The following is a 226605-nucleotide window of genomic DNA, read 5'->3' on the forward strand; positions in this document are numbered from 1 at the left end:
AGGCGTCCAGTCCTACGAACGGCGCCCTGCCAGGAAAAGGAGTTCATTAATGTTGCAGTCAGCTTATCGTTTCTTTATTGCCTTTATTTTATTGGCCGTTTCCCTGAATGCGTCGGCGGAGGTTGAGATCCACTCCTGGATGACCGACCGCGGAAGTAAGGTTATGTATGTTCATTCCGCTGAATTGCCGATGCTGGATATTGAAGTGACCTTTGATGCCGGCGCGATTCGCGACGGTGATGCCTGGGGATTGGCCTCGTTTACCGCGGATTTGATCGGAACTGCGACCAAAAATCAGAATGAAGATCAGATTGCCGACCGTTTCAACCGCATCGGTGCACAATTCGGCGGTGGTGCGAGTCGCGATAATGCCAGTTTTAATTTACGTACTCTGACACGCGATGCCGTTATGCAACAAGCGTTTAAGCAGTATGTCGATGTATTGAGTCAGGCGCAGTTCGAGCCGGAGATTATTGAGCGCGAACGCAAACGGCTGTTGCTAGGGATCAAGCAAAAGTCGATGAAGCCGCAGTCGGTGTTAAGCGATCAGCTTTGGGAGACGCTTTATCCGCAACACCCATACGGGCATCCTGTCAGCGGAACGGAAAAGACGGTTGCTCAACTGACTCAGGCGGAAATAGAGTCTTTCTACCGCCATTATTACAACGCCAATAATGCCGTTATCGCCATTGTCGGCAACGTCGATCGCCAGCAGGCTGAGGCAATGGCGAACGAGATTTCACGATCTTTGCCCAAGGGCAGTAAGCCGGCACCTTTGGCAAAACCCATTAAAGTGAAACAAGCTCAAGAGATCAAAACGGAATTTCCGTCTTCGCAGACCTATTATGCTTTAGCTCAGGTTGGCATCGAACGCGGTAATAAGGACTATATTCCGCTGTTTGTCGGCAATCACCTTTTCGGAGGCAGCGGTTTCGGTTCTTACCTGATGGAAGAGGTGCGTGAAAAGCGCGGACTGGTTTACAGTGTGTACAGCTATTTTGCGCCAATGAAGCAAAACGGCCCTTTTGTGATCGGACTGTCAACCAAGAATGCCTCCGCGAAAGAAGCCGACGAAGTGGTGCGCCAGACACTGGCGGATTTTATGCAGGACTTTTCCGACGAACGCCTGCAGGCGATTAAGGATAATCTGGTTGGTGGTTTCCCGTTGCGCATCGACAGCAACGGCAAGATCCTCGGCTATATTTCCATGATCGGTTTTTACGGATTGCCTCTGGATTATCTGGAGTGGTTCCCGCAGCAGGTCGAAAAAGTGACCAAAGAGGATATCCTCTCTGCGTGGAAACGCCATGTCCATCCGGACAGAATGCTTAAGCTGATGGTCGGTCAGCCACAATAAGATCAAGGATGTGTTCTTAGCCCGCTTGCAGCGGGCTTTTTATTGCTGTGGTTAAGGGGCGCTTCAAGCGACCGCGCTTTGTGGAACGGGTTGATTTGTAGGTTCTTCCACTGCGGCATCCGGCATATAGCGATTGCGCTTTTTGGCTTTGATTTTATCGATTTCAACAAATATGAAGGCGTCGATACAGTCGCTGAAAAGCGGATCGATATTGAAATCGATAAAGCGGCAGCCTTTGTCCTCGCAGAGTTCGGCGTATTGTTTGAATAGAGTCGGTAGCTTAACGCCTTCCAATGCCAGCAGGGCATTGAGCTTTTTCAGGCTGTTACTGTAGTCGCCGCTGAATTCCTCTGCGGCAATCGCCTGACTGGCCGGACTGATGTTAAATGGCTGTCTGGCGGTCGCCAAAGACTGGAAGTCGCCAAACTGTTGCAGGTAGAATCCGGCAATTAATTCTTTGGCGGTTTGCGGATAAGCGTTGGAGAGACTTACCGGACCGAACATGTATTTAATTTCCGGATGTCTCTGCAGATAGGCGCCAATACCGAACCAGAGGTAATCCAGGCTGCGTTTCCCCCAATATTTCGGTTGCACGAAACTACGTCCCAGTTCCAGCGCCTGCGGTAATTGCTGCTGTAATCGGTCATTGAATTCGAACAGACTGGTGCAGTAGATTTCGGCGCCGGTTTTATTGCGCTTCTGGGATTCCAGATAATTTCTACCCAGACGATAGGCTCCGACAATTTCCCACTCTTCTTCATCCCATAGGACAAGGTGCTGGTACAGGGCATCGTAATGATCCAGATCGATGGTTTTTCCCGTTCCCTCTTCGACGGTGCGGAAGGTCAGTTCACGTAAACGGCCGATTTCATGCATAACCGGCGAGTTGGCGTCGTAATCAAACAGATAGATTTTTTTGCGATCCTGAGTTTCCCCGAGCAGTTGGCCGTTAATGATCGACTGGCGTAGCGCCTTACGGTCAATGGGGTGTGCAATGGTTTCCATGGTTGGCAGGAACGGCTTCTTTTTGAGTTTTTTCGGCTTACCCAGGCGGTACAGATGTTTGCGGAAAGCGTTTGCCAGACGTTTTCCCTGAATGTCGGATGCAGCCAGTGTTTTTGAGCTGATTGCTTTACCGATATGAAACTCGATCTGCTGGGCCTTTTTATTGAACATTTCCTGAACCAGCATCAGGGTGCCAAGCGGCTTATAAAGCGTCGACAGACTGTAGAACAGAGCGGAGTTTCGGGCATCGATACAGATCGGCAGGACGGGCGCCTGACTTTTGCGGGCAAGTTTCAGAAAGCCGCTTTTCCATGGGCCGTCCTTGACGCCGTTCGGTCTGATCCGCGAGACTTCGCCGGCCGGAAAAATAATCACCGCCTGTTCGTTTTCCAGAGCGTGCAACATCGCTTTAAAAGCGGCTTTGTGACTGTTGCCGTTGAGGTTGTCGAGCGGCAGAAAAAGGTCTTGCAGCGGCTGGATATTGGCCAGCAAGTCATTGGCGACAATACGCACATCGGGACGCACCGAGCGCACCAGTTTCAATAATGCCAGCCCGTCCAGGGAACCGATCGGGTGATTGGCGACAATAATGACTTTGCCGTCGGCCGGAATACGGTTGAGCTGTGAATGGTTGACCTGATAGCTGAATTCAAAGTGTTCCAGAACCTGATCGAGAAAAGCGAAGCCGCGCAAATGTCGATTGGTTTCGATAAACTGGTTGATCTCGTCCTCATGCAACAGTTTTTTGAGCATTTTGACGATGAGCGGATAAGCCGGTTTGGAGGAAAGGTTTGGCCATTTTTCCGCAATGGCTTGTTCGATATGTAGCATGATCTTCTCGCACAGTAACAGTCATTCTAGTCAGAGAGATTGTGTCTCTGGAAGGTGAAGACGGTATGAAAGCGGTATGAAGCTTAAATGACACAAGGTCTAATTTCATTGGTCAAGAAGTTGCGTGCTCTTATAAAACCGGGTTTTGGACTTATCGACAAAGCCGCTTTCGGGGCTGGTACGAAACCGATAAAATTGTAAAAATAGGTTGCGGAACCGTTTGGAAGAGGCCAAACTGCTGCCGCAGACATTCCGGCTAATGGCTGTGAAAAAGAGCCTTTCCCCGAGTTGCATGCGATTTCGGGAGCGAAACGGTACCCGCTGGAATAAACAGGAGCGATTATGAAAATAGATCTGGATGCACTTAAGCTTGAGCAGCTGTCTATCCTGCTGGCGGTTGTCGAGCAGGGCAGTTTTGCGGCGGTTGCGCAGAAACGAAATATCAGTGCCTCATCTATTTCTCGCACCATTCAGGGGTTGGAAAAGCAGCTTGGTTTCCCTCTGTTCGAGCGCAGCACTCGTCATCTGCAGTTAACCGAGGCGGGGGCTATCTATTGCGAGTCGATTCTACCGGGGATTGAGATGATCCGTACCGCGCAGGCCAAGGCGCTGGACAGTCAGAACACGGTACAGGGGACGTTAAAAGTCACCCTGCCTCCCGGGTTTGGTGAGGTTAAAGTCGTACCGCTTTTGAAAAAATTCCGTGAGTTACACCCTCAGCTTAAACTCGAATTACTGATTACCGGGGAATGTCTGGATTTCAATAAAGACCGAATTGATGTCGCGGTTCGTGTCGGCGGACAGATCAGCTCGGAATTTACCGTGGTTCCGCTGACGACCGTTAAATTATTCTTGTGTGCTTCGCCGGAATTTTTGGCGCAATATCCGGTGGAAACACTGGAAGATGTGCAGAATGTTCCTGCGTTGCACTTTCTGGATTACGATACCTGGTTTTTCCGCAACCTGTACGAAGAGGGGGCGGAAAGAATCGAACTGCCGGTTCAGCGCACGATATATGCCTCGAATGTCAGCGCGGTGGGCAAAATGTGTATTGAAGGGATGGGCATCGCTCTGGTTCCGAACTGGTTGGTCAACGAAGAGTTGCGCAGTGGAAAATTGGTGCGTCTTTTACCTGACTATGAAATCGGTGTGAACGAATTTTCCTATAAAGTCAGCCTGATCTATCAGGGCAGGGGGTATCTGCCGATGAAAACCCGGGTATTTGCCGAATTCATGGAACGTGAACTGAGTGAATTGAATTACTTCCAGGCACTTGATTAAGCGAAAAGATTGTAACGGTTAGTAAACCAGATTATTGATAAAGGACATTATGCGTCGTACCAGCAAATCTAATTCTCGACGTCAGACCGGACGTGGACAACAGGCCGCCGTCGGTGAAGTTCGTCTGATCGGCGGTGATTGGCGTGGGCGTAAATTGCCGGTTTTAAGCGCCGAAGGGCTTAGACCGACCTCGGATCGAGTACGCGAGACGTTGTTTAACTGGCTGCAGTTTGAAATTCCCGGAGCAAGCTGCCTGGATATGTTTGCCGGTTCCGGTGCTTTGGGCTTTGAGGCTCTGTCACGCGGTGCGAAACACTGTTTGTTTCTGGAACTGTCGACCGATAACGCCGGGCAGTTGCGCAGTAATCTGCAGGTTCTCAAGAGTGATAAAGGGCAGGTGCTTCAGAGTGACAGTCTGCAATGGCTGGATCAGGAGGCGACGCAGACATTTGATGTGGTTTTTGTCGATCCGCCGTTTAACCAGGGACTGATGCAACCGGCGGTGGATTTACTTTTCACCAACCGCTGGGTCGATCCCGAGCATGCCTGGCTGTATCTTGAGCAGGAAAAGTCGCTCGATTGGCCGCAGTTACCGGAAGGGTGGCACTGCTACCGAGAGAAAACCACCTCGCAAGTGCGTTTCGGACTGTTTTGCAAACAGGAGTAGAAGTTTTTAAGTGCGCAGCAGTGCATCAAGATGATCAACCACTTCGGCCCAGTCGGCATCTTCCTGTATCGCTTGGCTTAAAAAGGCCGCTTGCCCCTCATTCCAGAATGAGGCTTGTGCCAAGGGTGTCGCTGTATCCAGTCCTTTGTGGCGTTCGATAAAGTTATCAATATCGCTGTCGGAGTCCGGCAGGCCAAGCTGGGCGAAGAGTGCATTAAGCGTATGATCCGGCAATTCCATAAAGCGCTCCTTAAATCACTACGGGAAAAGAAGAAGTTTCTCTTTATGATACAAACTTTTATGTCGCTCGCAAAGTCGACAGATTCCGGTATCATAGGCGCATCATTTCAATGTTTCGATTGGGAAATTTATGAGTATCACTGCTGTCTACCCGGGAACCTTTGATCCAATTACCTGTGGTCATTTCGATCTTATAGAGCGAGCGGCCCGCTTTTACGACAGGCTGGTTATCGCCGTTGCCGATAACCGGAACAAAAACACGCTCTTTTCCCTCGAAGAGCGGGTGGCTCTGGCCAAGGAAGTCACGGCATGCATGCAGAATGTCGAAGTGATCGGGTTCAGCGGCCTGCTGGTCGATTTTGTCCGCAGCATCGACGGCAATGTCCTGCTGCGTGGTCTGCGGGCGGTGTCGGATTTCGAATATGAGTTCCAACTGGCGTCGATGAACCGCAAGCTGGCACCGGATGTGGAAACCATGTTTATGACTCCGGCCGAACAGTTTTCTTTTATCTCTTCTTCTCTTGTTCGCGAAATCTCTGTTCTCGGGGGCGATGTCAGCGAATTTGTCCATCCCAAGGTGCAGGAAGCCCTGTTTGCAAAATTCCGTCAGACAGATAGCGTTTGAGAAAACGCTAATGTCGTGATGGTGTCACTTTTTGTTCATTTTGATGGCTTAAATAATCAAGTATGCTTATTAATACTTAAAGCCAGGGCAATTAACTCTGTTTTTACACGGAGTTTTTTTATAACTAAATTTTATTAGTTTTCTTTTGGCTATAGGTTTTAACTATTAAAAGTTTAAGAATAAACAATTGGCACTTTGAAACCTGAAAGTATATTCTTATGCATACATTAACAAGGTTTATATAAAAGCAAATTACTCAAAACTTCTTGAAGGAGAACATGATGGAAGAGACAACTGTTATTGGATTGCCACGTTTGAATGAAGCCGCACCGGCATTTGATGCGGAAACGACTCACGGCCGTAAAACGCTTGAAGATTACAAGGGCAAATGGCTGATCCTTTTCTCTCACCCGGCAGACTTTACTCCGGTTTGTACGACGGAATTCATGGCTTTCCAGGAGCGTAAAGACAAATTTGACGCGATGAACTGCGAACTGCTGGGGCTTTCTATCGACTCGCATCACTCGCACAACGCCTGGGTACTGAACATCAAGGAGAAATTCGGTGTTGATATCCAGTTCCCGATTATTGCGGATCTGGACATGAAGGTCGCTAAGGCTTACGGCATGATTCACGAAGCGGCAGCGGATACTTCTGCGGTTCGTGCGACCTTTATTATCGATCCGGAAGGGATTCTTCGTGCGATGGTTTACTACCCAATGAGTAACGGCCGTCAGATAGACGAGTTTGTCCGTCTTCTTGAAGCGATGCAGACGTCTGACGCTAACGCTTGTGCGACGCCTGAAAACTGGCGTAAAGGCGAGAAAGTGATCGTTCCTCCGGCGGCAACTGTTGAAGAAGCGAAGCAGCGTATGACTTCAGGTGAATACGAGTGTGTGGATTTCTACTTCTGCAAAAAATCTCTGTAATTGACAGAGACACTCGGTTTAAAACGGTTCTAGAACCGGTTTTCTGATAAAGCCACAGTCGAGTTCGCTTGGCTGTGGTTTTTTTATAACAAGAACGCCTTGTTGCGGTTTAGCCGAGACAGGTACTACAGGGATATACAGATGACATCAGTACGAAAATTCGGATATTTCATGGCTGCGATGGCATTGAGCTTGAGCAGCTTCAGTGTCGCCGCGCAAAGTGTGCCGGCAACGGAATTTCAGGACCAATTCGAGGAGTCGATTGCATTGAATGCGCAAACGACATGGGTACTGCTATCGAGTGATAAAGCTTCCGGAAAACTGGTCAAAGACAGTTTGGATGCGCTAGGGCTGGAAGATCTTGAAGCGAAAAAAGGACTGTACATTGCCGATGTTTCGGCCATGCCGAGCCTGATTACCAAGATGTTTGCTCTGCCGAAAATGAAAAAATACGCTTTTCAAATGGCCGTCGTCAACGACGAAAGCCAATTGCAGGCATGGCCTAGAGAGGCCGAAAAAGTCAGTGCGATTCGGCTGAATGCGCTGGAGATTACATCGGTCGAGTATTTTGACTCTGCCGAAGCTCTGCAAGCCTGGATTAAACAGCAGTTTTAAGCGGCCGTTCTATATTCATTGCGGTTAAACGTCGCTCTCTTGCGGCGTTTTTTTTTGCCAGCCCGAAGTTGCGGGCTCGACTTCGTAAGCGGCCCAGCGGGCAAATTCCGAGCGACGCATACAGTCGGTACGAACTTTTTCCTGTCCTGCTTTGCGGACAAAGATCACAAACTCTTTTTCACCGACGTTAAAGTCGTCTTCAACCAGTTCGACAATCTGTCGTACACTCCAGTTCTTACCAACTGCGCCATTGCTGTAATAGGCTCCGACTTCAAGCTTTTCCGGGGCGATCGGCGGTGCCGGTTCCCATAGATGAGTCAGTTCGAGAATGCGTTTGACTTCCTGTTCATTGATGTCGACAAAATTATCAATCTTAGCCAGGGCGCTGAGAAAGTCCTCGTATGACAGCTCTGGGCGGACTATAGGCAAAGAGTCGGCGTTCTTTTTGAAATGATTGGAGGCCAGGTAGATCGGATAGCGTTTATGGCTGAAACTGTGAAACAGCACGCCGGTCGCAAGTAAGATCAGCAGGTTCACCGAAAGCGGGTAGAGTAAAAAGTCGTAATTGATTTCCCCCATCTGGTGGGTTTGCGCGGCGAAAACCACGGTCAGCGCCGTCGCGCCTCCGGGCGGGTGCAAACAGCCCAGAGCGTACATGGCAAAAATACTCAGGCTGACGGCCGCAGCGATCAGCACCAGAGGGTCGAGCAGACTGCTCAAATACAGTGTCAGAGTGATTCCGACCAGCGCAGAAACCAGATGGCTGCCGAAAACCGGCCACGGCTGCGACATGGAACCATGCGGTGCGGCGAACAGTAAAACCGCCGAGGCGCCGATGGATGCGGTCATCAACCAGGCACTCTCCGGCGGCGCCCAGTGGTGGCTGATGACCGCCACGGCCAGAACGCCGAAGAACCCGCCTAATGATGAGTACAGTCTTTCATGAAGGGAATCTCTTCGCGAAGTCGGCGCCATAAAGGCGTGCAGGTGCATTAACCAGCGCCGGTTTATAAGCGGTTTAATGATCCCCTTTAATCGCACCTGTTTGCTCTCCTGTGCATTACCCGAAAACGGCCACTTTGCCGTTGATCGGATTAATTCTATCAAGCTTTGTCCGGCCTCACTACAAGACCGGTAAAAACTTTACAGCGTTTAATGGCTTGCTAGTGCTTTGAATATAAAGCATTTTGCTTGCATGAGTTTATTGGCGTCTCTATAATGGCGACACGTTGTGTATTTTGGGGAATATCGAGTGGATAAGCATCAACCAGAACATCTGGTGCAATCCTTTTTGCTGGGCTCTCGTCAGACCCGTTCCGGACAGCGCCGTCTTGAACTTTTGAATAAGCTGTCTTCTCTGGGTTCTTTGTCTAAAGCCGCCAAAGCGTGCGGAATGAGTTACAAGGGTGCATGGCAGGCGATCGAAGCGATGACCGAAGCGGCCGGCGAAAAAATCGTCATAGCACAGAAAGGCGGTTCCGGTGGTGGCGGTATGGAGTTAACCGAGGCGGGCAAGCAGCTGCTGAACGCTTATTTGCTGTTTCAGGAACAGATGCAGCATTGGATGCGTCACCTTGAAGAGCTCTCTCCGGGGGTGTTGTCGCAACTTGATATTATGAGGAAAATCTCGATGAAAACCAGTGCGCGAAATCTGTTTCATGGGACGGTCAAATCAGTTAAAAAGGGCGAGGTCAACTGTGAGGTTGTGCTTTCGGTCGGAAAGGAAACCGAGGTTGTCGCCCAAGTGACGCCAAGCAGTCTTGAGCGTCTGGGGCTGGATATCGGCAGCGAGGCTTACGCGTTGATTAAAGCGAGCTGGGTGCTGCTTGCCGAAGATATCGACGGTAAATTCAAAACCTCGGCTCGAAATCAGTTCTGCGGCAAGGTAGTGGAGATGGAGCAGGGGGCGGTTAACAGCGATGTTACCCTTGAACTTGAAGGCGGCAACAAGATTTCCGCCATAGTGACCAATGAGTCGGTCGTGACGCTGGGACTTGAGAAGGGCGGCAAGGCCTGCGCTTTGGTCAAGGCATCGCATGTTCTTCTGGCGGTGGCTGACTGATTTTTAAGCGATCCGTTTGCCAGGCGTATCAAATTCCCGATTGGTTTCGGGAATTTTTTTGAAATTCGATATATAAGTAACTACATATAACTTTAAGTTGTGAAAGGTGAGAAGAGATGAAAAAGACATATTTAGCAGCGGTTTTGGCCGGAACTCTAGGGATTTTTTATAGCGCGATGGCTCTGGCCGAGACCGCAACCATTGCGGTCGCGGCGAACTTTACCAAAACCATTGAAAAGGTCGGTGAGCAGTTTACGAAAGAGACCGGGCATAGCGTGAAATTCTCCTTTGGGCCAACCGGTAAGCTCTATGCGCAGATTAAAAACGGCGCGCCTTTTGATGCCTTTTTCGGTGCCGACGAGCGTCGTCCTTTGAAAACCGTTGAAGATGGCTTGGGTGTTAAGCAGAGTTATTTTGTGTATGCGCAGGGACAGATTGCTCTGTACAGCGCCCAGTACCCGGTTAAAGAGCAGCCGCTGGAAGTACTGAAAGAAGCGAAATTCAACCATTTGGCGATCGCAAATCCACGTACTGCGCCATACGGCGAACGTGCCCAAGCGTTTCTGAAAAGTAAAGGATTGTACGACGGCGTTAAAAAGAAGCTGGTTAACGGGGAAAGTATCGCGCATGCTTTCCAGTATGTTGCTACCGACAATGCTCCGATCGGTTTTGTTGCGTTGTCGCAGTTGGTTGACCCGCAGAGTCCCGTCTATCAGAAAGGGCAGTATTGGATTGTTCCACAGCAGGAGTATGCGCCGATCAAGCAAGGGGCCTTGATTCTGAAACGTGGTGAAAATAATGCTGCAGCCAAGGCTTTTATGGCGTTCATTAAAACGCCGCAGGCATTAGAAATTATCCACTCTTACGGCTATAGTACGCCTTAAGTTAAATTCTGCATTGCAGATTGTCTGAAACCACGAAAGACGCATCGAACGCAAGGATGATTATAATCTTTGTGTTCGCTGCAAAATTCGTGGTTCGTTTTTTCTATGGGTTGAATGAAGATGGTTGAAATTTTTGGTGTCGAAGTCAGTCTGGAGCCGATCTGGCTGACCCTGGAGGTCGCCGCCTGGACAACGGCTATTTTGTTGCTGATCGGTACTCCGCTGGCCTGGTGGATGGCGCGGATGCAGAATTCGTCGAAAATCGTACTGGAAGCGCTGGTGGCTCTGCCTTTGGTCTTGCCGCCGACGGTTCTTGGGTTCTACCTGCTGATTATTCTCAACCCGAACGGCTATGTTACCGAATTTCTGCGTTTTTTCGGTTACGAAGGGCAGTTGACCTTTACCAAGCAGGGACTGATAGTCGGTTCGGTTTTTTATTCTCTGCCGTTTGCGGTACAGCCGCTGATGCATGCGTTCGAAGCGGTGCCGCAAAAGCTGCTGGATGCGGCAGCGACTTTGCGCGCCGGGGTGTTGGATCGCTTCTTCAGTATTGTGCTGCCGCTTTCCCAGCGCGGCTTTCTGGTCGCTGCGACGCTGACGTTTGCACATACCGTCGGCGAATTCGGAGTAGTCTTGATGCTCGGCGGCAATGTACCGGGTGAGACGCGAATGGTGTCAATCGATATTTTCGACCATGTGGAAAGCTTGGAATACGATCAGGCACACATACTATCGGCAATGATGCTGATCTTCTCGCTGCTGGTTCTTATGCTGGTGTACGGTATAAACCGTCGATTCGGTGTAAAGGTTGGCTAGATTGCGCTAAAAACTCAGCCTTCTTGATTGCTCATTCGCAGATTTATGGATTGATGTATTTCGCGCTGAGTGCCTTGATGGCTAAATTTTTATCCGCACTCTCGATTGAGACGTTTAAATGGAAAAAATATGACTGCTTTGCGCGGAAATTTAAGATTAAAACTCGGCCATTTCGAGCTTGATTCAGGTGATTTTGAACTGCCGTTACAGGGTGTCACGGTACTATTCGGGCGTTCCGGATCGGGCAAGTCGACGCTGCTTAGAGCGATCAGCGGGCTGGATAAGAACACGTGCGGTAGCCTGTATTTTGCCGAGCAGTGCTGGCAGGAAGGCAAGAAGGTATTGGCGCCGCAGCGGCGTCATATCGGTTTTGTGTTTCAGGATGCGGCCTTGTTCCCGCATATGACTGTGCGTCAGAATCTGATGTATGCCTTGAAACGTCTGCCGAAGGGCGTTGCACAACCGGATTTTGACGACATAGTGACGCGTGTCGGTATTGCCGACAAGCTTGATCGCGGAGTGAATTTCCTGTCCGGTGGGGAGAAACAACGCGTGGCGATCGCGCGCGCGCTGCTGACCAGTCCGCAACTGTTGTGCATGGATGAGCCTTTGTCGGCTCTGGATTGGCGCGCTAAAGCGGAGATGCTGACTCTAATCGAAGAGGTGTTGCAGGCCTATAAAATCCCGTTGCTCTATATCACCCATGCGCCGGCCGAAGTCGAGCGACTGGCCGATCGGATCGTGTTTATGCAACAGGGTAAAATTGAACGTGTCGAAACCCTGCAGCAGGCGTTGTCACGTCCCGATTCGCCGCTGTTTGACGACGAAGGGGTTGTTTCGGTTCTGGAAGGCGAACCGCAAGAGATTGAACACGGTTTGCGTCCGCTGAAAATGGGCACTCGAACGCTTTGGCTTTCCGATAGCAGTGAACTGCACAAGTCCAAAGTGCGGGTACGGGTTCTGGCCAGAGACGTTTCTCTGGCGCTTTCCGATCCGCAGCATCTAAGCATTATCAATCATCTGTCGGCGAGAGTGCTGGAGCTGATCCCCGGAAGGACAGCACCGTATGCTGGTGCGTTTGCAATTGGAAGACGGCCAGAAACTGTTTGCCGAGATTACCGAACATTCGGCCAAACGTCTGGAGATAACTCCCGGCCTTGAGTTGTTTGCCCTGATTAAATCGGTCGCTTTGGCGGAATAAGACACTCCGCCATGGGTGTTTATTGTGCCCGGTTTGAGGTTTCCAGCAGAAAAGGAATCTGGATCTGTTTGCCGTCGTTCTGGGTCAGCATCAGCGTCAGTTGCCAGTACATCTTTTCGGCAGTACAGAAAGCAAGCATCGAGGTTCCGACCCCAGTGATTCGGGCGGGTTGATGTTAAATGTACGCGGTTGTAGCCCATATACATATTGATGCCGGAAATATCCAGTTTCACTTCGGTCGGGTCAAGATTCTCCAGATCCAGTTGAACACCCAGCGGGCGTGCGATTGGAATCGGCTGCGGGTCGATACGCAAAGTGACCTTGGCGCCTTGATGCTCGGTTGTGCAAGGGCCTTTATGCAGGTTACAGTTTTCGACGGTCGGCCACTGATCGATGTCCCCTTGCGATTTCTTGTCGCATCCGGCAAGGAGTGAGGTCAAGGCCGTGAACAAGGCGACGAATAAAATCCATCGGGTGCGGATACTCTTAAACATTCTGATACTGTCTCCGGGAATTATCGCTTAATATTAGCGGCGCTCTTAGCTGCGCTCAAGCCCTGTTTTCGATTCGTCATCCGATCTTAAAGATATATTAAGCTTCACGACGCTTCTGCGGACGACGCGGCTTTTTCAGCGGCTGGCAATGCGGGCAGAAAAAGCTGGCTCGCTGGTTGATGATCACTTTCTGAATGGTGTGCCCACAGTGCGGGCAGGCTTCACCTTCTTTGCCGTAAACATGGAGTTCCTGAGCAAAGTAGCCCGGTTTGCCTTCCGGACTCATAAAGTCTTTCAAGGTCGTTCCGCCCTGATGGACGGCTCTGCTCAGAACCGCTTTAATGTTGCCGACCAGAATTTCGCACTGCTTTTGGTTCAGTTGATTGCCGGGCGTTTGCGGATGGATGCCGCTCAAGAACAGCGATTCGTTGGCGTAGATGTTGCCGGCTCCGACGACGATTTCGCTGTTCATGACCAAGCTTTTTACCGCAACCCGGCGATTATGCACCTTTTGATAGAAATAGCTGCCGTTAAAGGCGTCGTCAAACGGTTCCGGAGCCAGTTTGCCAAGCAGTTTATGCTCGTTGATTTCACCGGCTTCGACAGGGTGCCAGAGCACGGCTCCGAAGCGTCGCGGATCATTCAGGCGCAAAAGTTGTCCACTTGTTAACAAGATATCCACATGGTCGTGTTTCTGCACTGCTGCGTTTCTCGGCAGAACGCGCAAGGTGCCGGACATGCCAAGATGGATTATCAGTGTTCCGACGGCGGTCTGCAGCAACAGGTATTTTCCACGGCGGCCGACGGACAGGATTTTCTGCCCGGTCAGTATTTCCGGCAGGCGCGGCTCGATCTCCCAACGTAGCTTAGGGGTTCGCAATATCACCGCTTCGATGGTTTCCTGATCGCAGGCCGGTGCGATACCGCGGCGGGTGGTTTCAACTTCGGGTAATTCTGGCATGACAATCGCTTAATGATTTTTAAAGCGCTCATTATATTGGAATTTTGGCACCCGGTCGGCATTTGCCGGAAATGGAGTGATTTGAATTCGACTGGCAGATTTGAGATTCCGGTCGATATAGGAAATAACAGCACAAAAAATACTCCGCATAGGAGGTAGAGATCATGAGACAGTTTAATATTGAATTTAACGGCTATGATTATGTAGTCGTAGAACAGGGGCGGGTAATCGTTGCCTTTTCGACTCTGGAAGATGCGTTCGAGGCTAAAAGAGAGTTTGAAGAAAAGCCTGCTTGCAGCATTGATTTGAAAGTTCCGCCGGCGATGCGCCTGGCTAAAATGCAGCTATATGGCGTTGCTTCGTAGGGCATAAACCGATTACGGGAAGCAATCTTCGGACATAACGGGATACCTGAACTATTGTTGAGATAACCTTAACTAATCCTGATTTAGTCGGTAAGTTTCACATCACTGCTTTTCCCATGTTATTTTCAATAACTGTGTGATATTTAAACGAAAATGATCTATAAGTTTTTTGGGTATTCTCAGGCATACAAAAGAACAACGGTTAGGACAGACAAGTGAGCTGGTTAAAGAAAGGCGGGTTGATTCTATATGGGATAGTGTTGATTCTTGGCGGCCTGCAAGTGATTTTTGAAGGCCATCTGTCGCAAGCTGGAGTATCGGATAGCATTCATCAATTTAACGGAATAGAGCGAATTATGGGATTGTTGCCGATTCTGTTTGGCGGGCTGGTTATCTATCTGGTGTTTAACAAAAAAGATGGTGAGCAAAATGAAGACAACCCAAGAGATTAGACATGAGGGTAAACGTGCAAGATAGGCACGATAATAGTAGCTATATATCAGATAAAAAAAAACCCGATCTTGTGGATCGGGTCTCTCAAGGTAATCTGGGTAAGATTACTTGATTTTCGCTTCTTTGAACAAGACGTGTTTACGAACGATTGGATCGTATTTCTTGATCTCGAATTTACCAGCCATGTTCTTCTTATTCTTATCAGTCGTATAGTAATAAGCAGACTCAGTTGACTTTAGTTTGATCTTATCGCGCATGATTAGTCTCCTTAGACCTTCTCACCACGTGAACGCATATCAGCGATCACAGCGTCAATACCGTTCTTGTCGATGATGCGCATACCAGCAGTTGATACGCGTAGTTTTACAAAACGGCTCTCAGCTTCCGACCAGAAACGGTGCGACTGCAGGTTAGGCAGGAAGCGACGACGAGTTTTACGGTGAGAGTGGGAAACATTGTTACCGACTACAGGACGCTTACCTGTTACTTGGCATACTCTAGACATTTCTCAATCCCTTCTAGTATATGAATGCTCAGTTAATTGATTGAATTAATTGAGAATTCGTTAAATAAAAATATTCGAATATTTCTATATTTATTTGCCCTCACAAAGGGAGGCGATAAATAAGAACGCGGAATTTTACAAGAACATTTAATGAATTGCAATCATTTCCAATGATTTAACTCGCGTCTCTGTAAAACCCACGGGGTACGGCAAAAAAATAACTGGATTTCAATAGTTTAATTATCCGCTGGGGCTATTGTAAGGCTTGGATATGCCGGCTATTCAGTCGTCGATTTTATTGCAAATAAGGTACATAATCAGGAAGGTAGGTACCGCCTTCTGCAAAAGGTTTATTTTCCTCAATCAAGGTGATTCCATCACCGGCTTTGTAGTCAAAACGTGTCGGTTCGTCCAGCTGAATTGAGCGCTCGCTGATGATTTCACCAAACTGATAAGGTGATCCGTCATTTTTTACTTCTGCGATGGCGTCATCACGGTAATGATAGTAGCTGATCGGTGTTTCGGCAAAAACATCCTTACCATAGATATAACGCTGTGTTGCCACTACCTGGCGATAACGACGGGCATTTTCGATGGCATCGTTCTCTTGCGGATAAAGCAAGAAGCCTTTGATGGTTCCATCGGCATTCAAATAATCTTTACGAGTGACAAATTCACGCAGTAACGTCTGTCGCTGGGTAACGCTTTGTTCGAAGTTGGCCGCCGAATCGGTTTTGATTTCAGTCCAATTCGCGCTATAACCGTTGTTGGTATCAATGATCTGACTGAGTTGCGTCTCTACGGATTGCGCCATAACGCCGTATAGGTTGGCGCTGACGGTATGGTTCAGCAATAAGGCAAATTCGCCGATACCGGCATGACGATTGATTGGCTCCGGCGTTGTCGATACAGCGGAACCGTCGACGATTCTGACACCCAGGTAATCCATTTCTTTCCAGCCTAAATCCGAATCAAATGAGCGTGGGAAGGACCAGGTGCTGTCGACAGTATTGCCGGTTCCGCTGGTAAAGTTTGGATCTTTTGTTCCGGGATGGAAACCGGAATGGCAGCCAATACATTGTGTCAATTCGGCACGTGTTTGTGGACGTAAAGCGCCATCTTTGTCTTCAATGTAGCCTGCGAGTAACCAGCCCGAACCGTTGTCTACCCAGCCCTGTTCGTCGTTGCCGTAAATCTGGTCGCCGGTTCCTTCGTCCGGTCTTGCTTCCATCGGATTAAAGTCTTCATCCTTGTACATGTAGCGGACTTCTTTAACACGGGTAGCCCGCATGCCCGGTAACTTGCCGTCAGTACCGTCTGCGAGGGTATCGACATAATGAAGCGGGTGTGCCAGTTCGGTGCCTTGAGGGTAGCTTCCTGCGACGACCTCAATGTCGGCTGCAGAGCCATAATAGAACCTCGGCGATGTATCCGTCAGTCGGTTTTGAATCGCGTCGCGCAACAATTCAAGGTTTTGTGTGTAGGTGGCTAAATTGAATTCGCCGGAATGGTCTTGCATGAACTTGGCGGGCAGTCGGATATAGATACCGGAAACCGAACCGGTCATCGGGCTGAAAATGCCATATGGCATAAAGTTAATGGCGCGCCAGCCGGTATTGCCGCCAAACGCATCCGAAAAATAGATATCTTTTTCGTTGTCCGAGCGGATAAATCCATCGCTGTCCGCCGGAAGTGCTGCCGGATTCAGACCCGGTAAAAGACGGAAAGGCTGGTTGTAACCGCTGTCCCAGTCGGTGCTTTTACCCTGTCTCTGGTTATAGGCCGATTGCCAGTTGTCTTCTTGAATATAATCCGGCATTACCCAGGTATTAGGGTCGATATCCATTGCGCTGACTGCGGCGAGTAGTGTTTCCGGAGCGAGGGTGTTGAGCCAGTAGTTTTTAGCAGCGGTGGGCGCTTGCGCACTGTAGGGTTCGTATCCGTAATCCAGTTGAAAGTTAACCAAAGGAACTTCGCCTGCTTGAGGGTTGTTGTTGCCGAGCCCTAATTTATAGAGCCCATTTGTATGGCAAAACAGACAGGCATTTTGGCGTCCCAGGCTGGTTTCGGTATAGCATTGCGCCGGAATCTGCGGATATGGATTACCCTCAAAAACGACGGGATTGATATAGCTGCCGGTAAGAGCGGATTGGGTGATCGCTGTTGGCGTGGTTGCATCTGACGTGCTGCTACTGCCACAGCCATGTAATACAAATACAGAACCGGCCAGTAGAAAGAGTAATTTAAAGTGCATCGTACAATTTCCATTTACATTGTTTACTACGCAAAAAGCCAGCATAAAGCTGGCTTTAAGAATCCAAGGTTATGGATTATTTGATAGCAGGCATACCGCCGATGTAACCGAAGTTACCATCGAAATTGTCGATTAGACCAGTTGCTTCTACAGCGGCTTCCATAGTTGGATCCATCGTGCTGATATAGTCACCGTGGTGCTGAGAGTTAGACATGATGTAAGCGAAGCCATCCATATTTTCGACCGCTTGCAGACCTGTTGCTTCAGCACCGGCTACGTTGGAAAGAATGCGAGAAAGTTTCTTGGTATCGACGTTATAAGCCCATACGAAGTTGTTTACGTGAGTACCTGAGTCTTCGCCGATAAACAGAGTACGCATCTTCTCAGAGAAAGAGATGTTATCCGTGTTGGCAATGTGATCAGGATCTGCCGTATTACCTAGCGCATCGGTTGCGATGTCACGTCCGATCAGCTTGTCTTCGGCATGCATAGAGGTTACGACGTAGTCAGACTCGATTCGGGCACCCTTGTCATCGACTTGGCCTGGCGTCATTGGCAGAGTGAAAGTGACACCTGCATTGATTTTAGCCATTTTGATGTGTTCCATCTCAGCCGGTAGGCCGTTGTCTCTCATCCCTTTGTCCAGATAGGAAATCGCCATGTACAATTTCTTATCGGCATCGTTAACCGCGATACCTTCCATTTTGTTGAATTCGACTGTCGCGCCGCTCAGTGCAGCATAACGGCGAGTTTCAAGGAAAGCGGCCGCTTTTTCCATGCCCGGCTTAACGGCCAAACACTCATCAAAGGTAGATCCGGCGCGGACACGAGTGGTCTGAACACCGTCAACGGCCGGACAGGTCTCTGTTGCAGAGTCGAAAGTACCGTTGTAGAAGATGTCGTCAAAAGTGGTGGTGTCGGCAAGCGTTTTCACTTCGGCGTCGGTTGCAGAACCGAGTTTAATCCAGCTGAAGTTACCGCTGTACGAAGTACCGTTTTGCGTGAACTTACCGGCGTACAGGCTTCCTGATGACAGGTCTTCCTCTTTATCAGCTACATACATGAACAGTGCAACGTTAGTACCGTCGTCTCCGTAGTAAACCGTGCGCGAATCCGGCATGACTTTACCTGCTTCCCAAGTACCGCGACCCATTGAGTAGTGTTTAACGACATCTGTTGAACCATCTTCATGAACAGTGACTTCCGGGAAGAAACCATAGTGGTACGGGTTAGCTACTTTCGTGCTGTTGAAGTACATATTGGACATTGCAGTAATTGCTGCATCCGTTCTGCTGTAGCTGCTGTTCAGAGGGTTGTACTGCATGTCGTAGTCTTCTTCAGAACCAAGGTGGGTGTTCCAAGGCGTTTGAGAACCAAAACATGGAATCCATAGACCATCAACATTTGAAAAACTGATTGGAGCCTGGTCAACGGCGGTTAGCTCCCCCGTTTTTGCATCTTGTTGCATTTCGGTAAGAATCATTCCCATAGGTGCACGGCTAGGCGCGCGAGTTCCATCAGAAATAATCCAGTCGTATTCCAGGTGAGAAACCATATAAATTTTGTTGCCGACTTTCAAAAGACTGTTTGAATCCGGTGTTTCGGCAACAAGAGGCATGCCCAGTGAATCTTGCAGTGGGTTCATGTCCATATCGTAAAGCTGTCCAGCCGGATGCGCGTTAGAGCCAACCGTGCTGGTGGTACCGAAAAGTTTCTTATAAGTCAGAGGGAATGTCTCGGTGGTACCATCTGTATAGGTGATGATTGCAGAAGACTCTGTATAAGTCGTCGCCATTTTTTCAGCAGTTGTCGGTGCCGCAGTGCTGGTGAATTCAATCGATTCGAATGAACGTGCATCCATGATTGCGCTGGTCAGATCACCGTCAGAAACGTCTTGATTGCATCCACTAAGCGTGATCAAAGAACCGGCTAGAAGCGCGGTTACGGCATAGTGTAGTTTGTTAAGTTTCATTTTCTTATCCCTAAAGTTTGGTTGGTTGTTTTGCAGGAACAGAATCTTAGGGGGAGAATGTGACAAACAAGTAAATGCAAATTGACAGCTATTGGAAGGTTTTATGACAGGGTTGGATTGAATTTATGGCCTTTTTTTAAACCCCCTGTCAGCAGGGGATTGGATTAGGTGTAGCCCGAAGGACTATGCCTTTTTCTTTATGCCTGGTTCATTCGGGGGGAAGCCCCGAATTCTTTGAAACCGAGGCGTTTTGTCTGCTTGGTACGGTGTCAGTAAGTTACAGTAATGTTACTTTGGGCCTCCGGTTTCACCGTTTTATGGCATTTTGCCGAGCTGAACCAGAGAGTGCCAGCGGCCGGAATCACCGAGGATAATATGATCCAGCGTGCGGATATCGACTAGCTGTAAAGCCTGAGACAGCGTTTCGGTGATTCGAATATCCGCTTCACTCGGAGTGGGATCGCCCGACGGATGGTTATGAGCCAGTATGACCGCGGCGGCATTGTTCTCCAGCGCGCTTTTTACGATTTCTCTGGGATGGATGCTGGCCTGATTCAGCGTTCCGGAAAACAGGGTTTGGTAGTGAATTAACCGGTGTTGCTGATCGAGCAGAAGGATCCCGAAGTATTCACGATCCTGATGGCCTATTTCATACTCCAGAAAACGTGCAACCGCTTCCGGAGATTGCATGGCGTCGCCTCTTTTCAAGCCGCTTTCAAAATGGCGTCGTGCTATTTCCAGAACGGCTTTGAGTTGCACATATTTCGCATCGCCGAGGCCTTTTGCCTGACAGAATTCCTGGCGTTCAGCCTTTAAGAGGGCATCCAGCGAGCCGAAGTGGTTTAATAACGATTGAGCCAGATCGACTGCGCTCATGCCTTTGACCCCCACTCTGAGAAATATTGCCAGCAACTCGGCATCGCTTAAACTGCGGGCGCCGAACTCAAGGAGTTTCTCTCTGGGTCTTTCCAGACGATGCCAGTCTAAAATCGTCATATCGGTTCCCTGATTTACGGTTGGGGAAATGTCGTTTGAATACTTATATTAATTGAAAAAGGGATTTATTGATAATGTTTAGTATCGAAATGCAAGTTAGGGATCATGAGTGCGATCTGCAGGGAGTGGTCAATAATGCGGTCTATATGAATTATCTCGAGCATGCCCGTCATCAGTACCTCCATTCTTTAGGGATTAACTTTGCCGATTATACGGCGCAGCAGATTCATCTAATGCTGGTGCGTGCCGAGTTGGATTTTAAAGCCTCGTTAAAGCCGAACGATGTCTTTAAGGTGACGGTAAAAATGGAACGTGAGTCGCGGATCAAGTATGCGTTTATTCAGGAGGTGATTCGGCTTGCGGATGATAAAGTCATGCTTAAAGCAAAAAATATCGGTGTTGCGTTAAATCCTAACGGCAAACCGACCACTTTCAAGCCATTTGATGATGCCATTCAAGACTAGTTGCGAGTCGATCAGGTTTTTCCAGATAACTTCTGTTGTTTCTGTTTTATTCAAGACCGGTAATTGAAGCCGCTTTATAGCCCGCTGTTTGCGTCGTTTCGGAACGAGGGACATAAGTCCCATAAGACATTTGTCCTCTTGCCGCTGAGACGCTTCAGGCGGATACTCATGATTTATCGTTCTCGGTGTCGTTGGTTTTTTGTGCCGAGAATAGTCGCTATGCACAATGATAAATCAGGAATCCGCTATGACTAATCTTAATGCCCGAAAATGGCCTGCGATTTTGACGGTAAGTTCGTTGGGCTTGCTGCTCGCCGCTTGCGGTGGAGGCGGCAGTTCAGACATAACCTCCCTGTCGGCCGATACAGCGACCGTTTCCGGAACCGTTCCGGGAACTTTGATCGAAGCCTTCTGCGCTGATGGTCGCTATTTCAGTACTCATTCCGTACAGAACGGTACCGCTGAGCATCCTTTTGAGTTGGATCTGCCCATCGGGCTCGCCTGCCGTCTGGTAATGACGACGAATGAGCGCGCCCAGAACCGAATTATTACCGCAATCCAGCTACAGGCAAACGGCGAGACGGGCGGTAATTTTGCCTTGAACTCGGCGCTGAACCTCGGCTATGTGCCGCTTGCAAAAGACGATGATGGCGATGGTATAGACGATATCAGCGGTCAAAATGTTATCGACGGTAACGGCGACGGCGTTGTCGATGCCCCTCTTCAGCATGATCTCGGCAGCAACACTGCCTTGATGGTTCGTCAGCTCTCGAACGACCCTCTCGACACCGATGGGGACGATATCCCTGATTACTATGAAGACGACGATCACGACGGCGTGAATAATTACGAAGACGACGATGACGATAACGACGGCACGCCGGATAGCAGTGACGAAGACAATCACGATCACGATGGCGACGGTATCGACGACGACTATGATCGTGACAGCGACAATGACGGATCGGACGATAACAGTTCGAACAGTACTGTCTATACCCCGGTAGAGACTTACACGGTGACTCGAGGACGTCTTCTGGCATCTCAGTGCGCGCAATGTCACGGTACCAACGGCCATTCAACCACTTCTTGGGACTCGATTGCCGGAGAAAGTGCCGGCGAGATCATCGAAGAAATGAATGAATATCCGACGTCGCACATTATGGGCGCTCAGGGCATCGGTTACACCCAGAGCGAGATCGAAGACCTCGCGGCTTACCTGTCGACTCTTTCATCAAGTGAAAGTGACGGCGAAGAGTCTTACGAAGAAGAAAGCGACGACTAGGAGGATTTATGAGTCAGCAGAATAAGCAGAATATCCAAGGAAAAACGCTCTCGCGTCGCCAGCTTTTTAAATATTTGGGGATCGGTGTAACGGCGGCGGTCGCTCCGTCTCTGGCGATGCAGACTCGCGCCGCAGCACTGCCGCATGTGATCGTTGTCGGGGGCGGGTTCGCTGGCGCGACGGCGGCGAAATATTTGAAAATGTGGGGCGGTTTAGGCGTTGAAGTGACTCTGATCGAGCCAAACAGCGGCTATGTCTCGCCGATTCTCAGTAATCTGGTGCTGAACGGCCAAAAGAACATCGCGAATCTGACTTTCGGTTATCAGAATCATCAACAGACTTACGGTGTCAATATGATGCATGCCATGGTCGAATCGATTGATAAGGCGGCACAAAGTGTAACGCTTTCCAGTGGTCAGACTCTGAATTACGACCGTCTTGTACTGGCACCGGGTATCGAGTTTATCGCCGCAACCGGTCACGACTTCGATAAGGTTCCGCATGCGTGGAAGGCCGGAGTGCAAACCGAACTGCTGAAAAGTCAGTTGGATGCGATGGGCGACGGCGAGCACTTTGTGATGACAATCCCTAAAGCGCCGTATCGCTGTCCTCCGGGACCTTATGAAAGAGCCTGTGTGGTGGCGGATTTTCTGAAAAATGCCAAAGGTTTCGGTAGCACGCAAATCACGGTGCTGGATGAGAATGCCGACATTACCGTCGAGGCGGCGACTTTCCATGCCAAGTTCGACGAATACGGCGTTCGTTATATCGCCAATGCAGCGGTCACCGCGGTCGATTCGGATAATCGTATTGTTTCCTATCAAGTCAGTGGTGGCGCTACGCAAACGATTGCTGCCGATGTTTTGAATGTGATTCCAAACCAGAAGGCCGGACAGATTATTTTCGATGCAGGTCTCAATAGCGGCAACTGGGCGCCGGTTAATCCTTTGACCTACGAATCGACTTTGCAGGAGGGGATTCATGTCATCGGTGATTCTCAGGGAACCGGACAGCCGAAGGCAGGTCATATCGGGAACTCCGAAGCCAAAGTCTGCGCCGATGCGGTATTGCGCTCATTGAAGGGGTTGGCGCCAGATCCAGCTCCGAAAACCAACTCGGCCTGTTATAGCCCGGTATCCCGTACCGAAGCCACCTGGTTGACCGCCGTCTACGAGTACAACAGCGGAACCGGTCAGATGCAACCGGTCAGCTCGGCCAGTTATCCTTATGCCAGCGGGCCGAGCAGCAGCAACTACAGTGCGATGTTCAGTTGGGCTGGCAACCTGTTCAGCGACACCTTTGCCTAGCGCTTAAGGGTTCTTCGTTTTTCTGGCAGCCCGTGGTTTTAATCACGGGCTTTTTTTATGCCTGCTTGTTTGTGACTGAAGGAGTAAGGAATACGGGAGAAGAGGAGAGAAAAACGGATTGAGCTGGCTAGAGGTCGGTATTCTATGGAATGGGCGAAGACTCTTTAGTCAGCTTGAAACAGCAGATCTTCAAAGAAAAAAGCAGTCAGTTCATGGCGCCCAGAGACAGAAGCTTTTTTGTACAGATTCGATGCCTGCTGGCGTACCGTTTTTTCTTTGGTGTTGCGGATTTGGGCGATCTCTTCCAGGCTGAGCCCTTTGAGCAGCAGTAAGGCGACTTCTTTTTCACTGGGCGTTAATTGCCATTCCTCCAGCTGACTCTGAATGAGTTTGGAGAATTCGCCTCTTAATTTCAGCGCCTGAGTGGTTGCGTCATCAAGGGCTTGTTGGGCTTCATTCAGATTTTGATTGACTTGATCCAGTTGTCTACTTTGATGGAAGATGGAATTCATTGCCACAGCCAGCGCGATAAAAGCGATAATCCCCATCACCATTTCCACCATGACATGAGGATTCAGCGTCCCCATATCTTCAAAATCGTGGACGATATCGATTGCGGAAATGACAAACAGCAAAGTAAACGTAATCAAGCTGAAGTGCAAAATATTCAAGCGTGAGAAATCGAAATGTTTCATGAGTGGGTTAATTCCTATACAGAGAATCTCTGCCGATCGGGTCGGTCAGCGGTTATCATATGAACAGTCTAATCAATGAAGCTGAACTGAAAATGAAAATTCTGTTAGCGGTTACCGGCGGTATTGCTGCCTATAAATCTCTTGAACTGTGTCGTCAGTTTATTAAAGCGGGTCATCAGGTACAGGTTGTGATGACCGAGAGTGCCAAAGCGTTTATTCAGCCGCTTAGCTTTCAGGCATTAAGCGGTAGCCCGGTGCGAGACAGCCTGTTTGACGAAACCCAGGAAGCCGGTATGGGGCATATCGATCTGGCCCGTTGGGCGGACTGGATTGTGGTGGCGCCTGCCAGCGCCAATACGCTGGCCAAAGTGCGAGCAGGGATGGCGGATAATTTGCTGACCACCTTGTTACTGGCGACCGATCGCCCGATTTTGATGGCTCCGGCTATGAATCGCCTGATGTGGCAGAATCCGGCGACGCAGGAAAATATTGCGGTTCTGAAACAGCGCGGAATCCTGTTGATGCCACCGGCGGAAGGAGAACAGGCCTGCGGCGAAGTCGGTGCCGGACGCATGCCGGAAGCGGTCGATATTTTTGCCTATTGGCAATCGTTGCTGGCCGAGGAAAACAATGCCACGCCGCTGGCTAATGTTTTCTGGAAAGATAAAAAGCTACTGATTACCGCCGGGCCGACTTTTGAAGATCTGGATCCGGTGCGTTTTCTCGGAAACCGCAGTTCCGGAAAAATGGGTTTTGCGATTGCCGAGCAGGCGCAGAAACTGGGTGCTCAAGTGACGCTGATTGCCGGCCCGGTAAACCTGCCGACCCCGCAAGGGGTTGAGCGTATCGATGTGCGTTCCGCCAGACAGATGTTTGCCGCAGTACAGCAGTGCTATGCGCAAAATGCGATTTTTATCAGTGCCGCTGCGGTAGCCGATTTTGCTTTGGCGCAAAGCAGCGAGCAGAAAATCAAAAAGCAAGCCGGGCAGGAAGGGCTGACGCTGGAGCTGGTTAAAAACCCGGATATCGTCGCCTGGGTTGCGGAGCAGAAGCCGAAACCGTTTGTGGTCGGATTTGCTGCGGAAACGCAGAATGTCATCGGTTACGCGCAGGATAAATTGCAGCGAAAGAAACTGGATATGATCTGTGCCAATCAGGTTGGCGAAAATCTGGGTTTCGAGAGCGATGAAAACCGTCTGACGCTGATAACCGCAGGTGTTGAGAAAGCGTTGACAACCTCGTCGAAATCGCAGCAGGCTGTCGAGTTACTAGACTATATTGCCGAGGTCATCGAGGCCTCCTGATCGTCTGTCTAACATTCGACCCAAGTGACCGCCAGACCACCGAGAGAAGTCTCCTTATATTTATGCGACATCTCTTCACCGGTGGTTTTCATGGCGGCAATGCAGCTGTCCAGCGACATTAGATTTTCCCCTTTCTCGCGCAAAGCAATCGACGCTGCCGTATAAGCTTTGATTGCGCCGAAACCATTACGCTCAATGCACGGAATCTGTACCAGTCCTTTGACCGGGTCGCAGGTCATGCCCAAATGATGTTCCAGCGCCATCTCCGCCGCCTGTTCAATCTGCTGCGGAGATCCGCCTTTGGCCGCGCAAAGCCCGGCCGCAGCCATCGCTGAAGCCGAACCTACTTCGCCCTGACAGCCGACTTCCGCACCCGAGATGGAGCTGCGGTGTTTGATCAGGCCGCCGATTGCCGCAGCGGTCAAAAGAAAGTCCTGAATCTGTCGGTCATCGGCATTTTCATGTTGCACCAGATAATACAGAACTGCCGGGATAACGCCTGCCGCGCCATTGGTTGGCGCGGTCACCACCATGTGACCGGCGGCATTCTCTTCGTTGACGGCCATTGCATAAGCACACAGCCAATCATTTACATTGGCATTGCTGTCATGCTTGACGAGCTGCTGATAGAGGTTTTTGGCGCGTCGCTTCACTTTCAACCCGCCCGGCAAGATTCCCTCCGCTTGCAATCCCGATTCCACACAGCGCCGCATGGCAAGCCAGATGTGCTGAATTTTCTCATCGATAAACGCTCGAGACAGATGCTGCTGTTCGTTGCGCCGTTTTAATTCGGCAATCGTCAGCCTGTTGTCTGATGTCATCGTCAGCATCGATTCGGAAGAATTAAACGGGTAAGGCGAGTGTGCGGCCGGTTCGCCCTTTATCGGTGCCTGTATCGAGTCGATTTCAGCCAGTGTACTGATGAAACCGCCGCCGATGGAAAAGTAGGTTTCGCTGAACAGGGAGCTGCCTTGTGCATCCAGCGCTTCGATAACCATGGCGTTCGGATGCTGTGGCAAGGGATTGTCATAATCGAAAACAATGTCCTCCTGCGGATTGAATGCGACGTTCATCGGCTCCAGTGACGCAATCGGTGTCGGGCGTTCAAGGGTCTGTAGCAATCCGGGGATATCGGTTTCAATCAGATCGGCAGGGTGATAACCGTGGATGCCGAGCAAAACGGCTTTATCGGTTGCATGGCCCTGTCCGGTAAAGGCCAGCGAACCCTTAAGCAGACAGCGAACACGTGCGACGGTTGCTTGTTCGGAAAGCGTATCTTGTGCCTTCTCATGGCGGGTGAGTTCGTCGATAAAACGACGCGCAGCAACCATCGGACCCATCGTATGCGAGCTGGAAGGACCGATGCCGATTTTAAAAATGTCGAAAATACTGATAAACATAATGACCTACCGAAAGAGCCTGCGAATTAACTCATCATACACAGGATAGGAAAAGCACGGATTACGGAAGTTAATGTTGATCATTAAACTCTGTCATTGAGATGTCGTCAGTTTGTCAAATGAGTGTCACCCGCACGGTCGGAGATTTTTCTAGACTGAAACCGGTTGTTTAAGCAGGGAGTTGTCATGCGGGTCTGTCTCTTTACCGATACATTGGGCGATTTGAACGGCGTATCCCGTTTTATCAGTGATATGGGAACTTTGGCGCTCGAGCATGACTGGCAGCTGCATCTGATCACTTCAACAGCCAAGCCTTTGCCGGAATTGGACAATCTCCGTAATCTTCCCGCGAAGATGCGTCTGCCGATGCCGTTTTATCAGGAGTTGGACTTGGTCTGGGCGGACAGTCGCCGCATCCGTGCTCTTCTACTCGAACTTAAGCCGGATCTGGTGCATATCTCAACTCCGGGGCCTTTTGGCTGGCAAGCCAAGCGGCAGGCGGAGAAACTCGGCATTCCGTTGATCGGAACCTATCACACGGATTTCCCGGCTTATATCTATGATCTGACCGGGCTTCACTTTATGAAGCGGCGAACCGATCGGGTTATGGCCAACTTTTACCGGCCTTTTGAAAAGGTCTTATCGCGTTCAGTCGCCTATACCGAAGTCATGGCGAATGATCTGTATATGGCGCACGAAAAAATGGCGGTGATTCGTCCGGGCACGAATCTGCAGAAATTCAATCCGCAGCATGAAGACCGCAGCGTCTGGCAGGATTTCGGCCTGCAGGAAAAGCGTTTAAAAGTCCTGTATGTCGGGAGGATCAATGTTGAAAAGAACATTCCCTTTCTTTGTGAACTTTGGCAAGCGTTTCAGCAGACATTGATTGCGCGTAGTCTGCCGCTCAAGGTGGATCTGGTGCTGGTCGGCGAGGGGCGTTATCGTAAATGGACTGATAAGATGCGGCCGTTTCACGGCTATTTTCTAGGTCCAGTGGTCGGCGAGTCGCTTTCCAAAGTCTACGCTTCTTCGGATCTGTTTATTTTTCCTTCGGTGACCGATACCCTCGGTCAGGTGGTCATGGAAGCGCAAGCCAGCGGTTTAGGCTGTCTGGTCAGCGATATCGGCGGTCCGCAAAGTCTGGTGCTGGAAAATCAGACCGGACGGGTTGTTCCGGCCGGCGAGACCGATTTATGGGTAAAGGCGCTGCTAGAGGTGCTTTCCGACAAGCCGCTGCGCCAACAGTGGCGCCATCGAGCGCCGCAACACATGCAGGCGTATGACATAGAGGATTCGTTCGAGGATTTTCGACAGATTCACGAGCAAGTTTATTCTCAGTTAGCGGAGCCTTTACCGTTAAAATAGCGCTCAGAATTGATTGCTTGGGAAGGCGTTTTGTTGAATTTTTGCTGTCCAAAATTTTTCCGCCATTACAAAGGGGAAACCTACAGTCTGGCGCTTACGCTGCTGGAATCCTGGTTTCCGGTGGTTGCCGCGATGAGTGTAGCCGCGCTCGGCTCTCTGCACAGTTACTTCTACAGCCTGGCCTTAGCTTCGCTGGTTCTGTTTTTGTGGTGGTGGCGCAGCGGTAAATTGAATGACCTTCGTCAGAAGGCCGCGTATTGGCCGTTGTTTATGACCAGCTTTCTCATTACCAGCCTGTATATACTGCTTTTCATTGCATTGCAGCTGACCAGTGCCACCAATGTGGCGCTGATTCTGTTTCTGCAGGTTCTGTTCGGTTATCTTTTTCTTGGCAGGCGTCATGAGGAGAAGCTGGGAGTTATCCATCTGATCGGTGCGCTGATGATGATGTTTGGCGCCATGATAGTGCTTTTTCCGGGGGAGCTGGAATTCAGGTTGGGGGATTTTCTGGTGCTGTTGGCGGCGATGATTGCGCCGGTTGCGAATTTATATCAGAAGCAGGCGCGGCTGCATGTCTCCAGCCAATCGATTCTGATGATCCGCTCGGTTATCGCCTTGCCGTTTGTGTATCTTTTGGCATCAATATTTGAGCCATCTCCTGCTTGGGAGCTTCTGCTCTCGCAATTCTGGCAACTGGCGTTTGTCGGCGTCATGATACTGGTCATGGCCAAGGTTCTGTGGATCGAGGCGATTCACCTGTTGCCGATCACCAAGGTCAGTGCCATGTTTGCTTTTACCCCTTTGTTGACTTTGTTGTGGAGTGACTGGTTTTTGCAGCAGAGTCCGCACTGGTCGCAACTGGTCGGAGCAATTCCGATACTGCTTGGCAGTGTGTTGCTGACCGTGCGCAAGTCTTCTTAGATGCGGTTATTAGGGTTTTGGCGGGAAGTTGACCAGAATCTTATCGACCAGTGCCTGAATCTGCTGTTCGGATTCCTGCGGTGTATCGGACAGATCCGGATCGAACTCGGCTTTTCCTCGCCAGACCACTTCATACAACGGGTTGTAAATATCGATCACCAGCCTGTATTCCTGCTCTTCAATCAAAGGTTCGCTGCCGCCAAACATTAAACCGCCGTGACGACCAAAGGTTCCAACGCCGACATGAAAGGTAACCGGATCCTGTACCAGATATTTTTCCGTTTCCAGATGATAGCTGATGTAACCGTTAGCGGGGTCTTTCTCAATGCCGATGCCTTTTGCCTGCAGGCTCTTTTGAATGGCTGTTTTGACTCTTTGTGCGAGCAGCGGATGCTGGTTTGTAAAACTGATAATGGCCGGATTGGGCGCTTTGTCTTGCGGCAGGTAGTTCAATTGCTGGTAACGGCTGAAATCCACCTGCGGGTTATAATCTTTCTGTGCCGGGGTGCTGCAGGCGCCGAGTCCCAGAGCAAGAACACCGACGGCAAGAATGGATGGAATGCGGTGCAAAGAAAGCGTTTTGAACATAGCGGTTCTCCTGTCGAAACTTTCTCCATTTTCGACGACTTTCCCGCTTTTTGGCAATAGATAACCCTTAAATGAGTTTGACGGTTTGCTGTTAATTGTCGTTTAGCGTTTTTTGGCGTGACTTATCGGTCAGCCGGAATGAGAGCCAGAATGCCGGCAACATAATTGCAAAACTGAAAATAAGGCTTAAAACGGCGGTCAGCAGGCTTTCTCCCTGATAAATGGCGAGCGCACAGATAATAATGGCGAGCAGGGCGCTGTTGCGTAATGCTTTTTTAATCGCGGGACTCATAGGTGTCGGATCTCTTTAACGGTTTGCCAGCATTCTAGTGCAAAAACAGTGCCTTGCCTATCTGAGACGAAGATGAAAAGAGAGCGTGAAAAGAGAGCAGGCCACTTTGAGGTTTAAGCAGTCTGCCTAGTCAGAGGATAGAGACTATAAAAATAAATAAAACGCAGTTTTATTTTGCAATAACCTTTGATCGATTCATTTGTGTTGCGCCCGGACCGTCAGATCTAAGCAGGCAGAATCCACCTTGTTCAGAGTTCTATTGTTTTGCGGCAAACGCCGGATAAACAGTATTCCTGAAGTGTTTTGCTGATCTAAGAGTAAAGAGGGCCATAAAAAGCGTCAAGAGTAGAGTATTTTTACTCTGTAGGAAGGGGCCTGTAAGCTGAATCTCGTTGTGGCTATTGAATAGGTCAACGGCGACGAAATGGTCGGTTTTTTTAGACGCAGTTGTTTTGTGGCTATGGAAAATGGCCGTTAATAGAGGGCATTTATGCGTCGAGAGTAAGGCATTTTTCTTGCATCTGGTAAGGGAAAAAGCCAATATAGATGATTGTTTCCCCATTCGTCGGGACGAGAATTCAAAATCAATTTTCAAAATAACGCAGAGACCAGTCTATGTCACTATCGCCATTAGCGGGTAAAAAAGCCCCTGTTTCGATCCTGGAAAATATCCCCAAGTTAATGACCGACTACTACTGTTTGTTGCCGGATGTTTCCAATCCGGCGCAAGCGGTCAGTTTCGGGACTTCCGGTCATCGTGGCTGCTCGTCAAAGAAGACCTTCAATGACACCCATATCGCGGCCGTTTGTCAGGCGATAGTCGATTATCGACGTTTGGAAAATATTAATGGTCCGATGTTTATCGGTATGGATACCCATGCCTTGTCCGAAGCGGCGCATGCAACCGCAATCGAAGTTTTTGCCGCCAATCAGGTTAAGGTGATTATTCAGAGCAATGGGCGTTATACGCCGACACCGGTCGTTTCGAATGCCATTCTGATGTACAACGAAGGGCGTCAGGGTGGTTTCGCGGACGGCGTGATTATTACGCCGTCGCACAACCCTCCGCAGGATGGTGGCTTTAAATATAATCCGCCGAACGGCGGGCCGGCTGACACTGACGTGACCGACTGGGTTCAGGAACGGGCCAATACGATTATTGCCAATGGTTCGGCGGATGTTAAGCGCATGGACCTTGCCAGCGCTATGGACTCGGAATTTGTCGAACCGACCGATCTGATGACTCCTTATATTGATGGTTTGGAGAAAGTGATCAATATGCAGGCGATCAAGGACGCTGGATTGAAGCTGGCGGTGGATCCGATGGGCGGCGCGGCGGTCGAGTTCTGGGAGCCGATCGGTGAGCGTTACGGGCTGGACATTACTGTCGTCAATCGTCAGGTGGATTCGGCTTTCTCGTTTATGCATGTCGATAAAGACGGCAAAATCCGTATGGATTGTTCTTCGCCGTATGCCATGGCAGGATTGATCGATCTGAAAGACAATTACGATCTTGCTTTCGGTAACGACCCGGATGTGGATCGTCACGGGATTGTGACGAAATCTTCAGGTTTGATGAACCCGAACCATTATCTGGCGGTGGCGATCGATTATCTGTTTAGTCATCGTCCGGATTGGCCCGAGAATGCGGCAGTCGGTAAGACTTTGGTTTCCAGTTCAATGATTGACCGTGTCGCCAAAGCATCTGGCCTGAATCTGTGCGAAGTGCCGGTCGGCTTCAAGTGGTTTGTTGAAGGATTACAGACCGGTAGTTTCGGTTTTGGCGGCGAAGAGTCGGCAGGCGCCTCTTTCCTTCGTCTGGACGGCGGCCCGTGGAGTACCGATAAGGACGGCATTATTTTGAACCTGCTGGCGGCGGAAATTACCGCGGTTACCGGTAAGGATCCGGGTCAGCTATATCAGGAACTGACCGAAAAATTCGGAGAACCGGTTTATACGCGAATCGACGCGCCGGCGGATCGCGAACAGAAAGCGATTTTGAAAAATCTGTCGCCGGAAATGGTGCAGGCTAAGACGCTGGCCGGTGAGGAGATTCTCGAAAAACTGACACATGCACCGGGTAACGGAGCAGCGATCGGAGGTCTGAAAATCACCACCGAAAATGGCTGGTTTGCTGCCCGTCCATCGGGAACCGAAGATATCTATAAGATCTACGCGGAAAGCTTTAAAGGTCAGGCGCATCTCGAAGAGATCCTGCTGGAGGCGAAATCGATTGTCAGTGCCGCTTTAGAAGCTTGATTACCGATCCAATCGGCCTACTGAAACAAGCCCCTCAGATGTAATGTCTGCGGGGCTTTTTCTTTATGGTGACATTTTCTTGAAAAATGTAACAAGATTTTAGGGAAGCCATTATAATGCGCTGCTTTGGCAATCTTAAGGGAATAGGATGCTGGCAGCTTCGCATGTGGTCTTTGGCTCTGGGCTCTATCTGTTGAGCAGTCCGTGTCTGGGCTTCGGGTATCCGGAGGTTTACGGCTTTCTACCGTTGGTTATTCTCGGGGCGCTGGTACCGGATCTTGATGCACGTCAGTCGGTATTGAAGCGTTTCTGGCTGATTCGCGGGCTGTTTTTACCCCTGTCGCTTCTGGGGCACAGAACCTGGACCCACTCTTTGGTCGCGCTTGTTTTGCTGACGATGCCTTTATTTTCCTTGAGCGATGGCGCTTATCAGGCGCTATTGGCCTTTAATATCGGCTATGGCAGTCATATTTTTGCCGATTGGTTGACGCATCGAGGGGTACCGCTTTTTTATCCGTCTAAAACCGCATTCAAATCCCCGTTCCCGTTTCGAACCGGGTCTATGCTGGAATTACCTGTCGCCCTGCTGCCGTTTTTAATCATGGCTGGGGTTTATCTGTCAGAGAGCGCTCGGTGTTTGCTAAAATCATGGCACTGAACGACAGCGGAGAGTGCATTATTCCGCTGCATATAACCGCTTAGAGGAAATAACCGATGACTATTCAAGTGCAATATAAAATCCTGGATCCGCGTTTGGGCAAAGAGATCGATATGCCGCATTACGGCACCAAAGGATCCGCAGGGCTTGATTTGCGTGCCTGTATTGATGAAGCGATGACGATCGAGCCGGGACAGACCGTATTGATTCCGACCGGTATGGCGATTCATCTGGACGACCCGGGTCTGGCTGCAATGCTGCTGCCGCGTTCCGGGTTGGGGCACAAGCACGGTATTGTTCTTGGAAATCTGGTTGGCTTGATCGATTCCGATTACCAGGGGCCACTGATGGTTTCCTGCTGGAATCGTGGCGATACCGCCTATACTGTCGAAATTGGTGAGCGCATCGCGCAGATGGTGATCGTGCCGGTTCTGCAACCGGTCTTTACCGAGGTTGAGGAATTCGGCGATGCGACCGAACGCGGTCAGGGCGGGTTCGGACATACCGGCACAAAATAAAACGCATTTTATTGTCACGGGAACGGGCGTTGGCGTTAGCCCGTTTCTACCAGTTTTCTCGATGACGCATGCCGTGAACCTCTAGTTCTGCTTCCGGCCATCCAATCCGATACGACTCAATCAGTCTTTCTATTCTGCACTGCCCGGTGCATGATTTTGCATTGTTTATAACTGTTTATTAAGTAAGTTAATTGCTATCAAGTTTTAGCATTTTCTTATGTGTTTTTCCTTGCTGTCACCTATGCAAGTATTGCCGCGGATGCTAGCTTAAAGCTTTGATTTTGCTTTAAAAGGGGGCGATATGCGGGTGGTGTCAATGATTAACGGTTCTCTGTTGTCGGAAGCTGCAAGTTTTTACGCTTTTTCCTATGCACAGGCGGTTCAACTCCCTTTTACCGCCCTGTTTGTCGATAACGGAAGAGAGTCCGAAGAACGGGTACAACAGTCGGTGAACGCTCTGCAGGAGCTGGCGAATGCGAACGAGGTGGAATTCGAGTTTGTCCGCCTCGAGGGGGAAGTGGTTCCGCAATTGCAGCATTATTGCCAACTCTATGCTGTAGATACTTTGTTCTGCGCCACTCGGAGAGAATCCCATCTACGTTCTTTCAGCGAAAATATTGTTGCCTCCGGAATAGAAACCGATATCGCCGTCGTCAAGGTCAAAAATGTCTCTCATGTGCGCAGCGCCAAGCGGATGATGCTGGTTTCCAGTGAGTATATCAATCCGCATGTGTATGCGATGTGGCTAGGGCTTCTGAAAGTCAACGAAGGGTCCGGACGAATCTATCTTTCCGCCGAAAAAGCTTTTGCCAAAGCTTCGACCAAATCCGGTCTGAAATACCAGGCAGCCCCTTTTATGCAGATTGCGACCTTAAGCGGAATTGCCGCCGAGAAGCTGGAAGTGATTAATGCGCTTAAGCCGATGGATCCCGAAGCGCTGCTACGCTATCTGGTAGAAAACAATATTGATCTGGTGGTATTCCGCTCGGGCGTTTATCCGGCAGCAACGCTGAACAGGATCGGCGACCACAGCAGTGTCAATTCCATTACTTTCTACCCTTGGAAAGGATAATGCATGTTATTTCGCGAACCAGTTGAAAGAGTCTTTGCCCATCTGAAAAGTTCTCCAGAAGGGCTGAATAATGGTGAAATCATGCGCCGTCTGCGCGATTTCGGACAAAACCAGATTGCACAGAGTAAAAAGAAAGACTACCGCATTGAATATCTTAAAGAGTACATCAGCTTTTTTCCGATTCTGCTTGAAGTCGCCGGGGTGCTGGCGCTGGTCGCCGATTATTTTCAGCCGGGCGAAGGCAACGATATTCTTGCCTATGCGGTATTTGCCGCGGTCTTTATTAATGCGACCTTTACCTTCTGGCAAAAGTTCAAAGCCGACAAGGCGATGGAAGCGCTACTTAAGCTGGTGCGTTCCGAAGCAACCGTATTGCGCGACGGCAAGACCGTCAATATCGATGCAACACAGGTGGTGCCGGGCGATATTCTGATTCTGAGCGAAGGGGATAAGGTGGCCGCCGACGCGATTCTCTTTGAAGCCAATGATCTGTATCTGAATTTGTCGGTTTTGAACGGGGAATCGACGCCGTCGCTACGCAAATTGGAGGCGGGGGATGCGCGGCGTGAATTGGATGCCAAAAACATGGTGTTTGCCGGCGCCTCTATCACTAACGGGAACGGCTTGGCAGTGGTTTCGGCGACCGGTGAGGCGACGGAATTCGGTAAAATCGCACGTATGACGGCGGAAGTCGGCAAAACAGAAACGCCGATCGAAAAAGAGATCAAACATATGACCGCCATTCTAACCGTCCTGGCACTGGCGGCCGGAGTGGTCTTTTTCCTTTTAGGATGGTTTTCCGATCGAGGACTGCTGATTTCGGCGATCTTCGCGCTGTCACTGATTGTCGCCAATGTTCCGGAAGGCTTACTGCCAACGATCACCTTGTCTCTATCCCTTGCATCGCAGCGTATGGCGCGGCGACAGGCGTTGATTAAGAACCTGAATTCGGTTGAAACGCTCGGTTCGGCAACCGTGATCTGCACCGACAAAACCGGAACCCTGACCCAGAACGAGATGACGGTTCAGATGGCCTGGCTTGCAGACGGCTGTCACTGCTCGGTTTCCGGCAACGGCTACTTCGAAAAAGGCGAGTGGCGCTTTGCAGAATCGGGTCGACAAAGTAACGAGAGGCTGGCGTCTATGCTGCAGGTGGCTGCGGTAAACACCCGCGCCAATGTCGACCATGCTGCTAGAAATGCATTCGGAGACCCGACAGAAATCGCTTTGCTGGTTGCGGCCAAGAAATCCGCGGCTTCGATAGAAGGTTGGGAAAAGGTTAAAGAGTATGCCTTTTCTTCCGATCGCAAGATGATGTCTACGCTGGTTGAACCGGCCGACAACAGTGAGCAGATTCTAACGGTAAAAGGTGCTTTGGAGGCGGTGCTTCCGCTATGCACGCACTGGCAGTCGGCAAACGGGATTGAAACGCTGGATGAGCATAAGATCGCAGACATTAATTCGCAAAACCAGAAAATGGCCGAGCAGGCATACCGAGTGTTGGCAATCGCCAAAAAGATCGGCGACGGCGAAAATGACCTGATTTTTCTCGGATTGCTGGGCTTGATGGATCCGCCGCGAAGCGGGGTTAAGGAAGCGATCGAACAGTGCTATTCGGCACATATCCGGATCATGATGATTACCGGCGATAACCCTGTGACAGCACGTGCGATCGGGGAAAGAATCGGGCTGAAAATTGATGAAGTACTCACCGGGCACGAGTTGGATAACTTAAGCGATACGGTGTTGCGCGCAAAACTCAGCGAGTCGCACCTGCTGTTCGCACGAATGGCCTCGGCGCAGAAATTGCGCATCGCTCAGTTGTTGCAGGAAAACGGCGAGGTAGTCGCCATGACCGGCGACGGCGTCAACGACTCTCCGGCTTTGAAGCAGGCGGATATCGGTATCGCCATGGGATCGGGAACCGATGTCGCGAAGGAGTCCGGCGATATGATTCTGCTGGACGATAATTTTCGTTCGATCGTCGCGTCGGTTGAAGAGGGACGCACGGTTTACTTCAATATTAAGAAGCTGACGACCTATATCCTCAGTTCGAATGTGCCGGAGATTGTGCCTTATGTGCTCTCGTTCTTTCTCAAAATTCCGATGCCGCTTTCCGTTATCCAGATTCTGTTGATTGACCTGGGGACCGACCAGCTTCCCGGTCTTGGCCTGGGATCGGAAAAACCGGAAAAACATATTATGCAACGTCCGCCGGTCGGCAAGAACGAGCGTATTCTCGATTGGGAAGTCTTCAAGCGCGGTTACTTTATGAACGGTGTCTTTGAAGGTGCTGCGGCGATGTTCGCATTTCTTGGTTTCCTGTTTCTGTCGGGGTGGCAATACGGTGATCTGTCTATCTCCGATGAATATCACCGCCAGGCGATGACCATGACTCTGCTTGGCGCCATTACCTGTCAGATGGCCAACGTCTTCACCTTGCGATCCTGGGAGGATTCGATCTGGAATTTACGCGGCGTTAACAAGATGATCTGGTTTGGGGTTGGAACCGAGATTCTCTTTGTTCTACTGATTTTGTATGCGCCACCGGTACAGACCGTATTCAATACCGCGACGGTGCCGTTGGCGTATCTGTTGCTGCTGATTCCGTTTCCGGTTCTGCTGTTGCTGAACCATGAATGGTATAAGAAGCGTTTACGCAACAGATGGGCCGCCGCGGCTTAAGGTCTTGCGTTTAAAAATTCTCAGTTAGCGAAGTCGAGTCGTCCAAAGGTCCATAAAAGCTGTTTTTCCAGAAGGCCGATTTCGGCTTCCAGTTCAGGAAAAGTGCTTTGAACCTGATCGACCTGCCGCTGGGCATCGAGCAGTTCGATAATATCGCTATCCCCGCTGCTTAATGCCTGTTCAATCGCTTCGAGATAACAGCGCGTGCTCTTGAGCGCTTTTTGCTGAATGGAGAGCTGTTGGTAACGGCTGGTCAACTGCTGCCACAGGTTATGTACCCGGGTGCTGAAAGCGTTTATCTCTTTACGGCGCATCGCCTGCAGTTTCAGCAGCTCGGCGCGAGCCTGAGCAATCCTTGCCTTATCCTCTCCGGCCAGATAAATCGGCGCTTCGATGCGAATACCGGCTTTTATTCCGGCCATATCGTCATAAAACTGTTTATCCGATTCGTTGTAGACCAGAGAGCTGAAAGCCTCGACTTTCGGGGTTTCGAACGCTTTTTGCTGGTGGATTTTCTGTTCTGCACTGAGAATTTGCTGGTCAATCGCTTTGACTCGTGGATTTTGTTCAACCAACGAGAGCCAGCCGAGGTCGGGATCGCTGGAAAAATCCGTCAGTTGCTGCGCGGACAGATATTTTTCGAGGATGTCTTCTTCGCTTAACGGAGCGGGAGCGGGTGCTTGTGGCGCCTGTAAAGAGGGAAGCGGAATTTCCGGCCGATCGGCGATCCCCACCAGTTCGCGCAGATTGTTTTCCAAGGTCGCCAGTTCGCTGTTCAGCTGTTGACGCTGTTTCTGGTTGTAGTGCAGGCGACTTTCTACCTGCGCTAGGTCATCCAACGCTTCAAGCCCCAGTTGCATACGCTCCTCGATCTGAAACAGCAGGTCAATCAGAAAATCCTTCTCCTGATGGAGGTAGTCCCATTGCGCCTGCTTTTGCCAGTAGGCATAGAACGTCCGGGCGATGGCCAGACGGATTTGCTGTTCACCGGCTGCAAACAGATATTCCTGAGCCTGATAGTCGCTTAAGGCAATCTCTTTGCCCCGTTCCAGCATAGGATCAAACAGAGGGTAGTTGACCGTCAGGCGGTTAGCGAAACGCGGATAATCTTTGTTGTCTGTAACCGTGTAACTGAGTTCGCTGGCGAGTTTGACCTGCGGCCGGAGCTGAGCTTCCAGCTCCTGAAGTTTGCCGAAGGAGAGTGCCTGATCGGCTTTCAGATAACTCAGTTGAGGATGGTTTTGTTCGGCCAGATGCCACAACTGTTCAAGCGTGGAACTCTGCTTTTGCTCCTTTGTCGAAGCTTGCGCCTGCACTGCCAAGATACCGAGTATCGCGGAGATCATTAAGTGGATAAAGTGTTTTTTCATTTTAAACTCCTTTCTGTTCCGTGCTCTGTAGCGTTCCTTTGTTAAGGCGGTACAGCATCAGCAGATAGGTAAGCGTCGGTAACAGAATCATGGAAACCAGTGGGGCCGAGATCATGCCGCCGATCATCGGCGCGGCAATGCGCTGCATGACGTCCGAACCGGTTCCCTGACCAAACATGATCGGCAGTAGGCCGAGTACGATGACACTGACGGTCATGGCTTTGGGGCGCACTCTCTGTACGGCACCCTGCAAAATGGCTGCTCGTAACTGTTCGCTATTCTGCAGACGGTTTTCCGCCTGCGCCTGATCGATCGCCTGTTTGAGATAGAGCAGCATGACGACGCCGAATTCGGCGGCGACCCCGGCCAAAGCGATCATTCCGACCGCGACGGCAATCGAATAATCGAATCCAAGCCAGAAGATAAACCATACGGAACCGAGCAGAGCGAAAGGCACCACCAGCATGATCATCAAGGCTTCGAGCATGTTTTTGAAGATCGCATACAGCAACACGAAGATGATCAGTAGTGTCAGAGGGACGATCTGCTGCAGACTCTGTTGCGCTTTGAGCAGATATTCATATTGGCCGCTCCAGGTCAGGCTGTAACCGGCGGGGAGCCGAAGCTCGTCATTGACGATTTTCTGTGCCCGTTCGATGTAGCCTGCCAGATCCGTTCCGGGCTGCAGGTCGACAAAGGTCCAACCGTTAAGGCGGGCATTTTCCGACTTAATCATCGGCGGGCCGAGTTTGATTACAATGTCGGCGACCATGCCGAGTTGCAGCTGGCGTCCCTGCGATGTAACGATCGGAAGCTCCTGCAAGCCTTGCACCGAATCGCGCCACGTTTGAGGATAGCGCAAATTGATGCTGTAGCGTTCTCTGCCCTCCAGGGTCGTCTGCAGCTTTTTACCCCCCACGGCTGTAGCGACGATATCGGCCAGCTCCCCGGCTTGCAGTCCATAGAGCGCCAGCTGTTTAAGGCGTGGCAGGATTTCGATATAGCGTCCGCCCTCAGAGCGATCGGAGTAAGCGGAAAGGGTACCGTCGATTTTAGAAAGAATCGCTTCGAGTGATTTACCGATGTTTTCGATCTGACTGAGGTCGTCACCGGAAATCTTAATGCCGATCGGGGTCTTGATTCCGGTCGACAGCATATCGATACGGGTTTTGATCGGCTGAACCCAGGCATTGGTCACGCCAGGGAGTTTGACCGTCTGATTCAGCTCGGCAATCAGTTTGTCCAGCGTCATACCGTCGCGCCATTGGCTTTTGTCCTTAAGCTGGATAGTTGTTTCAATCATCGTTAAAGGCGCCGGGTCGGTGGCGGTGTCGGCTCGGCCGATTTTACCGAAAACGCTTTTGACTTCCGGAAACTGTTTAATCAACCGGTCGGTCTGTTGAAGCAGAGCCTGCGCATTCCCGATAGACAGTCCCGGCAAGGTGGTCGGCATATACAACAGATCACCTTCTTCGAGTTCCGGCATGAATTCCGAACCAAGCTGTTGCCACGGATAGATGATGGTCGCCATGGAAAGTGTCGCCAGTAGAATCACGGTTTTCGGCCATTGCAGAAGAAAAGCCATAACAGGATGATAAAGTGCGATGAGAAAGCGGTTAAGCGGGTTTTTCGATTCTTTAGGCAGTTTGCCGCGCACAAAATATCCCAGCAGAACCGGTACCAATGTGATCGCCAGACCGGCTGCTACGGCCATAGACAGGGTTTTTGTCAGTGCCAAAGGCGTGAACAGTCGGCCTGCTTGTTCCTGCAGAGCGAAGACCGGTATGAAGCTCATGGCGATAATCAGCAGCGATAGAAACAGGGCGCCGCCGACTTCTTTTGACGCCTTAAGAACCAATGCCCAATGTTCTTTCGGATTCGGCAGTCGTGCATTCTGCTGTTCGAATTGTTCCATCTGTTTGTGGGTGTTTTCGATCATCACAATGGCGGCATCAACCATGGTCCCTATGGCGATAGCAATCCCCGCCAAACTCATGATGTTGGCACTGATGCCAAGCCAGTTCATAATGATAAATGCGCCCAGAATCCCCAGCGGCAAGCTGACAATGGCGACCAGCGCAGAACGTAGGTGGAACAAAAACAGAATCGAAACCAAGGCGACCACCAGCATCTCTTCGAGCAGTTTGTCTCCGAGGTTGTCGATCGAGCGTTCGATCAGCGCTGAACGGTCATAGGTTTCGACCAGTTCAACGCCGTCGGGCAGGCCTTTTTTCAATGACTCGAGCTTGTTTTTAACCGCTTGGATAACGTCGAGCGCATTCTCTCCGGAGCGCATGACGACGATACCGCCGACCACTTCACCTTCACCGTTGAGTTCGGCAATTCCCCGGCGCGATTCGGCCCCGAATTTCACCTTGGCGATATCCCCTAAAAGCAGTGGGATGCCGGCCGAAGATTCTACGCCGATGCTCAGCTGTTGCAGGTCTTCGAGACGGGTGGCGTAACCTTTGAAGGCGACCATATATTCGGCTTCGCCCTGCTCCAAAACGGAGGCACCGAGCTCGGCCGAACTGTTTTTAATCGCTTGCTGCACCTGTTGCAGATTGATGCCGTAGGCGCGCAGTTTATTCGGGTCAATCTCGACCTGATATTGGCGCAACAGACCGCCGAGAGAGGCGACTTCGGATACGCCCGGAACGGATTGCAGTTCATACTTGAGAAACCAATCTTGCAGCGAACGCAGCTGAGCCAGATCATGCCGATGACTGTAATCGACCAGTGCATACTGATAGACCCAGCCGACCCCGGATGCATCAGGCCCGAGAGTTGGCTGGACTGCGTCAGGCAAGCTGTTTTTAACCTGCGACAGATATTCGAGAACGCGTGAACGGGCCCAGTAAGGGTCGGTTCCATCCTCGAAGAGCACATAAACATAAGAGTCGCCAAAGAAGGAATAACCGCGTACGGCTTTGGCTTTGGGGACCGACATCATCAGGCTGGAGACCGGATAGGTGATCTGGTCTTCAACCACTTGCGGGGTTTGCCCCGGATAGTTGGTTTTAATGATGACCTGTACGTCCGACAGATCGGGGATCGCATCCAGCGGCGTCTTATGCAGCGACTGCCATCCGACAATGGCGATCGCAGCACTCACCAGAAGTACCAGCAGGCGGTTGCGGATGGAATATTCGATAATCTGATTTAACATTCCGGCCTCCTATTGCGTTTTCAGGAGGCGGCGCAGATTACTTTTGATCTGGCTTTCCGAGTCGATCAGGAACTGCCCGGAGGTAACGATCTCCTGACCGTTCTGCAGTCCGGACAGAACTTCGACTATGTCGCGCGACTGCATGCCGGTCATAATCTCGACCACTTCAAACTGATTGTCGTTCAGACGCTTGACGACGCGCTTCTGCCGGCCATCGTCAATCACAGCCTCCAGCGGAATCGCAAGTACATTCGCTTTCGGGCCGCCGAAAATTTCTACATCCATCAACATGTTCGGTCTTAAGGCGCCGTCTTGGTTGTCCAGAGGAATTCGCACGCGGGTAGCCTGGGTCTTTTTATCGGTCACCGGATAAATGTAGCTGATCATTCCTTCCCAGCGTCGTCCCGGAAAAGCATTAGAGGTGACATTCGCGGTCAGATCTTCGGCCAGCCACGCCTGCTGTAATGGCAACACTTCGGCCTCCAGCCAGACGGTCGATAGATCCTGCAGGCTCATTAGCTCGGTCTGTGGTTGAACATACATACCGTTCTGAACGCTCAGGTTGACGACCACGCCGTCCTGTTCGGCGTAGACGGGTATCTCGTTATACGGCGTTTTACGCTTTTCCAGCGCTTTGATGGTGCCTCCGCTGATGCCCAGAAAACGCAGACGATTTTTGAGTGCCTCCAGAATTTCGCTGCCACCGCGGCGCAATTGCGATTTTTTCAGCGCCAGCAGGAAATCCTGTTGTGCGGAAACGATTTCCGGAGAATAGACTTTATACAGCAGCTGACCCTTTTTAACGGCTTCGCCGTTGTCGCGAACTGCTAAATGGCTGATCCAACCACTGGCTCGAGGGTGTACATGAATCACTTTCGATTCGTCGGCCACTACGGTGCCGAATGTAGGGATGTATTTCCACAAAGTCGTGTTCTGCACGCGGGTGGTACGGATTGCAAATCCCTGTTTGATGTCTCCCGGCATGGATTGCCCGCTTGCAATCTGTAATTGATTGCTCTGCTGCTCAAAAGCCTGACGCACCAGAGCCATACCGCAGATCGGACAGGTGCCTTCATGGTCACGGATAATCTGCGGGTGCATCGGACAGACGTATTTGTACAGCGTATCGGAAGCATGATCGGATTCTTCCGCTCCGAGTGTATCAAGCCCATTGTGCTCTTCAGAGGAATGAGCATGTTGTTGTGTATCCTGTTGTGCAAAGACATTCAGGCTGAGTGCGCAAAAAAGCACACCGATAATTCGTGCTGACATAGTTAAAGCCCTTTAAAATCAAGAAAAGAGAACCGCTGACATCTTCAAGTGGATTGGCGGTTATGGTCTGTTTTCGGTTTACAGGCTTTGTGGCGGGCGTTCAGGCAGGTTGGGCATGCCGCTGCTTAGAGCAGGTGCAGGTGTGATTTCGTGCTTTTGTACGGTAAGACTTACAGTGAAAGAAGCAGCTTCGGGCAGAGTGATTGACCCGATATGCAAATGCTTGACGCAATCGCATTGATCGCCACAGTCAGGGCATGGTCCGGAATGAAAGTGATTGTGATGGTCGCAGCAGGAATCCGCCATTTGGGCTTCATGCATGTCGCAGTGAACGGCATGGTCTTCTGTCTGCATCATGTGCGCATGAGTAGCGTGCATCTCAGCAGCCGATTCGGAAGCTGGCTGAGCGTCGGGCAGCAGAACGGCTTCCGCCAATACCGGACGAAGCAGAATGCTCAAACTGAGCATAATCAGAATAATTCCTTTTACCGCTTGCATCATTTCTGTTCTCTGAATTTATCTGGGCGGAGTCACCCCGAACTTTTTTCGAGTATAGCTCACTTTTTTTATGTCGATTCAATAAATTAGGCGTGTAAAGTTCGAACAAAAGCTTGAATTCTTTCCACAGCTTCCTCAATTCGTTCACTGGTATAGGCCAGGCGAACATAGTGGTTTCCCTGACTGGAACCGAAATCGGTGCCGGGAGTGATCGCCACACCAGTGGCTTGTAAGAGGTCAGCGCAGAACTGCTCAGAATCCCGGCTCCACTGCGAAATGTCCCAGTACAGGTAAAAAGCGCCTTGTGGCAGTGTTTTCAGATTGAAACCGGCTTGCTGCATAGCGCTATGCAAACGGTCGCGACGTTGCTGAAAAATTTGTCGGCGCTGTTCCAATTCGGTCAAGGCGTCTTCTTCCAGTACCGCTAAGGCGCCATACTGTGACGGTGTCGGCGCACTGAGGTAGAGGTTCTGCCCGAGGCGATCCAGCACATCGACAAGATGCGTGGGGGCTACCGTCCAACCTAAACGCCAGCCGGTCATACCGAAGAATTTGGAAAAGGAGTTAATGACAATCACATTATCCGGCAAGTCGCGCTGGGCCAGAATACTTTCCGCCGGGCGGTCGTAAACCAGTCCCTGATAAATCTCGTCGACGATAAGGTAGCAGTCGCGTTCGCTTAGAAATTGCGCCATGTCGTGCAAGGCGTCCTGTTCAATCAAGGTACCGGTCGGGTTGGCCGGGCTGGCGACCATCACCGCTTTGATCTCTTTTGACCAGTGCTGCTCCAGGAGTTTCAGGGAGAGTTGGTACTGAGTATCGGCGTCAACCGGTACTGCTTTAACCTTGCCGTGCAGCAATTCGACAAACTGGCGGTTGCACGGATAGGTCGGGTCGGCCATCAGAACCTGATCCGATGGGTTAAGGATGGCTGTCAGAACCAGTTGCAGCGCCGAAGAGGAACCGGGGGTGATGATAATGTTGCTCGCGGCAACCTTGGCATGATAAAAACTACGGTAAAACTGCGCCAGTTTCTTACGCAGGGAAGGGAGACCAAGTGTTGGCGTGTAGTGTGTCAGTCCCTGTTCTGCAGCCTTCATGGCGGCGCGATGGACGCAAGCCAGAGAAGGAAAATCCGGTTCGCCGATTTCCATGTGAATAATATCTTTGCCCTCGGCTTCAAGTGTTTTGGCCTGGCCGAGTATTTTCATGACTCGAAAAGGGGCGATTTGCTCAGCGGTTCGGGAGATTGGCAGTGTCATGGGACTCCTATGCTTGAAATTTTCGCCAAGTCGCGGCCTCTTGAAAAACTCTTTCAAGCTTCATGGTAAAATTAATGGTTTGGTGAATTTTAAATGAATAGGAGGCGAAATGCCGTCTTTTGATATTGTTTCCGAATTGGATAAACACGAATTGCAGAACGCTGTCGATCAGGCGAACAAAGAGGTTACGACGCGTTATGATTTCAAAGGAACCGAATCCGAGTTTATTTTGAACGGCACGACGGTCACTATGAGTACCGAATCGGACTTTCAGCTTAAGCAGATGTTGGATATTCTGATTCAGAAAGCGAACCGCCGCAATATCGATGTGAAATGTATGGAAGAGAAAGCCCCGACAATTCAGTTGAAAAGCGCCAAACAGGATATTGTGATGCGCGAAGGGCTAGATACCGCGATCGCCAAAAAAATCGTCAAGGCGATCAAGGACAGTAAAATCAAAGTGCAGGCGGCTATCCAAGGTGAAAGCGTTCGCGTTACCGGAAAAAAACGCGATGATCTTCAGGCAGTCATGCAGCTGCTTCGAGGAATGGAAGAGATCGAGATGCCGTTGCAGTTCAACAATTTCAGAGATTAGACGGATGCGAGTACAAAAGACCATGAATTTAAATAAAGAACAGGCCCAGAATATCGCTTCGGTTTTGGCTGAAGCGCTTCCTTATATCCAGCGCTTTTCCGGTAAGACGATCGTCGTCAAATACGGCGGAAATGCCATGACCGATGAGCATCTTAAAGCCGGCTTTGCCCGCGATATCGTGCTGATGAAACTGGTCGGCATGAACCCGGTTGTGGTGCATGGTGGCGGACCGCAGATCGGCAACCTATTGGAGAAAATCGGTAAGGAGTCGCAGTTTATTCAGGGGATGCGCGTTACCGACACCGAAACAATGGATATTGTCGAAATGGTACTGGGCGGACTGGTCAATAAGGAAATCGTCAATCTGATTCATCAGCATGGCGGTAATTCTGTCGGTTTGACCGGTAAGGACGGCAACCTGATTACAGCCAAAAAATTGACCTTAACCAAAGACGATCCGAGTGCATCGGCACCGGAAATTATCGATATCGGACATGTCGGTGAAGTCGAGAACATCAATACCAGTGTCATTGAAATGCTGATTCAAGGCGATTTCATTCCGGTTATCGCTCCGGTAGGTGTCGGCGCTGATGGGCACTCCTACAATATCAATGCGGATCTGGTTGCCGGTAAGGTCGCTGAGGCGCTGAATGCTGAAAAACTGATGTTATTGACCAATACCGCAGGATTGCTCGATAAGGAAGGTAATCTGCTGACCGGGTTAAATACCCAGACAGTAGACAGCCTGATCGCGGATGGTACTATTTACGGTGGTATGCTGCCTAAAATTCAATGCGCTCTGGATGCGGTGCAAAACGGCGTTAATGCCGCGCATATCGTGGATGGGCGCGTTGAGCATGCGGTTATGCTGGAAGTCTTCACCGATGAAGGTGTCGGTACGCTGATTACGGCAGAATAAATTTGATTCTTTTAAAAGTTCGGAGGAGAGATGAACTTTGATTTCGATTTAAACCATTTGGTTAATGACGTTGCGATTCCATGGGGAACCAATATCGCGCTGGCAATTGCGATTTTCCTGCTCGGGCGCATTGTCATCAGTTTCGTACTCTCTTTGCTGGAAAGAGTTTTCAAACGTTCGAGCAAAGTCGATGCGATGCTTTCGGAATTTATTCTCTCTCTGAGCAAGGCGTTTATGCTGCTGGTTCTGGTTATCGCAGTACTGAGCCAGCTCGGTGTCGATACCACGTCGCTGGTGGCCTTGGTCGGTGCGGCCGGTTTGGCAGTAGGTCTGGCATTGAAGGATTCATTGCAGAATTTTGCTTCCGGGGTGATGCTGTTGGTTTTAAAGCCGTTTAAAACCGGAGACTTTGTCGAAGCCGGCGGGGTGATGGGTGTTGTCGAAAAAATTCATATCTTCAACACGGTTATGCGTACCGGGGACAATAAAGAGATCATTATTCCGAACGGTTCCATTTACAGCGACTCCATTACCAACTATTCAGCCCGCGATACGCGCCGTGTTGATATGGTTTTCGGGATCAGTTACGACGACGATATCAAGTTGGCCAAGGAAATTCTGCAGCGTCTTATCTCCGAGGATGAACGCGTTCTTCCCGAGCCAGAGCCGGTAATCGCTTTAGGTGAGCTGGGTGCCAGCAGCATCGATTTCATTGTTCGCCCATGGGTCAACAGCGCCGATTACTGGAAAGTGAAGTGGGAGATGAACGAAAAGGTCAAAATGGCGTTTGACGAAGCAGGTATTTCGATTCCTTATCCGCAGATGGATGTCCATCTGTTTTCGGAAACAAAAGAATAAAACCGACCTTTGGCGCCATTTGACTCTGGCGTAGAAGGGTATGTAGGGGGCGAATGAAAGTTCGCCCCTTTTTTATTTATTGATCTCGGGCCGTCAGTGAGTTCTGCCGGTCGTTTTATATTAAGTTGTATGCGCTTTGATGGATATTTTTGACCAGTTTGTTTTATTGATTATCTCGCTGATTGCCAACCTATTTTCCGCATTGGCCGGCGGCGGAGCCGGGTTGTTGCAGTTGCCGGCGCTGCTCTTTCTGGGATTGCCGTTCGGCGTCGCTTTAGCGACTCATAAGGTCGCTAGCGTTTTTCTCGGTCTTGGTGCGACGGCAAGGCATATGAAATCCTCGAGTATGGATTGGAAGTTCGCCGCTTTTATTCTGGCACTGGGCTTGCCTGGAGTTGTGCTTGGTGCCAGTGTCATTCTGCAGGTAGACGATCGTATTTCGCAGGGTGCGCTTGGCGTGTTAACTTTGGGGCTTGGTCTGTATTCCTGGTTTAAACCCGAGTTGGGACAGGTCATTGATACCAAGCATCGTGATTTAAGCGGCTATGTAATCGGTGGGGCGGTGCTGTTTTTTATCGGGGCCTTAAACGGCTCTTTAACTTCTGGAACGGGGCTTTTTGTGACGCTCTGGTTGGTGCGCTGGTTCGGACTGGATTATAAGTCTGCGGTTGCATATACGCTGGTTCTGGTCGGGATTTTCTGGAACGGTTCCGGTGCCTTGACCTTGGGAATTCTTGGCGAGATTGAGTGGAGCTGGCTTCCGGCTCTGATTGTCGGTTCGCTTTTGGGAGGCTATTTGGGTGCGCACTTTGCCATTGTCAAAGGCAACCGTCTGGTCAAGCGAAGTTTTGAAGTGGTGACGATTCTGGTGGGTGTGAGTCTGATGGCGAAAGCGACTATGGCAGGCTGATTGATCCGAAGTGACAAAGGTATCTCGGAAACAAAAATACCCGCTTAATGCGGGTATTTTTTATGTAGAAGAACCGTTAATTATTTAACGATTTCAATTTCTACGCGACGGTTTTGAGCGCGACCGTCTTTAGTCTTGTTGCTGGCGATTGGTGAAGATTCACCCATACCGATAGCCGTCATACGATCACCGGCGATGCCTTGCTCTTCAAGATAGGTTTTAACTGCGCTTGCACGACGCTCAGATAGAGCCTGGTTATAAGCTTTAGCACCAACGCTGTCAGTGTGACCAGTGATCTTCAGAGTTACATCGTCAACTGCTTTCATGTAGTCGGCATAGTCGTTCAGCTGAGTTTTTGCTTTTGCATTCAGGTTGTTTGAATCGAAGTCGAAGAAACCTTGGAAATGAATCGGCTCATTAACCGGCATTGGCTTAACTTCCGGAGCTGGAGCAGGGAATGGCTTGATTTCAGGCTTCGGTGCTGCAACCGGAGCTGGAGTCGGAGCCGCTGGTTTTTCTTCTTCCCAGCCTTCGCATTTCGCGATAGCGCTATCTTTGCTCCATTTGGTAGAGCGAACACAGCGGTTCATTGAATCGCGAACGATACGTCCTTGGCTGTCAACAACATAAGCGCCCATTCCGTTGTCCATAATGGTTTCGGAAGTGTACTTAGACGCTGCGGCCGCCGCTGCTGCCGGAGCGGCAGCAGTCATTGCTGGTGCTTCGGTTGTTGCCGCTGCAGCCGGAGCAGCCGTTTTGGCTTCACAGCTGGCAATCGCTTTTTCAGGTGTCCATGCACTGCTACGCACGCATTGGCCTGAGCTATCCTTAACGATGGCGCCATTTGCATCAGTGACATAACCGCTGGTATCTTCAGCGGCATTTGCAGCTGGCATCATTGCTGCGGCAGAAACAAAAGCGATTAAAGGCAGTAGCTTTGTTTTCATATCTTAATCCTCAGTAGAAATTAAAAAGTTCGAGTGAATAATAACATATTCACTTGTTTTTAAACTTAAAGTAAGTCAATTCCCTTATTGAATATGGGGTTTGACCTAATCGATAGTTATACACTATATCGAAAAAATTCCAATATCGGTGGTAAATTTATGAAAGATCTAGGATTTATCCACGTAATCTCTAAGCGTTTTTACGCTGTTTTAGCGCTATGCTCACTGTGTTTGATATCTCTCGGACGGATGAATTGTTGCAGAATACCATCACCGGCTTCGAGGTTATGCCAGTTTTCCGGGAGAATGAAGTGCGCCACCGAGGCGGTTGGGAAAAGATGGGTATCGCCTTCCAACGGTTTATTCTGCAAAAAGCAGAATAGTTTTTCCAAGCCCGGGTTGTGGCCGATAATCATGACCCTGTTGGCTTCCTCTACGGAAGAAAGAAGCTGTTTCAGGGTATCCAGTTCCGCCATATAGAGAGCATCTACGGTTTGCGACAGGGCAGGACACTCGCTACAAATTCTTCTTAGTGTCTGTTGTGCGCGCTGAGCGGGAGAGACCAGGATCAGATCGGGAAGCAAGCCTTGATTCAATAGCCATTTTCCGATCTTTTTGGCGTTTTTTTTGCCTTTGTCGGAAAGCGGTCGGTCAAGATCTTCCTGATCCGGTTCCTTCCAATCGGACTTGGCATGTCGAACCAAGAGTAATTCACGCAGTTTATTGGCCATTTTGCCCCCTTTAAACCAAGCCGGGATCAGTTAATCCCGTATTCCTGACGATAGGTCTGCATCGCGGAAAGGTAGCTCTGGTTTTGCTCATCCTCGGAGGTTTGCAGATAATCAATGATATCGTTCAGGGAGATAATGCTGACAACCGGAATGCCGTAATCCCGTTCAACTTCCTGGATCGCCGAAAGTTCGGTTTTACCTTTTTCCATTCGATCAAGCGCGATGACAACGCCGGCCGGTTCGGCACCGTTGGCCTTGATGATATCGATCGCTTCGCGAATAGCCGTTCCTGCCGTAATCACATCGTCAATAATCAGAACTTTGCCTTGCAGCGGATGTCCGACAATATTGCCGCCTTCGCCGTGATCTTTCGCTTCTTTGCGGTTGAAGGCGTAAGGTTTGTCCAGCTGGTGGTTGTTGGCAAGTGCAACAGAGGTGGTCGCGGCCAGAGGAATACCTTTGTAGGCCGGTCCGAAAAGGACGTCGAAATCCAAGCCGGATTCGGCAATCGCTGAGGCATAGCCATTCGCCAGAGTGCTTAACTGGGCGCCGGTATTGAACAGGCCAGCATTGAAGAAATACGGACTTTGACGCCCGGATTTGAGGGTGAATTCGCCAAGTTTCAGAACACCGGTCTGCATCACGAATTCAATAAAATGATTTTTATCCATTGAGGAGGTAAATCCTTTGCGGTAATTACAATTATCTTACTCCAAGCAAAAAGTCTGGCGCAAGGCTGTGAATGTTGATTATTTTAATCGAAAAATTGGCCGATTTTATGGGGACTTGCTGCGCATTTTGTTAATAGCCGGCAAATGCTTTTAATTGGGCGATTTCCTGCGGCCATAAATCCGGTTCGATGGTTTCCAGTGTCATCGGAATATTATCAATTCGCGTATCCTGCATCAGCTTTTCGAAAAACGCCCAGCCGATTTCGCCCTGTCCCAGAGAATGGTGCCGGTCGAGTTTTTGTCCCAAGGTGGCTTTGGAATCGTTGAGGTGCATGCCTTTTAGGTATTCGAGTCCGATGACATCGACCAGATTCTGTATAAATCCCTCGTAGTCGTTTTTAAGATCATAGCCCGCGGCATAGGCGTGACAGGTGTCAATGCAAACGCCAACCCGGGTTTTATCCTCAACTTTGTCGATGATATAAGCCAGTTGTTCATGGGTATACCCGAGATTGGAGCCTTGTCCGGCGGTGTTTTCCAAAACGGCCGTTACGCCGGAAGTTTGATCCAGTGCAAAGTTGATTGATTCGGCAATCAGATTCATGCACTGTTGTTCGCTGATTTCGCGCAGGTGGCTGCCGGGATGAAAGTTCAGGCGGTCTATGCCGAGCTGTTCACAGCGTTGCAGTTCATCGATAAAGGCATCCAGTGATTTCTGGCGTTTATCGACGTCGGGATGACCAAGGTTAATCAGATAGCTGTCGTGCGGCAGAATTTGACCAGGGCCGTAGCCATAGCGTTCACAACGCTCTTTGAAAAGATCGATGCTTTTGGGTGTCAAAGGTTTGGCAACCCACTGTCGTTGGTTCTTGGTAAACAGGGCAAAAGCGGTTGCGCCGATTTCATATGCGCGTAAAGGCGCGTTTTCAACGCCTCCGGCAGCGGAAACATGGGCTCCGATGTATTTCATAATTCACGATCTCTGTATGTTTGCATGGCTTTTGTATTTTGGCACACTTTAAGCTTAAGACCTTTGTGCTGGCCGGTTAACAGGTGGTTTTGGGTCGCAGGATGCGACTCGGCCGGTGCATTATAGCAATCGTGCAGGAATTAAGCCGGAAAGCGCTTTTATACATATCGCGTTTTTATGGCAAGCAAGATAGAGGGATAGAAAATGGCAATTGATTTAAGTAATGTTCAGCCTTTGGGATCTAAAAGCGTGCTGATGGAACAAGCGATGCGCCGCCAGAAAGAACGCAATAAAATGGGCGCGACCGCTAATTACTTTGCAGATATGGATATTGATGACGATATGTTGCATTCGGATTTCAAATGGTTGAAAGAAGATCAGACGGCGATTAAAAATCTGGTCGGCCAGATGGACTCATCGGTTTCTCAGTTGTCGCGCCATCTGAACGAAGTCGAAAGCAAAACGGATCGTTCACGCAAGTATATTGAGAAAGAACAGCAGCTGCTCTTTAAGCAGATCCATACCTTGAACGGACTGCTGAAAAAACAGGTGAATGTATTCGAAAATATCGAGCGACAAATTTCCGACACCCAGATCCAGCAGAAAAAAGTCTGGATGAATGTCGGTATTGCCGTGGTGGCCGGTTTGGCATCTTCCATCACTATTCTGGCGGCATCACCGTTTGCGGTCATGTTGTTCCAGCGTTTGAGTGCTGCCTGATTTTCTGGAAACAGCCCGTTTGTGCGTAATGCCTGGAAGTTAATTCAGGCGTTAATCAAGAGCCGTTTCCCTCTATAACGGCTCGGACTCTCTTCTTTTCTTATGCGGTTTCTCGATAAGGACTCTGGTGCTATGATGTTGCCATCTTTTTAGCCAGTGGTTCCAAAATGCAACTTCAAATCACTCAATCACAACTTCTGACACCACACTCCGCGATTAAATCGGTCTATCTCGTAACATTGCAGCACCCGCAGGGTGAGCGTTTATCCTATCAACCGGGAGACTGGTTAACCGTGCAAGCCGTTAATCCTGCCGGCTTGGTTCGACAGATCCTCGAGCGCCTGAATTTGTCCGGATCAGAAGTCGTCCGCTTGCGTAAAGCAGGCGAGGTCAGTGTGTCCGACGCGCTTGGCCGGCATTTGGAAATTACTCAGTTGAACCCGGCGATACTCAATAAAATGCAGCGTCAACTTCAGTTGGGTGAGTGGTCAGGCCGTGCTGCGATGATCGAGTATGCCTACGGACGCGATATTCTTGATCTGCTAACGGAGTTTCCACAGATGGCGCAAATGGGAATTGAGTTTCTCGATTGGCTTGCCCCTTTGGCCCCGCGTTATTATTCGATTGCTTCCGCCTCCGATAAAACCGTGCAGGTGCTTTTTAAAGCGGTCCGTTACCGATTTAATGACAGAGAGAAAAGCGGCGTTGCCTCCAATTTTCTGGCCGGCTTGAGCTGCGGCGATCTGATCGAAGCGGAGTTTAAAGAAAATCCAATGTTCAAGCTGCCCGACGATCCGCTGACGCCGATTGTAATGTTCGGTGCCGGAACCGGCTTGGCGCCTTTCCTTGGTTTTATGCAGCAGCGCGTACAACAGGCAAACGGTGGTGACAATCTATTGTTTTTCGGTGAAACCGAGAAGGCGCATGCCTGTCTCTGTTGCGATCAGCTCGAGGAGTGGAAAGCGGCCGGGCGTCTTGATCTGTTTTTGGCTTTTTCCCGCGATCAGGCGGACAAGCGCTATGTACAGCATCTTATGCAGGAGCAGAAAGAAAAGCTTTGGGCGCTGTGGGAGGCGGGGGCTGTAATCTATATCTGTGGTAGCCAGCAACATTTGGCTCCGGCTCTGGAAGCGCTTTGGCAGAAGTGGTTTATGGAAGAACTTGGGCTTGATGCTTCTGCCGCCCTGGCATTATGGCAGCAGAGCCGCAAGCAGAAGCGTATCCAGTTAGACGTCTATTAATCTTGTTTGACCTCGATTCGAGCGGCTTATTTAAACTCCAGATTAAAGTTGATCTGTGCCAGTCGTTTGGCTTCAACTTTAAGGTCCATCTGACTCAGAGGGTGTTGGTCCAGCCAGTTATCGGCAAAGATCAGACAGAGGTTGGTCTCTTTCTTGATCAGCAGTTCCGGTTTGATCTGTTCCAGATCCCGTCCGCGGTGGATACGTACGGCCAGACGAAGGAGAACGGTCAGATAACGGATTTTCTGGGCTTGTTCTTTGTCAAAGTCGTCTAGTGCGGAACTGATGAATTTTCCTCTGTGGTTGAGCAGAAGTGCACTCAGAATCTGTTTTTCCTGCTGGTCAAAACCAGCCATATCCGACTGCGCGACCAGATATGCGCTGTGCTGCCGATAGCGCTTGTAACTGATGGCAATTCCACATTCGTGCAAGCGACAGGCCCAGTCCAGCAGCTGCCGGTAATTGATTTCTTCGGAATGAAGCTCCCAACAATTGTGCGCCTGCTTGAAGAGGTGACGTGCCGTTGCCGCTACGGCGTCGGCCTGTTTACTGTCGACCTTCATCCATTTTTGCATCGCCTGTACACTGACATCGCGGACATCTTCGGCATACAGACGTCCCAGAGTATCGAATACCAGGCCTTCACGCAGTGCATTGGGTGAGACGTGCATTACGTCGATATTGAGTTCCATAAAGGTAGCGATCAGTACCGCTAGTCCGCCACTGATAACCGGGCGCCGCTCATCCTTCAGGCCGGAAATTTTCAGTTCGTCCAGCTCTCCGGATTCAATCAGAGCCTGTTTCAGTTGGAGCATGCCATCAAGCGTTATACCGCCTTCCGACCACTGGTTTTGCTCTAAAATCTGACCGATCGATTTAATGGTTCCGGATGCGCCTATGGCGTTGTCCCACGACAAGGCGATCAGCTTGTTACGATGCGGGCGCAGCACCTGACGGCACCGGTCGATCGCTTTCTGCATCGCTTCGGCGGTAATTTTGTTATTCGCGAAATGGGCCTGGGTAATGCTGACACAGCCCATTTCGGTACTGGTCAGGTGCTGATAGCGGTTGCGCTGGCCGATAATGTATTCAGTACTGCCGCCGCCAATGTCCATGACCAGGCGCTGCTCGTCGCTCTTAGGCAGTCCAAGGGACACGCCAAGGTAGATGAGACGCGCCTCTTCCTGGCCGGAAATAATCTGAATGCCGATTCCCAAAGCTTCACGGGCGGCATTCAGAAACTGGCGACTGTTTTTGGCGTTGCGTAGGGTGTTGGTTCCGACGGCGCGGATATTCTGGTGTGGAATGCCTTTGATGCGCTGTCCGAAACGTTCCAGGCAGGCGATGCCGCTGGCAAAGGCTTCTTCGCTCAAGTAACCGCTTTTATCCAGTCCGGAACGCAGTCGAACCATCTCTTTGTGTTTATCGATCACCTGCATCTGTCCGTGCGTCTGACGGGCGATGATCATATGAAAACTGTTCGATCCCAGATCGATTGCAGCATACAGCGCGTTCTCTTCGCTGTCGTCAATGCCGAGGCTTTGGCTGTTGATCGCTGGGTACTGGAGAAGGGTCTCTTGATTCATCGAAGTTCTCTTGAGTGTTCTTTCAGAGCGCTAGTTTACTCTGTCTGTTTTTAGGTGTGTAGTGATTTGCCCCAAAAGACGCGGTTTCCGGCCAGGTTAACCGATAAAATAAGCGGTTTTACCTAGCCAGAATTGCGGCGTTCGATTGAGGCGTGTGCGGTTTAGCCTTCACTGTATTTTTCGATCAGATATTGCTGGGCATTATAGGCCGGACGTCCTTCAGGGATTGCTTGAAGATAGTTGCCGTCCGCCTGCAGCTTCCAGGCGCCGGTGTTGTCTTCCAGATAAACGCCGAGTCCTTCCGTATAAACCTGCTGGAAAAGTCGCGGATCAAGGATCGGGAAGCAGGTTTCCACTCGGGCCAGAAGGTTACGGCGCATCCAGTCGGCACTTGAGCAGAACAGTTCCGGTTTGCCGCCGGCATTTTCGAAATAGTACACGCGGTGATGTTCAAGGAAACGACCGATAATCGATGTTACGGTAATGTTTTCCGAAAGCCCCGGGACGCCCGGTCTGAGGCTACAGATTCCGCGGACGATCAGATCGATTTCGACACCGGCCTGCGATGCTTCATACAGATTGTCGATGATTTCCTGTTCTTCGAGACCGTTCATTTTGGCGATGATACGAGCTGGTTTACCCTGACGGGCATTTTCCGCTTCGCGTTGAATGCGTTCCAGCATTCCGCTATGCAGGGTGAACGGCGATTGCAGTAAGACTTCGAGATCCTTGGTCTCTCCGAGGCTGGTCAGTTGCTGGAAAACCTTGGAGGCGTCGCGGCCAATTGACTGATTAGCCGTCAGCAGCCCGAAATCCGAATAGAAACGGGTCGTGATATGGTGGTAGTTCCCGGTTCCCATATGGGTGTAGTAGCGAATGCGGTCGTTTTCTCGGCGCACTACCAGAATCATTTTTGCATGGGTTTTGTAGCCGACGACCCCGTAAACAACATGTACGCCGGCATCTTGCAGACGGGTCGCCTGAATGATATTGGTATCTTCGTCGAAACGGGCGCGCAGTTCGACGACAGCAGTAACCTCTTTGCCGTTCTGCGCCGCCTTCATCAGCGCTTTGATAATATCCGAATCTTCACCGGTACGGTATAGCGTCATGCGAATCGCCAGAACGTCAGGGTCCTTGGATGCCTCTTTAAGGAAGTCGATAACCGGCGTAAAGGCCTCATAAGGGTGGTGCAACAGAATGTCTTTCTGCGCGATACGGGCAAACAGCGAGTCGTTTTTCTTCTGGCGTGTAAACAGTTTGAAGGCCTTTTTAACGCTTTTCTTGGTCAGTTGTCGCTGGGTGTAAGGTTCGAACTGCAAATCCGGGCGGTTGACTCTATCCGGCAGAGCGCTCAGGCGGTGCAGGTTAACCGGACCATTGACCTGATAGAGCGCTTTTTCGGTCAGGTTGAAACGGTCCAGCAGGTAGTCCACCATATGCGGAGGACAGTTGTCCGCGACTTCGAGACGGATTGCGCCACCATAGTCTCGTGTAGAGAGTTCGCCACGCAGAGCGCTCATGATATCGTCAACCTCTTCTTCGTCGATAAAGAGGTTGGTGTTACGGGTGACACGGAACTGGTAGCAGCCGGTGACCGTCATTCCCGGGAAAAGCAGCGACACATTCGCGTGCAGTACCGAAGAGAGGAAGACAAAGTCGTTATCACCTTCTGTCGCTTCAGGCGGAAGTTTAATAATACGTGGCAATGAACGCGGGACCGGAACGATTGCCAGGCCGTTTGAGCGTCCGAAGGCGTCGGCACCTTCCAGAGAAACAATGAAATTCAAACTCTTGTTCAGAACACGCGGGAAAGGGTGCGACGGGTCAAGTCCAACAGCACTCAGAACCGGCTGTAAAGACTGGATAAAGTACTCTTTAATCCATGCCCGCTGGGTATCATTCCAGTGGTTGCGGCGTAGGAAATTGATGTTTTCCTTCTGTAGCTCCGGAATCAGGATATGGTTCAGCGTACTGTACTGTTGCTCGACGATCTCGTGTGCCGTGTCGGAGAGCATGTCGATCGCTTCGTTCGGATCCATTCCGTCCGGGCGGGTCAGGGTGCCCGGCTGATTGGCCACTTCATACAGACTGGCAAGACGGACTTCGAAGAACTCGTCCATGTTACTGCTGGAAATACACAGGTACTTAAGGCGTTCCAGTAACGGGATATCCGGGTTTTTAGCTTGGGCCAGAACCCGGCGGTTAAACTCCAATAAGCTTTGTTCGCGGTTGATATAGCGAGGGTAGTCGGTGGCAAGAGGTGGTAGATCGTTTGCGCTCATAGAGTAGGTCCCTGAAATCCCTTATTTGAGTATTAAAAAGTGATTAATGTCGGGTGCCGTTTTTCCACTGTTTCATCTACGTAAATACGGCACAATTTTCTATTCTAGCGCACTTGAATGACGCTGTAGTCGAAGAAATTGTGAAATATTTATGGCTGAGATCAGTCGCTTTAAATGAGAAAGGTTGCGAGCTTTATTGCTGTTTGTCGGGATTCTGTTGTTTGGATTTTTTCTGCGCATCGCAAGAACAGGGCGGAACGGGGTCGATTCCACCGGGGTTCCCTGGATGGCAGCGGCTGATGCGTTTGATCGCCAGCCAGGAACCTTTGATGACACCATGCGTTTTGAGAGCTTCGATGGTGTAATTGGAGCAGCTTGGATAGAAGCGACAGCGTGGTCCGAGCAACGGGCTGATAAAGAGTTGATAAAAGCGGATGATGGCGTAAAACAGCCAATAAACAGGATTCCATTTCATTGTTTAGATTTGCGCTCTTTGTTGCATGGCCGCTGTCCTTTTCCGAGTCGTCAGGCTTAGTTTCTTAAAGCGCGGTAGGTTGCGCTCTGATAGAAATTCTCGGCATGTTCGGTCAGCCAGACTTCCAAATCGTCACTCTTAAGTGGTTTGCTGATGACAAAGCCCTGAATGTATTCACACTGCCTCTCTTCGAGGAAGTTCAGTTGTTTGAGTGTCTCCACGCCTTCCGCGACAACCCGGACGTTCAGGTTGTGCGCCAGATGCAGAATCGCTTCACTGATGCTGATATCTTCTTCATCCATTGGCAGGCCGTCGATAAAACTTTTATCGATTTTGAGAATGCTCAGAGGGAAGCGCTTCAAGTAGCTCAAAGACGAGTAGCCGGTGCCGAAATCGTCAACGGCCAGCTCGAAGCCGAGTTTTCTGAGTTCCCGTAAAAGCTTGATGTTGGTATCGGCGTTTGTCATTACGGTACTTTCGGTCAGCTCGATTTCCAAAAGGCGGTTCGGAACGTCCGCCTCTTGCATTTTAGTCGCCAGGTTGGTGATGAAGCCTTCCGCGCTGAACTGACTGCTGCTGATGTTGATGGCGATGGATAGATCCTGGAAAGGTGTATTGCGCCATGATTTCAGTTGCTTGACGGTCTGGTCGACGACCCAGTGACTGATCGGCAGAATAATCCGCGTCTCTTCGGCAATCGGAATAAAAACATTCGGCGGCACCAGACCAAGTTCCGGATTTCGCCAGCGCAATAGGGCTTCAACGCCGATGATTTTACCGGTGGTGATTTCCATTTTCGGCTGATAGCACAGGTACATTTCATTGTTGCTCAGAGCGTTGCGCAGATGTTTTTCCATTTGCAGGCGTGCAGAGACGTGCTGGCTCATCTGTTCCTGATAGATGGCAAAGGTGTTTTTACCCTGGGCCTTGGCTTCATACATCGCAGTATCGGCATGACGCAACAGCGTATCGACGCTCTGACCGTTTTGCGGGTAGAAGGCGATCCCGATACTGGCGCTGACGCGAAGATCGTGATTGTCGATCTTAATGGTTCGTTCGATATTGTTGAGGATGCGCAGCGCGATAGACGAAATATTGTAAATATCCGCGTCACGCAGCATCAGAACGAACTCGTCTCCTCCGAAACGACAGATATGGGATTGATCGCCGACGCCTTTGATATTGTGTGTCAGGCGTTTGGCGATCACCTTGAGCAGTTCGTCGCCGATATTATGTCCAAGCGAGTCGTTGACCTGTTTGAAACCGTCGAGATCCATAAACAGTATGGCAAAGCTCTGATCGGGACGTTCGGCGAGCTGTTCTTCGATCTGGGATTTGAAGTAAACGCGGTTTTCCAGTTGAGTCAGGGAGTCGTAAAACGCGTATTGACGGATCTCTTTCTCGGTTTTGCGCTGATTGGTAATATCTTTGATGAACAGACTGATTTCGGGCTCGTCGTTAATCATTAATACCGAATAGGAAATTTCAGCCAGAATTTTTTCGCCGGAGCGGGTCAGCAAGGACATCTCCAATTTGGAGGCTTTGGTGTTTTGATGCCCATGTTCCGAAGTCGTGATAAACAGATCCAGTAGCGTGCCCGAGTCGCCGAAGACGGTTTTGATGGTGTAGCGATCGAAGAGTAGCTGAACCAATGAATTCTGCAGCGCTTCCCGGCGTGTATAGCCGAATAGCTCTTCGGCATAAGGGTTCCAGACTTTGATGATGCCGAACTTGTCGGTAATGATAATAGCGTCCTGTGACGAATCCAGCAGTTCCTGAAGGCGGTTGTGCATTTCCGACAAGATGCGTGTTTTATTCAGGATGGAGAGGGTCGCAATCGATAGCAGGATAAAAATCAATGCACTTATCAGTCCGAAAATCACGGCTTTCTGTTTGTCGATCTCTTGCCAGTCGAGATGATTGGTGATCGTAATGCGGCAGTTATGACAGCTTAGCGAGGGAACCAGTACCGTCTCGAAACGTTTCCAGTATGAAGTTGGCGGCTTTTCCATCTTTGCGGAGTTCCAGGACCAGCCTGTGTTGTAGTTGTCGGAAACACGCCTGAAAGAGACCTCGACCGCATCGTCTCGGAAAGCTTTCTGAATCGGCTTGGTCAGTGCAGAGTGGGTATTGACCAGAAAAACAATTGCGCCGGTTACCCATTCGGAGCGGTCTTCCTGATGGATGTTTGTTGGCTCTGTGGCGTACACGGGATGGGTGACTACCGCCAAGGATTTATTCGGGTGGGTCTGCTCCAGCCAGAAGATCGCCGTTCTGTTTTCTTTGACTTGACTGTCGAAGCGTTTTTCGATTTCCGGAATGCTGAAAAGGTCTTCGGCGATATAGGATGCGTTGTCCGGTGTGAGCGGTTCAACCTGATTGATGGCCAGAAAGTAGGGGGAGGCATTTTCCTTCTCTTGAAGAAAAATGCCCTTCGGTCGAATTTTAAAGGATTCGAATCCGAGCTGTTTTTGTTTTTCTTCAAATGAAGATAACTGTGTTTTCTTGGCGTAAGTCGCCAGCCCCATCGCCTCGATATAAGGGTAATCGTTCAACAGCCCCTGTGCGAAAATGCTGATGTCGTGTGAGGACTTAATATATTGCCCTGAATACTGCTGAGCGATGGCTTCAATCAGCGAGCTGATTTTCTGTTCCTCGATCAGGTAATTCTGGCGGATATCCTGAACTTCTTTGAGGAAAGCGGTGCGTTTCTCGCTTGCCTGATCTTCAATGTGCAGAAAGATGAATCCGATGACCCAGAAAGGCATTAGAAGCCAGACTAATTTCTGTCTTTTGCTGAGTTTGGTCGAGAAAGGGCCGATACGGTCATTCATCGAGTTCCGGCTCCTTGGATTCATAGGGTTGTGCCTGCATTAGGAAGGCGTTCGGCAGTGGTGCGGTCGATTCCTGAATAAGCGTCGGATTATACCAAAATACAAAACTATTGTTGGCGACGACCTCCTGTCGATCAATCGGCATACCGTCTAAAGTATGGATGGCGGAAAGGCCGGCCCAGGTGCCCTGTTCTTCAGGTTTGTTGGTCAACCCGAGCATGACATACGGCATGACCCAGTCATTATTGGTGACGGTCAGTTTCTTGGAGTAGCGTTTGACCCAGTTTAAATTAACGTCCCTGTCCCACTCCGGGAAGGATGCGAAATTATCAAACAGAATAATGTCGGTGTTTTCATCTTCCTGTAATTGCTTGAATAGCTGACGCCAATCTTGCTGAGTTTGGGCTTGAAATGCGCTGCTCGGAATGTCGAACTCTTTTACGATTTGGTGAAAGGCGACCACGTTTTTGGCGGCAGTTGTTCCCGGACCGGCCAGATAGGCGACATGGGTCTTACCTGGATTTATCTGGAACAGTAATTCCAGTAGTTGGCGGACCGGTGCGACTTCCAGCATGCCGGTGGTATTACTGTAAGGCAGGCTGTAATTGATGCCGCTGTTATTGATGCCGCAGAATATAAAAGGCAGTTCAGAACCGTTGAAATAGGGGGCGAGTACATACTCGACTGCATTGTCGTCGGACACAATGACCAAGTCGGGTTGTGTCTGTTCAATAAATTGTTTTGCTTTTAGGCCCGAGGCAGTAAGTTGCGACTCCGTATTCAGCTTCTTACTATCCATATAAAAGGTCTGTATTTCGCAATGCTTGCGCAGTGTACTGAATAAGGCGGATTCAAGCCGATCCTGCCATTCATAGCCGGGCGCATAGGACGCGATGTAGGTACATTTTGGCAGTTTGACCTTATCCATTTTGTCTACAGTTTTTTGAACCGTTGGCCCAGGAGAAGACCCTGCAAAAGAGGGGGGAGGAGGAAGTGCGAATACCGTCAGAGAGATGAAAGCCAGGAGTAGCACTGTTCGGTTTAAGAATGTGTTTTGCATGGAAGTAAACCTGGAATAGGGAGCCACTTTAAGCTTTCGGAAGACGTTGGTTAAAGGAAAGCACGGTTTCTTAACGGAGCCTTTCGAGGGCTGTCGTCAAAGGGAACCGGCTATTTTTTATCAAAAGCGTACAAATGCATTAAGATAATTGTCTTGCAGTATCACGCCTTTAGAAAAAATCTTACAATGTTTAGACTTATAAACCAATTCAAAAGTGTGTATTCGATTGATTTTGAGAGACACTTATTTGATTTTAACCCGTTTAAATTGCGCACTCTTACAGAGTGACGGCGATTAATCGTTTAAACTGTTGGATAATTTAATCCCCGCTATCGCTGCACGGTCATAGTGATAGCCAAGCCCAAACCAAAGTAACAAGGATTTCTCTGTATGCCAGGCACCCGCAACGCTTTTTTAATCTCGCAAGCCACTATTGTTAACGAAGGACAGCAATCGGTTGCTGATGTTCTTATCGAAAACGGGCGTATTGCCTGCATAGGTAACAATCTGAGCGCACCGGAGGGTGTCGAGGTCATCGACGCGAAGGGCTTGCATCTGCTTCCGGGATTTATTGACGATCAGGTGCATTTTCGCGAGCCGGGCCTGACCAGTAAGGCGGATATTGAATCAGAATCCAAAGCGGCAGTAGCAGGCGGAACGACAACCTTCATGGAAATGCCGAACGTCAAGCCGCCGACGGTGACCATTGAACGCCTTGAAGAAAAATATGCACTGGGTGCGAGTAAATCCTGGGCCAACTACTCTTTTTATTTCGGGGCGACCAATGACAACCTGCAGGAGCTGAAGAAAGTTAACCCGCGCAACGTTTGCGGTGTGAAAGTCTTTATGGGATCTTCGACCGGAAATATGTTGGTCGACGAAGAGCAGGCGCTGCGCGATATTTTTACGCACAGTCCGACGCTGATTGCGACCCACTGTGAAGATACGCCTATGATTAAGGCGAATGAGGAAAAATGGCTGGAGAAGTTCGGCGAAGACATTCCGGCTGCCGAGCATCCGAATATCCGCAGTCGCGAAGCCTGTTATAAATCTTCTTCGATGGCGGTGAAGCTGGCTAAAGAGACCGGTGCGCGTCTGCATATCCTGCATATTACGACGGCGGATGAGCTGGAACTGTTTGAACCGGGGCCGGTTGCAGGCAAGAAAATTACCGCTGAAGCTTGTACCCACCATTTGTGGTTCAGCGAAGAAGACTATGCGACAAAAGGACATTACATTAAATGCAATCCGGCGATTAAGACGCAGTCGGATCGCGATGCCATTCGTCAGGCTCTGATTGAAGGGCGTATTGATGTCGTTGCAACCGACCACGCGCCTCACCTTGAAGAGGAAAAGCATAACCCGTACTTTTCTGCGCCGGCCGGTTTGCCTCAGGTACAGCAATCATTGAGTGTTCTTCTGGATTTGGTCAAACAAGGCGTCTTTACGCTTGAGCAGGTAGTCGAAAAAATGGCGCATAACGTGGCCACCTTATACGAAATCGAAGAGCGCGGTTATATTCGCGAAGGCTATTGGGCGGACCTGGTACTGGTGGATCTCAATAAACCACATACTGACCTTAAGGACGAAGTGTTGTACAAGTGCGGCTGGTCGCCTTGGGAAGGGCATGAGTTTTCGTCCAGTGTGATCGGAACTTTTGTTTCCGGCGAGTTGAAATACTATCAGGGCGAATTTGCCGACTTTACTCCGGGACAGCGTTTGCTGTTTAACCGATAAACCGCGTTTAATGAGGAGATGAATACGATGATGCAATCCATTAATCCGGCCAACGGGGAATTGTTAGCGGAATTCGAAACATGGGATGACGAAACCCTGGATTATGTCGTGACTCAAGCCGGCTATATGTTCGGCGACTGGGGCAAGCTGACACCAATCGAAGATCGTTGTGCTCTGATGAAGCGAGTTGCGGATGTTCTGCGCGATGATGTCGATCTGCTGGCCGAGTTGATTACTCTGGAAATGGGGAAATCCTACGCAGAGGCAAAAGCGGAAGTTGAAAAGAGTGCCTGGGTGTGCGAATACTACGCTGAAAAAGGGCCGCAATTTCTGGCCGACGAGCCGGTTGAAACCGACGCATCGAAAAGTTATGTCGCTTATTTGCCTCTGGGCGTTGTTCTGGCGGTTATGCCGTGGAATTTCCCTTTCTGGCAGGTATTCCGTTTTGCGGCACCAGCGCTGATTGCCGGTAATATCGGCTTGTTGAAACATGCGTCGAATGTTCCGCAATGCGCCTTGGCGATTGAAGAAGTTTTCCGTAAAGCGGGTTTCCCCGATCACATCTTTTCGACACTGATGATCGGTTCAGACAAGGTTGAAGCTGTGATTCGTCACCCGGCCGTCAAAGCGGTAACCCTGACCGGTTCCGAGCCTGCGGGGCGTAAGGTTGCGGCGATTGCCGGTTCGGAACTGAAAAAGACCGTGCTGGAGCTGGGTGGTTCCGATGCCTTTATCGTTCTGGATGACGTCAGTATGAATACGGTAGTCGAAAATGCCGTTAAAGGACGTTTTATCAATATGGGTCAGAGCTGTATTGCTTCTAAACGTTTTATTGTCGATCAAATGCAGGCCGACAAGTTTACTCAGCAGTTTAAAGAAGCGATCGAGTCGCATTTCGTCGCCGGAGATCCAATGGACGAAAGCACGACTCTGGCGCCAATGGCGCGTCAGGATTTGCTGGACGAGTTGCACGATCAGGTCATGCGTTCGGTCGAGATGGGGGCGACGCTGGTGTGCGGCGGTTATCAGTTGGATCGTCCGGGCTGTTACTACGCGCCGACTATTCTTGCCGATGTTAACAGCAGTATGCCTGCCTGGAACGAGGAGTTTTTCGGTCCGGTGGCAATTATTATCAAATCAACCGAGCCGGCGCACGCTTTAGGTATTGCCAATTCGGTCGACTTTGGGCTGGGTGGTTCTATCTGGACGTCGGATATGGCGACCGCGGAAACCATGGCACGTGGAATGGAGTCCGGGGCAACGTTTGTTAACAGTATTACTTTCTCGGATCCGCGTATGCCGTTCGGCGGCGTGAAAAATTCCGGTTACGGTCGTGAGCTCTCGGTGCAGGGGATTCGCGAATTTACCAACGTGAAGTCGATCTGGATTAAATAAGCGACTATCAATCCATCACGATCAAAGCAATCATTCCGTCAGGTTGGTTGCTTTTGTTTTTTAAAGGCTATTTATGTTTGATTTGTGGTTAAAGACGCTAGGGGATTTAAAAGAGCCTAAAATTTTGGTTCGGCTTTTCGTTCCGTTTGTTGCGGCGATTATTCTGGTTTCGCTGCTCGGCTACGGCGTTTTCGGGGTGCTGATGTTCAGCGATTTCGTGACGCAGAATCCGCTGGTGATGGAAATGCAGGAGTTCGGTAATGAGGTCGAACAGACGGTTGGCGCAATTCCTCTGATCGGTTCGGCACTTTTATGGGTCGGAGGTCTGATTATGGCGGTGATCGCCGGTGTTCTGGGGGTCTTGCTGGGCAGTTATCTGATTCTGTTGTTTGCGATGATTATTACCGGTTTTATGACCGATTCACTGGTTAAGGTGGTACGCGATAAGCACTACCCGGGACTGGATTATCAGGGGCATGGTTCGATCGGCGATATGTTGTGGAAACTGACGAAATTCGGTCTGCTGATGCTGCTGTTATTTATTGTTACGATTCCGATGCTGTTCATTCCTCTGATCAACGCGATCTGGTTCTGGTTACTGGGTTTTCTTTTTTTTCGTTACTCGATTGTTCTGGATGTCGGTCAGGTGATTTTGCCGGAGGCTTTGTTTAATAAGCTTAAATCCGTTGATAACTGGACGCCGACGCTGACATTGGCATCGATGTTTTTCCTCAGTACCTTGCCGCTGGTCGGGCTCTTTATGCCGGTGCTGGGAGTTATTGCCATGGCGCATTATTACTTTGATAAATTGTCGGTTGCGACGGATGCCGAAAAGTAAGTTTTCGGCTCTGTCGGATTGGCATTGAGAGGCGCATTTAAGATGCGCCTTTTTTATTTTTGAGCGCCTGTATATGCCTGTCTCAGGCCTTGTTCTCGATTTTTTTGATTCAAAACGGATAGTTTAGTTGGTATGATTCTTTTTGTAAGGGATTGTTACTGAAAGTTCCTGATTGGCTACGTAGGAATTATAGGTATGGCAGTGAGTGGGGTGATTACTTTACTCCGCTTTAGGGAAGATAAGGTCGAATGATTAAGTTTGGGGAATATCTGCGCGTGTGTCGTGAACGCAAGGGCGTGACGCAGTCAGAGCTGGTCGAGGAGTTGGTCGCCGAGGATGCTTCTTTCAGTTCGCTGGATAGCACTACCCTCAGTCGTTGGGAGCGCGGTGTGTCGAAGCCGGCCATCAGTAAGCAGACTCTGATTATTCGTTATTTCTCGCGCAGCTTTAATCGTATCTATCCGTTTATCGGGGAGATGGAATCACTGGATATCGAAGCAAACTTCTGTGCTATGGGGTTTTCCAAGTTTGTCGGCCGCCATCGGATGGTGGCCGATTTTCCCGTCAATCAGATGGATATCAAACAGCTTCAGGTACAGGATGCGGTAAGTTCCGGAATGCATATGACCGCGTTGAGAAAAAATTATCTGGTCATCGAAGGATTATACGAGTTCGGTCTGGATGAAGATCTGCATCACCGTTTGGCGATGCAGCCGGGTAATTACTTTACGGTCTGTCAGTATCAGGAAGAGTATTTCGGGCATTTTCTGGCGCTTAAGTTGAATTCGGAATCTTTTCAGCGGGTTATGAATTTCTCGCTTGAGATCAGCCAGCTTGATGAACAGGATTTTGTTGGTAAGGATGAGGCTGGCGAATATTTTATTGTCGGCTTTTTCAGTATCGGTGATTTACCGATATCCATGTTATGGATTGGATTCTATGCGCATTTGATCCGCGAACAAATGAAAGTCGGCAAGGTCGGTGGTCTGGTGACAACAAAAGAGGGTGAGGCGATCGCTCGAAATCTGAATACCGAAATGCTGGCAAATACCCGCTACGGCGATAAATGTATGAAGAGCTATTATGCAGATATCGGTCAGATGCTGCTGACCGATACAATCGTCAAGATGGTTTTCAACCCCGAGAGCTGTCCGCGTTAGAGGAATTATTCTTCAAGATGGATATTTCCCAAGCGGGTTAGAACTTTTAAAAACGCTTTGCTGCTGTCGATCGATGCCGTTTCATTCATCGTGTGATAACCCGTAGTCGGGATTTGCAGGGTGGTGCCGTGCACCAAACCGTTCGACTTGTCTGTTATCCGCCCAAGTTCCGTGCGACCAAGGCTCATGGGAGGTTTGCTGGAACCAAGGTTGGCGTGATTGACCTGATCAATGTAGTGGTCTTTGAAGCTGTAGCTGACGCCGAGCGATGTACATACCTGCGCCAGCTTCTGGGTGGTTTCCAGATTGAAGTCGGCAAACTCGTCGCGGTTACGCAGTACAATTTGTTGTCGATCGGCTTCTTCACGATTGCGGTAGGGGCTGGTATCGACGACATATAATTCATTAGTCGAACCGCCGAAACGGCGGAACCATTCCAGCAGGTAGCGCCAGCTGCCTCCCGATTCCTCTTCGGCAGTGAAGAAAGCGGTGCCCTGATAGCCTAAGCTGAACAGATGGACCAGTGCGGCGGCCGTCAGCACATTGTCGAGCTGTCCTGAAAGCAAGCCGTGATCGATTTTAAGACGATCCAGAAAGCCGACCGGGGTTCCAGCGACAAGGTGCTCCAGTCCTTCGACTTCGAAAATCAGGTTGTTTCGATATTCGCAAATAAACGCATTGTTGATGATGCCTCGCCCGCGATAGGCACCCGACCAGGGTTCGTAGGCGATTACAGGTGTGTTGTCAAAGCGATTCATCAGCGTCAACATTAACTCTTCACTGACCGATTTCCCTAAAAGGTCGCTCATCTGTCCAGCGACGAAAGCGGCAAACTGAAATTCGTTCGGGCCGGTGCATATCAGTCCATGACGATCGATATGGCTGGAAAACATCGAGCTGTGCGGGTCATTGCCATGGGCAACCAGCAAACCTTCGTACCAGGTGACCTGGGCACCGCGCTCTTCGAGTTCTCGTTGCAGAACCCGGAAAAAGGCGTGCTCGGCTCCGACAACGGAAGGTTCGCGAATCAGTGATTTTAACAGGTCGATAAATTCGGCAAAGCGAAGCGGGTCGTTTGACGCTTGCGGGGATGTGTCCGTGTGGGAAAAAAGCGTTTCAGAGGTGTCTGGGGAATTGGCGTTCATGGTTTACTCCACAAAGCGGCCTTGGCGCGATCGCGTTGGGCTGGCTAAAATTTGAATTTTATAGGGAAATCAGAAATTAGCCAGCGTTATTTACGACTTGAGTTAATCAGGCGAACACAATGCGTTAAAGGGCTTGTGCCTGGGTGACTGCCGTTACGATCGCTTTGCTCAGTATGCCGAGTTGGGTTTCAGGGATGTTGAACGCCGGCATGGTGTAAATCAATTTTCCGAAAGGGCGGATCCAGGCACCTGCTTCCAGGGCAGCAGCCTGAATTTGTGGCCCAAGATCGCTTCTTTCCAACTCGACCACGCCGATCGCGCCAAGCACGCGGACGTCTGTGACGCCATCGAGTTTTGATAAAGGCGTCAGTTCGCTGTGCAAGTGTTGTTCGATCTGCTTGATCTGTTGCTGCCATGGCGATTCCATTAACAAGTCGATCGAGGCAATGGCCGTTGCACAGGCTAGCGGGTTGGCCATGAAGGTTGGGCCATGCATTAATACGCCGGGGTCGCCCTCGCAGATCGTGTTGCTGACGGTTTCGGTGCACAGGGTTGCCGCCAGGGTCAGGTTACCGCCGGTCAGCGCTTTGCCGACAGTCATAATATCCGGAGTTATGCCAGCCCATTCGCAGGCAAACAGTTTCCCTGTGCGTCCAAAGCCGGTGGCGATTTCATCTGAAATCATTAATACGTCGTATTTTGTGCACAGCTCGCGCACTGCTTCAAGGTATGCAGGCCGGTAAAAGCGCATGCCGCCAGCGCCTTGCACTATAGGTTCTAAAGTCAGGGCGGCGATTTCATGCCGATGCTGTTGGAGCAATCGTTCCAACTCGAGAATGTCTTGATCGTCGGATTCAGTGGCAAAGCCCATTTGTGGAGCAGGGGCAAAGAGGCTCTGGCGTAATACATCGTTAAACAAGTGGTGCATGCCGTTGACCGGGTCGCAGACCGCCATGGTGGCAAAGGTGTCACCGTGATAGCCATTACGAATCGAAAGCAGGCGGTTTTTCTGCGACTGCTGGCGGCTGATCCAGTATTGCAGGGCGATTTTAATCGCTACTTCCATTGATACTGAACCGGAATCGGCAAAGAAGACTTTATCCAAGCCCGCGGGAGTCAGCTCGACCAGACGTTTGGCCAGCTCAACGGCCGGTTCGTGGGTAAGGCCGCCAAACATAATATGTGGCATAGTATCGATTTGCGCTTTCATAGCTGCATTGATTTGTGGGTGGTTATAACCGTGAATCGCCGCCCACCATGAACTCATGCCGTCGACCACTTGGCGGTTGTCCGCTAAAGTTATCAAAGAGCCTTGCGTCGATTTTACGCCAAGCGGCGCGACCGGATTTGGCGAGGAGGAGTAAGGGTGCCAGATATGCTGTTGGTCGTAGTCTATAAGGGATTGCCAGTGTTCGGAATAATTCATAGGGTTTAGTGTCGGTTAGAGGGTTTGAAAATATTTAAGCATGGCACATTCTAAATTGAGTGCGTTTAACGTTTGTACAAAGTCATTCTGTAATGGCGCCTGAATGCAGGTACGTTGCTCGGTCAGCGGGTGGCTGAATTCCAGTGCAGTTGCCGCGAGATAGAGACGATGGTATCCGCGCCAGTCATTAAAAAGGTGGTTATGATTGCGGTCACCGTAATTTACGTCGCCGATGATCGGGTGACTGATTCCGTTCAGGTGGCGGCGAATCTGGTGTTTGCGTCCGGTTTTCGGCGATAACGCTAAAAGTGAGTAGCGCTGTTGTTCAAATTTTCCGAGCGGCTTGTCCAAGGTTGTCTGCGCCAAAGTATGGTAAGCGGTAAAGGCTTCCTGTGCTTCGGTAGGCTCTTGTTTGTCCCGGTCGCCGTATTTGTCTTTCTTATATAGGAGCGGTTTGTCGATCTCTCCATAATCTTGAGTCCAGCCGCGAACCAGTGCGATATAAGACTTCTGCAATGAATGATCCATAAATTGCACGCTTAGATGACGTGCTGCGTCCTTGTTCAGGGCAAAGAGTAGTAAACCTGATGTCGCTTTGTCCAGACGGTGTACAGGAAAAACGTCTTGTCCGATCAGGTCTCGGGTCAACTGGACTGCGAACTGGGTCTCGCGTTTATCGATCGGCGATCGGTGAACCAGAAGGGCGGCAGGCTTGTGAATCGCCACAAGGCTTTCATCCTGATAGAGTATTTGTAAGCTGTCGAGCTGGCATTGCGTTTGCATTTCAATCACTCTGGCGTAAACTTTGCCGCTTATTTTAACGCTCATCGCATTATAGAAAAGGAAGACTGTTGGAATTTACGACTTTAGAGTGGTTTTTTATCGCGTTGATTTTTGTGTGGACAGGTTTTGTCCGAACCGGGTTGGGTTTTGGCGGGGCTGCTTTAGGGTTGCCGTTTATGCTGATGATCGAAGACGATCTACTTTACTGGTTGCCGATTATCGGGATTCATCTGCTGTTTTTCTCCAGTCTGACATTAAGTAAGGCGTTAAAGCAGGTCGATTGGGCCTATCTGAAACGTAGTTTGGGCTGGATATTACCGCCGATGATCGTCGGTGTTTTCGGGTTAGTCAGTCTGCCGACGCAGTGGCTGGTGATTTTTGTGTACAGTATCACCTTGTTTTATGCGGCCCTGTGGATGTTGGATAAAGCGATACATAGTGAGAATTCCTGGGTTGATCGCGGGTTATTGGTTACCGGTGGCTATGTGGCGGGCACATCGCTGACTGGAGCGCCATTAATGGTTGCGGTATTTGCCCGTCACATCGATACGCATATGTTGCGCAATACTCTATTTGTACTTTGGTTTATTCTGGTCTCGATCAAAATGAGCACTTTTGTCATGCTGAGTGTCAAAATCGAATGGGAGACGGCGCTCATGCTGATTCCGGTTGCGGCCATCGGGCATGTTACGGGACTTAAAGCGCACGAATTTATTCTGCATAACAGTCGTGTCTTCAAGCGTGTGATGGGGTCGATGCTGTTAATCGTGAGCAGTATCGGTCTGGGAGTGACTCTGCTTAAGTAAGCTATTTTTGGCTTTTTTTGTAAAAAGGGCTTGTTATTTATTCGGGGATGCTTAAAATACGCGCCTATCTGCTTCGCGGCATACTTTTTCACTTGCTGAAAAGGCTGAAAGCGAGGTCAGAAGTATTCGCTGGATAAGCTGGAAAATACTTAGAATTTTTTTAAAAATTTGGGTTGACACCGACTGAATTATCTATAGAATACGCTCTCACAATCTGGAGGGTTTCCCGAGCGGCCAAAGGGGGCAGACTGTAAATCTGCTGGCTCAGCCTTCGGTGGTTCGAATCCACCACCCTCCACCATGCGGGTATCGTATATCGGCTATTACCTCGGCCTTCCAAGCCGATGAGGGGGGTTCGATTCCCCCTACCCGCTCCAGTTTTTAAGAGGTTCTCTTTGTTTTTCAGGAAATGGAGAGAGCCTTTTTTACTATCCTGCTTCCATAGCTCAGTAGGTAGAGCGCATCCATGGTAAGGATGAGGTCACCAGTTCGATCCTGGTTGGAAGCTCCATTTTCTTGATTTGTGTTTAAAATTAAGCGCCGACGAGTTGGGAGATGAGTCGCTGCTAACATGGAGTTTGCATCATGGCAAAAGAAAAGTTTGAACGTTCGAAACCGCACGTAAACGTAGGTACTATCGGTCACGTTGACCATGGTAAGACAACTCTTACTGCGGCTCTAACAATCGTACAAGGTAAAAAATTCGGTGGTGAAGCGAAAGACTACAGCGCGATCGATAACGCTCCTGAAGAGCGTGAGCGTGGTATCACCATCTCAACTGCACACGTTGAGTATGAGTCAGAAACTCGTCACTATGCGCACGTAGACTGCCCAGGTCACGCTGACTATGTTAAAAACATGATCACTGGTGCGGCACAGATGGATGGTGCGATCCTAGTATGTTCTGCAGCGGATGGCCCAATGCCACAGACTCGTGAGCACATCCTTCTGTCACGTCAGGTAGGTGTACCATACATCGTTGTTTACCTAAACAAAGCTGACATGGTTGATGATGAAGAGCTTATGGAACTTGTTGAAATGGAAGTTCGTGAGCTTCTAGACGAGTACGAATTCCCAGGTGATGATACTCCAGTTATCATGGGTTCTGCGCTTAAAGCAATCGAAGGCGATCAGTCTGAAATCGGTGAGCCATCTATCGCACGTCTAATCGAAGCGCTAGATACTTACATTCCAGAGCCTACTCGTGAAACTGACAAGCCGTTCCTGATGCCAGTAGAAGATATCTTCTCAATCCAGGGTCGTGGTACAGTTGCGACTGGTCGTGTTGAGACTGGTATCATCAAAGTTGGTGAAGAGATCGAGATCGTTGGTATTCGTCCAACTCAGGTAACTACAGTTACTGGTGTTGAGATGTTCCGTAAGCTTCTAGATCAAGGTGAAGCAGGTGATAACGTTGGTATCCTACTACGTGGTACTAAGCGTGAAGACATCGAGCGTGGTCAGGTACTAGCACACAAAGGTACTGTAAACCCACACACCAAGTTCGAAGCGGAAGTATATGTACTTTCAAAAGATGAAGGTGGACGTCACACTCCATTCTTCAATGGTTACCGTCCACAGTTCTATTTCCGTACAACTGACGTAACTGGTGCTTGTGAGCTACCAGCAGGTACAGAAATGGTAATGCCAGGTGATAACGTACAGATGACTGTTGAACTAATCGCTCCAATCGCGATGTCTGATGGTCTACGTTTCGCTATCCGTGAAGGTGGTCGTACCGTAGGTGCAGGTGTTGTTGCGAAAATCATCGAGTAACACTTGCCAAAGCAAAAAAAGCGCTGTATAATGCGCTTTTTTTGTGAATAGCTCCAGGGGTATAGCTCCAATTGGCAGAGCACCGGATTCCAAATCCGGGTGTTGGGGGTTCGAATCCCTCTACCCCTGCCATATTTCATGACGACCTGCACTTTTAACTAAGTGCGGGTCGTTTTTTTACCTAAGCTGATAGATTTTATGAGTAAAGAACAAAGTTCACAGAGCGCCCGTTCATCGTTAGATACGATTAAATTGGTTGCTTCATTGGCAGTATTGATTCTGTCGCTTGCCGGTTATTACACTTTTGATCAGATGCATGCCGTAGTGCGTGTTCTGGGCGTAGTAGCGGGGGCAGCAGTTGCTGTATTTATTTTTTACCAAACAACTATCGGTAGAAGCTGGTTTCAATATCTGTCTCACGCCAAGCGTGAAGTACGCCAGGTAGTCTGGCCGACCCGTCCAGAAACCATTCAGATGACGCTGATTGTATTTGTGGTTGTAATTCTGATGGGAATCTTTTTATGGTTGGTTGACATGTTCTTCCTATGGGCTGTCAAGCTATTAACAGGACAGGGTGGTTAAGAATGGCGCAAAGATGGTATGTCGTTCATGCTTATTCAGGGTATGAAAAGAAAGTACAGAAAAGCTTGGCTGAGTATATCGAGCGAGCGGGTTTAGGTCACCAGTTCGGTGATATTCTTGTACCGTCCGAAGAGGTCGTTGAGATCCGTGATGGGAAGAAGCGTACCAGTGAACGTAAGTTCTTTCCTGGGTATGTTTTGGTACAGATGGATATGAATGAAGATACCTGGCATTTGGTTAAAAGTGTTCCGAATGTAATGGGCTTCATTGGTGGGACGTCTGACCGTCCGGCACCGATTACGCAGAAGGAAGTGGATCGAATCCTTCAGCGCGTAAATACCAATACCGATAAACCACGTCCTAAGGTTATCTACGAAGCGGGCGAAATGGTTCGTGTTATCGATGGACCTTTCAAAGACTTCGAAGCGGTTGTTGAAGGCGTGGATTACGAGAAAAACAAACTTCAAGTATCAGTGCTTATTTTTGGACGTTCTACGCCGGTTGAACTTGAGTTCACTCAGGTAGAAAAGAACTAATTAAGTTCTGATTATTTAAACGGGGAGCTGTAAAAAGCGTTTGACCCAATCTAGGAGAAAATCATGGCTAAAAAAGTCTCTGGCTATATTAAGCTGCAAGTTCCAGCTGGTAATGCAAACCCTAGTCCACCGGTTGGTCCTGCTCTAGGTCAGCACGGTGTTAACATTATGGAGTTCTGTAAGGCGTTCAATGCTCAAACTCAGAGCATGGAAAACGGTCTTCCAATTCCGGTAATCATTACTGTATATGGCGACAAGTCATTTACATTCGTAACTAAGACTCCTCCAGCGTCAATTCTTCTTAAGAAAGCTGTTGGTATTAAATCAGGTTCTGCGGTTCCTAACATGAACAAAGTGGGTACAGTTACTCGCGCGCAGCTTGAAGAAATTGCCAACACTAAAATGGCTGATTTGAATGCAAACGATCTGGATGCAGCGGTTAAGATTATCGCTGGTTCTGCTCGTTCAATGGGCTTGAATGTAGAGGACTAATACGATGGCAAAACTAACTAAAAAGCAAAAGCTGTTTGCGGAAAAAGTTGACCGCAATGCATCATATGACATCGTTGAAGGTCTTAACCTAGTTAAAGATCTTGCAACTGCTAAGTTCACCGAGTCTGTTGATGTTGCTATCCGTTTGGGTATTGATCCTCGTAAATCTGACCAGGTTGTACGTGGTGCGACTGTTATGCCTAACGGTACTGGAAAAGATGTACGTATCGCTGTGTTTACTGGTGAAGCAAATGCTGAAGCAGCTAAAGAAGCGGGTGCGGATTTCGTCGGTATGGACGAGCTTGCTGCCGAAGTTAAAGGCGGAATGATGGATTTCGACGTTGTAATCGCTTCTCCAGATGCGATGCGCGTTGTTGGTATGCTAGGTCAGGTTCTAGGTCCTCGTGGTCTTATGCCTAACCCTAAGACTGGTACTGTTACTCCTGACGTTGTTGGTGCAATCAAAAAAGCCAAAGCCGGTCAGGTTCGTTTCCGTGCCGACAAGTCTGGTATTATCCACGCTTCTATCGGTACCGTTGCTTTCGATGCTGACAAGCTGAAAGAAAACTTAAATGCCTTGGTGGATGACCTTGTTAAAGCGAAGCCTGCTTCTGCTAAAGGGACTTACATCAAGAAAGTGACTATCTCTTCAACTATGGGCCCTGGCCTAACTGTTGATCAGTCGTCTCTATAATGATGTGTGTGCCAATTAAATTTGGTGCAGGCATTATTTGCGAATTGGGTCTCCGAAAATCAGTATTGATTCGCGAGTGCCCATCGCAGACCGTAGGTGAATGCAAGGCGCATTCTTAATCGTAATAAGCCTACGTAGATGGACCGGTTTGATAGGCCACTATCGAACTGTTTTGGAGGTTATATGGCACTCAATATTCAAGATAAAAAGCAAGTCGTTGAAGAAGTTGCTGCAATTGCTGCAGAAGCTGGTTCAGTCGTCGCAGCTGAATATCGTGGTTTGACTGTAGAGCAAATGACCAACCTTCGTATTGAAGCGCGTAAAGCAAACGTTCAGGTTCGTGTTGTTAAAAACACACTTGCACGTCGTGCACTTCAAGGTACGAAATTTGAAGACATGGCTGAGACCTTTACTGGTCCGCTTGTTTACGCTTTCTCTGGTGAAGAGTTGGGTAACGCGGCGCGTGTTTTCAAAAACTTTGCGAAAGATAACGACGCTCTAGTTGTTCGTTCACTGTCTATCGGTGAAGGTGTAATGGATGCAGGTTCTCTAGCGCAGGTTGCTGCTCTGCCTACTTACGATGAAGCGGTTGCGAAACTTCTATTTGTTATGAAAGAGCCTGTTGCAAAACTTGCTCGCGCACTTACTGCGATCAAAGAACAAAAAGAAGCCGAAGCTTAATTATTGTTTATTTAAATTTAATACTATCATTTAAAAAAATTTGGAGATTACAATGTCTGTATCTAAAGATGATATTCTAGAAGCCGTTGCAAACATGTCTGTAATGGAAGTTGTTGAACTAGTTGAAGCAATGGAAGAAAAATTCGGTGTTTCTGCAGCTGCTATGGTTGCTGCTGGTCCTGCTGGTGACGCTGGCGCGGGCGCTGAAGAGAAAACTGAATTTGATGTTGTTCTTACTGGTGCTGGTGACAACAAAGTTGCTGCGATCAAAGCTGTTCGTGGTGCAACTGGTCTTGGTCTTAAAGAAGCGAAAGCAGCTGTTGAAGGCGCGCCTTTCACTCTTAAAGAAGGTGTTTCTAAAGAAGAAGCAGAAGCTATGGCTAAAGACCTTAAAGATGCTGGTATTGAAGTCGAAATCAAGTAATTTCGTTTTTCAAGCTGGTTTTCAGCAAGAATTGGCTGGTGTTTCAAACACCGGCCTTTTCTCGTTTTAACAGTGTGTAAAAGTGTGTTAGTAACTTGTGGATAACAGCTACCACAGTTTTATGCATTTTATTCAGTAACAGATTGTTACGAAACTTCTGACAATCTTATCGTCGAGGTAAACGATGACTTACTCTTTAACCGAAAAGAAACGCGTCCGTAAGGATTTTGCGACGCGCCCGTCGATTCTTGAAGTACCTTACCTGCTATCCTTGCAGAAGGGGTCTTTCCACGATTTTCTACAATTAGAAAAGAAACCTGCAGAACGCCAGAATATGGGTCTGCATGCCGCTTTTTCATCGGTTTTTCCGATTGAAGGTGTAGCAGGTACCGCTGATCTTGAATATGTGAGTTATCACATGGGTCAGCCTGAGTTTGATGTTAAAGAATGTAAGCAGCGTGGTGTTACTTACGCTGCACCTCTACGCGTGAAAATGCGTCTGGTCATCTATGATAAAGATGCGCCGGCTGGTAAACGTCCTGTTAAAGACATGAAAGAGCAAGAGGTTTACCTGGGTGATATTCCTCTTATGACCGATAACGGAACGTTTGTTATCAATGGTACTGAGCGTGTTATCGTGACACAGTTGCACCGTTCTCCTGGTGTTATTTTCGATAGCGATAAAGGTAAGTCGCATACCTCCGGTAAATTGCTTTTCAACGCCCGCGTAATTCCTTACCGTGGTTCATGGTTGGATTTCGAATTCGATCACAATGACTGTCTGTTCACTCGTATCGACCGTCGCCGTAAGCTTCCGGTTTCCGTGTTGCTTCGCGCTATGGGTTACAGCAATGAAGATATTCTTGGTCTGTTTACCGAAACCAATTCGATCCACGTCACTAAAGACGCCTTTATGCTGGACTTCGATATTGCCCAGTTCAAAGGTAAAGAGATGCCGTTCGATCTTGAGCATGATGGTGAAGTGCTTGTTGCAGAAGGTAAGAAAGTTACTGCTCGTACCGTTAAGCAGGTCGATGCGGCCGGTATCAAGCAGGTTGCCGTAACTCCGGATTATCTGCTAGGCAAAGTACTGGCTTCCGGTATTGTTGACGAGTCAACCGGTGAACTGGTTGCGCGTACAAACGAAGTTCTGACTGCGGATACGATCGCTAAAATCTCGAACATCACTGGTATTGAAATTAAAGTTCTGTATATCGACGAGCTTGAGAACGGACCTTATATTTCCGATACGTTGAACTTGGATAGCACGACTTCTGCAACTGAAGCGCAGATGGAAATCTATCGCATGATGCGTCCGGGTGAGCCGCCGACACAGGAATCTTCACAGGCGCTATTCGAAAGCCTGTTCTTCGACGAAGCACGTTATGACCTGTCAAACGTCGGTCGCATGAAACTGAACCGTCGTCTTGGTCGTAAAGAGAACCAGGGTAGTGCGGTTCTTGAGAAAGAAGACATCATTGATGTTATCCGCGAGTTGATCAATATCCGTAACGGTCTGAGCACCATTGACGATATCGATACTCTGGGTAATCGTCGTATCCGTGCCGTAGGAGAGATGGCTGAAAACGCTTTCCGTGTCGGTCTGGTACGTGTCGAGCGCGCGGTTAAAGAGCGTTTGAACCAGGCGGAATCTGATGGCCTGATGCCACAAGATCTGATTAATGCTAAGCCTGTTTCTGCAGCAATCAAAGAGTTCTTCGGTTCTTCTCAGTTGTCGCAGTTCATGGATCAGGTTAACCCGCTTTCTGAAGTTACTCACAAGCGTCGTGTTTCGGCTCTTGGGCCAGGTGGTTTGACGCGTGAGCGTGCCGGTTTCGAGGTACGTGACGTACACCCTACACACTATGGTCGTGTTTGTCCGATCGAAACGCCTGAAGGGCCAAACATCGGTTTGATTAACACTCTGGCGATTTACGCAAAAACCAACGAGTACGGTTTCCTGGAAACGCCATACCGTAAAGTTGTCGACGGTAAAGTTACTGAAGAGATCGAATATGTTTCTGCAATCGATGAAGCACAATTCGTAATCGCACAGGCGTCTGCAAACGTTGATGCTGATGGTAAGTTTGTTGATAACCTGGTTTCAGCCCGTCACCAAAACGAATTCACCCTGTCTTCATCTGCGGATGTTGATTATATGGACGTTTCTCCGAAGCAGATCGTATCGGTTGCTGCGGCATTGATTCCGTTCCTTGAGCACGATGATGCTAACCGTGCCCTAATGGGGGCAAACATGCAGCGTCAGGCCGTTCCAAACCTGCGTGCCGAGAAGCCGCTAGTTGGTACCGGTATCGAGAAGACGGTTGCGATCGACTCTGGTGTAACAGTCGTTGCCGAGCGTGGTGGTGAAGTGCTTTCTTCAGATGCAGCGCGTATTGTGGTTCGCGTCAACCAGGAAGAGATCAGCGAAGGTGAGTCTGGGGTTGATATCTATAACATGGTTAAGTACCAGCGTTCTAACCAGAACACTTGTATCAACCAGCGCCCAGTCGTTAAGGCCGGTGATATTGTTAAGCGCGGCGATGTAATGGCTGATGGTCCTTCAACGGATCTTGGTGAATTGGCGCTTGGTCAGAACATGCGTATCGCGTTCATGCCTTGGAACGGTTATAACTTCGAGGATTCGATCCTGGTTTCTGAGCGTGTTGTTCAGCAGGACCGTTATACAACTATCCATATCGAAGAGCTAACGTGTTTAGCGCGTGATACTAAGCTAGGGCCTGAAGAGATTACTGCGGATATTCCTAACGTTGGTGAATCTGCTCTGGCACGTCTTGATGAGTGCGGTATCGTTCACATCGGTGCGGAAGTTAAGCAGGGTGATATCCTGGTTGGTAAGGTCACGCCTAAAGGTGAAACTCAGCTGACTCCAGAAGAGAAGCTGCTGCGTGCAATTTTCGGTGAGAAAGCGTCGGATGTTAAAGATACTTCTTTGCGTGTAACCAAAGGTGTTGAAGGTACGGTTATCGATGTGCAGGTCTTCACGCGCGAGGGTGTCCAAAAAGACGCACGTGCTTTGGCGATCCAAGAAGAAGAGTTGTCGCACATCCGTAAAGACATCGATGAACAGTACAAGATCCTTGAAGCGGACACTATCGGTCGTCTGCGCGGTATGTTGGTTGGTCACAAGTTGGTTGACGGCACTAAGATCGACGAAGCGTTCCTTGAAACGGTTCCGTCCGAGCGCTGGTTTGGCCTGAACGTTGACGATGCAGACATGATGCATCAGTTGGAAGTGCTTGAATCACACCTGAAAGACAAGCGTAAAGCCTTTAACGATGCGTACGAAGAGAAGCGTAAGAAACTTACTCAGGGTGACGATCTGGCTCCGGGCGTTTCGAAGATGGTTAAGGTTTATGTTGCCATTAAACGTCGTATCCAGCCTGGTGACAAGATGGCCGGTCGTCACGGTAACAAAGGTGTTATCTCGCGCATTGCTCCAGTTGAAGATATGCCGTTTGATGAAACCGGTCGTCCGGTTGACATCTGTCTGAACCCTCTGGGTGTACCATCGCGTATGAACGTTGGTCAGATCCTGGAAGTTCACTTGGGGCTGGCGGCCGAAGGTCTTGGTTCTAAGATCAATGACATGATTCAGCAGCAGAAAGATATTGCGGAAATCCGTGGTTTCCTAGACAAGATCTATAACGAGACGCAAGGTCAAAATGTTGATCTGGATAGTTTCTCCGATGAAGAAATTACCGAGTTGGCCATGAACCTGCGTAAAGGTGTGCCGCTAGCGTCACCGGTATTCGATGGTGCTTCGGAAGATCAGATTAAAGCGCTGCTGCGTTTGGCAGATCTTCCTGAATCCGGTCAGATGAAACTGTTCGACGGTCTAACCGGTGAAGAGTTCGATCGTCCGGTAACGGTTGGTTATATGTACTATCTGAAACTGAACCACTTGGTTGACGATAAGATGCACGCACGTTCAACAGGTCCTTACTCGCTGGTTACTCAGCAGCCGCTGGGTGGTAAAGCGCAGTTCGGTGGACAGCGTTTCGGTGAGATGGAGGTATGGGCACTTGAAGCTTATGGTGCAGCCTTCACTCTGCAAGAGATGCTGACAGTTAAGTCGGATGACTTGAACGGTCGTACTCGTATGTATAAGAACATCGTTGACGGTAACGAATATATGGAACCTGGTATGCCTGAATCCTTCAGCGTACTACGCAAAGAGATTCGTGCACTAGGTATTGATATTGAGTTGGAGCAAGATTAATGAAAGATCTAATTGGTTTTCTTAAAAAGCAAAATGTAAGCAGTGATTTCGATGCCATTAAGGTATCTCTTGCTTCACCTGAAAAAATTCGTTCATGGTCTTACGGCGAAGTAAAAAAGCCGGAGACTATTAACTACCGTACTTTCAAGCCGGAGCGTGATGGTCTTTTCTGTGCCAAAATCTTCGGGCCTATCCGTGACTACGAATGCTTGTGTGGTAAATACAAGCGTCTGAAGCACCGCGGTGTAATCTGTGAGAAGTGTGGGGTTGAAGTTACTCAGTCTAAAGTGCGTCGTGAGCGTATGGGTCATATCGACCTTGCAACCTCTGTTGCGCACATCTGGTTCCTGAAGTCGCTACCTTCTCGTATCGGTTTGATGCTGGATATGACGCTTAAAGAGATTGAAGCGGTTCTTTACTTCGAAGCGTTCATGGTAACGGATCCTGGTTTGACTCCGCTTGAGCCTTGGCAGCTTCTTTCTGAAGAAGAGTATCTGGATGCACTTGAAGAGCACGGTGACGAGTTCGAAGCGCAAATGGGTGCGGAAGCGATCAAGAAGATGCTTCAGTCTATCGATCTTGAGTACGAAGCGGAACATCTGCGTACCGAGATGGATAACACCAACTCTGAAACTAAACAGAAGAAACTTTCCAAGCGTCTTAAGTTGATCGAGTCATTCCTGCAGTCTGGTAACAAGCCAGAGTGGATGATTCTTGACGTACTACCGGTTCTACCACCGGAATTACGTCCGCTGGTACCGCTGGATGGTGGTCGTTTTGCGACTTCGGATCTGAACGATCTTTACCGTCGTGTTATCAACCGTAACAACCGTTTGAAGCGTCTTCTAGATCTTATGGCGCCGGATATTATCGTCCGTAACGAAAAACGTATGCTGCAGGAGTCGGTTGACTCGCTATTGGATAACGGTCGTCGTGGTCGTGCGGTAACCGGTACTAACAAGCGTCAGCTTAAATCTTTGGCAGATATGATCAAAGGTAAGCAAGGTCGTTTCCGTCAAAACCTTCTTGGTAAGCGTGTTGACTACTCCGGCCGTTCGGTAATCGTGGTTGGTCCGACTCTGCGTCTGCACCAGTGTGGTCTACCGAAGAAAATGGCATTGGAACTGTTTAAGCCATTTATCTTCTCTAAACTGCAGAAACGCGGTATGGCTCCGACGATCAAAGCGGCTAAGAAAATGGTTGAACTAGGTTTGCCGGAAGTATGGGATGTATTGGATGAAGTCATCCGTGAGCATCCGGTACTGCTTAACCGTGCGCCGACACTTCACCGTCTTGGTATCCAAGCGTTTGAGCCGGTTCTGATCGAAGGTAAAGCGATTAACCTGCATCCGCTAGTATGTTCGGCATTTAACGCCGACTTCGATGGTGACCAGATGGCTGTTCACGTGCCTCTGTCACTGGAAGCACAGCTTGAAGCGCGTACCCTGATGATGTCAACCAACAACCTGCTTTCTCCTGCGAACGGTGACCCGATCATCGTACCTTCTCAGGACGTTGTACTGGGTCTGTACTACATTTCCCGTGAGCGTATCAATGCGAAGGGTGAGGGTATGGTCTTCGCTAGCTGGCAGGAAGTGGATCGTGCTTTGAATGCGAAAGAAGTTCATTTGCACACCAAGATCAAGATGAAGATTGATGAAGTGGTTGTCGATGACGAAGGCATTGAAACTGCCGGTACTCGTATCGTTGAAACGACTGCCGGTCGTGCGCTTCTGAGTCGTATTCTTCCTCGTGGTCTGTCGTTTGACATGATTAACACCAACTTGACCAAGAAGAATATCTCTAAGGTCTTGAACGAGTGTTACCGTAAGCTAGGGCCGAAAGAGACGGTTATCTTTGCTGACCAGCTAATGTATGCCGGTTTCAAATGGTCGACTCTGGCAGGTTTGTCTTTCTGTTCTGATGATATGTTGATCCCGGATTCGAAAGCAGAAATCATCGATCGTGCCGAAGCGCAGGTTGAAGAGATCCAGAACCAGTTCTCACAAGGTCTGGTCACCGAAGGTGAGCGTTACAACAAGGTTGTTGATATCTGGTCACACACGAATGAAGTGGTTACCAAGTCGATGATGGAAGAGCTACAGACTGAAACGGTTATTAATAAAGAGGGTGAGGAAGTTGAGCAGACTTCATTCAACTCTGTATATATGATGGCGGATTCCGGAGCACGTGGTAGTGTGGCTCAGATGCGTCAGCTAGGTGGTATGCGTGGTCTGATGGCAAAACCGGATGGATCGATTATCGAAACACCGATCACGGCTAACTTCCGTGAAGGTCTGAACGTACTTCAGTACTTCATCTCGACACACGGTGCACGTAAAGGTCTTGCGGATACAGCACTTAAAACCGCTAACTCCGGTTATCTGACACGTCGTCTGGTTGATGTTGCTCAGGATGTGGTTGTTACCGAAGATGATTGTGGTACCGATGCAGGTATCCGTATGACGGCACACGTAGAGGGTGGTGATATCATCGAATCTCTACGCGATCGCGTACTTGGACGTGTTACTGCGAAAGATGTCATGACGGCAAGCGGAGAGTTGCTGGTTCCAGTTGATACAGTAATCGACGAACAGTTGGCGGATCTGATCGACAACAGCGGTGTTGACCATGTATTTGTTCGTTCGCCTATGACCTGTGAAACACGCTTCGGTATCTGTAAGCAGTGTTATGGTCGTGACCTGGCACGCGGTCACCTAGTAAATATGGGTGAAGCTGTCGGTGTTATGGCGGCACAGTCAATCGGTGAGCCTGGTACTCAGCTTACTATGCGTACCTTCCACATCGGTGGTACCGCATCCGGTTCTGCGGCGCAGAGTTCGGTTGAAGTTAAGCATACAGGTACCGTTAAGTGGTTCAACCTGAAAACTCTGAAAAACTCGGAAGGTCAGATTGTGGTTACTTCCCGCTCCGGTGAAGTGTCTGTGATGGATGAATCCGGCCGTGAACAGGAACGCTATAAGTTGAACTACGGTTCGATCCTGAATGTTGAGGATGGTGGTTCGATTAACGCCGGCGACGTACTGGCGAACTGGGATCCGCATACTCACCCGGTTATCACGGAAGCTGAAGGGATTATCAACTTCGGTAACTTCGAAGGAACGGTAGAAGAGCGTCTGGATGAGATTACCGGTCTGACTTCTCGTGTCGTCAAGGACGCGAAAGAGCGTTCTTCCGTCGCTAAGGAAGTGCGTCCGTACATCGAGCTGGTTGATGAAAAAGGTGAATCGATTTGTTTCCCTGGTACACAAACTCCGGCGATGTACTACCTGCCTGAAAATTCAATCGTTGTTGTTCAGGGTGGCGATAAAGTGGGTCGTGGTGATGTACTTGCACGTATTCCGCAAGCATCGTCGAAAAACAAGGATATCACCGGGGGTCTACCTCGAGTGGCTGACCTGTTTGAAGCACGTCAACCAAAAGAGCCTTCGATTATGGCCGAGGTTGCCGGTGTTATCGGCTTCGGTAAAGAAACTAAAGGTAAGCAGCGTCTGACTATTACTCAGGATAGCGGCGAAGTTTATGAAACATTGATTCCTAAGTGGCGTACCGTCAGCGTGTTCGAAGGTGAGCGCGTTGAGAAAGGGGATGTTGTGGTTGAAGGTAATCCGAATCCACACGACATTCTTCGCCTGTTGGGTATTGAAAAACTGGCGGAATACATTGTTGACGAAGTTCAGGATGTCTACCGTCTGCAAGGGGTTAAGATCAACGATAAGCACATCGAAACAATCGTTCGTCAGATGCTGCGCAAAGTTGAAGTTAAGAACCCAGGTGATACCGCTCTGATTCGTGGTGAACAGGCTGAGTACTCGAAAGTGCTTGAGTTGAACGAGAAAGCGCGTGAAGAAGGTAAGGTTGAAGCCTCATTCGAACGCGTACTACTGGGTATTACCAAAGCGTCTCTTGCGACCGAATCATTTATCTCGGCGGCGTCCTTCCAGGAAACTACTCGTGTCCTGACAGAAGCGGCGGTTTCCGGTAAGCGTGATACGTTGGTCGGTCTGAAAGAGAATGTTATCGTTGGTCGTCTGATTCCGGCCGGTACTGGTTTCGCTTATCATAAAGCGCGCCGTGCCGCGAGCGAGAAGTCGGCCGAAGAATTGAAAGCGTTTTTGAATGCGGATCACGATCCGGTTGACGACGAAGTCGTCAGTGATGAAATGCTGGAAGTGATGGAAGGGAACGAACAGGCTGATGTTTAATTAAATAATTTCAAGCAGTTAAGGCTTGACTTATTAAAATTACATCACTAAAATTCCCTCTCCTTATACGTAGGTCAATCTTTTTGGCCTACAGCTTCGTTTATGTGTAAGAGTAAATCTCAAATTTGGAGAAATTGAATGGCTACTATTAACCAGTTGGTGCGTAAGCCGCGTAAAGATAAGCGTAAAGTTTCAAACGTTGCAGCGTTACAGGCATGTCCTCAGCGTCGTGGTGTTTGTACGCGTGTTTATACAACAACCCCTAAAAAGCCAAACTCTGCTCTACGTAAAGTTGCGCGTGTACGTTTAACGAACGGATATGAAGTCGCTTCCTATATTGGTGGTGAAGGTCATAACCTGCAAGAACACTCGGTTATTCTTATCCGTGGTGGTCGTGTTAAAGATTTGCCTGGTGTACGTTATCACACAGTTCGCGGTGCTCTTGACTGCGCTGGTGTTGCTAATCGTAAACAAGGTCGTTCTAAGTACGGTGCAAAACGTCCAAAGTAATCGTTTGATAACGATCCTTTAACATACGTTTTGCAATATTAGTGTTACATTTATACCGGAAGAGTTAAGAATGGCAAGAAGAAGAGAAATTCCAAAGCGTCAGGTACTACCTGATCCGAAGTTTGGAGATGTGACGTTAACGAAATTCGTTAACATGATTATGGTTAGCGGTAAAAAATCCGTTGCTGAAAAAATCGTTTACGATGCGCTAGATGTTCTAGTTGAACGTAAAAACGGCGGCGAGCATGCTGCTCTATTAAAAGATGCGCTTGAAGCTGTAGGACCTATGGTCGAGGTTAAATCTCGTCGTGTTGGTGGTGCTACTTACCAAGTTCCAGTCGAAGTACGTCCTGAGCGTAAAATGGCATTGGCGATGCGTTGGATCGTTGAAGCCGCGCGTAAGCGTAGCGAAAAAGGCATGATGCTTCGCTTGGCGGGTGAATTGGGTGACGCTCTTGAAGGGCGCGGTTCAGCAGTCAAGAAGAAAGAAGATACTCACAGAATGGCAGAAGCGAACAAAGCTTTCTCTCATTTCCGTTGGTAATCATCTGCTAATGGAGGCCCTTTTTAAGGGCCTTTATTTTTGGTTTTTAGTTAAAGGTTATTTAAAGTGGCACGTACTACCCCTCTAGATAGATACCGCAACATTGGGATTATGGCCCACATCGATGCGGGTAAAACAACCACAACCGAGCGTATCCTGTACTACACCGGTGTTTCTCACAAAATTGGTGAGGTTCACGACGGTGGTGCAACAATGGACTGGATGGAACAAGAGCAGGAACGTGGTATTACAATCACTTCTGCTGCGACAACCTGTTTCTGGTCTGGTATGGGTCGTCAATTCCCTGAGCACCGTATCAATATCATTGACACTCCGGGACACGTTGACTTCACAATCGAAGTAGAACGTTCTCTGCGTGTACTTGATGGTGCCGTTACTTGTTTCTGTTCTGTATCAGGTGTTGAGCCTCAGTCTGAGACTGTATGGCGTCAGGCTGATAAGTACGGCGTACCTCGTATGGGTTACGTAAACAAAATGGACCGTGCAGGTGCAAACTTCCTGAACGTTTGCCAGATGGTTACTGACCGTCTAGGTGCACAGCCAGTTCCTATGCAGCTACCTATCGGTGCTGAAGATTCTTTCCGCGGTATTGTTGACCTTGTGAAAATGCAAGCGATCTACTGGGAAGAAGAGAACATGGGTATGGAATACCGCTATGAAGACATTCCTGCAGAGATGCAAGATGAGTGTGAAGAATGGCGTGAAAAACTTGTTGAAACAGCAGCTGAAGCTTCTGAAGAGTTGATGGATAAATACCTTGAAGAAGGTGATCTGTCTGAAGAAGATATTAAAGCAGGTATCCGTCAGCGTTGTATCGATGTAGAAATCGTTCCGATGTTCTGTGGTTCATCTTTCAAAAACAAAGGTGTTCAAACGCTACTAGATGCGGTTATCGAACTTATGCCTGCTCCGACTGATGTTCCTGCGATCAAGGGTGAGTTGGAAGACGGTACTCCAGTTGAGCGTCACTCAACTGATGATGAGCCTTTCGCCGCTCTTGCGTTTAAAGTTATGACTGACCCTTATGTTGGTACGCTAACTTTCTTCCGTGTTTATTCAGGTGTTCTAGAAGCTGGTTCTCCAGTTATGAATACAGTTAAAGGTAAGCGTGAGCGTATCGGTCGTATCCTGCAGATGCACTCTAACTCTCGTGAAGAGATCAAAGAAGTGCGTGCTGGTGATATCGCGTGTGCGGTAGGTCTTAAAGATACGACTACTGGTGATACTCTGTGTGACATCGATAACCCAGTTATCCTTGAGCGTATGGAATTCCCTGAGCCAGTTATCTCGATCGCTATCGAGCCTAAGACTAAAGCTGACCAAGAGAAAATGGGTATCGCACTGCAGAAGCTTGCAGCAGAAGATCCATCTTTCCGTGTTCATACTGATGAAGAAACCAACCAGACGATCATCTCTGGTATGGGTGAACTTCACCTTGATATCATCGTTGATCGTATGAAGCGTGAGTTTAAAGTTGAAGCGAACATTGGTGCGCCTCAGGTTTCTTACCGTGAAACGATCCGTTCAGCGGTTGAGTGCGAAGGTAAATTCGTACGTCAGTCTGGTGGTCGCGGTCAATACGGTCACGTTGTGTTCAAGATCAAGCCGCTTGATGCTGATTCTGAAGCGGTTAACTTTGAATTCATCAACTCGATCGTTGGTGGTGCTGTTCCTCGTGAATACATCGGTGCAGTTGAGAAGGGTGCTAAGCAACAGCTTGAAGCTGGTGTTGTTGCAGGCTTCCCAATGGTTGATGTTTCTGTCGAGCTTATCGATGGTTCATACCACGATGTTGACTCGAACGAAATGGCGTTCCAGGTAGCAGCGAGCATGGGTATCAAGAATGGTGTTACACAAGCTAACCCAGTCGTTCTTGAGCCGGTAATGAAAGTTGAAGTTACTACCCCTGAAGAGTACATGGGTGATATTATTGGTGACCTAAACCGCCGTCGCGGTATGGTTTCAAGCATGGATGATATCCCTACTGGTAAGTCTGTTAAGGCAGAAGTACCGCTTTCAGAGATGTTTGGTTACTCAAACCAGATGCGTTCTTTGACTCAGGGTCGTGCTAACTACAGCATGGAGTTCTTGAAGTACGCTGAAGCGCCTAAGAACATCCAAGAAGAAATCATCGCTGCTTCTAAAAAAGGCGAATAACTTAATTTAACTTTTAAACTTTAATCCAAGGCGGTTATGCCGCCCGTTACAAAGGTATTAATCTAATGGCAAAAGAAAAGTTTGAACGTTCGAAACCGCACGTAAACGTAGGTACTATCGGTCACGTTGACCATGGTAAGACAACTCTTACTGCGGCTCTAACAATCGTACAAGGTAAAAAATTCGGTGGTGAAGCGAAAGACTACAGCGCGATCGATAACGCTCCTGAAGAGCGTGAGCGTGGTATCACCATCTCAACTGCACACGTTGAGTATGAGTCAGAAACTCGTCACTATGCGCACGTAGACTGCCCAGGTCACGCTGACTATGTTAAAAACATGATCACTGGTGCGGCACAGATGGATGGTGCGATCCTAGTATGTTCTGCAGCGGATGGCCCAATGCCACAGACTCGTGAGCACATCCTTCTGTCACGTCAGGTAGGTGTACCATACATCGTTGTTTACCTAAACAAAGCTGACATGGTTGATGATGAAGAGCTTATGGAACTTGTTGAAATGGAAGTTCGTGAGCTTCTAGACGAGTACGAATTCCCAGGTGATGATACTCCAGTTATCATGGGTTCTGCGCTTAAAGCAATCGAAGGCGATCAGTCTGAAATCGGTGAGCCATCTATCGCACGTCTAATCGAAGCGCTAGATACTTACATTCCAGAGCCTACTCGTGAAACTGACAAGCCGTTCCTGATGCCAGTAGAAGATATCTTCTCAATCCAGGGTCGTGGTACAGTTGCGACTGGTCGTGTTGAGACTGGTATCATCAAAGTTGGTGAAGAGATCGAGATCGTTGGTATTCGTCCAACTCAGGTAACTACAGTTACTGGTGTTGAGATGTTCCGTAAGCTTCTAGATCAAGGTGAAGCAGGTGATAACGTTGGTATCCTACTACGTGGTACTAAGCGTGAAGACATCGAGCGTGGTCAGGTACTAGCACACAAAGGTACTGTAAACCCACACACCAAGTTCGAAGCGGAAGTATATGTACTTTCAAAAGATGAAGGTGGACGTCACACTCCATTCTTCAATGGTTACCGTCCACAGTTCTATTTCCGTACAACTGACGTAACTGGTGCTTGTGAGCTACCAGCAGGTACAGAAATGGTAATGCCAGGTGATAACGTACAGATGACTGTTGAACTAATCGCTCCAATCGCGATGTCTGATGGTCTACGTTTCGCTATCCGTGAAGGTGGTCGTACCGTAGGTGCAGGTGTTGTTGCTAAGATTATCGAATAATCTTTAGATAGCATTTTCATCTAAGAAAAAAAGGGAGCTTCGGCTCCCTTTTTTTGTTTATTGTATGTGAATTGCTAAATGGTTGTTTTTAAAAAAAAATGCTGTTATAATTCGCGACCTTAGTTTGCAAGCAAATATAACTGCTTGTTTTTCTTTTGATTAATTTGAGAGAAATTTTATGGCGACTCAAAACATTCGTATTCGCTTAAAGGCTTTCGATCACCGTTTGATCGATCAGTCTGCACGTGAAATTACGGAAACGGCTAAGCGTACTGGTGCACAGGTTCGTGGTCCGATCCCAATGCCAACACGTAAAGAGCGTTTCACAGTGTTGATCTCTCCGCACGTAAACAAGGATGCACGTGATCAGTACGAACTTCGTACTCATAAACGTCTTCTAGATATCGTAGACCCAACTGATAAAACAGTTGATGCTCTTATGAAACTAGACCTTGCTGCTGGTGTTGACGTTCAACTTGAATTGCGTTAATTAACGCGTTTGTTGGTCATCAATCGTAATGACTGACTGTTTTATAATAATGAGGTTAATGATATGAGTATTGGTATCATTGGTAAAAAAATCGGCATGACTCGTGTGTTCAACGATGAGGGTGTTTCGACTCCGGTTACTGTTATTGAAGTAGCTCCGAATCGCATCACTCAAATCAAGACACTTGAGACTGACGGTTATTCTGCTATCCAGGTTACCACTGGTTCTGTACACGCTGGTCGTGTATCTAAGCCTGCAGCTGGTCACTTCGCTAAAGCGGGTGTTGAAGCAGGTGAAGGTCTTTGGGAATTCCGCGCTGAAGCTGCGGACATCGAAGGTCTTGAAGTTGGGTCTGAAATCACTGTCGATCGTTTCGCAGAAACTCCGGTAGTTGATGTAACTGGTACAACTAAAGGTAAGGGTTTCCAAGGTGGTATTAAACGCCACAACTTCGGTATGCAAGATGCAACCCACGGTAACTCGCTGTCTCACCGTTCTAACGGTTCTATCGGTCAAAACCAGACTCCAGGTCGCGTTTTCAAAGGTAAGAAAATGTCTGGACACATGGGTGCTGTCCGTCAAACGACTCTGAACCTAGATTTAGTAAAAGTGGACGTCGAAAATGGTCTATTGTTGATCAAAGGCGCGGTCCCTGGTGCTAAAAACGGTACTGTCATTGTTCGTAAAGCTGTGAAGTAAGGTGGGCACGATGGATTTAAAACTAATTGAATTGGCAACTGGTAAAGAAAACGGAACTGTTTCAGTTTCTGATGCTCTTTTCGGAGTTGACTTTAATGAAGCCTTGGTACACCAAGTTGTTACAGCGTATATGAATGCTGGACGTGCTGGTACCAAAGGTCAAAAGAACCGTTCAGCAGTGAGCGGTGGTGGTGCGAAACCTTGGCGTCAAAAAGGGACTGGCCGTGCACGTGCCGGTACGACTCGTAGCCCGGTATGGGTTGGCGGTGGTCGTGCGTTCCCTGGCCACAATCGTGATTTTTCTCAAAAAGTTAATAAGAAAATGTATCGCGGTGCGATGCGTTCAATTATTGCCGAGCTAAATCGTACAGGTCGCCTAATCGTTGTGGATGACTTCAAAGTTGATGCACCTAAGACAAAAGAATTCAAAGCGAAGCTTGCGCAGCTTAATGTTTCTGATGCGCTTGTTGTAACTGAAGGCTTTGATGAGTATTTGTATCTTTCTGCACGTAACCTATATGCAGCAGACGTTTGTGATGCAGCTTCAATCGATCCTGTAAGCCTTGTTGGTTTCCAGAATATCGTGATGACTCAAGGTGCAGTTAAGCAACTAGAGGAGCAATTAGCATGAACCAAGAACGTATTCTAAGTGTATTGCTAGCACCACACGTTTCTGAAAAAGCTGCAGTTATGGCAGATTCATCAGAGCAGTATGTGTTCAAAGTTGTACCTGGTGCAACTAAACCAGAAGTTAAAGCAGCTGTCGAAACCCTTTTCGGTGTCAAAGTGCAGTCTGTGAACATGATTAACATTAATGGTAAGCGCAAAGTATTCAAAGGCCGTGCTGGTAAGCGTAATGGTGTGCGTAAAGCAATCGTTCGTCTTGCTGAAGGTCAAGAAATCGACTTTGCGGCTGCTGAGTAAGGAGTTCAAAGATGGCAATTGTTAAAAAGTCTAAACCGACTTCTCCAGGTCGCCGCTTTGTAGTAAGCGTAGTTGAGCCTACTTTGCATAAAGGTAAACCACACGCAGCCTTACTAGAGAAGAAATCTAAGTCTGGTGGTCGTAACGGTAACGGTCGTATCACAGTACGTCACCAAGGTGGTGGTCATAAACAGCACTACCGTATGGTTGACTTCAAACGCGATAAAGTAGGAGTTCCTGCAACTGTAGAGCGTCTTGAATATGATCCAAACCGTTCAGCACACATTGCATTGCTTAAATATGCTGATGGCGCGCGCGCTTACATCCTTGCAGCTAAAAACATGCAGGCAGGTGACGTAGTTGAGTCTGGTGACCATGTTGCAATCAAAGCTGGTAACAGCCTGCCACTTCGCAATATCCCGGTTGGAACAATTGTTCACAACGTAGAGATGCGTCCTGGTAAAGGTGGTCAGATTGCTCGTTCAGCAGGTGCTTTCGTATCGATCGCTGGTAAAGACGGAGCTTATGTTCTAGTTCGTCTACGTTCTGGTGAAATGCGTAAGATCCACCAGGAATGTCGTGCGACAATCGGTGAAGTTGGTAACTCTGAGCACAGTCTTCGTAAACTAGGTAAGGCTGGTGCTAAGCGCTGGCGTGGTGTTCGTCCTACCGTTCGTGGTGTGGCGATGAACCCTGTTGACCACCCGCACGGTGGTGGTGAGGGTCGTACTTCCGGTGGTCGTAACCCTGTTACTCCATGGGGTGTTCCGACTAAAGGTAAGAAGACTCGTAGCAACAAGCGTACTGACAACATGATCGTACGCCGTCGTCACAATAAGTAATAAGGAAGGACACTGATGCCACGTTCAGTTAAAAAAGGACCTTTTGTTGATCACCACCTTTATAAGAAGGTGGTAGAGGCACAAGAATCTGGTAATAAGCGTCCAATCAAAACCTGGTCAAGACGTTCAATGATCTTGCCTGAAATGATTGGTCTGACTATCGCAGTTCACAACGGTAAAGAGCATATTCCGGTTTTCGTTTCTGAAAACATGGTTGGCCACAAACTGGGTGAATTCTCAATGACACGTTACTACCGCGGCCACGCTGCGGATAAGAAAGCGAAACGCTAATAGGAGTTGGTCATGCAAGTAAGTGCTACACATAAATTTGCGCGTATCTCTCCACAAAAAGCGCGTTTGGTCGCTGACTTAATCCGTGGGAAGAACGTAGAGCAAGCGGTTAATATCCTTGCGTTCAGCGATAAAAAAGCTGCAGACCTGTTCAAAAAAGTTTTGAACTCTGCGATTGCTAACGCTGAGAACAATAACGGTATGGATATCGACGAGCTGACAGTTACTGCAGCTTTCGTTAACGAAGGCCCTATCATGAAGCGTATGCGCGCTCGTGCGAAAGGTCGTGGTAACCGTATCTTGAAACGCACTAGTCACCTAACCGTGACAGTCGGCGATAAATAAGGAGAATCAGAATGGGTCAAAAAGTAAATCCGGTCGGGATTCGTCTTGGTATTACTAGAGATTGGAATGCTCGCTGGTATGCGAACAGCAAAAACTATTCTGATTTCTTGGTGAGCGATCTTGAGATTCGTAACGAACTTAACAAGAAACTAGCTCACGCTTCCGTTTCTCGAATCAATATCGAGCGCGTCGCTAATGGTATCCGTATTACGGTTCACACAGCGCGTCCTGGTGTTGTTATCGGTAAAAAAGGTGAAGATATTGAGAAGTTGAAGCAGTCTCTTACTGCAATGACTGGTATGCCAGTTAACATCAATATCGAAGAGATCAAGAAGCCTGAGCTTGATGCGAAGCTAGTTGCTGAGTCAATTGCACAGCAGCTTGAAAAGCGTATTCAGTTCCGTCGTGCCATGAAACGTGCTGTAGGTAATGCAATGCGTCTTGGTGCTGAAGGGATTAAAGTAACGGTTTCCGGTCGTCTTAACGGTGCGGATATCGCCCGTGCGGAATGGTATCGTGAAGGTCGTGTACCGCTTCACACTTTCCGTGCTGACATTGATTATGCAACTTTCGAAGCTGATACTACCTACGGTAAGATCGGTGTTAAAGTTTGGATTTTCAAAGGCGAGAAGCTAGGTAAGCTTGCTCTAGAGAATAACTCATCTAAGGGCAAAAAAGGCCGTAAATAAAAGGATAACTCACTATGTTAATGCCTAAGCGTACAAAATTTAGAAAAGTACAAAAAGGTCGTAACCGTGGTCTAGCGCAAGCTGGTAACAAAGTTAGCTTTGGTGATTTCGGTCTTAAGGCTCTAGAGCGCGGTCGTATGACTTCACGTCAAATCGAAGCAGGTCGTCGTGTGATGACTCGTCACGTAAAACGTGGCGCTAAGATTTGGATTCGTGTTTTCCCTGATAAACCAATTACCAACAAGCCACTTGAAGTTCGTATGGGTAAAGGTAAAGGTTCTGTTGAATACTGGGTTGCTCAGATTCAACCAGGACGTATCCTATTTGAAATGCAAGGTGTTGATGAAAAGCTGGCTCGCGAAGCATTTGAACTTGCTGCCGCTAAGCTGCCTTTCAAAACAACTGTTGTAACTAGAACGGTGATGTAAGATGACTGCGAAAGAATTAAACGAAAAATCAGTTGAAGAACTTCGTAACGAGTTGCTTGAACTTCGTAAAGAGCAATTCAACTTGAGAATGCAACATTCAACTGGTCAGTTATCAAACTCTGCAGCGCTTAAGAACGTTCGTCGTTCTATCGCTCGAGTTAAAACCATCATTCGTCAAAAAGTGAGTAAGTAAGATGGCTGATCAAAAGAAAGCACGTACTATTCAAGGTGTTGTTGAAAGTAATGGTATGCAGGACTCTATTGTTGTTCGCGTTAACCGTTTCATCAAACACCCTAAGTATAAAAAATTCGTTAAGAAATCTACTAAGATCATGGCTCATGATTCTGAGAACGCAGCTAGCGTAGGTGATACAGTTACAATTAAAGAAACTGCACCAATCTCAAAAAACAAGTCATGGACTTTAGTTAGCATTGACGAAAAAGCGAAAATTTAATTTTCACTAGCAATTGTGTGAATTAGTTGATATAATTCGCGCAATTTTCAAATGCCACCTTAAAGTTGCAAGCCGAAAATAACTTCGGGACTGCACTTTTCGGTGGTTTTTGTGCTACTTGTAATTTTTATTTATGGATGGAGTCCCACCATGATTCAGATGCAAACAGTGCTTGACGTAGCTGATAACAGCGGAGCACGCCGCGTCCAATGTATTAAAGTGTTAGGCGGTTCACACCGTCGTTACGCTAATGTTGGTGACGTGATCAAAGTGAGTGTTAAAGAAGCTGCACCACGTGGAAAAGTGAAGAAAGGTGATGTTTACAACGCGGTTGTAGTTCGTACTGCAAGCGGTGTTCGTCGTCCAGATGGTTCTAAGATCAAGTTTGATGGTAACGCTGCCGTTATCCTGAACGCTAAACACGAACCAATTGGTACACGTATCTTCGGCCCAGTAACTCGTGAGCTTCGTAACGACAAGTTTATGAAAATTGTTTCATTAGCTCCTGAAGTTCTATAAGGAAGAAATAATGAATCGTTTAAGAAAAGGTGACGAGGTAATCGTCCTAGCCGGTAAAGACAAAGGAAAGCGTGGTTCGATTTCTTCTGTTATGGCTAACGGTAAAGTTTTAGTAGATGGTATTAACTTGGTTAAGAAGCACACTAAGGGTAACCCTATGACTGGTGCACAAGGTGGTATCGTTTCTAAGGAAATGCCAATTGATGCTTCGAATGTGGCTCTTGTAAATCCTGAAACCAACAAAGCTGACAAAGTTGGCGTCCGTGTTGAAGGTGATGCGAAGATCCGCTTCTTTAAATCTACTGGTAAAGCGGTTGACGCTTAATAAAGGGTAGAGAAATGGCAAGATTACAATCATTCTACAAAGAGCAAGTTGTTCCTAAGTTGATGGAGCAGTTTGGTTACAAATCTCCGATGCAGGTTCCTAAGCTGCAAAAAATCACCATCAACATGGGTGTTGGTGATGCAATCGGTGATAAGAAAGTTTTGGACAATGCGGTTGCCGATATGGAAGCAATTGCAGGTCAGAAAGCAGTACGTACTCTAGCGCGTAAGTCTGTTGCGAGCTTTAAAGTACGTGACGGTTATCCACTGGGTTGTAAAGTAACTCTTCGCGGTGAGCGTATGTATGAGTTTCTTGACCGTCTAGTCAACATCGCTCTACCTCGCGTACGTGACTTCCGTGGTGTTAACGCGAAAGCTTTCGATGGTCGCGGAAACTATAACCTAGGCCTTAAAGAGCAAATCATTTTCCCTGAAATCGAGTTTGAAAAAGTTGACAAGATCCGTGGTATGGATATCAACTTCGCGACTTCTGCGCAAACTAACGATGAAGCGAAAGCTCTTTTAGAAGCCTTCAATTTCCCATTCAAGAAATAAGAGGATCTTCTAATGGCTAAGTTGTCAATGATTGCTCGTGAAACAAAACGCACAAAGCTAGTTGCAAAATATGCAGCTAAGCGCGCTGAGCTAAAAGCAATCATCGCAAATCCTGAAACAGATTTCGATGATCGTATGGATGCAGTTGATGCGCTAAATAAGTTGCCACGTGATGCGTCTCCAGTTCGTCAGCAGCGTCGCTGCCGTATTACTGGCCGTCCACACGGTGTTTATAGAAAATTTGGTCTATCACGTAATATGCTTCGTCAAATGACGATGCAAGGTGATGTTCCAGGATTAAGAAAAGCTAGTTGGTAAGGATAAATATCTATGAGTATGTCTGATCCAATCGCTGATATGTTAACACGTATCCGTAACGGCCAAATGGCTGGTCACGCTAACGTGGTTATGCCTTCTTCAAAAGTTAAAGCAGCAGTTGCTAAAGTACTTAACGACGAAGGTTATATTTCATCTTTCAGCATTAATGAGAACAATGGTAAATCTGAATTGTCAATCGATCTTAAATATTTCGAGGGCAAACCAGTAATTGAAATGGTTAAACGTGTAAGCCGTCCAGGTCTTCGTGTTTACAAAAACAAAGATGAGTTACCAAAAGTCATCGGCGGTCTAGGTATCGCTGTAATTTCAACCTCAAAAGGTATTATGACTGACCACCAGGCACGTGCTGCCGGGATCGGTGGTGAAGTTGTTTGCTACGTAGCATAAGGAATCTGAATTATGTCTAGAATTGCAAAGGCTCCTGTTACTGTACCTGCTGGCGTTGAAGTTAAAGTAGAAGGTAACACTGTCACTGTTAAAGGATCTAAAGATTCTTTGACTCAAACTTTTAATGAAGCTGTTTTGGTTTCTGTTGAAGACGGACAAGTGATCTGTCAGCCTAAAGAAGGTGTTGTTAAGGGTTGGGCGCAGGCTGGTACTGCTCGTTCAATCATCAACAACATGGTTCAAGGTGTTACAGAAGGTTTTGAGAAGCGTCTTGAGTTGGTTGGTGTTGGTTACCGTGCAAAAGCTGCCGGTAAAGTACTTAACTTGACTCTTGGTTTCTCACACCCTGTTGATCATGAGATCCCAGAAGGAATTACGATTGAAACTCCTTCTCAAACTGAAATCGTTGTAAAAGGTGCGAACAAGCAAGTTGTAGGTCAAGTTGCTGCTGAAATTCGCGGCTACCGTCCACCTGAGCCATATAAAGGTAAAGGTGTTAAGTATGCTGGTGAGCGCATTTTACGTAAAGAAGCTAAGAAGAAATAAGGCTGGAAGTAAGTATGGATAAGAAATCAGCCCGTCTTCGTAGAGCGAAGAAAACACGTGCAAAAATCTCAGAATTGAAAATGGCGCGTCTGTGTGTACACCGTACTTCACAGCATATCTATGCACAAGTCATTTCAGCTGATGGTCAACAGGTTGTTGCTTCTAGCTCTACTGTACAAGCGGACGTTAAATCAGAAATTAGCAATGGTTCTAACAAGTCGGCTGCAGCTGTTGTTGGTAAGGCTATTGCTGAAAAAGCCAAAGCTGCTGGTGTAACCAAGGTTGCATTTGATCGTTCAGGTTTCAAATACCACGGTCGTATTCAACAGTTAGCTGAATCAGCCCGTGAAAACGGTCTTGAATTTTAAAGGAAGGAAAATATGTCTTCACATGAATTACAAGACGGCCAAGATGCTTTGATCGAAAAACTAGTGGGCATTCGTCGTGTTGCTAAAGTTGTTAAGGGTGGTCGTATTTTTTCGTTCTCCGCTCTTGCAGTTGTTGGTGACGGCGAAGGTAAAGTAGGCTACGGTAGTGGTAAAGCGAACGAAGTACCTGTTGCAATCAAAAAAGCAATGGAAAAAGCTCGTCGTAACATGAGATCTGTTTCACTTAAAGACGGAACTATTCAGTATCCTATCAACTACAAGCAAGGTGCTGCGAACATCGTAATGCTACCTGCTTCTGAAGGTACTGGGGTTATCGCCGGTGGTGCAATGCGTGCGGTTCTTGAAGCAGCAGGTGTTCACAACGTACTTTGTAAGTGTGTTGGTACCACTCGCCCGGTAAACGTAGTACGTTCTACTGTTAACGCACTGACTTCTATCAGCAGCCCAGAAATGATCGCTGCAAAACGTGGTAAGTCAGTTGAAGAAATCGTAGGTGAGTAAGATGTCAGATAAAAAAATTACAGTGACACTGGTAAAAAGCCCGATCGGCCGTTTACCAGCACACAAAGCGTGTGTATCTGGTCTTGGTCTAAGAAAAATGCACCAAACAGTAAGCGTTATTGATACTCCAGCTAACCGCGGAATGATCAATAAGGTTTCCTATTTGCTTAAAGTAGAGGAAGCATAAAATGCAACTAAATACTTTAAAACCAGCTGACGGCGCCAAATCTTCACGCAAGCGTGTAGGTCGTGGTCAAGGTTCAGGTTGGGGTAAGATGGGTGGTCGCGGTCACAAAGGTCAAAAATCACGTTCTGGTGGTATGCCTAAGATCGGTTTTGAAGGTGGTCAGATGCCACTTCAAAGACGTCTGCCAAAAATCGGTTTTACTTCACGTAAATCCGAGTTTGTGACTGAAATCCGTCTTGATACTCTATCTAAAATCGAAGCTGACGTAGTTGATATTGCAGCGCTTAAAGCTGCTGATATCATCGGTCAGAAAATTAAGGAAGTTAAAATCATCAACTCTGGTGAGATCACCAAAGCTGTGAAAACTTCCGGATTGCGAGCAACTGCAGCAGCTAAAGCTGCGATTGAAGCTGCTGGTGGCACTGTAGAAGCTTAATTATGAATAGTTCAATTGCATCAACTGGAATGAGCGGACTTAAGAACAAGATTCTTTTTGTCCTGGGTGCCATCATCGTTTACCGATTGGGTACACATATTCCTGTTCCGTCAATTGATCCGATTGCCTTAGCTGCAATGTTCGAACAGCAAAAGGGTACCATTCTAGACATGTTCAACATGTTCTCGGGTGGTGCCCTTGAGCGTTTATCCATCTTTGCTCTTGGGATTATGCCGTACATCTCTGCTGCGATTATCATGCAGCTGTTGACGGTAGTTTCTCCTACTCTTGAGCAGTTAAAAAAAGATGGTGAGCAAGGACGTCGTAAAATCACCCAGTACACCCGTCAGGGGACTGTGGTGCTTGCGACTTTCCAGGCTTTAGGTGTCGCGATTGCACTCGAATCACAAAATGTTAATGGAATGCCGGTTGTTATCGATCCGGGTCTGCTGTTTAAGCTGACTGCTGTGGTAACTTTGGTTTCCGGTACGATTTTCTTAATGTGGTTAGGTGAACAAATTACCGAACGTGGTATCGGTAATGGTATTTCTCTAATCATTTTTGCAGGGATTGTTGCAGGTCTGCCTAGCGCTTTGGGTGGAACTTTTGAGCAGGTTAATACGGGTGCAATGCACGCCATTACCGTATTTGTCCTTCTTGCTTTAATCGCTGCTGTTATTGCATTTGTGGTATTCGTTGAACGCGGACAACGTCGAATTCCCGTTCACTATGCCCAAAAAATGCGCGGTCGCAAACTGTATGGCGGTCAAGAGTCACATCTGCCTCTTAAGTTAAATATGGCTGGAGTTATTCCGCCGATTTTCGCCTCCAGTATTATTCTGTTCCCGGCAACCATCGGTGGCTGGTTCGGTTCTGCTGAAGGTATGGGGTGGTTGAAAGACATTGCTACGACTTTGTCTCCAGGTCAGCCGCTTTATGTTCTTCTGTATGCGATGGCAATTATTTTCTTCTGCTTCTTCTATACTGCGATTGTTTTCAATCCAAATGAAACGGCAGAAAACCTAAGAAAGTCTGGTGCCTACCTGCCAGGTATTCGTCCGGGTGCGCAAACAGCCCGCCATATTGATGGCATTATGGGCCGCTTGACTCTTGCCGGTGCGATCTACATCACGGCGGTGTGCTTGTTGCCAGAGTTCTTGATCTTGTATTGGAATGTTCCTTTCTATTTTGGTGGAACATCACTTTTGATCATTGTAATTGTGGTCATGGATTTCATGACAGCAGTACAGGCTCAAATGCAGTCAAGCCAATATGAAGGCATGATGAAAAAAGCGAAATTAAAAGGTAAATAACTTCAAGGTTTTTTATCTAGTATTTAAAGCGAAAGATGTGTATAATCGCACGTTTTTCAGTAGATGGAATTAAAGGGAGCGTCAAAATGGCTCGTATTGCCGGCGTAAACATTCCAGTTAACAAGCACATTGTTATTGGATTGACTTCGATCTACGGGATTGGTTCTACTGCTGCAAAGAAAGTTTGTGCAGCTACTGGTATCGAACCATCTACGAAAGTTCGAGAACTAACTGAAGATCAGTTAGAAGCACTTCGTAACGAAGTGACAAACTACACGATTGAAGGTGATCTTCGTCGTGAAGTGTCTATGAATATTAAGCGTTTGATGGACATGGGTTGTTACCGTGGAATTCGTCATCGTCGTAGCCTACCACTACGTGGTCAGCGCACTAAGACGAATGCACGTACTCGTAAAGGTCCAATCAAACCAATCAAGCGTTAATGCTTAGATAGCGAGAAAGAATATGGCAAAAGCAAATTCACGTGTTAAAAAGAAGGCTAAACAGGTCGTAACGGATGCGGTAGCGCACGTTCACGCCAGCTTCAATAACACGATCGTAACTATTACTGACCGTCAAGGTAACGCACTATGCTGGGCAACTTCTGGTGGTAGCGGATTCCGTGGTTCTCGTAAGAGTACTCCATTCGCTGCACAGGTTGCTGCAGAACGAGTTGGGCAAATGGCTCAAGAATACGGTGTTAAGAACATAGATGTTATGGTTAAAGGTCCTGGACCTGGCCGTGACTCTGCTGTTCGTGGTCTAAACAGTGTTGGTTTCAAAATTACTTCAATTTCTGATGTAACTCCGATTCCTCACAACGGATGCCGCCCACCTAAGAAACGTCGCGTTTAATTTTTGAGGTAATCATGGCTAGATATATTGGTCCTAAGTGTAAACTTGCCCGCCGTGAAGGTACTGATCTATTTTTGAAAAGCGGTGTTCGTAGCATCGAATCAAAATGTAAAATCGATCAACTACCAGGTGTACACGGTGCAGCTCGTAAAAAGGTAACTGAATACGGACTTCAGTTGCGTGAAAAACAAAAAGTTCGTCGTATGTACGGTGTTCTAGAGAAAAAGTTCCGTCTTTACTATAAAGAAGCGGATCGTCGTAAAGGTTCTACTGGTGTAAACCTTCTACAAATCCTAGAAAGCCGTCTTGACAATGTTGTATACCGTATGGGCTTTGCTGCAACTCGTGCAGAAGCTCGTCAGCTTGTTTCGCATAAAGCGATCTTGGTTAACGGTCAATCAGTAAATATTCCGTCTTTCGAAGTATCTGCTGGTGATGTGGTTTCTATTCGTGAGAAATCTCGCAACCAAACTCGTATCGCAGCAGCGCTTGAATTGAAAGCGCAAACTGGTGCGGTTAGCTGGGTTGAAGTAGACACTAAAGCATTTGAAGGTACTTTTAAATCAGTTCCTGATCGTGCTGATCTGTCTGCTGATATTCAAGAAAACTTGATTGTTGAGCTTTACTCTAAGTAATAGAAACGGAGATCACCTCTGATGCAAGAGATGTTAGAACAGTTGTTGACACCTCGCATGGTCGATATTCAACGTCTAACGCCATTTCACAGTCGTGTAACCCTAGAGCCGCTTGAACGCGGCTTTGGTCACACTCTAGGAAATGCGTTACGTCGTATTTTGTTATCTTCTATGCCGGGTGCGGCTATCGTAGAAGCCCAAATTGATGGTGTTTTACACGAATACTCATCGATTGAAGGTGTAAGAGAAGACGTTTTAGAAATTCTCTTAAACCTAAAAGAGGTGGCGGTCAAATTACACGCAACAAACAGCGCAGAATTGACTTTAAATAAACAAGGACCTGCAGTTGTCCGCGCTTCAGATATCGCGCTAAACCATGATGTTGAAATCGCTAATCCGGATCACATCATTGCGCATTTGTCTGAAGGTGCTGAACTGAACATGAGCCTACGTGTTGAAAGTGGTATGGGTTACCGTGCAGCACAAACCGATAACGACAGCGCGATCGGTGTACTGCGTCTGGATGCGAGTTTCTCGCCGGTTCATACCGTCAGCTACGAAGTTCAGAATGCTCGTGTTGAACAACGTACCGACCTTGATAAGTTGATTTTTGACGTGGTTACTGATGGTACCCTTGATCCGGAAGACGCGATCAAGCAAGCGGCTACTGTTCTTCACCTACAACTGAATGCATTTGTAGATCTGAAGCACAAAGAAGTTGCGGCTCCTCAGGAAGAAGAGAACGAGTTTGATCCGATCTTCTTGCAACCTGTTGACGACTTAGAGTTAACTGTTCGTTCAGCTAACTGTCTGAAAGCAGAACAAATCTACTACATTGGCGATCTTGTACAGCGTGCGGAACCGCAACTGCTTAAGACGCCTAACCTAGGTAAGAAATCTCTGCAAGAAATCAAAGATGTTCTTGCTCAAAGAGGTTTGAGCCTTGGTACAAAACTGGAAAACTGGCCACCAGCAAGTCTGGTGAGCAAGGAATCTTAATATAAGGAAGCTATCATGCGTCATGGTAAATCAGGTCGTAAGTTAAATCGTAACAGCGCGCACCGTAAAGCAATGTTCAAAAACATGTCTGCTTCACTTATCGAACATGAAGTAATCCGTACTACGGTTGCTAAGGCTAAAGAACTTCGTACAGTTGCAGAGCCTTTGATTACGCTGGCTAAAAATGACAGCGTTCACAACCGCCGTACTGCCTTTGCTCGTTTAGGTGATAAAGCAGCAGTAGGTAAGTTATTCCAAGAGCTTGGTCCACGTTACCAAGGTCGTCCAGGTGGTTACATCCGCATTCTTAAATGCGGTTACCGTCCTGGTGATAACGCACCTATGGCGATTGTTGAATTGGTTGACCGCCCAGTTGCGGAAGCCGACAACGCCGCTGAGTAATCAGCAATAAAGAAAGCCGGTTAATCCGGCTTTTTTTATGCCTATCGAAAACGTAAACTAGCAGTTATGTTATTCGATACCCATGCCCATCTTTTAGAAGCCACACCGCAAGAGGTTGCCGCGCTTCATTATCCCGTACTTAACGTTACAACCGATTCATCGCAATGGAGCGATGCTGTTGAACTTTCAAAACAGTCTCCGATGGTTGCTTGTGCCCTGGGACTGCACCCATGGTTCGTTTGTGAAGACAGTTTCCCCGCTTTGGTAACTCTCGAAAATTACTTACAGCGAGAAAAGATTTGCGCCCTAGGAGAAATAGGTCTCGATTTTCAAAAACAGTTCTCCGCCAATAAAGATCTCCAATTGGAAGTATTTGAATCTCAGCTACAATTGGCGCAAAAATACCTGTTACCGGTTTCGATTCATGTGATCAAAGCGCACAATGAGATGCTGGCGCTGATTAAAGAGTATCCCGTTAGTGGGGTTATACACGGCCTGGGGGCTTCTTTGCCCTTAGTTAAGTCTTATATCGATTTAGGCTTCAAAGTCGGCGTAAATGGCGTTGTATGCCGTGAGAATGCAAACCGCTATCATGCTATGCTGCAAAATTTTGATTTGCGTCATTTTGTGTTGGAAACGGATTACCCGAATATCGCTTTGCCCGGGCAAAACAACGTCTCTTTGAATGACATCAACCGGGTTGCGGAAACGGTTGCAAGCTTAAAAAACAGTCCGCTTGAAGAGGTCTTGCTACAAACAGGCTATAATGCGCAGCAGATTTTTAGATTTTCGCAGGACTAAAGAATGGACGCACTTTTCGAACGCAGTTTATTGGTATTTGAAGAGAAGGGGATTGCGCAACTGCAAAATGCGCATGTACTGGTTGCGGGCGTAGGTGGTGTCGGCGGTTTTGTCGCCGAAGCACTGGCTCGCGCTGGCGTTGGCCAAATCACTTTGATTGATCATGATACGGTCAATCCTTCTAATAAAAACCGCCAGATTATTGCCTTGGATTCTAACCTCGGTCGGAACAAGGCAGAGGTGATGGCCGCGCGGATTGCTGATATCAATCCTGCCTGCAGGGTAACTATCAGCAAGGAATTCATTCGTCCTGACGATATGCACAGTCTGCTCAGTCCCGGGTACGATTATGTGGTTGACGCGATAGACAGCTTGAACTGCAAAGTCGCTTTAGTGGCGACCGCCAAACAACTCGGTTTAAAGGTTGCCTCCAGCATGGGAGCGGGGCGTCGTATCGACCCGTCCAAGATTCAACTGGCCGATATTTCCAAAACACACGGCTGCGCTCTGGCTAGAAATATGCGCCAGCGTCTCAAAAAGCAGAGAATCGCCAAGGGCGTTATGACGGTTTTTTCGAGCGAAATTCCCAAGGCTCCGGGGCCGATGGAAGAAATTGAAGGTGCGCGCGGCCGTGTCGTTAACGGTACGGCGAGTTATATGCCCGGTATCTTTGGTTTAATGCTCGCAGGCTATGTGATTTCGGATCTGGCGGATCATAGCTGATTTCCGTCATTCCATTCGGGCAGCTTCGCGTCTAGAGATGATAGGTTATCATTCAACGTTGTTCTTAATGACTTTCCAGATTTTATAACCATCCGCGGTTGAAGCTTGCAGCTGCAGGCACTCGGTCGGCAATTCGACCGCGGAGTTTTCCACATATTTATCGAAGTCGAATTTTCTCAGCAGTTCGCAACTGATTTTCTTATCCAGTGTGGCCTGCTGTATCGCTTTATCAGCAAAACCAATTTCCATCGCCGGCGCCACTTTGACCTGCTGGTTCCCACCCTGGTGAATTACCCAGAAATTAACCCCGAGATTCTGCGCCAAGATATGTTCGCCTTGCGCAAAATAGTCGGTCGTTTGCGGTTTCTGGCTGAAATAGAAGGCCGAACTGCCCAGAGTGCCTTTAACCATGACCAGCATAAATAAAATCAGAAACGGGTGTGGTCGGATTTTCCAGTGTCGGCCAAGAATGAAAATCAGTATCGGAAACAGGTTATCCATCACATAGCGAATCTGCATGGGCAAAGAAAACCATCCGGCCGTCAGGAGCCATTGCTTATCGATGCGCTGCCAGCGGTACACAAATAAGAGTGCGAAAGCGCCCAGCAGAAGAATGCCCGGTAAGGCGAAACGATTTTCCGTGACATTGAGCCCTTCGATACGCATTGACCCGAAATTGAAGATATCCAGAATCTCTTGGAAATACTGACCTCCGCTCAACCACTGCCAGCCGACGGCGCCGGCAAGTAAAGGGAGTAGATAGATTCGTCGCCAGAAGAGCAGGGGGATCAGGTAGATAAAAAACAGATGATAGAAACTTGCCATCAGGCAGCCCAGTGTTAAATGCAGCAGCGCTTCCCATTGCGGTTTCAGATTCTTGTAGCTGGCAGCAATCGCCAGAAACATCAACAAGGTTTCAAAGATCGTCGGCCTGGCCAGCAGAAAACGATCGCCAACTGCCCAGATTATAAAAAGCAGTAAAAATATTCGTGTGTCTTTATGGGCCTCATGCAAGTTCAGGTAAACCACAAGCGCCAGCAGGGCAATCGAGGCGGTCTGGATTAACTTAATGCTGAAGGCTCCAAACGTCTGATAAAGGTTTCCTGCCAGCCAGTCAAAGCCGAACCAGGCATTGAAGTGATAAGGATAGCCGTCAAACATCAGACGGTAGTCGTAATCATATTGCCAGGCATGGACATGTCTTAACAGATCGTCCGGCGGCATCGGCGAAAAAAACAGCGTCATACCGATAAGAATGATGCTGATAAAGGTAAACGACAGGCCTTCGTTGTGCCATTGCGGATCGACGGGCGTATACACGGGTTTCCGCTCCAGCCAGTAGTTCTGTAGAAAAAGTGTCCAGTCGTCGTGGATTCGCCGTTTTACTTTACTCAACATAGATCAGTTCCGTTGGCTGCTGCGAAAAATAAAACGCTTAATCTCGCGGCTATGACTGTTGATGTTTTCGGAAATCAGGCCGATAGCGAAAGTGAGCAAGGTGAGAACGAAGCCGCCCATACTGACAATCAGCGTCGGAAAATGCGATACCTTCTCCGTTGTGATGAACTCGATCAACGGAATGGCAAAGGTAATACAAGAGAGAATAAGCAACAGCAGGCTGGCGTAGCCATAAAACTGCAAGGGCTTCTTGAGCTGGTACAGCCAAAACAGCTTAAAGAAAATTTTCGTACCGTCTCTAAGGGTACGCAGTTTAGAGTGTGAATCTTCCGGGCGTAGCCGGTAATCGACCGGTATCTCAGCAATGGCGGCACCGAGATCGAAGGCGTGGATAGTCAACTCGACTTCGACTTCGAAGCCGGAAGCGATTGACGGAAAGCTTTTGATAAAGCGCCGGCTCATTACCCGCATACCGGAAAACGGATCCATTACCGGCATGTCGAACAGCGTGGAGATCATTTTCGAAAACAGTCGGTTGCCCAGATAGTGGCCGGTTCGGTCATGGCTTGAGCGATTCTGTAAACGGTCGCCGACCAGCATATCCAGATGATCCTGTTGCAGACGTTCAATCATTTCCGGCAAGCGTGATGCATCGTAGGTGTCGTCTCCGTCCAGAGTGACGAAAATATCGGCTTCAACTTCGCCAAACGCTTTTTTCAGCGTTCTTCCTTTGCCGCGACGGACCTCTTTACGAACAACCGCACCTGCTGCGGAAGCGATGTCTGCCGTCTGGTCTGTGGAGTTATTGTCGTATACGTAGATGCGGCTCTCCGGAAGCGCGCTTCTGACATCGGCGATGACCTTGGCGATGGTTTGCGCTTCATTGAGACAAGGGATAATAACGGCAACAGAAGGCATGCAGGGCGGGCGCATATCATGGGCTTTGTCAGTGTGCGGTTGCAGTGTCGGGTTAAGTGTAAACATTTAATCGCTGTGCCAATTAAAGAAGAAACAATCGGTGTATGAAAACAGAGTGCTTGGATTATGCACTGTTTTCGAGTTTAGAGAACATCACACTATATTAACGTGAATAATGGCAAAAAGCGTTTGATTTGCGGTCGTTGAACCTTGCCGGCTAAAGAACGATTAGCCGGGCAAGTAAGTGGGGCGAGTTTTTAGCGCTCAAGCAGCGGTTTAAGGTATCGGCCGGTATGGGATTGCGGATTGGCGGCAATCTCTTCAGGTGTTCCCGTGGCGATGATCTGTCCGCCGCCTGAGCCACCTTCCGGGCCAAGATCGACGACCCAGTCGGCGGTTTTAATTACATCCAGATTGTGTTCGATAATGACAATGGTGTTGCCGTGATCACGTAACTGATTGATCACCTGCAGCAGCAGTTCAATATCGTGGAAATGTAAACCGGTGGTCGGTTCATCGAGTATGTACAGCGTATTGCCGGTATCGCGTTTTGACAACTCTTTGGCCAGTTTGACGCGTTGCGCTTCACCGCCCGAAAGGGTTGTCGCACTCTGGCCAAGTTTGATGTATCCGAGTCCGACTTCCATCAGCGTTTGCAGTTTGCGGGCCAAGACCGGGATCGAGTCGAAGAAGGCGCGTGCGTCTTCGACGGTCATTTCCAGAATTTCGTGGATATTCTTGCCTTTGTACTGCACCTGCAGGGTTTCGCGGTTGTAACGCTGGCCCTGACAGACATCGCAGGGAACATACACATCCGGCAGGAAGTGCATTTCTACCTTTAAAACTCCGTCGCCCTGACAGGCTTCGCAACGTCCGCCTTTGACATTGAAACTGAAACGCCCCGGGGTATAGCCGCGGGTACGAGATTCCGGCGTTGCCGCCATCAGTTCGCGGATCGGAGTGAAAAGTCCGGTATAGGTCGCCGGATTGGAGCGCGGCGTCCGTCCGATGGCGCTCTGATCGATATTGACGGCCTTGTCGAAATGCGCAAAGCCGTCGTGGCTCTTGTAAGGTGACGGAGTGTGCCCGGCTTTGTTCAAGATATTGGCCGACAGTTTGGAAAGGGTGCCGTTGATCAGCGTCGATTTTCCGGAACCGGATACACCGCTGACGCAGGTCAGCAGCCCGACCGGGATTTCCAGATTGACATTTTTCAGGTTGTTGCCGTGGGCACCGTTAATCTTCAACCAGCGTTCATCGGTTTTCAGGCGCTGCTGCGGAAGACTGATTTCACGCTTTCCGCTCAGGAACAGACCTGTCAGAGATTGCGGGTTGTCCATGATTTCCTGCGGTGTTCCCTGCGCCATGACTCGACCGCCGTGAATACCGGCTCCGGGCCCGATATCCAGTACATGGTCGGCCGCACGGATGGCGTCTTCATCATGTTCGACGACAATAACCGTATTGCCTAGGTCACGTAAATGGTTCAGAGTGCGGAGCAGTCGGTCGTTATCGCGCTGGTGCAAACCGATTGAAGGCTCGTCGAGGACATACATCACGCCGACCAGACCGGCACCGATCTGTGAAGCGAGGCGGATACGCTGTGCCTCGCCGCCGGAAAGGGTGTCAGCGCTGCGGTTCAGAGTCAAATAGTTCAGGCCGACGTTGACCAGAAAGCTCAAGCGTTCGTGAACTTCTTTAATGATTTTGGCGGCAATCTCACCTTTTGCGCCTTCAAGCGCCATACCGCTGAAAATCTGATGCAGTTCGCCGACCGGAAAATCAGTCAGTTGCGGCAAGGTGTAATCGTTAACATAAACATGCCGTGCTACTTCGTTCAGGCGCGTGCCGCCACAGGCCGAGCAGGGCTTGCTGGTGCGGTATTTTTCCAGTTCGTCGCGAACCGCTTTGCTTTCGGTTTCGGCAAAACGACGTTCCATATTCGGAATCACGCCTTCAAAGCGACGTACATCGCTGTATTTTCCGTGCGGCAACGGCAGTTGCTGACGTCCGGAGCCGTACAGAATCACTTTCTGATTGTCCGCAGAGAGTTCCTGCCACGGGGTTTCAATATCGAATTCATAGAAGTCGGCAACCGCTTTGAGCAGGTCGTAGTAGTATTTGTGACGACGATCCCAGCCACGAATCGCGCCTCCGGCAAGACTTAATTCCGGATGGCTGATGATCTTGTCGGCTTCGAAACTTTCTTTGACGCCCAGGCCGTCACAGGTCGGGCAGGCGCCGTGCGGATTGTTGAAAGAGAAGATTCGCGGTTCCAATTCCGGAACTGAATAGCCGCAATGCGGACAGGCAAACTTCTCCGAGAAAAGCAGCTCGAAGTCGTCATCTTCGCTCATGGGAACCACTTGCGCCAGGCCGTCGGACAGCCGCAGGGCGGTTTCGAAGGATTCCGCCAGGCGCTGCTTGATATCGTCGCGGACCTTGAAGCGATCGATAATGACCTCAATCGTATGTTTCTTGTTTTTTTCCAGTTCGATAGTGCCGTCGAGTTCTCGGGTTTCGCCATCAATACGGGCGCGGATGAAGCCCTGCGCCTGCAATTCGCTCAACAGCGTCTGATGTTCGCCCTTTTTGGCACGGACCACCGGGGATAAAAGCAGGCATTTACTGCCTTCCGGAAGTTCAAGCGTGTGGTCGACCATTTGGCTGACGGTTTGCGCCTGCAGATCGCAGCCGTGCGTCGGACAGCGTGGCGTCCCGACGCGGGCAAACAGTAAACGCAGGTAGTCGTAAATTTCGGTTACGGTTCCTACGGTGGAACGCGGGTTATGCGAAGTCGATTTTTGCTCGATCGAGATCGCCGGAGAAAGCCCTTCGATATGATCCAGATCCGGCTTTTCCATCACCGACAGAAACTGACGGGCGTAGGCGGAAAGCGATTCCACATAACGACGTTGACCTTCGGCATAGATGGTGTCAAATGCTAATGAAGATTTTCCCGAGCCGGATAAACCGGTAATTACGATCAGTTTGTCGCGCGGAATCGTTACATCGATATTTTTTAAGTTATGGGTGCGCGCGCCGCGGATGACAATTTCTTCAAGCATAGAACCCTGTCCAAGAATTTGAGGCAAACCGCTATTATAGCAAGGTTGCTTTTAAAACAATATGTTGCAGTCCGTGTCAGGGAGTCGAGCGGTTTGACGGGATTTAAATTGTTATGGGCAAGCGTTGCTTGATATGATTTCGTGTAATCCGCAATGATTAGCCGGTTAATTGTGTTTGAACGCGATTTTACTTGGGCGATTCGAATGATCGCTTGCCTCATGAGTGCGATTTCAGGGATTGAAACCGTATCGAACGGGAACGGACGCTGAGCGTTTTAGAAAAAGACCGCGAATAGGAATTTGAACCATGGATAGATGTGCCCTGCAGTCGGCATTTTTTGAGATCGCCGTCGCGATTGGGAACTCCTTTGAGTTGGACAAGATGCTGAATGAGACGGCAGGCCTGATGCAAAGTCGTCTTAACTGCGAATCGGTCACGATTTATCGACAGGAAGAAACTTTTGTCGAAATCTGTTGCGCCCATATCGACTCTCTGACCGGATGCTCAATAGATTCCAAAAATATGGAATCCTTGCTGCAGCAATATCAGCAGCATCGACAAGATTGGTTACAGATACAGAGTGGCAGAGATTTTTATTATCTGTTTGAGTTGAAAGATTTCGGCGTTCTGGTTGTGAACAGAAAGCGGTTGGAATTTGACGATTTTGCACGTAATTGCCTGCTGGAGCTTATGCAGAAGCTGGCGCATACCATTCAGGCATGCATCGATCATCAGAAACTGAGCAGCGTCAGGAAAAAGTTAATCGCAACGCAACGCGTCGCAAAAATCGGTGATTGGGAATTCGATCTGCAGGCAAACAAACTCGAGTGGTCTGCGGAAACCTACCGGATTTTTGAATGTGACGAAGCATCTTATAAGCCCTCCTATGACGGGTTTTGGGAACTGATTCACCCTGAAGACCGAGATAGGGTGTTTGCAGTTTTTGAGAAAGCCTTAAGAGACAAACAGGTTTGTAGCGCCGAGCATCGAGTGCTTTTCCCAGACGGTAGAATCAAATATGTTTTTGAGCAGGCATTTTCTGTTTTTGATGACCAGGGAAACCCGACCAGTATCGCTGGAACGATTCAGGATATTACCGAAAAGAGCCATATTGAAAAGGAATTGAATCAGAGAGAAACCGAGCTGGAAGCGATTGTTGAATCCATTCCTCTGATGCTGTTTGTTAAAGAAGCCAAGGAGTTGCGTTTTGTTCGCTTTAATAAAGCCGGCGAAAAAATTCTTGGTTACAGCCGAGCTCAGATGCTGGGTAAAAACGATTATGATTTTTTCCCGGAGGAGCAGGCGAGTTTCTTTATCGAGCAGGATCGTCAAGCGCTGAATTCCGGTAAGGTAACCTCTGTCGCCGAGGAAGTGGTCAGTACGCCTTCGGGCGATAGAATATTGCATACAATCAAAGTCGGTATTCCGGACGAGAAAGGCGAACCAAAATATCTGTTGGGGATTTCCGAAGATATAACCGAATTCAAACAAGCCAATGATCGTTTACAGGCCAGCGAGAAATATCTTCGATTGGCGCAATCGGTTGCCAAGGTTGGTCACTATGTCTTGAACGTCCAAAGCGGTCTTTGGACCAGCTCCGAAGAGTTGGACCGGGTTCTGGGCATTGATAATCACTTTGTCCGTGATGTGGCGGGATGGGTGTCGTTGATTCATCCGGAAGACCGAGCCATGATGACCGAGTATTTTACGAACGAGGTGCTGGGAAAGCACTGGCAGTTTGATAAAGAGTATCGGATTATTTCTCCAGTGGATGGCTGTGAAAAATGGGTTTACGGAATCGGCGTTCTGCAGTTTGACGATGCGGGCCAAGTCGTGGAAATGTTCGGAACCATTCAGGATATTTCCGAGCGTAAAAAGAATGAACGGAAGTTGAGTCAGGCGTCTTCGATTATCACCAATCTGGCCGAAGGCATTATGGTGACTGATGACGAAAACCGCTTTATCAGCATTAATCCGGCTTTTACCCGTATCACCGGCTACTCTTTGCAGGAGGTGAAAGGGAAGAGCCCGAATATTCTCTATTCGGGCAGGCATGATGAGAATTTTTATCGCGAGATGTGGGATAGCCTGCTTGATAAGGGGCATTGGCAGGGTGAGGTTTGGAACCGTCGCAAAAACGGGGAGGTTTACCCGCAATGGCTTTCGATCAGTACGATACGCGATGAAAAGGATATGCTGCTCAATTATATCGGAGTCTTTTCCGATATTTCGGCGGTCAAAGAGAGCGAAGAGGAGTTGCGTTTTCTGGCGCATCACGATGCTCTGACTTCACTGCCGAACCGGGTGTTATTGAATGATCGCCTGGAACACGCTCTGACACATATCAGCCGCAGTAAGCTCAATTTGGCTGTGCTCTATCTCGATCTGGATCATTTTAAGTCGATCAATGACAGCTTCGGCCATCCGCATGGCGATCTGTTATTGCAGGTTATTGCCAGCCGTTTACAGCAAGTGTTGCGCAAGCACGATACGGTGTCTCGTGTTAGCGGGGACGAATTTGTCATCCTTTTGGAGGATCTGCATTCCGCGGAAGAGGCAGGCGTGATCGCCGAAAAGATTCTCGATGCCATCAGTAAGCCGATCATGCTTGATGTAAACGAGGTTACGGTAACGGCGAGTATCGGGATCGCGATGGCTCCGGCAGATTCAAACAGTCCGGTTTTACTGCTGAAAAATGCCGATACGGCCCTGTACCGGGCCAAAGATCAGGGACGGAATAATTTCGAATTCTTTTCAAGTGAGATGTCCGCTTCAAGCTTTGAGACGCTGTTTATGCTCAACGGCCTTTATAAGGCGTTAGATAATGAGGAGTTTGTGGTTTATTACCAGCCTCAGGTGGACATGGTTGAAAATCGGCTGACCGGTGTTGAAGCGCTGGTGCGCTGGAATCACCCGGAAATGGGGCTGGTACCGCCTGATCGGTTTATTCCGCTGGCTGAAGATTCCGGCGTGATTCTCAAGCTGGGTGAATGGGTTTTGCGTACGGCGTGCCGCCAGATGAAAAGTTGGCTCGAGCAAGGCGTTGCGGTTGACTACATTGCCGTGAATATTTCCGGGCGACAGCTGATCGACAAGAATTTACTCAATGTTGTACGTAGCGCTTTGCAAGAAGCGAATATCGACGGGCGTTACATTGAACTCGAAGTCACCGAAACACTGGTGATGAAAGAGACCAGTTATTCAAACGTGATCGATGAATTGAAGGCGCTTGGCGTCCGTATTTCGATCGATGACTTCGGGACCGGCTATTCGTCGTTGGTACGACTCAAATATCTGCCGATCGACAAGCTGAAAATCGATATGTCGTTTATTCAGGGCGTTCCGGAAGACGAAGACGACACCAATATTACCCGTACCATTATCAATCTGGCGCAAGGGATGAATTTGAATGTCATTGCCGAAGGCGTTGAGAGTGAAAAACAGGCCGAGTTTCTATTACAGCAACAATGCCGTTATGTTCAGGGTTATCTGTATAGCCGACCTCTGCCGGCAAAAGAGCTGGAAGTTTGGATGACGCGTTTTCATCAGTCTTGAAAACGCGCAGTTTTCATGTGGCAGGGCGGTTTTTTTACTCTTTATTGCTTGAGTAGCAGATTGCCGGAAACCTGTATCTGGATCTTGCTTTCCCCGGCCGCAACACTGGGCGCACTCATGTCGGATGCCATAGCGGTTTCGGCGCGTGCATAAAGGGCTCTTGCAATCGGAATGTTTGGCGTGTTGATGTGGGTTTCCAGTAACTGATATTCGTTGCTGGCGAATTCGGATGCAATCAGCTGCGCGCGTTTACGGTATGTCTGAATCGCTTTTCGGGTTAATTGTTCGAGAACCGCTTTACGGCGGGTGTCGGATACACTGAATTGCATGGATTTATATTCCAGATGCGGCTGAATTTCATCAAGAACGGCCATTTCCTGCGGACGGTTTTCGAAATGAATGCTTAACGACTGCTGACCGCGCCAGTGGCTGATTAACTGTTTCTGATAGACCGGGTAGATATTGTACTGCGATGTCTGAGCGACAATATCCGGATAGCGTTTTAAAACAGCGAAAGCAGATTTCATTCGTTTGTTGATCTGCTCCGTAACCGCTTGCGGCGTGGCGCCCTGTGCCACATGGCTGAAGGTGATCGACACTCGGTCATTGTCGACGTTTTCACTTTCGGTAATGGAAAAGTGAATTTTGTGTCCGGAAGGTTCCTTGTCACCGGCCAGCGCCGGCTGCATGCTCAGCGTGCACAGGAATAGCGCAAAACTCGATAGCGTGAAAAATAGACTGCGGCGGCTCTGTTTCGTTGGCATGAAACGCTCCTTATGGTTTTAACGGCGGAGATTCACACAGTCTTGCCGGCCGTTTAGCAGGGCAAAAAACGTGCAAAATCCTTATTGAAACGCTTCGATTATAGCGTGGCGGCAAGAGGGAAATGTTATAATTTTGCGCTCTTTGAACGGCCTGGGGCAAAACATATTTTTCGCCAAGGAGGATCGCAATCCGACTGAGCGCTTTGTGGCATACCGCGAAAATTTGCGGATGAAAAGCGTTCCGGCGAGGCCCCGGTCTGTGCTTACAAAAACAAAAGGTTACATTATGTCTATTCCTGAACCGAATTCTATGAGTCCTGTCGAGCGCAGAGCGGCTTTTTCGATTGCTGGAATCTTTTCTACCCGCATGCTCGGCCTGTTTATGATTTTCCCGGTCTTTGCGCTTTTTGCCGAGCAGGAATTCCAGAATATTACCGGTACCCAGATCGGAATCGCCATCGGGATTTACGGCCTGACCCAGGCGCTGTTGCAGATTCCTTTTGGTACGCTTTCCGATAAGTTCGGGCGCAAACCGTTAATTATCGTCGGGATGCTGATTTTTATGCTCGGTTCGGTTATCTGTGCACTCGCCGACTCGATCGAAATGATGATTCTCGGCCGGGCTTTGCAGGGGATGGGGGCGGTGGCCGCGGTGCTGATGGCGTCGGTGGCCGATCTGGTGCGTGAGCAGTATCGTTTGCGCGCCATGTCGATTGTCGGTATGACGATCGGTCTCTCTTTCACCTTGTCTCTGGTCGCCGGTCCGCTGTTGAGCGCCTGGATCGGCGTTCGCGGTATTTTCTGGGTGATTGCACTGCTTTCCTTAATCGGAATTCTACTGGTGATTTTTGCCCTGCCGAAGATCGAAAATCAGGCGTTTCAACGTGAAGCACAGACCGATATGAGTCAGTTTTCGGACATATTGCGCCACGGCCAGTTGTTGCGTCTGGATCTTGGGGTTTTCGTCCTGCACGCAATCCTGACGGCGATGTTTGTGGTGATGCCGCTGACCTTGCGTGATTCCGCCGGATTGCAGGCGGTTGACCACTGGCATATCTATTTGCCGGTCATGCTTCTCTCATTTGTTCTGATGGTTCCGTTTATTATTCAGGCGGAAAGCAAGGGGCGCATGAAACAGGTATTTGTCGGTGCGATTGCAGCCATTACCCTGATGCAGTTGAGTTTTATCGGCTTTGAACAGAGCTTCTGGATGCTGTTTGTACTCTTGCTGATTTTCTTCACCGCGTTTAATCTGCTGGAGGCTTCACTGCCGTCGCTGGTGGTTAAATTATCGCCGGCGGACAAGAAAGGAACCGCCAGTGGCGTCTACTCGACCAGTCAGTTTATCGGTGCGGCAATCGGTGGTGCATTAGGGGGCTATTTTTATCAGCATTATGGTTATAATGGGGTCTTTGTTTTGACCAGCGTATTGGGTATGATTTGGCTTTTGGCGGCGATGACTATGGAGAAGCCGATGCCTTTAAGTATCGCTTCGGTTCCGTTGGGTCGCGTTGATGAGAGCGACGTTGCCGGACTGGAGAAAGCGCTGGCTGCTTACGACGGCATTTACGAAGTCGTCATCCGTCCCGACGAGCAGCGTGCTTATTTTAAAATCGACCGTAAGCAATTAAACGAAGTCACCCTGATCGAATATATTGAACAGAGTTCCGAATCCTTGAGAAACAGAGAGAGTAAAGAGTTATGCGAGGCGTAAACAAAGTCATCCTAGTTGGCACCCTTGGCCAAGATCCTGATGTTAAATATGCCGCCAATGGTAACGCCATTGCAAACTTAAGTGTTGCCACCAGTGAAGAGTGGAATGATAAACAGACTGGCCAGAAGCAGCAGAAAACGGAATGGCACCGCGTAGCGATTTTCGGAAAGCTGGCCGAGATTGCCGGACAGTATTTGAAAAAAGGCTCTCAAGTCTATCTTGAGGGGAAACTGCAGACGCGCAAGTGGCAGGATCAGAACGGTCAGGACCGTTACAGCACCGAAGTGGTTATCAGCGGGTTTGACGGTCAGATGCAGATGCTGGGCGGACGTCAGTCCGATTCGAGCTTCGATAACGGCGGTTATGGGCAGCAGAATCAAGGTGGCGGCTTTGGCGGCGGTGCGCCTATGGGCGGCGGTATGAACGCCAATCAAGGCATGGGCGGGCAACAGGCTCCGCAACAGTCGGCTCCTATGGGACAACAGCCTCAGCAAAACCCGATGGGCGGAATGAATCCGGGAATGGGACAGAACGCCGGTCAACAAACACCGCCTCCAATGGGCGGAAATCGTCCGATGCAGCCGCAGCAGGCTCCTGCTTATGCTCCAAACGATTTTGACGATGACGACGTTCCGTTTTAATCGTCGACTGTTGCTTTCGACGGGAAACTAAAAAAGCCCCTTTTTAGGGGCTTTTTTGTTTGCAGACTGTTTTTAGCGTCGAAAAACATACCTTTTTACAAGGTCATAAGAAAATCATTATGTGTTGATAAAAATTTTATTTATGGCTTTCGATAAAATTGTGTTATCTTTTACGTGTGCGATCCAAAGCATGTTTTTTGTATAAACCTTTATTGTGTAGGGGAGTTGATCTGCGGGTCCACTCCCTTTTTTTTATCCGCAATTCAAGTTATCGGATCTTTCGCCGTTATCTTTCCTACAAGGGAGGCATAAAATGGCAGAAGCAGTAGTCAAATTATCACCTGGTACGGAATTTCTGTTCCGCCAGATGGAAAAGAAAGAGCGCCAGAACGAAGAAGCGCGGCGGCTGCATCATGAATCGACCCAGGATGTCGAGTTGGATTTGGTCGAAGGTTTCTTTCGTCAGATCAAAACGCAAAATATCTTTATTCAAACCGTCGGTATTAATGGTAAAGCGGAATCCACGATTCTTTCCAAAGCGATCTTCAGCATGAATAAGGTGGTTAAAGTCTATTACAGCACCAGCTTTGATGAAGATAATACCGGGTTTATTCGAGTGCGTTCGGACAATCAGCTGCAACAGATTGTGATTGAACGGATGCATGGTTACCGACCTCAGCCGGAAGTTTTGTATCAAAGTGCCGACCAGTGCCATATTGTCCGCTGGATGATTAAATGGTTGATGCCGAGAATCGATTGGCGTAAAACCAAGTTGGCGAATTTGGATTTGTATCGGCTTTTTTCCGAGAAGCGCGAAAAAGATGCGCTGCAGAAAAAACTGGAAGAGGCGGAGGTCGAAGGCTAAGAGCCGTCGCTAAATCTCTGAAGTGGATTAAGGAAGGCATAGCTTTGAGCTATGCCTTTTTTGTTTTTAATGACTGCGGTTTACCGCCAGATCGGCTAGCGATAACAGCGCTTGTTTGAGTTCGCTATCGTCCAGTGATGCCAGTGCCTCTTGAGCGGTCTGGGCTTCTTGGCGCGCAATTTCGTAAGTGTATTCGATTGCGCCGGAGTTCTGGATAATGTCGCTCACCTGGTGCAGCAGGGTGATGCCGTCCGACTCGATTGCGCGACGCACAAGTTCGCGTTCTTCTTCCGTGCCCTTTTGCATAATATAGATCAGCGGCAAAGTCGGCTTGCCTTCGGCCAGATCGTCACCGATGTTTTTGCCCAGTTCTTCGGCATCAGCCGTGTAGTCCAAGGCGTCGTCAACCAGCTGGAAAGCAGCGCCTAAATGACGGCCATAGGCGATGAATGCTTCCTCCAGTTCCGGTTTTTCGGCCAGGATCGGTCCCATCTGGGTGGCCGCTTCGAAGAGCTTGGCGGTTTTGCGGTGAATGACTTCCATATAGCGTTCTTCGGTTGTGCTGGCATCATGCACATTCAGCAGTTGCAGCACTTCGCCTTCCGCGATGACGTTCGTGGCCGCCGACATGACCTGCATAATGCGCATAATTCCCGGCTCGACCATCATTTCAAATGAACGCGAATAGAGGAAATCGCCGACCAGAACGCTGGCGGCGTTGCCCCAGACTTCATTGGCGGTTTTATTGCCGCGTCGAGTGTCGGACTCATCCACCACATCGTCGTGAAGCAGTGTCGAGGTATGGATGAATTCGATTACGGCTGCCATCAGGTGGTGATCGGTTCCTTGATAACCACAGGCTCGGGCGGACAGAAGGGTCAATAACGGGCGCAGGCGCTTGCCGCCGCTATTGATAATGTAGTGACCGATCTGGTTGATGAGGACTACGTCCGAGGAAAGGCGATCCAGAATTAATTGATCAACCGCTTTAATATCATCGGCAATGAGTTTACGAATTTGTTGCAGAGTCATCGGGCCTACTCTCGGTCACCTTTCACTAAAAGCCGCTATTTTAGTATGAAAGTCCGGCTTTAGCCAGTTTTAGGGCATGTCATTGACATCGTTTTCAATGCGGCTTTGATCGATTTGCTATTAAGTCGTAAATTAATACAATAGCTTGGAAAATTTACACGAAATTTCAGATACTTAATGAGTGATTGAGGTTTTTGGGTTGCCTCCTTGACGCCGCTCCGTTCGTTAAAACGTGGTTTTTACCTAATTATCTGAAAAACCTTGAATTTATCTTTGACCTGTAAATCAAAAACTTATATAATCCTGCCTTCGCTGAATAGCGGCTTATTAAAAAGAATTTTAGATATCCGGGAGAGATATAATGTACGCAGTTATTAAAACCGGTGGTAAGCAGTATCGAGTTCGTGAAGGTCAAATCCTACGCATTGAATCTTTGAATGCAGAAGCAGGTGATGCGATTGAGTTTGACGAAGTATTGATGGTTGGTGAAGGTGCAGACGTTAAAGTTGGTGCGCCTCTAGTTGAAGGTGCTAAAGTTGCAGCGACTGTTGAATCAAACGGTCGTGGTAAAAAAGTAACCATCATCAAATTCCGTCGTCGTAAGAACCGCTCGAAAACTAAGCAAGGCCACCGTCAGAACTACACTGAAGTTAAAATCGGTAAAATCTCAGCTTAATGGCTTAGCCCTTAAGCTTGCTTAAAGTAGACTAGTTTTAATTTAAAACGGCAGCTGAATCTGAAGAGGGTTCAGCTCTGTTAACAAAAGGATAGCACCATGGCTCATAAAAAGGCAGCAGGTAGTACTAAAAACGGTCGCGATTCCAACGCCAAACGATTGGGTGTGAAAGCATACGGCGGTGAAGCTGTATCAGCTGGTAGCATCATCGTTCGTCAGCGTGGTACTAAATTCCACGCGGGTGACAATGTTGGTCGCGGTAAGGATGACACTTTATTTGCAAAAGCGGACGGTAAAGTTGCTTTCGTAAACAAAGGTAAGCCAGTACGTACTTACGTAACAGTCGTTGCTGAATAAGTTTTATTTAGCTTTCAACTGCTTGAACGCCCCGCATTGTCGGGGCGTTTTTGTTTTTTAGCAGGAAGTTAGGATTTTGCCTACGCTTAATATGCGGGGGCTCTGCTAAAATAAACCCCATTTGAAATAATCCACACACCAAGAGGATAAACATGCAGTTTGTTGATGAAGCAACCATCTTTGTACAGGCCGGTCGCGGAGGGAACGGTATTGTCAGTTTCCGCCGTGAGAAATACATTCCTTTTGGTGGCCCGAACGGCGGCGACGGCGGCGACGGCGGTGATGTCATTCTAAAAGCCGACCGAAACCTGAATACGCTGGTGGATTTCCGTTATACCAAAAGCTTTAAAGCGCAAAATGGCCAATCCGGTATGGGGCAGCAGAAAACCGGTTCTGCCGGAGACGATCTGGTGATTCCGGTACCGGTCGGTACGGTGGTTTATGATGTCGATGCCGATCAGGTTATCGGCGATCTGACCGAGCACGAGCAGACTCTGATGGTCGCTCAAGGCGGTCGTCACGGTCTTGGTAACGTGCATTTCAAAAGTTCGAAAAACCGTACGCCGCGCCAGTGTACGCCGGGTGAAGACGGCGAAGACCGCAATTTGCGTCTGGAACTGAAAGTTCTGGCGGATGTCGGTCTGCTCGGTTTGCCGAATGCGGGGAAATCGAGCCTGATTTCCTCCGTGTCAGCAGCGCGACCTAAGGTCGCCAACTATCCGTTTACTACGCTTTATCCGAATTTGGGCGTTGTTTCGATTTCACCGGAAACCAGCTTCGTTATCGCCGATATTCCTGGATTGATCGAAGGCGCGGCGGAAGGTGCCGGTCTGGGAATTCAGTTCCTGAAGCATCTTTCGCGTACCGGTCTGCTGCTGCATGTGGTCGATATTGCACCGATGGATGATTCCGATCCGGTGGAAAGCATTCGCGTGATTCAGCAGGAGCTGGAGAAATATTCCGACGAGTTGCTGGATAAAGAGCGCTGGCTGGTTCTGAATAAAATCGATCTGCTTCTGGATGAGGAGGTGGATGAGATCGCCGAGCGTATTCTTAAAGAAACGCAATGGCAGGGGCCTGTCTATCGTATTTCGGCAGTAGAGCGTAAAGGGACTCAAGAGCTGATGAACGCGATTGCCCAACAGCTGCATGAAAACCGCTTGCAGGCTCAGGAAGAGGAAGCGGCGGAACAGGCTCGGGCGCAGAGAGCGCCGGTGGAAGAAGATTTCGATTTCTAATCATTAATCATGTTTCAGGGATAAAAACAGTCGATGCGTCGCGAAGATTTGCAGAATACCCAGCGCTGGGTCGTTAAGATCGGCAGTGCGCTTTTAACCAATGACGGTAAGGGGCTTAATAAGGAGGCTCTGGCGCATTGGATTGAACAGATAGTCGCCTTGAAGCGAAACGGCAAGGAAGTGGTGATTGTCTCTTCCGGCTCGGTTGCCGAGGGGATGCAGCGTTTAGGCTGGACAACCCGGCCTGAAGCTTTGCATGATCTTCAGGCGGCGGCGGCCGTCGGTCAGATGGGATTGATTCAGGCGTATGAATCCAAATTTGCGCGCTACGGAATTCAAACGGCGCAGATTCTGATGACGCACGACGATCTCTCGAATCGTAAGCGTTATCTGAATGTGCGCAGTACCATCCGTGCTTTATTGGAATATGGCGTGGTGCCGATTATCAATGAAAACGATACGGTCGTGACGGACGAGATTCGCTTCGGCGATAACGATACGCTTGGTGCTTTGACTGCGAACCTTATCTCTGCCGATGTTCTGGTGATTCTGACTGATCAGAAAGGGCTTTATAACGATAATCCTCGTACCAATCCGGATGCCGAACTGATTTCAGAGGCGAAAGTCAGTCGTAAAGATATTGAAGCGATGGCTTCTCCTGAAGGGGGCGCACTCGGTAAGGGCGGTATGTATACCAAGGTAATGGCCGCCAAGCGCGCGGCGCGCTCGGGGACCTTGACCTTGATTGCTTCCGGTCGGGAGGAAAATATCTTGGTTAAGCTGGCTTCCGGTGTGGAGTGCGGCACTTTGCTGATTCCGGATGTCGAGCCGATGACGGCGCGCCAGCAATGGCTGGCCGGGCATTTGCAGGCAAAAGGGCGTCTGATTCTGGATGCCGGAGCGGTGCAGGTTCTGAAAAACTCCGGTAAAAGTCTGTTGCCGATCGGTGTTAAGGCGCAGAGCGGCAGTTTCCAGCGCGGTGAAATGGTGATCTGTGTCGATGAATCCGGTAAAGAGATTGCCCGCGGTCTAGTGAACTATCCGGCCAATGAGTCGATTAAAATTCTCGGCCAGCCGAGCCATCAGATCGCCTCGATTCTAGGGTATATGGAAGACGAGTCGCTGGTACACCGGGATAACCTGGTGTTGAGTGAATAAGTTTTGAACATGAAAATGCCGCTATAAAGCGGCTTTTTTATGGGCGCTTGAAACAGGGTTTTGAATTTGTCCGGCTGTGACAATTTAGTCTTGCGGACTCCAGATCGCAACCTGATTGCGTCCCGCTTTTTTAGCTTGATACAGGGCTTTATCGGCGCGTTTATAGATGGTGTGTTCCGATAGGCCGTCGAGATCATGGGGCAACGGGTAAGCGCCGATCGAAGCGGTTACGATCTGCTGCTCACTTTCAGTGGACTGGTTCTCGATATTCAAGCCCTCAATGCTCAGACGCAGTGCTTCCAGAGAGTCGCGAAGTTCTTGCGCGGATAAACCGGTGATGATCAGCGCAAACTCTTCGCCGCCGATGCGGAATGCGAAGGCGCTTTCCAATTGATGACAATATTCTTTAATGCGCTCTGCTAGCTGCTGTAGGACTTTATCGCCGTAATAGTGGCCGTAGCGGTCATTAAGGTTTTTGAATTTATCGATGTCCATCATGACAAGAGACACGCCTCGGGCAATATCCGCTTGTGAATGACGTTTTTCATACAGCACTTTATTAAAGTGGCGGCGGTTATACAGGCCGGTTAACTCGTCTCTGATGGTCATCTCTTCCAATCGTTTTTGCGCCGTGATGTCGCGTCGCGTTGTGCGAACCTGACGTAGCCTTCCAAGCGTACTCATTTCCGGAACGGCGGTAGCGTGAACCCAGAGATCTTCACCGTTCTTTTTCTGCGCAATCAATTCGCCGCTCCAGGTTCTCCCTGTCTTGAGGTATTCCCAGATTTTGTCCGGATCAATCCCCAGTTCATGCGAGTTTTGGTGCATCAGAATTTTATGCGGTTTATTGATGAGCTCTTTTCGCGAATAGCCGGTCAGCGTGCATAAGCTGTCGCTGACCCAGATCATTCTCTGGTTGGCATCGGTAATGGATGCATAATTGAGTTCGTTGATGGTGCCCAGATAAGATTGAAGCTTATTCTGATAACGCTTCTGTACCCCGAGCAGTATCAGGGTAAACAGGAATATTCCGCCGATGACCGAGAACGGAAGAACCAGTTTGCTGTAGTCATATTCCTGAACGATTCTCAGCTGTAACCAATCGTTGTAGATACGGTTTTTTTCCGATTCCGGAATGGCGTCCAGCGCTTTTTGCAGAATATCTCGCAGAATGGCGTTTTCCAGGTTAGCCCCCATGGCCAGTTCGAAACGCGGGCCAATCTGTCCGGCGATCTTAAGGTTCAGGTCTCCGAGTTGTTTGAGTTTGTGGCTGATTGCGGCCAGGTTGCCGAAATAGGCCAAGGCTTGACCTTCCTGCACGGCTCGGATTCCGGCTTCAATATCCTGGACTTCAAGTATCTTGATTTGTGGGTTGTGTTGCTGCAGATAATCGAAACTGGCGTATCCCTTAACGACGGCGATAGTCTGGCCGTTTAGCTGGTCAATCCCTTGAATGTAGTCGAGTGATTCTTTACCCAGAGCGACCATCGGAAACGAGAGGTAAGGGCTGGTGAATTTAGCGTAGCGTTTGCGCGCGTCGGTGGCGACAGCGCAGGAGAACATGTCCAGTTCGCCGTTCTGCATTTTTTCGATGACTTGGTTCCAGCTCAGGTTTTGCACCGGCTCAAAACGGATATTGAGCAGTTTTTCGAGTTGTCGCAGATAGTCTGCGGCCAGCCCCTGATAATTTCCCTGCGAATCGATAAATTCAAAGGGCGCCCAGTCGATATCGTTGGCAATCCGGATCACCGGATTCTCTTTGAGGTAGGTGCGTTCCTCTTCAGTCAGGTGGATGTGATACGGCTTGAAAATCAATTTGTCCGGGTCGAACTGTTTAAGCTGCGTTTCATTCACCATGCCTAAAGAGTGCATGTCATACACTAATGCTTTTAGTCGCTCGGAGGAAAGGTGGCCGATAGGAGCCTTGCCGTTGAGCACGAATTCTCCGGTGCGGTTGGCTTCATATAACAAAGCCTTGCGGCTTTTTTTAACCGGGTAGCTCTGTAGAACGTAGTCGACAATCTCCATCGGGTTTTCGAGGGCGTAGTGCCAGCCGCGAATGGTCGCGCGTTTAAAGGCTTCGAGCTGGTCGGGATGCTTACTTGCGAAATCTTGCGAGGTAAAGGTGAAATCGCCATAAGAGTTAATGCCGAAGGATTTTGGGTCGATCAGCGAGTAAGTGAGGTTTTTTTCGTTTAACTGAGCCGGTTCATTGGTGCTGAAAGCGGAATAAAAGTCGACTTTCTTATCGATAAAATCTTGAACATTAGCGCTATGCGGCAGTTGCTGAATATCGTCTGCAGTCAAGCCGGCTTTATTGAGTAAGGCGTAAATCTCATAATTGTGTGCAAACATTAATTTTTTCCCTGCAAGATCGTGCAGGGAGTCGATCGGTTTATGCGCCAGAAACACAATCGGGGAGTACTGCAAAGAAGGGAAAAGGATTTTGATCGGCTTGCCGTTGATGTAATCTTTGAGAATCAGACTTCCGTCCACGCCGATTTGGTAATCGCCGCTAACCACCTGATCGATGATGCTGTCTCCGTTCCAGGCATTCAGTTGAACGTCGAGGCCGGCATCGTTGTAGAAGCCTTTTTTTTGAGCGGCGTAGAATCCGGCATATTCGAATTGGTGATGCCAGTTGAAAAGCACTTTGATCGGAACCGGAGAATCCTCAGTGGCAATCGCTCTGAACGGAAATGTAAGACTGAGTAACCAAAAGAGAGTGACAACAAAAAACGCTAGACGGTTGCCGGTTGGTATCATCGCTTAAGGTTCCTTAAAAACTGCTTCTATCTCTTCAAGTATAAAGGGTGTAGAAACGATGTTTTAGTTTGTTTTACCCTGGAAAGAGTCTTTTCTGAGTGCTTACCATAGCAAAGTCTTGCGGTGCTTTTTTGTATTTATTATTTACTTGAACTCGTGGTCAGGAATGAGATGGCGATCCAGATCGATAAAAAACGCTATTGGAAACTCCCAGAAGAATCAATCGGATACTGTATCGATCCGACTTTTTTTGAATCGCTGGGTTGAAAATATTTCAAATGCCCCCATATCTGTTGACAGCTTTATGCTGATGAATAAAATGATTAGCACTCTAAAGTTTGGAGTGCTAATTTTTGCTTTATGCTTACGCGATTTGCCGCGGGCTTAAAGCACACGGATTGCTGTTTTAGTGGAATAGTTTAAACGGCGTCCGGAAAACCTCTTTTTTATATGTATTTTGATATCTAACTTTTTAGGGAGAAACCTATGAACATTAAACCTTTACAAGACCGCGTTGTGATTCGCCGTGTTGAAGAGAAAAAGCAAACTGAAAGCGGGATCCTTCTTCCGGGATCTGCTCAGGAAAAAGAGAACATGGGTGAAGTGGTCGCTGTAGGTCCTGGTAAGGCTTCTGATTCTGGCGCGATTATCGCCATGACAGTTAAGGTCGGCGATAAAGTTATGTTCGGTCAGTACTCTGGTCAGGAAGTTAAGGATGATAACGGCGAAGCGTTAATGATTATGCGCGAAGACGATATTATCGCGATCGTAGAGTAATAAGGTTGATTCAAATTTAGATTTAGTGGCCTGGATTTTCAGGTCGTCTTAACAAAATAGAGGAATTTAAGAAGATGGCAAAAGACGTCAAATTCGGTTTAGATGCTCGCGAAAAAATGGTTGATGGGATCAACATTCTTGCGGACGCAGTAAAAGTAACCCTTGGGCCTAAAGGTCGTAACGTTGTACTTGATAAGTCTTTCGGTGCGCCGACTGTAACTAAAGATGGTGTTTCTGTGGCACGTGAAATTGAACTTGAAGATAAGTTCATGAACATGGGTGCGCAAATGGTGAAGCAAGTTTCTTCACAGACCAACGATGTTGCCGGTGACGGTACCACAACGGCTACAGTTCTTGCGCAAGCGATCGTTCGCGAAGGGATGAAGTCGGTTGCAGCGGGTATGAACCCAATGGATCTTAACCGTGGTATTCACAAAGCGGTTGAAGCCGTTGTTGCGGAAATCAAAGCAATGGCTAAGCCTTGTGATACCAAAGCTTCTTGGGCTCAGGTTGGTACTATCTCAGCAAACTCCGACGCTAAAGTCGGTGAAATGATTGCCGAAGCGATGGAGCGTGTTTCTACCGAAGGTGTTATCACCGTTGAAGAAGGTTCTTCTCTGGAAGATGAACTGGTGGTTGTAGAAGGTATGGAATTTGACCGCGGTTACCTGTCTCCTTATTTCACGACTAACTCAGACAAAATGATTGCAGAGTTAGAAGCGCCATTCATCCTGTTCTACGATAAGAAAATTTCTAACATCCGTGATCTAATGCCGACGCTGGAAGCGGTTTCTAAAGCGAGCCGTCCACTGTTGATCATTGCGGAAGACGTTGATGGTGAAGCGCTAGCGACGCTAGTAATTAACCAAATGCGCGGTATTCTGAAAGTTGCGGCTGTTAAAGCGCCTGGTTTCGGTGAGCGTCGCCGTGCAATGCTGCAAGATATGGCCGTTCTAACCGGTGGTACGGTTATTTCTGAAGAAGTCGGTCTAAGCCTGGAATCTGTAACTCTGGACCTTCTTGGTGAAACTAAGTCTGCAGTCATTGGTAAAGACACCACTAAACTGATCGATGGTGCTGGTTCTAAAGATGATATCGACAGCCGTGTTGCGCAAATCAAAGCTCAGCTGGAAAGTACGACTTCCGAGTACGATAAAGAGAAGCTGCAAGAGCGTCTGGCAAAACTTTCCGGCGGTGTTGCGGTTCTTAAACTTGGTGCGGCTACCGAAGTTGAGATGAAAGAGAAGAAAGACCGTGTTGACGATGCGTTGCATGCGACGCGTGCTGCGGTTCAGGAAGGTATCGTTCCAGGTGGTGGTGTTGCTCTGGTTCGTGCGCTTTCTAAAGTGTCTGTTGAAGGTGATAACGACGATCAAAACGTCGGTATCCAGATCGCTATGCGCGCTATGCAGGAGCCAATGCGTCAGATCGCGGCAAACTGTGGTCTTGAAGGTTCTGTTATCGTAAACAAGGTAATGGAAGGTGAAGGTAACTTCGGTTTCGATGCGTCTAAAGAAGAGTATGTTGACATGCTTGAAGCGGGTATTATCGACCCAGCTAAAGTGACGCGTTCTGCACTGCAAAACGCAGCATCTGTTGCCGGTTTGGTTCTGACTACGGGCGCGGCGATTGCTGACCTGCCTTCAAAAGGTGGCGATGATGCTGCTGCAGCGGCAGGCGGAATGGGAGGAATGGGCGGCATGATGTAATTTCTGTTTGAGGCTTTCGTCTATACGGCCACTTCTTTGTTGGCTAAATGCTTCCGGTGCTCATGTACTAAAATGTATGCTCTGCAACGGCTCATTTAGCCGCTTCGAATTGACAGCATAGTCATAACCCTCAATTCAGAAATTAGAATGCTTTCATTCTTCAAAAAGCCAGCGTAATGCTGGCTTTTTTGTTTTTAAAATTGACGCTTTATTAATCCGACTCGGGTTGATAGCTACTGTCGTAGAATTTCAGCAGTTCGATAAAGCGTTGATTATTTCTTAGGCTTTCGAAGTGAGAGTCGTTATAGATCGAATCCGCATTCCCTTCGGCACCATTGAGCGATTTTTCCAGATATTGCAAGGCCGTTTCCGTTGAGCCGAGAAGCGCGTAGGCGCTCGCCAGTTGATACATCGCATGGCTGTTTTCAGGGTCAATTCTCAGTGCCTGCAGGCATAATGAGATCGCCCAGTGCGGTTCGTCCATGTCCAATACGACATCCGCCTTGTAGGTCAGAGCTTCGGCGTTTTCCGGGTCGCGCTCCAGAATTTGATCATAAATTTCAACCTTGTTACTGGCAATCTGTTCCTGACCTGCCTTGAGCCACAGACTGTAGATATCCTGATGTTGCGAGAGCCTTTTCTGGGCGCTGGTGATACCGCGGGATTTTCGGTTAAGTTCCTCTTCGAGTTTTTCCAGGCGGTCTTCGTACTCGGAAACGACTTCTTCGATTTTGGTGTTTGCCAGAGTGTGCACCTTTTCTTTTACCTCGCGCAGGGAGTTCCAGCCGACCAATACCAGTACGGAACTGACTCCGGCGATAAGATAGAAAAAGTAAGTAATGGTATCGGTTGCATAGCTTACAGCGCGAGTTGTGGCGGCCATTTCCCGGTTAACAACCTCTTTGGTGATATCGACGTGAAGGTCGTTCATATCGGTGCGCAGTTGCTTGAGTTCATCAAGTACGTAACGTTCGATAAACGGGTTGTAGACGGGCTCCTCAAGATTCTCGATATCCTGAGTCTCTTTGGTATGTAACTGAGCCTGAACATTTGCGGAAAAAATAAATAAACTGAGTAAAAAAAGCGTGTTTCTAAGAAACGGCATGGTATCTCCGGTTGTGTCTGGAGCCCTTAATCCTAAAGCCTCAATTTGAAATGTCAAAAATCGGGGGAAATCGATTTGCTTCTTGCAGACGAATTTTCTAAATTAAGTTTTTTTTCTTGGAAGGAGTGCCGAATGTACGTCGAGTCAGACCAAAATACGTTTCCGGTTCTTTATTCTTATCGTCGTTGCCCTTATGCGATGCGCGCACGTCTGGCGCTCTACTTTTCCGGTATTCAGGTTGAGCAGAGAGAGATTGTTTTTTGGGATAAGCCCGATGAGATGCTGGCCGCTTCCGCCAAAGGGACGGTTCCGGTTCTGCTGTTGCCCGACGGTGAAGTGCTGGAAGAGAGTTGGGATATTATGTGTTGGGCACTGAAGGATAAGCAGGGAAAAAGTCCGCTTTATCCACAGGATGCCCAACAGCGGCAACTATTGGATCAATTAATTGCCGAGAATGATGCTGATTTCAAGCAGCACCTCGATGATTACAAATACCCTGAACTGTGCCAGAAGCATTATCCGGAGCTTTCGGCCGAGGAAGGTCATTTTAAAGCCCGTGCGCAGGGCGAAGTTACTTTGCAGAAGTTGGAACGGCGTCTATCTCAGAGTGCATACCTGCTGGGAGCAGCATTATCGGTAGCCGATTTGGCGATATTTCCGTTTGTCCGTCAGTTTGCGCATGTCGATAAAATCTGGTGGCAGCGAGCGGATTATCCCAATCTGAAAGCCTGGTTGGATAAGCAGTTAAGTAGCGGGTATTTCGCGGCGGTCATGAAAAACCGGCCGGTTTGGGAAGCGGGGCATCTACCGCTTTGGGTTGATGAGCCTGAACTGAAGCGAAAAGATCAGTTGCGCGCCAAGGCGGAAGGCAAGCGCATTCCGCGTTAGTTTATCGCAGGCGTGGCAGTTTAAACTGCCGCAACAGCATTAGAATCCCGAACAGCAGCAGATACAGTAATGGCATGAAAAGGTCGGCTTTGACCAGCAGCGCGTAGTGCAATATACCGAGAAAGGTGATTGGGTAGATCAGCTTGTGCAGTTGCTGCCAGCGGCGTTTGAGACGTTTTTGCCAGCCCTGGGTTGAGGTGATGGCCAAAGGAATGAGCAGAGTGAGTGCCGTCATGCCGATCATAATAAACGGTCGGGTGGCGATGTCTTCGACGGCTGCATCGATATCCAGCCCCATATCGAAAATAAAATACACCGCAAGGTGAAGTAACGCATAAACGAAAGCGCTGAGTCCGAGAATGCGTCGAATAAGGTGCATTGGAATCGGCCATTTGGGGACAAAAAGTTGCTGCACAGGCGATATGCTCAGCGTCAGCAGCAGGAAATAGATTGTCCAGTCGCCAGTGGTATGTTCCAGTGTTTCCACCGGGTTGGCTCCCAGATTGTCTTGTAATAGTTTCCAGCCTAAATCGATCCCTGGCAGGGCGCACACGAGACTGAAAATGAAGAGTTTGGCGGCCAGAGGCATGCTTTGTTTCCTTAGAAGTAGCGGCGTAAATCCATGCCGCTGTACAGTGAGGCGACTTCGTCTGCATAGCCGTTAAACATTAACGTTTTCTTCTTGAAGAATGAACCAAGAGGCCTTTCTTTGGCTTGGGACCAGCGTCGATGCGGAACTTGCGGATTGACGTTGGAGTAGAAGCCGTATTCGCTCGGAGTTGCTTGCATCCAGGAGGATATCGGCTGCTTTTCGACCAGACGAATGGTAACGATCGATTTGCTGCTTTTAAATCCGTATTTCCAGGGGACGATCAATCGGAGCGGTGCACCGCTTTGGTTCTGTAAGGCTTCACCGTACAGACCGGTCGCCATTAAAGTCAGTGGATGCATCGCTTCGTCGATACGCAGGCCTTCTCGGTAGGGCCAGTCGAGAATATTGAAACGTTGTCCTGGCAGGTTTTTTCGGTCGAGAATGCTGATGAACTCGACATATTTTGCCTTGCTGGTCGGTTCGACTTTATTGAGCAGTTTGCTCAGTGGAAAGCCGATCCAGGGAACGACCATTGACCAGCCTTCAACACAGCGGAAGCGGTAGATACGTTCTTCTTGTTCGATTGCCAGTAGATCGTCCATGTCGAATGTTTGCGGTTTGGCACATTCGCCTTCAATTCGCACTTGCCAGTTGTCGGTAATCAGCCGGTCCGCATTGCGGTAAGGGTCGGATTTATCCGTACCGAGTTCATAGAAGTTATTGTAGTGCAACGCATGTTCCGCATCGGTCAGCTTCAGGTCGGGGCGGTACTGCGGGTTTGGCTGGAATCTTAAACTGCTGTCGGCAAAAGCGTTCAAAGGCGTGCTCAGAAGGCCTGCCGCACCTATGGTGCGAAGAAGCTGCCGACGATTTAGGAACCACTCCTGTGGCGTAATATCGGATTCTTTTAGATGTGACATGGCGATCGGGCCTCCATCCGGAATGCGTATCAAAACAATTTCGTTTACTGATACCTTAGCGTGATTTGCTTAAGATGCCTAGCGGCAGATATTGAGAAAAAATGGATAAGAGCTGTCTGAATTGTTTTAAAACCAACCCGGCATCGCGTATTTATTTCTCTCTATAGTTGTCGTATGGAACATTATTAGACCGAATCGACGGCAAACGGTAAAATAAAACGTTTCATTCGGTTTTTACCGGCGAGCAGCGCAGAAAAGGATCATAAAATGCAAAAAGTAAAAGTGGGTATTGTCGGTGGTACAGGTTATACCGGCGTTGAATTATTGAGACTTCTGGCCAATCATCCTCAGGCTGAGGTAAGTATGATTACTTCGCGTAGCGAAGAGGGTGTGGCGGTTGCAGATATGTACCCGAATTTGCGTGGAATTTATGATCTCCAATTCACTCAGCCGGACAGCGAAAAACTGAAGTCCTGCGATATCGTCTTCTTCGCCACCCCGCATGGGGTTGCCATGAGTATGGCGGACGACTTGACCTCTGCCGGTGTCAAGGTGATCGATCTGGCTGCCGATTTCCGTATCGAAGATTTGGATGTGTGGTCCAAGTGGTACGGTATGCCGCATACCGAAGCAAAGCTTTTCGACAAGGTCTGTTACGGTCTTCCGGAGTATTTTCGCGACAATATTGCCAAGGCGATGATTATCGCCAATCCGGGCTGTTATCCGACCAGTGTCCTGCTGGGATTATTGCCTTTGCTTAAGGCGGGGGTGATTGATCCAAGCAATATCATTGCCGACGGCAAATCCGGTGTCAGCGGGGCCGGGCGCGGAGCGAATGTGGCTATGCTGGGCGCGGAAATGAGTGAGAGTTTCAAGGCTTATGGCGTTTCCGGACACCGTCACCTTCCGGAGATGAAGGAGAAGTTGACGCAATTGAGCGGTGGAGAAGTCGGTTTGACGTTTGTGCCGCATCTGGTGCCGATGGTTCGCGGCATGGAAAATTCGATCTATGCGACGATGAAAACCGATATGTCTCAGGCGGAGCTGCAGCAATTATTCGAAGAGACCTATAAAAACGAGCCGTTTGTCGATGTGATGCCGGCGGGTAGCCTTCCGGAAACGCGAATGGTTAAAGGTTCGAATATGTGCCGTCTGGCTGTGTACCGTCCTCAAGGCAGTTCTCAGGTCGTCGTGACTTCCGTGATCGACAACCTTGTAAAAGGTGCGGCGGGTCAGGCCGTGCAGAATATGAACATTCTGTTCGGCCTCGAGGAAACCTTGGGGCTGACTCAGGTTGCGTTGTTGCCGTAAGGTTTTGTTAACAGGTAGAAAATGCGATAGGGGCGGTGTTGAGCTCTATAGAGTGCCTTAATCAGCCCCTCTCTTTTTTGCTATAATGCTTTTTATTTGCGCTTGGCAATGACATGAAAAGGAATCCGATATGTCTGATACACCAGCACCTCTAGTTTTTACCGAAGCGGCGGCCTCTAAAGTCAGCGGCTTGATCGAAGATGAACAGAACCCGAATCTGAAACTGCGTGTTTATATCACCGGTGGCGGTTGTTCCGGCTTTTCGTATGGGTTTACCTTTGACGAAAATCAGGCCGATGACGATACGGTTGTCGAGAAAGACGGCGTGACTCTTCTGGTTGACCCGATGAGTTTCCAGTATCTTGTCGGTGCAAAAATCGATTATTTGGAAGATTTACAAGGCGCGCGCTTTGTTATCGAAAACCCTAATGCAACTACGACCTGTGGTTGCGGTTCTTCATTTAGCGTATAAGATACGCACTCAAAAAACTGACTAATTTCAGGGCAGCTTATGCAATACATTCCAGGTTTAGCGGGGGTTCCGGCAACGGAGTCTCAGATCTCTTTTATTGATGGTCAAAAAGGAATTTTGACCTATCGCGGCTATGACATTCAGGAACTGGCGGAATATTCTTCTTTTGAAGAGACGACGCTTTTACTTCTGTTTGGCGAGTTGCCGGCTGCAGAAGAGTTGAACCATTTTGATCGCCAGCTGCGAGAAAACCGTCGGGTTAAATTCAATATCCGCGAGATCATGAAAAACCTGCCAAGCACGACTCATCCGATGCATATGCTGCAGGTCGTGGTAGCCAGTCTGGCGAGTTTTTATCCGAGTACCGAATATATGAAAGGCGGTACTGAAAACCAGGAATACATCAATGATGTAACCGTTAAGATTATCGCTCACATGGGAACGCTGGTTGCCATGTGGGAGCATATGCGTAACGGTTTTGATCCGATCGAGCCGCGTAAAGATCTGACCTATGCGGAAAACTTTCTGTATATGCTCAATGGCGAAGAGCCGGATAAAGACTGGGCTCGACTGTTGGATGCAATTCTTATTTTGCACGCAGAACATACGATCAACGCTTCGACCTTTACGACGATGGTCACCGGATCGACTCTGGCTAATCCGTGTTCGGTTATTTCGTCGGCGATTGCGTCGCTTTCCGGGCCTTTGCACGGCGGAGCGAATCAGAAGGTTATCGAGATGCTGGACGAAATCGGTTCTCCGGAAAATGCACGTCCGTATATCGAGCAGCGTTTGGCTGACAAGAAAGTGATCTGGGGAATGGGGCACCGTGAATATAAGACTAAAGATCCTCGGGCGAGTATTTTGCAGAAGCTGTCTAATGATCTTCTGAAAGGCAAGTCGGCCAAGTTAAGTAAGTCGTTTGCAACTGCTCTGGAAGTGGAAAAGGTTTGTGAAGAACTGCTTGGACACAAAGGGGTTTACCCGAATGTCGATTTCTATTCCGGAATTCTGTATAAGGAAATGGGCTTTGACCCGGGGCTGTTTACACCGATTTTTGCGGTAGCGCGTTCCGCTGGGTGGATGGCGCACTGGCGCGAGCAATTGCAGAATAATCGTATTTTCCGTCCGACACAGCTTTATACAGGCAAAGGCAAAGCGTGTTATCTACCATTGGATGAAAGAAAATAATCCTGCTTTTCAGGTAGAGATAAAAAAAGCCGCTTAATTGCGGCTTTTTTTATGGCTGCAAGTTGGGCTCCTGCTAAAAAGGACAACCCATTGCTGTGGCGTTCTCTTTTACGCGATCTCTTTCGGCAGAGTCCTGTTGCGGATCAAACTGATCACGCTCATACCAGCCTTGAGTGTGCTGTAAAATCAGCTCGGCCAGCATTTCGGTATGATCTGCGCGATCATTAAGGCATTTAATGTAGCTGAACTTTTCGCCGCCGGCCTCTTCGAAATATTCGCGGTTTTCTTCGTCGATCTCTTCAATGGTTTCCAGGCAGTCGGCCGAGAATCCCGGGCAGATCACCTGAATATCTTTGATTCCTTGAGACGGCAGAGACTTCAAAGTTGCGTCGGTGTAAGGTTTAATCCACTCTTCTTTACCGAAAAGCGACTGGAAAGTGACTTTGTATTCGTCCTTGCTTAAACCAAGCTCTTCCGCAACCAGGCGCGAGGTTACATGGCACTCGCAATGATATGGATCGCCATTATCCAGATAGCGCTGAGGGACGCCGTGATAGGACATCACCAGTAATTGTGGCTTGCCATGCTCCGCTTGGTGTTCGCGGATGCTGTTGGCTAGCGCTTTGATGTAACCGGGATGACGGTGGTAGTGGTTGATAAAACGCAGTTCCGGAATCCAGCGCCAAGTCTGCAATTCTGCAGACACGGCATCAAAGGTAGAGGCGGTAGTGGCTGCGGCATATTGCGGATATAGAGGCAATACAACGATGCGCTGACAGCCTTTTTCATGCAGTTCCCGCAAAGCGCTGGCGATCGAAGGGTTTCCGTAACGCATTGCCAGAGCGAATTCCACGCGGCCCTGAAAATGCGGTTCGACGGATTTCTTGATGCCTTCCAGTTGACGCTGCGTAATGTTTAGCAGAGGTGCGCCGGGACCTTCTGAATCCCAGATGCTGGCATAGGCTTCCGCTGATTTTGCCGGACGGGTATTAAGAATAATGCCGTTTAAAATCAGCTTCCATAGCCAACGGGCCGGAGGCGGCTCAACAACGCGAGGATCTTCTAGAAATTCTTTTAGGTAAGGCCTTAACGCTTCTTTGGTTGGTGCGTCAGGGGTGCCTAGGTTCGTAATTAGTATTCCGGTGGCGCTGGTTTCGCCATGCTGGAATTGAGCTCGTCCGTGATAATGCATTACTTTCTCCATAATTGGGACAGTAATGATTGTATAGCTTTTGTATAAAACAACAACCGCCAGTGATGAGTATTTTTCGGCAATCACCTTTGCATAGGTGCTGAATTCAGGGCGAAAAAAAACCCAGAGTATTTTGGCTCCGGGTTTCTTTTAAAGGAGGGTGACTTTTACTCGTCATCGTCCGATAGTTTCAGTTTTTTGGCGCGTTTTGCAATATCCGGATCCACCGAGAAGGCAAAAGCGATCATTTCCGGCCATACTTCATTGATTTTTTCAATGTTGGATGACTTCATGGTGCTGGTTCCGTTTAGGAAACGGAAAAATGCGCTAGGCGTGATCCCGGCAACTTCAGCAACGCGGTGCTTAATGATGCCCTTATATTCAATATAGTATTTTAAGCGTTCATTGAACTTCATTGCTTTTCTCCCAAATAATCATTTTTCACTTCATGTTTGATGAAGATTGGCCTTTAAAACAGTGGCGTCTGATTTAAAAAGCTTTTATTGTTATTAAAATGTACTTTTTGCATTTTTTTTACAGTTGCTAATTATAGCCTTTGTTGCGCTTAATGCAATAAAAAGAGGTTATGTTAAAAATTTTTTTTATAAATAATAAATATGCTTTTAGCAAACAGTTACAAAAGTATTTGTTATGTTGCTGTCTATGGTTTTCTTATAAATTTAAGGAATGGGTTGTTATAGCAATAGTTTATGAGAAGGGGGTATTCGTGCGTTTTTTGCAATAATAAAATCTGTTGCGTTAACTAATCACTTTTGTGCGGAATTATATTTTGATATGGCGTTTAGTATATAGCGAAAGGATTTGCAACAGGATAAGTGTTTGCTCTGTCGGTATTGTATTGCCGAACAGAGCCTTTATTAGAGAGTCTGGAACCGGTGAATTATGAAAATCTCCGCGTAATAAAACGGATTAGCAAAAACAGTCCGAGTGCAAGCCAGGGATAGACAACAAATTGCAGAGTGGAAAATAAAGCGCTATAGGTGCCGCTGAGATGTTCCAGGTTTTCGACGGTTAATTGTCCGTTTTCCGCATTCATCAGTGCGCTGATCGCGACAAAAAGAACAACAATACTCAGTCCCAAGCCTGCCTGCCAAAAGATTTTGCTCCAAATGTCCATATTTTCTCCTGTAATTATTGAGTGTTCTGCATCTTCTTGACTTGATTGCAGCTCGTTGTAAATTTGTTTTTAAGCTGTGTTTTGTCGAGGGTTTTCAGCTCATTGGTAACTTCCTGATGAATGCCGGCGAGTTGTTGCAGGGCTTGGTTTTTGCCGTTCATACCGCCGGCGATAATGATTAACGTATTCGCAGCAGTTAGCTTTTGAGCTTGCTGTTTCAGACCGTAAGAATTCGAAATAAGCGCGCATGTCGCGATAATGTGAATTTTATTTTGCAGGCTTTCCGGCAGTTCTGAAACTTGCAAGCCTTTGAAGTTCTCATTCGTCTGCAGGTTTTCATTGAGACAGATTTTATCAAAAAGCTTTTGTTTACTTTGCGAGCTGTATTCGCGGTAGCTGCGTTCGAAAGGCTCTATTTTTTGAGCCACCAGCTTCTCCTGCTCGTCGGCCGCTATAGAGGGATTATTTTGTTGATGAAGTTTGCGCAATTTCTGAGTGAATTGTTGGCGTTGCTGCGGTTCTGCAAGCGCGGCGCAAATGGCATAACGCTGTTCCTGTTGTTTTAACTGTCGAGCGTCTGTGCTATCCGCCAAAGACGCTTGTGTGAATAGAACTGAAAAGATGAAGAGATAGGACGTTAGATTTTTTGAAAGTCGTGATGTCTCCATATGGGGCTCCGTAGGGAAATGGGTTATGGATAATTGGCTTCATTGTACTGAATAAGCAAGTTTGTGAAATAAGAATCCCTTGCAGGCAAGAAAGTCTCAATGTTTTTAATAAATTAACGGAAATAAAAAAGGCGATAACTCGAAGGTTACCGCCTTTTAATCAGGCCGAAAATCGACCTATCAGTCTTGTTGTTAAATTAAGACTGTTACAGAAGACCACCTAGAAGACCGTTGTCACCGCCCAGGATTCCGCCAAGAAGACCGTTGTCACCAAGCAGCCCACCAAGAAGTCCGCCGGTTTCAACGGTTGCGCCTGCAGAAACAGAGGCATCCGCAGAGCTGCCGCCAAGAAGACCGTCAAGCAGACCGTCGTTGCCAGATAGTAGATCGCCTAGTCCTAGCAGTCCACCTTCATCACCGCCGCCTAGTAGACCGCCAAGCAATCCGCCTCCAGATAGCAGGTCACCGACGATTGGCAAGTTACCCAGGGTGCCTTCAAGAAGATCGGTTACCGTATCAACTACACCCGTTACAACGCCGTGCTCACCGATCAAGGTGTTTAGTAGTCCGCCGACCAGTCCGTCTTCACCTAGAAGACCACCGACAAGGCCGTTGCTTCCAAGAAGGTCGCCGACAATTGGAAGGCCGTTCAATAGGCCGCCTTCACCACCTAGAAGACCGCCTAGAAGTCCGCCTTCGGCACCACCTAGAAGATCGCCAACGATTGGAAGGCCACCTAGAAGTCCGCCGACCAGACCGTCTTCACCTAGAAGTCCACCAAGAAGACCGCCATCTGCGTTGCCGCCAAGAAGACCGCCAACAACTGGTAGACCTTCAACAAGGCCGCCTACAGTGCCAAGTAGACCGCCTACTAAACCTTCTGGACCTAGTAGGTTAGGAAGAAGTCCTTCTGGGCCAGTGATGCCGGCTAGAACGTTGTTATCGATTGATTCAACAAGTCCTAGAACGTCGCTGACGACTGGAAGGCTGGTAACAGTGCCGACAACGTCATTGATAAGTGTTTCGCCTGGAAGAATGGAATGCAGTGTTGAGGTTACGAAACGTACGTCTTCGCCAAGAAGCGGAAGGCTGTGAAGGGTATCTAGTAGTGGTGATACGGAATCACCGACAACAGGCAAGCTTTGCAATGTGCCTACAGCAGCGGCAAGGCCGTCATCGGAATGTTTGGTAGTTGGGGTTTCAAGACCTAGAAGTGAAACGAGCATGTCTTTCTCCTGAATTATGTAAAAAAGTAACTTAATTATTTTTTTGACTGCTGTAAAACAAAATACTGATGTTTAAAAAGCGGCAATACGAAGAGAAAATTAACTTATTTACTAAAGATTGACAAGACTTTTACAGTAAAAATTTTTTAATGGCTGGTTGTTAAAAGTAAATATGGAACATTTTAATCCTAATTTCCTACCTAAATACTGAGAAAAATACATTAAAAACAGTTATATGTTGTTTTTGTGATTAATATGGAATTGTTAATTGCTAAATTTGCATTAATAAAAGTGTTGCAATGAAGGAGTGGGTCATTACAATAAGGACGGTAAACAATTTATTTAACTTGTTTTAAGTAGCTAGAAAAGTTCATTGTTTATTATGCTTCGTATATTTTGATTACCCGCCTATGGCGGGTTTTTTTATTTTTAGCCCCCGAGTATATGGGAAAAGATAACTTTTAGTTCTGTTGTTAAACACATTTATGGCGACTTGCTGGGTAGGGCGGATGTGATTGCTTGCAGAGTTTCCTGCAGGACGCTTTCCAACTCTGGACGCAGGTTTTGCTTGTCTGTGATTGTTTTGGCTTGGTAGAAGGCTTTAGTGCTCTCGAACAGACGATCCAGACAAACAACCGAGCTAACACCTTTCAAGGTGTGTATTTCCCTGTCGAATGTTGCCGAGCCGCTGTCATAGTTCCGGTTGTTCTCTATAAAGTCCTGATAGGATTGTAAAAACTCGCCGAGCAGGTAATCAATTTTTTCCGTTTTCTGATAGCGTTCCTGCAGCTCAGTGAAGTTAATGAGGGGGGCTTTTTCCTCTGAATTCAAAGGATTATTGTGTCGCTCCTGTTGTTCATTTTCTACCCCGCGTCGTGGCAGGTATTCATCAAGAGTGGATTCCAGTTTACTGAGCGTGATCGGTTTGCTCAGGTGCTGGTTGATACCGGATTCGCGGCACAGGTCAATGTCTTCTTCCATTACCGCCGCGCTTAAAGCGACAATCGGCGTCTGCGAATCACGCTCGCGGATTTTGACGGCAGCCTGAAAGCCATCCATTACCGGCATCTGCAAATCCATCAGGATCAGATCAAAGGTTTTCTGTGAAGCGATCTCGACCGCCTCTTGTCCGTTTCTCGCCTGTTCGACTTCGAGTCCGAGATCTTTCAGGAAGTCGGTGGCAACAAAGAGATTGATTTCGTTGTCTTCGACCAGCAAAACGTTGCCGCTGAAATGCAGCGGGTGTTCGGAATCTTCGTAGTCGTTTTTAATCTCTTCAGGGTGGAGCAGTATTTCAAGCATTTTGTGTGCGATGACAGGTTTAAGAACCAGACGGGTCATCGGCGGTTTGCGTACTTTCAACTCTTTACGCAGGCCTTCCTGACGGCCCTGTTTGCCCAAAAGATAGATTGGGCAATGCAGAGAATCCAGCGGGAATACTTCTTCGATACGTTGCAGGCTTTTGCCTTGAAGTTCAAGGATGACAGCATTATAGGTACGCTGCTGCACTTTTTTCTGGCATTCCGGAAGGTTCGTACAGAGGTCGGTCTGCATCTGTGCAAGATTCAGCGTCTGTCTGAGGTTTTCCGCTTCATCGTGTCGGCCGATTAAGGCCAGTACTCTGAAAGGTGCTCCGGAATCGGTTGCCGGTGCAATGTGCTCGTTGCTCTTTTTGAAGCCCAGTTTCAGAGTGAAGCCGAAGCGGCTGCCGTTCTGGTAGTCTTCATCCAGCCAGATGCGACCTCTCATCTGCTCGACCAGCTGTTTACTGATAATCAGCCCCAGCCCGGTTCCGCCGTATTTACGGGTGTTGGAACTTTCCGCCTGAGAGAAAGGCTTGAACAGGCGGTGTCGATGTTCGGGCGAAATTCCGATACCGGTATCGGTTACCAAAGTTTCAAATTCCACCTGGTTGTTATGGCTGTGCAGCTTGCGCATGGAGATAATAATTTCACCTGAAGAGGTGAATTTCAGAGCGTTTCCGACCAGATTGTTCAATACCTGGGAGATTCTTAAGGGGTCACCGATCAGCTGGTTTGGAATTTCCGGGTCAATCAGGAAGATCAGCTCGATGCCTTTGTGTTCGGCTTCGATCGAGAAGAGGTCGGCAAGATTGGAAAGCAGTTCGCCGAGATTGAATTGAGTGCTTTCAAAACTGATTTTTCCGGCTTCGATTTTAGAATAGTCGAGAATGTCATTGATGATGTTCATCAACGCTTTGGAGGTCCGAGTCGATTTTTCCAGATATTCCTGCTGTGTTTCATTCAGAGGGGTTTTGCCCAGAAGCTCGTTGATTCCGATAATTCCGTTCAAGGGGGTGCGGATTTCATGCGACATATTGGCCAGAAAGAAGCTTTTCGCACGGTTGGCGTTTTCCGCGCTGACTTTAGCTTGAATCAACTCTTCCTGGAGTTGCTTGGTTTCACTGATGTCGTGCACGGTACCTTGCGCAAGGATCGTTTCGCCGTTTTCATCGCTGGAGAAAGTTGCTCTCTCCAGAACGTATTTAATGCGTCCGTCACTCATTTGAACCCGGTACTCAACCTGAAACAGGCTGTTTTCCTCTTTAGCATGCAGAAAAGCGTTGTGCACTCGCTGGCGGTCATCCGGATGGATGTCCTGAATAAGATCTTCGAAGACCGGTTCGAAGGTAAGTGGGTTCTTTTCGAAAATAGTGAACATTTCCAGAGACCAGTTCAGCTTCTTGGAAATGAAGTTATAGGTCCAGCTTCCCAGTTTACCGAGGCTTTGTGCCTGAATCAGGCGTGAACTCTGTTCTTCCAGACGATTTTGGATCTGTTTGAAGTCGCTGATGTCGTGGAGGATTGCATACAGAAGGTCGCGATTCTGGCCGTGGATTTTACGGATTTTTATCAGCACGTCTTTAGCTTGTCCGCTGCGATTGACGAGCACACTCTCGAAAGAAACGACGTCGCGGTGTTCGAGTTTTTTAATCTGTTTGAGAATGCTACCGGTGGCATCTTCCGTATCGATATCCTTAAGAGAGAGTTCGGCCAGTTCACCGGGGCTGAATCCGAGCAATTTACAACTGGTCTGGTTGAATTCCATTAATTTGAGCGTTTTGGCATCAATCAACAAGATGCCGTCAAGCGACTGCTCAAACAGGTTGTAGTATTTGTTCTCGAATTCGTCGTGTCTTTCCTGCAGTTGTTTTTGCGGGCGCAGGTCGGTTGCGTTGAGCACCAGTCCGTTGGGCTCGCGATTTTCGTCGAGCTTGGTGAATAGCGACAGCATGACCGGTATGGTACTGTTATTGCGGGTTCTCAATTGCGTGGTAAAGGCTCGGACAGGCTGGTGTTCGATAATTTTATAGAGGCTCTGAAAGCTTAAGGGCAGTGTTTTTTCCGGGATATCGATGTGCATTTTCTGCGCGTGACGGATAAAGTCGATCGGGTTGAGCAGCATTAACAGACTGAGTTTGCCGACCACCTTGTCACTGAAATAGAACAGTTGTAATTCGGCGGTACGGTTGAAATGCGTGATGATTCCATCACGGTCGCAGGTGATCAAGATACTGTCAATGGTATTGAACAGCGTCTGCTTCTCGTGGGTCAGGCGCTGCGCTGTCAGCTCATGTGTTTTGCGCTCAGTAATATCGCTGTGGGTACCGATCATTTTTTCGGGTTTGCCGCTCTGATCGTAATTTAGTACAACCCCGCGATCCAGCAACCAGCGGTATTGATTGTTTTTGTCTAAGACCCGGATTTCGTTCTGATAGGCATTGCGCTGGCCCTGGAAAAGTTCTCCGAGCAGCTTCCGGCTTTTGGCAAGGTCTTCTTGATGGATTAACTTCAGCCATTGCTGCATATCGGGCAGGTGGCAATTCTCTTTATAGCCGAGTATCGCGCACAGTCGGTCCGAAAAATACAGCCGGTCTGTTTTGATATCCCATTCCCAATAACTGTCTCCGCTTCCAAGCAGGGCGGTTTTCCAGCGACGTTCCTGAGAGAGAAGCTGGGATTCATAGTCTTTGAACTCGGTGATTTCATAACAGCTACCGGTACAGATGACCTGCCGGGTTTTATCCAGCATACATTTGTATTGTAATCGCCAGTTCTTATGGCGTTTTTTCCAGGGGATCTCAATTTCAAAGTGGCCTTTGAAAGGCAGGGGGCGATTGTTGATTTCCTGATGGATCTGTTGCAGGTTCTCAGCCAGAGGTGCGGGTAAAAGTTTAATCTCATCAAGCGAATAGAGTGATTTGTTTTTCAGAAAAGGCCAGAGCTTTAACAATGTTTTGTCAAAGCGGAAGGTCTGCTCGGCAGGTGAAAATTCCCAGAAGCCGATACGGGCACTTTCACTTGCCAGCAACACTTGCTGATTGAGGTGCTGAAGTTGTCGGTTCTGTCTTTTAATCAGTCTGAAAATAATGATGGCGCCAAGGATGAAAAGCGCCAGGGCCACCAGGCTACTGACCAGATAGCTGCGGTTGTGATCTTTGTTCAGCTGTTGCAGGTATTCCGGTTTGATGCGCACAATCAGAGAGAGATTTTCCTCCAGCGGTAAATTAAGGCGAACCGCCAGCTGGTTGTTTTGTTCGATAACCGGCACCTTGGCCAGTTGGTTTATTGTCAGCTGATATTCCGAGGCCAGATTAATCGGCGGATTCTGGTAGGCTCCCCAGTTGTTTTCTTTCTCATAATGACAGATCGGGTAGCTTTGTGCGTCAAGCAGAATGGCGTTATACAGAAAGGGTGATGTCACGAGGTTTTTGAGCAGATCCTGAACGAACAGTTCGACGGTCACGATGCCGTGGAAACCGTCTTCGTCATAACTGCTGAGAGTGGCGCGGACGGTTGCCGTAATTTCGCCATTCTGTTGTACGTTTGGGTTTTGTCTGCTGGAGCCCAGTTTGGAGAAATGCAGCATGGAGTAGGGATCTTGGCGAGCGCGGATAAAGTAATCGCGCTCGGCTAGGTTGGACAGTTTGTAACTCTCAACCAGATAGGGGGCTGAGTCCCGTGTATTCCGGGTAATGCGAATCTGTTCATGGCCGTTTTGGTCGATGACCTGTAGCTGCTTGATGCGCTCATGGGCGCGAGCAAAACCGTGCAGTAAATCCGTTAAGGCGGTTTTACTGCCTTTGTTTTTGAGATAGTTGACGAAAATGCTGTTTTCTTCAATGGCGATGAGGGTGTCAGCCGTATCGCGAAGCACTTCATTAAAGTGACTTTCGTTGTACTGGATTTCGTGCAGCGCTTGCTGATAGGACGTATCGACGGCATTTTTATGGAAAAAAGAACGATCAATGCTGTATACGGCTACCACCGTCAGCAAACTCAGAGTCAGCAGTGCCAAGCCTATTTTCAGCGTTGCCATTGAGATTAGTTTCATTGCTTCAGTTCCTGCCGTTCGGGCTTAGCGTCACTTTCTTGAATTCTAACAGGATTTATAAGTCTTCCTCACATTAAGTAATTTTCCGGTCATGGACAAGTGGCGTGATTTTGAGGCTTGTCAATTTCGTCAGACGGTTCTCGGTTCAATAAGTTTTCAGGTAAAAGAAAAGCCTAAAAGTTGCTTTATATTGCAATAAAAAATGTCAGGTTGAAGTTAACGGCCGGGATTCTTAAACTGAGTTTTCAGTAGAGCCGGAGCTAGCGGCGTAATCGTTAATTTAATCTGTAACAAGGTAAAGATCTCTATGAAAGGGTTTCATGGGTTAGAGACCTGCCTGCACTGCGCATTTTTAATTGCGGTAGGTGCGGTACTGGAAGTGATCGCAATCGCTCTTCTGTAAAGTCGCCCCGCGAAAGGAACGGGCGCTTTAAGCTGGGATCAAACTGCGATTTAGTCCGGGTAAAGTACGCCTGTTCCGCCCAGTCCGCAATAACCGTGCGGGTTTTTCTGCAGATAATCCTGATGATATTCTTCGGCACGATTGTAGTTTTTCAAAGGCGCGATTTCGGTCGTGATTGCACCATAACCGTTTTGGCTTAGCGCCTGTTGATAACGTTCTCTGGTTATTTCCGCTAAGGCCTTTTCGTTTTCCTGTTGATAGTAGATGACACTGCGGTAATTGCTGCCGACATCATTTCCCTGACGGTCGCCCTGAGTCGGATCGTGATTCTGCCAGAAGTGGATCATTAATGTCTCCAAATCGACCAGTCGTGGATCGTAGATAACCTTGATGACCTCGGCATGGTTGCGTTCGTCGCTCATTCCCATATGTAAGGCTTTTTCCAGCGATAGAACCTCCTGATAAGAGGTCGAAGCGCTATCTCCACCGGCGTATCCGGATTCGACATCAAGGACACCGGATATTTCGCTCATGCGCTTTTCCGCGCCCCAGAAACACCCCATACCGAATACAATTGAAGCTCTGTTCTGAGTTTCGTTCATCTATTTCCCCTCTTCTTTTTGCAGCTGTTTGAGGTCTTTAAGAATCTGAGCTACATGTTTCTGCGGATCCACATTCCGGTAAATTCGAGCAATTCGCCCCTGTGGGTCAATAATAAAGCTGTGACGTTTGGCGAATTTCACAATGCCCAGATTCAAAACCGCGTCATATTTTTGTGCAACGACGGCATCCTTATCGGCAAGCAGACTGAATGGCAGGCGATATTTTTCGGCAAATTTCTGGTGACTGCTGATCGAGTCGACGCTGACTCCGAGGATAACCGCCTGTTGGGCAATCAGCCGATTGATATTGTCTCGAAAGCTGCAGGCTTCGGTGGTGCAGCCGGGGGTGTCGTTTTTCGGATAGAAATACAGTACGACCCAATTTCCTCGCTGCTGTTGCAGAGAAACCGATTTCTGGTGCTGATCAAACAGTGAAAACTGCGGCGCCATTTCCCCGGTTTTAAGTTCCGCTGCCGCAAAGGGCGAGAACAGGAGTGCCATAAGAGGAAGGAAGACAAATAGCAGTGTTAAACGAGACATTCGGGGTTCCTTATCGGTATGTATCTTCGGTCATTATGCGCTTTTAGGCTTTGTAATGCCAATGACTGCGGCCGGGCTGCTTGGGGATTTTCATCCCCTTAATTCATTCACGCGCGGGTTTTGCATTTTTGTGGCAGGGCGAGGCGTTGTTCGGCAAAGCGCAGAAGTGACCTTAATATCGGGATCTGGCTGTATACGTGTTTGGCTGGATCCCAGTAATCGATATGCGAGCGGACACGCCCGTCCGTGTCAAAGGCGACTTTACTCATGCCGTCAAACTGTTGCGTCCTGTGTCGGTATCGGAAGTCGAAGCGCCAATACAGATAGCCAGTGCCGTTCTGTCCGACGGCCATGTCGAGAACGGTGAATTTCGGTGCCTGAAGGGTCGCGAACATATGTTCGAAAAGGCTTAGGGTATCGGTTTTGCCATGAATGCGGTTAAACGGATCCTCAAAATAGATCTGTTCGCAGAGAAGAGGGCTCAAATCGCTTTGGAGCGTGTTTTGATTGAGATTTTCATAGGCTTGAGCGTAAGCAGCTAACCACTCGGGTATCGGATCAACCATCTTTTAGCATCCTCTTATTTATAGACAGGCTCCAGCTTTTTGGCAGACGTTTTAGCATCCCCAGCAGTATCGATAAGGTCCACGGAAAACGCAGTTCAAAGCGATTCTGCTCGAATAGCGGCACGATTTTGCACGCCGCTTCCTCTGCTTCCATCAGGCCGGGCATAGCAAAACGGTTTTTTGCGGTCAAGCGGGTTTTGACGAAGCCGTGATTAATTACTTGAAGTTTGATGTGCTGCCGGGCTAATTCCGGCGCGATCGATTCGGCAAGATTCAACAGAGCCGCTTTGGGCGCCGAGTAACCTCCTCCATAGGGCAGGCCGAAATCGGCGGCCAGGCTGATATTCCATAGCCAGCGCATCGGTTTACTGTGTCGCGCCTGAAGCTGCTGCAGCGGGATCATCAGTTTGACGGCACCAAGATAGTTGCTTTGATTCATCGAATCAAAGGCGTTCCAGTCCCATTCGGAAACCGTCATCGGTTGGTAGAGACCGACATTGTAAAACCAGTAATCGAGACCTCCGGCCAGTTCCCAGGCCTGTTGGCAGTAGCTTTGTAAGTTTTCTTCGGTGATATCGCAGTCCAGAAGATGCAGTATTCCAGAGTTAAACCGTTTCTGAAGCTGAATAAGCTCTAATGACTGGGTCGCTTTTCTGGAAGAGGCAACCACCGTGAATCCGCTGTCCAGTAATTGACGGGTTACGGCCAGGCCGATGCCTTGCGAAGCGCCGACGATCCATACCGTTCTGTTTTGCTTCTGTTCCATGTGATTGCCTCAAGCGTATGCGTTCGGGAAGAGGGATTATGCTCCTGTACAGCTTTGTATAGATTTGGCGGCATTTTTTACAATGCCTTTGCCAAAGGAATTCTGCCGCTCTATTCCCCATAAAATAGAGTGTTTCATTAACGGGGGCGAAGATCTTTGTTTACCTCTTGTCCTGCTTTTTTATTTAATTTGTATAATAAATTTGAAATTATGTAAAGGTTTTTGTATAACTTTAAAAAAGGGTGTGTATAGGTTGAAGGTGCGAAATGAAATCAATAGTTATGCGAAGCGGTATTGCCCCGGGACAAAGCGTTGCGGTAATTGGTAGCGGGATCAGCGGTTTGGCCAGTGCATGGTTTCTGGGTCAGAGGCATCGGGTCACGCTGTTTGAGAAAGATGCTCGGCTGGGCGGACATACCAACACCTGTTCGGTACAGCTTGAAGGTGTCGACCAGCCGGTGGATACCGGTTTTATCGTTTATAACCGACCGAATTACCCGCATTTGAACGCAATGTTTAAACACCTCAAGGTCCCGATTGAAAATACCGAAATGAGTTTTTCGGTTTCGGTTGATCAGGGGCGAATCGAGTATTCGGGCAATAATCTCAACACGCTTTTTGCTCAACGCAGAAACCTTCTCTCGGTCGCACACTGGAAAATGTTGGCCGAGATTCTGCGTTTCAACCGTCAGGCCAAAAAAGATCTGTTCAACGGCCAGCTTCGCACGCTCAGCCTTGAGAGCTATTTGCTCAAGCATCATTTCAGCCTGCGGATGCGCGACTATTATCTGCTTCCAATGGCTGCGGCAATCTGGTCGTGTCCGGTAAAAACAATGATGGCCTTTCCGGCAGAGAGTTTTTTGCGCTTTTTTGAAAATCATGGCCTGCTCAACATTCAGGATCGCCCACAGTGGGAGACGGTAAAAGGGGGCGCGCAAAACTATATCGATGCCCTGATGCACAAAGCCAATTTTTCCGTAGCTTACGATTCGGTGCGCGGGGTTGCTAAAAGCGCAGATGGCTTGAAGGTCATAACCAAAAACGGTGAGGCGTTTTTCGATCATGTGGTTTTTGCCGCGCATGGGGATCAGAACTGGCGGCTGTTTGACAGCACTCTGCAACAGTCCTTCAGCTGTATGCAGGCCTTTAAGTATCAGCAGAACATCGCATATCTGCACAGTGATCCGCGTCTGATGCCCAGACGTAAAAATGCCTGGGCAAGTTGGAATTATCTGCGTGAAAGCTGCAGTGAGGAGCGTAATGTCGCAGTTACCTACTGGATGAATCAGCTGCAGAATATCCCGCTGAAAACGCCGCTGCTGGTGACGCTGAATCCATTACAGGAACCTGAGGAGCACAAGACTTTTCAGCGCATTCAATATGAACATCCGGTCTTTGACCAAGGGGCGATGGATGCCCAGAAATCTCTGAGTGGACTTCAGGGAGTGGACAATTGCTGGTTTGTCGGCGCCTATACCGGTTACGGATTCCACGAAGACGGTTTGCGCAGTGCGGTGGATTTGGCACGGAGATGGAATGTTTCTCTGCCGTGGGAAAACCGGAGAACGGAAGTATGAATATGTCTGGATATGAGAAGAGATCGGCCGTGTATTTCGGTTCGGTGATGCATCAGCGGATGTTTCCGGTGCACTATGCCTTTCAGTACAAAGTTATGAGTCTGCGGGTCGAGGTTGACCGGATTGAAGAAGAGATTGGAGCGCTGAAAGGATTCTGCAAATTTCTTTCGCTGAATCGCTTCAATCTATATAGCCTGAATTACAAGGATTTTGGCGCACGTGACGGAAAACCGTGGCGACCATGGTTGGAGAGCCTTTTGGCTGAATACGGGGTCGAGAAGGCGCCGAAGCGTATTGAACTGGTCTGCTCGCCGCGTTTTCTGGGAATTGTCTTCAATCCGCTGGCGGTGTGGTATGCCTATGACGAGCAGGACCGAATGATCGCGGTTGTCGGTGAAGTGAGCAATACCTTCGGTCAATGGCATCACTATGTATTAAGTAACCGTGGCAAGCCTTTATCTGCACAGGCTTGTAAGGTGCAAGCCAAAGCGGATAAGGCTTTTCACGTTTCCCCGTTTATTGATATGGACTGTGAATACCGGTTTCGCCTGAAAGCGCCCGGAGATACCTTTCACTTGGGTATTTACCAGAGCTGTCGGAAGCAGCCGATGTTGGTGGCGACTCAAGCAGCTACCGCTTTGCCTTTGACGCGTAAATCTCTATTACGGGCCGCTTTAGCGATGCCGTTTAACAGCCTCAAGGTGTTGACCATGATCCACTGGTGGGCCTTAAAGATCTGGTTTTTGGGCGGTAAATTTCACCATACCCCTAAGAAGCAGGCGAACGTTAAATATTCACACTCGGAGATGCTGTTATGTTGAAAAATTTCACCACCGGTCGATCTTTATTGGGTAGCGTCTGCGAGCGTTTCATTGCCCCTTCATGGGTTCAGAATATGCTTTTGAAGCTGCCTTTCGATCAATTGCAATACGGCAGTTTGACATTAACTTTCGATGATCAACGAAGCCGTCGTTATGAAGGTAACCAGCCCGGCCCGCATGCCGAACTGATTGTCGTTCGTCCTTTGCGAGCCTATTGGCTGCTCAAAACGCAGGGGGATTTGGGGTTAGCTCAGGCATACTTCGAGAGTGCCGTCGAGACGACGTCGCTATACCGTCTCTTGAAACTGGCGCATCTTAATGCCGAGCAATTCGATGCTCTGTTGAACAACCGATGGGGTCATTGGCGGCACCTGTGGCGACACCGAAAACGGCATAATTCTCTGGCGAACAGTCGTCGAAATGTGTCCTATCACTACGATCTGGGAAATGACTTTTATGCGCTTTGGCTGGATTCGACTATGACCTACTCAAGCGGTATTTTCCAAGGCGATACTTTCTCTTTGCAGCAGGCTCAGGTGGTTAAAAACCAGCGTATTCTGAATGAACTCGGAATTGTCGGCGGTGAGCACGTTCTGGAGGTTGGTTGCGGTTGGGGTAGCTTTATGCAGTGTGCCTTGCAAAGAGGGGCTAGCATCAAGGGATTGACGTTGTCGGCAGAGCAGCAAAAATATGCTTTGCAGCGCCTTAAAGAATTTCCGCGTGAGCGTTACGAGGTGGCTCTGCAAGACTATCGTCACGAAAACCGACAGTATGATCATGTCGTTTCGATTGAGATGTTTGAGGCTGTCGGGAAAGATTACTGGGACAGTTATTTTACAATGCTGAAACAACGGTTGAAAAAAGACGGCAAAGCGCTGCTGCAGATTATTACGATTGCCGAGGAAAAAGCCGAAACTTATCAGTCGGGAGTGGATTTTATTCAGGCGTACATCTTCCCAGGAGGTTTGCTGCCGAGTGTTACTCAGATTGAAACGCTGAGCGATGCGTACGGTTTTAAGATCATAAATCGTCTCGACTTCGGTACAGATTACGCGACCACCTGCCAGCTGTGGAAACAGCGCTTTAATCACCATGGGGATCAGTTGCAACAAATGGGGTATGACAAGACGTTTCAGCGGATATGGAATTACTATCTGGATTACTGCACGATCGGGTTTGAGAGCGGACAGGTTTCGGTGTGCCAGTTTACGCTGGCGCATTCCTGAGGTTGTCCGACGATCGGTTTGGTATTTGCTCAGGGAAAACGCACACGGTGTCTAATGTGGCTAGGAGAGGCTTTATGGAGAAAACTACATTGGTGTGGCTCCAGCGAGAATTACGCTTGAGTCATCTTCCGGCTTTGCAAGATGCGATTGCGCAGTCTGATAAGGTGGCATTGGTCTATTTTCATGACCCGCAAAGAACACTGGGTCAGGCGAATAGCGTCTGGCTTGCACACAGCTTGCTTCGACTACAAGCCTCACTGCGGCATAAGGGCGCGGAGCTTTTGCTGTACAGCGGCGATTTTGCGCAGCAGTTTGCATTGGCTCTGCAGGAGATTGAACCTCAGCAGGTTTTCTATAGTGTTCAGGTCGGCCAGCCGTTTACGGAAATGCAGAATCTTGCTTTGCAAATGTGTAAGAAACGACAGGTGGCTCTGCAGCCGTTCTACTCCGAATTTTGGTTTACGCCCGGCGAAGTCGTCAACAAACAGGGGAATCCCTATGTGGTTTTTACCCCGTTTTACAAAGCGGTTGTGGACAAGCTGCCGGCCTTGCAGCCGCTTGATGAAAGAGTGGTGACCCGGGATGAGGACTGGCTCAAATTACACTGGCCGCAGTTGCCGGCTGAACGTTTTGAATTGCCGCTGAGTCTGCGGGAGATTCAGAACCGGCCTTGGGCGCAAAAGCTGCTGCAATATTGGCAGCCGGGAGAGGATGCCGCGTGGCAGCAGCTGCAGCGTTTTATTACGCAAAACCTGAGCGATTACGATCATGACCGAGATTTTCCGCTATTGGATGCAACCAGCCGACTCTCTGCTTACCTGCATTTCGGGGAAATCTCCGCCCAAGCGATCTATTTCGAATTAATAGCCTATGCTGAAGAAAACCCGCAACTGAATGCGCAGCCGTGGCTTAGACAACTCCTGTGGCGGGAGTTCGCCCGTCTGATGTTATGGTTTTTCCCGAATACGGAAACCGAGCCTTTTCAGCAGAAGTTTGCAGATATGCGCTGGCAGGATAATGCCGAGTCGCTCTCCGCCTGGCAAAGCGGGCAGACCGGAATTCCGATTATTGATGCCGGTATGCGCGAGCTCTGGGAAACGGGCTATATGCATAACCGTGTGCGGATGTTGGTTGCTTCGTTGCTGACAAAAGATCTTAATGTGAATTGGCGTCACGGACAGGCCTGGTTTGCGAACACACTGCTGGACGCCGACCCGGCGAATAATGCCATGGGCTGGCAGTGGGTTGCGGGATGCGGTGTTGATGCAGCGCCTTACTACCGTCTTTTTAATCCCTTGCGCCAAAGCGAGAAGTTTGATGCCCAGGGCGATTACATCCGCAAATGGGTGCCTGAGTTGCGAACGCTTTCAAGCAAAGCGATTCACGCGCCCTGGCTCTATCCTCAGGAGTGTGTACTCAAGGGGATTAATCTGGGGAAACATTATCCGTATCCGGTTGTCGATTTAAAGCGCAGCAGGGCTCAGCACCTGCTTCGGGTCGACAAACTCAAACGGGGCGGGAAGCGTGCCTAATTGCGCCTTAGAGCGTTCTTGTCTAAGATAGGCGGATTTGAATTTAATTGACTGTGATCGAGTGCCATGGACCAACCTCTTTATCCAATTCGTGAGGTCTCGCGACTGACCGGCGTAAATGCAATTACCTTGCGCGCCTGGGAGCGTCGTTATGGCTTGGTGGAACCGGTACGAACCGAAAGCGGGCATCGACTCTATACCGATGAGCATATTGAGGTGCTCAAGCGTGCGGTGGATCTGACCCGGCAAGGGGTTGCGATCAGTCAGGTCAAAGCGATCTTGCAGGAAAGTCCGCAGGCTTGCGAGGCGCCGAATGAATTACGCTCTATCGCCAATACGCTTGCAGCCAGCGCACAAAATAGTGATTACCCAGCTTTACAGACGGCGATCGATTCGCTGTTTGTCGAATTTGACGAGCTGTCCGCTCTGCAGACGTTATGCGAGTTGGATGCGGATCTGCATGACGCGTCTGCCAGAACATGCTGGGAGAGTGCACTCTTACCCCGTTTGTATTCTCGCCTGTATTTTGCGCAACAGCGGCTGAAGAATCTTAAAGGCCATCGGCATTGTCAAAACGTTTATGTTGCTTCCAGTCCGAAAGTGGACTCCCAGTTGGCGCAGGTTCTGTGCGGACTCTGGTTAAGTCATCAGGGAATTGTTCCGTTTTTGGGTGGGGTCAAACCTTTGCCGTCTACACAGGCGTTAAAGCAATTACAATGCTGCGGCCTTGTTATGCTGGCGGAAAGGAGCCTGGCAGAATTTGCCGAAGAAATCCATTACCCGGGATTGACGAGTGTTTTCATGACCCTTGAAGAGGCTCGGATGGACAAGGTGTCAGCGGTACAGATGGAGCTGAAATCCTACCGCGAGCTGTTTGCAGATCTTCCGCAGATTCAGGCGACTGTTTTCTAAGCCAGCAACGCTGGCGGGCGGTTTTAATTGGCGCCTGAATTTTCTGCTTTCAGCCTAGCTTCGAGTTCGGTAATCTTCTTTTCGGCCGCTTCCAGTGCCATTTGCAGCTCGACCTGTTCAGTCACATCTTTTTGAATGCCGATATAGTAAGTCAGTCGATCGTGTTCATCATAGAAGGGGGTGACGCTGAGTTCATTCCAGAAATGTGAACCGTCTTTGCGGTAGTTTTTGAGGATGGTGCGCACCGGTTGGCTGCTATCAATTGCTTCACGGATTTTATGTACCGACTCCTGACGGGTATCTTCCCCCTGAAGAAAGCGACAGTCCTGATAAAGGATTTCATCGGCGCTGTAGCCGGTCAGCTTTTCAAAGGCGGGATTGACATAGATCAGAATCGTATCTTCGCCTTCTTTCTCCGCTACGACAATGCCGTCCTGAGCCTGCTCGACGAGTTGCAGGAGAAGTGCGTTGCGCAATTTAGGGTCTTTCATTAAGGCCACCGCTAGTAGAATTGCCACCATTGTATCCAAGGCCTATATGGGCGGCAACTATTTCCCAAAACGCTTTTTTGCATCGAAGTGCCGGAGGATACAAGGCACCTGAAGACACCGTTTAAGTGTGCTTCTGAGTTCCCAAAATGACTGGACATCCGCTTTTTAGAAGTTCTTTCGGGAATGGCTTATGAGTTCTTGGCAACTTCCCTTTAATTGATGTTATGATTTGCCAAAACGTATCAAAGGAATTTGTGATGAGTGTCTTACCGAATCATTTAAAATATGCCGATAGTCACGAGTGGGTCTATATTGATGAAGACGGCTTGGCGGTTGTTGGAATTACCGATTTTGCTCAGGAGGCTCTAGGCGAGTTGATGAGCGTAACTTTTCCCGAATTGGGGTCGGATGTGGCCCAGGGAGAAGAAGTGATGTCTTTGGAATCGGTTAAATCGGCATCGGATATTTTTGCACCGCTGAGCGGAGAGATCGTCGCTTATAACGAAGCGCTGGAAGACGAGCCGGAGTTGATTAACGACGAGCCGTACGATGGCGGATGGCTGTTCAAGATTCAGCCGCATGACGAGTCCGAACTGGACAACCTTCTGAGCGATGAAGATTATCAGGCGCAAATCGACGCCGAATAATCCTTCAGTACGCATTCTAATTTTGCAAAAGAAGAGAACCGTTCCCGAGAACGCTCTCTTCTTTTTGTTTTCAATGCCCGAAAAAAATCGGGTCTGCAGCGAGAATAAAATCAATGTTAGCCAGTTTACGCTTAAAAAAGAATGAAGAGCGCCGTATCAAGCAGGGGCATTTATGGGTTTTCAGCAATGAGGTCGACACCAAAGAGACCCCTTTGAAAGAGTTCGCTCCTGGCCAGCAGGTCATTATCGAAGCCAGCAACGGTAAACCGCTGGGGATGGGCTATGTCAATCCGAATACTTTGATCTGCGCACGTATTTTAAGCCGCAGCGCCAAGCTTGAACTGAATATGAAATTCCTTAAAAAGCGTATTCAGGCAGCTCAGGCGCTACGCGAACTGAGTTTCGACAAGCCGTATTATCGTCTGGTATTTGCCGAAGCCGACGGCTTGCCGGGACTGGTGATCGACCGTTTTGGCGATGTCTTCTCGGTACAGATTTCCACCGCCGGTATGGAAGCGGTAAAAGCCGACATTCTGCAGGTGCTGGAAAACCTTTACCATCCGCAGGCGATCGTTTTGAAAAACAACATCGGTTCACGCGAGCTGGAAGGGCTTTCTCTGGACGAAGAGGTGATCGGTGATTTACCGCAAGAGCTGGTGATCGAAGAGAATAATACCAAGTTTGCGGTTCCGGTTCAGGAAGGGCAAAAAACCGGCTGGTTCTACGATCACCGCCAGTCTCGCGCACGTTTGCAGCAACTGGTGCAGGGCAAACGCGTTCTGGATGTTTTCAGCTACCTTGGCGGTTGGGGGGTGGCTGCGGCCAATGCCGGTGCCGAGGAAGTGACTTGTGTCGATGCGTCGGAATTAGCGTTGGATGGCGTAGATGCCAATGCGGCCTTGAACGGCGTGGCGGATAAGCTGATCACGATTCAGGGCAATGCGTTTGATGTATTGAATGCTCTGAAAGCGGAAGCGCACAAATACGATGTTGTCATTGTCGATCCTCCGGCTTTTATCAAGCGCAAGAAAGATTTTAAACAGGGCTTTGAGGCCTATAAGCGCATCAACGAACTGGCCATGCGCGTCCTGGAAAAAGACGGCATTCTGGTGTCTGCTTCCTGCTCTCACCATCTGACCCGCGATCAGCTTCTACAGGCGGTACAGATGGCCGGTCGTCATATCGACCGCCAGGTACAGCTGTTTGATCAGGGGCATCAGGGGCCGGATCACCCGGTGCATCCGGCAATCGGTGAAACCGAGTATATCAAGACTCTGTTCTTCAAGGTCGGCGCCAGCTGGTAAATGACGGGTATGATGCGATGAAATCCGGCCTGCAATTCCGATCCGCTCTCTCCGGTTCCGCTCATAGACCGCTGGTGCAGTTTGCGCAAAGCTCGTCTTTGGATCTGCGCCAGAAGCATCTGAGCAAGTTCTGTTACTGGGAAGAGTTCGATCAGGTGCTTTGGGTCGATGCGCGTAAACTTTTTCCCGAAGTGGGTGTTTTGTCTCTGCCGAGCTGGGACAAAATGATGCTTGATGGCGAGCCGATTCCCGAGTATCCGGTTTTTATCAAACCCTTTGAATGGCCGAAAAACCGCGAGACGGATCCATGGTTGAAGCAGATTCCCAAATGGGTACAGGATTCGTGCCGTCTTTTCCCCTCCCATCAGCTGATGTTGTTGCATTATGCCGCCAAATACCCGCAGCTTTTCGAACTGCTGGATCAATCCCCGATGTTGGCGTGGCGCCTGGTGACCAGCGGTCTGTCCGAGCCGGATGTCGTGGCTCTGATGACCGGTAACCGGCAGCAAATGGTGCAGCAACTTGGCTGGCCCGGTAAGGCGGAGACAGTCAAACTGTTACGCAATTTGCGCCTGCGCTTTGTCAATCAACAGATTGCCGAACAGATTGAAGCCTGCATTATCGATCCCAAGCGTCTGCATGGTTTGCAGGCGCTGCCGCGGATCAATTCGATGGCGTTGTCTCTGGCGGCCGGTTTTCCGCAACTGATCGGCAGTCGATTGCATAAATCGCTGGCGCAATTGCCTTGTCGTCCACTGCAGTGTCAGGCAATGGTCGCTTTGCTTGAAGATGCTTTATTGTTATTGGCGTTGCTCGGTGCAGAAGATAACGTTGCGCAATTGGCCGAATGCCGTTTTCTGACCGACGTTGAACGTCTTTATAAGCAGTGGCTTGCAGAGGCTCTGCCGGAAAGCGTGCAGACTGTTGACAGCGGGTTTATCGGTGAGCAGCCGAAAGTCATCGAGCGTGAAGAGGAGTTGGTTTTTATCAGTCGTGTGCTGCAACATCCTTGGTGGCTGCTTGCCAGGGATATGCCGCAACAGCATTCGATTGTGGTTTGGCGCGAGAAGACTGACGATGGAGATGAGCGTCTGTGGGCGGCTGAAATCAAGTGGCCGGATGTTTCGCAATCCGAATCACAGGTTCAGGTTCTGAAAATCCGCGGAGAGGATAATTCTCTGGCGCAGGCCAAGCAACTCAGCGATCTGCATCTCTGGCTGTTGCAGCAATTGCCTAGAAATGCGGATTGAGCGGATATTTACATAAGCAAGCGAAGAATGAATGTCATAAAAAAGCCCGCCGGATAATGCGTATCCGGCGGGCTTTTTCTTTTTACAGAACGAGGCGGGTTTATTCCTCGATCAGTGTTTCCAGGCCGATCAGGTCATCGTAAGTTTCGCGGCGGCGGATCAGATGTGTCTGCTCGCCGTCAACCATGATCTCCGCAGCGCGCGGACGGGTGTTGTAGTTGGAAGCCATGGTGAAGCCGTAAGCGCCGGCGGATTTAACCGCCAGCAAGTCGCCTGCCTGCAGGTTAAGCGAGCGGTCTTTACCAAGGAAGTCGCCGGTTTCGCAGACCGGTCCGACCAGATCCCATTGCGCTTGCAGTCCGTCTTCACGCGGTGTAACGGCGACGATGTCCTGATAGGACTGGTACAGAGCCGGGCGAATCAAATCGTTCATGGCGGCGTCGATAATGGCAAAATTTTTATGTTCGGTCGGTTTAAGGAACTCGACCTGCGTCAACAGAACGCCGGCGTTTCCGGCAATCGCTCGGCCTGGTTCAATAATAACTTCCATATCCGGATCGTTGAGTTTGTCCAGAAGCGCGCCGATATAGTCGCTGATGGCCGGAGGGGTTTCATCGGTATAGGTGATGCCCAGACCGCCGCCGAGATCCAGGTGGTGGATCTCGATTCCCTGTTCTTGCAAGGTGTTTTTCAGCGCCAAAACACGTTCCAAAGCATCGACGAAAGGCGTGATCTCGGTCAGCTGAGAACCGATGTGGCAGTCGATTCCGACCGGATTGACATGGCTGCAGTTCGCGGCCTGCTGATAGAGTTCCGGGGCGGTGTTGATATCAACGCCGAATTTGTTGTCTTTCAAACCGGTGGAAATATAAGGGTGTGTTTTGGCATCTACATCCGGGTTGACGCGAATCGACACGGCTGCGACCTGATCCATCTCTTCGGCGACCTGCTGAATACGATCCAGTTCGGCATGGGATTCGATATTGAAGCAGCGGATGCCCACTTCCAGCGCACGGCGAATTTCTGCAGGCTGCTTGGCAACCCCGGAAAAGACCACTTTTTTCGGATCGCCGCCGGCACGCAGCACTCTTTCCAGTTCGCCCTGCGAAACGATATCGAAACCGGCACCGAGTTTGGCCAGAACATTCAGAACAGCAATATTGGAATTGGTTTTGACCGCATAACAGACAAGGTGAGGCTGTTTGCCGAAGGCCTGATCGAAAGCTTTCCAGCGGTTTTCCAGTTCGCTACGGGAATAAACATACAACGGTGTTCCGTAGTTTTCGGCCAGTTGCGCCAGGGATACGTTCTCGGCAAACAGGGTGCCGTTTTGATAGGTGAATGGAGTCATAATGTTAAGTCCTGAAAATCTGAATTCGGCGATAAAATCCGCTCGGCTTTCCCGTTTGCTCAAAGGCTGCGTTTTCGACGGCAACCCGTACGGGGTCTTTAAGCGGATTAAGGAAGTTTTTAAGGGCGCTGATTGTCGCTCAATCCCGACAGGCTTTTTTGCGGTTCGTCGGGCAAGGTCAAGTCGCTTTTTTTGCCGCAGCCGCCCAGAGCGATCAGCACGCATACTACACACAGAAGGGTTTTCATAAAGCCTTTCCCTGAGGTTAACTTCCGATAGTTCGTTGAATGGCGGCTATTTTACCAGAGACCGGCGCTTTTGGCCGATTTACAATTGTATTCTTGTTACGGCTTGGTAAAGTGGTGCTAAATCTCAAAAATACAGCAGGAAATTAAGGAATAACGCGTGTTTTCACAACTGAAACAGGAGCCGCCGGTTCTGATTGAACCGCAGGGTAAAGTACAAAAAACGGTTATTTGGTTGCATGGACTGGGTGCGGACGGTCATGATTTTGAACCCGTCGTTCCGCAACTCGGTCTGCCCGAAGACCATGGCATTCGCTTTATTTTTCCGCATGCGCCGATTAACCCGGTTACCATTAATGGAGGCATGCAAATGCATTCCTGGTATGACATCCGCAGTGAAGATCTGATGAACGATGTCGATGCCGCCGGTATTCGTGTTGCCTGTTATCGGGTATTCGAGTTGATTGAAAATCAGCTTAAACAGGGAATGGCCGCTGAAGATATTATTCTTGCCGGTTTTTCACAGGGTGGGTTGATTGCGCTGCATGCCGCTTTGAGCGGTCAGTATGAACTTGGAGGGGTCATGGGTCTGTCAACCTATTGCCCGATGGCCGAGCAGTTTTACCTGCACCGCAAAATGCCGATTCTAATGATGCATGGTCTGTACGATCCGGTTGTCCCTTTAGCCTCCGCAGAGGCGTCCCGCGCCGCGATTGAAAAAGGTGGTTATCAGGTTGAGTGGCATACCTATCCGATGGCGCATCAGGTTTGTGCTGAGCAGCTGCTTAAGATCGGAGAATGGCTGCAGCAAAGAGAGGCTTAATCATGACCCAGCCGGATTCAAAAATTCAGCAGGCATGCCGCGATTTCTGGCAATCCAAAAAGACGCTGGTCCTCAGTACTCGGAATGCCGAAGGAAAGCTACACAGCAGTCAGACCCCGTTTGCCTTCAACGATCAGGGCGAGTTGGCGATATTTGTCAGTGCCTTAGCGGAACATACCGGCAATCTGCTGCAATGTATCGAAGCGGAATCATGTGCAATTTCCGGAATGATTCTGGCGGATGAAGCGGAGTGCGAGCAGATTTATGCGCGTGAGCGTTTGAGTCTGGAGATGCAGGTTGCGCTTGTCGAGCGTGACGATGCACAATTTGTTGAATGGATGTTGCGTTTTGAGAAGCGTTTTGGCGACATTATTGCTACGCTGCAGACATTGCCGGATTTTTCGCTTTTCCGGCTTAAGGTGACCAAAGCGGTGTATGTCCGCGGCTTTGCCCAGGCCTATCTTCTGGAAGGCGGTTTGGGCGGCTTGCCGCGATTGCAGAAAGGTCGTTAGAAAAGCATTTTTAGTCGTTAATTGGATAGCTCATGGGAAATGGACGTCGTTTTTTCCGTTTTGATGTACCGATTCATATTTACCTGCAACGGGAGTCGTCGGAATGGAAGCAGACATTGCAGCAGTTGAAAGGTCCGCGAAGCGCAGCTCTGCAGAGAAAAATCGAAAGTTTGAATATCACGGTCGATCAACTGCTTGAAGATCTTTCCACTCGCGGAGCGCCGTTGTATCCGCTGTTTTCGGGCATCAATCACCGTCTGAACTATTTTTTCTGGATGCTGCAGCAGTTGCTGGATCAACAGAACCCGCGCGTGCATGCGGAATATAAGTTCCGTGCCCGCGACGATCTGAAATATTCTCCGCCGGAGGTCAAAAAAGATTCGCCGACCAGTCATTTGATTGCCGGGCTATACGCTGAACTGGAGGAAGAACTGAGTTCTTTGAAAGACAGTGTTGAGAATGCTCTGGACGAGGGACTGTTCATTTTTCCGCAGGCTGAGAGAGAAGATTTTGACGTGCATTTCTATGTATCCAACCTTGAGCAGCTGGTTGCGCAGGGGATGACGGCGGCCGTTGTATTGGATGCATTGATCCGCAAATATAACCAGCTCAACGCGCTCTATAACCTTCTTAAAAGAGCCTATGCTCCGATTTCGCATCCCGAGCAATGGCCGAAAAGAATGATTAATCTCAGTTCCGGAGGACTGGGATTTGTTTCTGCCAATCCTTTTAAAGTGCTGGAGCAGGTGAATGTTTTTATGGAACTGGATCGGGTTGTGATGGTCAAAGGCAAAGTGCTGTATTCACGCAAAACCCGCTCGACGGAAGGCGAACAGTACCGCACGGCAATCGAATTTATTATGCCTTCCAGTCGAACACAGCAGGATATTGAGCGCTTTCTGCAACATCAGGAAGTTCGCCAGGCGATGCACAAAGTGCCGGTGATTCGCAGTTGGGTTTAGACGTTGTTGGCGTGTAACTGAACCGGGAAGTTGAGTTGGCGCAGTTTGTTATCGAGCCATTGATAGTAAGTCTGATTGCTTTGACAGGCGCTACTGCAGCGCCCGGTTGAACAGCTGGCGGACAGCGATTGGATATGTCCCTGACTGATCAAAGGCTGTAGCAGACCTTCGGCTGCGTCCCGACTCAGATCGAAGCGGTTGATAATATCGTCCAGACTGACTCGCTCTCTTTGGCGGATATAGCGTTTAATGTCTAACAGAATCATAAAGCCTTTCCTCCCGAGGTTTTTTCTAACGGTGCGGTTGCTGTTTTTCTTCCGATCGATTTCAGGGTAAACCAAATCATTGCGAAAATCGAGGCGAATACCGCCAGCCAAATGCCCGATGCGCTCGGATGCTGGCTGAAAGTTGCGATCTGGTAAAAGCTGACCGCAACCGAATATCCCAGGAACAGGCTCCAGGTTCCGCTGGTTAAAGCCCAGCGCCAGCCCAGTTCCTGCTTAATCGCCCCGAAAGTCGCGACACACGGGAAATACAGGAGAATAAGCAACAGATAGGCGTAGGCACCGATAGCGCCCTGGAAGGAGTTGACCATCTTATCCAGAGTGCTCAGGCTGAATCCCTGTTCTTCGGCAATCGCCACCTTGTCATGCACCGACTCAATCGACTGCAGACCGAGCGGGTCGGAAATATCGCCGAAGATGCCGCTCAGGTTATCCGGTATTGTCTGCCAGGCTTCTTTCAAGCTGGCGCCCAGACTGAACTCGGCAGCGCTGTCCATTTCGATATTCTGTTGCTGGTAGAGAGCATCAAGCGAGCCAACGACCACTTCTTTAGCCAGCAGACCGGTAAACAGACCGACGGTCGCAGGCCAGTTCTCTTCCGTGATACCTAGCGGTTCAACGATCGGTGTTGCGCTTTTGGCAATGCTGCTTAGAACCGAAGTTTCCTGATTGTCATGTCCAAAGGTACCGTCCGTACCGAGGCTATTAAGCACGTTCAGAATCAATACCACTATGACGATGACCTTACCGGCGTCGAGAATAAAGCTTTTCAGTCGATTACGGGTATTGATGAGCACATTCAGTGCGGTTGGCTTGTGATAGATCGGCAGTTCCATCAGCAATGGGCGCGCCTGACCGCTGAGCAGGGTTTTCTTCAGCATCCAGGCGGTAAGAATGGCGGCCAGAATCCCGGTCATATACAGTGAGAAGACAATCAGCGCGGCATTCTCTTCAAAGAAAGCGGTTGCGAACATGACATACACTGTCAGTCGGGCGCTGCACGACATGAAAGGAGTCATCATGATGGTTTTGATTCGATCCTGCTGAGCCGGTAGCGTCCGGCTGGCCAGTACCGCCGGAATGTTGCACCCGAAACCGATTACCAAGGGAACCAGCGCTTGACCGGACAAACCGAGGCGGCGCATGAAGTTATCCATAATCAGGGCCGCGCGCTGCATGTAACCGGTGTCTTCAAGGATCGAAAGCAGAAGATACAGGGCTCCGATGACCGGAATAAAGGTGGCGACCACCTGTACGCCGCCGCCGATACCGTTGGCAATCAGCGAGGTCAGCCATTCGGGGGATCCGAGCCAGCCGAGGAAATTGGCGGTGCCGTCGACAAACAGTGCTTGGGCGCCGAGATCGAAGAAGTCGATAAAGACGTTACCGACCGCAATCGAAGCGGCGAACAGCAGATACATAATTCCGAAAAAGATCGGCAGGCCCCAGATCGGATGCAGGACCCAGCGATCAATACTGTCGGTCGTATTGCGGGTGAATTGGTCGGTACGGATTTCACTGGCATGCGCGGCATCATGCGCAAACTGAAAATAAAGATCCGCTGCGATCAGTGCCAGATCTTCATGGTAATGTTCTTCCAAACGCTGTTTTTCGGCGATACAGAAACTCTGCAGCGCCGTGTCCGCGGTATGTGGATGAATCAGCATCTGTAACGTTTTCCAGCACGATTCTCCGACCGAATCTTCGCTTTCCAGCCCTTGCGCGTCGCGCACCTGATGCACACTGTTATGCAGAACCTCCGGCAGGTCGAAGTGCAGATCGACACGGTGATTAAGATACTGCGGCAGCTGCTGCTTGAGTTGATCGATTCCCTTATTGAGATAAGCCGAAATCGGGATGACAGGACAGTGCAGCTGCTCGGAAAGTTTGTCGATATCGATATGCAGATTGCGTTCTTTAAGCAGATCCATACGGTTGAGAACGACAACCACAGGCAACCCCATATGCAGTAGTTGCGCCGTCAGGAAAAGCTGACGTTCAAGACTGGTTGCATCCACCACATTAATAATCAGGTCAGCCGGCTGGCATTGCAGGAAATTACAGGCAACTTTTTCATCCAGGCCGGAATGATTGGACAGATCAAGACTGTAAACTCCGGGCAGATCAATCAGGTGGTAGTTCTGATTGTTCAATTTGAAATAGCCGGATTTCTGTTCAACTGTAACCCCGGGCCAATTCCCGGTTGTCTGCTGCGAACCGGTCAGGCGGTTGAATAGGGTGGTTTTCCCGCAGTTAGGGCTGCCGATGAGAGCAACCTGAACATTATGCTGCAGGGCAAATTGGGATTTGCTTTTTGAATTGCGGGCTAAAACGGTCATGATAACGGCTCGACTTCAACCAGTTCGGCAATCTGCTTATCGAGAGCGAAACGGCTGCCATCAACGGTAATGACCAAATTGTTGCCGCGAATCATAATCAATTCGACCACACTGTGGGTGTGAAAGCCGAGATTGACCAAGCGCATTTTCATCTCGACTTCGCCTTTGAGGTGAGTGATTTGGGCGATTTGTCCATTGGTACATTCTGATAGCAGCATGTAATCTCTCGAAAATTATGCGGTTTCGCTAAACCGGAAAAATAAATGATAATAATTATTATTTGCGAATTTTAGCAAACTCTAATCTAAAGCTCAATCGCGAGACCGGGATGAACTATGAAAGAAAGCTGAATCGATAAAGAAATCGCGTGTTATAACCTGCAAAACGGCGAGAGGAAAGGTTTCCCGCTGCCGCCTGCAGAGAAGAGTCACTTTTTGCGAATCTGGTAGAGTGCCACTTCGCCCAGAAGGTTCGGCGCAATTCGCATGCCGAGAGAACTCTCATGTTCGCTGTTGACCACGGTGCGTGCGACCACCTTGATATGCTTGTCCTCACACAGCTTTTCGAAATCCTTGAAGGTACACATATGAATATTCGGCGTGTCGAACCAGTGGTAAGGCAGCGTTTCGGTTTCCGGCATGGTGCCGCCGAACATCAGTTGCGCACGGTTCCTCCAGTGGCCGAAGTTCGGGAAAGTGATAATGCAGTTTTTGCCGATGCTGAGCATTTCGTCCAGTAGCTCATCCGGACGGCTGACCACCTGAAGCGCCTGTGTCATGATGACATAGTCGAAGGAGTCTTCGTCAAAATAATAGGTCAGATCATAACTGTTCAGATCCGTCTGAATGACATTGATGCCGTTGCCCAGCGCCTGAGTCGTTTTATCCGGATCCAGCTCCATGCCATAGCCGTTGACGTTATGGGTTTTGATCAGATAATTCAGCAACTCGCCGTCTCCGCAGCCCAAATCCAGTACGCGGCTGTCAGGTTGAATCCAGTCGGAAATCAACTTGAACTCGTTGGAAATGATTTTTCCTTGATTCATTTTTGCGCCTCCGCTGCCAGGGTGTCTTGGTGAACACGCTTCATGTAATTCCGGAAAACTCCTTCGTAGTGTGGGTTTGGCAGCAGGAATGCATCGTGGCCGTGTTCGGATTTGACTTCGGCATAACTGACATCGGCATCGTTATCCAGCAACGCTTTGACAATTTCGTGCGAACGCTGCGGCGAGAAACGCCAGTCGGAAGTGAAGGAAACGACCAGGAATTTCGCTGTCGCCTGAGCCAGCGCTTTGCTGAGGTCATGTTCGAAATCGGCAGCAGGGTCGAAGTAATCCAACGCTTTGGTCATCAGCAGATAGGTGTTGGCATCGAAATTCTGTTTGGTTGCGAATTTTTCGCCCTGATAGCGAAGATAACTCTCGACCTGGAATTCGACTTCGTAGTTGTATTGCAGCTTGCCTTCGCGCAGTTCGCGGCCGAATTTAACTCCCATCATATCGTCGGACAGATAGGTCAGATGACCGAGCATTCGAGCCAGCGTCAGTCCGCGTTTCGGGATTGTATCGTGTTCGATGAAGCGTCCGTCGTGGAAGTCCGGATCGGACATGATTGCCCGGCGGGCGACTTCATTGAAAGCGATATTCTGTGCCGAAAGCTTCGGGGCGGCGGCAATGACGATCGCATGCCGAACCTTTTCCGGGAAATCGATCGCCCACTGTAATACCTGCATTCCGCCCATGGAGCCACCGATCAGCGCTGCCCACTGTTCAACGTCGAGGTGCTCGCGCAACAGATTCTGGCTTTGTACCCAGTCTTTACAGGTGACGATCGGAAAGTCCGGGCCATACACTTTTCCGTTTTGCGGATTAATGCTGGTCGGACCGGTACTGCCTCGGCAACCGCCAAGGTTATTGGAGCAAACAACAAAGAACTTATCGGTATCGATCACTTTGCCAGGCCCGATATAGCCGTCCCACCAGCCTTTTTTCCCGTTGGCGTCAATGCCGGCGACATGCTGATCACCGCTCAAGGCGTGACAGATCAGAATGGCATTCGACTTGTCTTCATTGAGCTGTCCGTAAGTTTCATAGGCCAGTTCGTATTCGGGCAGGGTCGCACCGCTGGTCAATTGAAGCGGTTGGTTAACTGCAAGGTAGTGTGTGACAGTTGGATTGGTAATACTCATCCAGGCATTCCTATCATAGATTGGGCGGCGAGGGTGATATAGCCGACAATGACATACTGCACCAGTTTAATGGCGACAATGGCCGCGATAGGCGACAGATCCAGGCCGCTGATCGGCGGAATCAGACGGCGGAACGGCTCCAGGATCGGCTGAGTCATTTGGATAAAGATAATCGTATTCGGGTTCGGTTGCGGCGAAACCCAGCTTAAAATTACCTGAATAATAATCAGCCAGAACATCATATCCAGCAGCTGATTGAGAATTTCACTGATCGAAGTCAGAACAATAAAGAGCAACCCAAACTCGCGATCGGTCAGCAGTCCGATCAGGAATACGAAAATGCCGTAGATCACCAGCGCGGTAATAATCGCCGCCCAGTCCCAGCGTCCTTTGGTCGGCATGGCTTTGTTAGCCGCTGCACACAGTGGGTTGGTCACTTTGGCGATAAAGGTGACGACCGGGTGGTTCCAGTCCGCATAAGTCGCACGCATCAGGAAGCGCAGCATCAGAGCGAAAATCACCAGTCCGACGGTGAACTGAAGTAAAAAAAGGCCTCCCTGGCCTAAAGGGGATGTCATTTCCATCAGGCGTCGCCTCCCAGTTCGTCTGCCAGTTCTTGGGCGCGCTGATAGGCGTCCGTCATAGCGCCTTCAACGATCTCGCGCAACTGTTTGCTCTCGAAATGTTCGATCGCTTTTTGTGTGGTGCCGTTCGGCGAGGTGACATTGGCACGCAATTGCGCGCAGTCCTGATGACTTTCCATCACCATTTTGGCCGCGCCCAGAGCAGTTTGCATTGTCAGAAGATGGGCGGTTTTGTGATCCAGTCCCAGTTTTTCCGCGGCGTTCTCCATCGCTTCCATAAACAGGAAATAGTATGCCGGGCCGCTGCCAGAAAGGGCGGTGACCGCATCGATCTTCGCTTCTGTATCAACCCATAGTGTTAAACCGGTCGCACGCATAATGTGTTCCGCCTGACTCTTCTGTTCGTCGTTGACTCGTGCATTGGCAAAAAGCCCGGTTGCCCCGGTCTGAATCAAAGCCGGGGTATTCGGCATAGTGCGAACAATCGGGAGATTTCCGCCCAGCCAGCGATCGATATCGTCGGTGCGAATGCCGGCGGCGATGGAAAGAACCAGAGGAGACCCTGCCTGAACGGTTGATGATATCTCGGCGCAAACATTGCGCAGAATTTGCGGTTTTACCGCCAGAACGACGATATCCGCGTGCATCAATGCTTCATTGTTGTCAGCAAAGCTTTCGATGGCGAACTGACTGCCAAGCGCCTGTCGCTGCTCTTCGGATGGGTCAGTGGCGATAATATTCTTCGCTTCGTAGCCGCTGGCAAGCAAGCCGCCGATCAGGCTTTTTGCCATATTCCCGGCGCCGATAAAACAGATTTTTGCGTTCATAATATCCGGCCTTGTTAGGTAAATTTCAGTGCCGGTTATTATATGCCATCTTGCGGGTAAAATTACACTCTAGTGCCCAATTACTCAGGGTTTTTGCACGATTTCGGCTGAGTGTTTTGCAGTGTTCGGTAATCGTCGTAAGCGTGCCGTCCCAATAGGCTGAGTACGTGACGGTTAAAGTATCTTCCCTTAGCGCCGTTAAGCTTTTCAGTGGCGGCAATAAGACGATGCCAGAGGCAAAATTGACCCGTAGTGATTTGAGGTGATGTATGTTGAGTTTGATTACCGGTAATGATTTTCTGAACCGACTGGCGGATGCGTCGGTCGGAAAGCATCTGTTTGTGCCCGGGATCGAGGATGACTTGTCCAGAAGGTCGCAGCCTGCCGGCTATGCCGGTGAACCCAGTGACACCCGTTTCCTGGCTTCGGATGTTCAAGTTGAAAGGGGCTTTCAGTACAGTGAAAACATGAGTCTGCAACTGACTACTAAAGAGGGCGATCGCGTCACGGTCGACTTTCGACAGTTGTACGCCTCCTATCAATCCTATAAAGAGATGATGTATGCGGAGACTCGCTATGCTCAGGATCAGCCGCAGGGAAATGCGTTCTATAAATCTTTTGAAACCATGCAGACAATGGCGTTTGCAGAGCGTTTTGCTTTCAGTGTTCAGGGCGAGTTGAATCTTGACGAGTTGAAAGCAGTTTTCGAGGTCTTTGATCAGGTTGATGCCATAGCCAATCAGTTTTACGGCGGCAATTTGGAACAGGCGTTGCAGTCTGCGCAAACATTGAAAATGGATTTCGGTCAATTGCAGAGCATGCAACTGAATTTAACGCAGTCGGCCAGCTACAGCTCGCTTCAGCAACAGGCTGCGATTGCGGAATACGGTGCGGTACAGGATGTGAATCAGTCAGTGAACGGCATCAATAAGTTTTCGTCGCTGGAACAGCTTCCCGAATATTATCAGAAGTGGCAGTCCGCTCTGGAAACGTTGAATGAGTGGTTCGAGGATGCCTCGAAAACCTGGGTACAATTGACGGCTAAAGTGGCCGCGCAACGTTTTCCGGATCAGGGCAGTGAACAGATGTGGCTGGCGCGTATGGAAAGTTTCCATCGCCAGCTGGACGGGTTCAATGTGCCGACGTCAGCGCTGCGTGCCGCTTCCTGAAGCATGGCGATGAAAAGTGCAGGATTCTTCTGAAAAAGACTAAAGTTTGGCGGTTTGCGGACGTTAAATAAAGATAGAGGTAATCAATAGAATTTTGCGGCTTTTGTCAAAAAAGTAATGGTAAGGTTTTATTAGAAATTACCCATTTCATTCTTTTCTGAAGGATGGAACTGCAAAAAGGAGAACAGCCGGTCGGGTGGATAACGCCTAACCGGCTTTTTTGCTTTTGGCGGTTTAACTTTTGCTGCCGTAATCGCGTGCGCCGAACAGATCCGTCCCGATACGTATCCACGTAGCGCCTTCCATAATCGCCGCTTCCAGATCGCCGGACATCCCCATGGATAAAGTATCCAGACGGGCATCCGGAAATTTCTTCTGTAGGGCACCCAGAAGCTTTTTCAATCGACGGAAGACCGCTCTTTGTCCTTCAAAATCGCTGCGGATCATCGGGATCGCCATCAGACCGCGTAATTCGATATGCGGCATTTGCAGAACTTCGCTAACGGCGTCTTCAATATCCTGTTCATTGAACCCCGCTTTACTGGATTCTTCGTCAAGATTGATTTCCAGAAGAATTTTCAACGTGGCGGCGTTCGGCGGACGCTGTTCGCTGAGACGACGCGCAATTTTCAGACGATCGACGCTGTGTACCCAAGCGAAGTTTTCCGCAATAGGTCGGGTTTTATTGGATTGAATCGGTCCGATGAAATGCCATTCAAGTTCCGGGGCTTGCGCAATTTTGTCGAGTGCTTCCTGAAGATAGTTTTCTCCGAAGGCCTGTTGTCCGATAGCAGCCAGACTGAGTATGTCTTCAAGCGGTTTGGTCTTGCTGACTGCCAGCAGTTGTACGGATTCTCTCGGGCGTCCCGCCTCGTGGCAGGCTTCCTCGATTCGCTGCTCAACTTTCTGGAAATTCTCTTGTAGCTGTTGCTGGCGTTGCGGCGTTGCGTGCGGCAGGCTCATTGTAGAATCCTTTGTGTCCGTAAAAAACTAAATTGTAGCGGATTCAATGCGTGTTTGTTTGACTGGAAAACCGGGCCGGCAGAGAAACCTTAACTTCGCTCAACTTCGCCGGTAACAGCTCAGGTAAGCTTTTTTCATGGGCGTATACTGAATCTTAGACAATGGATGTTCAGAAACCAGTTGAGGTGCGCGTATGAAGAAAGTCATTTCCAGTGAAAATAACTATCCCTACAGCGAAAAAATCAAACGCGACGAATATGAAGCGCTCAAGCGATTATTGCAGATTGAGCTTTTAAAATTACAGCGTTGGGTCAAGGAGAATGATGAGCGTATCGTTCTGTTGTTTGAAGGTCGTGACGCGGCCGGGAAAGGCGGGACTATAAAAAGAGTCATGGAGCATCTTAATCCGCGTGGTGCCAGAGTGGTTGCGCTTGATAAACCCAACGAAAAAGAGAAAGGTCAGTGGTATTTTCAGCGTTACATCGAAGAGTTGCCGACTTGCGGAGAGATCGTTCTTTTCGACCGTTCCTGGTATAACCGCGCCGGTGTGGAGCGGGTGATGGGTTTCTGTACTCCACCGCAATATAATCAGTTTATGCATCAGACGCCGGAGTTCGAGCGCATGCTGGTCAGTGACGGTATACGCTTAATGAAATTCTGGTTTTCGGTCGGTCGTAAAGAGCAGTTGCGCCGTTTTAACGCGCGTAAAACGGACCCTTTAAAGCAGTGGAAACTCAGCCCGATGGACTTGGCGTCACTGGACCGTTGGGATGAGTACACCAAAGCCAAAGAAGATATGTTCTTTTATACCAATACGCTGCATGCCCCATGGACGGTGGTCAAGTCGAACGACAAGAAACGCGCCCGCTTGGAAACCATGCGCTTTATATTGAGTCAGATTCCCTACGAGGGAAAAGACGAAGCGGTTGTTGCTCAAGCAGATCCGCTGATTGTCAGTAGCGGCGAAGATATTTTTGAAGAAGACTGAGTGAAGATAGGGGAAAGCGCATGAAAATTTCACAACACGCCTATGAAGTCGTTAAAGGGTTTAAAAACAGCCTGACTGACGAGCAGTTGCAAGTTATTCAAGAAGAAAATTTCGAGGAACTTCAGATTCTTGTTGAGGCGGCGATCGGCTCAACAGCGTCGCGCGTTCTGCATGATGTGGCCAAGGAGATGGAAGCTTTGGCGAAAAAGACGCGTCATTCGGCGGCATCAATTGAAAAAGTCGAAAACTGATGGTTCTTTTTGGGGAAATCCATTCTGTTTTGTAAGTGTATTTGCAGATAAAAGTATTCTTGGCTAAGTCATGTACATTTTCGCCCGAAAAGCCTGTTTATTCCCGTGATAAAAGTAGGTAATATGTAATAAATACGTATTTTTATTAAGGGAATTTAATGGTTAAAGAACGCTATAGGAAGGAGGGAGGGCTTTTTCTCCTGACCGCTTGCGGAGGATTGGTCTTCTGGGGGTGGGTTATCTGGCAACCGCTGAAAAATATAATGCAAGGAGATAATTCCCTTACTCATACTCTGATGCAGATAGCGGCTCTTGGTTTGAGCAGTCTACTGTTTTTAGCTGTGCTGTATGTATTTGCTTTAGTCGGATTGCGGCTTATTAAAAGTTAACTGCGAGTTATCTGCCCAGAGCATCACTTGGTTCATTCGAGTTTTTGAGGTTGATTAACGTCAGTTTCAACGTCCGCTTTTCTTTCAGATCGTTGATAAGTCTTTGGCATTCGTGAACCGTTGCATCTCCGGCAGAGAGATACAGCAACCAACTTTCCTCATCTTTGTTTAAGTTCCCCCGCATTTGTTCCAGCCAGTAATGCAGCATTTCCGACAGCGTCATCTGCGCGCATCCGGCAATAAAACTTTCCGAGCTCAATCGGTTGGCAACTTTCCAGTCTTCCAGCAGTGCACTGGCACCGATCGCTTCCGGTGGTGTGGATTCAACCATAAAGCGGGCTGGTTTGACCGCAAACGGAAATCCCTGCTGTGCATGTAACAGCGCCAGCGTTGCGCCGGTGGCGTTCTGGCGTTGTTTGGCAATGGGGAAGAGAGGTGCCATAAAAAGGTCTTCACCGAGTAGCAGGACATTTTGTTCCGCTTCGGGAAAGGGAATGGATCGCGTTCGAATGACAAGACAGGCAGGTTCGGCGGAGTCGCTATCAAGCTCCTCGGGTTTGCTGTCCTGAGTCAGGAATTGCAGTCGGACACGGTTGTTTAGCACCTGCTGCGAGAAGAGTTCAAGCGGAAGTTGCGGCAGGAAGCTGAAAGTCGCTTGCATGCCACTTAAGTTTTCCGCAAGAAGCGGAGAATCCGCCGCTTCGCATTCAACGGTCAGCAGGGAAAAACCGTTCAGTTGTTCCTGCCAATCGACGCTGTTAATGGTCAGCTCGATGGTGTTCAGTGTCATCGTTTTAGACTTCGATATTCTTATACACCGGTCTGCCCTGGAAGAAGGTCTGTTCGACCTTGCCGATAAACTCCCAGCCGACGAACGGCGAATTTTTACCTTCGCTGACAATTTTGTCCTCTTCGAAAGTCCAGATCGCTTCCGGGTCGATAATCACCAGGTCGGCCGGTCGACCGTTTTCCAGAGAGCCGGTCGGGATATTCAGAATGCTGGCCGGTGTATGGGTAATCGCTTTCAGAGCAGTATCCAGATCCAGTTGATTTTCCTGAACCAGTTTCAAAACCAGTGGTAACAGGGTTTCCAAGCCGATCATTCCCGGTTTGCTCTCACCGAATGGCAAGAGTTTATCGTCGCGGTGCAATGGGGTGTGATCACTGACAATCGCATCGATCACACCGGATTTAACGCCTGCCAGCAGGGCGTCGCGATCTTTGAGACTGCGTAACGGAGGCGAGACATGGAACAGACTGTTAAAACCGAGAACGTCCATTTCTGAAAGTAGCAGCTGATGGATGGCTACGTCACAGGTGACCGGCAGTCCTCGTTTTTTTGCCTCGGAGATCATCTCTACCGAGCGTGCGCAGGATAATTGTGAAAAGTGTGCACGGATTCCGGCTTCTTCCACTAATATCAGGTCGCGTGCCAAAGCCGTCGTTTCAGCGGACGGTGAAATTGCCGGCAAACCGAGTCGGGAACTGACCGGACCGTCATGCGCCACACCGTTGTTTTTCAGGTCCTGATCTTCGCAACGCAGCATAATAACTGTATCCAGCGAGGCGGTATATTCGAGTGCGTTTTTCAGAGTCAGGGCGCTTTGTACCGGTTGATTGGCCTGACTTAGTGCGACGCAGCCGCCTTCAACCAGTGAATAGATTCCGCTGAGAAGCTTGCCTTCCAGCCCCTGAGTTAAGGCGCCAATCGGCATAACATAGGCGGTCGCGGCCTGACGCGCGCGACGCTGAATCAGTTCGGTGACCGCTTGTGAGTCATTCACCGGGCTGGTGTCCGGAGGGCAGCAGATGGTTGTGACGCCGCCGGCTACGGCCGCTCGCGTTTCACTGGCGATCGAACCGGCATAACTGCTGCCCGGCTCGCCAAGTCGAGCCTGCAGGTCAACCAGTCCGGGAATGATCCATTTGCCGGTTGCGTCAATGGTTTGATCGGCAGTGAATCCATCCGGAGCTTCATCGGCAATTTCGACAATTCGTCCGCGTGACAGAAAAATACTGGTGACTTTATCCAGATTTTGGCTCGGGTCGATTACGCGCGCATTCAGAATAGCGAGTCTCATCGGGCTCCCTCCACTTCGGCTTCACTCTCTAGGTTGTATTCTTTTTCCTGCTGTTCCGCTTGCTGTTGCGCCAGTTGAGCGGCGTTGCTCATAATGATCGACATGACTGCCATGCGTACGGCGATTCCGTAGGTAACCTGCTCGAGAATAACTGATTGCGCACCGTCGGCAACGGCCGAGTCGATTTCTACGCCGCGGTTGATCGGGCCGGGGTGCATGACAATGGCATCCGGTTTGGCAAGAGCAAGACGTTTTTCCGTCAGGCCATAGCGTTTGAAAAACTCTTTTTCGCTTGGGATCAGAGCGCTTTTCATGCGCTCGTTCTGCAGGCGAACCATAATGACGACATCGACGTCCTGTAAGCCTTCCTCGATATCGTGATAAACATGTACGCCAAGGGCTTCCGGATTTTCGGGAAGAAGGGTTTTCGGACCGATTACACGGATTTCTCGGGCTTCCAGAATGCTCAGCGCCTGAATTTGCGAACGCACTACGCGCGAATGCAGAATATCACCGATAATGGCGACCTTCAGATCGAAGATATCGCCTTTCTTTTTTCGGATAGTGAACATGTCCAGCAACGCCTGAGTCGGATGGGCGTGCTGACCGTCACCGGCGTTCAGGACATGGACATGCGGTGCGACGTGCTGGGCAAAGAAATGCGCTGCGCCGCTTTCGGCGTGACGGATAACAAACATATCCGCCTGCATTGCCTGCAGATTCCATAGCGTATCCAGCAGGGATTCACCTTTTTTGGTGGCCGAAGTTTGGATATCCAGACTTTCGATGTCCGCCGACAGCCGCTTTTCGGCGATTTCAAAAGTGGTGCGCGTGCGCGTACTCGGCTCGAAGAACAGATTCATAATGCTCTTGCCGCGCAGCAGCGGCACTTTCTTGATCTTGTTACTGTTCGGGTCGATAAAGGATTCCGCTGTATCGAGGATTTCCAGCAGATGCTGCTGTTTTAATCCTTCCAAAGTGAGCAGGTGTTTCAGTTTTCCCTGCTCGTTTAACTGAATATTCGGAGCGGTCAAGCGTGCTTTCATGCAGATACCTCAGATGGCTCGGAAATCATAATTTTAAGTGGTTCTGGGCCGGTTAGTTTTAGTGTCTGTTCGCACTTGAGCGGCATACCGACAATATCCGCCTGTAAAGGAAGTTCGCGACACCCTTTACGATCCAGAAGCGTAACCAGAGTGACACTGGCAGGGCGACCGAAATCGAAAATCTCATTCAACGCCGAACGTACGGTACGCCCGGTAAAGAGGACATCGTCGACTAGAATCAGATGCTGATCTTCGACATCCCATGGAATGTGCGACGGTTTGATCGTCGGGTTCAGGCCGATTTTCGAAAAGTCGTCGCGGTAGAAAGAGATGTCGATCACGCCCAGTTCATCTGTTAATTCGAGTTGCCGATGCAGGGATTGTGCAATCCATTCTCCGCCGGTGCGAATCCCGATCATTTTAGCGCCCGGGTATTTGATCAGAAGGGGCTTTAGCTCCGCGGTCATTTTATCGATCAGGGCGTTGACGTCGATATCCAGTTCTTGCATGACAGTACTCTTAAATTATGAATTTGACGGAACCGTCTGTTGTAGCCAGTTCTCTAGAATGATTTGTGCCGCATGATCATCGATATGGGATGATTTACGCTGTTTTTTGGCGCCGTGGCGCTGCTCCGCTTCGATCGAACTTAACTGCTCTTCGATAAAGAAAACCGGTTTTCCGTAACGGCCACTCAGGCGCTGCCCGAATTTTCGTGCCGGCTGCGTCAGAGGCTGCTCGCTGCCGTCAAGGCGCATTGGCAGTCCGACCACGATTGCGACAGGCTGCCATCTTTCAAAAAGTTCCGTGATCCGATCCCAATCCGGTTTGCCGTCCCGGCTGTCGACGATGGTTTCCGGAGAGGCGGTCTGGGTAATAGTTTGCCCGATCGCAACGCCGATCCGTCGCAATCCGAAATCAAAACCGATGACATTGCCTTCAATCGCCTTCTTAGGCATGGCCGGCCTCGCTGCTTAAAAATTCCGGTGAGATGCCGAGCGTTCCCAGGGCGATTTCCCAGCGTTGTTCGACCGGCGTTTCAAACAGTAGACTTTGATTGTAGGGTATTGTCAGCCAGCTGTTTTCTTGCAACTCTTCGGCCAGCTGTCCCGGTTCCCAGCCGGCAAAGCCGAGACAAACCAGAAAATTATCCGGCGCTTCGCCATCGCCGACGGCTTGTAGAAAATCATCGGAAACCGTCATTGCCAATCCGTCTCTGAGGGGCATGGAGCTTTTCCAGCTTCCGGCGGGCTGGTGCAGAATAAAACCTCTTTCGACATCCACGGGGCCGCCCAGCAACACTTGTTCATCCAAGTGTGGGTTGCGTTCGTTGTAGTGGTAGTGGAAATGTTCCAGAAGCGTGCGAATGTCCAGCTGATGGCCTAGATTAATGGTTAGTCCCATAGTGCCATGCTCGTTATCTTCGACAATATAAATCACCGATTTTTCAAACCAGCTGTTGTCTAGAGAGGGCATTGCAACCAGAAAATGGTGTTCGAGAGAGTGCATCTGATTCATAAGCGAATTATAACAGTTTGGCGCGTTTTTCCATCGCTTTTGTTTGCTCGATTTGACCTGAATAACCAATGCATAACGCGTATTCGATTTGCATCTGCTCGGCGACATGGCGCCACTGTTGCGGCCCGGCAATCAACAGGGCGGTGGCGGCGGCATCCGCGGTCGTTGCATCCGGATGCAGTACGGTCACTGAAGCGAAGCCTGTCGCCGGATAACCGGTGTTCGGGTTAAGGATGTGTGAATAACGCTGACCTTGCCATTCGAAAAAGCGCTGGTAAGTACCCGAGGTGACGACGCTCTCTTCTCCGTAAAGGGCCAGGGAGGCGATTGGCTCAGCCGGGATGTGCGGGTTGCTGACTGCGACTTTCCAAGGGTGGTTGCCGGGCTTTGTACCCAGTGCTTTCATATCGCCGCCGATACTGACCAGGGCGTGCTCAATGCCCGTGCTTTGCAGACTTTGCAAAGCCATGTCGAGAGCGAGGCCTTTGGCATTGCCGCCGAAATCAAGTTGCACCTGAGTGCTGTGGCTGTACAGGCGGCGACCGATAAAGTACAAATCTTTAATCGATGGACGGTTTGTCAGCCAGTTGTGGATGGCTTCGTTATCGGGCGGCGGGCCTTGCCACTGTTCCGAATGAAAACCCCATAAGGCGATAAGTTTACCGATAGCGGGGTCGAACAGATAACCACTGGATTCGCTGAGTTGTTGCGATTTAAGAATAAATGTCTTTACCGATTCGGCGACTTCAATCGGCTGCTTGCGGGTAATGGCCTCGTTGATGCGACTGACGATACCGCCTTTCTCCCAAGCGTGCCATTCATGGTGAAATTTCTGAAAGTCGCGATTGATTTTAGCGATTGCTTCATTGACCGCATATTTATCCGGATGGTAGATTTTGATGTCCACTTCCGTTCCGAAGACCAGAATTTGACTCTCGTAAGGGGGTTCGCTGCGGGAGCAGCCGCTAAAAGCCAAAGACAAACCGGCAGCGGCCGCCATTTTAAACAGTTGTCGGCGTTTTAACGCGCAGGGCTGTTTAGCAATGCGGCTCATTGTGCCTCTTTGTTTAATTGCAGTTCCAGAGCGTCGAAAAGCGTCCCGGCGATATTCAATCCGAATTGCGCATCCAGTTCCCGAATACAGGTCGGACTGGTGACATTGATTTCGGTAATGTAATCCCCGATGACATCAAGGCCGACAAAATACAGCCCTTTCGCCTGCAGGGTTGGTTTGATCTGTTCGCACAGCCAGCGCTCTCGATCGGTAATCGGCATACCGACGCCGGAACCTCCGGCGGCGATATTGCCGCGGGTTTCGCCTTCTTGCGGAATACGAGCCAAGGTATAGTCGATCGGTTCGCCGTTAATCAGCAGAACACGCTTGTCGCCCTGTTTGATCTCCGGCAGAAAGATCTGCGCCATAATGTGATGTTTACCGTGATCAGTCATGGTCTCAATAATGACGCTCAGGTTCGGATCACCGGCTTTAACACGAAAGATCGAGGCACCGCCCATGGCATCCAGCGGTTTGAAAATCGTGTCCTGATGTTCGCTTACGAAAGCGCGCAGTTTTTCCGGGTCTGCACTGACCAGCGTTTGTGGGATACAGTGCGGGAACCAGCTGGCAAACAGTTTTTCATTGGCGTCACGCAGGCTTTGCGGCTTGTTTACCACCAGGGCGCCTTGCGCTTCGGCCTGCTCCAGAATATGGGTGCTGTATAGATAGTCGTTATTGAACGGCGGATCCTGACGGATAAGGATAATATCCAGTTCGCCGAGCGGCAGTTCCTGAGAAGCGCCGAAGCCGTAATACTGCTCACTTTTCTCCCGATCCCATACCTTGAGCAGACTGCTGGTTGCAAAAGGTTGACCATTATTCAGGTACAGATCTTCCGGCTGCATATAATGCAGCTCGTAACCGCGCCGCTGTGCTTCAAGCAGCATGGCAAAAGAGCTGTCCTTATAGGGTTTAATCCCTTCGATCGGGTCCATGACAATACCAAGTCGGATCATTTTTGGCCCCTTACTGAATTTCCAAAGGCGGAAGATCGCCTTTGGCATCGGCGATTTCGCGAGCAGCCGCCAGCAACGCAAGGCGGGCAATAACGCCGTATGCGTAGAAGCGGTTAGGCGCTGAGTCCGGTTGCTGCGTCTCGTCCGGCATAATGCCCGGTTCGGCATAAGATAACGGTTGGAAATGCATGCCCGGAGAGTTCAGGTTGTCGGTCGCCTCTTTACCGGTGTGGACGCGGTAGAAACTGCCGACGACCTGATTACCGATCATATAAACCACCGGCTCGGCAACGGCACCATCGATCTCTTCGTAGGTATAAACGCCTTCCTGAACCAGCATCTGCTCGACATGCAATCCCTCTTTGACCGAGGCCATTTTATTGCGCTGTTTGCGGTTCAGGCTCAGGATGTCTTCGGAGCTCTGTACCGACATGATCGCCATGCCGTAGGTTCCGCTGTCGGATTTGACGATCGCAAAAGGTTTGCAGCCGATATTGTGCGTGTCATAGTACTGTTGAGTGTCGGCAAGTACTTTATTGACCGTTTCGGCCAGATCTTCCAAACCGCTGCGCTCTTTGAAATTCACCGGGCCGCATTGAACCGAGGTCGGGGTGATCAGCCAAGGATCGATCTTGACGATCTTGGCAAAGGCTTCGGTGACTTCCGAATAATGCTGAAAGTGGTGCGTCTTATAGCGGCTGGCCCAACCAAGATCCAGAGGCGGCAACAGTGTCTGTTCTATGTTTTCGAGAATTTCCGGACGGCCGCCTGACAGATCGTTGTTAAGCAGTACCGCGCAAGGGAAAAAGTCATCCACGCCTACCTGATTGTCTTTACGAACCAACGGCTTCAGGGTCAATGTGTTGCCAGATGGCAGTTCGATAATCATCGGAGCATCGAGACCTTCCATCAGGGATCCGATCTGCACTTCGTAGCCGGCTGTCTCAATAATCGTTTTCAGGGAAAACAGGTTTTCCAGATAGAAAGTGTTACGGGTATGGTTTTCCGGAATAATCAGAACGCCATCGGCAATCGGACAGATCTGTGTAATGGTGCTCTGTGCCGCATGTACAGCCAAAGAACGGATTTCAGGATGAAGATTGTTAAAGCCGGCCGGGAAAAGGTTGGTGTCAACCGGCGCCAGCTTGTAGCCGGCATTACGCAGATCCACTGATGCATAAAAAGGTGCCGGCGTCTGCTTGAACTGCTTACGTAGCCAAGCTTCAATTTCCTGGTTCTGGGCAAGCAGGTGGCTTTCCAGTTCAAGTAGCGGACCCGTTAGGGCGGTTTGCAAATGGGGAACGACGGTAGTTGCTGGCATGGTTTCTCTCTTTTATTCGCCTTCGGGGGCGCATCGGCTGAGGCGAAGTTAGCAAAATTGGGAATTTAAGTATTATAACGAATTCAAGGAAGGCATAAAGCCGGCAGATTATGGCGTAATAATGAATCTTATCAGGCTTCACTTATTCTGCGAGGATTCCGGATAATTCATTAATCGGAGGGGAGGCCGGCTGATAGGATAACCGGCGCCAAAAAAGCTAAATGTCTCCCCAGAGACTTTGTGCTATCGCCAACATCGCCGGACCGGCCGTTTCGGTACGCAACACTCGCGGGCCAAGTCGTGTCGCGGCAAATCCGTTCTCAACTGCAAACGCGACTTCCTCATCGCTGAGACCGCCCTCAGGGCCGACCAGAATTTGCAAGGGGCTGTGCAGATTCGGCGCGGGCAGCTGTTTCAAGGTCTGCTCGGCGTAAGGGTCGCAAACGATTCCTTGCACATCGCTAGCGTCGGCAAAAAAATCCTTCAGGCTTTTGATCGGTAAAATCTCTGGAACAAAGGCTCGACCGGATTGTTCGCAGGCATTGATGGCAATGCTCTGCCACTGACTGCGGCGTTTTTCCAGCTTGTCGCCTTTAAGTTTGACTTCACAGCGTTCGGTAAACAACGGCTGGATGGCGGTGACGCCAAGCTCGACCGCTTTCTGAATGCTGTAATCCATTCGGTCGCCACGGGAAATTCCCTGTAACAGAATGCTGTTCAGGGGAGATTCGTTGTGCGCGCGATGGATCTCTTGCAGGATAACGTTCGCTTCCCGGCGTCCGATAACCTCGAGCGTAGCCTGAGCGATATTGCCTTGGCCGTCAAACAGCTCCAGAGGATGCCGGTCTTTCAGGCGCAGTACGGTCAGAGCATAATGCGCCTGTTCGCGACTCAGTGACAGAGTCGCTCCTTCAGTGAACTCGGCCGGCAGATAGAGGCGAGGGATACGCATCGTTTAATCAGACGTTTTTCAATGTCAGGGCTTGAGCAATATCCAGCGTTGGCTGGGTACTGTTCATGCTGTAGAAATGCAGTCCCGGAGCGCCGGCATCCAACAGCTTCTGACACAGTTCGGTAACGACGTCACGCGCAAAGGCTTTCATGCCTTCTTTATCGTCTTCGTCGAAGGATTCCAGACGGCATTTCAACCAGCGTGGGACTTCTGCGCCGCAACCTTGCGAGAAACGGATCAGGTTCTCGTAGTTGGTAATCGGCATAATGCCCGGAATGATCGGCAGGTCGATCCCGTTCTTCTCGCAGTTATCGATGAAGTAGCGATAGCTGTCGAAGTTGTAGAAATATTGGGTAATGGCTGAATCAGCGCCTTGTTCGACTTTATGTTTGAACCATTTGATGCCGATATCGCAATTGCGTGCCTGTGGATGGGTTTCCGGATACGCAGCGACCTCCAGGTGGAAAGTGTCGCCTTTACGTTCGCGAATAAACGCGATCAGGTCGCTGGCATATTTGAATTCGCCCGGATCCATCATGCCTGACGGCAGGTCACCGCGCAGTGCGACAATGCGTTTGACGCCCATAGCTTCATACTCGTCAAGCAACTCAAGAACGCTCTCTTGCGAGGCACCGATACAGGTCAGGTGCGGGGCGGCTTCAAATTCGGTCTGAGTCTGAATGTAACGAACTGTTTCCAGAGTTTTTTCCTGGGTCGTGCCACCGGCGCCGTATGTAACCGACATATATTCCGGTTGCATGGCACCGATCTCGGAAATGACGGTTTTCAGTTTTTCCATCCCCTGTTCGGTTCTGGGTGGAAAGAACTCAAGACTTAATTTTTGTGCATATTTCTTTTGCGATTGCATTGGATAATTCCTTTGCTTAATTTCACCACCAAGACACGACATTACGGAAGATAAAATGCTGTCTTGGTGTTTTGTAATTTAATTACAGCCCGGCTTCGGCGCGCAGAAGCTCCGCTTTGTCGGTTTTTTCCCAACTGAATTCCGGCAGCTCGCGACCGAAGTGTCCGTAAGATGCGGTCTTCTGGTAGATCGGGCGATACAGATCCAGCATGCTGATCAGGCCTTTCGGACGTAGATCGAAGTGTTCGCGAACCAGTTTTTCAATAAGGGTAATATCGACTTTCTCGGTTCCGAAGGTTTCAATGCTGATCGAAGTCGGTTCAGCGACGCCGATCGCATAGGATACCTGGATCTCGCACTTGTCGGCCAAGCCGGCAGCCACGATGTTTTTAGCCACATAACGACCCGCGTAGGCCGCTGATCGGTCGACTTTAGATGGATCTTTACCGGAGAAGGCACCGCCGCCGTGGCGTGCCATACCGCCGTAAGTATCGACAATGATCTTACGACCGGTCAGACCGGCATCGCCCACCGGGCCGCCGATAACAAAACGGCCGGTTGGGTTGATATGGTATTGGGTCTCTTTGTGTAGCCACTCGCTCGGCAGAACCGGTTTGATAATCTCTTCCATTACCGCTTCTTGCAGGTCTTTCTGGGCGATTTCAGGGTTGTGCTGTGTGGAAAGTACGACCGCATCAATGGCTACCGGCTGGCCGTCCTGATAACGCAGGGTTACCTGGCTTTTGGCATCCGGACGCAGCCAGCTCAGTTGACCGGATTTGCGTACATATGCCTGACGTTCCATTAGACGGTGGGCATAGTAGATAGGCGCCGGCATCAGAACATCGGTTTCGTTGGATGCATAGCCGAACATCAGGCCCTGGTCACCGGCGCCTTGTTCGTGTTCGTTGGTTTCGTCTACACCCATGGCGATTTCCGGAGACTGTTTACCGATTGAAGAAAGCACCGCACAGGTGTCACCGTCAAATCCCAGATCGCCGTGGTTATAACCGATATCGTTAACGACTTTACGAACCAGTTCTTCCTGGTCAACCCAGGCTTCAGTAGTGATTTCACCACCCAGAATGACCATGCCGGTTTTAACAAAAGTTTCGCAGGCGACACGGGCACGCGGATCCTGTTCCAGAATGGCGTCCAGCATGGCGTCCGAAATCTGGTCTGCGATTTTATCTGGATGACCTTCCGATACGGATTCGGAAGTGAATACGGTAAATTTGCTCATAAGAGTTCCTCGAAAACAGAAATATTTAAACAGTTGAAAACGAGGTACGGAAAATCGACGGGAAATTCAGAGAGTACTCGGAAAACCAGATGTTGCGTTTTCTCGAGGGCTCGAAGGCTCCTCGCTTTAGCCGTACTTATTAATGCGCCCGCAAGCTGATGATCAAATCGGCGCTAAATTTTCGCAGATTATCGCATTTTTTTAATTTCCTAGCAAACGGTAAAGGAAATTTTAAACACGTTTTCAGGCAAAGACCTGTTCAATAGGTTTCGGTTTGTCGAAATAATAACCCTGTGCATAGTGAATTCCTGTCTCTCTGAGCCAGTCACAGATCTCCTGATTTTCGACGAACTCGGCGACTGACTGGATCTGCATGATTTCACTGATGTCACGGATCGTGCGCACCATGGCCGCATCCACCGGATCATTCAAAACGTCGCGGATAAAGTCTCCGTCGATTTTGACAAAGTCAATCGGTAGATTTTTCAGCCAGGTGAAAGAAGCAAAGCCGGAACCGAAATCGTCCAGCGCCAGTTTGCAGCCGAATTCTTTGACCGTATTCAGGAATTCAATGGTGTTGTTCATCTGGCTGATGGCGACCGTTTCCGTAATCTCGAAACAAATTTTGTGGTTATTGCCGATATTGCTTTCCAGCAGGGCGAGGAGTTCATCGGTGAAGCTCTGTTGCCCTAAGGATTGACCTGAAATGTTGATGTTTAGAAGTTCTATTTTGGCGGAGTATCTTTTTAGCCATTGAATGGCTTTTTCGGCAATATACAGATCCAGCTGGCTCATTAGATCAAAGCGTTCTGCAGCGGGCAGGAAGTGATTTGGCGTAATGATCTGGCCGTCTTCGTCGCGCATGCGCACCAGGATTTCATAATGGGATTCGCCGTACTGTTCGGGGGACTGCAGGTTGGTGATTTTCTGTGCGTACAGCAGGAATTGTTGGGTATCCAAGCCGTGCTTGATGCGGTTGACCCAGTCAATGATATGCTGGTCCTGAGCCAGAGAATTGTCGTTTTCCTGATAAACTTCGATGCGATTACGCCCTTTGTCCTTGGCCAGATAACAGGCGATGTCGGCTCTGGAAAGAATGGTGGTTTTGCTCAGGTTGCCGTGAATCGCGGCAATCCCGATACTGCAGCCTACCTGAAAACTTTTCCCTTCCCAGAAAAGACGGTGATTGGCGATGCTACGGCGTATTTCCTCTGCGAGGTGAACGGCGCTGTCGGTGTCGCAGTCACTCATCAGGACTGCAAATTCATCGCCGCCAAGACGAGAGAGGAAACCTCGGCTCTGAATGGTCTGTTCCAGAATCATCGCCAGTTGTTTGAGAAGCAGGTCACCTGCCGTGTGTCCGACGGTGTCGTTGATGATTTTGAATTGATCCAGATCGAGGTAGAGCAGGCTCTGTTTACTGTGCTTATCCGATGCGCTCAGTTGAATCAGTCTTTCCAGTTCACTTTCAAAAGCGGAGCGGTTATACAGTTCGGTCAAGGTGTCATGATTGGCCTGCCAGCTGAGACGCTGCTGCAGAGAGCGTTCTTCGGTGGCGTCATGGAAAACCATAATGGCGCCGATAATATGACTGTTTCGATCGATGATCGGTGCCGCCGAGTCGACCAGTGAGATAGTGTCGCCCAGACGGTTGATCAGAATGGTCTCTTTGGAAATGCCGACGACTTTGTTGTATTCAAGGGCGCGGAGAGCCGGGTTGGTTACAGGTTTCTTGGTGCTTTCGTTAAACAGTTGCATTACTTCGGTAATCGGCTTGTTCAAGGCGTCTTCGCATTCCCAAGCGGTAATCTGTTCGGCGGCAGGGTTCATGTAGCCGATATTACCGTTTTCGTCAATGACGACAACCGCATCGCCGATGGATTTCAAGGTGATTTCCGCCCGTTCTTTTTCTTCAAAAAGGGCGTTTTCGTTTTTTTCCAACTGCTGCAGCATGGAGGAGAAGTTTTTGGCCAGTACGCTTAACTCGTCATTACCTTGCGTATTGATAGGCAGATTCCGTTCGCCTTCACGAATGCGTTTGGTTGTCTCGATCAGGCGGTAGATTCTGCGTGTCAGATTGTGTCCCATCAGCCAGGCCATTACCGTGCCGGAAAGGATAGCAATCAAGGCGTAGAAGAGACCTTCGCGAGTTATGAATTCAATGCTGTTGGTAGTATTTAGACGGCTTAACTGAACTCGTGCCCAGCCCAATTGCGTATCCTCTTTCCAAATCGGAATTGCGACATCTACGGCGTTGTCATCGTCGAAGTAGGTATGGACGCTTTTTTTCATATTGAAAGGGTCGTGTTTTGGCAGTTCCAGAAATCGACCGATACTGGTTTCGTGATGTTGCGGGCTGCGGTTGTTGTGATAGGCGAGAATTTTACCTTCGGTGTTTATCAGCATTACGAAATTGATATTGGCCTGTTGTGCCTGAGCGTCAGTGATTTCAGCCAGTCCGGCAAGATCGTTGGAGAGCATCCAAGGGACGCTATTGGTTGCCAGTGTCTTGGCGATGCCGATAGCGGTAACTCGTGACTCTTTTTCAAGAAACGTCATCTGGCGCTGTACTAAGTCAAAAATAAACAGGGTCATCAGCACGGCGTGGATTAACGCAATGCTTAAAATCAGTTTGTTTTTTATGGATTTAATCTGTAACGGCATCAAAGGTTTGGTTTCTTTTGTTGTTATTCTTCTTCGGGAATGCGGATTTTTTGCCGAAAGTTTTCAAGGAAATCTTTTACCGGCTGATAAGTGGCATCGTCCGCAATCTCAAATCTTGAGAGGTAGATGGTTTGTAAAATTTCTCGGCCCTGTGGGGTGGTGTGCATTTCGCTCAGCAGGCGCTGTACCTGAGTGATAAGTCGTTGCGGAACGTCACTGCGTGCAATGAGACCGTTGTTCGGCAGAGAATCCGTCTGCCATTTAACCTCAAGCTTGTCTTTCAGTTCAGGGTTCTCTTGTGCCAGCAGTTCCCACGGGGGCGGCCAGGTCGCGCCGGCATCACTTTCTCCGTGCAGGACATTCATAATAGAGGACTCCTGAGAACCGACGTAGATATTGTTGACATCGGTTTTGATGTTCAGACCATGCTGATACAGATAGTACTGCGGCATCATAGTTGCCGCAAGCGCTGTCGGAGCAGGGTAGCTGATGGTTTTGCCTTTAAGATCGGTTACCTTTCGAATGCCGCTGTCTTTTCTGACGAGAATGATGCCGCGGAAATTGTGGTCATCGCCCATTTTGGCAAATACTCTGTAGTGTCCGGATTTGATTGCGGTTACCGTCTGATAAGGGTTGGGTAAAGCAAATTCCACCGAGGCGTCGGCCAGTTTTTGATCGTAGCTGGAATAGTCGCGCGAGGCTTCGAGGCGAAAGCGCGCTTCCGGAATATGCGCGTTTAAATATTCCATCAGTGGGTTGAAAAGTTCGAATAGCCTTGAAGGGTTGTGCAGAGGGTGGACAGCGAAGGCGTACTCTGTCTGTTTCAGACTCGGAGAGTCGAGCACTTTTGGTTCATAATCCTGCGGCGAGTAGTCGCTTTTTTGACAACCGTGCAGTCCGAAAAGGGAAGCGAAGGTTGTCGTGAGAAATGAACGCCTGCTTGCGCAATGCTTCAATCGCATGAATCAAAAGGCCTGAGTTGAATGATAATGAAAAATTATAGCAAAACCTTATAAAAATAAGGGGTTGTTTAATTATCTCGACGCAATAATTATTGAAACTTAATATTTGATTTTGTTTGAAAAATAAGGAAAATAGACGCCTTTTCTAAATTTAGGGTGATATCGATGTCACAACAAACAGCTCCCCTTGTTGGTGTGATTATGGGCTCTAAGTCCGATTGGCCGACAATGCAACATGCCGTTGAAATGCTGGAACTTTTTGGCGTTCCGCATGAAGTTAAAGTGGTGTCGGCACACCGTACGCCGGATTTGATGTTTGAATATGCAGAGCAGGCGCAAGAGCGCGGTCTGCAGGTGATTATTGCCGGTGCCGGCGGCGCGGCGCACCTTCCGGGAATGGTTGCGGCGAAAACCGTTGTACCCGTGCTGGGTGTGCCGGTGAAATCGCGTGCCTTGAGCGGTAATGATTCTTTGTTGTCCATCGTACAGATGCCGGGTGGAATTCCGGTGGGGACCTTGGCGATCGGCGAAGCCGGAGCGAAGAATGCCGGTATCCTGGCGGCACAAATTGTCGGAAATCAGTACTCTGAAGTACGCGAGGCGGTAAACCGTTTCCGTACTGAACAGACGGAAACCGTTCTGGCCAATCCGGATCCTCGAGTAGAGTAATCAACGCCGGATAAGAACATCTTGCGCTTTAGATGTTCTGCGCGCCCCGAATGCCTTCGGGCGCCGTTGAATAAAGTGCTTTTGAAAGTAACCGTAGCGGGTGCATTTTGCTAAAATGCACGCCTACGGTTTTTTATTTGGAGTGACTCATGACCCCGATCAGTAAGAAAGTAGGTGTTTTAGGTGCCGGTCAGCTGGGACGAATGCTGGCTTTGGCTGGCTACCCGCTCGCGCAGAAATTCGCTTTTTATGGCGTAAGTGAAGACGAACCGTCGGCTTTGTTGGGCCATATGCATATGCATTCGGACGAAGCGGATAACCTGAAGCAGTTGGTCGATTTTGCCGATGTTATTACCTATGAGAGTGAGAATACCGACGTTGAGATGGTGCGCGAGATCGCCAAGACAACGCCAGTCTATCCGGGTGAAAAGTCGCTTTACGTTTCGCAGCATCGCGGTCGAGAAAAAAATCTGCTTACCGATCTGGGGATTCCGTGCGCACCTTTTGAAGTGGTGGATTCTCTGGAAAGTTTGCATAATGCCGTACAAAAAATCGGCCTTCCAGCTGTTTTGAAAACCACGACCGAGGGTTATGACGGCAAAGGTCAGGCGGTTTTGAAAAGCGAAGATCAGGTTGAGAAAGCCTGGCAGCAATTGGGTGAGCGCGAACTGATCCTGGAAGGCTTTGTCGATTTTGCCCGTGAACTGTCTATTATCGCGGTGCGCAATGCGCATAACGAGCATGTTTATTATCCGCTTATGCAGAATGTGCATCACGAAGGTATTTTGCGTTATACGATTGCGCCGGCACGCCAGATAAGTGAAGACGTACAGAAGCAGGCGGAAGAGTATATGCATAAGCTGCTGGACGAACTGGATCATGTCGGGGTGCTGACACTGGAGCTTTTCGAGACCGAAGATGGCTTGGTTGCCAATGAAATGGCTCCGCGCGTGCATAACTCCGGGCACTGGACGATTGAAGGAGCGGAAACCAGCCAGTTCGAGAATCATGTGCGCGCGATTTGCGGTTTGCCTCTGGGGTCGACTCAGCCTAAACAGCCATTGGCTGCCATGGTGAATATTATCGGTGAAACCGGTCCGGTTGAAGAGGTTTTAAAAATGCCGAAGGCGCATTTGCATCTTTACGATAAGGCGGAAAGAACGGGGCGTAAGCTAGGGCATATCAACTTGATGGCAGAGAACGAAGACGAGTTGTATCAGATGATGCAGCAGTTGAGTGCATTTCTCCCGCAATAGGTTTTAATCATTTATTCAAGCAGTTTGCCGATCGAATCGAGCATTCTGCTTGGTGTGACCCCAGCGAGACCAAAAGTCTCGGCTGCCTTGTCCCCCGCATTGGCGTGCAGATAGACACCCAGACAAGCCGCCGTAAAAGGGTTCTTGTTCTGCGCCGCAAGAGCGCAGATAATTCCGCTTAACAAATCCCCCATTCCTCCAACCGCCATTCCCGGATTGCCGTCCGGACAGAGTTCCATTTGTTTGCCATCGAAGATTAAGCTGCCATTGCCTTTTAAAACGACGATGCCGCCGTATTTTTGCTGCAGTTGGCGAATGGCGTGAGCCCGGTCGTTTTGAATATCTTCTACAGAGCAATTTAACAGGCGAGCGGCTTCTCCGGGGTGAGGCGTTAAAATCCATTCGTTATGGCCTTGTTGCAAAGTTTTGCGAATAGCGGCAATTTCCGAATCGTCTTTTTGCGCCAGAAGGTTTAGTGCGTCGGCATCCAGGATCAGGGTTTTGTTGTGTGCATTTTCGATAAGCTCTCGCAGGCTTTGCCGAGCCCAGTCATTCTGGCCTAGGCCGGGCCCGATCGCGATGGCGTCGGCTTTTGCGATTAAGGTTTTGAGATCGCTGTTCTCCGGGGCGTGGCATTGTATTTCCGGGATGTCGCGGAGATAGCCGCTGTGCGGGCTATAGATGTGAACCAGTCCGGCTCCGCAATGTAGGCTGCCGGAGGCGGCGATCTGCAGAGCGCCTTCCATTTGGCTGTTGCCGCCGATCAATAAATCTACTCCGGCACGCCCTTTATGGTGCGTGCTGTCGGGTTTAGGGATTTTGTCGCGCCAGTAGCGCATGCCGTGCATACCGATGCTGTCGGCCAGGTTTTGTCGGTAAGCGTCATCGGGAAGGCCAAGATCGAAAAAGTGAATTTGCCCGCAAAGATCTCTGCCGTGCAGAGTGAATTGGCCTATTTTATAGGTTATGAAACTGCAGGTGTGCTGTGCTTGAATGGCGGCACCGAGAATCCGTCCGCTGTCGCTGTCCAAGCCGCTTGGCGTATCCAAGGCAATGACCGGAAGGTCTTTTTCGTTGATCGCCTGGATAAGAGTTTGCAGTTCAGCGCTCAAAGGACGATCCAGTCCTGTTCCGAACAGGGCGTCGATAATCAACCGTTTTTCATGATGCGTTTGTGCAGAGGGATACTTTGAGATAGATTGAATCGGGATGCCAAGAGCCTGAGCTTCTTTAAATGTTGTCAGAGCGTCATGTTGGATTTTCTGTGCATCGCCCAGCAGCCAGATGCGAGCCTCTTTGCCTTGAAGTTGAGCGAACTGCGCCAAAGCAAATCCGTCGCCGCCGTTATTACCCGTACCGCACAGAATGTCTAATTTTCTGATATCGGGATAAAAAGCCTGCGTTGTCTGAAAAGCGTGCCAAGCGGCACGCTTCATTAATAGAATGCCCGGCATGTTTAATGACTGAATCGCAAAACGGTCGATCTGCCGGCTCTGTTGCGCGGAGAATAAATGGGTATGGCTTAAGTTCTGCTGAGGTTCCATTTTTATTACTCCTTTGGCGATCGCTGTCTTTTGCGTTATTTTTGAGCCTTGACGGTAAAGCGGCGATAAAGGAAGTCACCGCCTTGCAGGCTGATCAGCCACGCCATCAATGCGCCACTACTGTTGGCGAGCATGTCTTTTATATCGAAATCACGTCCGTAATGCGGTTGAATGAACTCGATCAGGATGCCGAACAGTATGATTGCTAGCAGGATAATCCAGCGTCTGTTGGCTGCGTAAGCCTGAGCAAACCAGATCATCAGCGCAAAGTAGGCGATAAAGTGATACGCCTTATCAATATTACTCACTTTGATTGTGGGAATATAGGGTGTTAAAACGGAAAGGTAAAAAACGCCGGCGATCAATCCCCAGCCGGTTATCAGCCATAAGCGTCGCATTCGAGTGTTCCTAGATAAACAGATAGATCAGTAGCGCGCCAAGCGCTAAGCGGTATAAGGCGAATGGTGCCATGCCGACCCGGTTGATCCACTTTAAAAACAGTGCAATGACGATGTAGGCGCTGATAGCGGAAATCAGTGTGCCGCCGATCATTGCCTGCCATTGGACCGGATGTGCACTCTCCAGCAGGTCTTTGAGCTTCAAAATTCCGGCGCCTAAAATGATCGGGATCGACAGAAGAAACGAGAAACGGGCGGCAGCCTGAGGCGTCAGGCCGACCAGTAACGCTGCGGTAATGGTAATGCCGGAGCGAGAAGTTCCCGGAATCAGAGCCAGAGCCTGTGCGAAGCCGATTACGGTAATGTCTTTGAAACTCAGGCTGTATTCGTCACGGATTTTTTGGCCCTTGATGTCCGACCACCACAGCAGGATACCGAATCCGATCGTTGTGGCGGCAATAATCAGCGGATTGCGCAAGCTCTCTTCAAGCCCGTTATTGATAACAAAGCCGAAAGCGATCGCAGGTAAGGTGGCAAGAATCACCCACCATGCAAGACGGCTGTTTGATGTCGGTTGACGGGTGATCAGTGAACGCGTCCAGTCGGTTATCATAAGCCGGATGTCGTTCCTGAAATAGAGGACAACTGCGCTTAAGGTACCGATATGCACCGCAACATCAAACGCCAGTCCCTGATCTTGCCAGCCGAAAAGCTGCGGCACCAGAATAAGGTGGCCGGAGCTGGAAATAGGCAGGAATTCGGTCAGTCCTTGAATCAGGGCCAAGACGGTGATTTGTAACCAATCTAAAACGGGTTCCATCTACTTTCTCTTTTTTTAAAGTTGGTGGCGCAGATCGCGGACTTTGAAGCCGATCAGGCCGTCGTCAATCTGTTTGCTTAAAGCGATAACCTTGAAATTCTCGCCCATTTCGTCCGGCATCGTTAGGGTTTTGATCTGTTGCGCAACTTTAATCTGCTCACCGATATCCGCCTGAGGGTCAACCGACATCTCCAGCAGGCCGCTTCCCATCAGGAAATTTGCCTGGGTTGTATAGCCGGCGATGCGGAAGCCGGCATCAAATCCGGCTTCGGCGACGGCGGTGAAATCAACGTGTGCGGTTATATCCTGTAGTCCCGGATAGAAAAAGGGGTTCTGGTGGGCTCTGTGCTGATAGTGGCAGCGCAAAGTCCCCATAACCCGGGCCGGCTGGTAATATTCTTCTCGGGTATAGCCATAGTCGATCAAGAGAACCAGTCCTTTGGATAGAATCTGACTCAGGCTCTTCAGCCAAGGCCCGAGGTTGAGGTTGATTTCGGTTTCATAGCCGAGATCGGAAACCTTTCCGATATGTTTGATCAGCTGGTTGGCAAAACGCTGTAATTTGGAGTCGGTGATGGGTTGGTAATCCCAGTCGAATTCGTTTTTCGCTTCATTGTAGCAGACGTAACCCTGCAGGGCTCTCTCCGGCTCTATGCGCAGGCGTTCAAATGGCATGGCGTCGAGGACTTCGTTTGCCAGAATGACCGCACTGATTGGCGTGGCAGGAAGTTTTTCAAGCCAGGCGACTTTATTGAACAACTCTTCGGAGAGTGTTTCGCGCAGATAGGCTTTCTGACGCTGTTGCAGGTCGGCACTGATTTCCACAATATAGTAACGATGAATGTCTTGTTCCAAGCGCTGCATTTCCAGAAGGATGTCCGCGGCCATAATTCCGCGCCCGGCACCGAACTCGATAATGTTGGGTTCTTCAAGCTGCTCAAGTACTTGTTGTGTCTGACGAGCCAGACAACGGGAAAAGATCGGTGAAATTTCCGGAGCGGTAATAAAGTCGCCGCCTTTGCCGATTTTAGGTAGGCTGCTACTGTAATAACCGAGATTGGGCGTATAAAGAGCCTTTTGCATGAATTGTGCAAAACTGAGCGACCCGTGACGTTTTATCGAGGTACGGATCTTCTGGCTTAAATGTTCGCTGTATCCCTTGGCTTCTTCAGAAGGCGCCGGTAGCTTTTTGTGCTTGGACATGTTGGTTTTCTAGATTGGTTCAAAATTGCCAGCTATTATGCAATAGATAGGTAGTCTGCTCTAGAGGGTGTTGGCATTTCATGCGTAAATTTGTCTTGTTTGCGGTATTTTCAGTGCGGAAAACCGGGGGAGTGAAGGTCAGAGTGGATTTAAGTGTTTGTGCCGGTTCGACTTTTTTTGATTTCGGTCATGGCAGGAAACATTACTCTGGTCGAAAATTTGCTTAGATTTTATTTGCGGCCTTGGAGCTTGATTTAAAGTCGCTCGAGGCAGTAAGGACACGTTAGAATGCAAAAGATGCAAAATCGCTTATAGGGAACGGGATGCAAGTCGGTATTAAGAAAATCCATGAAAATGAGTGGCAGGTACATATTGGCTGTGCCGCGTTGAAAGTCGACCGTTTTACGCTGGCGCTGTTACAGATCACATTGGAGCATCTGATGGCTTTGGAGCAGGGTGAGCATCATTCGACACTGCAAAGCTACATTAAACTCGGTTTAAGAATTAAAGCACTTAGTCCCTCTTATCTGCAGAAGCTGCTCAGAGAATTGCAGAGTGCCGACCTGGTGATTTTGATGCGTTTGGCCGCAGATGAAACTTTTAATCAGATGGTTATGGAAAACAGCGGGGGCATACTATCACGGCAAATCAGCGACGATTTGCAGGATGCAGTTATTCCTTCGGAAGCGCTATGCAAAGATGCGATTCGTCGCATCGTGGAGAAGACGTTTGAATTGGAGGCGACGGGTGTCATCGAGTTTTTAGACGAAGAAACGCGCTATATCTGATTAAGGGAGTGAAAGATGGAAATTTCGGCAAAACACGATGAGTCGGGTGAGTTTTTATTGGAGATCGGTCCGGTGATGTTTACTCTGCCGTATGAGGTGGTGGAGAGTTTGCATGATGTGATCGCCAAGCGCCTTAGTGCCGGTGAACAGAGCTCGCATGCGGTTCTGCAGAAAAAACTGGAATCCTACCGTACATTGGCAAATAAAATGGCGCAGGTCGATGATCGGGTGGTACAGAAGTTCGCGCCGCTGGTCAGCCCGGAGCAGTTGGTGACCATTACCCGTTTGGCCAGCGGTGAGGTTTTGTACAACAAGGTAATGCGCAATCTTTCAAAGCAGAACCAGCGTCAGTTCGCTGAGGATTATGCGGCGATGGACAAAATTACCGAAGCGCATGCTTGTCTGTATATGGAACAGTTGATTCCGATGATTAAACGCGCTGCTCAGGAGCAAAAACAGATACATGAGCAGCTTCAGGAGACGTCTCGGGACCTTTAAGTTACTCCTGTCGGCTGCGTTGAATAATGAGCCCGACGGTTTTTGCCTGAGGAACCGCTTGCGGTTTACCTATCTTGATTTTGAGATGACGGATCGCGCTGAAACGCGAAAACAGTTCTTCAGTTAGCTGTTCCAGAAGGGTTTCCAAAAGGTCAAACCGGCTATTGCCAGCCCATTCGATAATAAAGTCGGCCACTGATTTGTAGTCGACGGTATCTTCAATCTGATCGCTTTTTGCCGCATTGGCAATCGGTACACTCATTTCAAGATCGAAAATCAGCGGTTGCCGCTGTTGTTTTTCCCAGTCATAGATGCCGATAATCGCGTCGGTTTTCAGACCTTCAATGTAGATAATGTCGTGCACATCCACTCCTTGCAGTTACGTTGATGCTCATGGATCGTATTGTAATGATTTTATCTGCCCGGTTTTCTTTTTCCTGAACAAGCGGGTAGAATTGCTGCCGATTCAAATTCAATAGGCTCCTGATAATAAAAGGTAAAAACAGAAAATCAGGGCTTTTAGGGGAGTAAATAATGGGTTATGAAATTTATCTTGCGGTAGCGTTGTCCTATCTGCTTGGATCGGTGTCGGCGGCAATTATTGTCTGTCGGGTTATGGGGTTGGGCGATCCACGCGAAGGTGGCTCCGGGAATCCTGGCGCGACCAATGTTAAACGTTTGTATGGCAATAAACCGGCTGCGGTAACTCTGTTTGGGGATATGCTTAAGGGCGTGATTCCGGTTGTGCTTGCTTATCAGCTGGGCTTTTCCAATGCGGAAGTGTTTGTCATCGGCTTTGCGGCTTTTATCGGACACTTGTATCCGCTGTTTTTCGGTTTTCGTGGCGGTAAAGGGGTGGCAACGATGATGGGCGTGCTTTTGGCGCTCTCTTTTCCGGCCGGTCTGGCGGTGGTGGCAACCTGGTTATTTGTCGCCAAGGTCTTGAAAATTTCATCGCTTTCCGCGTTGGTCGCATCCCTATTGGCTCCAGTGTATATTTATTTTATCGATGCGGAAATGAGTTGGGTGATCGGTTCGGCGGTTATGACGTTGATTCTGTTTTGGCGTCATCGCAGTAACATTCAACGTCTGCTTAACGGTGAAGAAAGTCTGATTAAAAAGAATTGATTCGCTGTTAACGTCATCGGTCAAAACAAAAACGCCCGAAAATTTCGGGCGTTTTTGTTAAAAATCGATCGGTGGGAGTTCTTCAAGCGACCAGCGCGGTGTGGCCGAAAAGTTAAGTCCCTGTTCTTCACCAGCCATCAGGCGCTGCGCGCCGGCGTAAGCGATCATTGCGCCGTTATCAGTGCAGAATTCCAAACGAGGGAAAAATGCTTCTCCACGACGTTTTTTCATCAGGTTTTGCAGTTTTTCGCGGATTTCGCGGTTGGCACTGACACCGCCGGATACGACCAGTCGATTCAGTCCTTCCTGTTCCAGAGCACGTTTGCACTTGATTGCCAAAGTGTCGGCAACCGCCATCTCAAAAGCACGGCAGATGTCGGCTTTGGTTTGCAGTGTTGCATCATTCTCTTTTTGGGCTTGTTTCCATGTATTCAAGGTGTAGGTCTTCAGCCCGCTGAAACTCATATCCAGCCCCGGTCGGTCGACCATTGGACGCGGAAATTTGTAGCGTTCACTATTGCCTTGTAAAGCCAGTTTGGAAACTTCCGGGCCGCCGGGGTAGCCGAGGTCGAGAAGCTTGGCTGTTTTATCGAACGCTTCTCCTGCAGCATCGTCGAGGGTGTCCCCTAAGAGTCGGTAACGGCCTATGCCGTCAACGCGGATAATCATGGAGTGTCCACCGGAGACCAGTAGGCAGATAAAAGGGAACTGGGGTTTATTTTCTTCCAGCATCGGAGCCAGTAAGTGGCCTTCCATATGATGTACGCCGACGGCAGGAATATTCAGAGAAAAAGCGAGGCTCCTTGCAACCGAAGCCCCGGTTAATAAGGCGCCGATAAGCCCTGGTCCTGCCGTGTAGGCAATGCCTGACAGATCGCTGATTTGTCGTTCTGCCGCCTTTAAGGTGTCCTGTATTAGAGGAATAATGCGGCGGATATGGTCGCGTGAAGCGAGCTCCGGTACGACGCCGCCATAAAGCGCATGCAATTCAACCTGACTGTAAAGTCGGTGTGCCAATAATCCGTTTTCGCCGTCATAGAGCGCGATGCCGGTCTCATCGCATGAACTTTCAATTCCCAATACAAGCATTAACTGTTTTCTCTCGGTAGAGGCAGAGGGCCTCGGGTTAAAGGTGGATAAAGAGTGGATGAATTTTAACAAAAAACCACGGAGAAACCTGGCATTAGCGCATCATTGTCTGTGCGTAGAATAAATTATGCCCTTATTCTGGTTTAAGGCCGATTGTCATCCGTTGCTCTGGTTCCGTCTTAGTGTCGGAAGAGAGGAATGCTTTTTGGGAGTAGTTTGGGGGAGTAGATGGGTGGTGCGTCAAGTTTAAATTGATATTAAGTTGTTGAAAACGTTTTTAATCTTGAGTTTTCTGCGTGGGGAATCCGCAGTTGGGAAAATTATTCCGCCTGATTGGCAAGATTCTCTGTAAAAAGGTTTGCAAAAAAATCAGGGTAAATTTATAATTCTGCGTTTTCAGCTATTTCCTGATTCTTGCGAGGGAAAGAAAGGGCGTCTCGAATAGAATGTAGAGATATGCGTCATGTCATGCGGCCCTGAGCGATAGAATTTCAAAGAATTTAAAAGGTAATTATTATGCCAAGCGTAAAAATCCGTGATACAGAACCATTTGACGTAGCTCTACGTCGTTTTAAACGTGCTTGTGAGAAAGCCGGTGTATTGACCGAAACTCGTAAGCGTGAATTTTATGAAAAGCCAACTTGGGCGCGTAAGCGCATGAAAGCGGCTGCAGTTAAGCGTCTTGCTAAGCGCCTAGCTCGCGAAAACCGTCGTACTACTCGTCTTTACTAATCCATAGGACTTTACTTGTGGCGAGTGCATTAAAAGAGCAGTTAACGGCAGAAATGAAAGCCTGCATGAAGGCAAAAGACAAGGCGCGCCTAGGTGTTGTGCGCGCGCTATTGGCAGCCATCAAACAGGTTGAGATTGATAATCAAACGACATTGGAAGACGATGCGGAAGTTCTTGCTATCTTAGACAAGGCAATGAAGCAGCGTAAAGATTCTCATCAGCAGTATGTGGACGCGGAGCGTTCGGATCTGGCTGAGCAAGAAGCCTATGAGATGTCTGTCATTCAGGATTTTATGCCGCAAGCGCTGACTGAAGATGAAATTTCTGCTCTAATTGACGAAGCGATGGCGGAAACCGGCGCCGCTTCAATGCAAGATATGGGTAAAGTAATGGGCTTGCTAAAGCCGAAGATGCAGGGACGCGCCGATATGGGTGAGGTCAGTAAACTGATTAAGGCAAAGTTAAGCGCTTAATTGTTTTATATGCATCGGTTTGACGAAAACCCGCTGTGTGATTTTCACCGGCGGGTTTTTTATTTTTCCGAACTTGAATTAAGATAATCTCTACTTTTCATCAACGGACTTTTGTATGGCTCAAGGCGGGACAATTCCCAAGTCGTTTATTGAATCGGTATTGGCGCGCGCTGATCTGGTTCAAGTGATTAATCAGCGCGTGCCTTTGAAGAAAGCCGGTGCGACTTATAAGGCTTGCTGTCCGTTTCATGATGAAAAAACGCCTTCCTTTAATGTAAATCCGCAAAAGCAGTTCTATCACTGCTTCGGCTGCGGTGCCAGCGGTGATGCAATCACCTTTTTGATGGAATATGACGGTCTGAGTTTTGTCGAGGCGGTGGAGACACTGGCCGCCATGTACGGTATGCCGGTACCGCGCGAGGAGTTGAGTCCGCAGAAACGTCAAGAAGAGCAACAGCGTCAGCAGAAGCAGCGGGATTTGTATGATGTTATGCAGATGGCAGCGCGTTTCTATCGTATGCAGTTACGTGACCATCCCCAGTCTGAGCAAGCAAAGAGTTATCTGAAGAAGCGCGGATTAACGTCGGAAATAGCCAAAGAATTCAAAATCGGTTACGCGCCTCCGGGGTGGGATAGTTTGCTCAAGGGGTTGAAAGCGGATGCTTCGTTACAGAAGCAGCTGGTCGAAGCAGGAATGCTGGTGCAGAAAGAGGGCGGAAAGATTTATGACCGTTTCCGTGAACGCATCATGTTTCCGATTCGCGACGGCCGAGGGCGTTATATCGCTTTTGGAGGGCGTATTCTGGATCAAGGGCAGCCAAAATATTTGAACTCGCCGGAGACGCCGATTTTCCACAAAAGCAGTACGTTGTATGGCTTGTACGAAATGCGTCAGTCGCGTGTGCCAGTCGAGCGCATTCTGGTGGTTGAGGGTTATATGGATGTCGTGGCCTTGGCGCAGTTTGGAATTCGTAATGCGGTCGCTACGTTGGGGACGGCCACAACCCAGGAGCATCTGGAGCTGCTGTTTCGTCAGGTCAATGAAGTAGTGTTCTGTTTTGATGGTGACGAGGCAGGTGTTAAGGCGGCCTGGAAAGCTCTGGATATTGCTTTACCGATGATGGAAGGTCAGAGGGTGGCGAAGTTTTTATTTTTGCCGCTCGGAGAAGATCCGGATTCGATGGTGCGCAAGGAAGGCGTTGAGGCGTTCGAGAGACGAATTGATCAGGCGTATTTACTCTCCGACTTTCTGTTAAATGGCTTGCAGTCTCGTCTTGGTGGAGACGTGCAGAGTGTTGAGGGTGGGCAGCGATTTGTCGCTTTGGCGGAGCCTTATATTAAAAATGCACGGGGTGTGGTGCAAATCAAGCTCTTGGAAAGGGTGGCAGATCTGGTCGGTATGAAAGACTGGGTTTTAGGGCAGCAGATTGGTGTTCGTTCCGGGAGTTCGCAGAATCGCGGGCAAGCCAAAAAAGCGCGGCAGCAGACGGTTCCCATGCCCAAGGTTTTGAGTGTACCGTTAAAAATTGTTCGAGTGCTCTTGAAAAATCCGCAATGGAGTCAAATATTTTCTACAGGGCTTTTGCAAAATCTAAGTACCCAGAGCGAAAAGGATTATTTGCTTTTGGCGGAATTGCTCAAGCGCATGCAGGCTCAGTCGATAACTTCTCAGGATCTCAGTCAAGTGGACGGGGTCTTTAAGCAATTTGGTATGGATGTGTTTTTACCTCTGATTGTGGCTTCGGATTTGCCGGATGATGAAACTTTCTTAATTAACGAGTTGAAAGAGTTGTCATTGTTGCTGGCCAGGCAGTTGGATGAAATTCGTCTGGGTTCTCAGGGGTGGAACGAACAGGAAATGGGGCGTCTGACGGAAATAAAGAAAACGAAATAAACGTCAGTTTGAATGAAACCTGAGAATAATTAAATCACACATTCTAAATATTTGAAAAATTTGATATAATAGCGAGTTCGGTTTTTCCAAGGTGGCTAGAAAAGGCTCCGGATTAACCCCTTTCTCGTTTTATTGTAAATTACAGTCGGGACAAAGCATGACCAAAGTCGAAAGAAAACAGCAGTTAATAGATTTGATTGAGCGCGCGAAGGAGTTGGGTTATCTCACTTACGCCGATGTAAATGATGTTTTGCCGGATGATATTGAAGAAGATCAGCTTGGGCAAGTATTAACCATTCTTAAAGACTTTGGTATTCGTCTATTTGACAGCCCGCCGGATGAAGATGAGCTGATGGCCGATGATGGCGGCGCTTTTGATGACGCGGCGGCAGAGGCGGCGATTGCGGCTTTGGCGGAAGTGGACAGTGAATTCGGTCGCACTACCGATCCGGTTCGTATGTATATGCGTGAAATGGGGTCGGTTGACCTGTTGACCCGTCATGGCGAGATCGATATTGCCAAACGTATCGAATGGGGTATTCGCGACATGCTGGATGCCTTGGCTAAGTACCCGAACTTTGCAAAGAGTATTCTGGATGCTTTTGATCGAATGGATGATGGTGAAGGGAAAATCGCCGATGTAGTTCAAGGGTTTGTCCGACCTGAAGATCTGGTCGATGTGCCGGTTGAAGAGTTGTCTCCGGATAACGATAATAACGAGCCAAAAGAAGATGGTATCGATGAAGAGGAATTGGCTAAATTCCTCGATAAGCTCCGTGATTTGCAGAATAAAGCGCTGGGTCTTGAAAAAGAACTTGGTGGTGACGATCCTAAAGTATTGGCAATTCGAGAAGAAATTGTTGAGCACTTGAAAGGCGTTAAAATTTCTCCGCTTTTCTCAAATGCCTTGATTCGCGACATCAAAAACCGCATCAAATCTATTCGTGAGCAGGAGCGAGTGGTTGTAGATTTGGTTCAACGTCGTATTCGCGTTCCGCGAGCGCTTTTCCTTGAGCAGTTTGTAGGTCAGGAGACGGATTATACGTTAGTTGATCGTCTTAAAGAGAAGTGCCCGGACTTGGCTTCCAAGTTGGAAGATGCACGTAATGATGTTAAACGTGCACAGAAACGTTTGGCGATGATCGAGAAAGCGGAGCGCATGCCGATTGCTCTTTATAAAGAAGTGTATAAAGATCTGAGTAAGGCGGAAAGCAATACGCGCAAAGCGAAGCGCGAGATGATCGAGGCGAACTTGCGCCTGGTTATTTCGATTGCCAAAAAGTACACCAACCGCGGTTTGCAGTTCCTGGATCTGATTCAGGAAGGGAATATCGGTCTGATGAAAGCGGTGGATAAGTTTGAATATCGCCGTGGTTACAAGTTCTCAACCTATGCGACCTGGTGGATTCGTCAGGCCATTACCCGTTCGATTGCCGATCAGGCGCGCACCATTCGTATTCCGGTGCATATGATTGAGACGATTAATAAGTTGAATCGTATTCAGCGTCAATTGCTGCAGAAAATGGGGCGTGAGCCGACGCCTGAAGAGTTGGCGATTGAGATGGAGATGCCGGAAGATAAAATCCGTAAGGTTATGAAGATTGCTAAAGAGCCGATCTCAATGGAAACGCCGATCGGTGATGATGAAGATTCATCACTGGGTGATTTTATTGAGGATTCTAATATTCTTGCTCCGCAGGATGCTGCCGATGCAGAGGGTATGAGCGAGACTGTGCGCGAAATGTTGAATACTTTGACTCCTCGTGAAGCCAAAGTTTTGCGAATGCGTTTCGGTCTTAGCATGAATACTGACCACACTTTGGAAGAGGTTGGTAAGCAGTTTGATGTTACCCGTGAGCGTATTCGTCAGATTGAGGCTAAAGCGTTGCGTAAGCTTCGTCACCCAAGCCGTGCAGAACGCCTGAAGAGCTTCCTGGATTAAATTACTGGTTTTGCCCGGGCCGAAAAACCCGCAAGGCTTTTGTCTTGCGGGTTTTTTGTTTGTATTCAAATTGTTTTATGGCATTTGCTGGCGCGATGCAAAAAATGTTTTTAATGTTCCGGATTTTAAATCTGTATTAAAATTTCCTTTGAAATAGGATAGTCGCTATAATAGCGCGCAATCTATAGTATGCCTTGTTCAGGTGTATGTCTTTTTCGGGCCCTTAGCTCAGTTGGTTAGAGCATCCGACTCATAATCGGCAGGTCCACGGTTCAAGTCCGTGAGGGCCCACCATTTCAAAGCCTTTATTTATAAGCCTTGTAGCTATTTAAGAATAATTCTTAATTAGTCGATTTTTCTTCGGACTAACACGGGGCTAACAATTCATTTCACTAAATCGCCGCTTTCGTTAATAGCTTTATCAATTCCTTCTGCTGTTTCATGGCAGATTTGTGTCACTTGATTGACTGTCTGCTTAATAACCTCTATTACTTGTTTATCTAAGTTCAAATCTAGTGTTTCTATATGATCAGGCAAAGTTGAGGCGGTTTGAATAACGTGATGGCTTTGTCTGATTACTATTGCTTTGAGCAATTCTTTAGGGAGTAGCTGATTTAATAAATTTTCATTTTTGATTTCTAATGCCTCAGCTCTTAATCTGGTCAAACGTGTTTGTTCTATTTGGGCTTTAGTTGAATCTGTGCTGTGTTTGTTTTCGTTTTTAGCTGTTAAGTTTTGTAGGTAGCTCTGTACACACTCGGTTAAGTCATAACCTTTGTTTGGTGATCTTTTGGGTATTACTCCTTTTTGCTCAAGGTTATAGACTTGTCTAGTGCTTAGTCCAAGGTGTTCGGCTAACTGCTGTTGTGTTAATTCTGTGTCTAAACTCTGGTCGATTTTGATTGTCATTGCTTGTTCTCCCATTTGTTTCCCAGTTTTCTTTAATCGGTTGCTTGAATCGGAAAGAAATGCCTTTTTAAAAACTTCATAAGTAGAGAAATTTTGCGCCTCTATGTACCCTTTAAAGAAGCTTGCCTACAGGGGCCCTGAGGTTTGAGTCGTGATGTTCCGTAATCTTTGCTCTGTGCTGGCCGGAATCCTTTACCGCGTGTCTTTGCTAAATAAGAAGAGTGATAGATCATTTCGTTAAAACTGGCTTTGTCATCTACTTGGTGGAATCCTGCCAGTGTTACGTTAGTAAAGTAGCTTGATCGCTTGACGATGGGTTTAACTGTTGCCGCCATAGTTTCTTTAAACCAAACCTTTTGACCGTCTACTGCGACAAAGACATGGTAGTGCTGTTTTTTGACGTTCTCGACCTCTCGTACCCAGATGTATGCGGTGTTCTTTGCGCCAAATTTGCGCTCCAATAATTGAACCAAGCTCTTGCGAAATCCTGTCATCATTTTGTTGTCACTGGTGTAATAAGCGGTGCTTAGAATAATGTGCTGAACAAAAATGCGACCATGTAAAGAGAAGGCCGCATCGAACTGCTCAATAATGCGCGTCATTATTTCCGTGTAAATCGAATATTTAGTCTTGCCGCTTTTGCTTCGTGTTATCACCTCAAAAAATACGCCGTTATGCTCAAAGTGAGTTTCATCAGTTTGTTTCTTTCTATTGGTTAATTTTTTTCTACTTTTTCTCTTAGTGGGGTGGTTACAAATAGGGGATATTATTAAACTCCCCTTGTTTTTTACATCGGGAGCCTTGGGAAAAGCCCCGCTGGTTCTGGTCTGTGCTGAGTTTTGTGTGTCAAAACCGCGTGTGTCAAAACCGTTTGTGTGTTTTGTGTCAAAACCGCTTTTTTCAATACTTAATTTTTTGGTTAATTTTGTGCCCGTTTGAGTCACCCAGTTCGTGCTTCTGGTTTCATGGAATAGGGTAGCCGCGACAAAATCAGAAAAGCCAAGCGCACCGAAATTCAATGTGCCGCCGAACTGATTAAAATCACGCCCACCGATAAAGTGAGCGCGAGTCATAATTACCCCTTGATTAGTTTGTGAGAGGCCAATATTGCCTCCGCTTTCTGGTAATCGTCAGGGTGTAGGTAGTAGCGTTTAAAGCGTTTTTCTAGGTGCTTATCCCACACGGTAATAATGCGCAGTCCTTCAAATTCGCCACCTTTATTAAAATGGTTGCGGAAATAATGGTTGCCTTGAGGTTGTTTGCCGTAAGAGGCGTTTGTCGCGCCGTTACCGTATAGGCTTTGCTGATATAGATAGGCAAGGGCTTTAACGTGTTCTGGAATCTCCTGTTTCATGCCTTACCCTCCCCAGTGTGGAGCTGTACACGACTTTCGAGCCATGATTCAACGTCTGTTACGCGGTAAAGCACTTTGCGCCCTACTTTGATAAAGGGCAAGTTGTAGCGGCCTGTCATGCGCCAAGTAGCAAGTGTTCCAACTGTAACGCCGATTAACTCTGACACTTGTTCAGGTGTGTGGTATTTTGGGATTTTATTTCTCAAGTTCATGATTTTTTCCTTATATCAATTTATGGATATATGGAATTGCGCAAAACCATGTTGAGTAGATTAAAGATATTTAAGGCGGGGCGGCAGGGTCATTAAATAACTAATTATTGTCCCCTCTGTATTAGAGATCTTCTTCTTATTCTTTTATGCTTTTTTTCTACGCTGTCAGGCTCTATGTGGTGCGTTTTAGCGTAAACTTCATAAGCTTGGCTGTATGAACCTGTTGATTGTTTAAGTTCTTCGATTTCTTGAAGAAATAAATCGTCTTTGGTTTGAGGTTTTGAAGTGTGGTTAATTCTCGATTGTAATAGCTTGATTCTGTCGGCTTGGTTTTGTTTGGGACGGCCTTTGCCTTTTGATTTAATCTCGTTTATCTCTGTCAGCATTTCCTTGTCCATGAGTATTCTTGCCAGTTTGTGAATAGCTCTTATGCTTAGTTTTTTTATGCGGCCTTTTACTTTATTCCTTTCTTCATCACTGAGGGTTGGCATTGAGTAGTCTTCAAAGCTTATTGATTTGCCTCCGATCATTTTTAGTATTGCTTCTCCAGCTTCGGTCGGAGTGTTGTCAATCTCACTTTCCCCTAATAGCTCTAAAGCGTTAAATAAGTATTGTGCGGTAAGGGAGTCAATCTCTAATTTTTCAAATTCACTCTCTGGCATGGAGTGTAGTTCTTCTAGAAAGACTTGATACCCAAAAGGGTGTGAGCCTTTTTCATCAAAGTGTTCCATCAAGTTTAAAAACGCGCTTTTGTTGAATCCCATGAGAAAGTCTCCAAGCTCAAATACCCTTATGAGTTGGGTGGCGCGGTCAGGGGGGGGATCCCTTTTCGAGTGGCCGCTCTAGGCCGTGCCAATGTTGTGTCTAAAAGGTGGTGTATTTACCGCATTGTGTTGTTTTACCGTTGAAGTTTGCTCTCCAGTTTTCCAGCTCTTTTCTGGTTGTGAAGTAAGGCGATCTAAAGATTTGACCGTCTTTTTTAAAGTGAGCGCAATAGAACTCTGTTACTTCTTTTGTGTCAATTTGTTGTTGTGTGACGATTGCCATTGTTGTGCCTCCTTAAACGGCTTTGTTTTGATTTAGTAAGCGCATAATTAAGTGTTGTTTTTCCGCATCGCTAAGGTTTTTTACAAGCTCATTTAGTTTGCTGTCTGTATCTGTAATAGTGCGGCCTGCTTTTTCCAGATAAGTGTTAGTGATTCGTTGTGATGGCTCTCTGAGTTCATCCGCGTTCTGAATTATGTAACCTGCTGTTACATCATTGCTTAGGGCGTGGTTAGCCAATTGCTTTAGCAGATGGTCATTAAATCCAAGTCGAGCCCCTGTACTTAAAAAAGTTCTTCGTAGGTCGTGTGCTGTAATTTCTACACCTGTTTGTTCTAGCAGGTGGCGCAATGGCTTTTTGATATCTGATATATGTTTTTCGTTATTGGTTGCGCTAGGGAAGACGAATTGACTTCTTGTACTTAGCTTTTTGCGCCGCTTAAATACTTTTTCGCTTTCGCTGGTCATTGGTAGCCATAGTCGGCGACCGTTTTTGGTTTCAGTTAGGTAGAAGCGTTTGTATTTAATTTCGACCTGCTCCCATTTCATTGAAGCTGTTTCAGTTATTCGTGTGCCGTGATAGAAAAGAACTAGGGCTAGATCCGCACCTATTTGGTAGAAGGGGCGGGAGTCTGTTGCCAGCTCTTCAAACGTGTCTAAGAACGGTTTTATTTGATCGTCTTCTAGCTTTCTTGTTTTGCGCTCTAATCTGGTGAATTGTTTGTTTTTGCTGAGCTTTTTGACTGGATTCTCAAGAATAAGCGGGTTGCCGTTTAAATCCCTAATTTCATCCATTGCCATGTTAAAAATAGCTCTAAGTAAACGCATTGCCCTATCGGCTTCTGCTTGCGAGCGTTTAGCGTAGTCTTTGTGGATTTTAAGAATTTTGCTGTAGTCTATTTCTGTTATGGGGGTGTTGGCTAATGGTGACAGGACTAGGCGAAATGAAGAGCGATATCCTCGAACTGTTCGCGGCTTTAGTGCTTTCATTTGAAGGTAGAGCTCAAGCATTTCTGCGAGCGTTGCTTGCTTGGTGCGTTGAAACTTCTTTTTCTGATTGGGATTTATGCCTTCGGCGAAATCATCTTGCGCCGCACGGGCTTTCTTTCTGGCTTGCTCTATAGTGGTTTTGGGGTAGGTTCCCAATGAGACTTCTATTTGCTTGCCATTAATGCGCCCACCAACTTTAAAGGACTTTGCCCCGCCTTTATTTTTGATTCTGAGGTATAGGCCATTCGCTTTTTTGTGCGAGTCGTAATAGGTTCCTTTTTTTGAGATTGAGTCTAGTTCTTCAACTGTAAAAGGAAATTCATTCTTTTCTGCCATCTGTATATAGCCTGTTTAATGCTAAATTCGCTAAAAGCAGGTTTCGGACTAACATTTAAAACGAGCTTTCCGCATGTAGCCTGCGTTTGAGATCTGTTTCGGACTAACGCGGGGCTAACATTTACCATCTATTTTAAGCTATTTTGGGGTATTTACAAATATGCAGAGATACTAACTAAAATCCTTAATAAACAATAGGTTAGTGTGTAAATTGTTGATAAATAAAGTGATTAAAAAATAGGCAGATTTCAGACTCATAATCGGCAGGTCCCCAGTTCAAGTCTGGGAGGGCCCACCATTTCTTTTTGTCTTGTTTCTATTATTTTCGGCATTGTTCGCTACTTGATGCTTTTTCTGGCTAAATAGGCTAAAACTATTGCGTTAATTGATTTTTTTTACTTGTTGTTTTTGCTTAAACCTGCTAAAAAGTACAGGCTCTGTAAAATTTTTTACTTGGGTTTGCCGGCTGTTGGGAGGGGGGTAGTGTGTCGATTTTCTATATAAAGCTAGGTTTGGTCTGTCTGTCGCATAATAGTTATAGTATTGCCGGTGGGGCTGCATTTATATCTAAGAGTGCCTGTGACGGTCAATGGTTTAAGCTTCCAGGCGATGTCGCAATTGAAGATGCCGAATTTGAGTGGAACGGCGGGCGTTATTATTTTGTTGCCGACTGTACCGGTAAGCCAGACGGAGAAAGATCAGGAAAAATTCTGACCAAAGAGCTTGCGGTTAAAGTCTCAAATACCTCTTTTGATAAATTGATGGCGATTGCGATAGAAGCGCTGTTTAATGTTCAGCCGGATGTGTTTGAATCTAAAATGGCTTTGCCTTCAGCTTAAAAGCGGCATGATATTAAATAAAGCGAACGATAATTTGATATCGTTTTGAGCGTACTCTTACCAATATCCATCCTTCCGCAAACGTGTTTTTATCGATTTGCCTCTCTTCGTTTTTAAATCTCCTTGTACCTTCTTTTTGCATAGCAAATTCAATTACTTGAATATGAAATTATTCAAGAAAAGGATTGCGGTCTGCTTTGTGAGTTTGTATAATCGCGTGCTTAATTAATCCTTCCCCCTTATTGCCCGTTAAACAGTAAGTGGATTGAAACCGCCGGTTTGAGTCCTTTGGATTTGGATTACATTTATTTATTAGGAACAAATTATGAAAACATTTGTTGCAAAACCAGCTGAAATCAAACGTGACTGGTATGTTGTTGACGCTGAAGGTAAAACTTTAGGTCGTCTTGCAGCTGAAATCGCTGCTCGTCTTCGTGGTAAGCATAAGCCTGAGTACACTCCTCATGCAGATTGCGGCGACTACATTGTTGTTGTAAACGCGGAAAAAGTTGCTGTAACCGGTAACAAGCGTAAAAACAAAATGTATCACCACGTAACTGGTTATGTGGGTAACCTTAAATCTACCAACTTCGAGAAGTTGATGGATAAGGCGCCAAACCGTCCGATCGAGTTTGCGGTTAAAGGAATGTTGCCTCGCGGTCCTCTAGGTCGTGCAATGTTCAAAAAGCTAAAAGTGTATGCGGGTACTGAACACCCACATGCGGCTCAACAACCTAAAGCGCTTGATATTTAAGGGGTAGAAAGATGGCAACAGAACAATACTACGGAACAGGTCGTCGTAAGAACTCGGTAGCTCGTGTCTTCCTAAAAACAGGTTCAGGCAAGATGGTAGTAAACGGTCGTGATATCAATGAGTATTTCGCTCGTGAAACAGACCTAATGGTTATCAACCAGCCTCTTGAAGCGACTGAAAGCCTTGAGCAGTTTGATGCTTACATCACTGTTGTAGGTGGTGGTACAACTGGTCAAGCAGGTGCGGTACGTCACGGTCTTGCACGTGCACTGGTTGCATATAGCGAAGAAAACCGTTCTGCATTGCGTGCGCGTGGTCTATTGACTCGTGATGCACGTCAGGTTGAGCGTAAAAAAGTTGGTCTACGCAAAGCACGTCGTCGTCCACAGTTCTCAAAACGTTAATTGGTATTTTTACAACACCAATCGTTTTGTTTCAAAAACCCGCCTTGTGCGGGTTTTTTTATCGCTGCGATTTTTGTTTTTTGCGCTGGATCAAGTTTTAAAGGCCGATTGTGTTGCAAAAATACAACATAAGAGAACTTTGTTGTAAAAAGACAAAAAAAACTTGCAGCCGATTTTTGATCTGCCTATAGTTGCATCCAAGCAACACAAAGTGTGTGCCTTAACAAAACTAATTTAAGGAATTAAAAAATGAAAAAGAATGTTATTGCTCTAGCAATCGCTTCTGCAGTTGCAGCTCCTGTAGCTATGGCTGACGCGCCAACTCTTTTCGGTCAACTAAACGCTGGTATCGAAAGCACTACTGATAAAGGTACTACTGTAAACTCTTACGCTTCTCGCGTTGGTGTTAAAGGTTCTGAAGATCTAGGTAACGGCCTTAAAGCAGTTTACCACCTAGAGTGGCAGATCGATGTAGCTGGTGGTAAAGGTGCAACTGCATCTGAAGATCTAGGCGCTCGTAACGCTGTAGTTGGTGTTGCTGGTGGTTTTGGTACCGTTCTTCTTGGTCGTCACGACACTCCATTGAAAATGTCTCAAGCGAAAGACCTTTTCAACGACGGTGTTGCCGATATGGGTAAATCTAACATTACCGGTGGTCTAGGTATGTTAGGTAAAGGCGGAGAAGTTCGCGCTGCTAACGTTATCGCTTACGTTTCTCCATCTTTCGCAGGTATCTCTCTTGTAGCGGCTGGCGTATCTCCTGAAGGTGTAACTGGTGAAGATGTTAAGCTAACTGATGCGTATTCTGTTGCTCTTATGTACGGTTCGCAGAAAGAAGGTCTATACCTATCAGCTGCTTACAACAATTATGGTAGTGACATGATGAACGCTCTTGGTGCAACTGCAACTCCTGCTGTAACTGGTTTGGATGATGCTACTGAAATGCGTATCTCTGCTCAGTACGCTGCTGGTGGTTTGATTGCTAATGTTACTTATCAAGATTTCCAAGATACGGGTACTTTTAACGATGCTGATGAGCTTGTTGCTACCGAAGGTTCTAACATCCAAGCACAGGTTGGTTACAAAATGGGCAAACTTATGCCTAAGTTGAAGTACTCTACAACTGACTTCGATGCAGCTGGTGCTGACGATGGTTCTGCTTACGCAATCGGTCTTGACTATGCTCTAGGTAAGAAAACTAAAGGTTATATCGAGTACATGAACTCTGATTCAGATATGAATGGTTCAGGTGACGATATTACTTCAACTGTAGTTGGTCTTCTGCACAAGTTCTAATTTAATTGCTGACATTCGTCAGTTTAAATTAGCTTGATGAAAACCCGCGTAGTTCGCTATGCGGGTTTTTTTTTATTTTTTACTGTTTTTCGTTAATGGTTTTTTTGCGGTTTGATACACAGTTTGTTGTTCTCTGTCACTAGGAGATTGTAACGGGTCTATGGATGACTATTTCTGCTGCCAATGGTATTAAGCCAAAAAAACAACAATGCCGGATAGAGTGTTTGTCAACTAAGTTCAATAACAGTGATTTTTGCTTCCTAATTACTGTTTTCTCTGTGAATAATTCTTAATAAATATCATTAATCATTCAGGTGACAGTTTATCAGGGTCGATTTGTTGCGTAAGTGCAACATATTTAAACTTTGCAGTAATAAAATATAAACAAACTTGTTCCCGGTTTATGAAGTGTCTATAGTTTCTGTTGAATAAGATGAAATATGTGCTCCTGCACAACTTTATTTAAAGGATTAAAAATGAAAAAGAATGTTATTGCTCTAGCAATTGCTTCTGCAGTTGCAGCTCCTGTAGCTATGGCTGACGCGCCTACTCTTTTCGGTCAACTAAACGCTGGTATCGAAAATACTACTGATAAAGGGACTACTGTTAACTCTTACGCTTCTCGCGTTGGTGTTAAAGGTTCTGAAGATCTAGGTAATGGCCTTAAAGCCGTTTATCACCTTGAGTGGGGGGTTGATATTGCTGGTGGTAAGGGAGCAACGGCATCTGAATCTCTAAGTGCTCGTAATGCAGTTGTGGGTCTTGCCGGTGGTTTTGGTACGGTTCTTCTTGGTCGACATGATACGCCATTGAAAATGTCTCAAGCGAAAGACCTTTTCAATGATGGTGTTGCGGATATGGGTAAACCAGCAATCACCGGTGGTCTGGGTGTTGGCGAGGCTGGCGGGGAAGTTCGCGCAGCTAATGTTCTTGCTTATGTTTCACCGACTTTTGCAGGGATTTCTCTTGTTGCAGCGGGTGTTTCGCCTGATATGGATCTTGATCAAAACTTAGAAGTGGTAGATTCGAATACTGAAGAAGCGAACCTTGATGATGCTTACTCTATCGCTCTGATGTACGGTTCTAAGAAGGAAGGTTTGTACTTGTCTGCGGCCTACAATAATTATAATATTGAAAAATTAGGTGATCCTGGTGCAGCGGGAATGGATGATGCTACTGAGCTGCGTATCTCTGCACAGTACGCTGCTGCCGGCCTGATCGCAAACCTTGCATGGCAAGAGTTTAAAGAAACTGACGAAGATGGTACGAATATTCAGGCTCAGGTAGGGTATAAAATGGGGAAATTTATGCCTAAGTTGAAGTACTCGACAAGTGATTTCGATCATCCTGGAGCTGATGATGGGACCGCTTATGCGATTGGTCTTGATTATTCTCTAGGTAAGAAAACCAAGGCTTACATCGAGTATATGAACTCTGATGAAAACATGCAGGCAGCAGTAACAGACGGCGCATCTAATGATGAAGTGACTTCTACTGTTGTAGGTATTGTTCACAAGTTTTAATTTAAATACTGGCTTGGTTAGTCTAAGCCAGTTTGAATTAGCTTGAAAGAAACCTGTATAGCTCGCTATGCGGGTTTTTTTGTTTTTATTGTATATTCTCCCTTCAATTCTGTCTCAGTTGCCCTACCTGTTTTTATTTCTTTATTCATTGATCGTTACTTTGTTCGTTACTTTCGCGCGAAATAATTTTTCACCCTGTTTGCGTTTCTTAATGAACCATCGTTACCACAGTAGTTTTAATAAGCTTTATTTTGAAATTGTTGTGTTTCCGCAGAGTATTTACGTGCTTTATTAATTAACTTGTTATTATCTTTATCGCGTTTATAAATGTGTTAAATGCTCTTTAGTTTTTATAAATGAATACATAAGTACTTGATGATTGCCTGTTGCCCATGCTATAAATACATATGTGTTTTTTTTACATATATAAGGCGTTGGTTGTGTGTGGTGTAACTAGACAGCAGGGTTATAGTGTTTTATTACTACTAACGATTCTCGCTTTGGTCGCGTCATTGTGGGTCAGCAGTCGATTTTCCAGTTTAAGCAGTTATTTTGAATCGCAGCAATTGCAGTCGCAAATGAATCAACTGGAACATGTAAAACAACGTTTGCTGAACTTTGCCGTTTTACATCCGGAAATTTACCAAACCAATAGCGCTTCTCAGCTGCAGGATGCTGCCAATATTCCTTCTATTGGCTATTTTCCATGTCCTGATCTGGATGGAGATGGTTTTTTATTGGGTGCGGAAACAACGTGTGGAAACCCTTATTTGCCACTGTCCGCTTACCCTGATCAGACAGGTTTTGTGCCTGACCCACTCAATAATTCAGGCGCTGAAAATTGTAATGGGACGGGGTACTGTATGGGGTTTGTTCCGCAGAAAATCAGTAGCCGCGAATTTTATTTCGCCCCTGCACAGCGTTTTTATTATGTTCTTGATGAACGTTTCAGTTTCCAGAATCCCAATTATGTAAACAACGGCGTAATGCGTTTTGCGCCTTTGAATCCGCAGGTGTTTGAGACTGGGGAAATGCCGAGGTTAAATTTAAATGGTGTCGGCGGATATGTGTTTTTGATTATTGATGCGGGATCAGATGGTTTGTCGGCGGAAAATGCAAATGGTGATCACTATTTTGTAAACCAGTCGAATGGACTTGTTTACAGCGAGACGGATGACAGGGTTGTCGGAGTCACTTTTAGCGAATGGAAAAGGTTGATGCAAATTCGTAGTTGTCGTCAGCTCTCGCGTCTTAATGGTGTTGGTCCAAAATATACGGAAATTGATCCTCTTTTACCGCACTGGATGAATGCTTATCAGCCGCTGACCAATGCGGTAGGGGCTGATTGGAGGCAACAGTGCCATGACTAAGCGTAATCAAGGATTTTCTCTGGTTGAGTTGAGTGTAGCGTTGTTGATATTGTCCTTGTTGACGGTATTTGTTGCCAAGGTTTTTAAATTTGACGCTGATGCAACGGCGCCGCGCAAGGAGGCGCGAAATCAGCGTGCGCTTCAAGAGAGTATTGATGCTTATCTGCGCGTTAACTTGTATTTACCTTGTCCGGATATTGACGGCGATGGCCGGGAAGATCGACAAATGTTGTCTGGTGTATCCGTTTGTCGCGCTCGAGAGGGTTTGTTACCTTTTCTGGATTTTAATAGCCCGGGTACGGATGCTTGGGGTCACTCTTATTACTATCGAGTTCATCAGAGAGCTCAAAGCGCTGCATATGTTAATCAGGCGTGTCAACCGGCGAGCGTTTTTGGAAGTCAGGGTGTGCGAGGACTTGAGGATCTGTGGTTGTGCCCGTCGTCGAATAATTTCTATTGTGCGGACATTTCCGGGAGTTCAAATTGCAATGATGTCTGCGATGAGGCATGTACTAACACGCTTGATCCAAGGCCGCAACCTTTCGCTCACATTGATTCTTCTTACCTGGCGCCATATTTTCATCTTAATACTCCGCCATATGGTACGAGAACCGGTGCGTTTAACCTGAATGTATATGATCCGAACGGTGTTAAAGTGGAAGAGGGTGTGGTTGCCGTTGTGATTTCTTGGGGAGCGAATGGTGACGCGGTGAATTCTGTCAGCTGTGGCGGAGTTTCTTCTGAAGAATTGGAAAACTGTGATTCTGATAGAGATTTTGTTTATTTTCCTTCTGGAAAGGGTAAGGATTACCTGCAGTGGATTACCGTTAATCAGGCAAAAATGGCGTTGATAAAACGGCACGCCTTCGAGTAAAAAAGTCGAAAACTTAAAGTATGATAAGTTTTCGAATATTTAGCTTTTCGCCCTAATAGACTATACTTGATGTAAGGAAATTAAGCCTGAACGGATTAAGTATGTCTCTATTCTCTTCCCAAAGTTCCACGAAGCCCGTCGCAAAAAGGCAGTCGGGAATTGCGGTTATGTTGTTTGTTGTGGTTATTGCCATAATTGCAGGTTTATGGCTGTCTTCCAAGCAAGGAACCATTATTGGGAATTTCAAAAATAAGGCGATTGAGAAAGATTTTATCGAAATAAGGGCAGCCAAACAGCGTCTGCTGCAGTTTGCTTTGCTGACACCTGAACTTTACTACGGTGTCGATGTTAGTGCAGGGACTAACGGAGTCAAGCCTCCTTTGGGTCCGGGATACTTTCCTTGTCCGGATAATGCTGACGGTACAGGGGGGGATGGAATTGCTGATTGGGTGGACGGCTGCAGTGCTGGTGGTGGCGGTATGATGCTGAGTGGAGTTCTACCTCGTTTAGCCTATGACCCAGTTAATCCTGCCGCTCCTGTAAAGCCGTTTTTTGCTTTTGCCGAAGAGGGACGGTATTTGTATTACGTTGATAAGCGGTACGTTTTTCCAAGTAGGGATTACGGAGATGATCCGTTGACGCCAATAAATGAGACTGGTCTCTATGTTCCTTTGACGCCGATTAAAATCGAAGATCCTATCGATCCTGATAATGCGGGTGTCGGAGTCGGCGCTTTGTCCTTGAACGGTGCAGATGGATTTATCGCTGTTGTGATTGATTTGGGTAGTGATGGCGTTGCCAGTGATTTTTATGTTGATGGTACCGATTTCCGCTATCCGGCAGATCCGGTATCGGGACTGAATAAGGTGATGGATACCGATGACCCGAGAACGGATAAACTCGTTGCGATCAGTTATGAACAGGACTGGCTTCAGCTGTTTGCGCGCCGTATTTGCCGAGAAAACGCCAAATACACCAATGATTACGATAACTATATCGATAATGATGGTGACGGTAATACGGATCCGGTTTATACCGGATATGATGGAACAAAAAATGTGGATATCTGGAAGTTAGAGCCGAGTTGGTTCTATTGGGAAGAATCTCCGAAAGGTTGGTATGAATGGAGTTCGATATGCCCATGAATAAGCGTTTAATTAAAGGATTTTCGCTGCTTGAAATGGCGATCGCGCTGGTAGTGTTAGGGATATTGATCATGTCTTTTAACACTGTTTTTAAGCTGGTTTTTGATACCGATCATCGCGTGCAGCAGATTTATGAAAGCCAGAAAGTTCAGGATGCTTTGGAAACCTTTCTTGCAGTAAATTCACGACTTCCATGTCCGGATACAGATGATGACGGTTATGAGGAATTTAATGGCCTGGTCTGTAGCAGTGCAGAGGGTGGTTTGCCTTATAATGAATTAGGTATCAAAGAGTGGGATGCGTGGGGGAATTTGTATTTTTACAGAATTATCTCTTCTGCGGCTAATCCAGCGGGTTATACCAATCAAGTTTGTCATGCTGCCAGTGTGTTTGGCGTTTCCGGTGCGATTGATTCTACGGATCTTAAGATATGTACCAGCACAAATGAAGTTGTATGTGATGCGACACCAGATTCTGCGCTTTGTAATGGAGGTTCGTGGGATGCAGCGACTGTGAATGGGGATTATCCTCCATATTTCTCAATCTATACGCCTCCTGCTAATGATGCCTTGACGGTGACGGCCGATAACGGGGATATTGAGGATTCCAACGTAGTTGCTGTAGCGATTTCTTGGGGAGCGAATGGAGACGAGGCTTATTATTACAATGCGGCAAATAAGCAATGTCCTGGTTCGCTGTCTGCGAATGAGCAGGAAAATTGTGACGGTACTAACACGACATTCGTCAAGACAACGATCGGCTTGGACAGAGATTATGTCATTCCCATTACCCTGGACCAGGCTAAAAAAGCAGTGATTGCTTCAAGGAGATTCAAATGAATATTCCCACATCTTATCGAAAATATTCTGGTTTCACTTTAGTTGAAATCGCCATTGTTTTATTAATTGTCGGTCTGGTATTTGGTGCAGGGATTACGACTCTGGGTGCTTATCTTGATAATGCCAAGCAAAATCATACTATGAATAACCTGAAATTGACTAAGCGCGCCATGCTCGATTATGTCATGGTCAATTTCTATATGCCGTGTCCGGATACGGACGCCAACCCGGATGGACGGGAAAACCGTAACGCTGACGGAACTTGCGCAGGAGCTGAGGGTTGGGTGCCATATGATGATATCGGTCGTGCTCGTGCTGATGCCAGTGACGATTATGGCAATGTTTTTGCGTACGGTGTGACGCGAGACGTGACTCAGTATACGGAGATGGTTTCTATCGAAGGTTCCGTGAAGGAAGAAATGTATGGGAAATATGAACCGAGCTACTTCGCCAATCAGTTGATTACCACTGATGCGAATGATAATAAACCATCAACAGCAAGAATCAGTATTACGTTGCCGTTTTTTGGTTTGGATACTCGACCAACTGACAAGGTGGATGGTACAGCAGGTAAAAACTATACTGTCTGTAAAAAGTCGGCTCCGGACTGTATAGCGCCTACGGCGGACGAAATTGAGGTAGAGGATATTCCGGCTGTTATTGTTGCTTTTAACGAAAACGGGTCAGGGGGCATTTCGCTTTCAAGTTGTAATGGTCTGAATTGGAGTGCAAAGGATTTTGAGAACTGTAATGGCGACATGTTCCTGTTAAAACAATATTTCGATGATGACGAGTATGATGATCAGATCGCTACCATTTCCGCCTACGAGATCAAGCAGCAGGTACTTGACCGCTTAAGCGGTTTTACCTTGGAAAACGAGGGGCCTGATTATGGCGGTTATGAGGTTATTTATCTGCGAAATGTTGATAATGCCAATGACTTGAACGTGGGAACCGGGGAAGATAATTCATTCTATATTGGTGCCAAACAGGATGAGGAAGGTAATGTTCTTCTGGATGCAAACGGTGATCCGATTGAAGCGGGCGACCTGTCTGCGGTTGTTAACCTGAAAGACGGTGATGACCGACTTTACCTTGAAGGTAGCGTTGTTGAAGGAGGTAATGCGGACTTGAATGAAGGTGATGACCGCTTGACGGTCGAAGGATCAATTATCGGTGTGGTGACCATGGGGATCGGTTCGGATATTGCTCTGATTGAAGGCGGTGTCAGCGGCCTGTTCGATGCCGGGGACGGTAACGATACCATTGATATTTACGGCACTATTTCAGATGGTGCTTTGGTTTCCTCGGGTGGTAAGGATAACAAAGAGAGTGATAACGATACTTTGACATTCCACGGCAATACCATGGATGGTGAGATTGTCATGGGTGATGGTAACGACACTATGCGTTTTACGGCAACAGTGGATAATCTCAGCTTCGGTGCCAATGCGCTTGTTGACGGTGAGTCTGGAAATAACACCTTGGAAGTTGAAGGAATGAGTGTTGCGGACTTTGAAGCGTTAATTAATGAAGACGCCTCCGATGATGTCGGCGTTTTCCGCAATTTCAGTGCGATTCAAATAAAAGATTAAAAATCTTGCAAGAGACTGATAAGGCGGTAAACTATTTACCCGTAAAGAGTGTGTGAATTGGAGTGAAATAGGGTGAGTGAGCCATTAAAAGTTCTTTTGGTTGATGATGATCCGGCGTTGCGCGGGATGGTTGCTTTTGCGCTTGAGGCCGAAGGTTATGACGTCGATGAAGCGGAATCCCAGCAAAGTGCCAAAGAGGCGTTTGAAAATTACGAATACCCTATTGTTGTTCTGGATATGGGGATGCCGCCGAATGAACATACCACCAAGGAAGGTGTCGATGTTTTGAATTGGATCGGGATTTATCATCCGATGACTCTGGTAATTGTTTTGACCGGTCAGGACGCTAAGGCGACTTCATATGAAGTGCTTAAGGAAGGGGCGTTCGATTTCCTTGAAAAGCCCATCTCCGAATCCGCATTGGTTTTGGCGGTAAAACGAGCGGTGCTTTTTTACGAACAGAATCAGAAGCTTAGAGCAGATGAAGGGATTCAGAAAATGCAGATTAACGCACCTATGGGTGAGGGAGTGAAGCCGGTGCGTAATCAAGCGGAAGAAAAAATGCTGCGTCAAATCCTTGCGGATACCAATTTTAATGTACATGAGTCCGCCCGTCGTCTAGGCTTGAAGCGTGAAAATGTCTATTATTTGATTAAAAAATACAATATTGAACGTCCGGAATACGAATAGTCCCGGTCTGTAAATGTTGCTATTCAGAATAGTTTAAGTGTCCATTTTTGAACTTTCCAGTGCCCTTGTTCTGGCACTGATCATTCTTGTTACGACGGCTATAGGGTTCTACTATATCCGTCGTACCCGTTTATTAAGTCAATCCTTAACCGAGCTGCATCAGTTCAATCAAGAAGTTGATCTCGATACGCTACTTTTTTTTCGCCGAGCCTGGTCGGTGCTTCACCGGATAGGGGTTTATCAGGTTGTTGCCAAGGTGTATTGGTTTGGTGAAGAAAAGACTATCCAGCTGGGCGGTGTTCCGACTAAGAAGTCGGTACAACTTTTTCATCAGATTCATCACGGCGATATGTCTTTGGATATTGTCTTACAGCTTAGCCGTCAGACTGCCCGTAGCGGTTCTCTAGCAAATCTTGTCCTGGAGACTTTTTTCAGTATTCTTGAGAGGGACGTCATTCTCAAAGAAGATCAGGTATCTTCCACGCAGAAACGGTTGGAGCGTTATCAACTCTTCGTTCAGCATGAAATCAAAAATATTGCCCAGTTCATTGACTTGCTCAGCTCTCAGGTAACCAAAATCGATAAGGATGAAGATAAGATTCGATTGGCCGACAGGTTGAAAAAAACACTGCCGGTTATGGCGGATAGGGCACAAAAAACCATTCAAAGCATGAAAAACCCTTCGTTTAGCCATGACGAGATAATGGCCTTTTCTCTTAAAGAGGCCGTGCAAGAAGTGGTGCAGATGTATTCACTGAACTGTAAGGTGCTCGGTGAAGCGGAAGTTATATTGAATCGTGACCTGCTGATCGAGGTGTTGAAAAACGTTCTCGGTAATTTTCGTGATCATAATGTCGATAGTGAATTGACGATTTATCTGAGCGCAAATCCTCAACCGAATAAAGTAGAGATTCAAATCCATAGTCGCAAAATTCCCGGAGTGGTTTTGCAGCCGGAAAGAATGTTTGAACCCTTTTGGACGACCAGTGAAAGTGGTCTGGGATTGGGGCTTTTTCTGGCCCGAGAATTACTGAAAAAAATTGATGGTGAAATTCACTTCCAGCAAAGCAGTCAGCACTTCGGCTTTAACCTTTTGATGCCTAAAACATTTGAATAGGTAATCTCTGTTTACTTAACAGGGTTAATGCTTTTTAAAAAAAGTGGGTATGGTCTTAATTGAAGTTAATTTTTAAAGAATATGCGCGCGAATAGGCTTGTTTTCTAGAGAACGAGTGTGTTTAATTAGTCATAAGGTCTTAACGCTTTAAAGATTGAATTGTTTTAACTTTTAATAAAGCTTAAACCCAAACTTTTAAAGTTTATAAATAAAAAGGAACAGAGAGATGGATGTGAAAAACATGAAAGCTCAGCGCCATGCGCAAAAAGGTTTCACGCTGGTTGAAATCGCAATCGTACTGGTTATTATCGGTCTGCTTTTAGGTGGTGTACTGAAAGGGCAGGAAATGATTAACTCGGCAAAAATTAAATCTGATACAGATGCTTTGAAATCACTTCAAGCATCGGCTTATGCGTATCGTGATCGTATGGGCTTTTACCCTGGATCTGCACGCTCTACGACCCCAACAGATAGCACTCTTAATGGTACTATTATTCAAGATGATATTTCTAGTTCCACTGATGTTCCAGCTATCGGTGATAACTTATTCTTCTCCGAGCTTTATGATCAAGGATTCTTAAAAGGCGTGAATCCTATTCCAGAAATTGATGAAGGTGGTGCGTGGACTGCTGGTCAAGGTGGAGGGACTGCTGTTCCTGCTCTTATGGGAGGGAATATCGGACTAAAAACTAACAAAAACTATATCTGTATTACGCTTACAACGGATACATCAGCAGAGATTGTGACTGGTATGGATATTAAGTTGGATGATGGTGAGGGAACAACAGGTATTGTTATCACTAATCCAAGTGCAACTCCAACAACTACTCCAAGTCATGCTTGTTTGGAAATGTAATAAATAATTGAAAGTAAAAAACCCGCTTCGGCGGGTTTTTTATTTCCCGTTCGAAAATCAGTTCAACTTCTATGCAGTCTATTCCTTTTCTTTCTGTTCTGACTCTGTGTTAGAATATGCGCCCTTAAATTTTATAGTAATTTCAGTGACCTAGCTTCAGCCGGTATGTGTTTCGGTGTATTGCAGGTGCTTTAACGCGAGATTTTTCCATGTCACAATCTTCTTCTGCCAATAAAGGGCCTTTTGATGGCGGCCTTTATGTGATTACCTACGGCTGTCAGATGAATGAATATGATTCTGACAAAATGGCGAGTCTGTTGGAAAAAACCTATGGTTTGCAGCTGGTTGAAGATCCGGATGACGCTGATGTGGTGTTGATGAATACCTGCTCGGTGCGTGAAAAGGCTCAGGAGAAGGTGTTCTCAGAACTGGGACGTTGGTCTAAATGGAAGGCGAAAAAGCCGAATCGCATTATCGGAGTAGGTGGTTGTGTCGCCTCTCAAGAGGGTGAGGTAATCCGTCAGCGAGCACCAAGTGTGGATGTGATTTTCGGACCGCAGACCTTGCATCGTCTTCCGGCGATGATTGATCAAGCCTTGGCCATGCGCGGCGACGAGTCGATTAAAAAGAAAAAAGCGGTGATTGATATTTCTTTCCCGGAGATCGAGAAATTCGACAACTTGCCCGAGCCGGAAGTAAATGGGGTTTCGGCAATGGTGTCGGTGATGGAAGGCTGTTCCAAATACTGTACCTTCTGTGTTGTGCCTTATACGCGCGGTGAAGAAGTCAGTCGTCCGTTTGAAGATGTGATGCATGAAATTCGTTCGCTGGCCGAGCAAGGTGTGCGTGAAATCAATCTTCTGGGGCAGAATGTTAATGCTTACCGTGGTGAAATGCCGGATGGTGAGATTGCCGATTTAGCGGTCTTGATTCATGCTGTGCGTGCTGTCGAAGGAATTGACCGTATCCGTTATACCACCTCGCATCCGAATGAGATGTCGCAATCTCTGATTGATTGTTATGCCGAGGTACCGGAGTTGGTTTCACATTTGCACTTGCCGATTCAGTCCGGTTCGGATCGGGTTTTGGCGATGATGAAACGTAACCATATGGCGATCGAATATAAGTCGACTATTCGTAAAATCCGTGCACTTCGTCCCAATTTGAGCCTGTCGGGTGATTTTATTGTCGGTTTCCCTGGAGAGACTTGTGATGACTTTAAAGAGACGTTAAAACTGGTCGAGGAAATGAATTACGACCGCTCTTTCAGTTTTATCTACTCGGCACGTCCGGGAACGCCTGCAGCAGCCTATCCGGATGAAGAACCGATGGATAAGAAAAAACGTCGTTTATATCATTTGCAGGAGCAGTTAAACAAGCAGACTCAGGCGATTTCCGAATCAATGGTCGGTACTGTGCAGCGAATTTTGGTCGAGCGTCTGTCGCGAAATTCTTTTACCGAAATTGCCGGTCGAACCGAGAATAATCGCGTGGTGAATGTGGAAGGTTCTCCGGATCTGATCGGTCAGTTTATCGATGTTAAAATCGTCGAGGCTTATACCAATTCCCTGAAAGGCGAGATAGTAGCGACGCCGGAGGCGGATAAATTTTCCGCTCCGCAATATCATGCTTTATAAATTGCCTTGTAAATTCATTGAAAACTGTATTAAATAAACATAATAAGGCGCCCGTTTCGGGCGCTCTTTCTTTTCCGCAAGCGGCATCTTCGTTGGCGCTAAAACAAGAGGCGAATCCTTGTCAGCACTGCATACTATTCAGTTTCGTTTAGAACCAGAAGATAATGAGCGGCTACAGAATCTTTGTGGCTGGCACAACGAGCATTTCGATCAGGTTGAATTGCGCTTAGGAGTTGAGATCAATCTGCACGGCTTTCTGGTTTCGATAACCGGTTTGGCGGATCGAGTACATAAAGCGGAAGAGGTTGTTCGTGAACTTTTTGCCATGACAGCCGAGGAGACATTGTTGCCGGAGAAGGTGCATCTGGTTTTGCATGAACACGGACATGATCAGGCTCAGGCGCTGGATGCAGAGCAGGTGCTGGTTAAAACCCGCCGCAAAACGATCAAGACGCGCAATAAAAATCAGGCCGACTATATCGAATCGATTCAGCAGCATGATGTAAATTTCGGAATCGGCCCGGCAGGAACCGGTAAGACCTATCTGGCGGTCGCCTGCGCGGTTGAAGCGCTGGAAAATGAAAAGGTGCGACGAATCGTATTGACTCGTCCGGCGGTCGAAGCCGGTGAGAAGCTCGGGTTTTTGCCGGGTGATCTAAGTCAGAAAGTGGATCCGTATCTGCGCCCGCTGTTCGATGCCTTGTTCGAGATGATGGGCTTCGAAACAGTCGAACGGCTGCTGGAAAAGAATGTGATTGAGGTGGCACCCTTGGCGTTTATGCGCGGGCGAACACTGAACGAGTCCTTCATTATCCTCGACGAAGCGCAAAATACTACGACGGAACAGATGAAAATGTTTTTGACGCGAATCGGTTTCGGTTCGACGGCGGTGATTACCGGCGATATCACGCAGTGTGACCTGCCGCGTAATCAGAAGTCCGGTTTGCGGCATGTCATTGAAGTGCTGGAAGGGGTTGAAGGGATCGGTTTCACCTTTTATCAGGCTCAGGATGTTGTACGTCATCGTCTGGTTCAGAAAATTGTGCATGCTTACGATCGATATGACCGTAAAGAGGCGCGCCGCAAGGAGGCGGCCAAAGAGCAAACTGGTGTAGCTAAGTAACACGGTTTGTCTGTTTGAATCGAATTTTTTTGTGGTCAGCAGCTTGGGGGCAGCGATGTTGGATATTGATCTTCAGTGGGCTATAGAGCCGCAGAGTATACCGACTCTGGAACAGTGTAAGAAGTGGGTGGGTATCTCTTTGCAGGACGATCTTGCCTATCAGGAAGTTGAGATGGTTGTCCGTATTGTCGACCCGCAGGAAAGTCAGGATTTAAATCGTGATTATCGCGGCAAGGATAAGTCGACCAATGTTTTGTCTTTCCCTTTTGAGCAGCCTCCCGGGCTTTTGGAATTGGGCGAAGAGCTGCCTTATTTAGGCGATCTGGTGATCTGTGCTGAGGTTGTCGAGAAAGAAGCTCACGAACAGGGTAAGCCGCTTGAAGCGCACTGGGCGCATATGATTGTTCACGGCACCTTGCATTTGCAGGGGTATGACCATATAGAAGAACGAGATGCCGAAGAGATGGAGTCTCTGGAAAAGGAAATTATGCAGCGCCTCGGTTATGCGGATCCTTACGAGCAGGATAATTCCTGACCGGCTGGTTAAAGAATTAAAATCACTAAAGGTGAAAATTAGTAAATGAGTGACAGTAGTAGCGGCTCTTCGTGGTTAGAGCGTCTTGGGAAAGTATTTTCGGACGAACCGGAGAGTCGAGAAGATTTGGTTGAGTCTCTTAGAGAGGCTCACAATGAAGGGATTATTGATGCCGACGCACTGTTGATGATTCAGGGCGTACTGCAGGTCTCGGAAGCGCGTGTGCGCGATATTATGGTTCCGCGTCCGCAGATTGAATTGATCGATGCAACCGAGCCTCTGGACGAGATTCTGGAAGAGATGCTGGAAAGTTCGCACTCGCGTTATCCGGTTATCGAAGATACCAAAATTGTCGGAATTCTATTGGCCAAGGACGTTTTTCGTGCCGTGGTTAAGGGGCAGTTGCAAAGTAAGGAAGATTTGCAGGCGATTTACCGTGAGCCGGTCTTTGTTCCGGAAAGCAAGCGTTTGAACGTGCTGCTGAGGGATTTTAAAGAGAGTCGTAATCATATGGCTCTGGTGGTTGATGAATATGGTGAATTGGCCGGCCTGGTCACCATTGAAGACGTTATCGAGCAGATTGTCGGCGACATTGAAGACGAGCACGATGAAGAAGAGAACGACAATATCCAGAAACGTGCCGGCGAAATCTATTCGGTGAATGCGATTACGCCACTGGACGAGTTTAACGGTTTCTTCAATCTGGATATCGATGAAGATCTGTCGGAAACTCTGGGGGGGTATATGGCCGTTCAGTTCGGACATGTTCCGGCTGTTGATGAAGAATTTGTTGTCGATAAGCTGGTGATTCGCGTCACCAAGGCCAGCGAACGTCGAGCCGAACTGTTCGAAGTCCGTCCGCTGAAAGAGGATGAGGCAGAGCAGGCGGTCGAACAGGCGATATAGAAACACATTACGGTGTCAGTAAGAACGGCTAAGTGAGTAACTTGGCCGTTTTTTTTGGCGGTATCTCAATGGCACTTAGGTTTTAGCCTAAGTTGCTGTGAATAAATGGAATTAAGGAAAAACGGGTGAAATTCTTAAAGCGGGTAATCGGGTTTATGCGCCCGGGACGAGAGCATCTGGCTGCTCTGGTTTTAGGCGGTTTGGCGGTTATGGCGTTTGCGCCTTTTGGGTATTCTCCTGTGATGCTCGGCTCTTTGGCCGGTCTGTTTGCCCTGTGGATGAAAGCGGCAACGCCGTATGATGGTGCGAAACTCGGATTATGGTACGGGTTAGGGCTATTTGGCGTGGGTGTCAGCTGGCTTTTCTCCAGCATTTACCTGTTTGCGGAAGTCCTGCTTCCATTGGCGGTTCTGTTGACCTTCGGCTGGATTGTTTATCTGGCATTGTTTGTTTCTGCCGCGGGTTGGATGTCGGTTAAGTTCAAGTCGCGTCCGGCGTTGACTCTTCTTGGACTTTTTCCGGCTTTGTGGGTGCTGTTTGAATTGCTCAGGGGGATGGTGTTCGGCGGTTATCCGTTTCTGCTGGTCGGGGTTTCTCACCTGCATACCTGGTTGGATGGCTATGCGCCGATACTGGGCGTCTGGGGTCTTAGCTGGGCCTTGGCATTAAGTGCCGGTGCACTGGTGCTGCTGTTTACCAAGAGAACCTGGATTCTCAGCAGTCTGGTTCTGGCAGTTCTTTGGACTTCCGGTGGGATGTTGCAGAAGGTTGAATGGGTTGAAGTGAGCGGAAAGCCAATTGATATTGCTCTATTGCAAGGCAATGTTCCGCAGGAAAGGAAGTGGCTGTCCGATGAGTTCTTTCCTACCCTTGAGCGTTATATCGGCATGACTAAAATGAACTTGGATGCCGATGTGATTGTCTGGCCGGAGACGGCAGTGCCGGCCTATTTTGACGTTGTGCATAGAGGCGCTTTGAGAAGCTTTATTGCCGATGCGAAGTTGTTGCAGAAAGATATTCTGGTCGGCGTGATCGCCGGAGGTCGCAACAGTGAAAATTACTATAATGCGCTGATTAATGTCGGCAAGGTCGAAGATCGCTACTATAAACATCATCTGGTGCCTTTCAGCGAATACTTTCCTTTTGATAGCGCTTTCCGCTTTTTAAGCGGCCTGTTTGAAATTCCTTATGCTACCTTCAGTGCCGGTTCCGCCGATCAGCAGCCGATCGAACTCGGCGGCCATAAAGCGGGATTAAGTATCTGTTTCGAAATGGCGTTCGGCGAAGAGCTGGCCAGACAATTGCCGCAGGCTGAGTATCTTGTGACCGTGTCGAATGACGCCTGGTTCGCGCATACGTTGGAGCCTGCGCAGCAATTGCAAGATGTGCAGATGCGGGCGCTGGAGCTGGGAAGAGAAATTGCTCGCGCAACCAATACCGGCTATACCGCTGTAGTTGGTGTCGATGGGCGGATTAAAGCGGAAATTGAACCCTATCAGGAAGGGGTCTTGAGAACAGAGGTTCAGCCGTATCAAGGATTGACTCCTTACGCACAGTGGCAGCGCTTGCCGATCGTGTTGTTGATCGGACTAGTTTTGCTTTTCAGTCTTTCTGGCCGCCTGTTTAAGCGTAAGGGGTGAGGTTTATTCGCGTGGTCGCAAGGGTTTTTAATGCGGAGGGTTGAAAGCCGGGTGTTCTTCATCCATCGCCGCGGCAATGCGCAGGCGTAAAACCGTGATCTGAGTCGGGTCGGAAAGGCTTAAGGCTTTGTCGATAAGAAGCTTTTCCAGTACCGGAAGATCCATATCCAGAAACTCGTCAACGCCTTTTTCCACATCGTTAAGGTATTCGGCCAGAATATTGATGTCTTCGTTAACATCTTTTTGAACTTGTTGGAATTCTTTGGCTGTCAGATCGGCCAGGTCGTGGTCGGCTTGCTCAGCTTGTTCGATCGCGTGCCCCAGAACCTGCCATGTTTTATATTCGGCCAAGGCGGCTTTCTCTTTGGCGTGATTCAAAAGGGTGCGATAGGCTTTCAACATTTTATTGCTGCTCATTATTGTCTCCTGATTGACTCTTGTTCTGGCGTATTGTCTATGCAGCGGGCTCACTTTGACCGGTTTCGCCGGGCATTTGCAAAACTAACGTGCAAAGGGTTGCACGCCCTAATATAATACTGAACTTATTTATTTTTCGATAGCAACAGTTCAAATTGCCTGGCCGAAAGTTCGTTGAAAAAGTGAACTTGAGCCGCAAAGAATCGAGTAAAGGACCGAAAGAAATTATCATGGCAGACATGCAATACCAACCTCAAAAACTTGAAGCGGAAATTCAGAAAATCTGGGACGATAATCAAACGTTTGTCGCCAAGGAAGACGACAGTAAAGAGAAGTTCTACTGTCTGTCCATGTTCCCTTATCCAAGCGGAAAACTGCATATGGGGCATGTGCGTAATTACACCATCGGTGATGTTATTTCCCGTTTTCAGCGTATGCAGGGCAAAAATGTCTTGCAGCCTATGGGTTGGGATGCGTTTGGTCTGCCGGCAGAAAACGCCGCTATGCAGAATAAAGCCGCGCCTGCCGAGTGGACTTACTCCAATATCGATTATATGCGTAACCAGCTGAAATCCCTGGGATTAGGGTACGACTGGAGTCGAGAAATTGCGACCTGCCACCCGGAATATTACCGTTGGGAGCAGTGGCTGTTCACCAAACTGATGGAGAAAGGTTTGGTGTACCGCAAATTGTCGGTCGTGAACTGGGATCCGGTTGATCAGTGCGTACTGGCGAACGAACAGGTTATTGACGGAAAGGGTTGGCGCTCTGGTGCTCCGGTTGAGCGCAAAGAGATTGCTCAGTGGTTCCTGCGTATTACCGATTATGCTGAAGAGCTATTGCAAGATATCGATCAGCTTGACGGTTGGCCGGAACAGGTTAAAACCATGCAGAAAAACTGGATCGGTAAATCGACCGGTCTGCAGATCTCTTTCCCGATCGAAGGCAAGTCGAATCAGACACTGGATGTCTATACCACCCGTCCGGATACGCTGATGGGTGTCAGTTATGTGGCTGTGGCAGCCGATCATCCTTTGGCGCACAAGGCTTCGATTCATAACGAGCCATTGGCGCACTTTATGGAAGAGTGCTCGCATATTTCCACTTCCGAAGCGGATATGGAAACCATGGAGAAGAAAGGGGTTGATACCGGTGTCCGTGTACGCCATCCGATTACCGGCGAGATCGTTCCGGTATGGGCCGCTAACTTTGTGTTGATGGGTTATGGTACCGGTGCGGTTATGGCGGTTCCAGCGCATGATCAGCGCGATTATGAGTTTGCCAAGAAATACGAATTGCCGATTAATCCGGTTATTCTTCCTCAGGGTGAAGAGTCCGTTGATGTATCTGAGTCGGCTTATACCGATAAAGGCGTGCTGTTTAATTCCGGTGAGTTTGACGGATTGAAATCGGAGGAAGCGCTCGAAGCCATGGCGAAAGTGCTTGGTGAAAAAGATCTTGGCGAAAAACAGACCAACTACCGTCTACGCGACTGGGGGGTTTCCCGTCAGCGTTACTGGGGTTGTCCGATTCCGGTGATCTATTGCCCGGCCTGTGGTGCTTTGCCGGTTCCGGAAGATCAGTTGCCGGTTAAGTTGCCGGAAGATCTGGTTCCGGATGGTGCTGGTTCACCGTTGGCCAAACTGGACGAATTCAAAAACTGCAGTTGCCCGCAGTGTGGCGGGCGTGCCAAACGTGAAACCGATACCTTCGATACGTTCTTTGAGTCTTCATGGTATTACGCTCGCTACACCTCGAAGGATTGCGGGACTGCAATGCTGGATGAGCGTGCTGATCATTGGTTGCCGGTCGATCAGTATATCGGCGGGATCGAGCACGCGATTCTGCATCTGCTGTATGCGCGATTCTTCCATAAGCTGATGCGCGATCAAGGACTGGTGAAAAGCGACGAGCCATTTAAAAACCTGTTGACTCAGGGGATGGTTCTGGCCAGCAGCTGGTATTCTCAGGACGAGTCCGGTAAGCAGACATGGCATTCTCCTTTGGACGTTGAACCGGTCACCGATGAGAAAGGGAATGTGGTCAGCGGCAAACTGAAGTCGGATGGTTCCGAGGTTCAGTACGGTGGCGTGATTAAAATGTCGAAGTCGAAAAACAACGGTATCGATCCGCAGACTTTGATTGATCAGTACGGTGCCGATACTCTGCGTCTGTATATTATGTTTGCCGCTCCGCCGGAGCAGAGTCTGGAATGGTCTGATAAAGGGGTTGAAGGTTGTTCGCGCTTCCTGAACCGTGTCTGGCGTCAGGTTAACAGTCATCTGGAAAGCGGCGTCGTTGCCGCGCCGGTGGCCTCGGAAGCTTTAAGTAAAGATGCCAAGGCATTGCGTTTGAAACTGCATGAAACCTTGCAGAAAGTCAGTGATGACATGGGACGTCGTCAGACTTTCAATACGGCGATTGCGGCTTGTATGGAACTGTTGAATGACATCGGTAAGTTCACTGTACAGAGCGATGCAGACAAAGGTTTGATGCAGGAAGCGATGGAAATTCTGGTCCTGATGTTGTCACCGATGACTCCGCATATGGCGCAGACTCTATGGGAAGCTTTAGGCAAAGAAGGTCTGGTCGTTGATGTTGATTGGCCGAAAGTTGATGAATCGGCTTTGGTCAAATCGGAAATCGAATTGATGGTGCAGGTTAATGGTAAGTTGCGCGGTAAGATTGAAGTTGCTGCCGATGCCGATAAAGATGCGATTCTGGAAGCCGCGAAAAACGATGAAGCGGTTCAGAAGTTCATTGATGGTAAGGAACTGGTCAAAGAGATCTATGTTCCGGGGCGCCTGGTTAACCTAGTGGTCAAAGGTTGATTGACGACACCTTATCGATAGGCAAAACAGAGGAATTTCGATGCAAAAAATGCTGAAAAGTTGGCTGCTGGTTTTAGGTACGGCGTTCATGGTTGTGCAGCTCGGTGCGTGCAGTTTTCAGCTGCGTGGCTCGGATGGCGAGGTGCAATTTGCCAATGCCGAATTGAAAACGATTCTTTTGCAGGCTGAACCGGATACGGACAGTGCGATTAAACGTGAATTGAAAAACCTTATGCCGCCTTCGGTTGAGCTGGAAACGGTACAGAAACTGATTTCGACGCAAAGTGCGCAAGCGATTAATCGTGAGATCGGATTGATTCTCGGTTCAACGCAAAAAAGCGCCAAGCGTACTTCCGTATCGGCGATTGGAGAGACGACAGCGGAATTTATTCGCTGGTCTCAGCCGTATCAGGTACGTGATGCAAGTGGCAAGGTGTTATTGACGGATAACGCTTTTGCTTACCGTGATCGACAGATTGATCCGCAAGGCGTAATGGCGGCGAATCAGGAGCGTTATGAGCTTGAAAAGCAGATGGCGCGTGAGATTGCTGAACAGATTGTACGCCGCCTGCAATACCTGCAAGCGAAATAACGGTAAAGCCTTTTGATTCTTGCCAGTGCTTTTTTAAATCAGGTTCAAGCGCCGCAATTTGCGATCAAGCCGATCTATCTGTTTTACGGAGAGGAACCGCTTTATCTTCGTGATTGCGGGGATGCGATTCGCCAGCGCTTGAAAAACGAAGGGTTTATCAAAGGCGAAAGTTTTGAGGTGGATGCCGGCTTTGATTGGCAGGCACTGCAAATGGAAACACAAGCCGGTTCTCTGTTTGCCGATCGTCAGTATCTTTTGGTTAAT

At 48.5% G+C, this 226605-nt stretch carries 224 protein-coding genes, 5 tRNA genes and 1 pseudogene (2 of these 230 cut by a window edge); 142 read left to right on the top strand and 88 right to left on the bottom strand.

From position 1 onward, the window contains the following. Both HQN79_RS01570 and HQN79_RS01575 read left to right on the top strand, forming a co-directional pair. Positions 1-50: the end of a M16 family metallopeptidase gene (locus HQN79_RS01570; protein ID WP_173283949.1), read on the top strand. It extends 1342 nt beyond the left edge of the window; only the last 50 of its 1392 coding nucleotides appear in the window; its start codon lies off the left edge, out of view; its stop codon occupies positions 48-50. Next, entirely contained in the window at positions 50-1357 is a 1308-nt protein-coding gene (locus HQN79_RS01575; RefSeq protein WP_173283950.1) for a M16 family metallopeptidase, read from the top strand. Before HQN79_RS01570 ends, HQN79_RS01575 begins: the two co-directional genes overlap by 1 nt. A gap of 63 nt (positions 1358-1420) precedes the next feature. Here HQN79_RS01575 and olsF read toward each other — a convergent pair whose 3' ends face one another. Beyond that, positions 1421-3193 carry a bifunctional ornithine lipid synthase OlsF gene (olsF, locus tag HQN79_RS01580; protein WP_173283951.1) on the bottom strand — a complete coding sequence of 591 codons (1773 nt, stop codon included), beginning with the start codon at positions 3191-3193 and terminating at the stop codon, positions 1421-1423. 342 nt (positions 3194-3535) lie between these two features. Here olsF and HQN79_RS01585 point away from each other — a divergent pair, with 342 nt between their 5' ends. Continuing rightward, on the top strand, positions 3536-4474 hold the full coding sequence (locus tag HQN79_RS01585) for a LysR family transcriptional regulator (protein WP_173283952.1): 939 nt from the start codon (positions 3536-3538) through the stop codon (positions 4472-4474). 49 nt (positions 4475-4523) lie between these two features. Continuing rightward, entirely contained in the window at positions 4524-5141 is a 618-nt protein-coding gene (gene rsmD / locus HQN79_RS01590; RefSeq protein ID WP_173283953.1) for a 16S rRNA (guanine(966)-N(2))-methyltransferase RsmD, read from the top strand. A 6-nt stretch (positions 5142-5147) separates the two neighbouring features. Here rsmD and HQN79_RS01595 read toward each other — a convergent pair whose 3' ends face one another. Beyond that, positions 5148-5381, bottom strand: coding sequence for a DUF2789 domain-containing protein (locus HQN79_RS01595; protein ID WP_173283954.1), 234 nt, complete (start codon positions 5379-5381; stop codon positions 5148-5150). Between the two features lie 130 nt (positions 5382-5511). On the opposite strand from HQN79_RS01595, the gene coaD reads away from it, so the two are divergent. The 3 genes from coaD to HQN79_RS01610 all read left to right on the top strand — a co-directional run bounded on the left by coaD (position 5512) and on the right by HQN79_RS01610 (position 7550). Continuing rightward, positions 5512-6006 carry a pantetheine-phosphate adenylyltransferase gene (gene coaD / locus HQN79_RS01600; protein WP_173283955.1) on the top strand — a complete coding sequence of 165 codons (495 nt, stop codon included), beginning with the start codon at positions 5512-5514 and terminating at the stop codon, positions 6004-6006. 281 nt (positions 6007-6287) lie between these two features. Then, positions 6288-6935 (top strand): peroxiredoxin, encoded by a 648-nt coding sequence (locus HQN79_RS01605; protein ID WP_238843396.1) that lies wholly within the window; start codon positions 6288-6290, stop codon positions 6933-6935. 141 nt (positions 6936-7076) lie between these two features. Further along, entirely contained in the window at positions 7077-7550 is a 474-nt protein-coding gene (locus tag HQN79_RS01610; RefSeq protein WP_173283957.1) for a hypothetical protein, read from the top strand. Positions 7551-7574: 24 nt separating this feature from the next. Here HQN79_RS01610 and HQN79_RS01615 read toward each other — a convergent pair whose 3' ends face one another. Then, positions 7575-8543: an HPP family protein gene (locus HQN79_RS01615; RefSeq protein ID WP_173283958.1), complete on the bottom strand. Its 969-nt coding sequence runs from the start codon at positions 8541-8543 to the stop codon at positions 7575-7577. Positions 8544-8802: 259 nt separating this feature from the next. Between HQN79_RS01615 and HQN79_RS01620 the strand changes: the two genes are divergently transcribed. The 5 genes and pseudogenes from HQN79_RS01620 to HQN79_RS12015 all read left to right on the top strand — a co-directional run bounded on the left by HQN79_RS01620 (position 8803) and on the right by HQN79_RS12015 (position 12513). After that, positions 8803-9612, top strand: a complete 810-nt coding sequence (locus HQN79_RS01620; protein WP_173283959.1) for a TOBE domain-containing protein — start codon at positions 8803-8805, stop codon at positions 9610-9612. Positions 9613-9728: 116 nt separating this feature from the next. Further along, complete coding sequence (modA, locus tag HQN79_RS01625) at positions 9729-10496, top strand: molybdate ABC transporter substrate-binding protein (protein WP_173283960.1); 768 nt, start codon at positions 9729-9731, stop codon at positions 10494-10496. Between the two features lie 120 nt (positions 10497-10616). Further along, the gene (gene modB / locus HQN79_RS01630; protein WP_173283963.1) at positions 10617-11312 is read left to right on the top strand and encodes a molybdate ABC transporter permease subunit; all 696 of its coding nucleotides are present in this window, start codon (positions 10617-10619) and stop codon (positions 11310-11312) included. A gap of 129 nt (positions 11313-11441) precedes the next feature. Continuing rightward, positions 11442-12296, top strand: a pseudogene (locus tag HQN79_RS01635) (molybdenum ABC transporter ATP-binding protein); the annotation flags it as partial. Positions 12297-12378: 82 nt separating this feature from the next. Then, entirely contained in the window at positions 12379-12513 is a 135-nt protein-coding gene (locus tag HQN79_RS12015; RefSeq protein WP_238843397.1) for a TOBE domain-containing protein, read from the top strand. A gap of 591 nt (positions 12514-13104) precedes the next feature. On the opposite strand, the gene mutM is transcribed toward HQN79_RS12015, so the two are convergent. After that, positions 13105-13968: a bifunctional DNA-formamidopyrimidine glycosylase/DNA-(apurinic or apyrimidinic site) lyase gene (gene mutM / locus HQN79_RS01640; protein WP_173283965.1), complete on the bottom strand. Its 864-nt coding sequence runs from the start codon at positions 13966-13968 to the stop codon at positions 13105-13107. A gap of 164 nt (positions 13969-14132) precedes the next feature. On the opposite strand from mutM, the gene HQN79_RS01645 reads away from it, so the two are divergent. After that, positions 14133-14333: a hypothetical protein gene (locus HQN79_RS01645; RefSeq protein ID WP_173283967.1), complete on the top strand. Its 201-nt coding sequence runs from the start codon at positions 14133-14135 to the stop codon at positions 14331-14333. Positions 14334-14548: 215 nt separating this feature from the next. Continuing rightward, the gene (locus HQN79_RS01650) at positions 14549-14785 is read left to right on the top strand and encodes a hypothetical protein (protein WP_173283969.1); all 237 of its coding nucleotides are present in this window, start codon (positions 14549-14551) and stop codon (positions 14783-14785) included. 105 nt (positions 14786-14890) lie between these two features. Here HQN79_RS01650 and rpmG read toward each other — a convergent pair whose 3' ends face one another. The 5 genes from rpmG to radC all read right to left on the bottom strand — a co-directional run bounded on the left by rpmG (position 14891) and on the right by radC (position 20513). Further along, entirely contained in the window at positions 14891-15043 is a 153-nt protein-coding gene (rpmG, locus tag HQN79_RS01655) for a 50S ribosomal protein L33 (RefSeq protein WP_173274019.1), read from the bottom strand. Between the two features lie 11 nt (positions 15044-15054). After that, positions 15055-15291 carry a 50S ribosomal protein L28 gene (gene rpmB / locus HQN79_RS01660; protein WP_173283970.1) on the bottom strand — a complete coding sequence of 79 codons (237 nt, stop codon included), beginning with the start codon at positions 15289-15291 and terminating at the stop codon, positions 15055-15057. A gap of 295 nt (positions 15292-15586) precedes the next feature. Next, on the bottom strand, positions 15587-17545 hold the full coding sequence (locus tag HQN79_RS01665; RefSeq protein ID WP_173283971.1) for a hypothetical protein: 1959 nt from the start codon (positions 17543-17545) through the stop codon (positions 15587-15589). Positions 17546-17621: 76 nt separating this feature from the next. Beyond that, positions 17622-19517, bottom strand: a complete 1896-nt coding sequence (locus HQN79_RS01670; protein ID WP_173283972.1) for a PhoX family protein — start codon at positions 19515-19517, stop codon at positions 17622-17624. 315 nt (positions 19518-19832) lie between these two features. Continuing rightward, positions 19833-20513, bottom strand: a complete 681-nt coding sequence (gene radC / locus HQN79_RS01675) for a RadC family protein (protein WP_173283973.1) — start codon at positions 20511-20513, stop codon at positions 19833-19835. A 74-nt stretch (positions 20514-20587) separates the two neighbouring features. Here radC and HQN79_RS01680 point away from each other — a divergent pair, with 74 nt between their 5' ends. The 3 genes from HQN79_RS01680 (at position 20588) to HQN79_RS01690 (ending at position 23569) form a co-directional block, all read left to right on the top strand. Next, entirely contained in the window at positions 20588-20977 is a 390-nt protein-coding gene (locus tag HQN79_RS01680) for an acyl-CoA thioesterase (protein ID WP_173283974.1), read from the top strand. Between the two features lie 247 nt (positions 20978-21224). Continuing rightward, on the top strand, positions 21225-22262 hold the full coding sequence (locus tag HQN79_RS01685) for a c-type cytochrome (protein WP_173283975.1): 1038 nt from the start codon (positions 21225-21227) through the stop codon (positions 22260-22262). Between the two features lie 8 nt (positions 22263-22270). Continuing rightward, complete coding sequence (locus HQN79_RS01690; RefSeq protein WP_173283976.1) at positions 22271-23569, top strand: FAD-dependent oxidoreductase; 1299 nt, start codon at positions 22271-22273, stop codon at positions 23567-23569. 164 nt (positions 23570-23733) lie between these two features. Here HQN79_RS01690 and HQN79_RS01695 read toward each other — a convergent pair whose 3' ends face one another. Continuing rightward, positions 23734-24264: a helix-turn-helix transcriptional regulator gene (locus HQN79_RS01695; RefSeq protein ID WP_202984499.1), complete on the bottom strand. Its 531-nt coding sequence runs from the start codon at positions 24262-24264 to the stop codon at positions 23734-23736. A 92-nt stretch (positions 24265-24356) separates the two neighbouring features. On the opposite strand from HQN79_RS01695, the gene coaBC reads away from it, so the two are divergent. After that, the gene (coaBC, locus tag HQN79_RS01700) at positions 24357-25568 is read left to right on the top strand and encodes a bifunctional phosphopantothenoylcysteine decarboxylase/phosphopantothenate--cysteine ligase CoaBC (RefSeq protein WP_173286879.1); all 1212 of its coding nucleotides are present in this window, start codon (positions 24357-24359) and stop codon (positions 25566-25568) included. An 8-nt stretch (positions 25569-25576) separates the two neighbouring features. On the opposite strand, the gene HQN79_RS01705 is transcribed toward coaBC, so the two are convergent. Continuing rightward, the gene (locus tag HQN79_RS01705; RefSeq protein WP_173283977.1) at positions 25577-26968 is read right to left on the bottom strand and encodes an L-serine ammonia-lyase; all 1392 of its coding nucleotides are present in this window, start codon (positions 26966-26968) and stop codon (positions 25577-25579) included. A 186-nt stretch (positions 26969-27154) separates the two neighbouring features. On the opposite strand from HQN79_RS01705, the gene HQN79_RS01710 reads away from it, so the two are divergent. Continuing rightward, on the top strand, positions 27155-28333 hold the full coding sequence (locus HQN79_RS01710) for a glycosyltransferase family 4 protein (protein ID WP_173283978.1): 1179 nt from the start codon (positions 27155-27157) through the stop codon (positions 28331-28333). 30 nt (positions 28334-28363) lie between these two features. After that, positions 28364-29254: a DMT family transporter gene (locus HQN79_RS01715; protein WP_238843398.1), complete on the top strand. Its 891-nt coding sequence runs from the start codon at positions 28364-28366 to the stop codon at positions 29252-29254. A gap of 9 nt (positions 29255-29263) precedes the next feature. On the opposite strand, the gene HQN79_RS01720 is transcribed toward HQN79_RS01715, so the two are convergent. Beyond that, positions 29264-29842, bottom strand: coding sequence for a DUF4136 domain-containing protein (locus HQN79_RS01720; protein ID WP_173283979.1), 579 nt, complete (start codon positions 29840-29842; stop codon positions 29264-29266). Positions 29843-29933: 91 nt separating this feature from the next. Further along, positions 29934-30134, bottom strand: coding sequence for a hypothetical protein (locus HQN79_RS01725; protein WP_173283980.1), 201 nt, complete (start codon positions 30132-30134; stop codon positions 29934-29936). A 615-nt stretch (positions 30135-30749) separates the two neighbouring features. Here HQN79_RS01725 and pgm point away from each other — a divergent pair. The 5 genes from pgm (at position 30750) to HQN79_RS01750 (ending at position 37326) form a co-directional block, all read left to right on the top strand. Then, positions 30750-32393, top strand: coding sequence for a phosphoglucomutase (alpha-D-glucose-1,6-bisphosphate-dependent) (gene pgm / locus HQN79_RS01730; RefSeq protein WP_173283981.1), 1644 nt, complete (start codon positions 30750-30752; stop codon positions 32391-32393). A gap of 148 nt (positions 32394-32541) precedes the next feature. Further along, entirely contained in the window at positions 32542-33051 is a 510-nt protein-coding gene (locus HQN79_RS01735; RefSeq protein WP_173283982.1) for a metal-dependent hydrolase, read from the top strand. A gap of 56 nt (positions 33052-33107) precedes the next feature. Beyond that, a complete protein-coding gene (dut, locus tag HQN79_RS01740; protein ID WP_173283983.1) occupies positions 33108-33569 on the top strand; it encodes a dUTP diphosphatase in 462 nt (153 codons plus the stop codon). A gap of 301 nt (positions 33570-33870) precedes the next feature. Continuing rightward, positions 33871-34641 (top strand): histidine kinase, encoded by a 771-nt coding sequence (locus HQN79_RS01745; RefSeq protein WP_173283984.1) that lies wholly within the window; start codon positions 33871-33873, stop codon positions 34639-34641. A 3-nt stretch (positions 34642-34644) separates the two neighbouring features. Next, the gene (locus HQN79_RS01750; RefSeq protein WP_173283985.1) at positions 34645-37326 is read left to right on the top strand and encodes a cation-translocating P-type ATPase; all 2682 of its coding nucleotides are present in this window, start codon (positions 34645-34647) and stop codon (positions 37324-37326) included. Positions 37327-37346: 20 nt separating this feature from the next. On the opposite strand, the gene HQN79_RS01755 is transcribed toward HQN79_RS01750, so the two are convergent. The 5 genes from HQN79_RS01755 to HQN79_RS01775 form a co-directional block, all read right to left on the bottom strand. Then, positions 37347-38696, bottom strand: a complete 1350-nt coding sequence (locus HQN79_RS01755; RefSeq protein WP_173283986.1) for a TolC family protein — start codon at positions 38694-38696, stop codon at positions 37347-37349. Between the two features lies 1 nt (position 38697). Further along, on the bottom strand, positions 38698-41865 hold the full coding sequence (locus HQN79_RS01760) for an efflux RND transporter permease subunit (protein ID WP_173283987.1): 3168 nt from the start codon (positions 41863-41865) through the stop codon (positions 38698-38700). 9 nt (positions 41866-41874) lie between these two features. Continuing rightward, positions 41875-43137: an efflux RND transporter periplasmic adaptor subunit gene (locus HQN79_RS01765; RefSeq protein ID WP_173283988.1), complete on the bottom strand. Its 1263-nt coding sequence runs from the start codon at positions 43135-43137 to the stop codon at positions 41875-41877. A 78-nt stretch (positions 43138-43215) separates the two neighbouring features. Continuing rightward, complete coding sequence (locus HQN79_RS01770) at positions 43216-43638, bottom strand: hypothetical protein (protein WP_173283989.1); 423 nt, start codon at positions 43636-43638, stop codon at positions 43216-43218. Positions 43639-43721: 83 nt separating this feature from the next. Beyond that, entirely contained in the window at positions 43722-44897 is a 1176-nt protein-coding gene (locus HQN79_RS01775; protein ID WP_173283990.1) for an aminotransferase class I/II-fold pyridoxal phosphate-dependent enzyme, read from the bottom strand. 109 nt (positions 44898-45006) lie between these two features. Here HQN79_RS01775 and HQN79_RS01780 point away from each other — a divergent pair, with 109 nt between their 5' ends. The 4 genes from HQN79_RS01780 (at position 45007) to HQN79_RS01795 (ending at position 48179) form a co-directional block, all read left to right on the top strand. Further along, positions 45007-45492, top strand: coding sequence for a YajQ family cyclic di-GMP-binding protein (locus tag HQN79_RS01780; RefSeq protein WP_173283991.1), 486 nt, complete (start codon positions 45007-45009; stop codon positions 45490-45492). 4 nt (positions 45493-45496) lie between these two features. After that, entirely contained in the window at positions 45497-46411 is a 915-nt protein-coding gene (argB, locus tag HQN79_RS01785; protein WP_173283992.1) for an acetylglutamate kinase, read from the top strand. Positions 46412-46441: 30 nt separating this feature from the next. Next, positions 46442-47269, top strand: a complete 828-nt coding sequence (locus HQN79_RS01790; protein WP_173283993.1) for a mechanosensitive ion channel family protein — start codon at positions 46442-46444, stop codon at positions 47267-47269. 139 nt (positions 47270-47408) lie between these two features. Beyond that, positions 47409-48179 carry a sulfite exporter TauE/SafE family protein gene (locus tag HQN79_RS01795; protein WP_173283994.1) on the top strand — a complete coding sequence of 257 codons (771 nt, stop codon included), beginning with the start codon at positions 47409-47411 and terminating at the stop codon, positions 48177-48179. Between the two features lie 80 nt (positions 48180-48259). Here HQN79_RS01795 and HQN79_RS01800 read toward each other — a convergent pair whose 3' ends face one another. From HQN79_RS01800 to nfo, 4 genes are all read right to left on the bottom strand, one after another. Continuing rightward, entirely contained in the window at positions 48260-49126 is an 867-nt protein-coding gene (locus HQN79_RS01800; RefSeq protein WP_173283995.1) for an OmpA family protein, read from the bottom strand. A gap of 200 nt (positions 49127-49326) precedes the next feature. Then, entirely contained in the window at positions 49327-49857 is a 531-nt protein-coding gene (locus tag HQN79_RS01805; RefSeq protein ID WP_173283996.1) for a SixA phosphatase family protein, read from the bottom strand. Positions 49858-49883: 26 nt separating this feature from the next. Beyond that, complete coding sequence (pyrE, locus tag HQN79_RS01810) at positions 49884-50528, bottom strand: orotate phosphoribosyltransferase (protein WP_173283997.1); 645 nt, start codon at positions 50526-50528, stop codon at positions 49884-49886. Positions 50529-50658: 130 nt separating this feature from the next. Continuing rightward, positions 50659-51498, bottom strand: coding sequence for a deoxyribonuclease IV (gene nfo, locus HQN79_RS01815; protein ID WP_173283998.1), 840 nt, complete (start codon positions 51496-51498; stop codon positions 50659-50661). A 204-nt stretch (positions 51499-51702) separates the two neighbouring features. Here nfo and HQN79_RS01820 point away from each other — a divergent pair, with 204 nt between their 5' ends. Beyond that, a complete protein-coding gene (locus HQN79_RS01820) occupies positions 51703-52218 on the top strand; it encodes a hypothetical protein (protein ID WP_173283999.1) in 516 nt (171 codons plus the stop codon). A gap of 167 nt (positions 52219-52385) precedes the next feature. After that, on the top strand, positions 52386-53459 hold the full coding sequence (locus HQN79_RS01825) for a flavodoxin domain-containing protein (protein WP_173284000.1): 1074 nt from the start codon (positions 52386-52388) through the stop codon (positions 53457-53459). Between the two features lie 26 nt (positions 53460-53485). Here HQN79_RS01825 and ppx read toward each other — a convergent pair whose 3' ends face one another. From ppx to HQN79_RS01850, 5 genes are all read right to left on the bottom strand, one after another. Further along, a complete protein-coding gene (ppx, locus tag HQN79_RS01830) occupies positions 53486-55045 on the bottom strand; it encodes an exopolyphosphatase (RefSeq protein WP_173284001.1) in 1560 nt (519 codons plus the stop codon). 161 nt (positions 55046-55206) lie between these two features. Further along, positions 55207-57330, bottom strand: coding sequence for a polyphosphate kinase 1 (ppk1, locus tag HQN79_RS01835; RefSeq protein WP_173284002.1), 2124 nt, complete (start codon positions 57328-57330; stop codon positions 55207-55209). A gap of 193 nt (positions 57331-57523) precedes the next feature. Next, positions 57524-57805, bottom strand: a complete 282-nt coding sequence (gene yidD, locus HQN79_RS01840) for a membrane protein insertion efficiency factor YidD (RefSeq protein WP_173284003.1) — start codon at positions 57803-57805, stop codon at positions 57524-57526. Between the two features lie 56 nt (positions 57806-57861). Then, positions 57862-60639, bottom strand: coding sequence for a bifunctional diguanylate cyclase/phosphodiesterase (locus HQN79_RS01845; RefSeq protein WP_173284004.1), 2778 nt, complete (start codon positions 60637-60639; stop codon positions 57862-57864). Continuing rightward, positions 60632-61567, bottom strand: a complete 936-nt coding sequence (locus HQN79_RS01850) for an ABC transporter substrate-binding protein (protein ID WP_173284005.1) — start codon at positions 61565-61567, stop codon at positions 60632-60634. The genes HQN79_RS01845 and HQN79_RS01850 overlap by 8 nt, the downstream gene beginning before the upstream one ends. 522 nt (positions 61568-62089) lie before the next feature. Here HQN79_RS01850 and HQN79_RS01855 point away from each other — a divergent pair. The 4 genes from HQN79_RS01855 to HQN79_RS01870 all read left to right on the top strand — a co-directional run bounded on the left by HQN79_RS01855 (position 62090) and on the right by HQN79_RS01870 (position 66829). Further along, entirely contained in the window at positions 62090-63436 is a 1347-nt protein-coding gene (locus HQN79_RS01855; RefSeq protein ID WP_173284006.1) for a dihydroorotase, read from the top strand. Positions 63437-63463: 27 nt separating this feature from the next. After that, on the top strand, positions 63464-64831 hold the full coding sequence (locus HQN79_RS01860; protein WP_202984500.1) for an NAD-dependent succinate-semialdehyde dehydrogenase: 1368 nt from the start codon (positions 63464-63466) through the stop codon (positions 64829-64831). A 73-nt stretch (positions 64832-64904) separates the two neighbouring features. Next, positions 64905-65669, top strand: a complete 765-nt coding sequence (locus HQN79_RS01865; RefSeq protein ID WP_173284007.1) for an EI24 domain-containing protein — start codon at positions 64905-64907, stop codon at positions 65667-65669. A gap of 248 nt (positions 65670-65917) precedes the next feature. Next, positions 65918-66829 carry a helix-turn-helix domain-containing protein gene (locus tag HQN79_RS01870; RefSeq protein WP_173284008.1) on the top strand — a complete coding sequence of 304 codons (912 nt, stop codon included), beginning with the start codon at positions 65918-65920 and terminating at the stop codon, positions 66827-66829. Positions 66830-66834: 5 nt separating this feature from the next. Here HQN79_RS01870 and HQN79_RS01875 read toward each other — a convergent pair whose 3' ends face one another. The 3 genes from HQN79_RS01875 to HQN79_RS01885 all read right to left on the bottom strand — a co-directional run bounded on the left by HQN79_RS01875 (position 66835) and on the right by HQN79_RS01885 (position 70183). Beyond that, positions 66835-67974, bottom strand: coding sequence for a peptidase M42 (locus HQN79_RS01875; RefSeq protein ID WP_238843399.1), 1140 nt, complete (start codon positions 67972-67974; stop codon positions 66835-66837). Between the two features lie 124 nt (positions 67975-68098). Continuing rightward, complete coding sequence (gene bioA / locus HQN79_RS01880; RefSeq protein ID WP_173284009.1) at positions 68099-69400, bottom strand: adenosylmethionine--8-amino-7-oxononanoate transaminase; 1302 nt, start codon at positions 69398-69400, stop codon at positions 68099-68101. A 15-nt stretch (positions 69401-69415) separates the two neighbouring features. Continuing rightward, complete coding sequence (locus HQN79_RS01885) at positions 69416-70183, bottom strand: pseudouridine synthase (protein ID WP_173284010.1); 768 nt, start codon at positions 70181-70183, stop codon at positions 69416-69418. 68 nt (positions 70184-70251) lie between these two features. Between HQN79_RS01885 and HQN79_RS01890 the strand changes: the two genes are divergently transcribed. From HQN79_RS01890 to HQN79_RS02120, 47 genes are all read left to right on the top strand, one after another. After that, complete coding sequence (locus tag HQN79_RS01890) at positions 70252-70989, top strand: TSUP family transporter (RefSeq protein WP_173284011.1); 738 nt, start codon at positions 70252-70254, stop codon at positions 70987-70989. Positions 70990-71205: 216 nt separating this feature from the next. Next, positions 71206-71290 (top strand) — tRNA-Tyr (locus HQN79_RS01895). 1 nt (position 71291) lies between these two features. After that, positions 71292-71366: transfer RNA gene (locus HQN79_RS01900), tRNA-Gly, on the top strand. A 58-nt stretch (positions 71367-71424) separates the two neighbouring features. Beyond that, a tRNA-Thr gene (locus HQN79_RS01905) sits at positions 71425-71500 on the top strand. 74 nt (positions 71501-71574) lie between these two features. Beyond that, the gene (gene tuf, locus HQN79_RS01910; protein ID WP_173284012.1) at positions 71575-72765 is read left to right on the top strand and encodes an elongation factor Tu; all 1191 of its coding nucleotides are present in this window, start codon (positions 71575-71577) and stop codon (positions 72763-72765) included. Between the two features lie 55 nt (positions 72766-72820). Beyond that, a tRNA-Trp gene (locus HQN79_RS01915) sits at positions 72821-72897 on the top strand. Positions 72898-72963: 66 nt separating this feature from the next. Beyond that, positions 72964-73347, top strand: coding sequence for a preprotein translocase subunit SecE (secE, locus tag HQN79_RS01920; protein WP_173284013.1), 384 nt, complete (start codon positions 72964-72966; stop codon positions 73345-73347). Positions 73348-73349: 2 nt separating this feature from the next. Beyond that, the gene (gene nusG / locus HQN79_RS01925; RefSeq protein ID WP_173284014.1) at positions 73350-73883 is read left to right on the top strand and encodes a transcription termination/antitermination protein NusG; all 534 of its coding nucleotides are present in this window, start codon (positions 73350-73352) and stop codon (positions 73881-73883) included. Positions 73884-73946: 63 nt separating this feature from the next. After that, positions 73947-74375, top strand: a complete 429-nt coding sequence (rplK, locus tag HQN79_RS01930) for a 50S ribosomal protein L11 (protein ID WP_173284015.1) — start codon at positions 73947-73949, stop codon at positions 74373-74375. Positions 74376-74379: 4 nt separating this feature from the next. After that, positions 74380-75069: a 50S ribosomal protein L1 gene (rplA, locus tag HQN79_RS01935; protein ID WP_173284016.1), complete on the top strand. Its 690-nt coding sequence runs from the start codon at positions 74380-74382 to the stop codon at positions 75067-75069. 183 nt (positions 75070-75252) lie between these two features. Beyond that, positions 75253-75750 (top strand): 50S ribosomal protein L10, encoded by a 498-nt coding sequence (rplJ, locus tag HQN79_RS01940; protein ID WP_173284017.1) that lies wholly within the window; start codon positions 75253-75255, stop codon positions 75748-75750. 52 nt (positions 75751-75802) lie between these two features. Next, the gene (gene rplL / locus HQN79_RS01945; protein WP_173284018.1) at positions 75803-76174 is read left to right on the top strand and encodes a 50S ribosomal protein L7/L12; all 372 of its coding nucleotides are present in this window, start codon (positions 75803-75805) and stop codon (positions 76172-76174) included. A gap of 184 nt (positions 76175-76358) precedes the next feature. Further along, entirely contained in the window at positions 76359-80417 is a 4059-nt protein-coding gene (gene rpoB, locus HQN79_RS01950) for a DNA-directed RNA polymerase subunit beta (RefSeq protein ID WP_173284019.1), read from the top strand. Beyond that, positions 80417-84643 (top strand): DNA-directed RNA polymerase subunit beta', encoded by a 4227-nt coding sequence (rpoC, locus tag HQN79_RS01955; protein WP_173284020.1) that lies wholly within the window; start codon positions 80417-80419, stop codon positions 84641-84643. Before rpoB ends, rpoC begins: the two co-directional genes overlap by 1 nt. A gap of 138 nt (positions 84644-84781) precedes the next feature. Next, positions 84782-85153, top strand: coding sequence for a 30S ribosomal protein S12 (gene rpsL / locus HQN79_RS01960; RefSeq protein ID WP_173284021.1), 372 nt, complete (start codon positions 84782-84784; stop codon positions 85151-85153). Between the two features lie 70 nt (positions 85154-85223). After that, complete coding sequence (rpsG, locus tag HQN79_RS01965) at positions 85224-85697, top strand: 30S ribosomal protein S7 (protein WP_173284022.1); 474 nt, start codon at positions 85224-85226, stop codon at positions 85695-85697. Positions 85698-85763: 66 nt separating this feature from the next. Continuing rightward, entirely contained in the window at positions 85764-87875 is a 2112-nt protein-coding gene (fusA, locus tag HQN79_RS01970) for an elongation factor G (RefSeq protein ID WP_173284023.1), read from the top strand. A 65-nt stretch (positions 87876-87940) separates the two neighbouring features. Beyond that, the gene (tuf, locus tag HQN79_RS01975; RefSeq protein WP_173284012.1) at positions 87941-89131 is read left to right on the top strand and encodes an elongation factor Tu; all 1191 of its coding nucleotides are present in this window, start codon (positions 87941-87943) and stop codon (positions 89129-89131) included. A 178-nt stretch (positions 89132-89309) separates the two neighbouring features. Then, positions 89310-89621: a 30S ribosomal protein S10 gene (gene rpsJ / locus HQN79_RS01980; protein WP_028485243.1), complete on the top strand. Its 312-nt coding sequence runs from the start codon at positions 89310-89312 to the stop codon at positions 89619-89621. A 63-nt stretch (positions 89622-89684) separates the two neighbouring features. Beyond that, positions 89685-90320: a 50S ribosomal protein L3 gene (gene rplC, locus HQN79_RS01985; RefSeq protein ID WP_173284024.1), complete on the top strand. Its 636-nt coding sequence runs from the start codon at positions 89685-89687 to the stop codon at positions 90318-90320. Positions 90321-90330: 10 nt separating this feature from the next. Continuing rightward, positions 90331-90951, top strand: coding sequence for a 50S ribosomal protein L4 (rplD, locus tag HQN79_RS01990; protein ID WP_173284025.1), 621 nt, complete (start codon positions 90331-90333; stop codon positions 90949-90951). Beyond that, a complete protein-coding gene (rplW, locus tag HQN79_RS01995) occupies positions 90948-91244 on the top strand; it encodes a 50S ribosomal protein L23 (RefSeq protein WP_173284026.1) in 297 nt (98 codons plus the stop codon). Before rplD ends, rplW begins: the two co-directional genes overlap by 4 nt. A gap of 11 nt (positions 91245-91255) precedes the next feature. Next, positions 91256-92086 (top strand): 50S ribosomal protein L2, encoded by an 831-nt coding sequence (gene rplB / locus HQN79_RS02000; protein ID WP_173284027.1) that lies wholly within the window; start codon positions 91256-91258, stop codon positions 92084-92086. A gap of 15 nt (positions 92087-92101) precedes the next feature. Continuing rightward, on the top strand, positions 92102-92377 hold the full coding sequence (gene rpsS / locus HQN79_RS02005) for a 30S ribosomal protein S19 (protein ID WP_173284028.1): 276 nt from the start codon (positions 92102-92104) through the stop codon (positions 92375-92377). Between the two features lie 12 nt (positions 92378-92389). Continuing rightward, a complete protein-coding gene (gene rplV, locus HQN79_RS02010) occupies positions 92390-92722 on the top strand; it encodes a 50S ribosomal protein L22 (protein WP_173284029.1) in 333 nt (110 codons plus the stop codon). Positions 92723-92733: 11 nt separating this feature from the next. Next, positions 92734-93411: a 30S ribosomal protein S3 gene (gene rpsC, locus HQN79_RS02015; protein ID WP_173284030.1), complete on the top strand. Its 678-nt coding sequence runs from the start codon at positions 92734-92736 to the stop codon at positions 93409-93411. Positions 93412-93425: 14 nt separating this feature from the next. Next, positions 93426-93839: a 50S ribosomal protein L16 gene (gene rplP / locus HQN79_RS02020; RefSeq protein ID WP_173284031.1), complete on the top strand. Its 414-nt coding sequence runs from the start codon at positions 93426-93428 to the stop codon at positions 93837-93839. A 1-nt stretch (position 93840) separates the two neighbouring features. Next, positions 93841-94032 carry a 50S ribosomal protein L29 gene (rpmC, locus tag HQN79_RS02025; protein ID WP_173284032.1) on the top strand — a complete coding sequence of 64 codons (192 nt, stop codon included), beginning with the start codon at positions 93841-93843 and terminating at the stop codon, positions 94030-94032. 1 nt (position 94033) lies between these two features. After that, the gene (gene rpsQ / locus HQN79_RS02030; protein ID WP_173284033.1) at positions 94034-94294 is read left to right on the top strand and encodes a 30S ribosomal protein S17; all 261 of its coding nucleotides are present in this window, start codon (positions 94034-94036) and stop codon (positions 94292-94294) included. Between the two features lie 150 nt (positions 94295-94444). Next, positions 94445-94813 carry a 50S ribosomal protein L14 gene (gene rplN / locus HQN79_RS02035; RefSeq protein ID WP_173284034.1) on the top strand — a complete coding sequence of 123 codons (369 nt, stop codon included), beginning with the start codon at positions 94445-94447 and terminating at the stop codon, positions 94811-94813. Between the two features lie 10 nt (positions 94814-94823). Next, a complete protein-coding gene (rplX, locus tag HQN79_RS02040) occupies positions 94824-95138 on the top strand; it encodes a 50S ribosomal protein L24 (RefSeq protein WP_173284035.1) in 315 nt (104 codons plus the stop codon). Positions 95139-95152: 14 nt separating this feature from the next. Next, on the top strand, positions 95153-95692 hold the full coding sequence (gene rplE / locus HQN79_RS02045) for a 50S ribosomal protein L5 (RefSeq protein ID WP_173284036.1): 540 nt from the start codon (positions 95153-95155) through the stop codon (positions 95690-95692). A gap of 12 nt (positions 95693-95704) precedes the next feature. After that, positions 95705-96010, top strand: coding sequence for a 30S ribosomal protein S14 (rpsN, locus tag HQN79_RS02050; protein WP_173284037.1), 306 nt, complete (start codon positions 95705-95707; stop codon positions 96008-96010). A 12-nt stretch (positions 96011-96022) separates the two neighbouring features. After that, positions 96023-96418: a 30S ribosomal protein S8 gene (rpsH, locus tag HQN79_RS02055; protein WP_173284038.1), complete on the top strand. Its 396-nt coding sequence runs from the start codon at positions 96023-96025 to the stop codon at positions 96416-96418. Between the two features lie 12 nt (positions 96419-96430). Next, on the top strand, positions 96431-96964 hold the full coding sequence (rplF, locus tag HQN79_RS02060) for a 50S ribosomal protein L6 (protein ID WP_173284039.1): 534 nt from the start codon (positions 96431-96433) through the stop codon (positions 96962-96964). 14 nt (positions 96965-96978) lie between these two features. After that, on the top strand, positions 96979-97332 hold the full coding sequence (gene rplR / locus HQN79_RS02065) for a 50S ribosomal protein L18 (protein WP_173284040.1): 354 nt from the start codon (positions 96979-96981) through the stop codon (positions 97330-97332). 12 nt (positions 97333-97344) lie between these two features. After that, complete coding sequence (gene rpsE, locus HQN79_RS02070) at positions 97345-97854, top strand: 30S ribosomal protein S5 (protein ID WP_173284041.1); 510 nt, start codon at positions 97345-97347, stop codon at positions 97852-97854. Position 97855: 1 nt separating this feature from the next. Further along, complete coding sequence (gene rpmD, locus HQN79_RS02075) at positions 97856-98041, top strand: 50S ribosomal protein L30 (RefSeq protein ID WP_173284042.1); 186 nt, start codon at positions 97856-97858, stop codon at positions 98039-98041. Between the two features lies 1 nt (position 98042). Then, positions 98043-98477 (top strand): 50S ribosomal protein L15, encoded by a 435-nt coding sequence (gene rplO, locus HQN79_RS02080; RefSeq protein WP_173284043.1) that lies wholly within the window; start codon positions 98043-98045, stop codon positions 98475-98477. A 2-nt stretch (positions 98478-98479) separates the two neighbouring features. After that, positions 98480-99790 (top strand): preprotein translocase subunit SecY, encoded by a 1311-nt coding sequence (secY, locus tag HQN79_RS02085; RefSeq protein WP_173284044.1) that lies wholly within the window; start codon positions 98480-98482, stop codon positions 99788-99790. Positions 99791-99876: 86 nt separating this feature from the next. Next, positions 99877-100233: a 30S ribosomal protein S13 gene (gene rpsM, locus HQN79_RS02090; RefSeq protein ID WP_173284045.1), complete on the top strand. Its 357-nt coding sequence runs from the start codon at positions 99877-99879 to the stop codon at positions 100231-100233. A 22-nt stretch (positions 100234-100255) separates the two neighbouring features. Further along, a complete protein-coding gene (rpsK, locus tag HQN79_RS02095) occupies positions 100256-100645 on the top strand; it encodes a 30S ribosomal protein S11 (RefSeq protein ID WP_173284046.1) in 390 nt (129 codons plus the stop codon). Between the two features lie 14 nt (positions 100646-100659). Then, positions 100660-101280, top strand: coding sequence for a 30S ribosomal protein S4 (gene rpsD, locus HQN79_RS02100; protein WP_173284047.1), 621 nt, complete (start codon positions 100660-100662; stop codon positions 101278-101280). A gap of 21 nt (positions 101281-101301) precedes the next feature. Next, on the top strand, positions 101302-102279 hold the full coding sequence (locus tag HQN79_RS02105; protein WP_173284048.1) for a DNA-directed RNA polymerase subunit alpha: 978 nt from the start codon (positions 101302-101304) through the stop codon (positions 102277-102279). Between the two features lie 15 nt (positions 102280-102294). Continuing rightward, entirely contained in the window at positions 102295-102681 is a 387-nt protein-coding gene (gene rplQ, locus HQN79_RS02110; protein WP_173284049.1) for a 50S ribosomal protein L17, read from the top strand. Between the two features lie 66 nt (positions 102682-102747). After that, the gene (locus HQN79_RS02115) at positions 102748-103482 is read left to right on the top strand and encodes a TatD family hydrolase (protein WP_173284050.1); all 735 of its coding nucleotides are present in this window, start codon (positions 102748-102750) and stop codon (positions 103480-103482) included. 3 nt (positions 103483-103485) lie between these two features. Continuing rightward, a complete protein-coding gene (locus HQN79_RS02120; protein WP_173284051.1) occupies positions 103486-104205 on the top strand; it encodes a tRNA threonylcarbamoyladenosine dehydratase in 720 nt (239 codons plus the stop codon). A 48-nt stretch (positions 104206-104253) separates the two neighbouring features. Here HQN79_RS02120 and HQN79_RS02125 read toward each other — a convergent pair whose 3' ends face one another. From HQN79_RS02125 to uvrA, 3 genes are all read right to left on the bottom strand, one after another. Further along, complete coding sequence (locus HQN79_RS02125) at positions 104254-105603, bottom strand: hypothetical protein (protein ID WP_173284052.1); 1350 nt, start codon at positions 105601-105603, stop codon at positions 104254-104256. Between the two features lie 3 nt (positions 105604-105606). Further along, complete coding sequence (locus tag HQN79_RS02130; RefSeq protein WP_173284053.1) at positions 105607-106587, bottom strand: glycosyltransferase family 2 protein; 981 nt, start codon at positions 106585-106587, stop codon at positions 105607-105609. Positions 106588-106778: 191 nt separating this feature from the next. After that, complete coding sequence (gene uvrA, locus HQN79_RS02135; RefSeq protein ID WP_173284054.1) at positions 106779-109589, bottom strand: excinuclease ABC subunit UvrA; 2811 nt, start codon at positions 109587-109589, stop codon at positions 106779-106781. A gap of 307 nt (positions 109590-109896) precedes the next feature. On the opposite strand from uvrA, the gene HQN79_RS02140 reads away from it, so the two are divergent. Further along, a complete protein-coding gene (locus tag HQN79_RS02140) occupies positions 109897-113145 on the top strand; it encodes a sensor domain-containing protein (RefSeq protein ID WP_173284055.1) in 3249 nt (1082 codons plus the stop codon). Positions 113146-113186: 41 nt separating this feature from the next. Here the strand turns inward: HQN79_RS02140 and HQN79_RS02145 are convergent, their stop codons facing one another. Further along, positions 113187-113909, bottom strand: coding sequence for an SIMPL domain-containing protein (locus tag HQN79_RS02145; RefSeq protein ID WP_173284056.1), 723 nt, complete (start codon positions 113907-113909; stop codon positions 113187-113189). A 286-nt stretch (positions 113910-114195) separates the two neighbouring features. Here HQN79_RS02145 and HQN79_RS02150 point away from each other — a divergent pair, with 286 nt between their 5' ends. From HQN79_RS02150 to HQN79_RS02160, 3 genes are all read left to right on the top strand, one after another. Then, a complete protein-coding gene (locus HQN79_RS02150; protein ID WP_173284057.1) occupies positions 114196-115623 on the top strand; it encodes an MFS transporter in 1428 nt (475 codons plus the stop codon). Then, positions 115611-116264 (top strand): single-stranded DNA-binding protein, encoded by a 654-nt coding sequence (gene ssb / locus HQN79_RS02155; RefSeq protein ID WP_173284058.1) that lies wholly within the window; start codon positions 115611-115613, stop codon positions 116262-116264. The genes HQN79_RS02150 and ssb overlap by 13 nt, the downstream gene beginning before the upstream one ends. A 313-nt stretch (positions 116265-116577) precedes the next feature. After that, positions 116578-117129, top strand: a complete 552-nt coding sequence (locus HQN79_RS02160) for a hypothetical protein (RefSeq protein WP_173284059.1) — start codon at positions 116578-116580, stop codon at positions 117127-117129. A 66-nt stretch (positions 117130-117195) separates the two neighbouring features. On the opposite strand, the gene ispB is transcribed toward HQN79_RS02160, so the two are convergent. Then, positions 117196-118161, bottom strand: coding sequence for an octaprenyl diphosphate synthase (gene ispB / locus HQN79_RS02165; RefSeq protein ID WP_173284060.1), 966 nt, complete (start codon positions 118159-118161; stop codon positions 117196-117198). A gap of 361 nt (positions 118162-118522) precedes the next feature. On the opposite strand from ispB, the gene rplU reads away from it, so the two are divergent. From rplU to proB, 4 genes are all read left to right on the top strand, one after another. After that, on the top strand, positions 118523-118837 hold the full coding sequence (gene rplU / locus HQN79_RS02170) for a 50S ribosomal protein L21 (protein WP_173284061.1): 315 nt from the start codon (positions 118523-118525) through the stop codon (positions 118835-118837). Between the two features lie 99 nt (positions 118838-118936). Further along, on the top strand, positions 118937-119194 hold the full coding sequence (gene rpmA / locus HQN79_RS02175; protein WP_173284062.1) for a 50S ribosomal protein L27: 258 nt from the start codon (positions 118937-118939) through the stop codon (positions 119192-119194). 152 nt (positions 119195-119346) lie between these two features. After that, positions 119347-120432: an Obg family GTPase CgtA gene (gene cgtA / locus HQN79_RS02180; protein WP_173284063.1), complete on the top strand. Its 1086-nt coding sequence runs from the start codon at positions 119347-119349 to the stop codon at positions 120430-120432. Between the two features lie 33 nt (positions 120433-120465). Next, on the top strand, positions 120466-121590 hold the full coding sequence (proB, locus tag HQN79_RS02185; protein WP_173284064.1) for a glutamate 5-kinase: 1125 nt from the start codon (positions 120466-120468) through the stop codon (positions 121588-121590). 84 nt (positions 121591-121674) lie between these two features. Here proB and HQN79_RS02190 read toward each other — a convergent pair whose 3' ends face one another. After that, a complete protein-coding gene (locus HQN79_RS02190) occupies positions 121675-124356 on the bottom strand; it encodes a diguanylate cyclase (protein WP_173284065.1) in 2682 nt (893 codons plus the stop codon). Between the two features lie 486 nt (positions 124357-124842). On the opposite strand from HQN79_RS02190, the gene HQN79_RS02195 reads away from it, so the two are divergent. Continuing rightward, entirely contained in the window at positions 124843-125133 is a 291-nt protein-coding gene (locus HQN79_RS02195) for a co-chaperone GroES (RefSeq protein ID WP_173284066.1), read from the top strand. A gap of 74 nt (positions 125134-125207) precedes the next feature. Then, a complete protein-coding gene (gene groL, locus HQN79_RS02200; RefSeq protein ID WP_173284067.1) occupies positions 125208-126842 on the top strand; it encodes a chaperonin GroEL in 1635 nt (544 codons plus the stop codon). Between the two features lie 211 nt (positions 126843-127053). Here groL and HQN79_RS02205 read toward each other — a convergent pair whose 3' ends face one another. Beyond that, positions 127054-127947, bottom strand: coding sequence for a tetratricopeptide repeat protein (locus tag HQN79_RS02205; protein WP_173284068.1), 894 nt, complete (start codon positions 127945-127947; stop codon positions 127054-127056). A gap of 132 nt (positions 127948-128079) precedes the next feature. Between HQN79_RS02205 and HQN79_RS02210 the strand changes: the two genes are divergently transcribed. Further along, on the top strand, positions 128080-128835 hold the full coding sequence (locus tag HQN79_RS02210; protein ID WP_173284069.1) for a glutathione S-transferase: 756 nt from the start codon (positions 128080-128082) through the stop codon (positions 128833-128835). Between the two features lies 1 nt (position 128836). Here HQN79_RS02210 and HQN79_RS02215 read toward each other — a convergent pair whose 3' ends face one another. Together HQN79_RS02215 and msrP are read right to left on the bottom strand one after the other, a co-directional pair. After that, on the bottom strand, positions 128837-129424 hold the full coding sequence (locus HQN79_RS02215) for a protein-methionine-sulfoxide reductase heme-binding subunit MsrQ (protein ID WP_173284070.1): 588 nt from the start codon (positions 129422-129424) through the stop codon (positions 128837-128839). A gap of 11 nt (positions 129425-129435) precedes the next feature. After that, entirely contained in the window at positions 129436-130347 is a 912-nt protein-coding gene (gene msrP, locus HQN79_RS02220) for a protein-methionine-sulfoxide reductase catalytic subunit MsrP (protein WP_173284071.1), read from the bottom strand. Between the two features lie 267 nt (positions 130348-130614). Between msrP and argC the strand changes: the two genes are divergently transcribed. From argC to HQN79_RS02235, 3 genes are all read left to right on the top strand, one after another. Beyond that, positions 130615-131658, top strand: coding sequence for an N-acetyl-gamma-glutamyl-phosphate reductase (gene argC, locus HQN79_RS02225; RefSeq protein WP_173284072.1), 1044 nt, complete (start codon positions 130615-130617; stop codon positions 131656-131658). Positions 131659-131788: 130 nt separating this feature from the next. Continuing rightward, positions 131789-132130 carry an iron-sulfur cluster insertion protein ErpA gene (gene erpA, locus HQN79_RS02230; protein ID WP_173284073.1) on the top strand — a complete coding sequence of 114 codons (342 nt, stop codon included), beginning with the start codon at positions 131789-131791 and terminating at the stop codon, positions 132128-132130. A gap of 39 nt (positions 132131-132169) precedes the next feature. Continuing rightward, positions 132170-133321 carry a citrate synthase gene (locus HQN79_RS02235; RefSeq protein ID WP_173284074.1) on the top strand — a complete coding sequence of 384 codons (1152 nt, stop codon included), beginning with the start codon at positions 132170-132172 and terminating at the stop codon, positions 133319-133321. Positions 133322-133394: 73 nt separating this feature from the next. Here the strand turns inward: HQN79_RS02235 and hemH are convergent, their stop codons facing one another. From hemH to HQN79_RS02285, 10 genes are all read right to left on the bottom strand, one after another. Next, positions 133395-134513 (bottom strand): ferrochelatase, encoded by a 1119-nt coding sequence (gene hemH / locus HQN79_RS02240; RefSeq protein WP_173284075.1) that lies wholly within the window; start codon positions 134511-134513, stop codon positions 133395-133397. A gap of 167 nt (positions 134514-134680) precedes the next feature. Further along, a complete protein-coding gene (locus HQN79_RS02245) occupies positions 134681-134929 on the bottom strand; it encodes a helix-turn-helix domain-containing protein (RefSeq protein ID WP_173284076.1) in 249 nt (82 codons plus the stop codon). Between the two features lie 485 nt (positions 134930-135414). Next, the gene (locus HQN79_RS02250) at positions 135415-135651 is read right to left on the bottom strand and encodes a hypothetical protein (RefSeq protein ID WP_173284077.1); all 237 of its coding nucleotides are present in this window, start codon (positions 135649-135651) and stop codon (positions 135415-135417) included. Between the two features lie 14 nt (positions 135652-135665). After that, positions 135666-136244: a hypothetical protein gene (locus HQN79_RS02255; protein WP_173284078.1), complete on the bottom strand. Its 579-nt coding sequence runs from the start codon at positions 136242-136244 to the stop codon at positions 135666-135668. A gap of 281 nt (positions 136245-136525) precedes the next feature. After that, positions 136526-137545: a hypothetical protein gene (locus HQN79_RS02260; protein WP_173284079.1), complete on the bottom strand. Its 1020-nt coding sequence runs from the start codon at positions 137543-137545 to the stop codon at positions 136526-136528. A gap of 483 nt (positions 137546-138028) precedes the next feature. Beyond that, positions 138029-142900, bottom strand: a complete 4872-nt coding sequence (locus HQN79_RS02265; protein WP_173284080.1) for a PAS domain-containing hybrid sensor histidine kinase/response regulator — start codon at positions 142898-142900, stop codon at positions 138029-138031. Between the two features lie 453 nt (positions 142901-143353). Then, positions 143354-143905 carry a peptide-methionine (S)-S-oxide reductase MsrA gene (gene msrA / locus HQN79_RS02270; protein WP_173284081.1) on the bottom strand — a complete coding sequence of 184 codons (552 nt, stop codon included), beginning with the start codon at positions 143903-143905 and terminating at the stop codon, positions 143354-143356. Further along, positions 143906-144445, bottom strand: coding sequence for a peroxiredoxin (locus HQN79_RS02275; protein ID WP_173284082.1), 540 nt, complete (start codon positions 144443-144445; stop codon positions 143906-143908). Positions 144446-144552: 107 nt separating this feature from the next. Beyond that, positions 144553-145011, bottom strand: a complete 459-nt coding sequence (locus HQN79_RS02280; protein ID WP_173284083.1) for a nuclear transport factor 2 family protein — start codon at positions 145009-145011, stop codon at positions 144553-144555. After that, entirely contained in the window at positions 145004-145777 is a 774-nt protein-coding gene (locus HQN79_RS02285) for an SDR family NAD(P)-dependent oxidoreductase (protein WP_173284084.1), read from the bottom strand. Before HQN79_RS02285 ends, HQN79_RS02280 begins: the two co-directional genes overlap by 8 nt. Positions 145778-146043: 266 nt before the next feature. On the opposite strand from HQN79_RS02285, the gene HQN79_RS02290 reads away from it, so the two are divergent. From HQN79_RS02290 to HQN79_RS02310, 5 genes are all read left to right on the top strand, one after another. Continuing rightward, the gene (locus HQN79_RS02290) at positions 146044-147354 is read left to right on the top strand and encodes an NAD(P)/FAD-dependent oxidoreductase (RefSeq protein WP_238843400.1); all 1311 of its coding nucleotides are present in this window, start codon (positions 146044-146046) and stop codon (positions 147352-147354) included. Beyond that, entirely contained in the window at positions 147351-148175 is an 825-nt protein-coding gene (locus tag HQN79_RS02295) for a DUF1365 domain-containing protein (RefSeq protein WP_238843401.1), read from the top strand. Before HQN79_RS02290 ends, HQN79_RS02295 begins: the two co-directional genes overlap by 4 nt. After that, positions 148169-149401, top strand: coding sequence for an SAM-dependent methyltransferase (locus HQN79_RS02300; protein ID WP_173284085.1), 1233 nt, complete (start codon positions 148169-148171; stop codon positions 149399-149401). Before HQN79_RS02295 ends, HQN79_RS02300 begins: the two co-directional genes overlap by 7 nt. Positions 149402-149475: 74 nt before the next feature. Further along, positions 149476-150933, top strand: a complete 1458-nt coding sequence (locus tag HQN79_RS02305; protein WP_173284086.1) for a cryptochrome/photolyase family protein — start codon at positions 149476-149478, stop codon at positions 150931-150933. A gap of 66 nt (positions 150934-150999) precedes the next feature. Next, complete coding sequence (locus HQN79_RS02310; RefSeq protein WP_173284087.1) at positions 151000-151845, top strand: MerR family transcriptional regulator; 846 nt, start codon at positions 151000-151002, stop codon at positions 151843-151845. Between the two features lie 23 nt (positions 151846-151868). Here HQN79_RS02310 and HQN79_RS02315 read toward each other — a convergent pair whose 3' ends face one another. Then, positions 151869-152336: a PAS domain S-box protein gene (locus tag HQN79_RS02315; RefSeq protein WP_202984501.1), complete on the bottom strand. Its 468-nt coding sequence runs from the start codon at positions 152334-152336 to the stop codon at positions 151869-151871. A 257-nt stretch (positions 152337-152593) separates the two neighbouring features. Between HQN79_RS02315 and gcvH the strand changes: the two genes are divergently transcribed. The 3 genes from gcvH to HQN79_RS02330 all read left to right on the top strand — a co-directional run bounded on the left by gcvH (position 152594) and on the right by HQN79_RS02330 (position 155537). Beyond that, entirely contained in the window at positions 152594-152983 is a 390-nt protein-coding gene (gcvH, locus tag HQN79_RS02320) for a glycine cleavage system protein GcvH (RefSeq protein ID WP_173284088.1), read from the top strand. 113 nt (positions 152984-153096) lie between these two features. Next, a complete protein-coding gene (locus HQN79_RS02325) occupies positions 153097-154287 on the top strand; it encodes a class I SAM-dependent rRNA methyltransferase (protein ID WP_173284089.1) in 1191 nt (396 codons plus the stop codon). A gap of 17 nt (positions 154288-154304) precedes the next feature. Continuing rightward, a complete protein-coding gene (locus HQN79_RS02330) occupies positions 154305-155537 on the top strand; it encodes a hypothetical protein (protein ID WP_238843402.1) in 1233 nt (410 codons plus the stop codon). 100 nt (positions 155538-155637) lie between these two features. On the opposite strand, the gene lysA is transcribed toward HQN79_RS02330, so the two are convergent. Both lysA and lptM read right to left on the bottom strand, forming a co-directional pair. Beyond that, the gene (lysA, locus tag HQN79_RS02335) at positions 155638-156888 is read right to left on the bottom strand and encodes a diaminopimelate decarboxylase (protein WP_173284090.1); all 1251 of its coding nucleotides are present in this window, start codon (positions 156886-156888) and stop codon (positions 155638-155640) included. 119 nt (positions 156889-157007) lie between these two features. After that, a complete protein-coding gene (gene lptM, locus HQN79_RS12085; protein WP_275284687.1) occupies positions 157008-157136 on the bottom strand; it encodes an LPS translocon maturation chaperone LptM in 129 nt (42 codons plus the stop codon). 157 nt (positions 157137-157293) lie between these two features. Between lptM and HQN79_RS02340 the strand changes: the two genes are divergently transcribed. From HQN79_RS02340 to HQN79_RS02350, 3 genes are read left to right on the top strand one after another with little or no spacing between them, the layout of a single operon-like run. After that, entirely contained in the window at positions 157294-157956 is a 663-nt protein-coding gene (locus HQN79_RS02340; protein WP_238843403.1) for an alpha/beta hydrolase, read from the top strand. A gap of 2 nt (positions 157957-157958) precedes the next feature. After that, the gene (locus HQN79_RS02345) at positions 157959-158468 is read left to right on the top strand and encodes a pyridoxamine 5'-phosphate oxidase family protein (protein ID WP_173284091.1); all 510 of its coding nucleotides are present in this window, start codon (positions 157959-157961) and stop codon (positions 158466-158468) included. A gap of 32 nt (positions 158469-158500) precedes the next feature. Then, on the top strand, positions 158501-159430 hold the full coding sequence (locus tag HQN79_RS02350; protein ID WP_173284092.1) for a PilZ domain-containing protein: 930 nt from the start codon (positions 158501-158503) through the stop codon (positions 159428-159430). Here HQN79_RS02350 and HQN79_RS02355 read toward each other — a convergent pair. The 7 genes from HQN79_RS02355 to proC all read right to left on the bottom strand — a co-directional run bounded on the left by HQN79_RS02355 (position 159427) and on the right by proC (position 165651). Further along, positions 159427-159696 carry a FeoC-like transcriptional regulator gene (locus HQN79_RS02355; RefSeq protein ID WP_173284093.1) on the bottom strand — a complete coding sequence of 90 codons (270 nt, stop codon included), beginning with the start codon at positions 159694-159696 and terminating at the stop codon, positions 159427-159429. The two genes, HQN79_RS02350 and HQN79_RS02355, sit on opposite strands and share 4 nt — an antisense overlap. Beyond that, the gene (gene feoB / locus HQN79_RS02360; protein WP_173284094.1) at positions 159693-162053 is read right to left on the bottom strand and encodes a Fe(2+) transporter permease subunit FeoB; all 2361 of its coding nucleotides are present in this window, start codon (positions 162051-162053) and stop codon (positions 159693-159695) included. The genes HQN79_RS02355 and feoB overlap by 4 nt, the downstream gene beginning before the upstream one ends. Continuing rightward, positions 162050-162271 carry a FeoA family protein gene (locus HQN79_RS02365; protein WP_173284095.1) on the bottom strand — a complete coding sequence of 74 codons (222 nt, stop codon included), beginning with the start codon at positions 162269-162271 and terminating at the stop codon, positions 162050-162052. Before HQN79_RS02365 ends, feoB begins: the two co-directional genes overlap by 4 nt. Before the next feature lie 209 nt (positions 162272-162480). Then, entirely contained in the window at positions 162481-163098 is a 618-nt protein-coding gene (gene metW / locus HQN79_RS02370) for a methionine biosynthesis protein MetW (RefSeq protein ID WP_173284096.1), read from the bottom strand. Next, positions 163095-164240 carry a homoserine O-succinyltransferase MetX gene (metX, locus tag HQN79_RS02375; protein ID WP_173284097.1) on the bottom strand — a complete coding sequence of 382 codons (1146 nt, stop codon included), beginning with the start codon at positions 164238-164240 and terminating at the stop codon, positions 163095-163097. The genes metW and metX overlap by 4 nt, the downstream gene beginning before the upstream one ends. Next, a complete protein-coding gene (locus HQN79_RS02380; protein WP_238843404.1) occupies positions 164237-164824 on the bottom strand; it encodes a YggT family protein in 588 nt (195 codons plus the stop codon). Before HQN79_RS02380 ends, metX begins: the two co-directional genes overlap by 4 nt. After that, positions 164824-165651, bottom strand: coding sequence for a pyrroline-5-carboxylate reductase (gene proC / locus HQN79_RS02385; RefSeq protein WP_173284098.1), 828 nt, complete (start codon positions 165649-165651; stop codon positions 164824-164826). The genes HQN79_RS02380 and proC overlap by 1 nt, the downstream gene beginning before the upstream one ends. A gap of 269 nt (positions 165652-165920) precedes the next feature. Between proC and HQN79_RS02390 the strand changes: the two genes are divergently transcribed. After that, positions 165921-166820 carry a hypothetical protein gene (locus HQN79_RS02390; protein ID WP_173284099.1) on the top strand — a complete coding sequence of 300 codons (900 nt, stop codon included), beginning with the start codon at positions 165921-165923 and terminating at the stop codon, positions 166818-166820. A gap of 234 nt (positions 166821-167054) precedes the next feature. Here HQN79_RS02390 and HQN79_RS02395 read toward each other — a convergent pair whose 3' ends face one another. Further along, positions 167055-167783: a YggS family pyridoxal phosphate-dependent enzyme gene (locus HQN79_RS02395; protein WP_173284100.1), complete on the bottom strand. Its 729-nt coding sequence runs from the start codon at positions 167781-167783 to the stop codon at positions 167055-167057. Between the two features lie 193 nt (positions 167784-167976). Here HQN79_RS02395 and ppk2 point away from each other — a divergent pair, with 193 nt between their 5' ends. From ppk2 to HQN79_RS02410, 3 genes are all read left to right on the top strand, one after another. Further along, positions 167977-168771: a polyphosphate kinase 2 gene (gene ppk2, locus HQN79_RS02400; RefSeq protein ID WP_173284101.1), complete on the top strand. Its 795-nt coding sequence runs from the start codon at positions 167977-167979 to the stop codon at positions 168769-168771. A 20-nt stretch (positions 168772-168791) separates the two neighbouring features. Then, positions 168792-169022 carry a hypothetical protein gene (locus tag HQN79_RS02405; RefSeq protein WP_173284102.1) on the top strand — a complete coding sequence of 77 codons (231 nt, stop codon included), beginning with the start codon at positions 168792-168794 and terminating at the stop codon, positions 169020-169022. A gap of 158 nt (positions 169023-169180) precedes the next feature. Further along, positions 169181-169411, top strand: a complete 231-nt coding sequence (locus HQN79_RS02410; protein ID WP_173284103.1) for a hypothetical protein — start codon at positions 169181-169183, stop codon at positions 169409-169411. A 7-nt stretch (positions 169412-169418) separates the two neighbouring features. Here the strand turns inward: HQN79_RS02410 and HQN79_RS02415 are convergent, their stop codons facing one another. The 14 genes from HQN79_RS02415 to HQN79_RS02480 form a co-directional block, all read right to left on the bottom strand. Then, entirely contained in the window at positions 169419-170201 is a 783-nt protein-coding gene (locus tag HQN79_RS02415; RefSeq protein WP_173284104.1) for a hypothetical protein, read from the bottom strand. A gap of 4 nt (positions 170202-170205) precedes the next feature. Further along, entirely contained in the window at positions 170206-171492 is a 1287-nt protein-coding gene (locus HQN79_RS02420; RefSeq protein ID WP_173284105.1) for a dihydroorotase, read from the bottom strand. After that, positions 171489-172538, bottom strand: coding sequence for an aspartate carbamoyltransferase catalytic subunit (locus HQN79_RS02425; protein WP_173284106.1), 1050 nt, complete (start codon positions 172536-172538; stop codon positions 171489-171491). Before HQN79_RS02425 ends, HQN79_RS02420 begins: the two co-directional genes overlap by 4 nt. Then, positions 172535-173047, bottom strand: coding sequence for a bifunctional pyr operon transcriptional regulator/uracil phosphoribosyltransferase PyrR (pyrR, locus tag HQN79_RS02430; RefSeq protein ID WP_173284107.1), 513 nt, complete (start codon positions 173045-173047; stop codon positions 172535-172537). The genes HQN79_RS02425 and pyrR overlap by 4 nt, the downstream gene beginning before the upstream one ends. Before the next feature lie 15 nt (positions 173048-173062). Continuing rightward, positions 173063-173497, bottom strand: coding sequence for a Holliday junction resolvase RuvX (gene ruvX / locus HQN79_RS02435; RefSeq protein WP_173284108.1), 435 nt, complete (start codon positions 173495-173497; stop codon positions 173063-173065). Continuing rightward, positions 173490-174056 (bottom strand): YqgE/AlgH family protein, encoded by a 567-nt coding sequence (locus HQN79_RS02440; protein ID WP_173284109.1) that lies wholly within the window; start codon positions 174054-174056, stop codon positions 173490-173492. The genes ruvX and HQN79_RS02440 overlap by 8 nt, the downstream gene beginning before the upstream one ends. A gap of 7 nt (positions 174057-174063) precedes the next feature. Beyond that, positions 174064-175110: an FAD:protein FMN transferase gene (locus tag HQN79_RS02445; protein ID WP_238843405.1), complete on the bottom strand. Its 1047-nt coding sequence runs from the start codon at positions 175108-175110 to the stop codon at positions 174064-174066. Then, entirely contained in the window at positions 175107-176069 is a 963-nt protein-coding gene (gene gshB, locus HQN79_RS02450; protein WP_173284110.1) for a glutathione synthase, read from the bottom strand. The genes HQN79_RS02445 and gshB overlap by 4 nt, the downstream gene beginning before the upstream one ends. A 10-nt stretch (positions 176070-176079) precedes the next feature. Next, positions 176080-177390, bottom strand: coding sequence for a glutamate--cysteine ligase (gene gshA / locus HQN79_RS02455; protein ID WP_173284111.1), 1311 nt, complete (start codon positions 177388-177390; stop codon positions 176080-176082). A gap of 217 nt (positions 177391-177607) precedes the next feature. Then, on the bottom strand, positions 177608-178342 hold the full coding sequence (locus tag HQN79_RS02460; protein ID WP_173284112.1) for a 16S rRNA (uracil(1498)-N(3))-methyltransferase: 735 nt from the start codon (positions 178340-178342) through the stop codon (positions 177608-177610). Between the two features lie 7 nt (positions 178343-178349). Next, entirely contained in the window at positions 178350-179210 is an 861-nt protein-coding gene (gene metF / locus HQN79_RS02465; RefSeq protein ID WP_173284113.1) for a methylenetetrahydrofolate reductase [NAD(P)H], read from the bottom strand. Between the two features lie 82 nt (positions 179211-179292). Beyond that, positions 179293-180453, bottom strand: a complete 1161-nt coding sequence (gene metK, locus HQN79_RS02470; RefSeq protein WP_173284114.1) for a methionine adenosyltransferase — start codon at positions 180451-180453, stop codon at positions 179293-179295. 243 nt (positions 180454-180696) lie between these two features. Then, on the bottom strand, positions 180697-183117 hold the full coding sequence (locus HQN79_RS02475) for an EAL domain-containing protein (protein WP_173284115.1): 2421 nt from the start codon (positions 183115-183117) through the stop codon (positions 180697-180699). A 23-nt stretch (positions 183118-183140) separates the two neighbouring features. Further along, on the bottom strand, positions 183141-183962 hold the full coding sequence (locus HQN79_RS02480; protein WP_202984502.1) for a phosphate/phosphite/phosphonate ABC transporter substrate-binding protein: 822 nt from the start codon (positions 183960-183962) through the stop codon (positions 183141-183143). Positions 183963-184244: 282 nt separating this feature from the next. Between HQN79_RS02480 and purE the strand changes: the two genes are divergently transcribed. After that, positions 184245-184748, top strand: a complete 504-nt coding sequence (gene purE, locus HQN79_RS02485; RefSeq protein ID WP_173284117.1) for a 5-(carboxyamino)imidazole ribonucleotide mutase — start codon at positions 184245-184247, stop codon at positions 184746-184748. Positions 184749-184897: 149 nt separating this feature from the next. After that, complete coding sequence (locus HQN79_RS02490; RefSeq protein WP_173284118.1) at positions 184898-186004, top strand: 5-(carboxyamino)imidazole ribonucleotide synthase; 1107 nt, start codon at positions 184898-184900, stop codon at positions 186002-186004. Positions 186005-186015: 11 nt separating this feature from the next. Here the strand turns inward: HQN79_RS02490 and HQN79_RS02495 are convergent, their stop codons facing one another. The 4 genes from HQN79_RS02495 to HQN79_RS02510 are packed head-to-tail and all read right to left on the bottom strand — an operon-like array spanning position 186016 to position 189969. Beyond that, a complete protein-coding gene (locus HQN79_RS02495; protein ID WP_173284119.1) occupies positions 186016-187548 on the bottom strand; it encodes an NAD(P)H-hydrate dehydratase in 1533 nt (510 codons plus the stop codon). A gap of 35 nt (positions 187549-187583) precedes the next feature. After that, positions 187584-187946, bottom strand: coding sequence for a VanZ family protein (locus HQN79_RS02500; RefSeq protein WP_173284120.1), 363 nt, complete (start codon positions 187944-187946; stop codon positions 187584-187586). Positions 187947-187956: 10 nt separating this feature from the next. Further along, positions 187957-188766, bottom strand: coding sequence for an undecaprenyl-diphosphate phosphatase (locus tag HQN79_RS02505; protein ID WP_173284121.1), 810 nt, complete (start codon positions 188764-188766; stop codon positions 187957-187959). Positions 188767-188781: 15 nt separating this feature from the next. Then, positions 188782-189969: a class I SAM-dependent methyltransferase gene (locus HQN79_RS02510; protein ID WP_173284122.1), complete on the bottom strand. Its 1188-nt coding sequence runs from the start codon at positions 189967-189969 to the stop codon at positions 188782-188784. A gap of 323 nt (positions 189970-190292) precedes the next feature. Here HQN79_RS02510 and HQN79_RS02515 point away from each other — a divergent pair, with 323 nt between their 5' ends. After that, entirely contained in the window at positions 190293-190757 is a 465-nt protein-coding gene (locus tag HQN79_RS02515) for a FliG C-terminal domain-containing protein (protein WP_173284123.1), read from the top strand. Between the two features lie 15 nt (positions 190758-190772). Then, positions 190773-191255 carry a FliG C-terminal domain-containing protein gene (locus HQN79_RS02520; protein ID WP_173284124.1) on the top strand — a complete coding sequence of 161 codons (483 nt, stop codon included), beginning with the start codon at positions 190773-190775 and terminating at the stop codon, positions 191253-191255. A 1-nt stretch (position 191256) separates the two neighbouring features. On the opposite strand, the gene folB is transcribed toward HQN79_RS02520, so the two are convergent. Next, the gene (folB, locus tag HQN79_RS02525; protein WP_173284125.1) at positions 191257-191619 is read right to left on the bottom strand and encodes a dihydroneopterin aldolase; all 363 of its coding nucleotides are present in this window, start codon (positions 191617-191619) and stop codon (positions 191257-191259) included. 170 nt (positions 191620-191789) lie between these two features. Here folB and plsY point away from each other — a divergent pair, with 170 nt between their 5' ends. Continuing rightward, a complete protein-coding gene (plsY, locus tag HQN79_RS02530) occupies positions 191790-192383 on the top strand; it encodes a glycerol-3-phosphate 1-O-acyltransferase PlsY (RefSeq protein ID WP_173284126.1) in 594 nt (197 codons plus the stop codon). Between the two features lie 57 nt (positions 192384-192440). On the opposite strand, the gene tsaD is transcribed toward plsY, so the two are convergent. Next, complete coding sequence (tsaD, locus tag HQN79_RS02535; RefSeq protein WP_173284127.1) at positions 192441-193472, bottom strand: tRNA (adenosine(37)-N6)-threonylcarbamoyltransferase complex transferase subunit TsaD; 1032 nt, start codon at positions 193470-193472, stop codon at positions 192441-192443. A gap of 516 nt (positions 193473-193988) precedes the next feature. Here tsaD and rpsU point away from each other — a divergent pair. From rpsU to HQN79_RS02560, 5 genes are all read left to right on the top strand, one after another. Beyond that, positions 193989-194204: a 30S ribosomal protein S21 gene (gene rpsU, locus HQN79_RS02540; RefSeq protein WP_173284128.1), complete on the top strand. Its 216-nt coding sequence runs from the start codon at positions 193989-193991 to the stop codon at positions 194202-194204. A gap of 17 nt (positions 194205-194221) precedes the next feature. Then, on the top strand, positions 194222-194677 hold the full coding sequence (locus HQN79_RS02545) for a GatB/YqeY domain-containing protein (protein ID WP_173284129.1): 456 nt from the start codon (positions 194222-194224) through the stop codon (positions 194675-194677). Positions 194678-194792: 115 nt separating this feature from the next. Beyond that, positions 194793-196571, top strand: coding sequence for a DNA primase (dnaG, locus tag HQN79_RS02550; protein WP_173284130.1), 1779 nt, complete (start codon positions 194793-194795; stop codon positions 196569-196571). A 157-nt stretch (positions 196572-196728) separates the two neighbouring features. Continuing rightward, positions 196729-198513, top strand: a complete 1785-nt coding sequence (gene rpoD, locus HQN79_RS02555) for an RNA polymerase sigma factor RpoD (RefSeq protein WP_173284131.1) — start codon at positions 196729-196731, stop codon at positions 198511-198513. Positions 198514-198730: 217 nt separating this feature from the next. Next, positions 198731-198807: transfer RNA gene (locus tag HQN79_RS02560), tRNA-Ile, on the top strand. 90 nt (positions 198808-198897) lie between these two features. Here HQN79_RS02560 and HQN79_RS02565 read toward each other — a convergent pair. From HQN79_RS02565 to HQN79_RS02595, 7 genes are all read right to left on the bottom strand, one after another. Next, entirely contained in the window at positions 198898-199422 is a 525-nt protein-coding gene (locus HQN79_RS02565) for a hypothetical protein (protein ID WP_173284132.1), read from the bottom strand. A 101-nt stretch (positions 199423-199523) separates the two neighbouring features. Next, complete coding sequence (locus HQN79_RS02570; RefSeq protein ID WP_173284133.1) at positions 199524-200495, bottom strand: YagK/YfjJ domain-containing protein; 972 nt, start codon at positions 200493-200495, stop codon at positions 199524-199526. Positions 200496-200497: 2 nt separating this feature from the next. Beyond that, positions 200498-200776 (bottom strand): hypothetical protein, encoded by a 279-nt coding sequence (locus HQN79_RS02575; RefSeq protein ID WP_173284134.1) that lies wholly within the window; start codon positions 200774-200776, stop codon positions 200498-200500. After that, a complete protein-coding gene (locus HQN79_RS12185) occupies positions 200773-200988 on the bottom strand; it encodes a helix-turn-helix domain-containing protein (protein WP_173284135.1) in 216 nt (71 codons plus the stop codon). Before HQN79_RS12185 ends, HQN79_RS02575 begins: the two co-directional genes overlap by 4 nt. Positions 200989-201092: 104 nt before the next feature. After that, entirely contained in the window at positions 201093-201752 is a 660-nt protein-coding gene (locus HQN79_RS02585) for a hypothetical protein (protein ID WP_173284136.1), read from the bottom strand. A 100-nt stretch (positions 201753-201852) separates the two neighbouring features. Further along, positions 201853-202035, bottom strand: coding sequence for a hypothetical protein (locus tag HQN79_RS02590; protein WP_173284137.1), 183 nt, complete (start codon positions 202033-202035; stop codon positions 201853-201855). A gap of 12 nt (positions 202036-202047) precedes the next feature. Next, a complete protein-coding gene (locus tag HQN79_RS02595) occupies positions 202048-203358 on the bottom strand; it encodes a tyrosine-type recombinase/integrase (protein ID WP_173284138.1) in 1311 nt (436 codons plus the stop codon). A 485-nt stretch (positions 203359-203843) separates the two neighbouring features. On the opposite strand from HQN79_RS02595, the gene HQN79_RS02600 reads away from it, so the two are divergent. From HQN79_RS02600 to lnt, 18 genes are all read left to right on the top strand, one after another. Then, positions 203844-204197: a hypothetical protein gene (locus HQN79_RS02600; RefSeq protein ID WP_173284139.1), complete on the top strand. Its 354-nt coding sequence runs from the start codon at positions 203844-203846 to the stop codon at positions 204195-204197. A 325-nt stretch (positions 204198-204522) separates the two neighbouring features. Next, positions 204523-204951, top strand: a complete 429-nt coding sequence (rplM, locus tag HQN79_RS02605) for a 50S ribosomal protein L13 (protein ID WP_173284140.1) — start codon at positions 204523-204525, stop codon at positions 204949-204951. 11 nt (positions 204952-204962) lie between these two features. Then, positions 204963-205355, top strand: coding sequence for a 30S ribosomal protein S9 (gene rpsI, locus HQN79_RS02610; RefSeq protein ID WP_173284141.1), 393 nt, complete (start codon positions 204963-204965; stop codon positions 205353-205355). A 249-nt stretch (positions 205356-205604) separates the two neighbouring features. Further along, positions 205605-206651, top strand: a complete 1047-nt coding sequence (locus tag HQN79_RS02615) for a porin (protein WP_173284142.1) — start codon at positions 205605-205607, stop codon at positions 206649-206651. Positions 206652-207127: 476 nt separating this feature from the next. Beyond that, positions 207128-208174, top strand: a complete 1047-nt coding sequence (locus tag HQN79_RS02620; RefSeq protein WP_173284143.1) for a porin — start codon at positions 207128-207130, stop codon at positions 208172-208174. A 578-nt stretch (positions 208175-208752) separates the two neighbouring features. Beyond that, on the top strand, positions 208753-209544 hold the full coding sequence (locus HQN79_RS02625) for a hypothetical protein (RefSeq protein ID WP_173284144.1): 792 nt from the start codon (positions 208753-208755) through the stop codon (positions 209542-209544). Next, a complete protein-coding gene (locus HQN79_RS02630; protein WP_173284145.1) occupies positions 209537-210418 on the top strand; it encodes a type II secretion system protein in 882 nt (293 codons plus the stop codon). The genes HQN79_RS02625 and HQN79_RS02630 overlap by 8 nt, the downstream gene beginning before the upstream one ends. 167 nt (positions 210419-210585) lie before the next feature. Further along, positions 210586-211563 carry a hypothetical protein gene (locus tag HQN79_RS02635; RefSeq protein ID WP_173284146.1) on the top strand — a complete coding sequence of 326 codons (978 nt, stop codon included), beginning with the start codon at positions 210586-210588 and terminating at the stop codon, positions 211561-211563. After that, positions 211560-212402, top strand: coding sequence for a type II secretion system protein (locus HQN79_RS02640; RefSeq protein WP_173284147.1), 843 nt, complete (start codon positions 211560-211562; stop codon positions 212400-212402). The genes HQN79_RS02635 and HQN79_RS02640 overlap by 4 nt, the downstream gene beginning before the upstream one ends. Next, on the top strand, positions 212399-213997 hold the full coding sequence (locus HQN79_RS02645) for a type II secretion system protein (RefSeq protein ID WP_173284148.1): 1599 nt from the start codon (positions 212399-212401) through the stop codon (positions 213995-213997). The genes HQN79_RS02640 and HQN79_RS02645 overlap by 4 nt, the downstream gene beginning before the upstream one ends. Before the next feature lie 72 nt (positions 213998-214069). Continuing rightward, positions 214070-214687 carry a response regulator gene (locus HQN79_RS02650; RefSeq protein ID WP_173284149.1) on the top strand — a complete coding sequence of 206 codons (618 nt, stop codon included), beginning with the start codon at positions 214070-214072 and terminating at the stop codon, positions 214685-214687. A gap of 37 nt (positions 214688-214724) precedes the next feature. Continuing rightward, on the top strand, positions 214725-215804 hold the full coding sequence (locus HQN79_RS02655) for an ATP-binding protein (RefSeq protein WP_173284150.1): 1080 nt from the start codon (positions 214725-214727) through the stop codon (positions 215802-215804). Between the two features lie 226 nt (positions 215805-216030). Further along, entirely contained in the window at positions 216031-216660 is a 630-nt protein-coding gene (locus tag HQN79_RS02660; RefSeq protein WP_202984503.1) for a prepilin-type N-terminal cleavage/methylation domain-containing protein, read from the top strand. Between the two features lie 209 nt (positions 216661-216869). Then, positions 216870-218297 carry a tRNA (N6-isopentenyl adenosine(37)-C2)-methylthiotransferase MiaB gene (gene miaB, locus HQN79_RS02665; RefSeq protein WP_173284151.1) on the top strand — a complete coding sequence of 476 codons (1428 nt, stop codon included), beginning with the start codon at positions 216870-216872 and terminating at the stop codon, positions 218295-218297. A gap of 118 nt (positions 218298-218415) precedes the next feature. After that, on the top strand, positions 218416-219420 hold the full coding sequence (locus HQN79_RS02670; RefSeq protein WP_173284152.1) for a PhoH family protein: 1005 nt from the start codon (positions 218416-218418) through the stop codon (positions 219418-219420). 55 nt (positions 219421-219475) lie between these two features. Next, positions 219476-219955 carry an rRNA maturation RNase YbeY gene (gene ybeY, locus HQN79_RS02675; protein WP_173284153.1) on the top strand — a complete coding sequence of 160 codons (480 nt, stop codon included), beginning with the start codon at positions 219476-219478 and terminating at the stop codon, positions 219953-219955. Positions 219956-220000: 45 nt separating this feature from the next. After that, positions 220001-220861, top strand: a complete 861-nt coding sequence (locus tag HQN79_RS02680; RefSeq protein WP_173284154.1) for an HlyC/CorC family transporter — start codon at positions 220001-220003, stop codon at positions 220859-220861. Between the two features lie 125 nt (positions 220862-220986). Continuing rightward, entirely contained in the window at positions 220987-222501 is a 1515-nt protein-coding gene (lnt, locus tag HQN79_RS02685; protein ID WP_238843406.1) for an apolipoprotein N-acyltransferase, read from the top strand. Positions 222502-222528: 27 nt separating this feature from the next. Here the strand turns inward: lnt and HQN79_RS02690 are convergent, their stop codons facing one another. Then, the gene (locus HQN79_RS02690) at positions 222529-222918 is read right to left on the bottom strand and encodes a zinc ribbon-containing protein (RefSeq protein WP_173284155.1); all 390 of its coding nucleotides are present in this window, start codon (positions 222916-222918) and stop codon (positions 222529-222531) included. Between the two features lie 230 nt (positions 222919-223148). Here HQN79_RS02690 and leuS point away from each other — a divergent pair, with 230 nt between their 5' ends. The 3 genes in view from leuS to holA are tightly spaced (at most 40 nt apart) and all read left to right on the top strand, a layout consistent with a single transcriptional unit that may run on beyond the window. Then, positions 223149-225749 (top strand): leucine--tRNA ligase, encoded by a 2601-nt coding sequence (gene leuS, locus HQN79_RS02695; protein ID WP_173284156.1) that lies wholly within the window; start codon positions 223149-223151, stop codon positions 225747-225749. 40 nt (positions 225750-225789) lie between these two features. Then, complete coding sequence (locus tag HQN79_RS02700) at positions 225790-226341, top strand: LPS-assembly lipoprotein LptE (protein ID WP_173284157.1); 552 nt, start codon at positions 225790-225792, stop codon at positions 226339-226341. Between the two features lie 12 nt (positions 226342-226353). Then, on the top strand, positions 226354-226605 hold the beginning of the coding sequence (gene holA, locus HQN79_RS02705; protein ID WP_173284158.1) for a DNA polymerase III subunit delta. 780 nt of this gene lie beyond the right edge of the window; only the first 252 of its 1032 coding nucleotides appear in the window; the start codon lies at positions 226354-226356; the stop codon falls past the right edge of the window.

It is taken from the genome of Thiomicrorhabdus xiamenensis, assembly GCF_013282625.1.
Lineage (GTDB): Bacteria > Pseudomonadota > Gammaproteobacteria > Thiomicrospirales > Thiomicrospiraceae > Thiomicrorhabdus > Thiomicrorhabdus xiamenensis.

What these genes read in the sequence shown, in the direction of transcription:
- secE (WP_173284013.1), top strand. Translation starts at nt 72,964, where the DNA reads ATGAGTAAAGAACAAAGTTCACAGAGCGCCCGTTCATCGTTAGATACG.
- HQN79_RS02305 (WP_173284086.1), top strand. Translation starts at nt 149,476, where the DNA reads ATGGAGAAAACTACATTGGTGTGGCTCCAGCGAGAATTACGCTTGAGT.
- HQN79_RS02355 (WP_173284093.1), bottom strand. Translation starts at nt 159,696, where the DNA reads ATGATTCTGTTAGACATTAAACGCTATATCCGCCAAAGAGAGCGAGTC.
- metX (WP_173284097.1), bottom strand. Translation starts at nt 164,240, where the DNA reads ATGAGTATTACCAATCCAACTGTCACACACTACCTTGCAGTTAACCAA.
- metK (WP_173284114.1), bottom strand. Translation starts at nt 180,453, where the DNA reads ATGAGCAAATTTACCGTATTCACTTCCGAATCCGTATCGGAAGGTCAT.
- HQN79_RS01795 (WP_173283994.1), top strand. Translation starts at nt 47,409, where the DNA reads ATGGATATTTTTGACCAGTTTGTTTTATTGATTATCTCGCTGATTGCC.
- HQN79_RS02325 (WP_173284089.1), top strand. Translation starts at nt 153,097, where the DNA reads ATGTTAGCCAGTTTACGCTTAAAAAAGAATGAAGAGCGCCGTATCAAG.
- uvrA (WP_173284054.1), bottom strand. Translation starts at nt 109,589, where the DNA reads ATGCTTGAAGAAATTGTCATCCGCGGCGCGCGCACCCATAACTTAAAA.
- tuf (WP_173284012.1), top strand. Translation starts at nt 71,575, where the DNA reads ATGGCAAAAGAAAAGTTTGAACGTTCGAAACCGCACGTAAACGTAGGT.
- HQN79_RS01885 (WP_173284010.1), bottom strand. Translation starts at nt 70,183, where the DNA reads ATGCAAACGCAATGCCAGCTCGACAGCTTACAAATACTCTATCAGGAT.
- HQN79_RS01575 (WP_173283950.1), top strand. Translation starts at nt 50, where the DNA reads ATGTTGCAGTCAGCTTATCGTTTCTTTATTGCCTTTATTTTATTGGCC.
- bioA (WP_173284009.1), bottom strand. Translation starts at nt 69,400, where the DNA reads ATGAATTATTCCGAACACTGGCAATCCCTTATAGACTACGACCAACAG.
- HQN79_RS02660 (WP_202984503.1), top strand. Translation starts at nt 216,031, where the DNA reads ATGGATGTGAAAAACATGAAAGCTCAGCGCCATGCGCAAAAAGGTTTC.
- rplU (WP_173284061.1), top strand. Translation starts at nt 118,523, where the DNA reads ATGTACGCAGTTATTAAAACCGGTGGTAAGCAGTATCGAGTTCGTGAA.
- secY (WP_173284044.1), top strand. Translation starts at nt 98,480, where the DNA reads ATGAATAGTTCAATTGCATCAACTGGAATGAGCGGACTTAAGAACAAG.
- HQN79_RS01680 (WP_173283974.1), top strand. Translation starts at nt 20,588, where the DNA reads ATGTTTAGTATCGAAATGCAAGTTAGGGATCATGAGTGCGATCTGCAG.
- tsaD (WP_173284127.1), bottom strand. Translation starts at nt 193,472, where the DNA reads ATGCTTGTATTGGGAATTGAAAGTTCATGCGATGAGACCGGCATCGCG.
- HQN79_RS02500 (WP_173284120.1), bottom strand. Translation starts at nt 187,946, where the DNA reads ATGCGACGCTTATGGCTGATAACCGGCTGGGGATTGATCGCCGGCGTT.
- rplQ (WP_173284049.1), top strand. Translation starts at nt 102,295, where the DNA reads ATGCGTCATGGTAAATCAGGTCGTAAGTTAAATCGTAACAGCGCGCAC.
- HQN79_RS01610 (WP_173283957.1), top strand. Translation starts at nt 7,077, where the DNA reads ATGACATCAGTACGAAAATTCGGATATTTCATGGCTGCGATGGCATTG.
- miaB (WP_173284151.1), top strand. Translation starts at nt 216,870, where the DNA reads ATGTCACAATCTTCTTCTGCCAATAAAGGGCCTTTTGATGGCGGCCTT.
- yidD (WP_173284003.1), bottom strand. Translation starts at nt 57,805, where the DNA reads ATGAAATGGAATCCTGTTTATTGGCTGTTTTACGCCATCATCCGCTTT.
- coaD (WP_173283955.1), top strand. Translation starts at nt 5,512, where the DNA reads ATGAGTATCACTGCTGTCTACCCGGGAACCTTTGATCCAATTACCTGT.
- nfo (WP_173283998.1), bottom strand. Translation starts at nt 51,498, where the DNA reads ATGAAATACATCGGAGCCCATGTTTCCGCTGCCGGAGGCGTTGAAAAC.
- HQN79_RS01875 (WP_238843399.1), bottom strand. Translation starts at nt 67,974, where the DNA reads ATGAACGCCAATTCCCCAGACACCTCTGAAACGCTTTTTTCCCACACG.
- cgtA (WP_173284063.1), top strand. Translation starts at nt 119,347, where the DNA reads ATGCAGTTTGTTGATGAAGCAACCATCTTTGTACAGGCCGGTCGCGGA.
- HQN79_RS02130 (WP_173284053.1), bottom strand. Translation starts at nt 106,587, where the DNA reads ATGTTTACACTTAACCCGACACTGCAACCGCACACTGACAAAGCCCAT.
- rpsJ (WP_028485243.1), top strand. Translation starts at nt 89,310, where the DNA reads ATGGCGACTCAAAACATTCGTATTCGCTTAAAGGCTTTCGATCACCGT.
- rplM (WP_173284140.1), top strand. Translation starts at nt 204,523, where the DNA reads ATGAAAACATTTGTTGCAAAACCAGCTGAAATCAAACGTGACTGGTAT.
- HQN79_RS02415 (WP_173284104.1), bottom strand. Translation starts at nt 170,201, where the DNA reads ATGACACTGAACACCATCGAGCTGACCATTAACAGCGTCGATTGGCAG.
- ssb (WP_173284058.1), top strand. Translation starts at nt 115,611, where the DNA reads ATGCGAGGCGTAAACAAAGTCATCCTAGTTGGCACCCTTGGCCAAGAT.
- rplR (WP_173284040.1), top strand. Translation starts at nt 96,979, where the DNA reads ATGGATAAGAAATCAGCCCGTCTTCGTAGAGCGAAGAAAACACGTGCA.
- HQN79_RS01615 (WP_173283958.1), bottom strand. Translation starts at nt 8,543, where the DNA reads ATGCACCTGCACGCCTTTATGGCGCCGACTTCGCGAAGAGATTCCCTT.
- HQN79_RS02215 (WP_173284070.1), bottom strand. Translation starts at nt 129,424, where the DNA reads ATGCCTCTGGCCGCCAAACTCTTCATTTTCAGTCTCGTGTGCGCCCTG.
- ppx (WP_173284001.1), bottom strand. Translation starts at nt 55,045, where the DNA reads ATGAATCAAGAGACCCTTCTCCAGTACCCAGCGATCAACAGCCAAAGC.
- ppk1 (WP_173284002.1), bottom strand. Translation starts at nt 57,330, where the DNA reads ATGAGCGCAAACGATCTACCACCTCTTGCCACCGACTACCCTCGCTAT.
- ybeY (WP_173284153.1), top strand. Translation starts at nt 219,476, where the DNA reads ATGTTGGATATTGATCTTCAGTGGGCTATAGAGCCGCAGAGTATACCG.
- groL (WP_173284067.1), top strand. Translation starts at nt 125,208, where the DNA reads ATGGCAAAAGACGTCAAATTCGGTTTAGATGCTCGCGAAAAAATGGTT.
- HQN79_RS01645 (WP_173283967.1), top strand. Translation starts at nt 14,133, where the DNA reads ATGAGACAGTTTAATATTGAATTTAACGGCTATGATTATGTAGTCGTA.
- HQN79_RS02265 (WP_173284080.1), bottom strand. Translation starts at nt 142,900, where the DNA reads ATGAAACTAATCTCAATGGCAACGCTGAAAATAGGCTTGGCACTGCTG.
- HQN79_RS02625 (WP_173284144.1), top strand. Translation starts at nt 208,753, where the DNA reads ATGAATCAACTGGAACATGTAAAACAACGTTTGCTGAACTTTGCCGTT.
- rplA (WP_173284016.1), top strand. Translation starts at nt 74,380, where the DNA reads ATGGCAAAACTAACTAAAAAGCAAAAGCTGTTTGCGGAAAAAGTTGAC.
- rplF (WP_173284039.1), top strand. Translation starts at nt 96,431, where the DNA reads ATGTCTAGAATTGCAAAGGCTCCTGTTACTGTACCTGCTGGCGTTGAA.
- rpmB (WP_173283970.1), bottom strand. Translation starts at nt 15,291, where the DNA reads ATGTCTAGAGTATGCCAAGTAACAGGTAAGCGTCCTGTAGTCGGTAAC.
- pyrR (WP_173284107.1), bottom strand. Translation starts at nt 173,047, where the DNA reads ATGCAAGAACTGGATATCGACGTCAACGCCCTGATCGATAAAATGACC.
- HQN79_RS01770 (WP_173283989.1), bottom strand. Translation starts at nt 43,638, where the DNA reads ATGATGCAAGCGGTAAAAGGAATTATTCTGATTATGCTCAGTTTGAGC.
- HQN79_RS01855 (WP_173284006.1), top strand. Translation starts at nt 62,090, where the DNA reads ATGCCAGGCACCCGCAACGCTTTTTTAATCTCGCAAGCCACTATTGTT.
- tuf (WP_173284012.1), top strand. Translation starts at nt 87,941, where the DNA reads ATGGCAAAAGAAAAGTTTGAACGTTCGAAACCGCACGTAAACGTAGGT.
- HQN79_RS02345 (WP_173284091.1), top strand. Translation starts at nt 157,959, where the DNA reads ATGACCCAGCCGGATTCAAAAATTCAGCAGGCATGCCGCGATTTCTGG.
- HQN79_RS02570 (WP_173284133.1), bottom strand. Translation starts at nt 200,495, where the DNA reads ATGACTCGCGCTCACTTTATCGGTGGGCGTGATTTTAATCAGTTCGGC.
- HQN79_RS02315 (WP_202984501.1), bottom strand. Translation starts at nt 152,336, where the DNA reads ATGAAAGACCCTAAATTGCGCAACGCACTTCTCCTGCAACTCGTCGAG.
- rplD (WP_173284025.1), top strand. Translation starts at nt 90,331, where the DNA reads ATGGATTTAAAACTAATTGAATTGGCAACTGGTAAAGAAAACGGAACT.
- HQN79_RS01805 (WP_173283996.1), bottom strand. Translation starts at nt 49,857, where the DNA reads ATGGCCAATAAACTGCGTGAATTACTCTTGGTTCGACATGCCAAGTCC.
- HQN79_RS02515 (WP_173284123.1), top strand. Translation starts at nt 190,293, where the DNA reads ATGCAAGTCGGTATTAAGAAAATCCATGAAAATGAGTGGCAGGTACAT.
- HQN79_RS01725 (WP_173283980.1), bottom strand. Translation starts at nt 30,134, where the DNA reads ATGAGTCCCGCGATTAAAAAAGCATTACGCAACAGCGCCCTGCTCGCC.
- HQN79_RS02440 (WP_173284109.1), bottom strand. Translation starts at nt 174,056, where the DNA reads ATGAATCAGATGCACTCTCTCGAACACCATTTTCTGGTTGCAATGCCC.
- radC (WP_173283973.1), bottom strand. Translation starts at nt 20,513, where the DNA reads ATGACGATTTTAGACTGGCATCGTCTGGAAAGACCCAGAGAGAAACTC.
- gcvH (WP_173284088.1), top strand. Translation starts at nt 152,594, where the DNA reads ATGAGTGTCTTACCGAATCATTTAAAATATGCCGATAGTCACGAGTGG.
- rpsL (WP_173284021.1), top strand. Translation starts at nt 84,782, where the DNA reads ATGGCTACTATTAACCAGTTGGTGCGTAAGCCGCGTAAAGATAAGCGT.
- HQN79_RS02590 (WP_173284137.1), bottom strand. Translation starts at nt 202,035, where the DNA reads ATGGCAATCGTCACACAACAACAAATTGACACAAAAGAAGTAACAGAG.
- argB (WP_173283992.1), top strand. Translation starts at nt 45,497, where the DNA reads ATGCGAGTACAAAAGACCATGAATTTAAATAAAGAACAGGCCCAGAAT.
- leuS (WP_173284156.1), top strand. Translation starts at nt 223,149, where the DNA reads ATGGCAGACATGCAATACCAACCTCAAAAACTTGAAGCGGAAATTCAG.
- rpsE (WP_173284041.1), top strand. Translation starts at nt 97,345, where the DNA reads ATGTCTTCACATGAATTACAAGACGGCCAAGATGCTTTGATCGAAAAA.
- dnaG (WP_173284130.1), top strand. Translation starts at nt 194,793, where the DNA reads ATGGCTCAAGGCGGGACAATTCCCAAGTCGTTTATTGAATCGGTATTG.
- HQN79_RS02460 (WP_173284112.1), bottom strand. Translation starts at nt 178,342, where the DNA reads ATGCGTATCCCTCGCCTCTATCTGCCGGCCGAGTTCACTGAAGGAGCG.
- plsY (WP_173284126.1), top strand. Translation starts at nt 191,790, where the DNA reads ATGGGTTATGAAATTTATCTTGCGGTAGCGTTGTCCTATCTGCTTGGA.
- HQN79_RS02250 (WP_173284077.1), bottom strand. Translation starts at nt 135,651, where the DNA reads ATGGACATTTGGAGCAAAATCTTTTGGCAGGCAGGCTTGGGACTGAGT.
- rplV (WP_173284029.1), top strand. Translation starts at nt 92,390, where the DNA reads ATGCAAGTAAGTGCTACACATAAATTTGCGCGTATCTCTCCACAAAAA.
- HQN79_RS02300 (WP_173284085.1), top strand. Translation starts at nt 148,169, where the DNA reads ATGTTGAAAAATTTCACCACCGGTCGATCTTTATTGGGTAGCGTCTGC.
- rpmC (WP_173284032.1), top strand. Translation starts at nt 93,841, where the DNA reads ATGACTGCGAAAGAATTAAACGAAAAATCAGTTGAAGAACTTCGTAAC.
- HQN79_RS02620 (WP_173284143.1), top strand. Translation starts at nt 207,128, where the DNA reads ATGAAAAAGAATGTTATTGCTCTAGCAATTGCTTCTGCAGTTGCAGCT.
- ppk2 (WP_173284101.1), top strand. Translation starts at nt 167,977, where the DNA reads ATGAAGAAAGTCATTTCCAGTGAAAATAACTATCCCTACAGCGAAAAA.
- argC (WP_173284072.1), top strand. Translation starts at nt 130,615, where the DNA reads ATGCAAAAAGTAAAAGTGGGTATTGTCGGTGGTACAGGTTATACCGGC.
- HQN79_RS01670 (WP_173283972.1), bottom strand. Translation starts at nt 19,517, where the DNA reads ATGAAACTTAACAAACTACACTATGCCGTAACCGCGCTTCTAGCCGGT.
- HQN79_RS02490 (WP_173284118.1), top strand. Translation starts at nt 184,898, where the DNA reads ATGACCCCGATCAGTAAGAAAGTAGGTGTTTTAGGTGCCGGTCAGCTG.
- rpsM (WP_173284045.1), top strand. Translation starts at nt 99,877, where the DNA reads ATGGCTCGTATTGCCGGCGTAAACATTCCAGTTAACAAGCACATTGTT.
- modB (WP_173283963.1), top strand. Translation starts at nt 10,617, where the DNA reads ATGGTTGAAATTTTTGGTGTCGAAGTCAGTCTGGAGCCGATCTGGCTG.
- HQN79_RS02520 (WP_173284124.1), top strand. Translation starts at nt 190,773, where the DNA reads ATGGAAATTTCGGCAAAACACGATGAGTCGGGTGAGTTTTTATTGGAG.
- HQN79_RS02275 (WP_173284082.1), bottom strand. Translation starts at nt 144,445, where the DNA reads ATGTCTCGTTTAACACTGCTATTTGTCTTCCTTCCTCTTATGGCACTC.
- HQN79_RS02380 (WP_238843404.1), bottom strand. Translation starts at nt 164,824, where the DNA reads ATGGAAATGACATCCCCTTTAGGCCAGGGAGGCCTTTTTTTACTTCAG.
- lptM (WP_275284687.1), bottom strand. Translation starts at nt 157,136, where the DNA reads ATGAAAACCCTTCTGTGTGTAGTATGCGTGCTGATCGCTCTGGGCGGC.
- rpsN (WP_173284037.1), top strand. Translation starts at nt 95,705, where the DNA reads ATGGCTAAGTTGTCAATGATTGCTCGTGAAACAAAACGCACAAAGCTA.
- rpoD (WP_173284131.1), top strand. Translation starts at nt 196,729, where the DNA reads ATGACCAAAGTCGAAAGAAAACAGCAGTTAATAGATTTGATTGAGCGC.
- HQN79_RS02510 (WP_173284122.1), bottom strand. Translation starts at nt 189,969, where the DNA reads ATGTCCAAGCACAAAAAGCTACCGGCGCCTTCTGAAGAAGCCAAGGGA.
- HQN79_RS02105 (WP_173284048.1), top strand. Translation starts at nt 101,302, where the DNA reads ATGCAAGAGATGTTAGAACAGTTGTTGACACCTCGCATGGTCGATATT.
- gshA (WP_173284111.1), bottom strand. Translation starts at nt 177,390, where the DNA reads ATGCCAGCAACTACCGTCGTTCCCCATTTGCAAACCGCCCTAACGGGT.
- HQN79_RS02365 (WP_173284095.1), bottom strand. Translation starts at nt 162,271, where the DNA reads ATGCTGCTATCAGAATGTACCAATGGACAAATCGCCCAAATCACTCAC.
- HQN79_RS02290 (WP_238843400.1), top strand. Translation starts at nt 146,044, where the DNA reads ATGAAATCAATAGTTATGCGAAGCGGTATTGCCCCGGGACAAAGCGTT.
- HQN79_RS01755 (WP_173283986.1), bottom strand. Translation starts at nt 38,696, where the DNA reads ATGAAAAAACACTTTATCCACTTAATGATCTCCGCGATACTCGGTATC.
- erpA (WP_173284073.1), top strand. Translation starts at nt 131,789, where the DNA reads ATGTCTGATACACCAGCACCTCTAGTTTTTACCGAAGCGGCGGCCTCT.
- HQN79_RS02630 (WP_173284145.1), top strand. Translation starts at nt 209,537, where the DNA reads ATGACTAAGCGTAATCAAGGATTTTCTCTGGTTGAGTTGAGTGTAGCG.
- HQN79_RS02190 (WP_173284065.1), bottom strand. Translation starts at nt 124,356, where the DNA reads ATGATACCAACCGGCAACCGTCTAGCGTTTTTTGTTGTCACTCTCTTT.
- HQN79_RS02645 (WP_173284148.1), top strand. Translation starts at nt 212,399, where the DNA reads ATGAATATTCCCACATCTTATCGAAAATATTCTGGTTTCACTTTAGTT.
- HQN79_RS02410 (WP_173284103.1), top strand. Translation starts at nt 169,181, where the DNA reads ATGGTTAAAGAACGCTATAGGAAGGAGGGAGGGCTTTTTCTCCTGACC.
- ispB (WP_173284060.1), bottom strand. Translation starts at nt 118,161, where the DNA reads ATGACTCTGCAACAAATTCGTAAACTCATTGCCGATGATATTAAAGCG.
- HQN79_RS01845 (WP_173284004.1), bottom strand. Translation starts at nt 60,639, where the DNA reads ATGAATGACCGTATCGGCCCTTTCTCGACCAAACTCAGCAAAAGACAG.
- HQN79_RS01850 (WP_173284005.1), bottom strand. Translation starts at nt 61,567, where the DNA reads ATGGATAAGGTCAAACTGCCAAAATGTACCTACATCGCGTCCTATGCG.
- HQN79_RS01820 (WP_173283999.1), top strand. Translation starts at nt 51,703, where the DNA reads ATGGCAATTGATTTAAGTAATGTTCAGCCTTTGGGATCTAAAAGCGTG.
- rplP (WP_173284031.1), top strand. Translation starts at nt 93,426, where the DNA reads ATGTTAATGCCTAAGCGTACAAAATTTAGAAAAGTACAAAAAGGTCGT.
- HQN79_RS02615 (WP_173284142.1), top strand. Translation starts at nt 205,605, where the DNA reads ATGAAAAAGAATGTTATTGCTCTAGCAATCGCTTCTGCAGTTGCAGCT.
- HQN79_RS02390 (WP_173284099.1), top strand. Translation starts at nt 165,921, where the DNA reads ATGTTGAGTTTGATTACCGGTAATGATTTTCTGAACCGACTGGCGGAT.
- HQN79_RS02475 (WP_173284115.1), bottom strand. Translation starts at nt 183,117, where the DNA reads ATGCCGTTACAGATTAAATCCATAAAAAACAAACTGATTTTAAGCATT.
- rsmD (WP_173283953.1), top strand. Translation starts at nt 4,524, where the DNA reads ATGCGTCGTACCAGCAAATCTAATTCTCGACGTCAGACCGGACGTGGA.
- HQN79_RS02195 (WP_173284066.1), top strand. Translation starts at nt 124,843, where the DNA reads ATGAACATTAAACCTTTACAAGACCGCGTTGTGATTCGCCGTGTTGAA.
- rplN (WP_173284034.1), top strand. Translation starts at nt 94,445, where the DNA reads ATGATTCAGATGCAAACAGTGCTTGACGTAGCTGATAACAGCGGAGCA.
- HQN79_RS02395 (WP_173284100.1), bottom strand. Translation starts at nt 167,783, where the DNA reads ATGAGCCTGCCGCACGCAACGCCGCAACGCCAGCAACAGCTACAAGAG.
- dut (WP_173283983.1), top strand. Translation starts at nt 33,108, where the DNA reads ATGACTATTCAAGTGCAATATAAAATCCTGGATCCGCGTTTGGGCAAA.
- HQN79_RS01595 (WP_173283954.1), bottom strand. Translation starts at nt 5,381, where the DNA reads ATGGAATTGCCGGATCATACGCTTAATGCACTCTTCGCCCAGCTTGGC.
- rpsQ (WP_173284033.1), top strand. Translation starts at nt 94,034, where the DNA reads ATGGCTGATCAAAAGAAAGCACGTACTATTCAAGGTGTTGTTGAAAGT.
- HQN79_RS01745 (WP_173283984.1), top strand. Translation starts at nt 33,871, where the DNA reads ATGCGGGTGGTGTCAATGATTAACGGTTCTCTGTTGTCGGAAGCTGCA.
- nusG (WP_173284014.1), top strand. Translation starts at nt 73,350, where the DNA reads ATGGCGCAAAGATGGTATGTCGTTCATGCTTATTCAGGGTATGAAAAG.
- msrP (WP_173284071.1), bottom strand. Translation starts at nt 130,347, where the DNA reads ATGTCACATCTAAAAGAATCCGATATTACGCCACAGGAGTGGTTCCTA.
- HQN79_RS02425 (WP_173284106.1), bottom strand. Translation starts at nt 172,538, where the DNA reads ATGAAAGCACGCTTGACCGCTCCGAATATTCAGTTAAACGAGCAGGGA.
- HQN79_RS01750 (WP_173283985.1), top strand. Translation starts at nt 34,645, where the DNA reads ATGTTATTTCGCGAACCAGTTGAAAGAGTCTTTGCCCATCTGAAAAGT.
- HQN79_RS02700 (WP_173284157.1), top strand. Translation starts at nt 225,790, where the DNA reads ATGCAAAAAATGCTGAAAAGTTGGCTGCTGGTTTTAGGTACGGCGTTC.
- HQN79_RS02120 (WP_173284051.1), top strand. Translation starts at nt 103,486, where the DNA reads ATGGACGCACTTTTCGAACGCAGTTTATTGGTATTTGAAGAGAAGGGG.
- HQN79_RS01765 (WP_173283988.1), bottom strand. Translation starts at nt 43,137, where the DNA reads ATGTCAGCACGAATTATCGGTGTGCTTTTTTGCGCACTCAGCCTGAAT.
- HQN79_RS01665 (WP_173283971.1), bottom strand. Translation starts at nt 17,545, where the DNA reads ATGCACTTTAAATTACTCTTTCTACTGGCCGGTTCTGTATTTGTATTA.
- HQN79_RS01705 (WP_173283977.1), bottom strand. Translation starts at nt 26,968, where the DNA reads ATGTTTATCAGTATTTTCGACATTTTTAAAATCGGCATCGGTCCTTCC.
- HQN79_RS01720 (WP_173283979.1), bottom strand. Translation starts at nt 29,842, where the DNA reads ATGTTCAAAACGCTTTCTTTGCACCGCATTCCATCCATTCTTGCCGTC.
- hemH (WP_173284075.1), bottom strand. Translation starts at nt 134,513, where the DNA reads ATGCATTATCACGGACGAGCTCAATTCCAGCATGGCGAAACCAGCGCC.
- HQN79_RS01585 (WP_173283952.1), top strand. Translation starts at nt 3,536, where the DNA reads ATGAAAATAGATCTGGATGCACTTAAGCTTGAGCAGCTGTCTATCCTG.
- rplX (WP_173284035.1), top strand. Translation starts at nt 94,824, where the DNA reads ATGAATCGTTTAAGAAAAGGTGACGAGGTAATCGTCCTAGCCGGTAAA.
- HQN79_RS02330 (WP_238843402.1), top strand. Translation starts at nt 154,305, where the DNA reads ATGAAATCCGGCCTGCAATTCCGATCCGCTCTCTCCGGTTCCGCTCAT.
- HQN79_RS01760 (WP_173283987.1), bottom strand. Translation starts at nt 41,865, where the DNA reads ATGTTAAATCAGATTATCGAATATTCCATCCGCAACCGCCTGCTGGTA.
- HQN79_RS02160 (WP_173284059.1), top strand. Translation starts at nt 116,578, where the DNA reads ATGGCAGAAGCAGTAGTCAAATTATCACCTGGTACGGAATTTCTGTTC.
- HQN79_RS01605 (WP_238843396.1), top strand. Translation starts at nt 6,288, where the DNA reads ATGGAAGAGACAACTGTTATTGGATTGCCACGTTTGAATGAAGCCGCA.
- HQN79_RS01775 (WP_173283990.1), bottom strand. Translation starts at nt 44,897, where the DNA reads ATGACACTGCCAATCTCCCGAACCGCTGAGCAAATCGCCCCTTTTCGA.
- rplL (WP_173284018.1), top strand. Translation starts at nt 75,803, where the DNA reads ATGTCTGTATCTAAAGATGATATTCTAGAAGCCGTTGCAAACATGTCT.
- rpsG (WP_173284022.1), top strand. Translation starts at nt 85,224, where the DNA reads ATGGCAAGAAGAAGAGAAATTCCAAAGCGTCAGGTACTACCTGATCCG.
- HQN79_RS01710 (WP_173283978.1), top strand. Translation starts at nt 27,155, where the DNA reads ATGCGGGTCTGTCTCTTTACCGATACATTGGGCGATTTGAACGGCGTA.
- rplB (WP_173284027.1), top strand. Translation starts at nt 91,256, where the DNA reads ATGGCAATTGTTAAAAAGTCTAAACCGACTTCTCCAGGTCGCCGCTTT.
- HQN79_RS02140 (WP_173284055.1), top strand. Translation starts at nt 109,897, where the DNA reads ATGGATAGATGTGCCCTGCAGTCGGCATTTTTTGAGATCGCCGTCGCG.
- HQN79_RS01825 (WP_173284000.1), top strand. Translation starts at nt 52,386, where the DNA reads ATGCAACTTCAAATCACTCAATCACAACTTCTGACACCACACTCCGCG.
- HQN79_RS01790 (WP_173283993.1), top strand. Translation starts at nt 46,442, where the DNA reads ATGAACTTTGATTTCGATTTAAACCATTTGGTTAATGACGTTGCGATT.
- gshB (WP_173284110.1), bottom strand. Translation starts at nt 176,069, where the DNA reads ATGATCCGACTTGGTATTGTCATGGACCCGATCGAAGGGATTAAACCC.
- pgm (WP_173283981.1), top strand. Translation starts at nt 30,750, where the DNA reads ATGTCACTATCGCCATTAGCGGGTAAAAAAGCCCCTGTTTCGATCCTG.
- HQN79_RS02595 (WP_173284138.1), bottom strand. Translation starts at nt 203,358, where the DNA reads ATGGCAGAAAAGAATGAATTTCCTTTTACAGTTGAAGAACTAGACTCA.
- purE (WP_173284117.1), top strand. Translation starts at nt 184,245, where the DNA reads ATGTCACAACAAACAGCTCCCCTTGTTGGTGTGATTATGGGCTCTAAG.
- mutM (WP_173283965.1), bottom strand. Translation starts at nt 13,968, where the DNA reads ATGCCAGAATTACCCGAAGTTGAAACCACCCGCCGCGGTATCGCACCG.
- rpmA (WP_173284062.1), top strand. Translation starts at nt 118,937, where the DNA reads ATGGCTCATAAAAAGGCAGCAGGTAGTACTAAAAACGGTCGCGATTCC.
- HQN79_RS02295 (WP_238843401.1), top strand. Translation starts at nt 147,351, where the DNA reads ATGAATATGTCTGGATATGAGAAGAGATCGGCCGTGTATTTCGGTTCG.
- HQN79_RS01685 (WP_173283975.1), top strand. Translation starts at nt 21,225, where the DNA reads ATGACTAATCTTAATGCCCGAAAATGGCCTGCGATTTTGACGGTAAGT.
- HQN79_RS02235 (WP_173284074.1), top strand. Translation starts at nt 132,170, where the DNA reads ATGCAATACATTCCAGGTTTAGCGGGGGTTCCGGCAACGGAGTCTCAG.
- HQN79_RS02260 (WP_173284079.1), bottom strand. Translation starts at nt 137,545, where the DNA reads ATGCTCGTTTCACTTCTAGGTCTTGAAACCCCAACTACCAAACATTCC.
- HQN79_RS02245 (WP_173284076.1), bottom strand. Translation starts at nt 134,929, where the DNA reads ATGAAGTTCAATGAACGCTTAAAATACTATATTGAATATAAGGGCATC.
- HQN79_RS02280 (WP_173284083.1), bottom strand. Translation starts at nt 145,011, where the DNA reads ATGGTTGATCCGATACCCGAGTGGTTAGCTGCTTACGCTCAAGCCTAT.
- HQN79_RS02285 (WP_173284084.1), bottom strand. Translation starts at nt 145,777, where the DNA reads ATGGAACAGAAGCAAAACAGAACGGTATGGATCGTCGGCGCTTCGCAA.
- HQN79_RS02310 (WP_173284087.1), top strand. Translation starts at nt 151,000, where the DNA reads ATGGACCAACCTCTTTATCCAATTCGTGAGGTCTCGCGACTGACCGGC.
- HQN79_RS01690 (WP_173283976.1), top strand. Translation starts at nt 22,271, where the DNA reads ATGAGTCAGCAGAATAAGCAGAATATCCAAGGAAAAACGCTCTCGCGT.
- rplW (WP_173284026.1), top strand. Translation starts at nt 90,948, where the DNA reads ATGAACCAAGAACGTATTCTAAGTGTATTGCTAGCACCACACGTTTCT.
- HQN79_RS01870 (WP_173284008.1), top strand. Translation starts at nt 65,918, where the DNA reads ATGATTAAGTTTGGGGAATATCTGCGCGTGTGTCGTGAACGCAAGGGC.
- rpsD (WP_173284047.1), top strand. Translation starts at nt 100,660, where the DNA reads ATGGCTAGATATATTGGTCCTAAGTGTAAACTTGCCCGCCGTGAAGGT.
- msrA (WP_173284081.1), bottom strand. Translation starts at nt 143,905, where the DNA reads ATGAACGAAACTCAGAACAGAGCTTCAATTGTATTCGGTATGGGGTGT.
- HQN79_RS02690 (WP_173284155.1), bottom strand. Translation starts at nt 222,918, where the DNA reads ATGAGCAGCAATAAAATGTTGAAAGCCTATCGCACCCTTTTGAATCAC.
- lysA (WP_173284090.1), bottom strand. Translation starts at nt 156,888, where the DNA reads ATGACTCCATTCACCTATCAAAACGGCACCCTGTTTGCCGAGAACGTA.
- rpoC (WP_173284020.1), top strand. Translation starts at nt 80,417, where the DNA reads ATGAAAGATCTAATTGGTTTTCTTAAAAAGCAAAATGTAAGCAGTGAT.
- rplK (WP_173284015.1), top strand. Translation starts at nt 73,947, where the DNA reads ATGGCTAAAAAAGTCTCTGGCTATATTAAGCTGCAAGTTCCAGCTGGT.
- rpmD (WP_173284042.1), top strand. Translation starts at nt 97,856, where the DNA reads ATGTCAGATAAAAAAATTACAGTGACACTGGTAAAAAGCCCGATCGGC.
- HQN79_RS01865 (WP_173284007.1), top strand. Translation starts at nt 64,905, where the DNA reads ATGTTTGATTTGTGGTTAAAGACGCTAGGGGATTTAAAAGAGCCTAAA.
- HQN79_RS02205 (WP_173284068.1), bottom strand. Translation starts at nt 127,947, where the DNA reads ATGCCGTTTCTTAGAAACACGCTTTTTTTACTCAGTTTATTTATTTTT.
- rpmG (WP_173274019.1), bottom strand. Translation starts at nt 15,043, where the DNA reads ATGCGCGATAAGATCAAACTAAAGTCAACTGAGTCTGCTTATTACTAT.
- proB (WP_173284064.1), top strand. Translation starts at nt 120,466, where the DNA reads ATGCGTCGCGAAGATTTGCAGAATACCCAGCGCTGGGTCGTTAAGATC.
- HQN79_RS01800 (WP_173283995.1), bottom strand. Translation starts at nt 49,126, where the DNA reads ATGAAAACAAAGCTACTGCCTTTAATCGCTTTTGTTTCTGCCGCAGCA.
- modA (WP_173283960.1), top strand. Translation starts at nt 9,729, where the DNA reads ATGAAAAAGACATATTTAGCAGCGGTTTTGGCCGGAACTCTAGGGATT.
- proC (WP_173284098.1), bottom strand. Translation starts at nt 165,651, where the DNA reads ATGAACGCAAAAATCTGTTTTATCGGCGCCGGGAATATGGCAAAAAGC.
- HQN79_RS02350 (WP_173284092.1), top strand. Translation starts at nt 158,501, where the DNA reads ATGGGAAATGGACGTCGTTTTTTCCGTTTTGATGTACCGATTCATATT.
- rpsK (WP_173284046.1), top strand. Translation starts at nt 100,256, where the DNA reads ATGGCAAAAGCAAATTCACGTGTTAAAAAGAAGGCTAAACAGGTCGTA.
- ruvX (WP_173284108.1), bottom strand. Translation starts at nt 173,497, where the DNA reads ATGCCTAAGAAGGCGATTGAAGGCAATGTCATCGGTTTTGATTTCGGA.
- metW (WP_173284096.1), bottom strand. Translation starts at nt 163,098, where the DNA reads ATGAATCAAGGAAAAATCATTTCCAACGAGTTCAAGTTGATTTCCGAC.
- HQN79_RS02420 (WP_173284105.1), bottom strand. Translation starts at nt 171,492, where the DNA reads ATGAGACTCGCTATTCTGAATGCGCGCGTAATCGACCCGAGCCAAAAT.
- rpsC (WP_173284030.1), top strand. Translation starts at nt 92,734, where the DNA reads ATGGGTCAAAAAGTAAATCCGGTCGGGATTCGTCTTGGTATTACTAGA.
- HQN79_RS02680 (WP_173284154.1), top strand. Translation starts at nt 220,001, where the DNA reads ATGAGTGACAGTAGTAGCGGCTCTTCGTGGTTAGAGCGTCTTGGGAAA.
- rplO (WP_173284043.1), top strand. Translation starts at nt 98,043, where the DNA reads ATGCAACTAAATACTTTAAAACCAGCTGACGGCGCCAAATCTTCACGC.
- rplE (WP_173284036.1), top strand. Translation starts at nt 95,153, where the DNA reads ATGGCAAGATTACAATCATTCTACAAAGAGCAAGTTGTTCCTAAGTTG.
- HQN79_RS02505 (WP_173284121.1), bottom strand. Translation starts at nt 188,766, where the DNA reads ATGGAACCCGTTTTAGATTGGTTACAAATCACCGTCTTGGCCCTGATT.
- HQN79_RS12015 (WP_238843397.1), top strand. Translation starts at nt 12,379, where the DNA reads ATGCTGGTGCGTTTGCAATTGGAAGACGGCCAGAAACTGTTTGCCGAG.
- rpsI (WP_173284141.1), top strand. Translation starts at nt 204,963, where the DNA reads ATGGCAACAGAACAATACTACGGAACAGGTCGTCGTAAGAACTCGGTA.
- feoB (WP_173284094.1), bottom strand. Translation starts at nt 162,053, where the DNA reads ATGACCGTTTTAGCCCGCAATTCAAAAAGCAAATCCCAATTTGCCCTG.
- HQN79_RS01735 (WP_173283982.1), top strand. Translation starts at nt 32,542, where the DNA reads ATGCTGGCAGCTTCGCATGTGGTCTTTGGCTCTGGGCTCTATCTGTTG.
- HQN79_RS02145 (WP_173284056.1), bottom strand. Translation starts at nt 113,909, where the DNA reads ATGCCAACGAAACAGAGCCGCCGCAGTCTATTTTTCACGCTATCGAGT.
- HQN79_RS02125 (WP_173284052.1), bottom strand. Translation starts at nt 105,603, where the DNA reads ATGTTGAGTAAAGTAAAACGGCGAATCCACGACGACTGGACACTTTTT.
- HQN79_RS02635 (WP_173284146.1), top strand. Translation starts at nt 210,586, where the DNA reads ATGTTGTTTGTTGTGGTTATTGCCATAATTGCAGGTTTATGGCTGTCT.
- HQN79_RS02565 (WP_173284132.1), bottom strand. Translation starts at nt 199,422, where the DNA reads ATGACAATCAAAATCGACCAGAGTTTAGACACAGAATTAACACAACAG.
- HQN79_RS02495 (WP_173284119.1), bottom strand. Translation starts at nt 187,548, where the DNA reads ATGGAACCTCAGCAGAACTTAAGCCATACCCATTTATTCTCCGCGCAA.
- rpsS (WP_173284028.1), top strand. Translation starts at nt 92,102, where the DNA reads ATGCCACGTTCAGTTAAAAAAGGACCTTTTGTTGATCACCACCTTTAT.
- HQN79_RS02210 (WP_173284069.1), top strand. Translation starts at nt 128,080, where the DNA reads ATGTACGTCGAGTCAGACCAAAATACGTTTCCGGTTCTTTATTCTTAT.
- HQN79_RS02150 (WP_173284057.1), top strand. Translation starts at nt 114,196, where the DNA reads ATGTCTATTCCTGAACCGAATTCTATGAGTCCTGTCGAGCGCAGAGCG.
- rpsH (WP_173284038.1), top strand. Translation starts at nt 96,023, where the DNA reads ATGAGTATGTCTGATCCAATCGCTGATATGTTAACACGTATCCGTAAC.
- rplC (WP_173284024.1), top strand. Translation starts at nt 89,685, where the DNA reads ATGAGTATTGGTATCATTGGTAAAAAAATCGGCATGACTCGTGTGTTC.
- rplJ (WP_173284017.1), top strand. Translation starts at nt 75,253, where the DNA reads ATGGCACTCAATATTCAAGATAAAAAGCAAGTCGTTGAAGAAGTTGCT.
- HQN79_RS02640 (WP_173284147.1), top strand. Translation starts at nt 211,560, where the DNA reads ATGAATAAGCGTTTAATTAAAGGATTTTCGCTGCTTGAAATGGCGATC.
- HQN79_RS02405 (WP_173284102.1), top strand. Translation starts at nt 168,792, where the DNA reads ATGAAAATTTCACAACACGCCTATGAAGTCGTTAAAGGGTTTAAAAAC.
- HQN79_RS02585 (WP_173284136.1), bottom strand. Translation starts at nt 201,752, where the DNA reads ATGGGATTCAACAAAAGCGCGTTTTTAAACTTGATGGAACACTTTGAT.
- HQN79_RS01860 (WP_202984500.1), top strand. Translation starts at nt 63,464, where the DNA reads ATGATGCAATCCATTAATCCGGCCAACGGGGAATTGTTAGCGGAATTC.
- pyrE (WP_173283997.1), bottom strand. Translation starts at nt 50,528, where the DNA reads ATGGATAAAAATCATTTTATTGAATTCGTGATGCAGACCGGTGTTCTG.
- HQN79_RS02115 (WP_173284050.1), top strand. Translation starts at nt 102,748, where the DNA reads ATGTTATTCGATACCCATGCCCATCTTTTAGAAGCCACACCGCAAGAG.
- HQN79_RS02445 (WP_238843405.1), bottom strand. Translation starts at nt 175,110, where the DNA reads ATGAGCCGCATTGCTAAACAGCCCTGCGCGTTAAAACGCCGACAACTG.
- rpsU (WP_173284128.1), top strand. Translation starts at nt 193,989, where the DNA reads ATGCCAAGCGTAAAAATCCGTGATACAGAACCATTTGACGTAGCTCTA.
- HQN79_RS01780 (WP_173283991.1), top strand. Translation starts at nt 45,007, where the DNA reads ATGCCGTCTTTTGATATTGTTTCCGAATTGGATAAACACGAATTGCAG.
- HQN79_RS02575 (WP_173284134.1), bottom strand. Translation starts at nt 200,776, where the DNA reads ATGAAACAGGAGATTCCAGAACACGTTAAAGCCCTTGCCTATCTATAT.
- rpoB (WP_173284019.1), top strand. Translation starts at nt 76,359, where the DNA reads ATGACTTACTCTTTAACCGAAAAGAAACGCGTCCGTAAGGATTTTGCG.
- olsF (WP_173283951.1), bottom strand. Translation starts at nt 3,193, where the DNA reads ATGCTACATATCGAACAAGCCATTGCGGAAAAATGGCCAAACCTTTCC.
- metF (WP_173284113.1), bottom strand. Translation starts at nt 179,210, where the DNA reads ATGCAATCGCAAAAGAAATATGCACAAAAATTAAGTCTTGAGTTCTTT.
- HQN79_RS01695 (WP_202984499.1), bottom strand. Translation starts at nt 24,264, where the DNA reads ATGAAACATTTCGATTTCTCACGCTTGAATATTTTGCACTTCAGCTTG.
- HQN79_RS12185 (WP_173284135.1), bottom strand. Translation starts at nt 200,988, where the DNA reads ATGAACTTGAGAAATAAAATCCCAAAATACCACACACCTGAACAAGTG.
- coaBC (WP_173286879.1), top strand. Translation starts at nt 24,357, where the DNA reads ATGAAAATTCTGTTAGCGGTTACCGGCGGTATTGCTGCCTATAAATCT.